Source organism: Streptomyces sp. NRRL S-118 (assembly GCF_000716335.1).
Classification (GTDB): domain Bacteria; phylum Actinomycetota; class Actinomycetes; order Streptomycetales; family Streptomycetaceae; genus Streptomyces.
Genome location: NZ_KL591003.1, coordinates 320,261 through 544,439, shown reverse-complemented (window position 1 = coordinate 544,439; position 224,179 = coordinate 320,261). Strand labels below are relative to the sequence as shown.

The following is a 224,179-nucleotide window of genomic DNA, read 5'->3' as shown; positions in this document are numbered from 1 at the left end:
CACGCGGTCCCCGCGGGGGCGTTACAGATCAGTCCGGCTGGGCATTATCGTCCGTGACGCGGAGGTCCACGCCGCGCGCCGCCCACGAGGAGGGACGCTTCGATGGGGGAGAAGGTCGTGGCAGGCGGTTTCGACCTGTCCGATCGGCAGAGGTACCGCCGGAAGCTGCAGCAGTGTCTGGCGGCCCTCGAGCGCCTCCTCGCCGAGAAGAGGTTCGACCGCCCGAAGAATCTGATGGGCCTGGAGATCGAACTCAATCTGGCGGGCTCGGACGGTATGCCGCGGATGATGAATGCCGAGGTGCTGGAACGTATCGCCAGCCGGGATTTCCAGACCGAACTCGGAATGTTCAACCTGGAAGTCAATATCGCCCCCCACCGGCTCGGCGGCCGGGTTTTCGATCAGCTCGCCGAGGAGCTGCGCACCGGACTCGGATACGCGCACCGCAAGGCGAAGGAGGTCGACGCCGGCATCGTGATGATCGGAATTCTCCCCACGCTCGTGGAGGAGGACCTGGTCTCGGGGAACCTCTCGGACGTCGACCGCTACATGCTGCTCAACGACCAGATCGTCGCCGCGCGCGGTGAGGATTTCACGCTGGACATCGATGGTGTGGAGCGCCTCAGTTCCACGGCCAGCTCCATCGCCCCCGAGGCGGCCTGCACCTCCGTGCAGCTGCACCTCCAGGTCACGCCGACGCGCTTCCCGGACGTGTGGAACGCGGCGCAGGCCGTCGCCGCCGTGCAGATCGCGGTGGGTGCCAACGCTCCGTTCCTCTTCGGCCGCGAGCTGTGGCGCGAGTCCCGGCCGCCGCTGTTCACGCAGGCCACCGACACGCGGCCGCCCGAGCTCCAGGCGCAGGGCGTCCGGCCGCGCACGTGGTTCGGCGAGCGGTGGGTCAGCTCGGCGTACGAGCTGTTCGAGGAGAACGTGCGGTACTTCCCCGCGCTGCTGCCGATCTGTGACGACGAGGACCCGCTGCGGGTGGTCGACGACGGCGGCGTCCCGTCCCTCCAGGAGCTGGTGCTGCTCAACGGCACGGTGTACCGCTGGAACCGTCCGGTGTACGGGGTCATGGACGGCGTGCCGCACCTCAGGGTGGAGAACCGGGTGCTGCCGGCCGGGCCGACGGTCGACGACGTGCTGGCCAACGCCGCGTTCTACTACGGACTGGTGCGTGCGCTGGCCGAGGAGTCCCGGCCGGTGTGGAAGCGGCTGCCGTTCGCCGAAGCCGCCGCCAACTTCGACACCGCGTGCCGGTACGGCATCGACGCCGAGCTGCGCTGGCCGCGGCCGGGGCGCAGCGGCGGGACGACCACCGTCCCGGCCGTGAAGCTGGTCCGCGACGAACTGCTGCCGCTCGCGGCGGCGGGCCTCGACGCGTGGGGCATCGAGCGAGGCGACCGGGACCGCTACCTCGGGATCATCGAGGAGCGGTGCAGGCGCCGGACGAACGGCGCCACCTGGCAGGTCGAGACCTTCCACCGCGCTCTGGAGGCGGGCCTGGGGCGCGAGGCGGCGCTGGCCGCCACCACCCGCCGCTACTGCGAGCTGATGCGGCACGGCGATCCGGTGCACACCTGGCCGGTGGGCTTTCCGGCGCCGCGCGGGTGACGGGCCGCGCGGGTGCCCCGCGGGTGACGGCTCGATCCGGTGGGCTTTCCGGCCCCACGGGTGACGGGCCGGGTGCCGCGGGCGCGGCGGGGGCGTCGCCGCCTTCCCGTCCGTAGCCGGAATCCGGGCCGGGAGAGTCGCGGGCGGCTCGCACGCGTACCTTACGGGTGGACGGCGGCGCCGTACCCGCCCGCCTCCGGCCGTCTCGCCGTCGTCGGGCAAGCTGTGCCGTGGGCCTGCGGGCGGGCTGCACGCCGCCGGGCGGGCCGGGTGGCTTCGGGCGGGGCGATGGTGAAGTGGAGGCAGGTGTGCAGGCAGAGGCGGGGCGCGTGGCCGGTCCTCTCCCGGAGGGAGGTCTCTCCCGGAAGGTCTTGCGGTCGGAGCTGCTGCTCGTCCTGGCGCTCTCGCTGGGGGCGAGCGCGGTCGCCTCGCTGATCAGCTTCATCGGTGCGCTGACGAAGCCGGGCGGGCTGAAGGACCAGGCCGCCCATCTGAACACCTCGGCCGCCCCGGGACGGCCGTGGCTGGACCTGGCGTGGCAGCTGTTCGGGATCGCCACCGCGCTGGTGCCGGTGGTGCTCGTGGCCCACCTGCTCCTGCGGGAGGGAACAGGTCTGCGGGCCATCGGCTTCGACCGCCGCAGGCCGTGGGGCGACGTGGGGCGCGGGGCGCTGGTCGCGGCCGTCATCGGGAGCGCGGGGCTGGCCTTCTACCTGGGGGCGCGGGCGGCCGGGTTCAACCTGACCGTGGTTCCCGAGTCACTGCCCCCCGTGTGGTGGAAGTACCCCGTGCTGGTGCTCTCGGCGGTGCAGAACTCCGTGGTGGAGGAGGTCATCGTCGTCGGGTACCTGCTGCGCCGGCTCGGGCAGCTGGGATGGACGCCGATGGCGGCGCTGGTGGCGAGCTCGGTGCTGCGCGGCTCGTACCACCTGTACCAGGGCATCGGCGGCTTCATCGGCAACATGGTGATGGGCGCGGTGTTCGTGCTGCTGTACCGGCGGTGGGGCCGGGTCGGTCCGTTGGTGGCGGCGCACGCGCTGCTCGACATCGTGGCGTTCGTCGGGTACGCGGTGCTGAAGGGGAACGTGGGATGGCTGCCCGCCGCGTGAACTGACGCAGGACGGCGAAGGGGCGTACGGCACCGCCGTACGCCCCTTCGCCGTACCCGGCCGGTTCCGCGGCCTCAGACCAGCAGGTCGCCCTCGATGACCGTCACCGCGCTGCCGGTGAGGAGGGTGCGCTCGCCGCGCAGCGTGGTGCGCACCAGACCGGTGCGCGCTCCGCCCTGCAACCCGGTCAGCTCGTCGCGCCCGGAGCGGGCCGACCAGAAGGGGGCGAGCGCGGTGTGCGCGCTGCCCGTCACGGGGTCCTCGTCGATGCCGAGTGCCGGGAAGAAGCAGCGGGAGACGAAGTCGTAGCCGCGCGCCGGGTCGTCCGCCGCGGCCGTGGCGATGACGCCCCGGTCCGACAGGGCCGCCAGCGCCGCGAGGTCCGGTGCCAGGGACCGTACGGCCTGCTCGTCCGCCAGCTCCACCAGCAGGTCGCCGATGTGGGCGGCGGTGTCGTGCACGGACACCACCTCGGCGCCCAGCGCCTTCGCGAGCCCGTCGGGCGCGGGCACCGGCGTCAGTGACGAGGTCGGGAAGTCCAGCGTGATCGAGCCGTCCTCGCCGGCCGTGGCCGACAGGATCCCGCAGCGTGCCGCGAAGCGGACGGTGCCGGTCGCGCGGCCGGTGGTGTGCAGGACGTGGGCGGTGGCCAGAGTCCCGTGGCCGCACATGTCCACCTCGGCGACCGGGGTGAACCAGCGCAGCGCCCAGTCCGCGTCGCCGCCGGCCGGGAGGGGGTGGGCGAAGGCCGTCTCGGAGAGGCCGACCTCGGCGGCCACCTTCTGGAGCCAGTGGTCGTCCGGGAAGGCGTCGAGGAGCAGCACGCCCGCCGGGTTGCCGGAGAAGGGGCGGTCGGTGAAGGCGTCGACGATTCGAATCCGCATGGACACGACGGTAGGGGCGCCGGGAAGGGGCAGGCCAAGGCCAATTCCGGGTTCCTGGCCCGGAAGCGATTGCCCGCCGACCTATTCCGATATATCGTTGAAGCATCGCGACAGATCATTGATGGAAGGAGTGTCAGCGATGCGTTCCCATGGACACGGACAGGGCCCCGAGCACCAGCACGGCCGGGGGCACGGTCACTGCGGCCCCGGTCATCGCGGCTGGGGCGAGCGACGGGGCGACTTCGAGGGCCTGCGCGCGGCTTTCGGCCCGTTCGGGCCGGGCTTCGGCGGCGGACCGTTCGGTGGAGGTCCCTTCTGGGGCGGCCCCTTCGGAGGCGGTCGCGGTCGCGGAGGCGGCCGGGGCAGGGCGCGGCGCGGCGATGTGCGCGCCTCGATCCTCGCGCTGCTGAAGGACCGCCCGATGCACGGTTACGAGATGATCCGGGAGATCGCCGAGCGCAGTGGCGGGGCTTGGCGGCCCAGCCCGGGCTCGGTGTACCCGACCCTCCAGCTGCTGGAGGACGAGGGGCTGATCGTCAGCGAGAGCGAGGGCGGCAAGAAGCTGTTCACGCTCAGCGACACCGGGCGCGCCGAGGCGGAAGCGGGGCCCGAGGCGCCGTGGGACGAGCCGGGGCGCGGTGTCGACTGGGAGGCCCTGAGCGAGGTGCGGCAGGCGGGCTTCGGTCTGTTCGAAGCCTTCGGGCAGGTGTGGAAGACCGGCGACGCCGAGCAGCGGCAGAAGGCGCTGGCCGTCGTCAACGAGGCCCGGAAGAAGCTCTACCTCATCCTCGCCGACGAGGGCTGAGGCGACCGCCCGGTCCCGGTCTCCGGGCGGCCGACCGGAGGACGGGACCTCCTGGAATGCGGCCGTCCATCGAGGGGGCGGCTGTTCGCCGGAAGACCGCCGTCCCGGCGCACCGGCCATGGCGCCGGGCCCCGCAGGGTCCGGCGCCATTGGCCGTCCCCGGTCCCGTGACCGGTGTTCCGTGATGGTGCGCCGGCCGGCCGGCCGGCGGTGCGGCTCGTCTCAACAGGTGTCACGGGCTTTACGCTCCTGACGCGTTCCTGCCATGATGTGCCGATGCACGCGTCTCAGGGGAGAAGCGCCGGCCTGGGACTTGCCCTGGCCTCGGCCTTCGCATTCGGTGGGTCAGGTGTCGCGGCCAAGCCGCTGATCGAGGCGGGTCTCGACCCGCTGCACGTGGTGTGGCTCCGGGTCGCCGGCGCCGCACTCGTCATGCTGCCCGTGGCGTGGCGCCACCGCGACCTGCTGCGCCGCAAGCCCGCACTCCTCGCCGGTTTCGGACTGCTCGCGGTGGCCGGTGTCCAGGCCTTCTACTTCGCCGCCCTGTCGCGCATCCCCGTCGGCGTCGCGCTGCTCATCGAGTACCTCGCCCCCGCGCTCGTCCTCGGCTGGGTCCGCTTCGTCCAGCGCCGGCCGGTCACCCGCGCCGCCGCCCTCGGCGTGGTCCTCGCGGTCGGCGGCCTCGCCTGCGTCGTCGAGGTGTGGGCCGGGCTGAGCTTCGACCTGCTGGGGCTGCTGCTGGCCCTCGGTGCGGCCTGCTGCCAGGTCGGCTACTTCGTCCTGTCCGACCAGGGCAGCGACGAGGCGGAGCCCGCCGACCCGCTCGGTGTCATCGCGTTCGGGCTGCTCATCGGCGCCCTCGTGCTCACCGCCGTCGCGCGGCCGTGGGGAATGGACTGGTCCGTGCTGCGCGGCACCGCCGACATGGGCGGGACGGCGGCGCCGGCCTGGCTGCTGCTCGCCTGGATCGTGCTGATCGCCACCGTCCTCGCGTACGTCACCGGGATCGTCGCCGTACGCAGGCTCTCGCCGCAGGTGGCGGGCGTGGTGGCATGCCTGGAGGCGGTCATCGCGACCGTACTGGCGTGGGTGCTGCTGAAGGAACACCTGTCGGCGCCGCAGATCATCGGTGGTGCCGTGGTGCTCGTGGGCGCCTTCATCGCCCAGTCGTCGGCGCCGAAGGCTGCGCCGGCTGGGCCGGTCGCGGGGTCGGACCCGTTGCCGGCCGGGAGCGACGAAGTGACGGCCGGACGAGCCGCCCCGTAAGGTGGCGATCATGCATTCGACCGTGCTTCCGCCGCCTGCCGCCTGACGCGGGCGGCAGTGCTTCCCCGGACCGGGGCCGGACATCCGTTCCGGCCTGTTTCGGGATCCCTGATGAGGACCGGGCTCGGGCAGTCCCCGAGCGGTTCGTCGCTGCCCGCGTACGCAGTCGAGCGGCCAACCCTTTCCTGTTCTCACACGGAGAAGTCACGTGTCGAATTCCTCCTCCGCGTCCACGGCTGCGTCCGTCGGGCGGAGTCTGTTCCATCTGATCGTCGCCGGAGTGGCGTGGGGCACCGCCGGGGCGGCGGCCTCGCTGGTGTTCCGGATCAGCGACCTCGGACCGCTGGCCCTGTCGTTCTGGCGCTGCGCCGGAGGGCTCGTGCTGCTGCTCGCCGTGCTCGCGGTACGGCGGCGGCGTGCGGCCGGACCGGCCGAGCCGCGCCGCAGGCGGCTGCTGCGCGTCCTCGGCACGGGCATCGGCCTGACCGTCTTCCAGAGCGCGTACTTCGCGGCCGTCGAGGCGACCGGTCTCGCCGTCGGCACCGTCGTCACCCTGGGGGCCGGGCCGGTGCTGATCGCCCTCGGCGCCCGCCTGACCATGGGCGAGCGGCTCGGGCGGGGCGGGAGCCTCGCGGTCGTGGGCGCTCTCGGCGGTCTGCTCGTGCTCGTGCTCGGCAGCGGCGGCACCGGCGAGGTGCGGCCCGCCGGGGTGGCGCTGGCCGTGCTGTCGGCGGCGGCGTACGCGGCGATCACGCTGCTGACGCGGTGGCTCGGACGCGACGCCGGCGGCGGTGACGCGCTCGTCACGACGGCGTGGGCCTTCGCGATCGGCGGGGCCGGTCTGCTGCCCCTGGCGGGTGCCGAGGGCCTGCTGCCGCGTACGGCCGACCTCGCCCAGGTGGTGGGGCTGCTGGCGTACATCGCGGCGGTGCCGACCGCGCTGGCGTACGCGCTCTACTTCGCGGGGGCGGCGGTGGTACGGGCGGCCACGGTGTCGGTGATCATGCTCCTCGAGCCGGTGAGCGCCGCGGTCATCGCGGTGACGATGCTCGACGAGCGGCTGACCGCGGCCACGGTGGTGGGCACGCTGCTGTTGCTGGCGGCGGTGGCCGGACTGGCGCTCGCGGAGGCGTGGGCGGCCAGGGGCCGGGGCAGGGCCCGGGCGGCGGCGCCGGCCTGAGCCAGCGGCGCGCCGGCCGTCGGGTGGCCCCCGCCGTCCGGCCTCGTCCGTCGGTCTCCGCCCCGTCCTCTCCGGTCCTCGCGGGCCCGTTGCCCCGGGGTGGGGTGGTAGCGCCGGTGCCGTCCGCCGCGGTCCGGCGCTCCGCGCGGCGCCGGGCCGGTGTCAGAGGGTCGAGAGGTAGTCCGGCAGGGTGACGGACGGGTCGAGGTCGTCGGCCGGGACGGGGGTGCCGTGCACGGTGCCGACCGGGACGACACCGGTCCAGTACGGGAGCGTGAGGTCCTCGGGCTCGTCGTTCGGGCCGCCCGTGCGGACCTTCGCGGAGACCTCCTCCAGGTCCAGGCGCAGGACCGCGGTCGCGGCGAGCTCCTTGGCGTCGGCCGGGCGCGAGTCGCGCGAACGGCCGGGCACGACATGGTCGACCAGGGCGTCGAGCGCCGTGCGCTTCTCCTCGGGGTCCGTGACCTGGTGGGCCGTGCCGTGCACCACGACGGAGCGGTAGTTGATGGAGTGGTGGAACGCGGACCGGGCGAGGACCAGGCCGTCCACGTGCGTGACGGTCAGGCAGACCGGCAGTCCCGGGCCGGCCTGGCCCGCCATGCGCAACGGGCGCGAACCGGTCGAGCCGTGCACGTACAGGCGCTCGCCGACCCGGCCGTACAGCGTCGGCAGCACCACGGGGGCGCCGTCGCGGACGAAACCGAGGTGGCACACGTACGCCTCGTCGAGTATCGAGTGCACCAGCGCGCGGTCGTAGGAAGCCCGCTCGCGGGAGCGGGTCGGGACGGTGCGGTCGGTCGGCTCGTAGGCGGCCGTGGTCTCCGGCATTGCGGCACTCCATTGCACTAGTGCATAATATTCTTTGTGCTAGGAGAGTATCGGATCACAGGCCGACGCGCATCGGAGATCGCCGCGAGCGTGGAACGAGGGGTCGGCTCCGGCGAGCTTGAGCCGGGACAACTCCTCCCACCCATGCGGGAGTTGGCGGCCCGGCTGGGGGTCAATCCCAATACGGTGGCCGCCGCGTACCGGACCTTGCGGGAACGCGGCGTGATCGAGACGGCCGGGCGCCGGGGCAGTCGGGTGCGGCCGCGCCCCGCCACCACGGCGCGCGGCAGCCTCCGGATCGAGGCGGTGGAGGGTGTACGGGACGTGGGGGAGGGCAACCCCGACCCGGCGCTGCTGCCGCCGCTCGGCGCGGCGCTCGCCGCCGCCGGCCGGCACGGCGCCCAGGACCCGGTGCTCTACGGCCGGGAGCCCGTGGACCCGGACCTGGCGCGGCTCGCCCGCACCGCACTGGACGCCGACGGCGTGCCGGGCGGGCCCGTCGCCGTCACCTCCGGATCACTGGACGCCATCGAGAGGGTCCTGGCGGCGCACCTGAAGCCGGGGGACGCGGTGGCCGTCGAGGATCCCGGGTGGGGCGCCCTCCTCGACCTCGTGCCGGCCCTGGGGCTGCGGCCCGTGCCCGTCGCCGTGGACGACGACGGGCCGCGGCCCGAAGCGGTCGCGGCGGCGCTGGACGGCGGCGCGCGGTCCCTCGTCGTCACCTGCCGGGCGCAGAACCCCACGGGTGCCGCGGTGGGCCGGGCGCGGGCCGTCGAACTGCGGCGGGTGCTGGCCGGGCGGCGCGCGGACGTGCTGCTCATCGAGGACGACCACGGGCACGGCTTCGTCGACCTGCCCCTGCACCCGCTGGCGGGTGCGACGGACCGCTGGGCGTTCGTACGGTCCGTGTCCAAGGCGTACGGCCCCGACCTGCGGCTCGCCGTGCTCACCGGTGATGCCGTGACCCTCGACCGGCTGGCGGGGCGGCAGCGGCTCGGGCCCGGCTGGGTCAGCGTGCTGCTGCAGCGCGCGGTCGTGCACCTGTGGGAGACGGACGCGGTGGACACGCGGGCGGTCGCGGCCGCGTACGGGGAGCGCCGGCACGCGCTCGTGCGGGCCCTCGCGGAGCGCGGTGTCGAGGCGCACGGGCGCAGCGGCATGAACGTCTGGGTCCCGCTGGCCGACGAGACCGGGGCCGTGGCCCGCATGCTGCACGCCGGGTGGGCGGTGGCGCCGGGCGCGCGGTTCCGCATGGCGACGGGGCCCGGCATGCGGATCACCGTCTCGGGGCTGACGACGGCCGACATCGCGCCCCTGGCGGACGCGGTGGCCGCGGCGGCCGGGCCGATGGCGGCGCGCAGCCTCGCGTGAGCGCGCCGGGCGGGCGGTGTCGCCGGGCGCGCCGGGCGCGCGGTTCCGCGGGGCGACGGGCCCGGCAGGCCGGTGGGTCCGCTGCGGCCGCAGCTCGCACGGCGGGCGCCCCGCCGGCCGCCCGTCGTGCGCTCGCACGCGCCGGACGCCGCCGGCCCCGCCCTGCGGGCGGGCACCCCCTAGTCCGCAGACACTCCCCGGCGCCGTGCTCCGGTGGGCCTGGCGCGGCTCTGGGTGAGGGCGGCGCCGGCCAGCACGATCAGGGCGCCCACCGGGGTGTTCCACGTGAGCTGCTCGTCCAGGAGCGTCACGCCGGCCGCGGTGGCGATGACGGGGATGAAGTAGGTGACCATCTGGCCGGTGGTCGGACCCACCTCGGCGACGATGCCGTACTGGATCAGCACGGCCAGGCCGGTGCCCAGGGCGCCGAGCGCGACCACCGCGAGCAGCGGGACGATCGGGAACGCCGTCGGCCACGCGGTGAACAGCGGTGTGATCACCGCCAGTTGCAGGGTCGCGAGGAACAGCTGCGCGCCGGTGAGGGAGAGGTGCGACGCGCTGCTCCCCGCGAGCGTGCGGCGGACGTAGATCCAGCCGATGGGGTAGCTGAGCGAGGCCAGCAGCGCCATGGCGGTACCGGTGACGTCCAGCCCGGAGAAGCCCTGCCAGGCGCCGAGCACGGTCAGGACGCCCAGGAAGCCGATGCCGAGTCCGGCGACGCGGCGGCGGGTGGGGCGGTCCTCCGAGAGGGCGACCAGCGACAGCACCATGCCCCACAGGGGCGAGGTGGCGTTGCAGATCCCGGCGAGGGTGGACGGGATCGTCAGCTCCGCGTAGGCGAAGAGGGAGAACGGCAGCGCGTTGAGCAGGAACCCGGCCACCGTCAGATGGGCCCAGGTCCGGGCGCCGCGCGGCAGCCTCGCGCGCTTGACCGCCATCGCCACCGCGAGGACCGCCGTACCGAAGAGCAGACGGCCGAGGGTGACCTGGAAGGGGGCGTACGCCTGCGTGCCCACCTTGATGAGGAGGAAGCTGAAGCCCCAGATCAGCGAGAGCACGGCGAAGCGGATGCGCCAGTCCGTGCCGCGGCGGGGGGAGGCGGCCGCGGAGGCGCGTGCGTCCTGGGCGGGCGTGGACGTGGGCGCGGGGCTCCGGGGGGCCTCGGCGGCCCCGGGGACGGGTGAGGCCGGGAGGGCGTCGCTCGGGGAAGGGGAGGAGGTCGCGGTGCTCATGACGAACACCATGGCTCCTCCGAACCTCTTAGAACAAGCGAGATTTCCTCGATGGCTTCGCTTAGCATTGCTTACATGTTGAACCTGGAGCGCCTGCGGACCCTCGACGCCGTGGCCCGGCACGGCTCGGTGACCGGCGCCGCCGACGGACTGCACGTGACGACCTCGGCGGTCTCGCAGCAGCTGGCCAAACTGGAGCGCGAGGTCGGGCAGCAACTGGTGGCCAGGAACGGCCGGGGGGTACGGCTCACCGACGCCGGGCTGCTGCTGGCCGACCACGCGGCGCGGATCCTGTCCCAGGTGGAGCTGGCGCAGGCCGACATCGAGGCGCAGCGGGGGCAGGTGGTCGGGGAGGTGCGGCTGGCCGGGTTCCCGACGGCCGCGCGCGGGCTGTTCCCGCGGGCGGTGGCGGGGCTGCGCCGCGAGCACCCGGACCTGTCCGTCCGGATCAGCGAGCTGGAGCCGGAGCGGGGCATCCAGGAGGTGATACGGGGCGACATGGACCTCGCGGTGGTGCTCGACTGGAACAACAAGCGGCTGCCCGTGCCGGGCGGGCTGACCCGCGAGCCGCTGCTGGACGACGCCGCCGATGTCGCGATGCCGGCGGACCACCCGCTGGCGGGGCGGGCCGAAGTCGGCCTGGAGGACTTCGCCGACGACGACTGGGTCTCCTGGCCCGCGGGCGAGTTCTGTCACGACTGGCTGATGTTCACGCTGCGTTCCAAGGGCATCGAGCCGCGCATCGCCCACCTGGCGGGTGAGCACCACACCCAGCTCGCGCTGATCCAAGCCGGTCTCGGGGTGTGCGTCACACCCCGGCTCGGGCGCGGGCCCGTCCCGGAGGGCGTCGCCCTCGTCCCCGTACGGCAGCCGATGCTGCGGCACATCTACGCGGTGTGGCGCACGGACGCGGAGCGGCGGCCGTCGATCCGTGCGGCGGTGGAGGCACTGCGGGAGGCGGGTCGCGAGGTGGAGCCCGTCTAGTTCCCCGGCCCGGGGCGGGAGGGGCGGTGCGGTGCCGGGCGGCCGCGCCCGTGCCGCCGGTGAGGGCGAACGGGTCGCAGGTGCGCCGGGGCCGCGGCCGAAGGGTCGGTGCCGTCACCGGGCCGGCAGGCGGAGGCCGCGGGAAGGGCGGCCCCGCCGGCTACGGACCGCCCAGCTTCCGGAAGTCCCAGGACGCGACGGCGTCCGGCGTCAGTCGCAGCCATGCGTGACGGCCGTCGTGCGGCATGGACTCCAGGCCGAAGTTCTTGCGGGCGAACAGCCGCTCGGCGAGCTCCAGTTCCGGGCACGGCTCACCGGTGCGCGGCACCTCCCCGGCGAACTCCACGGTCCCGGACAGCTCCACGCCCCGCAGCTCGCCGTACTCCTCGCCGTCGTCGATCACCACGGCGATCCGCGGATCGCGGCGCAGGTCCGCCCAGCGCCGGCTGCGCGTGAGCGAGTACAGCCACAGGGACGTGCCGTCCCAGGCGAACCACAGGGCCCCGGCATGCGGCCGGCCGTCCGGTGAGACGGTCGCCACCCGGCAGGTGCGCCGCTCGGTGAGATAGGCGTCGAGTTCGCCCTCCGTCATCATGATCCGCCGGCCCCGGCGCTGAGTGGCCGCCATCCCCGCTCCCGCCCTCTGATGGTGTGTCAGAAAGCATGGGCTCTCTTCCTTCCGTACGCAAGGGTGGCTACCCTCGCCCGCCATGCCGCCCATGGAACAGCTGCGGGAGCAGCTCGATCCCGCCACCACCGTGCTGCTCACGGTCGAGTGCCAGCGGGGTGTCGTCGGCCCGGAGAGCGCCCTGCCCGAACTGGCCGCGGAAGCCCGGTCGTCCGGCGCGCTGCGCAAGGTCGCCCGCCTGGTCGACGCCGCCCATGTGTCGGCCGTGCAGGTCGTGCACGCGGTGGCGGAGCGCCGACCCGACGGGCGGGGCGCCGGTCGCAACGCCCGGCTCTTCCGGGCCGCGGAGCGGCTGCCGGTGCAGCAGTACGCCGGCAGCGCAGCCGTCCGCGTCGCCGAACCCATCGAGGTGGCGGACGAAGACCTCGTCGTACGGCGGCTGCACGGGCTCTCCCCGCTCGCCGGCACCGGCGTCGACGCCCTGCTGCGCAACCTCGGCTGCCGGACGCTGGTCGTCACCGGCGTATCGGCCAACGTGGCCGTCCCCAACACCGTCTTCGACGCCGTCAACCTCGGCTACACGGCGGTGGTGGTGGCGGACGCCATCGCGGGGATCCCCTCCGTCTACACCCCCGCGATGATCCGCCACACCCTCGCCCTCGTCGCCACGGTCGCCACCACCGACGAGGTGCTGACCTGCTGGGAGCGACCTCGACGCCCCCCGCGGGTCACGCCAGCTTGATCGAGTCGCCCTCCACGGTGATCGAAGCCGCCGCCAGCGGCGTGGTGGCCGGTCCCGCCTTCACGCTGCCGTCCGCCGCGTCGAACTTCGAGCCGTGGCACGGGCAGTTGATGATCCCGTCGGCGACGTCCTTCACCGCGCACCCGGCGTGCGTGCACTTGGCGGAGAACGCCTTGAACTCGCCCGCCCGGGGCTGCGTCACCACGACCTGCCCGAAGACCTTGCCCCCGCCCTCCGGGATGTCGGCCGTCTTCGCGATCACCTGGCCGCCGGCGCCCCCGCCGGTGGTGCCGCCCGTACTCCCGCCGGTGGTGCCCCCGCTGCCGCCCGCCGGTGCTCCGGCACCGGACTCGGCCGTGCTGTCCGAGCCGCCGCACGCGGTGAGGGCGGCGGCCAGCCCCGCCCCACCGGCCGCCGCGACGACGGTGCGGCGCGCCACCGCCCTGCTCCCCTGCGATCCGGTCATTCCGGCTTCCCTTCCACGATGGTCACAACGTCACCGAGGGGTACGGGGCGGCGGGCACGGCCGTTCACCGGTCCCGCGACTTCACGGCCCGGCAGCCGCGCCGGTCGCCTCGGCCGGTGCGTGACCGGCACGTAACCTGGGGGGATGCTCTCCGAAGTCACAGCGACCCGCTACGTCACGCCGTTGCGTGAGGGCGGCTCGCTCCCGGGGATCGTCGAGGCCGACGATCTCGGTACGTACGTCATGAAGTTCACGGGTGCCGGGCAGGGCCGCAAGACCCTGGTCGCCGAGGTCCTCTGCGGGCAGCTGGGCCGCCGGCTCGGGCTGCGGGTGCCCGAGCTGGTCACGATCCAGCTCGACCCGGTCATCGGTCTCGGCGAGCCCGACCAGGAGGTGCAGGAGCTGCTGAAGGCGAGTGGCGGGCTGAACCTCGGCATGGACTTCCTGCCCGGCTCCATCGGCTTCGACCCGCTCGCCTACGAGGTGGACCCCGCGGAGGCGGGCCGGGTCGTCTGGTTCGACGCGCTGATCAACAACGTCGACCGCTCCTGGCGCAACCCGAACATGCTCGTCTGGCACGGCGAGCCGTGGCTCATCGACCACGGCGCCACCATGATCTGGCACCACAACTGGCCGGGCGCCCAGGCCTCCGCCGCCAAGCCGTACGACGCCTCCGACCACGTCCTGGCCGGCTTCGGCCCCGATGTCGCCGCCGCTGCCGCGGAGCTGGCCCCGCTCGTCACGGAGGAACTGCTCACCGACGTGGCGTCCGACGTGCCCGACGAGTGGCTCGTCGACGAGCCGGGGTTCGACACCACGGACGAGGTGCGGCGCGCCTACGTGGCCGCGCTGCTGACCCGCGCCGCCACCATCCATGAGCGGATCACGCTCGGCGAGCGGACCGGAGCGGTCCCCTCCCAGGCCCCCGGCTGGCTCACCGAGCCCCGCAAGCCCTGGCCGCACGCCCCGCAGAACAGCACGAAGGGCACCGAGAAGAAGTGAGCGACCGGGACGTCTTCGAGTACGCGCTGCTGCGCGTCGTACCCCGCGTCGAGCGCGGCGAGTGCTTCAACGCGGGCGTGGTGGTCTACTGCCGCGCCAAGTCCTTCGTGTGCGCCCGTACGCACCTCGACGAGGCAAAGCTGAGGGCCCTGGACCCCACGGCCGACGTCGCGGGCGTACGGGCCGCCCTGCGCGCCGTGGAGGGCGTCTGTGCCGGCGGCGAGCAGGCGGGCCAGGCGGCGCGCGAGGACGCCGGACGGCGCTTCCGGTGGCTGATCGCGCCCCGGTCGACGGTTGTCCAGCCCGGGCCCGTGCACACCGGTCTCACCGCCGATCCGGAGGCGGAGGCCGAGCGGCTCCTCGGACTGCTCGTGCGCTGAAGGCGGCCACCGCGCCGCGGCGCGTGACCGGGCGCACCCGGTGGGCCGTTGACACCGGGTGCCAGGGCTTCTAGCGTCTCGTCTGCTGAAGGTACTAAGCGGTCGCTCACCGGCATGGACGTGCCGGGGGAGGGCCGGCTGAGCCGCATCCACCAGGGATCCAAGGGCGAGGAGAACCAGATGTCCACCACCGAGCAGCGCGTCGCCGTCGTCACCGGGGCGGCGCGGGGCATTGGCGCCGCCACCGCCGTCCGGCTGGCGGCCGAGGGCCGCGCCGTCGCCGTACTCGACCTCGACGAGGCGGCCTGCAAGGACACCGTCGAGAAGATCACCGCGGCGGGCGGCAAGGCCATCGCCGTCGGCTGCGACGTCTCCGACAGCGCCCAGGTGGAGGCGGCCGTCGCCCGCGTCGCCGCCGAGCTGGGCGCGCCGACGATCCTCGTCAACAACGCGGGCGTGCTCCGCGACAACCTGCTCTTCAAGATGAGCGAGTCCGACTGGGACACGGTCGTCGACGTGCACCTCAAGGGCGCGTTCCTGATGGCCAAGGCGTGCCAGAAGCACATGGTCGACGCCGGCTTCGGCCGCATCGTCTGCCTCTCCTCGTCCTCGGCGCTGGGCAACCGCGGCCAGGCCAACTACGCCGCCGTCAAGGCCGGCCTGCAGGGCTTCACCAAGACCCTCGCCAAGGAGCTCGGCAAGTTCGGCATCACCGCCAACGCCGTGGCCCCCGGCTTCATCGTCACCGAGATGACCGCGCAGACCGCCGCGCGCGTGGGCATGGGCTTCGAGGACTTCCAGGCCGCCGCCGCCACGCAGATCCCGGTTGCCCGGGTCGGCAGGCCGGAGGACGTCGCGAATGCGATCGCCTTCTTCACCGGCGACGACGCCGGCTTCGTCTCCGGCCAGGTCCTGTACGTGGCCGGCGGCCCGCTCAACTGAAGCCCCCAAGGACGCGAGAGAGGACCACGGACATGACCGCACAGGAGCTCCCCGAGCCGTCCGGGAGGGTCGCCCTGGTCACGGGCGCCAGCCGCGGCATCGGATACGGCGTGGCGGAGGCGCTGATCGCCCGCGGTGACCGGGTGTGCATCACCGGGCGCGGCGAGGAGGCCCTCAAGGAGGCCGTCGAGCGGCTCGGCGCAGACCGCGTGATCGCGGTGGCCGGCAAGGCCCATGACGAGGCCCACCAGGCGCTCGCGGTGGAGCGCACGATGGAGGCCTTCGGTCGCGTCGACTTCCTGATCAACAACGCGGGGACGAACCCCGTTTTCGGCCCGATCGCCGAGCTCGACCTGGGTGTCGCCCGCAAGGTGTACGAGACCAACGTGATCTCGGCGCTCGGCTTCGCCCAGCAGACCTGGAAGGCGTGGCAGAAGGACCACGGCGGTGCGATCGTGAACATCGCCTCGGTCGCCGGCATCTCGGCCTCGCCCTTCATCGGCGCGTACGGCATGAGCAAGGCGGCCATGGTCAATCTGACCTTGCAGCTCGCCCACGAATTCGCCCCGGCCGTCCGGGTCAATGCGATCGCCCCGGCGGTCGTGAAGACGAAATTCGCCGAGGCCCTTTACGAGGGCAGGGAGGCGGAGGCCGCGGCTGCCTATCCGCTCGGCCGGCTGGGAGTTCCGAAGGATATCGGTGGAGCCGCCGCATTCCTCACCTCCGAGCAGTCGGAGTGGATCACCGGCCAGACCCTGGTCGTCGATGGGGGAATTTTCCTGAATGCCGGAGTCGGCTGAGGCGTATTGTTCCTGATTGACTGATGCTGCCAAGCGCCCCGCCAGACCTGCGCATTGATCTGGCGGGGCGCTGCGGTATGGTCGGCCGACCCATGGCTGAATGAGGAGCGTGCACGTGTTCAACCGGACCAGTCTGCAGGCCGCTGCAGCCCTTGCGTCCATATCCCTGCTGGCGGGCTGCGGCCTCCTTTCCGAAGATGACGCCGATGGGGAAGACAAGATCATTGTCGGTACGACGAGTGCTCCCAGTACGCTCGATCCCGCGGCCGCTTGGGACGGTTCATGGGAGTTGTACCGGAATGTCTTCCAGACTCTGCTGAGTTTTCCGACCGGAAGTACGACTCCTCAGCCGGATGCCGCGGACTGCAAGTTCACCGATGCGTCGAGCAAGGTCTTCCAGTGCGAGCTGAAGGACGGCCTGACGTTCTCCGACGGCGCCAAGCTCGACGCCCAGGCCGTCAAGCACTCGATCGACCGCATCCGGAAGATCGACGCGAAGGGCGGCCCGAACGGACTGCTCGGCTCGCTCGACCGGATCGCCGTCAACGGTGACGCGACCATCGTGTTCCACCTGAAGGAACCCGACGCGACCTTCCCGTACATCCTCGCCACCCCGGCGATGTCGATCGTGTCCCCGGAGAAGTACCCCGAGGACGAGCTGCGCGAGGACGGCAAGGTCACCGGATCCGGGCCTTATGTCCTCGAGGAGTACGAAGAGGGCGTCAAGGCCGAGCTGACGAGGAACCCCCAGTACAAGGGCTTCGCGGACCGCAAGAACAACGGCGTCACCATCCGCTACTTCGACACCTCGGAGACGATGGTCGCGGCGCTGAAGAAGAAGGAGATCGACGCCACGTACCGCGGTCTGACCGCGGAGGAGGTCGTCGACCTGAGGGAGAAGAAGCCGGCCAACGAGGGACTGCAGCTGGTGGAGTCCACCGGCGCCGACATCCGTTACCTGGTCTTCAACCCCAAGGACCCCGCCGCCGGCAAGATCGCGGTGCGCAAGGCGATCGCCCAGGTCGTCGACCGTGAGGCCCTGGTCGCCAAGGTCTACCAGGGCACCGCCGAGCCGCTGTACTCGATGGTGCCGAAGGGTATCGCCGGACACACCACCGAGTTCTTCGACCGGTACGGCGAGCCGGACGTCGACAAGGCCGAGAAGATCCTGCGCGACGCCGGCATCGACGCGCCCGTGAAGCTGACGTTCTGGTACACCACCGACCGTTACGGCTCCGCCACGGCTCCCGAGTTCGCCGAGCTCAAGCGGCAGCTCGACGCCTCCGGCCTCTTCAAGGTGACCCTGCAGGGCAAGCCCTGGAAGGAGTTCCAGGCCGGCTACCAGAAGGGCGACTACCCGGTGTTCGGCCGAGGCTGGTTCCCCGACTTCCCGGACCCGGACAACTTCATCGCGCCGTTCGTCGGCAAGGAGAACGTCCTCTCGACGCCGTACGAGCGGCCCGAGATCACCGAGCAGCTCCTGCCGCTCTCGCGCCGCGAGAGCGACCGCGGCGCGGTCAGCAAGGAATTCGAGAAGGCCCAGGAGATCCTCGGCAACGACGTGCGCCTGCTGCCGCTGTGGCAGGGCAAGCTGTACGTCGCCGCCAAGGAGGAGATCGCGGGCGGCGAGCGGGCCCTCGACCCGCAGACCGTCATGCAGATGTGGGAGCTGCACCGGCAGACCGCCTGGTAGGAGCCTCCTGGCTCCGTTGTCAGTGGGCGCAGGTAGGTTCGGGCACACAAACGATCGATCTTCGGAGGTTGTTGACGTGACCGACACCTACCTGCTGCCCGAGTCCTGGCGCGGCGTCCTCGGCGACGAGCTGCAGAAGCCGTACTTCAAGCTGCTCACCGAGTTCGTCGAGGAGGAGCGGGCCAAGGGGCCGGTCTACCCGCCGCGCGAGGAGGTGTTCGCCGCTCTGGAGGCCACTCCGTACGACCAGGTCAAGGTGCTCATCCTCGGCCAGGATCCGTACCACGGGGAGGGCCAGGGGCACGGACTGTGCTTCTCGGTGCGGCCGGGCGTCAAGACGCCGCCGTCCCTGCGGAACATCTACAAGGAGATGCAGGAGGAGCTCGGGCACCCGGTGCCGGACAACGGCTACCTGATGCCGTGGGCCCGCCAGGGCGTCCTGCTGCTGAACGCCGTCCTGACCGTGCGGGGCGGCGAGGCCAACTCCCACAAGGGCAAGGGCTGGGAGAAGTTCACGGACGCGGTGATCACCGCCGTGGCCTCGCGTCCGGACCCGGCGGTCTTCGTCCTCTGGGGCAACTACGCGCAGAAGAAGCTGCCGCTGATCGACGAGACGCGGCACGCGGTCGTCAAGGGGGCGCACCCCTCCCCGCTCTCCGCGAAGAAGTTCTTCGGCTCCCGCCCCTTCACGCAGATCGACGAGGCGGTCAAGGCGCAGGGACACGAGCCGATCGACTGGCGGATCCCGAACCTGGGCGCCTGACCGGCCCGTCCGTACCGGCCTCCGTCCGGATCGGCCTCCGTCGGTACCGGCCTCCGTCCGGATCGGCCTCCGTCGGTGCCGGCCTGCCGACCGGCCCCGCCCCGGCCGGCACTCGGGCGGCCTCGGCCCCGCCTCGGGCGCGGCGCCACCACCGGCCGGGGGCCTGGCGCTCATCCCGGCCCCCGGCCCGGGTGCTCATCCCGGCCCCCTGCCCGCCGGCGTCCGCCGGCGGGGCGGTGCGGGCCGTCCGGGCGCGGACCGCGGGTGCTGCGGATAGCGTCGGTACACGACCGATCAGTGGAGGCCGCGTGCAGGACCACCAGCAGAGGACGGACGGCGCCGTCCCGACCAGGATCGGGCAGGCGGCCATGCTGCTCCACGGCGGGGACCGCGAGGAGGCCCGCAACCGCCTCCGGGCGCTGTGGGACCAGCTCGGCGCGGACGGCGACCCGCTCCACCGGTGCACGCTCGCCCGCTACATGGCCGACGCCCAGGACGACCCCGACGACGAGCTCGCCTGGGACCTGCGGGCGCTGAGCGCGGCGGAGGGCGCCGGCGGGGAGCCGTCCGCCCGGAGCGCCGCGGCGGTGGCGCTCCGCGCGCTCCGCCCCTCCCTCCACCTCGACGTCGCCGCCGACTACCTGGCGCTGCGCCGCCCGGACGCCGCCCGGACGCATCTCGACCGGGCCCGTGCCGCCTCGGGAGCCCTGGACGACGACCGGTACGGCAGCGGCGTCCGGGCCGCCATCGAGCGCCTGGAGCGGCGCCTGGGCGGCATCTGAGGCCGACGGCCGCGGCGCGTCAGCGGCGGTAGGTGCCGCGGCAGGTCCGGGACTCCTGGCTGCCCGGCTGCCAGCCGCCGTAGTCCTCGCCCAGGGCGCACACGTCCGGGAGGGTGACCGGTACCGACGGCGGCGCCGGGGGACGGACCTGTGGAAGCTGCTCGCGCGGCCGGTCGACGGCCGGTCCCCCCGGCGCTCGGGGCGGCCGCGGCGGCCGGTCGTCGTCGTGGGGTGCGCCGCCGCCGGTCCCCGGTACCGGGTGACCCGGCCTCGCCGCCGGTACTCGCGGCGAATCGGTGGGCGCCGGCGGCAGGGCCGCTTCCAGGGCCTCGCGCGCCGGACCCTCGACGATCTGCGGCGCGACGTCCTGCACCGGGCGGCTCGCCTCCGGGGCGGCCGGCCCCGGGCCGGGGGGCGGCTGCACCGACACGCAGCCGGAAGCGGCCGCCGCCATCGCCACGGCCGTCAGGACCTTCGCTGGGATTCTGGTTCGCTGCACCCGGCAACTGTGGTGGGTGGACACCCTCTTGAGGGCCGCTACCCGCGGTTATTGATCCACACGGGTGACGGCCGTGAGGGGCGGGGCTGGATGATCAGTCGCCGGTCGCGCCGTCCACGCGCTCGCGGATCAGGTCGGCATGACCGTTGTGGCGGGCGTACTCCTCGATCATGTGGGTGTAGATCCAGCGGAGGTTGAACAACTCCCCGCTGCGGCTCCGGCCGGCGGACACCTCGTCGAGCGAGCGGCCGCCGGCCCGCTCCCGGGCGTGCCCGATCTCCTCCTGCCAGGTGGCGTACGCCTCGTCCCAGGTGTGGTCCTCCGTGACGTGGAAGTCCCCGTCGGGGTCCTCGTCGGACCAGTGGAGCGGCGCCGCGTCCTCACCCGTCAGGATGCGGCGGAACCAGTGGCGCTCCACGTCGGCCATGTGCCGCACGAGACCCAGCAGTGTCAGCTCGGACGGCGGGGCCGATGCCTGGCGCAGCTGCTCGTCGTCGAGGCCCTGGCACTTCAGGGCCAGCGTCGCGCGGTGGTAGTCGAGCCAGCCCTCCAGCGACTCGCGCTCCCCGGCGAGCGTGGAGGGCTCCGTGCGGGGGTCCTGGGCGGGCTGTTCGGTAGTCGTCATGACGGGCATCCTCGCCCCGGCCGGACCGGCGGCGCCAGCGGTTATCGGCCCAGCATGCCGCGCAGCAACTCCTCGAGCCCGGCGCGGAGTTCCGCCCGGTCCGGCACGGTGGCGTGGAACGAGCCCACGGCGCAGGAGAACATCAGCCCCTCGGCCCATGCCACCAGCGACAGGGTGTGGCGGTCCGGTGCGGCGGAACCGGCCGCCCGCATCAGTGCGGTCAGCGGCTCGCGGAAGCGGCGGCCCGCGGTGTCGTAGAAGCCGCGCAGCTCGGGGCGCCGGGTGGCCTCCAGAGCCAGCTCGTAGCGGGCCACGAGCAGGTCACGGTGGTGGGTCAGGTAGCGGTGCAGAGCCAGCGACAGGGCGTCGAGGACGGCATCGAGCCCGGCCCCTGGGTCGGAAGCTCCCCCCGCAGAGCCGCCGTCCGGGCCGGAGCCGGCGTCCGGGCCGGTGTCCGCGCCGGAGCCGTCCCCCGCGCCGGCGCGGGAGCCCGCGGGCCCCGGGGACGGCAGTTCGTCCGGCCCGAGCACCTGCGCCTCGCGGTCGGCCAGCCGCCGGACCGCCGCCTCCAGCAGGGCCTGCCGTGTCCTCGCATGGTTCGACGTCGAGCCCTGGGGGAGCCCCGCGCGCTCGTCCACCGCGCGGTGGGTCAGCCCCCGCATGCCCCGCTCGGCGAGCAGGGCGAGGGCGGTGTCGGCGATGAGCTCGGCGCGAGGGGTCATGAGGACAACCTACCGCGAGAACTACAGCTGTAGTACGGTGACGGGTGTCGCCTACTACAGCTGTAGTGCAGGTTCCTGGAGGAGTCATGGACAACCGACCGGCCCCGCCCCACGCCGTCGTCATCGGCAGCGGCATCGGCGGGCTCACCGCCGCCGTGGCCCTGCACCGGCGGGGCTGGCGCATCACCGTACTGGAGCGCGCCGCCTCGCTCCGGCCCGTCGGCGCCGGCCTCGGCCTCGCCCCCAACGCCCTGCGCGCCCTGGACGTCATCGGCCTCGGCGACGAGGTCCGGGCCCTGGCGGCCTGGCAGGGTGACGGCGGGCTGCGCACCCCCGGAGGCCGCTGGCTCTCCCGCACGAACGCGCGGGTCGCCGCCGAGAGGTACGGCGGCCCCCTCGTCGCGCTCCACCGGGCCACCCTCGTCGAGCTGCTCGCCTCCCGGCTGCCCGACGGGGCCCTGCGCACCGGAGCCCCCGCGGAACTCGCGGACCCCGGGGTACCCGGCGGCCGCCCCGCCCGCGTCACCACGCCCGACGGGGAGTTCGACGCCGACCTCGTCATCGGCGCCGACGGCATCCACTCGGCCGTCCGCACCGCCCTGTTCCCCGCCCACCCGGGCCCGCGGTACACCGGCCTCACGAGCTGGCGCCTGGTCGTCCCCGCGCCGCCGAGGCCCTTCCACCCCCATGAGACGTGGGGCCGTGGCGTCCTGTGGGGCACCCAGCCGCTCAAGGACGGCCGGGTCTACGCGTACGCGGCGGCCGTCGCCCCCGCCGGTGGGCACAGCCCCGACGGGGAGAGGGCCGAACTGCTGCGCCGCTGCGGCGACTGGCACGACCCGGTCCCCGCGCTCCTCGCCGCCGCCGGTGAGGACGGTGTCCTGCGGCACGACATCCACCACCTCGCCGTCCCCCTGCCCGCCTTCCACCGCGGCCGCACCGCCCTGCTCGGCGACTCCGCCCACGCGATGGCCCCCACCCTCGGCCAGGGCGGCAACCAGGCCATCGAGGACGGGATCGTGCTCGCCCACCACCTGGCACCCCGAGCCGACCTCGGCGCCGGTCTCGCGGCCTACTCCGCGGACCGCCTGCCCCGCACCACCGCCATCGTCCGCAAGGCCGCCCGGGTCACCGCGCTCCACACCCGGGACGGCCGCCCGTTCGTCCTGCTGCGCAACGCCCTCGTGGCGCTGGCCGGCCTCGCCGGTCCCGGACTCGCCCTGCGCGCCTTCGACGGCATCGCCGACTGGCACCCCCCGCAACACGGAACCGGCACGCGGACATACGATCACGACGACCGTCAGGCACTTCGATAGGGAGACCCCCGTGAAGATCGGCTGCATCGGGCTCGGCGACATCGCGCGGAAGGCCTATCTGCCCGTTCTCGCCACCCGGCCCGGCGCGGAGCTGCACCTGCAGACCCGCACCCCGGCCACCCTCGCCCGGGTCGCGGAGACGTACCACGTCCCGGCGGAGCGCCGCCACGCCGATCTCGACTCCCTCCTGGCCGCCGGGATCGACGCCGCGTTCGTCCACGCGCCGACCGACGCGCACCCCGAGATCGTCACCCGGCTCCTGGAGGCCGGCGTGCCGACGTACGTCGACAAGCCGCTCGCCTACCGGATCGAGGACTCACGCCGCCTGGTGGAGCTCGCCGAGGCGCGCGCAACCGGCCTCGCCGTCGGGTTCAACCGCCGCTACGCCCCCTCCTACGCGCAGTGCCTGGACCACCCGCGCGACCTGGTCCTGATGCAGAAGAACCGGATCGGGCTGCCGGAGGACCCGCGCACCTTCGTCCTCGACGACTTCATCCACGTCGTCGACACCCTGCGCTTCCTGCTGCCGGGCGAGGCCGACCACATCGACGTGCGCGTCCGGATCCGCGACGGGCTGATGCACCACGTCGTGCTCCAGATGTCGGGCGACGGGTTCACCGCGATCGGCATGATGAACCGGATGAACGGCTCCACCGAGGAGATCCTCGAAGTCTCCGGCCAGGACACCAAGCGGCAGGTCCTCAACCTCTCCGAGGTCGTCGACCACAAGGGCCAGCCCACCCTGCGCCGCCGCGGCGACTGGGTGCCCGTCGCCCGGCAGCGCGGCATCGAACAGGTCGCGCTGGCCTTCCTGGACGCCGTGGCCGCGGGGAAGGGGATCAGCGCCCGCGACGCGCTGAGGACTCACGAGCTGTGCGAGCGGGTGGTACGGGACGCCCTCGACCAGGCCGGCCGGGCCGGCTGAGCGGCCCCAGGGAGCGTACCGCCTCGGCGGCCAGCAGCACCGCCAGTACGGCGAGCGCGGCGTACACCGGCCAGTCGCCGAACCGCGCGTACGGCGTCGTGGCGTCCGACAGCGGGATGTCGTACACGGCCGACGCACTGCGCTGGGTACCCAGCGGGGAGCCGATGGGGGCGCCGTCGGCGCCGTACACCGCGCTCACGCCGGTGAGTGTCGCGTGGACCACCGGCCGGCCCGTCTCGGCCGCCCGGAGCGCCGCCAGGGAGGCGTGCTGCCCGGGCGCCCAGCTGTCCTGGAACGTCGACGTCGCCGACTGGGCCACCAGCAACCGGGCGCCGTCGCGGGCCAGTCGGCGGCTCATGTCGGGGAACGCCGACTCGAAGCACACCAGCGGACCGAGCCGGAGCCCCTCGTCGCCGACGGCCATCACCACGGGCTGCGTACCGCGGCGGCGGTCCTCGGCCGCCGCCTTGCCGACCGAGGTGGCCCAGCCCAGCAGCGAGCGCAGCGGGACGTACTCGCCGAACGGCACCAGCCGCATCTTGTCGTAGCGGTCACCAGTGGGCCCCTGGGGCCCGATCAGAACGCTGCTCTTGTAGATGCCCGGGCGGTCCGAGCGCCGTGCGTCCACATTGACCAGCACCTCGGCGCCCACCTCGCGGGAGAGCGCGGCGAGCCGGCGGGCCAGGTCCGGCCGCGCCGCCAGGTCCGCGCCCACGCTGCTCTCGCCCCACACCACCAGATCCACGTCCCGGCCGGCCAGCTCCCGGGTGAGCTCCTCGCCGCGGGCCACCCGCCGTTCGGCGCCGCCGACGCCGTTGATGACCCCGGGCTGGACGACGGCCACCCGGACCTCCCCGGCCGGCCGCGGTGACGGCACCCACCACCACGCCGTGCCGGCGGTCAGCGCACACACGGCGAGGCCGGCGACCGCCGCCGTCCGCGCGGACGGCACCGACACCAGCACGGCCACGGCCGTGTTGACCCCCACCACCAGCAGGCTCGCCAGCCACACACCGCCCAGCGACGCCACCCGCAGGACGGCGTCCACCTGCCACTGGCTCGCGCCCAGCAGCCCCCACGGACCGCCCAGCCCCTCCCAGGACCGCACCAGCTCCACCATCAGCCAGCCGGACGGTACGACCACCACGGCGGCGGCCGCCCGGCCCCGGGACGGCGCCCGCGCCAGCATCAGCCGCACCAGCCAGCCCCAGGGGGCCCACAACAGCCCGAGCAGCGCGGCCAGCACCAGGATGAAGACATGGAGGCTCGGCATCAGCCAGTGGTGCAGCGCCAGCATGAAGCCCAGACCGCCCAGCCAGCCGTCCAGGGCGGCACGGCCACCGGTGGGCGCGGTCCGGATCAGCAGCAGCCACGGCACCAGCGCCACGTACGCGAACCACCACCAGGAAGGTGCCGGAAACGCCAGCGCCGGCAGGGCCCCCGCGGCGACCGCCGCCGCGGCCCGCCACCAGCGCGAGACGAGCAGCCGCCTCACGGCGTCCCGCCGAGCGACCGCAATCCGCACGCCGCGCATCCGCATACCGCGCCTCCTCGGGGGTGACGCCTCCAGTGTGCGCGAGCGATCAGTCCGCCGACAGTACGCCCGTGGCGCGTCGCCACTTCTCCCGTACGACCACCGAGCACAGCCGCCAGCCGCCGTCGGTGCGCCGCAGCCCGAAGGCGTACCGCCCGCCCGTGACGATGTCGTCGCCCGACTCCAGCCGCATCGGGTTGACGTAGTCGGCGAGCGCCTCGGCACTGTCACCGGGGAAGCCGTCCACCTCCTCGATGCGCACCCGCCGGTTGACGACGAGGTGCTGGCGCACGGGGAACCGCAGCATCGCCTCCGCCAGCCAGTCGGCGACCTCGCCCGCCGGGCCGGCGATGCCGCCCGCCGTCCGGTAGTCCGCCCGCCCGTCGGGGGTGAACAGTTCCCGGTACGCGGCCCAGTCCGCGTCGTCCACGGCCACCGCGTAACCGGTGATGAGTTCGTCGATGGCCAGCCGGTCCATCACGGTCGCGAGGTCCACGCGCTGCGTCATCCGGCCAGTGTTGAGCAGCCGCGGCGCCACGCCAAGGGCACTGCACCCTCCACCAGCCGCACGGGTCGCGCCCGGACCGGTCGCGCGGGCCGCTCAGGCGGCTTCCCACTGGTGGGCGCGGCCGCCGCGCCACTCGACCAGGTGCGGGTCGTCGAGCGAGATGTCGGCTTCCTCGAGACCGGCGCGCCGGAGGAACTCCATGAGGTCGGCGTCGTTGTGGGCGAGTCCGGCGATCCGTCCGCGGATGGTGACGCGCCGGCCTCCGCCGGGGGAGGGGCGGTGGACGACGACGGGTGCCTGCCAGGCCATGGGACCAGGGTGCGCCCGGCGGCCCTTGATCGCACCTGCCCCCGGGGGGCGCTCACACGGGGTGTGAAGGAAACGCATGCATATATGCGTCACGCGCCCTCGCGGGCGTCCGGCTCCGCGCGGCACGCTGTTCCTGCGTGTTCGGGCCGGAGGAACCCGGGCCACGGGCCGCCGGTCACCCCCCTGCCGGCGGCCCCACGCGCATGCTCGGGCTATGCGGCCTTCGCGACGTCGCCGTGCTGCGCCGCGGCCCAGGCCACCACGAGCCGGTGGTAGATCCGCTGCTCGTCCGCCGACAGCCGGCCGCCGGAACGCACCCACAGTTCACGGATCGCGCGGTTCAGCGCGTCCGCGGAGGGCTGGTCAGAGTCGACTGGGGTCTTGAACATGGCATCCAGGTTAGGGGCGAAGTCCGACAATCCTCCCCCGGCGGGGGCGTGGCATCCGCCACGGCCCCGCCGGAGCGACGCTCGCGTCCCGGGATCAGCCCGCGGACTCACCCGCGTGCGGGCTCAGCACACCCAGTGCCACCAGGGCGAACAGCACGATGCCGAGCAGTATCCGGTAGATCACGAAGGGCATGAAGCTCTTCGTCGTGATGAATTTCATGAACCACGCGATGACGGCGTATCCGACCCCGAAGGCGATGATCGTCGCGAAGATCGTCGGGCCCCAGGACACGTGGCCGCCCTCGGTCGCGTCCTTCAGCTCGAACAGGCCCGAGGCCAGCACCGCCGGAATGGCCAGCAGGAACGAGTAGCGGGCCGCGGCCTCCCGGGTGTAGCTCATCAGCAGGCCACCGCTGATCGTCGCGCCGGACCGGGAGACGCCGGGGATCAGCGCCATCGCCTGGCACAGCCCGAAGATCAGCCCGTCCTTCACGCCCAGGTCCTGCAGCGTCTTGCGCTCGGGTGCCGCGCGGTGCCGGCCGCCCTCCTCGACGCGGGCCGCCAGGCGGTCGGCGATGCCGAGGACGATGCCCATGACGATGAGCGTCGTGGCGATCAGGCGCAGGTCGCGGAACGGGCCCTCGATGTGGTCCTTGAGGGTGACGCCCAGCACACCGATCGGGATCGAGCCGACGATCACGAGCCACCCCATCCGGGCGTCGTGGTCCGCGCGCAGCGACTTGTCCGTCAGGGACCGGAACCACGCCGACACGATGCGCGCGATGTCCTGGCGGAAGTAGATCAGCACGGCCGTCTCCGTACCGATCTGGGTGATGGCGGTGAAGGCCGCGCCCGGGTCGGACCAGCCCGCGAAGGCCGCGGTCAGCCGCAGATGGGCGCTGGAGGAGATGGGGAGGAACTCCGTCAGCCCCTGGACGAGTCCGAGGACGAACGATTCGAACCAATTCATGGGGCTAGGGCCGTCCCGAAGGTGCTCGTGCGGTCAATGGCGGCAGCAGCGATCAACGCGGTGGACGATGATCGGCGCCTGGTCGGTGCGCAGCGTACCGTCCCAAGGTGAATGAACGGTTCGCGGACGCCGGGCTCAGCGCCCGGCTGCGCCGCGCAGGCGGTGGCGCTTGCACCAGGCGACCACCGCCGCCGCGAGCCCCGTCAGGACGATGAACCCCGTCGCGAGGAGGAACGCCGGGGACGTCGGCGACGCGGCCTCGCTGCCCGCGACCACGTACGCCGCGGTGTTCGGGACCGAACCGATGCCCGTGGCCAGCAGGAACGGCGCGTATCCCATCCGCGAGACCGCGGAGCAGTAGTTCGCCGCGGCGAACGGAACGCCCGGGAAGAGGCGGATCGCCAGCATCGAGCGGAACCCGTGCCGGCTCAGCTGCCCGTCCGCCGCCGTCAGCCAGCGCCCGCGCAGCAGCGGACGCAGCGCGTCCTGCCCCAGCAGCCGGCCCAGCGTGAAGGCGATGCCCGCCCCCAGCACCGTCCCGGCGACCGCCGCGGCCAGTCCCGCCTGGGAACCGAAGAGCGCGCCCGCCGCCAGGTTCAGGATCGGCCGCGGCACGAAGGCCGCGGTGCACAGTCCGTACGCCAGCGCGAACAGCACCACCGCGCCCGCGCCGCCGATCTGCGGCGGCCAGCCCGCTGACAGCAGCCGCTGCGGTTCGTACAGCAGCACGGCCGACGCCGCGGACGCGAGCATGACCAGCAGCAGCGAGAGCCGGGACCACGGTGACATGAGCGCCCGGGAACAGCGGACGGCGAGCGTGGCCTGGGGCCGTGTGACGGGGTCGAGCATCCGGGGAGATTAACCGACGAAGACGGCTGATCGCCGCACCTCCGCCCCCACCTGCGCGAACCCGCCGCCCCGCACCCACCGGACCGCTCCCTCCCGCCACGCCGTCCCGTCCCGCACGCGTCCCGTCCACCACGCCGTCGCTCCCGGCACGCCGTCCCGAACCGCCACGCCGACCCTTCGCTCGCGGCCGCCCGCGAGGAAAACCGTTCGACCGCGCGGCCGCCGCTGAGCGATGATCAGCGGCATGTTCCGGTACGCCTTCCCCGCAGCGCCGTCCGCAGTCGCGGACGCGCCGAAGGCTGCCGCGTTCACCTTCCCGGCCGCCCTCGACGGCGCCCGAAGCTGACCCTTCCCGGATCGTCCGGCGGACCCCGCAGGGGGAGGGTCGGTACGGCGCAGGGGTCCCGCTTCCACCGCTCATGTTCCGGGAAGGAACAGCAGACAGTCATGTCCAAGACGGCATACGTGCGCACCAAGCCGCACCTCAACATCGGCACCATGGGCCACGTCGACCACGGCAAGACCACCCTGACCGCCGCCATCACCAAGGTCCTCAGCGAGCGCGGCACCGGCACCTACGTGCCGTTCGACCGGATCGACCGGGCGCCCGAGGAGGCGCAGCGCGGCATCACCATCAACATCGCGCACGTCGAGTACGAGACCGACACCCGGCACTACGCGCACGTCGACATGCCGGGGCACGCCGACTACGTCAAGAACATGGTCACCGGCGCCGCGCAGCTCGACGGGGCCATCCTCGTCGTCTCCGCGCTCGACGGGATCATGCCCCAGACCGCCGAGCACGTGCTGCTCGCCCGCCAGGTCGGTGTGGACCACATCGTCGTCGCCCTCAACAAGGCCGACGCGGGCGACGACGAGCTGACGGACCTCGTCGAGCTGGAGGTGCGCGACCTGCTCACCGCCCACGGTTACGGCGGCGACTCGGTGCCGGTCGTACGGGTGTCGGGGCTGCGCGCCCTGGAGGGCGACCCGCGCTGGACCGCGGCCGTCGAGGCGCTGCTGGACGCCGTGGACACCTATGTGCCCATGCCGGAGCGGTACGTCGACGCGCCGTTCCTGATGCCGGTGGAGAACGTGCTCACCATCACCGGACGCGGCACCGTGGTCACGGGTGCCGTCGAGCGCGGCACGGTGCGGATCGGCGACCGCGTCGAGGTGCTCGGCGCGGACACCACGACGGTCGTCACCGGCCTGGAGACCTTCGGCAAGCCGATGGAGTCCGCCCAGGCCGGCGACAACGTGGCGCTGCTGCTGCGCGGGGTGCCGCGCGACGCGGTCCGCCGCGGCCACGTCGTGGCGGCGCCCGGCAGCGTCGTCCCGAGCCGCCGCTTCACGGCGCAGGTGTACGTCCTGTCGGGGCGCGAGGGCGGGCGCACCACACCGGTGTCGACCGGCTACCGGCCGCAGTTCTACATCCGCACCGCGGACGTCGTGGGCGACGTGGACCTGGGCGAGCGGGCGGTCGCGCGCCCCGGCGACACCGTCACGATGACGGTCGAGCTGGGCCGTGACGTACCGCTCGAGCCGGGGCTGGGCTTCGCGATCCGCGAGGGCGGCCGTACGGTCGGCGCCGGAACGGTGACCGAGGTCGGCTGACCGCCCCTGCCGCCCGTGCCCGCCGCCCCGTGCGGCGGCGGGCACAATGGCACGGTGAACGAGCCCCTCCCCGTACTCCGCGAGGTCGACCAGGGCACCGCCAAGCTCCTGCCCGACGTGGACCGGCAGCGGGCCTGGCTCCTGACGGTCGACGGCGCGCCCCAGTCGTACGTCGACCTCGACGACCCGGCGCACCTGGAGTTCGAGTACGCCCGCCGGCTCGCGCACGCGGTGGACTGCGCGGTGCCGGAGGGCGGGGCGCCGGACGTCCTGCACCTCGGCGGCGGGGCGCTCACCCTGCCGCGCTGGATCGCCGCGACCCGGCCCGGTGCCCGGCAGCACGTGGTGGAGGCGGACCGCGGTCTCATCGCGCTGGTCGAGGAGCACCTGCCGCTGCCCGCCGGATCGGGGATCACCGTCCACGCCGGGGACGCCCGGGCCCGGCTGGAGGCCGCGCCCGCGCGGTCGGCCGACCTGCTGATCGCGGACGTCTTCGGCGGCTCGCGGGTGCCCGCGCACCTGACGTCGGTCGAGTACGCGCGCGCCGCGGAACGGGTACTGCGTCCGGGCGGGACCTACCTCGCCAACCTCGCGGACGGCGCGCCGTTCGCCTTCCTCCGCTCCCAGCTGGCCACCTTCGCCGCGGTCTTCGAGGAGCTCGCGCTGATCGCCGAGCCGGCGGTGCTGCGCGGCCGGCGGTTCGGCAACGCGGTGCTCGTCGCCTCCCACCGGGAGATCGACACGGCGCTCCTGGCCCGCCGTACGGCAGCGGACGCCTTCCCCGCGCGCGTGGAGCACGGTGCGTCGCTGGCCCGGTTCACCGGCGACGCGACGGTGGTGCGGGACGGGGACGCGGTCGCGTCACCCGAGCCGCCCGACGGAGCCTTCGGCATCGGCTGACGCCGGTGCGGCGGGCCCCGCCACGATCTCCTTCGTACGCCGCGTCAGATTCCGTACGTCCGGCACGAGCAGCACCAGCGCCGTCGCCACCACGACCAGCGTCGCGCAACCCCACAGCGCCCCGGGCCGGCCGAAGGCACTCTCCACCGGGCCGGCCAGCGCGGTCGCCAGGGGGACCATCGCCGTCGAGCCGAACCAGTCGTACGCCGCGACGCGCGACAGCCGGTCCTCCGGGATCTCCTGGTGCAGCGCGGTCATCCACGACACCCCGAAGACCTCGAGCGTGACCCCGCTGACGAACATCACCGCCATCAGACCGCCTGCCGGGAGCGGCACGGCCAGCGCGGCCGACGGCAGCGCCAGCGGGAAGACGCACAGCGTGCCGGCCAGCAGCAGCCGCCGCGGCTTCCAGCGCATCATCAGCACCGCGCCGCCCAGCGTGCCGACGCCGAAAGCGGCCAGTGCCAGACCCCAGGGCCGCGCCCCGCCGAGTTCGTCGCGGGCCACCAGCGGCCCGTACACCGACTCCGCCGCCGCGACCACGGCCACCACGACCGAGAACTGCGCGACGATCGCCCAGAGCCAGGGACGGCCGGCGAACTCCGTCCAGCCCTCCCGCAGGTCCTTCCACAGACCGCCTCCGGGCGCGCGCGGCGGGATGTGACCGACGTCGAGGAAGGCGCGCAGGGCGCCCGCCACGGCGAAGGCCACCGCGTCGATCGCCAGCACCCATCCCGGGCCCACCGCCGCGACCATGGCCCCGCCGAGCGCGGCGCCGCCGATGCCCGCGCCGTTCATGGCCATGCGGAACAGCGCGAAGGCACGGCCGGCCTGTTCGCCGCTGACGCTGGACATCAGCATGCCCTCGGCGGCCGGGCTGAAGAAGGCCTGTCCGGTGCCGCCGAGCGCGGAGAGCAGCATCATGTGCCACAGCCGGGCGTCACCGGTGAGGACCAGCAGCGCGAAGGCGCCCTGGGAGGCGCAGTTGAGGGCGTTGGCGGCCACCATCACCCGGTGGCGGGGGAGCCGGTCGGCCACCGCGCCGCCGATGAGGAGGAACAGCACGAGCGGCAGGGTGCGGGCCGCCGTCACCAGGCCCACGTCGCCACCGTCGCCGCCGGACTCCAGCACCGCGAACGCCGAGGCGACGAGCGCGCCGTGGGTGCCCAGGTTGGTGACGACCGCCGCGGCGGTCAGCAGCGTGTAGTTGCGGCCGGCCCACTCGGGACGGCGGGGCCGGTGGCGCCCGGGTGGCGGGGGCGCCGGGTGGGACGTGGCGGCGGGAGTTGTCACCCCGGGACTATCCCCGCCGGCGCGCCCCGATGCAAAACCGTTTTACGCGTGCGCGGCCACCACCTAGGAGGCGGACTCGTCCAGCCGCACGGTGCTGAGGATCTTCTGGATGGTCGCGTCCGGCAGCTCGTCCTTGACGCCGTCCGCCCCGAAGAGGACCCAGGTGGCGAAGTCGCCCTTCTTGTTCTTGAAGCTGAACGCGATGGACTTGCCGTCGGTGCTGCACTTGTACGGCTTGGGGGCGCCGGTGGCCGTGGCCGTGGCGATGTGGCCGGTCAGGCCGGAGGCGGAGGTGTACGGCTTCGCCGGGCTGACCTTGATGTGCTGCTTGAGCTTGGCGTCGGGGACGTGCTGCGCGTACGCCGCGTACACCCATTCCCCGGCCTCGGCGCGGGCGTTGGACGCGGTGTCCTTGGCGCCCTGCCCGCCGCGGCTGCCGGTGGAGGCGAGGGCCTTCTCCTCCTGCCTGCCGTCCTTGTCGGTGTCCTGCGTGCACCAGGTGTCCCGGAAGTACGCGGGCGCCGACATCATGATGTACGCCGAACCGTCGTTCTTCTTCTGGTCCTCGAAGCCCGCGCCCACGCCCGGACCCGACAGCTCCCACTCGGCCGGGACGTCGAACAGCGTGCCGTGCTTGGGGTTGGCGACGACCTTCCAGCCCGCGACGGTCGGCTTGGGCGCGTCCGAGCCGTCGCGCGGGTTGTCGATGGGCGACGAGCTCGGCGCCGTGGGCGCGCTCTGCGAGGGCTTGGGGTCCCCGCCGGCCGTGGTCGTCTTCTCGTCGTCGTCCCTCAGGACGAGGAAGCCGGTGACACCGGCGGCCACCACGACGGCGGTGGCGGCGACGATCGCGATGGCCGTCGTCCTCTTCCGGTCGCCGCCGCCCGCCGGCACCGGCGCGGCCGGCGGCATGCCCGGCGCCGTGTACTGCGGCGCGGCCGGCTGCTGGTACGGGTTGGGCTGCTGGTACCCGGGCTGTGCGTAGCCGGGCTGCGGCTGCTGAGGCGGCTGCTGCGGATAACCGGGCTGCTGGTACGGGTTGGGCTGCTGGTACCCCGGCTGCTGGTACGGGTTCTGGTCCTGCGGGTTCTGCTCGCCCCCGGGCGGCTGCTGTCCTGGCCACATGGCGAGTAACCATAGAGGGGCGGCGTGACGGGTGCCACGCCCGCCCCCGGTCCGCCCCGCCGGCACGGGTTCCCGTCCTTGCTACTGCCTGGTAACTTCGGCGCCATGTCCGAGACCCTGCCGAACATCGGCGAGATGCTGCTGGCCACCGTTCCCATGGCCAAGACCCTGAACCTCGAGGTCGTGGAAGCGACCGCCGAGCGAGCCGTGCTGCGGCTCCCCGACCAGAGCGACTTCCACAACCACGTCGGCGGCCCGCACGCGGGCGCGATGTTCACGCTCGGCGAGTCCGCCAGTGGCGCCATCGTCATCGGCGCCTTCGGCGACCAGATGGGCCGGGCCGTGCCGCTCGCCGTCAAGGCCGAGATCGGCTACAAGAAGCTGGCGATGGGCGTGGTCACCGCCACCGCGACGCTCGGCCGCACCAAGGAGGAGGTCGTCGCGGAGCTGGACGCCGGGCAGCGCCCCGAGTTCCCGGTCCACATCGCGATCACGCGCGAGGACGGCGCGGTGACCGGCGAGATGACCATCATCTGGACCCTGCGGCCCCAGGGTTAGCCGGAGCACGCACCCGTGCGGAAGGCCGCCCCCGCACCACTCTTCGGGTGCGGGGGCGGCCCTGTCCGACCGCACGTCAGGCGGATTGTCCCGCATAGTTCGGTTATGTCGGAACCGAACGAGAACGTCTCCCGGAGAACCACCCTCCGCCTCCTCACCGGAGCCGTCGCCGCCACGGCGGCCACCACGGGAAGCCGCGCCCCCCGTGCCGGGGCCGCACAACGGCACGGCCGCGTGGACCAGCTGCTCGCCCGGCTCACGCTCGACGAGAAGCTCTCCCTCCTCCACGGCGCCAAGGACCCGCGCAGCCTCGGCCAGGCCGGCTACGTCCCCGGTGTACCCCGCCTCGGCATCCCCGCTCTGCGGCTGGCCGACGGCCCCGCCGGCGTACGGCTCAGAACGGCCCGCGCCACCGCCCTGCCCGCACCGGTCATGCTCGCCGGCACCTTCGACCCCGCCCTCGCCCGCGAGTACGGCCGGGTCATCGGCCACGAGGGGCGGGCGCTCGGCCAGGACGTGCTGCTGTCGCCCATGGTGAACCTGATCCGCACCCCCTGTGCCGGGCGGAACTTCGAGACCTTCGCCGAGGATCCCCTGCTCTCCGCCGACCTCGTCGCCGAGGAGATCCGCGGCATCCAGGGCGAGGGCCTGATCGCCACGGTCAAGCACTTCGCCCTCAACAACCAGGAGAAGGACCGCACCACCGTCGACGTACGGGTGGACGAACAGGCCCTGCACGAGACCGAGCTGCGCGGCTTCGAAGCCGCCGTCGCCGCCGGCGTCGGAGCGGTCATGGGCGCGTACAACAAGGTCGACGGGGTCCACGCGTGCGAGAACGCCGGCCTGCTCACCGGGATCCTGCGGGACCGGTGGGGCTTCGACGGCTGGGTGATGAGCGACTGGGACGCCACCCACAGCGCCGCCCCCGCCCTCACCGCGGGCCTCGACATGGAGATGCCCTCCGGCCGCTGGTTCGGCGAGCCGCTGCACCGCGCCGTGCGGGACGGCACCGTGCCGGAAACCACCGTCGACCGGGCCGTACACCGGATCCTCACCATCATGGAACGCTTCGGGCTCCTCGACGGGACCGCACCCGCACGCCCCGCACGCGACGCGCAGGCCGGCGCCCGCGTCGCGTACCGTGTCGCCGTCGCGGGCGCCACCCTGCTGCGCAACCACGACGCCACCCTGCCGCTCGCCGGCCCCGCCGCCCTCTCCCTCGCCGTCATCGGCCCGACCGGCGCGCTGCCCTTCGTCGGCGGAGGCGGCAGCGCGCACGTCGTGCCCGACCGGGCCGCGAGCCCGCTGGAGACGATCACCGCCCGCGCGGGCCGGGACGCACGCGTGACCTACGCCCCCGGCGAGGACCTGTACGGCCGGCCGCTCCCCGCCACGACCCCCCGAGCCCCCTTCGAGGGGCGGACCGTGCCGGCCGGGCGGACGTGGACGTACGACGGGACCTTCACCGCCGACGAGGCGGACGGGTCCGGCGAGTGGACATTCCTCGTCCACCACAGCGGCGAGCGGCCGCGCGTCCTCCTCGACGGCACCGAGCTCTTCCCCGTGCGCGACGCCATGACGGAGCTCTTCGACGGCTTCGGCCTGGCCGCCACCGCCCCGGACGGCCTCAAGGTCCGCCGCGCCACCCGGGCCGTCACCCCGGGCCGCCACACCCTGAGCGTCGTCGCCGAGGGAGGCGCCAGGGGACAGGTCGTCCGGCTGCGCCGCATCACCGCCGCCACGCGCGCCGCGGACGTCGCCGACGCCGTCCGGGCGGCCCGCGCCGCGCACAGCGTGGTGCTCTTCGCCTACGAGGACGCCGTCGAGGGCCGCGACCGCACCACCCTCGCCCTGCCGGGCAACCAGGAGGCGGTGATCGACGCGGTGACCGCCGCCAACCCGCGGACGACGGTCGTGCTCAACACCTCGTCCGCCGTCACCATGCCCTGGCTGGAAAGGACAGGGGCCGTCCTGCAGATGTACTACCCCGGGCAGGAAGGGGCCGCCGCGACCGCGGCCGTGCTGTTCGGCGACACCGATCCCGGGGGCCGGCTCACTCAGACGTTCCCCGTCTCCGACTCCCGCCACCCGACCGCCGGCGACCCCCGCCGCTACCCCGGCAGGGGCGGGATCGAGGAGTACACGGAGGGCGTCAGGACCGGCTACCGCTGGTACGACGCCGAGGGCGTGGAGCCGCTCTTCCCGTTCGGGCACGGCCTGTCGTACACCACGTTCGCGTACGCCGGACTCGTCGTGACGCCCGCCCGCGGCGGCGGGCTGACGGCGAGCTTCACCGTCCGCAACACGGGCCGCCGCACCGGCGTCACCGTCCCCCAGCTGTACGTCGGCCCCTCGCCCGACCTCGCCCTGGACCAGGCGCCGCGGATCCTCGCGGGGTACCGCCGCCTGGAACTGCCTCCCGGGCGTACGCGCCGCGTCACCGTGCCCATCGCCGCACGCACCCTGTCCTGCTGGGACCCGGAGCGGCGGACCTGGGTGCTCGGGACCGGAACCCGCACCGTACGGCTCGGCACCTCCGCCCGGGACCTGCGGCTGACCGTACGGGCGCGGGTGCTCCCGCTGTGACGCGGTAGGCTGCCCGGGCGTACGCGCCGCCGTCGCGCACGCCCGGCCGGCCCCAGGGCACCGGCACCGCAGCCAACCGCAGTCGACACGGAGGAGCCGGCGTTGCACGTCCAGGAGTGGCTCGAGACCGTTCCCCCGGTCAGCATCTACCTCCTCGTGGGGGTGGTGATCGGGCTCGAGAGCCTCGGCATCCCGCTGCCGGGCGAGATCGTCCTCGTCAGCTCGGCGCTGCTGGCCTCGCAGCACGGCGACATCAACCCGTACATCCTCGGCGCGTGCGCGACCGCGGGCGCCATCATCGGTGACTCGATCGGCTACGCCATCGGCCGCAAGGGCGGCCGGCCACTGCTCGCCTGGCTCGGCGGCAAGTTCCCCAAGCACTTCGGCGAAGCCAATATCGCCATGGCGGAGCGCTCCTTCGAGAAGTGGGGCATGTGGGCCGTCTTCTTCGGCCGGTTCGTGGCGCTGCTGCGGATCTTCGCCGGGCCGCTCGCGGGTGTCCTCCGCATGCCGTACTGGAAGTTCGCCATCGCCAACGTCTTCGGCGGGATCCTCTGGGCGGGCGGCACCACGGCCGTCATCTACTCGGTGGGTGTCGTCGCCGAGGCGTGGCTGAAGCGGTTCTCGTGGCTGGGCCTGGTCCTCGCGGTCCTCGTGGGCCTGACCTCGATGCTGATCCTCAAGAACCGCGCCAAGAAGGCGGCGGCCCGGGCCGAGGCGAACACCTCCGCCGTGACCGCCGAGCGCGAGCCGGTGCCGGCCGCCGCGGCCGACTGACCCCACCGGAGCGCCGGCCGCCCGGTGCCCCGGCGCGTCGCGCGGACCGGGGCGCCGGGGACGGGGGAGGGTCAGCCCTGATGGGCCGCGCGGTGGGCCTCGGCCAGCTCCAGGTACATCGCGGCGTTCAGCTTGATGCCCTCACGCTCCTCGTCGGTCAGCGCCCGCTTGACCTTCGCCGGCACGCCCGCGACGAGCGAGCCCGGCGGCACCCGCATCCCCTGCGGTACCAGCGCCTGGGCCGCGATCAGCGAACCCGCGCCGATGTGGGCCCCGTTGAGCACGGTGGCGCCCATGCCGACGAGCACGTCGTCCTCGACCGTGCAGCCGTGCAGCACGGCGTTGTGGCCGACCGAGACCCGCTCGCCGACCGTCACCGGGAAGCCCGGGTCCACGTGGACCGTGCAGTTGTCCTGGATGTTGCTGTCCGCGCCCAGGACGATCGGCCCGCAGTCGGCGCGCAGCACGGAGTGGTACCAGACGCTCGAACCGGGGGCCATCGTGACCTCGCCGACCACCACGGAGGTCGGTGCGGCGAAGGCCTTCGCGTCGACGTCCGGTTCCTTGCCGCCCACCGCGGTGATCAACGCCCGCTCTGCCATCGCCTGCTCCCTCGGATGCTCATGTGCTGTTCCGTCGCGCCAGGGGAACCGTAAGCGACGGCCCCGGCCACGCCGACGGTGGGGCGAACATCACAGGCCGGCGCGCCGGTCCGCCGCGGCCCGGCCCATTACCGTGAGCGGGTGCCGAAGAACAGAAACACGTTCTCATCGCTGGCCGCCTGGCGGCGCCGGGTGCTCACGCGGGCCGTGCAGAGCGGCTGGCGGTGGGTGCAGGAGACGGGGGCCGTCACCCCCGAACGCCCCGGCAGGCTCAGGTTCCGCACGCTCGGTGCGGGCACCCGGCTCGCCTTCCCGCAGGGCACCGTCTTCGGCGAGGGCTGGATCGACATCGGCGAGCACTGCATCATCGCGGAGCAGGTGACCCTCACCGCCGGCATGATGCCCGGCCTCGACCTGGGGCCCGAGCCCGTCCTCGTCCTCGGCAACGGCGTCGTCCTCGGGCGCGGCAGCCACGTCATCGCCGACGGCCGGGTGACCATCGGCGCCGACACCTTCTGCGGCCCGTACGTCTACATCACCTCCACGAACCACAGTTACGACGATCCGCACGAGCCGGTCGGCCGCCAGTGGCCGCGCAGCGAGCCGGTGGAGATCGGCCCGGGGTGCTGGCTCGGCACGGGCGCCGTGATCCTGCCCGGTGCCCGGCTCGGGCGGAACGTGGTGGTCGCAGCCGGGGCCGTCGTGCGCGGCGAGGTGCCCGACCACGCGGTGGTGGCCGGCGCGCCGGCCCGCGTCGTCCGCAGCTGGGACGCCGTCAACGGCTGGCAGCCGCCGCTGCGCACACCTGCGCCGGTGCCCGTCCCGCAGGGTGTCACGCCCGAGCAGCTGCTGGCGCTCGCAGACCTCGACGAGAGCGAGATCAGCCGCTGACCGGCCGCCCGCGGGGCCGGGTTCCCGTTGACCGGGGCGCCCGCGGCCCCCGGCGGGCGTGGCCGCATCGGGGGACCGGCCCGCCCGGGTCAGCCCGTGGCCAGCAGGACCGTGCCCACCAGTGCCAGTCCCGCACCCGCCGCCTGTACGGCCCGCAGCCGCTCCTTGAGGACGCCCCGCGCGGCGAGCGCCGTGACCACCGGGTAGAGGCTCGCCAGGACGGCGGCCACGGTGACGGGTCCGCTCTGCGCGGCCAGCGCGTACGTGCCGTTCGCGGCGACGTCCGCCAGCCCGACGAACGCGAGCGCGGGCAGCGCGCCGAGGAGCACGCGCATCCCGCCGTCCTCCGGCAGCGCCCGCCCGCCCCGCCTCACCGACGCGTACAGGGCCGCACCGCCGACCACGACATTGGTGACGCGCTGGACGAACAGCGCGAGGAACAGGCCGGTGAGCGTGGCGGACGCCTCCGAGATCAGCGCCATCACCGAGCCGAAGCCGAACGCCGCCACCAGCGTCAACAGGACCGCCTGTCGCTGCACCGGGGCGCCGCGCAGCTCCGGACCACCCGCCAGCACCACGCCCGCGACGGCCACGCCGATCCCGGCGAACTGCAGCAGCCCCGGCCGGTCCCCGACCAGCAGGCCGACCGAGACGGGCACGACCACCCCGAGCGAGCCGAGCGGTGAGACCACGCCCATCGGTCCGAGCGCCAGTGCCTTGTAGAAGGCGAGCATGGCCACCGGCCCCACGGCCCCGGCCGCCACCGCGTACCAGAGCCGCGGCCCTGCCTCGCTCCAGCCGCCGGTGGCGACGACGGCGGCGCCGAGCACCGCCACGGCGATGGTCTGGGAGGCGACGACCACGGTCAGGGCGGGCATGCGCCGCGTGAGCAGCCCGCCACCGAAGTCGGCCAGCCCCCACAGGAGGCTGGTGGCCAGGGCGAACAGTGCTGTCATGGGATCCTCGGCTCGCGATGCGCGCAGTACAGTGCGATGGACAATGGGGTGCAGTCCACCGTAGTGCAGTCCATTGAACTCTGTCATCCAGAATATTGGACGGAATGTGTCGGACCTCGATCAGCTCACCCAGTCCCTCGCCCGCAACCTCAAGCGCTGGCGAGGGGAGCGGGGCTTCACGCTCGACGCGCTCGCGGCACGCGCCGGGGTGAGCCGCGGCATGATCATCCAGATCGAGCAGGCCCGGACGAACCCGAGCGTCGGAACCACCGTGAAGCTCGCCGACGCGCTCGGCGTCTCCATCACCACGCTGCTCGACTACGAACAGGGCGGGCACGTGCGGATCGTCCCCGAGGAGCAGGCCGTCCGCATGTGGTCCACGGACAAGGGCAGCCACACCACCCTGCTGGTCGGCACCGAGGCGCGCGGGCCGCTGGAGCTGTGGTCGTGGACCCTGATGCCGGGGGACGCCCACGCCTCCGACCCGCACCCCGACGGCACGACCGAGCTGCTCCACGTCACCGCGGGGGAGCTCACCCTGGTCGTGGACGGCGTCGCCCACCAGGTGCCGGCCGGAAACTCCGTGGTCTTCGAGTCGAACGTCCCGCACGCCTACCGCAACGACGGGGACGAGCCGGTCGGAATGACGATGGCGGTCTCCATCCCGCCCGCCCGCTGACACCCGGCACCGCCCGCTGACCCCCGGCGCCGCCTGCGGGGACCGGGGCCGGCTGTCGCGGCCCGGGCCGGGCGCCCGACCGCACGCCGGGACGGCCGGCCGGCATGGAGTACGGCGGCATCACGCCGGTCGGGCAGCCCGGCGGCCGGCCGCAGCTGTTCGACGCCGCGGTCGTGGACCGGGAGTGCGTGCTGATCGGCAGCGGCCGCCGCCGGGACAGGCTCATCGTCCCCGGCGCGGCTCTCGCCGGACTGCCGGGCGCGGTGGTCCTGGACGGCCTCGGATCGGCCGCCGCGGTCAGCTGAGCTTCGGGATCTCGATGGCGGGGCAGCGGTCCATCACCATGTCCAGACCCGCGGCGCGCGTGCGCGCGAAGGCCGCCTCGTCGATCACCCCGAGCTGGAACCAGACCGCCTCGGCTCCCTTGGCGACCGCTTCGTCGGCGATGCCTCCCGCCAGCTCGCTGTTGACGAAGACGTCCACGACGTCCACGGGGAAGGGGATGTCCGCCAGCGACGCGTACCCCCGCTCCCCGTGGACGGTCTCCGCCTTGGGGTGGACGGGCACGATCCGCTTGCCGAAGCGCTGGAGCACGGCCGCGACGCCGTACGCCGCCCGCGACCTGTTGGCGGACAGGCCCACCACCGCCCAGGTGTCCCCGGCCTCCGTGAGGATCCTGCGAACGGTCTCGTTCTCGTTCTCGTACTCGCTCTGCACGCTGTGCCTCCTCTGGACGGCCCTTGCACGGCCCTCGGCGTACGCAACCCCCGCTCCCCGCGATTCCTTCCCGCCGGCGGACCGCGCATAAGGTGGCGGGATGCAGGAGCAGTACCGGACGGTCGCCCGCGAGGGCGTGCACGAGACCGAGATCAACCGATCGCGCTTCCTCTGCGCACTCGCGCCCGCCGCGACCGAGCAGGAGGCGCAGGACTTCGTCGCGCGCATCCGCAGGGAGCACCCGACCGCCACGCACAACTGCTTCGCGTACGTCGTCGGCGCCGACGCCGCCGTGCAGAAGGCCAGCGACGACGGCGAGCCGGGCGGCACGGCCGGTGTGCCCATGCTCCAGATGCTCCTGCGGCGAGAAGTCCGTTATGTCGCGGCTGTGGTGACCCGCTACTACGGCGGCGTCAAGCTCGGCGCAGGCGGACTCATCCGGGCCTACGGCGGCGTCGTGGGCGAAGCGCTCGACGCGCTCGGCACCGTCACGCGCCACCGCTACCGGCTCGCCACCGTCACCGTCGACCACCAGCGCGCCGGGAAGCTGGAGAACGACCTGCGGGCGACCGGGCGGGCCGTACGTGACGTGCGTTACGCCGAGGCCGTCACCATCGAGGTCGGCCTGCCGGACGCCGACGTCGACAACTTCCGCCTCTGGCTGGCGGATGCGACGGCCGGGACCGCCGCACTGGAACTGGGCGGCGAGGCGTACGGAGACGGCTGAAGCCGCCCGCGCTGTCGGACCCCACCGTTAATCTCGGGGATCATGAGACTCCTGCATACGTCGGACTGGCACCTGGGACGGTCGTTCCACCGCGTCGGCCTGCTCGACGCCCAGGCCGCGTTCCTCGACCACCTGGTGGCCGCGGTGCGCGAGCACGACGTGGACGCCGTGCTGGTGGCAGGGGACGTCTACGACCGGGCGGTGCCGCCGCTGCCCGCCGTGGAACTGTTCGACACGGCGCTGCACCGGCTTGCCGAAGCCGGCGTACCCACCGTGATGATCTCCGGGAACCACGACTCGGGGCGCCGGCTCGGCGTCGGTGCGGGACTCATCGAGCGGGCCGGGATACACCTGCGGACCGACCCCGCCGGCGTCGGCACCCCGGTCCTGCTGGCCGACGAGCACGGCGACGTCGCCCTGTACGGCCTGCCCTACCTCGAACCCGCCCTGGTCCGGGACGAGTTCGGCACCAAGAAGGCCGGGCACGAATCCGTCCTGTCCGCCGCCATGGACCGCGTCCGCGCGGACCTCGCCGGACGCCCGGCCGGCACCCGCTCGGTCGTCCTCGCCCACGCCTTCGTCGCGGGCGGCGAACCCAGCGACAGCGAGCGCGACATCACCGTCGGCGGAGTGGCCGCCGTCCCCGCCGGCGTCTTCGACGGCGTCGACTACGTCGCCCTCGGGCACCTGCACGGCAGCCAGACGATCACCGCACGGGTGCGGTACTCGGGCTCGCCCCTGGCCTACTCCTTCTCCGAAGCCGGCCACCGCAAGACCATGTGGCTCGTCGACCTCGGCCCCGGCGGGGAGATCAACGCCGAGCGGATCGACTGCCCGGTGCCGCGGCCCCTCGCCCGCATCCGCGGCCGGCTCGAGGACCTGCTCGGCGACCCGGAGCTCGCCCGGCACGAGGAGTCCTGGGTCGAGGCCACCCTGACCGACCCCGTCCGGCCGCCCGAGCCCATGGCGCGGCTCACCGAGCGCTTCCCGCACACCCTGAGCCTCGTCCTCGACCCGGACCGGACCGACGACGGGCCCGCCGCCTCGTACGCGCAGCGCCTGCGCGGACGCAGTGATCAGCAGATCGCCGAGGACTTCGTCGCCCACGTGCGCGGCGGCGCCGGCCCCGACGGACCGGAACGCGCGGCGCTGCACCGCGCCTTCGAGGACGTACGGGTGGACATGGAGCGGCGCGAGGTGACCGCATGAGGCTGCACCGGCTCGACATCACCGGCTTCGGCCCCTTCGGAACCACCCAGACCATCGACTTCGACGCGCTGTCGCAGGCCGGCCTGTTCCTGCTCCACGGACCGACCGGCGCGGGCAAGACCTCCGTCCTCGACGCCGTCTGCTACGCGCTGTACGGGGCGGTCCCCGGTGCCCGGCAGAGCCCGGGCACCACCCTGCGCAGCGACCACGCCCCCGGAACGACCGCCACCGAGGTCGTGCTCGACCTCACCGTCGCCGGACGGCGGCTGGAGATCACCCGACGCCCGGAGCAGCTCCGGCCCAAGAAGCGCGGCTCGGGCTTCACCAAGGACAAGGCCCAGTCCTGGCTGCGCGAGTACGACGCGGAGCGCGCCGCCTGGCAGGCGCTGAGCCGGTCCCACCAGGAGATCGGCGAGGAGATCACCCAGCTCGTCGGCATGAGCCGCGAGCAGTTCTGCCAGGTGGTGCTGCTGCCGCAGGGCGACTTCGCGCGGTTCCTGCGCGCCGATGCCGAGGCGCGCGCCAAACTGCTCGGCCGGCTCTTCGACACCCGGCGCTTCCTCGCGGTGGAGCAGCACTTCGCCGACCTCCGGCGCACCGCCGAACAGCAGGTGCGGGAGGGGGACGAACGGCTGCTGCGCCTCGCGCACCGGATGGCGCAGGCGGCGGGCACGGCCGCCGGCGACTTCCCCGCGCCGGACGGCAGGCCCGGGGACCCGGGACTCGCCGACACCGTCCTGGCCTGGGCGGCCGTCGCCCGCTCGGGTGCCCGAGAGGCACGCGACATCGCCGCCTCCGCGCTCGCCGCGGCGGAGAGCCGGCAGGCCGCGGCGCGGCGCGCCCTGGACGACGAGCGGGAGCTCGCCGCACGGCAGCGGCGGTACGCGGACGCCCGGCGGCGCGCCGGGGAACTCGACGAGCGGCGCGGTGAGCGCGACACCTGGCAGGCCCGGCTCGAGCGGGCCCGCAAGGCCGAACGGGTCGCCGGGCCGCTCGGCCTGCGCGACGAAGCCGAGCGCGCCCACCGCACGGCGCTCGCCGCGCACCGACGCGTCGCGGCCGGCCTGCCGCCGGAGCTCACCGACGCGGGCGCCGAGCAGCTCGCGACGCTCGAACGGCGCCTGCGGCAGGACCTCGGCGGTCTGGAGGCCGCGCGCCGGGCCGAGCGACGCGGCGCCGAGATCGCCCGCGAGCGCGACGACCTGGAACGCCAGGCCCGTGCCGACGAGGAGACCCTCCAGGAGACGGCCGGCTGGCTCGCCGGCTGGGACACCACCCGCCGCGCCCTGCTGGACCGCATCGACGCCGCCCAGGAAGCCGCCACCCGCGCCGAGCACCTCGCGGGCCGTCTCGAACCGGCGCGCCGCCGCCTCGCCGCCGCCCGCCGCCGCGATGCGCTCGAACAGGACGCGGCCGCCGCCGAAGCACGCCTGGCGGCCGCCCGCGAGGCGGCCAACACGGCCCACGAAACATGGCTCGACCTGCGCGAGCGCCGCCTGCTCGGCATCGCCGCCGAACTCGCGGCGGAGCTCGTCGAGGGCGCCCCGTGCGCGGTGTGCGGCTCCGCCGACCACCCGCTGCCCGCCCGCGCCGACGCGCACCACGTCGACCGGGCGACCGAGGACGCCGCCTACGAGGCCCACACACGCGCGGACCAGGCCCGCTCGGCCGCCGAGCGTGAACTCGCCGTGATACGCGAGGCGCTGACGGCCGCCCGCGCGGAAGCCTCGGCCGCCCACACCGACGCCGGCGCGGAAGCCGCGGCTGCCGGCCGCGCGGCAGCCGCGCCCGAAGCGGCCGGCCCGCCCGCCGTGACCGCACTCGCCGAGGCCGTCCGGCAGCTGGAGCGCGCGTACGACGAGGCCCGCGCCCTGGCCGGGGACACGCACGCGGCGCGCGAGGCGCTCGACCGCGCCGAGGGGGAGCACCGGCGGAGGCTCGACGCGCGCAGGGAGGCGGAGCGCCGCGCCGCCGCCCGCACCTCGCAGCGGGAGGCCCTCGACCGGGAGCAGGCCGGCATCGAGGCCGAGCTCGACCGCGTGCGCGGTGGTGACGCCACCCGCGGCGTCGCCGAGCACGCCACGCTGCTGGAGCGCCGGATCGCCCGCCTCGCCGACGCCGCCGAGGCCGTACGGACCGTCGAGGACACCGCCCGGCGCCTGAAGGAGGCCGACGACCGGCTCGCGGACGCGGCGTTCCGGGCCGGTTTCGACACCCCGGCCGCGGCGGCGGCCGCGCTGCTCGACGACGCCGAGCAGCGCGAGCTGCAGCACCGGCTGGACGACTGGCAGGCCGAGGCCGCCGCGGTCGCCGACCGGCTCGCCGAGCCGGACACCCGGAGCGCGGCCGAGCGGCCGCCCGCGGACCCGGCTGCCGCACAGGCCGCGCTGGCCGGCGCCGACCGGGCCCTGCGCGACGCCGCTAACGCGCTCGCCGCCCAACGGGACCGGTGTGCGGAACTCGCCCGGCTGTCCCGCGAGGCGGACGCCGAGGTCCGCCGGCTGGGACCGCTGCGGGACGAGTACGACCGGACCGCCCGGCTGGCCGGTCTGACCGCCGGCACCTCCGCGGAGAACGAACGCAGGATGCGGCTGGAGTCCTATGTGCTCGCGGCCCGGCTCGAACAGGTGGCGGCGGCCGCCACCACGCGCCTCCAGCGGATGTCCTCCGGCCGCTACACCCTCGTCCACTCCGACACGCGCGCGGGCGCCAAGCGGTCCGGTCTCGGCCTGCACGTGGTGGACGCCTGGACGGGACGCGAACGCGACACGGCCACCCTGTCCGGCGGTGAGACGTTCTTCGCGTCGCTCGCCCTGGCGCTGGGCCTGGCCGACGTCGTCACCGACGAGGCCGGCGGCGTCCGGCTCGACACCCTCTTCATCGACGAGGGCTTCGGCAGCCTCGACGACCAGACCCTGGACGAGGTGCTGGACGTACTGGACTCCCTGCGCGAGAGGGACCGCAGTGTCGGCATCGTCAGCCACGTCGGCGACCTGCGCCGCCGCATCCCGGTCCAGCTGGAGGTCGTCAAGGACCGCGGCGGCTCCCGGGTGAGGCTGCACACCGGGGGGAGCGGGCTCAGCGGCTGATGGAGCGGCGCCGCAGCGGGGACGAGTACACGACGCTGGTCGTCACCGACCCCAGCGCGCCGATCTTCCCCGACACCTCCTCCAGATGCCCCATCGAGCGGGCGGCGACCTTCAGGACGAAGCAGTCGTCACCCGTCACATGGTGGGCCTCCAGGATCTCCGGTGTCGCCTCCAGCAGGTCGTGGAACGGTTTGTAGTTGCCGTGGGGGTAGCGGAGCCGCACGAAGGCCAGGATGGGCAGACCGAGGCGCTCCGGGTCGACCACCGCCGTGTAGCCGGCGATCACCCCGGCCTCCTCCAGTCTGCGGACCCGCTCGGTGACGGCGCTGGCGGACATGGACACGGCGCGGGCCAGCTCCGCGAACGTGGCCCGGCCCTGGTCCTGGAGAGCCGCCAGTATGCGCCAGTCGGTGGCGTCCGGTGAATATCCCGTCATGGAGCAGGAATAGCAGGGGATTCCCCGGTGGTACAAGGCGAGCTCCGGGGATCCTCACTTCACCGGAATGATCACCGGCCGTAGGTTTTCTGCCATGACGACAACACCGCTCACCAGCGACGACATCAGCGCGACCACGGCCTACGGCGTCAGCGCGACCACGGCCCACGGCGCCGGCACGGCGGCCGGCCCGGGCAGTGCCACCGGCGCGGCACCCGCCCGGGTCAACCCCGTCCTGCGCGTGCCACCGGCCTCGCCCGCCGCGGCGGCCGCCCACTTCTCGGCCTCCCTCGCCTTCCACGCGGACGTCTCCGACGTCGCCTCCGCCCTGGCGGCCGGCGGTGACCCGGGGTTCGTCGTGCTGGACTCCCGCTCCACCGAGTCCTGGGACCAGGGCCACGTGCCGGGCGCCGTGCACCTGCCGACCGCCCTCATCGCCGAGCAGGCCGAGGAGCTGCTCGACAAGTCCGTGCCGGTCGTGACGTACTGCTGGGGCCCGGGCTGCAACGGCGCCACGCGCGCGGCTCTCGCGCTCGCCGAACTCGGCTACCGGGTCAAGGAGATGCTGGGAGGCTTCGAGTACTGGGTGCGCGAGGGCTTCCCGTACGAGACCTGGCAGGGACCGGAGAGCCGTGCCGCGGACCCGCTGACCGCCCCGGTCGACGCGGACGACTGCGGCTGCTGACAGCGGCCGGCGGACGGCCGGGGCAGCGCCGCCTTCTGTCGCGCCGCACGGTCCCGGCACCGCCGCCGGGGACGGGCCGGGACGGCGGGCCGGGGACCCGGTGGCACGGTCACAGACGCGACAGCTCGTCCACCAGATCGTCCAGGCCCAGCGGACCCTGCGACAGCGCGGCCATGTGCCACTTCTTCGCGTCGAAGGCGTCGCCGTGCGCCTTGCGCGCGTTCTCCCGGCCCAGCAGCCAGGCCCGTTCGCCCAGCTTGTAGCCGATGGCCTGCGCGGGCATCGACAGGTAACGGGTCAGCTCGCTCCGCACGAAGGCGGGCGGCCTGCTGCTGTGCCGCTGGAAGAACTCCTGCGCGAGCTCCGGCGTCCACCGCTCACCGGGGTGGAACGGCGAGTGCTTCGGGATGTCCAGCCGGAGGTGCATGCCGATGTCCACGATCACCCGGCACGCGCGCATCATCTGGGCGTCCAGGTAGCCGAGCCGGCGCTCCGGGTCGGGCAGGAAGCCCAGCTCGTCCATGAGCCGCTCCGCGTACAGCGCCCAGCCCTCGGCGTTGGCGCTGACCCCGCCGATCGTGGCCTGGTAGCGGGAGAGCTGATCGGCCACGTGCGCCCACTGCGCGATCTGCAGGTGGTGGCCGGGCACACCCTCGTGGTACCAGGTCGTCACCAGGTCGTACACCGGGAAGCGGGTCTCGCCGTCGACCGGGAGCCAGGTGCGGCCGGGACGCGAGAAGTCCTCCGAGGGGCCCGTGTAGTACGGTGCCGCCGCGCCGCCCGGCGGGGCGATCCGCGACTCCACCTTCCGTACCCGCTCGGCCAGTTCGAAGTGGGTGCCGTCCAGCGCCTCGATGGCCTCGTCCATCAGCCGCTGGAGCCAGACCCGTACCTCCTCCACGCCCTCGATGTGCGTGCCGTGCTCGTCGAGGTGGGCGAGCGCCTCCCAGGGGTCGGCGCCCGGCAGGATCTTCCCGGCCTCCGTCCTCATCTCGCCGAGGAGGCGGTGGTACTCGTCCCAGCCGTACGCGTACGCCTCGTCCAGGTCGAAGTCCGTGCCGTTGTAGTAGCGCGACCAGCGGGCGTAGCGCTCGCGGCCCACCGTGTCCGGCGCGTCCTGCACCGCGGGCGCGTACACCTCGCGCATCCAGTCGCGCAGCTCGACGAGCGCCCGGTTGGCCCCTCCGGCCGCCGCGTCCAGCTCCGCGCGCAGCGCGGCGGGCCCGGGGGTCACGAAGTCCTCGAACCAGCCGGCCCGCGCACCGTCGGTGCCGGTCCACTCGGTGAGCTGGTCGATGAACGTGGCGGTGGCCCGCGGACCGCCCCGCATGCCCCGCTCCAGGCCCAGTTCGAGCGAGGCCCGGTAGCCCTTCAGCGCGGCCGGCACGGCACGCAGCCGCTCGGCGACCGCCGACCAGTCCTCGTCCGTCTCGGTGGGCATCACGGTGAACACCATCCGCACACTGTGCGCGGGGGAGTGGATGTTGCTCACCGCGCACAACCCCTCCCCGGCGTCGTGGACGGCCAGTTCGGCGGTCAGGCGCTCGCGCAGCAGCCGTCCGCAGCGCCGCTCGGCGTCGCTGTCCGCGCCGGGGCGGCGCTCGGCCTCGTCGAGCCGCGCGAGGGTCTCGCGGGCCAGCGCGGCGAGCTCCTCCTGGCCTGCGGGTGTGAGGTCCGGAAGGAGTCCGGCGCTTTCCCTGACGCCCAGGTAGGTTCCGGTGATCGGGTCGAGTGCGATGAGGGCGTCGACATAGGCGTCGGCCACCTGGCGGGGAAGAGCGCTGCTGGAGGTCTCTGGCATGAGGCCATCCTGGTATGCCAGGGGCCTCGTCGTCACCCTCATCCGATCTCAGTCGGCCGACACATGAGCGCTCGCGGCGGCCGGCAGAAGCGGTCCGCACTCCCACTGCTGGAAGATCAACCGCGTCTCCACGCGCGCCACTTCACGCCGTGAGGTGAACTCGTCCAGCACGAGTCGCTGCAGGTCAGCGGGTCCCGACACAGCCACATGGACCAGGTAGTCGTCCGGACCGGTCAGATGGAACAGGGCCCGGGACTCCGGCAGGCCCCGGATCCGTTCGACGAACGGGCCGATCAGCTCCCGCCGGTGCGGGCGCACTTGCACCAGCAGGAGCGCTTCCAGGCCGCGTCCGAGTTTGGCCGGATCGAGTCGTAGCCGGTGGCCCAGGACGACGCCGGTGCGGCGCAACCGCGCGACCCGGTCCAGGCAGGTGGAGGGCGCGACCCCCACCTCGGCGGCTAGCTCGCGGTACGTGGTCCGGGCGTCGTTCTGCAAAAGGCGCAGGATGTGCAGATCAACCGTGTCCAGTACGACAGATTCGGCCATGCGGCGAACGTAGCACGGCGTTTTCCCCGGATGTTCCGGCCAGTGTTCACAGTGCCGCCATGGATGCCATGGATCGCGCCGATCACACCGACTCCGTCGCCTCGATCACGACCCGCTCCATCCCGCGGGCGCCGGCCACCGAAGCCGTGCACGCCGGGCGCGAGGACCTCGCCGCCCTCGGCCTGCACGCCGCTCCCCTCGACCTGTCCACCACCTACCCCTCGTACGACACCCGGGGCGAGGCCGCCCGGATCGACGAGTTCGCCGCCACCGGTGCCCGCCCGGAGGGGCCGCCGGTCTACGCCCGGCTCGACAACCCGACCACCGCCCGGTTCGAGACCGCGCTCGCCCGGCTGGAGGGCACGCAGAGCGCGGTGGCGTTCGCCAGCGGCATGGCCGCCCTCACCGCGGTCCTGCTCGCCCGGGCGAGCGCGGGCCTGCGCCATGTGGTGGCGGTGCGTCCGCTGTACGGATGCAGCGACCACCTGCTCACCTCCGGGCTGCTCGGCACCGAGGTGACCTGGACGGACCCGGCGGGCATCGCCGCGGCGATCCGGCCCGACACCGGGCTGGTGATGGTCGAGACGCCCGCCAACCCCACGCTCGCCGAGGTCGACATCCGGGCGGTGGCGCACGCCTGCGGCCCGGTGCCGCTGCTCGTCGACTCCACCTTCGCCACGCCCGTGCTCCAGCGGCCCGTGGAGCACGGCGCGCGGATCGTGCTGCACAGCGCCACCAAGTACCTGGGTGGGCACGGCGACGTGATGGGCGGCGTGGTGGCGTGCGACGAGGAGTTCGCCGGTCTGCTGCGGCGGGTGCGTTTCGCCACCGGAGGCATCCTGCATCCCATGGCCGGCTACCTGCTGCTGCGGGGGCTGTCCACGCTGCCGGTGCGGATGCGTGCGGCCTCCACGTCCGCCGCCGAACTGGCGTGCCGGCTGTCGGCCGATCCCCGCGTCGCGCGGGTGCACTACCCGGAGATCGGCGGCGCCATGGTCTCGTTCGAGGTGTACGGGGACCCGCACGCCGTGATCGCCGGAGTGCGGCTCATCACTCCGGCGGTCAGTCTCGGCAGCGTGGACACCCTGATCCAGCACCCGGCCTCCATCAGCCACCGCATCGTGGACGAGACGGACCGGAGGGCGGCGGGCGTCAGTGACCGGCTGCTGCGGATGTCGGTCGGCCTGGAGGACGTCGAGGACCTGTGGCGGGACCTGACGGAGGCGCTCAGCGCCGGGCCCGTCGGCGCCCTGAACGGCGGCCGGGGGGACGTGCGCCGGCACGGCCGTCCGGCCGGCGGTCCTAGCGGCGGCCGGAGTGCTGGTCCGAGTGCTGGTCCGAGTGCCGGTCCCGGTGCTTGTCGGGGTGCTGGTCCGAGTGGTGATCGCCACGGTGGGCGGGAACCCCGCTCAGCCGAGCGGTGATCACCAGGGTGCCCTCCTCGATCTGGTAGTCCAGGGGCAGGTTGAGGGCGCGCATGGCCGCGACCATGCCGGTGTTGGACGACTGCGTCACCGCGTAGACGCTCTCGCAGCCGGCTTCGACGGCCAGGCCCACCAGGCGGCTCAGCAGCTCCGAACCGATGCCTCGGCGCTGCCAGTCGTCCTCGACGAGCAGGGCGACCTCCGTCTCGTCGCCGTCCCACAGGAGGTGGCCGAGGGCGACGAGACGGCCGGACGCCGTCTCGACGGCGAGTGTGCGTCCGAAGCGCGGGCTGAGCAGATGGTCGAGGTAGCGGTCGGCGTCGGCGACGGGACCGTGGTAGCGCAGCCCGAGGGTGCGGGAGGAGCACCGGTCGTGCATGGCCCGGGCGGCGCGCAGGTCCCTCCGGTCGGCGCGGCGGACGGTGATCTCGTTGCCCTCGGGGAGCGTGAGGACGTCCTGGCTGCGGGGGATGCGGGGACCGAGGCGGGCGTCGAGCTCGACCAGCGCGCGGGCGCGGGCGAACTCGGTGGGCGTGAACGGCAGGTACGGCCGCTCGATGCTGATCACTCCGCCGTTCGGGTCGCGCATGCGCATCACCGTCTCGCCCTCCTCCAGGGCTCCCTCGACGGGGGCGGTCTCACCGGTGGGGCGGCCCGTCAGGGAGACCGCCGGCAGGGAGTGGATGGTGCACCGGCCGAGCAACTGGCGCAGGGCCAGCGGAAGTTCCGCGGCGTCGAGCGCGGTACGGGTGGCCAGGCCCAGTACCCGTGCCGGGGTGTCGACCAGGTCGTGCGCGTCGGCCCGCTCGATCCAGGTGGACTCGCCGCCGGCCGCGGCGATCTCCCGGGTGAGCTGCGTCGTCTGGAGCGAGGCGGGGGCGCGCAGCAGGAACTCGTCGACCGTGCCGTCGGCCAGCGGGTGCGTCTGGAGGGTGAGGATGTCGACCCGCAGGTGGGCGAGCGCCGTGCACAGGGCGGCGAGGCTGCCCGGCGCGTCGCGCACGGTGGTGCGCATGCGCCACAGCGCCGTCGCGGCCGGGTCGGCGACGGGCGGCGTACCGTCGGCCGGCCGCACCGCGACCGCCCCGGCGGCCGTGGCCGCGGTCGCGGTGCCGCCGGTATCGCTTTCCGCCCCGGCGGGCGGCGCATGGCTGTGGCGGCGTGCCCACCAGGTGTGGAACGCCGCGGTGGCGACCAGGGCGACCGCCGAGAAGACGAGCAGGTACGGACCGTCGGGGCCGTGCGCGACGGTGTTGGCCACCGCGTCGGCGACGGCGACGGCGGTGAACAGGGCGGCCAGCTCCACGAGATCCCGCCGCCAGTGGTGGGGCCGGCGGCGGGCGCTCTTCGCAGAAGTCACATCATTCATGGGCATCACTGTGACCCAGTGGTGTTGCGTGATCACGAACCCTTTGTGACTGATGGGTTAAGGATGCATCTGGCCCTTTAATGAGTATTTTCAACTAGTTCCGGCGTCGCATGACCGGTCTCGTGCACCGACGTGTTCGCCAGGGCCTTCACGAGCCGCTTCGCCTGGGAGACGAGCTGCGAGGAGCCGCGACGAGCCGCGAGCGCGTCCACCGCGTCCATCCCGTCCCGCGCGGCCGCGGTGCCCGCAACCGGTGCGCCGGAGCCCGTGGTACCGATGATGCCCGTGGTGCCGGTGGCGTGCGGTGGCGCTCCGCACCGCTCGACGCAGTCGGCGGCGACCCCCAGTATCTCCCCCAGCCCGCGCACCGGTTCACCACCCGGGAACAGGCCCGGCAGGGCGCTGCCCAGGACGGACCACGTGGTGGCGTACGCCCCCGTCGCGGCGGCCGTACGGGCCGCGTCCGCCAGCCGGTTGGGCTTCACCGTACCCAGCCGCACCAGCTCCGCGAGGTCCTTGCCGAGCAGGGCCGCGTCCAGCTCGCCGCGCGCGGCGAGGACCAGCAGGGCGTCGACCGCCGCCAGGCGGTCCTCCACGTGTCGCGCGCCCAGCCCGGTGGCGAGCGTCAGGTGCACGGCGGGGCCCGCCTCGCCGCCCGCCTCGACGAGCTGCGGCAGGGAACGGGCGCCCCCGCGCAGGTCGTCCGCGGCGGAGGTGGCGATCGGCAGCAGCCATGCCGCGAGCGTCTCGCGGTCCTCCGGCAGCACGGCCGTCCAGTGCGCCGCCCAGCCGCCCCAGTGGTGGCAGTTCCGGCCGGTGCCCGCCGGGGCGCGGCCCAGCCAGTGGAACGCGGGCGGGAAGTCCCGCTCGATGACGCGGTGTGCCCGGGGCGTCAGGACGATCCGCCGGAGCAGCGCACGCCCCCAGGGGAAGTGACCGTCGCCGTCCGCGTCCTCGGCATCCATGACCGCGCGCAGCGCGGGGGCCACCGGTTCCGGGGAGGTGAGCCACTGCGCGAGGCGCTGTCCCTCCGGGGTGCCCAGCCGCGCGGCGGCTCCGGCCGCCTCGGCCGCGGCGGGGCCCGACCGGCGCACGCGCAGCAGAGCCTGCGCGAAGTCCAGCTCACCCGGCCGGGCGCCGAGCCGCCGGTACGCGGTCAGCCGCTCGACGAGCTCACCGGGGTCCACCGCGCCCGTGTGCCACGTCGGTGTGGCGAGCAGGAACGGCACCGGCCGCTCCAGCACCGACAGGGCGGCCTCCTGCGCCCGTGCCTCCCGGACCCGGTCGAGGGCCCGGTGCACGCATGTGTGCACCGGCCGCGCCCGCAGCGCCGCGTCCAGGTGCCCGGTCGTCACCTTCCCCACCACGGCACCGACGACGATGTCCAGCGGCCCGAGATGCCGCATGACGTCCGTGTCGCGCTTGTACCACCACAGGCCGGCGACGAGCGGCAGCAGGGCCTCGCGCAGCGCGTTCCCGTCCCGGTGCGCGTGCCGGACGAGTCCGTCCAGCGCCCGCTCGACGCCGATGACGTCGTCGTCCGACACCAGCAGGGCCGCCAGGTCCTCGACGAGCTCGGGCAGGCTGCCCGCCGCCGGGTCCACCCGCTGCGGCCGGGGCGCCGGAGGCAGGATCTCCTCGTACGGCCCGGCCTCCCAGGTCTCCCGCGGCAACGCGCCGCCGAACACCTCGGCCGCCGCCGCCCGGTGCGCCGGACCGAGCACCGCCGCCACCTCCGCCAGCTCGGTACGCGTCCGCTCGCCGACCGCGGCGAGGTGGCGGCCGACCAGCTTCAGGGCGCGCTCCCGCATCTCGGAGTCCTCGTGCCCGAACGCCTCGGCGACCGCGGGCAGCAGTTCCGCCGCCGTATCGGGCCCGCCCCGCCGCAGCGCCTTCCCCAACAGCACCAACTGCGCCCGCACCAGCTTCTTCTCCGTGCGGAACAGCACCGACGCGGACACCTCGGCCAGCTCACGCGCGGACAGGTCTCCCGACCCGGCCAGGCGTGCCAGCACGTCCTGAGCGTGCCCGGCCACGGTCGAGGCGGCATCGGCCGCCATGCCCATCCAGTCGGCCGTACGGGCCCGTTCCTCGGCCGGCGTGAGCTCCAGCCGCCGCAACAGAGCGAGGAAGAACCGATGCCCGCCCGGCCTGCCGCCGCGCAGCAGCCGCGCCACGCACGCGTCGACGAGCTCCGCCCGGTCCACCGCGCCCTCGGCGGCCAGTGTCACCAGCGCCGCCTGCCAGTCCTCGTCGCGCCAGGTGAGCGTGGCGGGCGGCTCGGCCGTCAGGAACAGCCGGGGCACCAGCACCCGCGTGTGCGGGTCGCTGCGCAGCGTGGCAAGGATGCCCCCGCTCGCGACCGCGTCCGCCCAGCCGTGCACGAAGCCGTCCGTCACCGGCACCGGGCAGCCCGACACCCGGACCAGCCCGGCGATCATCCCGTAGTCCTCCTCGGCCGTCGCCGCCCGCCCGGCGAGCCGGTGCGCCACGTCGCCCAGCCACTCGGGCCCCCGGTCGGCGAGCAGGTCCAGGAGCATGCCGCAGGGCAGCCGCTCCCAGTCCCGCAGATCGCGGGCGCCGATCCAGGCGGCCGCCGCCGCGGCCCCGGTGTGACAGCCGGCCCCGGCCACCAGCAGCGCCCGCGCGACGCGCCGCCGCTCCTCCCAGCGCTCCCAGCCCCAGCCGCGCAGTTCCTTGCGCAGTGCCTTCAGCTCATCGAGGGCCGCCCTGCGTCCGGCGGGGCCCAGTGCCTCCAGCAGTCCCGGCACGTCGTCGCGCCGCCCCTCGCGCACGGCCGTCAGCAGCGCCGCCGGCTCGGCCGGCTCCCGCGTGAGCTCCTCCGCACGCTTCACCGGGCACCTCCGGCGACCGCCGCGACGCCGCCGGTTCCGCGGTCGCCCACGGGCGAGCCGGCGCCGCGCCGCGCCATCCGTACCGCCAGCGCGTGCTTGCACGGGCCCCGGCGGCCCCGGTAGTCCGCCCACCACCGGCAGGTGCAGCCCAGCACACGGCCCTCCGACCACCGCACCTGGTAACGGCGTTCACCCGAGGTCACCAGCGCCGGCTCCCCGTCCGGCAACAGCTCCACCGCACCCGAGGACACCAGGGCACGCGCCGCCACCAGCCGCGGATTGTGCCGCTCCGCGCGGTCCGCGTCGTACGGCAGCTCCCGGTGGAAGTACGCGGCGTCCGCCACGTCGTAACCGACCCGGCCCGCCGTCCCGAGCCGGGTCAGCGCCGCCCGCACCCGCTCCACCGGCAGTCCGGCCTGCGCGGCCAGGTCGGCGAGGTCGATCCGCGGCTCCCAGGCGAGCAGGACCGACACCAGCTCGGCGTCCTCCGCGGCTTCCTGGGTGGCCAGCGCCTCCAGCACGCCGCCCTCCCCGGAGAAGCCGCGCGAGGCGTCCGGTGAGAGCGTCAGGGTCAGCCGCATCCCGGGCAGTGCCACCTCCCAGGCGCTCGCCGTCGCGGCGCCGTCCGGCACCGGCCCGTACACCCGCAGTGCCGTGGCGTGCCGCAGCACTCGCTGGAGCGCGACCAGGCGCTCCGGGCCCGGCAGGCACACCGCGCCGGGGACCGGCCGGGTCGTCGGCCGCAAGGTCCTCCCGGCCGGCGCCACCCACAGCGGCCCGCGGGCCGTGGCCCCCGGCGTGCGCGGCAGCGCGCGCAGGAACCGCACGGCCTCGGCGGCGGACAGCTCCGCGCGAAGGTCGAAGCCGGCGCACGCCACCTGCGCCTCGGCGAAGCCGCGCAGCCAGCGGTCGGGCAGCGGCACCTTCTTCTCCACCACCGCGCCGCCCAGCGTGGTCACCGCCATCTCCTCCGGGCCGACGCGCAGATGCAGCGGATCGTCGCCGGTCAACCGGGAAAGCGCCTCGCGCAGCGGGTTGTTGACGTCCACGTTGGTCGTCCCGTGCCCCGTCGCGGCGCCGTCGAGGCCTTCGCTCAGCACATCGAGCCGTGCGTACACGCCGCCGCAGCCCGAGAACGACTCGAAGCGCAGACGGTCGCCGTTCCCCGTCACCACCGGGTCCAGCGACGCCGGCCGCAGCCGCTGGTAGTACCGGGCCGCCGCGACATCCGCGACCGCCAGCAGCCCGCGCGCCGCTATCTGCGGCGACGTCAGGAAGCCGGCGAAGAAACGGGGATGGGCCTCGGCCCCGGCGGGCGTGAGCCCGCCCGATGTCTCCAGGCCGAGCAGCCGTCCGGCCCCGGACGACTCCAGGGCGGACGGACGGGAATAGGCGAGTGCCTGCACGGATCGCGTCATGGGGGAGACGGTAGGACCCACCACTGACAATCGCCCCGGCCCGGCCGCTACGGCCCCGGGCAACCCCCGCCCCGCACAGGAAGGCCCCGGGCGAGTGCCCCGCCCGGTGCCCCACGGGGCGGGGCACCGGCTTCACTGGCCGACGCGCCCCGGCCGGAGCACCTTGCCGAACAGCACCGTGCCGCCCTCCGCCCGCAGCCGCACGGTCAGTTCCCCGCTGTCCCCGTCGATGTCGACCTCGCCGAAGTACTGGGGCGACTCCATCGGCGAGACGTTCGCCCGCTGCGGGGCCCGCACGAACACCCGCTCCGGCCCGAACGTGCCGTCCAGCGCGTTCGCCGGGAACCCGCCCGCCGCCAGGGGGCCGGACACGAACTCCCAGAAGGGCGCGAAGTCCTTGAACGCGGCCCGCTCCGGCAGGTAGTGCTGTGCCGACGTGTAGTGCACGTCGGCCGTCAGCCACAGCGTGCCCGTGATCCGCCGGTGCTTGATGAACCGCAGCAGCTCGGCGATCTGCAGCTCCCGGCCGAGCGGCGCCCCCGGGTCGCCCTGAGCCACCGCCTCGAAGTCCACCGCCCCGTCCGGCACGACCAGCCCGAGCGGCATGTCGGCGGCGAGCACCTTCCACACCGCCCGCGACCGCGCCAGTTCGCGCTTCAGCCAGGCCAGTTGCTCCGCCCCGAGGATGCCGGTCGTGTCGTCCGGCTGCCGCCCCGGCGAGTTGGCGTTGCGGTACGTGCGCATGTCCAGGACGAACACGTCGAGCAGCGGCCCGTGGCGCACCACCCGGTGCATCCGGCCGGCGGACACCGTCGACACGGGGAAGTACTCGCCGAACGCCCGCCCGGCGCGGGCGGCCAGGACGTCCACGTCCTTCTCGCCGTAGCGCGGATCGTCCAGGATCTGGCCGGGGTACCAGTTGTTGCGCACCTCGTGGTCGTCCCACTGCACGATCGCCGGCACCTGCGCGTTGAAGGCGCGGACGTTGTGGTCCAGCAGGTTGTAGCGGAAGACGCCGCGGTACTCGTCGAGCGTCTCGGCGACCTTCGCCTTCTCCTCCGTCATGACGTTGCGCCAGATCCGCCCGTCCGGAAGGGTCACGCTCGGCAGGAGCGGCCCGTCGGCGTAGACGGTGTCGCCGCTGCACAGGAAGAAGTCCGGGTCGAGGCGGCGCATCTCCTCGTAGGCGCGGAAGCCGCCGATGTCCGGGTTGATGCCCCAGCCCTGTCCGGCGATGTCGCCCGACCACAGGAACCGCACCCCGTCCCGGCGCCGCGCGGGCGCCGTCCGGAAGGTGCCGTACACCGGCTCACCGGTGCGGCGCGGGTCGTCCGGGTCGGCGAGGGTGACCCGGTAGTGGATCTGCGTGCCGGGCGGCAGGCCGCGCAGCGCGGTCGTCCCCGTGCAGTCGGTGTCCGGTCCCAGCAGCGGGCCCTCCCACCGGCGGGGGTGGCGGAAGGACTCGGTGGCCGAGGTCTCGACGACCATCCGGGCCGGCCGGTCGGACCGCACCCACACCAGACCGGACGACGACGTGACGTCCCCCGTCTGGACGCCCCAGGCGGCGCGCGGCCGCCCGGAACGGGCCTGCGCGGGCGCTGAGCGCGCCCCCAGCGACACGGCCGCCGACGCGGCCAGGGAGCCGCGCAGGACGGTGCGGCGGGCGGGCGAGGGGTCAGGACGGTACAGCTGCATCGGTCGTCTCCAGGGCCGGAACGGGCGTGCCGGGGCATGCCTAGTGCCCGGTCACGACGCCCACGCGAACGCCGGGTGAACAAGCCCACGGCGCCCCGTCGCGGCCGTCGTCAGGAGTCCGCCATCCGCCGTACCCCCAGGGCGATGTCGGACGGCGTCAGATGGGCGTAACCCAGGACCAGGGGTACGTCCCCGTCGTCCCGCGCCACCGTCCCGTAGCCGGACAGCGGCCGCACCAGCACTCCGGCCGCGGCTGCCCGGGCCAGGAACGCCGCCTCCGGGCCGTGATGCCCCGGCACGCGCGCGATGACGTGCAGTCCGGCCGCGATGCCGCTGACCCGCGTACCGGGAAGGTACTGAGCCAGCGCCGTGACCAGCGCGTCCCTCCGCTCGCGGTAGGCCCGCTGGCACCGCCGCAGCTGCCGGTCGTAGCCGCCGCCCGCGACGACCTCGGCGAGCACCGCCTGGTCGAGCGACGGGTTGCCCAGGTCCATGGTGCGCTTGCGGTCCACCACCTCCTCCACCAGCGGCTCCGGCACGACCATCCAGCCGAGCCGCAGCCCGGGCGCCAGGGACTTGCTCACCGAGCCCGTGTAGACCACGCGTGCGGGGTCGAGGCCCTGCAGGGCACCGACGGGAGCCCGGTCGTAGCGGAAGTCGCCGTCGTAGTCGTCCTCGATCAGGTAGCCGTCCACCGTCCGCGCCCAGTCGAGCAGTTCCGTACGGCGCCGGGGTGAACAGGCGATCCCGGAGGGGAACTGGTGGGCGGGCGTGGTCACGACGGCGCGTACCCCGGACGCGGCGAGCGGCCCGGGAGCCAGTCCCTCGCCGTCCAGGGGCAGCCCCACCGTCCGCAGCCCGGCCGACGCGAAGAGGGTGGCGTGCTCCGGGCTGCCCGGGTCCTCGACCCCGATATCCCGCAGCCCGCGTCCGCGCAGGACGAAGCCGAGCAGTGTCATGGCCTGGGCGACCCCCGAGCACACGACCACCCGCTCCGGTGCGGCCACCACCCCGCGCCGCCGGGTGAGCAGCGCCGCCAGGGCCGCGCGCAGGTCCGGGAGACCGCGCGGATCGGGATAACCGAGCGCCGCGTGCGGCAGCCGGGACAGCACGGTCCGGTGCGCCGCCGCCCAGGCGGCGCGCGGGAACAGCGACAGGTCCGGCGTCCCCGGAGTGAAGTCCACCCGCGTCGCCACCGGGGCACGGGGCGCCGGTCCGGGACCCGTCCGGGTGCCGCCCGCGGCGGGCATGGGACCGCTGCGACCGGCCGGCGCCGGGCCGTCCCCGCCCGCGCCGGAGGCCCGGACCGCGTCGCCGACCCACGTGCCCGCACCGCGACTGCTGCGCAGGTACCCCTCGGCCGTCAGCTGCTCGTAGGCGTCCGTCACCAGACCCCGCGACACCCCGAGGTCGGCCGCGAGCTCACGGCTCGACGGCAGCCGCGTGCCCGCCGCGAGCCGCCCCGAACGGACCGCCTCGCGCAGTGCCGCCTGCAACGTCCGGCCCCTGCGCCGGGGCGGCGCGGCAGCCGCCGGGAGCAGCAACTCCCAGGCGGCACCGGACGATCGCTCCTCGCACCGGCTCGCCGCGCCCGCGGCCCGCGCCGCCTCTCCCGCCGCCTTCTCCATCCCCGCCTGTTCCGTCCCCGCGCACTCCGCACCCGTGTGCGCGGCCCCCGCCTCCACCATGCCCCGGACCCTACAAACCCCGGGGCGGGCGCCGCGGAAGTGGTCCACGAACACGGCGGGAGAGTGGACCCCGAACCGGACCGCCGCCCTCCCTAGCGTCGGTGCCATGAACGTGACATCCCCGCGCGGGGCGCTGCTCGCGGCCTTCGCCTGCGTCCTCGTCGGAGCCTCCTTCACCGCCAACAGCGTGCTCGGCGCCTATCCCCACGCGGGCGGCCAGGCACTGCGCTACGGCCTCGCCTGCCTTCTGCTCCTGCCGCTCCTCGGCCGCGGCGGTACGGCCCCGCTGCGTGCCCTCGGTGCCCGCTCGTGGGGGCGCCTCGCCGTCCTCGCCGCCGTCGGCATGGTCGGATTCAACCTCGCCGTGCTCGCGGCCGAGCGCACCGCGGAGCCCGCCGTCCCGGGCGTGTTCGTCGGCTGTGCGCCCGTCGTCGTCGCCGTGCTCGTCCCCCTGCTGGACGGCCGCAGGCCCGCCCGCCCGGTGCTGTACGGGGCGCTGCTGGTCGCCGTGGGGGCGTTCACCGTGCAGGGCTGGGGCCGTACGGACGCGGCCGGCATCGCCTGGTCGGCCGCCGCCCTGGTCGGGGAGGTGGGCTTCGCCGTGCTGGCCGTACCCGTACTGAAGCCGCTCGGGCCCAGGCTGCTGACGGCCACCGTCTGCGGCGTCGCGGCCCTGGAGTCCGCCGCGCTCGGTCTCGTCCTCGACGGCACCGAGGTGCTCCGGGTGCCGGCCCCGCAGGAGGCGGTCGCGCTGCTGTGGCAGGCGGCAGTCGTCACCGTCGTGGGCTTCCTCTGCTGGTACCTGGGCCTGCAGCGGATCGGGGCCGAGCGCGCCACCCTCTTCTCGGGTCTGATCCCGGTGTCGGCGGCGATGACGGCACCACTCGTCGCGACCGGTTCGTACGGCCCCGCCCAGGGCGTCGGGAGCGCGCTCGTCGGCGCGGGCGTGGCCCTGGGCTCCGGGATCCTGGGTCGCGGCTCGCGGAGGCCCAGGTTCCCGGGTGGCGGCTCGCGGAGGTCCGGGAGCCGGTCAGCGGCTGCCGTCGAGGAGCACGCGCGCCACCAGGGCGGGATCGTCGTTCATGGGCACGTGTCCGCACCCCGGCAGCCGCACCAGCCGGGCGCCGGTCATCACCCGCTTGGCCCGGACACCCTGGCGGCGCAGCAGCAGCCGGTCGCGGGTGCCCCACGCGATGGTGACCGGCAGGCCCGCGAGGTCGTCCGTGAACAGGACGTTCCGCCCGGCGGCGAGGGTCTGGTGGAATCCGGACGCATGACGCAGCGCCAGCGTCTCGGCGACGACCGCCTCGGGTGACCGCCGTCCCGGCCGCGCGTAGATGGTGCTGGTCAGCGCGGCCCGCCCGGTCGCCGTGCGGGACATCCGCTCGATGACCGGAACGGGTAGGGATTCGGCGCCGGCCCGCATGGCGCGCAGGGTCGCGAAGGCGTACCGCCGCTCGCTCTCCACCCAGAAGCCGGCGGGCGACAGCGCCGTCACGGACCGCACCCGCTTCTCGCGCCCGAGCTCCAGTGCCAGCAGCCCGCCGAGGGAGTTGCCCGCCACGTGCGGCCGGTCGACGTCCAGCCTCTCGCACAGCGCCCCGAGCACCCGGCCCACGGTGGGGAGGTCGTAGGGGACCCCGTCGGGCAGCGCGGGGGAGGCGCCGAAGCCCGGCAGGTCGACGGCGATCACCTCGCGCTCGGCCGCCAGGATGTCCATGACCGGCCGCCACGCCTGCCAGTGGTGTCCGATGCCGTGCAGCAGCAGAAGCGGTTCTCCGGAGCCGGCCCGTTCGTACTCCAGCGACAGTGTGCGGGGCCCGTGGAGGGACTCGATGGTGAAGGAGACCTGTGCGGCCATGCTGCTGCTCCCTGCCGTGATGTAGACGCTCTGTCAGCAACAATTACCGCCGGGTAGTCCCGACTTCAAGGGGCGCGGCCGTCCGGCGGCCGTCCGGGTGTGGTTCGTTCCGCAGCCGTTGCTCCTGGACACGGGCCTCCCCGTCGGATGGGATGGCATCCGTGGCAACCGACACCGACACCGACACCGACACCACCGACGTGTTCGAGGCGCACCGGCCGGTCCTGACCGGCGTCGCCTACCGGATGCTCGGGTGGGTAACCGACGCCGAGGACGTGGTCCAGGAGGCATGGCTCCGCTGGACGGGAGCCGACCACGGACAGATCCGCGAGCCGCGCGCGTACCTCGTACGGATCACCACCCGGCTGGCCATCGACCGCCTGCGCCAGGTCCAGGCCCGGCGCGAGTCGTACGTCGGGCCATGGCTGCCCGAACCCGTCGCCACCGACTTCGGACCCACCGTCCCCGACACGGCCGAGCGCGCGGTGCTCGCCGACTCCGTCTCGCTCGCCGTCCTGGTCGTCCTCGAATCGCTCTCCCCGCTGGAGCGAGCGGTGTTCGTGCTCCGCGAGGCCTTCGGATTCCCGTACGCGGAGATCGCGGCGACCCTGGACCGGTCCGAGGCCGCCGTCCGGCAGCTCGCGGGCCGCGCCCGCCGCCACGTCGAGGAGGGCCGGCCCCGGTACGACGTGGACCCGGCCGAGCGCCGGGACCTCACCGAGCGCTTCCTGGAGGCGGCGGCCGGCGGCGACCTCGGCAACCTCCTGGCGCTGCTGGCACCGGACGTCCGGCTCGTCGGCGACAGCGGCGGCAAGGCCAAGGCGCCGCTGCGGGTCATGGAGAGCGCCGACAAGGTGGGCCGGTTCCTGTTGGCCGTGGCCAAGGACACCGGGTTCGAGTCCCGCCTGGTCGAACTCAACGGCGGTCCCGCGCTGCTCGTGCTGACGGACGGGAAACCCGACGCCGTCATCCAGGTGGACGTCCGGGACGGCCGCATCCAGTGCATCTACATCGTGAGGAACCCCGACAAACTGTCTTCCCTCACGCCATAGCGGCACCCCTTCCCGATTCCCCCCGGCCCCGCGTTCCGATCCCGGACGCGGGGCCGGCGCATTGGTCTTGACCAAGGGTGGGGGCCGCCTTATGGTCGGTCGGAGAGTTAGTGCAGGAACCTTTAATAAACAAGGGCACGGAAAGCCGCCGGTGACACGGCGATTGCGGAGGATCAGGGTGGGGACCACGCAGCTGGAATCGGTGCCGGAGCCGAAGTACTGGCACCTCAAGACAGTGATCAGTGAGGCACTGGACACCGACTTCGCGGTGGGCGAGATCCTGCCCAACGAGCGGGAACTGGCCGCTCGTTTCGGAGTCGCCCGCGCCACGCTCCGCCAGGCGCTCGAGCAGCTCGAGCTCGAAGGCCGCCTCCAGCGGCGCCGCGGCGTCGGCACCACCGTCGCCCCGCCGCGCATGGGCGTCGACGTCTCCACCACCCAGCAGCAGTGGCCCGGCCCCGGCGAGGAGGCCTGGCAGCCCGTCGAGTGCGCGTCCGCCGTGCCGCCCGCCGCGGTGGCCCGCCTCCTCGATCTCGACCCCGCCACGGACGAGGCCGTCCACACGGTGCGGCGCCTGCGCGTGACCCACGGCCAGCCGGTCGCGGCCGAGCAGCTGTACGTCCCCGCCGCCTCGGTCCCTGACCTCACCGCCATCGACGCCCCCTCCGGTCCGGCCCGCGCCCGCAGCGTCCTGCGCGAACTCCAGCGCCTGACCCTGGAGGGCCAGGACCGCGCAGTGGAGCTCGGCTCCGCCCGCGCGGACGACGCCAGGGAACTCGACCGGCTCCCCGGCGCCCCGGTCCTGGTCGTCACCACGCGGTACTTCTCGCAGGGCCGAACCGCGGCCGTCTCGGTCGCCACGTACCGCGCCGACACCTGCCGGCTGACCTTCGGCGACGCGGGGGACCTCCGGATCGCGTCCTGACGCCCGTACCCCCGCCGCGCCCGGTGCGCCGTGCGCGGCGGTACGGCCCGTCCCGGGCGACACCGGCCACGGGGGACCGGCGCAGCGCCCGGCAGGGCTCAGCGGCGGGCCGTCACCGTGCCCTCCACCGCGAACAGCTGCTCCTCCACGTGGTCGAGCGCCAGCCGCAGCGCGCCGGTCGCCACGGCCGCCTCGCCCAGCAGCGACAGCGCCACCCGCGGCGGGCGCAGGCAGAACCGCGCCAGCTCCTCCCGCAGCGGCGGGAGTATCCCGTCCAGGCCGGCCGCCCAGCCGCCGATCACGACCAGCTCCGGGTCCAGCGCCAGCACGAGCGCCGCCACGTCGTGCACCAGCCGCTGGATGAACCGCTGCACCGCGGCCCCGGCCCGCACGTCGCCCTGGCGGGCCAGCGCGAAGACCTCGGCGACGGCCTGCTCGTCCAGCGGGTGCAGCGGCTCGTCCGTCGTGGACAGCAACGTCTCCGGTGTGGCGCCCTGTCCGAGCAGGTGCAGCGCGCCGATCTCCCCGGCGGCCCCGCCGAAGCCCCGGTGCAGCCGCCCGCCGATCAGCGATCCGGCCCCCGGACTCAGCCCGGCCAGGACGAAGACGATGTCGTCCGAGTCCGTCGCGGCGCCCTTCCACTGCTCGGCCACGGCCGCCGCGTTCGCGTCGTTCTCCACCAGCACCGGGCAGCGGAACGAACGGCGCAGCCGCTCGCCCAGCGCCAGACCGGTCCAGCCGGGCAGCGCCGTACCGAGCCGGACGGTCCCGTCCGCCTCCACGATGCCGGGTGTGCCCACGCCCACCGCGCGCAGGCTGCTGCGCGGCACCCCGGTGCGCCGCAGCACATCGGCGACGACCGTCCGGACCCGCTCCAGCCGTTCGTCCGCGGACGCCGTCTCGGACACCTCGCGGGACCCCGCGCCGATGATCCGCCCGTCCAGCCCCGACATGAGCGCCGCGACCCGGTGCGGCCCGATCTCGATGCCCAGCAGATGCCCGGCCTCCGCGCGGAACCGGAAGCGGCGCGCCGGCCGCCCCTGGCGGCGCGTCTCACCCTCCTCCGGCGCGGCCTCGACCACCAGGCCGTTGCCCATGAGCCCCTCGATCACGCCTTCCACCGTGGGCCGGGACAGACCCGTGATGCGCGTCAGGTCCGTCAGCGTGAGCGCGTCGGAGCCCCGCAGTGCATGGAGTACCACCGCGGAGTTGATCCGCCGCAGCAACGACGGGTCACCACCGGTCAGCCGCCCCACCGTGTCCTCCCAGCTCGAGCGCGTGTCTGCCGGATCGTACTCAATGGTCCGCCGGGCGGCGACCGGCGCCCGCGCCCTCCGCCGGGCCGGACGGCGACACGAAGCCGGACGCGTACGCGGCGATGACCGCCTGCGTACGGCCCCGGGCGCCCGGTTTCGCCGGTACGGCACTGACGTGCGTCTTCACGGTCTCCGTCCCGACGAGCAGCCCGGCCGCGATCTCCGCGTCGGACAGTCCCCGGGCCATCAGCCGCAGGACCGCCGCCTCCCGGCCCGTCAGCTCCGCCCGCTCCGGGGCGGCCCGCGCGTCCCGGTTGCCGTACTCCGCCGCCAACGCCCGTACCGCCGCGGGGAACAGCAGCGGATCGCCGGCCGCGATCACCCGCACCGCGGGCACGATCCCGGCGGGCAGTCGGCGACCTCGCGGCGGGGGGCGCCGAGTACCTGCCGGACCAGGCGGGGCAGTTGGTGCTGGGACGGACACCGCGGGCACCCTGGGCCCTTGGACCGGTCCCGCCGTCACCGCGGGTTGGACGGCGGCCGCGCCGACGGCCGGGTGGGGCGCCGTACGCCGCGGGGGCGCCTGACGGAACGCCAATTGTCAGTGGCGGGGGCTTTACTGGATCCATGACCACCGCACGGCATCTGGCGACCATCGATCTGCTGCGCTCCCGCCCCTTCCCCGGGCAGCGCGGCAGATCGGACGCGGGCGACAGCGGGCCGGGCTACCACCTCGCGGAGCTCAGCACGAGCGAGGACTTCTGGGAGGACGACGGCACTCGGCGCGAACTCGTCGAGGAACAGTACGAGGCCGAGCGCGACGCGCTGGCGGCGGTGCTCGGCGCCCGCTGGGGCGAGCCCCAGGTCTTCAGCCTCTGGTCGCTGCTGCAGCGCGGCATGGACGGGGAGGAGATACCCGAACCCTGGAACATCCTGAGCAACTCCGTGCCCGACGTCCACCTCTGGCGCGCGGAGGAGCGCTGGATAGCCCTGGGAGTCTCCCAGTGGGACAAGGAGCTGCCGTTCCAGCTGCTCGCCGTCGTCACGGAAGTCGATCCGCCCTAGGCTCCGACCCCCGAGGGTCCGCCCACCGGCCTCGTCCGCCCGCCCGGCGGACGGTACTTCCCGCGCACGGCATCGGCAGCGGGAAGCCGCCACACATGGTGTATCGCGACATCGGAACGAGCAGTCGGGAAAGGGAGATCATCGCCGGTCGCCTCTGGGCTCCGGGGCCGAGCCACCCGAAGATCGCTACCCCCTGCCGGCCCTCGCCCGGGTCGGCTCCGGCGGCAACAGGCCGGGGGAACGGGCTCAGCGGTCGCCCCTCACCGCCCTGCTCCCCGCGCCCCCTGGCGGACCCCGGACTCCTCCTGTGCCGCGGCCCGCAGCCGGGCGAACTCCTCCGCCATCGTCTCCAGGGTCCAGTGGGCGTTGAGACCACTGGGGTTGGGCAGGGCCCAGATCCGCGTGTCGCCGATCGTCCGCTCCTGCGGGCCGATCCGGGCCGTGCGGTCGTGGAAGGCCGTGCGGTACGCGGTGACGCCGGCGACCGCCAGCCAGCGGGGCTTCAGCTCGGCCACCTTGACGGCCAGCAGCCGGCCGCCCTCGCGGAACTCCTCGTCGCTCAGCTCGTCGGCCCGCGCGGTCGCCCGCGCCACCACGTTGGTGATGCCGAGCCCGTACGTCAGGAGCTCGTCCTGCTCGGACGGCTTCAACCGGCGCGGGGTGAAGCCCGATCGGTGCAGCACGGGCCAGAAGCGGTTGCCGGGGCGGGCGAAGTGGTGGCCCGTCGCGGCCGACATCAGGCCCGGGTTGATACCGCAGAACAACACGGACAAGCCGCTCGCGATCACATCGGGGACGAGGCGGTCGCGAGCGGCTTCGAGTTCCTCAGGAGTCATACGGCTCGGGTGCCCCGAGCTCAGAGAATCGCACCGGGCACGTAGCCGGCCGCGTCCGGGTGCTGCTTGGCGATCTCCTCGATCCGTGCGACGACGGCGCCCACCTGGTCGGCGGCCGCGCCGGTGAACGACAGCTTGTCCGCCATGGCGGCGTCCAGCTGCGCACGGTCCAGCGGGATGCGGTCGTCGGCGGCGAGCGTGTCGAGGAGCTCGTTGCGCTCGGCGCCCTGCTCCCGCATGGCGAGCGCGGCGGCGACCGCGTTCTCCTTGATGGCCTCGTGCGCGACCTCGCGGCCCACCCCCGCGCGCACCGACGCCATGAGCACCTTGGTGGTCGCCAGGAACGGCAGGTAGCGGTCCAGTTCACGGGCGACGACCGCGGGGAACGCCCCGAACTCGTCGAGCACCGTCAGGAAGGTCTCCAGCAGGCCGTCGAGCGCGAAGAACGCGTCGGGCAGCGCCACCCGGCGCACCACCGAGCAGGAGACGTCGCCCTCGTTCCACTGGTCGCCCGCCAGCTCGCCGGTCATCGACGCGTAGCCGCGCAGGATGACCATCAGGCCGTTGACGCGCTCGCAGGAGCGGGTGTTCATCTTGTGCGGCATCGCCGAGGAGCCGACCTGCCCCGGCTTGAACCCCTCCGTGACCAGCTCGTGCCCGGCCATCAGCCGGATCGTCTTCGCCAGCGACGACGGCGCGGCGGCCAGCTGCACGAGCGCGGTGACGACCTCGTAGTCCAGCGAGCGGGGGTAGACCTGCCCGACCGAGGTGAAGGCGTGCCCGAAGCCCAGGTGCCCGGCGATCCGCTGCTCCAGCTCCGCCAGCTTCGCGGCGTCGCCGCCCAGCAGGTCGAGCATGTCCTGGGCCGTGCCGACCGGGCCCTTGATGCCGCGCAGCGGGTAGCGGCCCAGCAGCTCCTCCAGCCGCGCGTACGCCACCAGCAGCTCGTCGGCCGCGGTCGCGAAGCGCTTGCCGAGCGTGGTGGCCTGCGCGGCGACGTTGTGCGAGCGGCCCGCCATGACCAGCTCGCCGTACTCGCCCGCCAGCTTGCCCAGCCGGGCCAGCACCGCCACCGTACGGTCGCGCATCAGCTCCAGCGACAGCCGGATCTGCAGCTGCTCGACGTTCTCGGTCAGGTCGCGGGAGGTCATGCCCTTGTGGACCTGCTCATGGCCCGCGAGCGCGTTGAACTCCTCGATGCGCGCCTTCACGTCGTGGCGCGTGACCTTCTCGCGCTCGGCGATCGACGCCAGGTCCACCTGGTCGAGCACCCGCTCGTAGTCGGCGAGGGCGGCGTCGGGCACCTCGATCCCGAGGTCCTTCTGGGCGCGCAGCACGGCGAGCCACAGTTGGCGCTCCAGCTTCACCTTCTGCTCGGGGGACCACAGGACGGCGAGCTCCGCGGAGGCGTAGCGGCCGGCCAGGACGTTCGGGATGCGAGGCTTCGCAGACACAGCAGTCACGTGACCAGAGTTTACCTGGCGTCCATGGAGGATCTGCCACGTCCATGGGCCGCAAGAAAACGCAGGTCATCGGCGCCCTGCGTGCCCCTTCCCGTACTGGTCTGTGAGACGAGTGTGAGACGCCCGTCGTAGCAACCAACGAACAGTCTGTTGCTAACTAGGAACGCATGCTGTTAGATAGAACCACCGCTCCGGAAAAACGGGGCGACCCCGGCGGGTGCTGGAACACCGCTGCCGGGGCCTGAGATCCGATCCCTGGCATAGAGGGAGTCGAACCATGAGCATCACCGTACCCGAGAACTTCCGCCCGTCTGGAGGGCTGGTCAAGCCGTTCCTGCCGGCGATCCCTACGCAGCCGACGGCCGCCACGGTCGAGCCGCTGGCGCCCCGCACGTGGACGTTCACCGACCGCGCCACCGGCGAGCAGAAGACGTTCACCTGCATGCGTGGCTGCGAGATGGACCACAGCAGCGACGTCGAGACGCCCAGCTACGCCGAAGACGTCTGGTGCCAGTCGCAGGTACAGGACCTGACGCTGCCGATCAACGCTGACGGGCAGGCGGAGGAGTTCCGCGTGCTGGGCATGACGCTGAACGTCCGCCCGTTCGACAAGCACCTCGCGCAGCGTCTCCCGCACGTCGAGCTGGAGATGGTTGACGACCACTGGGTGGAGGGCCTGGACCCGGACGGGTTCGCGACCGTCATCAACATGCTGGAGTCCCGCCTGAAGCGGATGCGCGCCGTGCACGCCCAGCTGGTCGAGCTGCGCGCCGAGTACCGCAAGCAGGTGCAGGCGTGAGCGCCGAGGACGGCGGGCAGGGCCCGCTGGAGGGTGTGTCCGCGGAGGCGTGGGCCTGGCACCAGGGCGCCCTGGAGGGTGACCCGGCGGTGTGCGGGGCGCGTCAGCCGGGCCGGCCCGGTTTCCCCTGCATCTGGAACCGCGGGATGCACGAAGAGCACTGGGACGTGCTGGGCCGCACGTGGGCGGATGAGCCGCTGTACGTGGCGCCGATGGCCCCGGTCGCCGGCGGCCGGGTGACGATCGAGACCCGGGACCACGGCACGGTGGTGGTGGACGAGCCGGCGTGGTGCAACGGCCGGCACGCGCAGGGCGGGTACCGCTCGGACATCCAGCACCAGGCGGAGGACTCCTACATGGTGTTCAACGTCGGGCAGGAGCAGGGTCCGGCGACGCTGCTTTCCGCGTACCTGATGCAGCGGCCGTTCTCGCCGACACGCCCGGACCTGGTGCTGGCGGTCGACTTCGAGGATCAGGCCGTGGAGCTGGATCCGCCGGGGCTGGACAAGCTCGCGGCGGCGCTGGTCGAGCACGCGTCGGTCCTTCGTGCCGCCGCTCGCCGTCTCGCCGCCCTGAGGGACGCCCGGTGAGCTCCCGCTGGCCTGTACGCCGCCCGACTGAGCATGCCGCCCTGCATGCGGTGTGCCGGTCGGCCCGGCGCCTTCCCCCTGTTCCCGCCCTGATGGCCGCGCTCCTCGAAGCGAGCGAGCGCCTTGACCGTGAGGGCATCTGCCTTGCCGCGCACCTGGTGGTGCGTGCCGCTGAAGGAGTCGAGGACTCATGCTGAAGTTTCGCGAGGAGAAGCGGACGCGGCCGGCCACCCGCACCATCGGTGGCGTCTCGCACGACTACGAGGAGACCTACCGGGTCCGCATCCCAGTCCTGCCCCGGGACATGGACGCGCTGGCGATCCGTGCGGCATCCGGCCTGGTGCTGGCGCTGACGGCGGTCGCGATCGTCTGGTCAACGGTGAGCATCGGCGCCCTGCTGGGCGGTGGCGTCGGGTTCGCCGCGGCGATCCTGTTCGACCTGTCCTGGTTGGTGAACATCCTGCTGGAGTGGCTGAGCCGCTTCGATCCGAAGAAGCGCGCATTCTCCACCTGGATGGGCTGGGGCCTGCTGCTGGTGACGATGGGCGCGATCCTGTGGCACGGCCTGCTGGCCGGGTCGGTCGCCCTGGCGGTCATCGGTGCCGCGGTGTCGATGGTGGCAAAGGTGCTGTGGATGGGCATCATGCGGTTCGTCCACAAGGATCTGTCCGCAGCCGATCAGCAGTGGGTGGCGGCGGAGATCTCGAAGGCGAACGCGCAGCTGGCGATCGCCGGTGTACGCCGCCAGGCCGCTGCGGCGGAGGCGCGTGCGCGGCTGGAGATCCTGGCCGCGGAGCGGACCTTGCACGAGCTGGACGAGCTCACCGAGCGCCCGGCGGACACGTCCGAACCTGAGGTTGAGCTTGTCGACGCCGAGCCGGTGGCGGTGCCGCTGGCCAGCGCGAACACGGTTCGGACACTGCCCGAAGCCGGGGTGAGCATCGCCGAGCTGGCGCGTAAGCAGCTGACGGCCGGCGCGGAGCCGAAGGCGGCGGCCGCGGAGATCCTGCGCATGCTCCCGGACGCCAATCCGGAGTCCGTCGCGGCGACCGTCCGGCGCGAGTCCAAGCGGCTGCGCAACGGCTACCTGTAGCCGCTGGCGGCTGCCCGATCCGCCCGTCTCGCACGGGCGGTGAGGGGAGCCGGACAGTCCGGCCCAGGAAGGAACGCCATGAGCAGCAGCCAGTACCCGGACGCCGAAGCGCACACCACCCGGGCGATTGAGCTCCTCGAGGAGTGGGGTGTGCGGCCCACGGCCAGCATGGTCGAGCTGGCGGAGACGATCGCCACGATCCGGATCGCCGAGGAGCACGCCGCCGGGGGCACCAAGTGACCGCCGAGCCGCGGCTGACGGCCGCCGAGAAAGCGCGGGTCGCCTGGTACGTGGGCCGCATGTGCAAGCGGCAGCTCGCGGGCGACAACGTCCACCAGGCAGACCTGCAGCGCAAGGTCGAGCGGGTCATCGACGGCGCCCGCAAGCGCGAAGAGAAGAGCAAGTAGCTACGCCACGGGGCGGCCGCCCCACCGGCCAGGTACGCCGGCCGCCCCGTGCCCAACCGCTCCCCGTGGGGAGCAGTGAGGAGAGACCATCATGACGGAAGTTCTCGACCGGCCCGTCAACGGTCACCCGGTCGTGAAGGTGAACCTGCTCAAGCCGCAGCACACCGTCGCCAGTGACGAAGCTTCTCAGGGGATCCCCTCAGAACCCGCCAAGGTGGAGGCGGTTGACCGCCCGGACAACCCGCTGGCGGACTGGCTGACCGTCCCGGACGCGCCGGTGCTGCCGGTGTGGGCCCGCTCGTGGAAGTCGATCCAGGCGAACGTCACAGCGCTGGGGCGGCTGTGCTGGTGGCACGCCCGATACCACGCCGTTCGAACACCGAAGTACCTGTTCAAGACGGTGTGGCTGGTCGCCCGCGGGTTCTACCGGGCGTGCCGCGGACTGTGGCCGGTGCTGTCGGCGAAGGACCACACGAACACGGTTCGGGCGCTGGCCGCGCAGGTGAAGGACAAGCCGGAGGACGCCGAGCTGGCGCTGCGGCACCAGATGGCACACCGGGCCCGCACGGAGACGCGCCGCTGGCGCTGGGGCGCGGCCGGGGTGTCGGTCGCCGCGGCCGCGCTGGGCATCGCCCTGGCGCCCCCGGTGCTGCAGCTGGGCATCGCCTCCGCCGTCGCGGTGCCGATGGCGTACCTGGGCCGCGGGAAGGACGCCACGCTGCTCGACCACGCCTCGCCGCCGCTGCGCGTGGACATGTCCGCCCAGCAGCTGAATGACGCGCTGCGCGCCGCCGGCCTCCTGAAAAGCGGCAAGGGCGACGACGACGGGCCGAAGGTCTCCTGCGTCATGGGCCCGGTCCGGGACGGCCGCGGGTGGGCTGTGGTCTTCGACCTGCCGCGTGGTGGCGGGAAGACTGCTGCGGATGTGCTGGCCAAGCGGACCACCATCGCCGCCGAGCTCGGCGTAGACGAGATCCAGGTGGTCATGTCGCGGGTGCGCGCCGCGCAGGGCGGCAACGCGGGCCGCGTGTCGATGTGGGTCGCGGACGATGACCCGTACCTGGCCGAGCCGGTGCCGTCGGCGCTGGCGAAGATGGACCGCTTCTCGATCTGGGACCCGATCCCGTTCGGGCAGGACGCCCGCGGTACCCGGGTGAGCGTGCCGGTGGTGTGGCAGTCGATGTTCTTCGGCGGCCTGCCCCGCCGGGGCAAGACGTTCACACAGCGCCTGATGACAGCGGCCGGCCTGCTCGATCCGTGGGTACGGCACTACGTCGCCGACTTCAAGGGCGGGCAGGACTGGATGCAGATGCGGCAGGTCGCCCACCGCCTGGTCCTCGGAGCCGAAGACGACGCCATCGAGGCGTTCGAGGCGATGCTCGCCGAGCTGCTCACCGAGATGGAACGCCGCTTTGCGATCCTGCGGGAGCTGCCGACGTCCATCTGCCCCGAAGGCAAGCTGACCCCGCAGATCGTGGAGAAGCATCAGATGCCGTTCATCTTCTTCACCGTCGATGAGCTGCAGGAAGCGTTCATCGCGATCAGTGACGAGAAGCGCCGCAAGCAGGTGATTGACGACATGGCGCGCATCGCACGGCGCGGTCCGGCCGCCGGGTTCATCTCCAACTACGCCTCCCAGCGCCCGGACGCCGAGAGCGTCCCGACGAAGCTGCGCGAGATCATCACCATCCGGGCGTGCACGCAGGTCACAGACCAGACGTCCTCAGACATGGTGCTCGGCAAGGGCAAAGCGTCCATGGGCGCGGACGCGTCGGTGCTCTCGGAGGACCACAAGGGAGTCGTGGTCCTGGTCACCGGGCCGGCGTCGTTCGCCACGGTCAAGAACGACCTGCTGACCACGGCCGAGTTCAACGCCCTGTGCGCCAAGGGCCGGGCGATGCGCCAGGAGATCGGGCAGCTGACCGGCGACGCGGCCGGCGACGTCACCGCGGCAGCCGCCGAGCACGGCTACCGGATCCCTCCGGTCATCTCCGATGTCCTGGAGTGCATGCAGCACTCGCCCCGCATGTTCACCCGCGACCTGCTGCAGCGGCTGGCGAACCTAGACGAGGACACCTACGGCGACTGGGATGCGGAGAAGCTCGCGAAGGAACTCGAGCTGGCGGGGGTGAAGCGCACCAGCAAGCAGGTGAAGATCAGCGGCGAGAACGGCGCCGGATACCAGCGGCGCGACATCGAGGACGCCGTACCGATCACCGGGTAGAGGGGCTCCCCTCTACCGACCGCCCGGGGCCGGGCCCGTCATCGACGGGTCCGGCCCCTTTTTCGTGGGCGCTGAAAGTAGCGGGGGCCCTTTACCCCGGTCACGGGGGTGGTAAGGGCCTGTGACCTGCGAGGTAAGGCGGGTAGAGGGGCCCAGGCCGGGGGCCCGGCCGTGTTCCATGAGGCCAAGAAACCCCCACCGCAGGGCCGTTGCGGTGGGGGTTTCCTCATGCCTCGCACCCGATTCCCCGGCATGAATGAATCTATGATATAGGCAATGGGCTGAATGGACGCATTCACCCGTGGGCCGAGTGTGGAGGCGTCATGTCGGACAGACTCAACTTCGTTCTCACCGGACAGGACCGGCTGAGCCGGGTCCTCGACGGGGCCGGGGACTCAGCAAACCGCCTAGCGCGGCGCCTGACCGCGGCGGCCACCACCAGCGAGGCCGCCGTCAACCGCATGGCGAACACGACCGTGCAGAGCCTGGCGTCCATGGACAGGGCGACAGGGCAGAGCGGCCAGACTGTCGACGTGCTGCGCAAGTCGCTGCTGTCGCTGGCCCCCGCGGCCATCCCCGCGGCCGCGGCCATGGCGCCCCTGGCGGCCGGTGTCACGGCGGTGGGCGCCGCCACAGCGGCCTACGCGCTCGCTCTGGGCCCGCAGGTCTCGGCCATGAAGGAAGCCGCGCAGGCGCAGCAGAAGTACGAGGATGCGGTAGCGCAGTCCGGTGCCCGCTCCCAGGAGGCCATTGCCGCGCACACCGCCTATGTGCGGCAGATGGCGAAGCTACCGCCCGCCACCCGTGAAGCAGCCGTAGCGGTCGGCATCCTGAAGGACCAGTACAAGGGCTGGTCGGACAGCCTGTCCGGCGACACGATGGCGCCGCTGACCAAGGGCATGGCCGTCCTGGGCGCCATCATGCCGAAGCTGACCCCCGCTGTACGCGGCACGTCCAAGGAACTCGACAGGCTCGTCACCATCGCAGGCGGGGCGGTCGCCTCCCCGGGCTTCGACCGGCTGATGAAACGCTTCGGCGAGTTCTCGCAGAGCACGATGCGGCGCGCGAACAGCGCCCTGGTGTCGTTCCTGACCCGACTGGACGCGGGACAGGTCGGCGGCGGGCTGGAACGCTTCATGGACTACGCCCGCCAGCACGGGCCCGTCGTCGGCGACACCCTGTCCAACATCGGTCAGGCCCTCGGGAACCTCCTGGAGGGGGCCGCGCAGGCCGGCGGCGGCATGCTGGCGGTCATCAACGCGCTCTCGGGCATCGTGGCCGCCGTCCCGCCCGGCGCCATCGCCCTGTTGCTGCAGCTGGCGCTCGCCATCAAGGCGGTGCGCCTGGCGGCTCTCGGGCTGGGCGCCGCCCGTACCGCGATGGCGGGGTTCGGCGCGTCGGTGCTCGCCATGCAGACCGCGGCCGCCGGTGCGACCGGGCGTGTCAACGGGCTTGCTGCCGCCTTCGGGGCCATGTCGCGGGGCGCCAAGGCGGCCGTAGCGGGTACGGGTATCGGCCTGCTTCTCATCGCCCTCATGGAGCTGAACGAGCGGGCCAAGGTGGCGCCCCCGGACGTCGACAAGCTCACCACGTCACTCAAGGAGCTGGGGGCGGCAGGCCGCTTCGGGGGCGAGCTGAGGAAGACGTTCGGCGACATGGACGGGTTCGTCGCGCGGGTCAACCAGATGCGGCAGGCCAGCGGTGACCTGGATGCCGCGCAGCCGTTCCTCAAGCTCATCCCTGCCGGCGCAGGCGTCGGTGACTTGGCCAAGAAGGTCGACGGCCTGGTCAACGGCACCAAGTCCCTGACCGCGATGGAAGGCGAGCTGAGCGCGTTCGACCAGAGCTTCGCGCAGCTGGCCACGTCCGGGCACGCCGACCTGGCGGCGCAGCAGTTCGCCCGATTCGAAGCCGCGCTGAAGGCGAGCGGGCGCAGCGCGGCGGAGGTCACCAGCCTGTTCCCGCAGTACAAGGCGGCCGTTGCCTCCATCAAGGCCGAGCAGCAGCTGGCCGCGCAGTCGATGGGCGTATTCGGGCAGCAAGCGCAGGCCGTACAGGCCAAGCTCGCAGCGCAGAAGCTCGCCGCCGATGGGCTCACCCAAAGCGTCCACGCCTTGAACAGCGCCTACCTGCAGTCCCGTGGTGACGTGCGGTCCATGGAGTCCGCCATCGACATGGCCAGCGAGGCGCTGCGGCGCAACGGCCGCACCCTGGACGAGAACACCGCGGCCGGCCGGGAGAACAACGCGGCGCTCGACGCCATCGGCGCGACGACGATGCGCGCCATGGAGAGCGTCTACGCGCAGACAGGGTCCTGGCAGGCCGCCATCGAGGTCTGGGAGCGCGGCCGTGGGGCGCTGGACAAGTCGACGCTAGGGATGGCCCGCAGCAAGGAAGAAGCCGCAGCGCTGGCCGGGCAGATCCTCCGCACCCCGGACAAGACCGCGATGCTGCGGGCGGACAAGACGGATCTTGAGAGGAAGCTCAAGGACGCGCGGGCGCAGCTGAAGACCGTCCCCGATGCCCGAAAGGCGCAGGTCAAGGCCAACATTGCGCAACTTGAAGCCGCGCTGCGGACGGCTCGGGACAGGCTGGATGCGCTGGACGGTAAGACCGCCACGACCTACGTCACGTCGTACAGCAAGTTCGTCAACGTCGGTCCGGCACCGTCCGCCAGCCAGATGAACCCGTGGGCTCTTCCGGGTAAGGCGAGCGGCGGTCTCGTCACCGGCCCGGGCACATCGACATCGGACTCCATCCCCACCCTGCTGTCAGACGGCGAGTACGTCATCCGGGCCCGCTCGGTGGACCGGTACGGCCTGGCGTTCCTGGACGCCCTGAACGCGGGCACGCTGGGCCAGGACGCCGGAATGCGAGGCGCAGGCGCGGCGGCCGCTGCAGGGCTCGCAGGCGGGCTTACAGGGGCGACAGGGCAGGTAGCTTTCGCCGCACGGGTCATGGCCTCAGCCGTCACCACAGGCGTGCGGGCTGAGCTCCAGATCGCCTCCCCGTCGAGGGCGATGATCGAGATCGCGAAGGACGTCGGCGCGGGGCTGATCAAGGGCCTGCTCGCCACCCGGGCGCAGATCAGCGCCACGGCGAAGGATCTGGCCAAGGACATCGCGAACGCGTTCCGCGGGCAGCGCACCACGCTGGACGACCGCCTGATCGCCAGCGTGAATCGGACGAACACCCGGCTGCAGTCGCTGGCCGCTCAGCGGGATGCGATCACCGCGAAGATCAAGCAGGCGGGAGAGTTCGCGACCGGGCTCATCACCTCGGCGCGACAGTCCGCCGGCCTGTCCAACCTCGGCATGTCCGACGAGGAGGTGACACTCGGCGGAATCACCAGCGGCCTCGGCCAGAAGCTCGCCAGGATCCAGCAGTTCACCCGCTACGTGCAGATCCTCGCCAAGCGGGGGCTGAACAAGGGGCTGCTGCAGCAGATCCTGAACATGGGCCCGGAGTCCGGCTACGCCTACGCCAGTGCGCTGGCCGGCGCGGGCACCTCGGCCCTGCGGCAGGTCAACAGCCTGCAAGGCCAGCTCGATGACGCGACCCAGGCCATGGGCCGCGCCGGAGCCGACGCGATGTACGACACCGGCAAGCAGGCCGGCCGCGGCTATCTCGACGGGCTGATGTCCCAGCGGACGGCCATCGAGAAAGCCATGCTCGACCTCGCCAAGTCGATGCAGCGTGCGATCAAGAAGGCCCTCGGTATCAAGAGCCCGAGCCGCGTCATGGCGGAGCTGGGCCGGTACTCCACGCAGGGTCTCGCCGTCGGCATGACCGAGGGCCTGCCCGCGCTGGACCGGACCGTCACCGCGGTGGCATCCCGGATGGCGCCACGCGGAATGACGCACGTTTCCGCAGGTAGAGGCGTTGCCGTGGGCGGAACGGTACGAGAGATCAACGCCGAGTTCCACATCCACGGCGCCATGGACCCGCAGGCGGTCGCCCGGGAGATCCAGAAGGTCATGCTGCAGATGAAGCGAAACGGCGGGCAGAACTGGGGACTCGGGCTCGGCTGAGAGGCCCCGACCGGGGAGAGCGGGGCGAAAGTTGGGCGTCCGACCGGGCGACCCAAACGCCCTTGTCTCCCGGCTTTCCCCCCGCGTTACATCAAGACGATCTTGACCCGGTTTGACAGACGACTGCACTAGCGAACGTCACCCTGAGTGACGGAGGGCGGTGGGCCGCTAATGTCGTCGTTTGCCAAACGGCGTCAAGATCGTCTTTCAATCGGGCCGTGTAAAAATCCCGGCGACCGGGGCGTTTGGGTCGCCCATCCTCCGGCTGAAGATCGAACCCACTCTCCCCCGGCGGCACGCAGAAGGGCCCGACCGGACACGCCGGTCGGGCCCCTGTAGCGGGACGCTCTCACGCCACGTGACGGTGGGTGAACCAGGGATGCTGAGGCGCCGCCGGGGCCGGCGTCTCCTGAGCCTGCTTGCCCTCCGCCAGGCGCCGCGCGAAGTTCGCTGCGAGCCGCGCTTCGTCGTTGAGCGGCTTGTGCAGCGACATGATGGCCTCGCTCAGGGTGTCGAGTGTCTCCTGCTGCACGTCGGTGGCCACTCCGGGGGCGAGGAGGGCACCGGCCGCCACGACCTGCCGCCGCAGCTCCTCGATCTCCCGGCGGTGGGCGGTGTCGGTGGCGCGGGTGTCGAGGGCGTGACGCAGCAGCGCGTCGCCGGCCTGCGTCAGGCGCTCCAGGACGACCCGGCGCTCACTGGCCAGCCATCCCCACTGTGGCGCCCGGGCGAGGCTCACGGCCTGCGCGGCACGGGCGAGCGGCCCGTCAGCGATCGGGATGCTGCGCTCGAGCTGCGCGTCGCTGGCGGTGCGGTTGGCCATGACCCGCTGCATGCGCTTCATGCGGGCCTTGAGTTCGGTGGTGGTCATGGTGCTGTCGCCCTTCTGATCGGTGCGGGTGCTGATCTGTCGGCGTGCACTCGTGGCCTGCGACCAGGACACGCCGTTCTCGTTCTCGTGGCTGCCGGTGTGGCCGCGCTTGAGCAGGCACGGCGCGAGGGTGCGGCTGTTCCTGGCCGCTTTGGGGGCGCGGGTGAAGGTGGCGCCGCACGCGTCTGCGGGCACGTGCCGCGACTCGCCGGCCGCGGGCTCTTCGACTTCGACGTTTCCGACGGCCACGCGGGGGCTGAGCGGGTCGCTGGTGCCGTACTGGGGGCTCATGGAGGGTCCGTTCTGCCGTGGCGGCTAGTTGGTGTAGCGGAGGATGCAGTCATCGCCGTAGGCGGCCTTGCAGTCGGTGACGGTGAGCAGCTTGTCCTCGATGCGGATGACTGCCTCGATGTGGGTGACCATCTGGTCGTTGTCGTCGTAGCGGTCGAGAATGACGGCGAATGCTTCGACCGGGTAGAAGCCGCTGCCGTTCTCTCCTCCCGTGCGGACGACGGCGTCGTAGCTCTTGGCGGCGTTGACGAGGTTGAGGACGGCGCCGGGTGCGTAGCGCATGGCGGGGCCTTTCAGGGCTGGTGGAAGTGGGCTGCGAGCTTGGTCACGGGGTCTCCTCTGCGTCGAGGGCGTCGTTGGCTGTGTTGAGCAGTAGCTGCCAGGCGTCTTGCGCTGTGATGCTGTTGGCGCTGGCCGTGAGGTCGAGTAGGGCGTGGGTGATGGTGAGGTGGATGGCGATCAGGTGTCGCGGCTCGGTGGCTTCCAGGTCGCCGCAGAGGCCGTCCACGATGTCGCTCAGGGTGTGTTCGGGGTCGTGGGCGAGGGTTGCCGTGGTGAGCGCCAAGGTGGTGCGGAAGGCTTCGCGGTAGGCGTCGGCGTCGTCGGTGGTCATGCTTGCTGCCGCCGCCGCAGCTTGGCCGTCTTGCGGGCTTTCAGGCCGTATCGGCGGGCTTCGGCGAGCTCTGCGCGGCGCCGCTTGCGCTCCTCGATCTGCCGCCGCGCCGCGGCTATCCGGGCCTGCACCCGTGCTTCGGCGTGACTGGTCATGTGGTGCTCCTGCCGTTCAGTGACTCCTGGTGTGTGGTTGCTGCGAAAGGCGGCAGCAGAAGGGGGTGAGTGGGGGGCTGAGCGATCTTGCTGGACGGGTGGAGGGTGGAGGGTTGTGGAGGGTTTTCCGAAACTCTCCACGCGTGCACGCATGGAAGGTTTTGGGGTAACCCTCCACAACCCTCCACCCGTGCAGGTCAGGGCGTTTCGTCCTCCTCATCGCCGGTGAGCATCAGGCCGAGCCAGACGCGGCCGATCTTGCGGTCGGTCTTCTCGTAGCCGCGGGCCTGCATGGAGGCCGCGAACGTGACGGTGCTGCCGATCTCCTCCTTGGTGCCGCTCTTTTGACACCACTCGGACCAGGCCGCGAACAGCTGGGACGAGCGCACGTATCCGTGAGGGCTCTGGAGGGTGCGCTCCTTCAGGAAGCGGGCGAGAAGGTCGCTCTCCTCGCGGTACTGCTCGGTGCGCACTCGGACGGCGTCGGGGGGGTTCAGCCCCTTGTCTCGGTAGTCCAGCCATCCCGCGTAGCACCAGGCGAGGATGGCGGGCGCGGCCTCCTTCAGCCGGTCCGGGAGTTCCCCGTCCCGCTCCGCTTCCGGGATGACGACGTCGAACGGGACGACGAGGATGCGACGCCAGACTGCCGGGTCGTCGCCGCTCACGGCCGGCAGGTGGTTGGTCAGCATCACAAGCGTGTGCGACGGGTCGAACGTGATGGGGTTCTTGTGCATGTAGTTCGCTTCGATGGGGTCGCCACCCACGAGCCGCTTCATGGTGGCTTCGGCGAACTTGCGGCCCTTCTCCGTCTCGGAGCAGAACGCCAGCCGGGCGCCCCGGAGGCGCATCTTGAACGCGCCGTGCTTCTCGTGCTTGGACTCCATGAGCAGCGAGGGGTCTACCTCGATGGCGTAGTCCCCGAAGGCGGCGGCGATCGCGTCGCGCAGCGTGCCCTTACCGTTCGCGCCGGTGCCGGTGAAGATGGGCATGACGTGTTCGGTCTGCTTGCCGAGCATCGCGTAGCCGAACAGCCGCTGAACGAAAGCCCTGACCTCTTCGTCCGGCAGGATGCGCTTGAGGAACGTCTCCCATTCCTGGCTGGAGTCCTCACCGACCGGGCCTCCGGCCACCTTGGTGACCAGGTCGGCCTGGTCGTTCGGTTTGATCGTCCCTTCGGAGAGGTCGACCGTTCCTTCCGGGGTGTTGAACAGGTAGGGGTCGGCGTCGAGCGCCCGGGACGGCGTGGAGATTGGCTTGAGGGCTCCTGCCAGCTTCAGCATGCCCTCGATGCCGGATGCGCTTTCCGACTTCCGCACGTCGGCGTACAGGGCGTCTCGGTCGTCGCCCTTGTCCATGTCGAGGACTTCTCGCAGTGCTCGCTTGGTGGTGGCGATGGCGGCCTCGATGTCGACACGTTCCTCGTCGAGCTTCCACCGGGCACCGTCCCAGTGATGCCAGCCGATGCCGTGGACGTGCCGCAGCTGGTTGGCGTGCTGTTCGACGAAGCGTTCAGCCATGCCCAGGTGGCCGCGGTGGGCCTTGCGTGGCACGGGGACGACGCGCAGTTTGGGCGCCCCGGCCGACTTGATGGCGGGCTCGCTCATGCCGCCCCCTTCCTGACCTCGCTGCGGTTGCGGGCGAGGATGTCTTGGTATGCCTGGTCGAGCTCGGCGATGGTGGGCCGCTGCCAGATGGGGCCGTGGGGCCGCAGGGCGTCGTTGAGCTCTTCGGTGATGTCGTCGCCGTAGAAGCGCCACTGTTCGGCGGCCCAGAGGACGCCGGCGAACTTGCGCGGGTCGTCGGGGTCGAGGCGGCGCCAGTCGAGCGAGGCGTAGGCGGGAAAGTCGCTAGCCAGGTAGTGAGCCTTGGCCGCGGCCCAGAACGCCTGGATGACGTCCTCGGCCGTGGGCTCGGGCTCCGACTCGGGCGACTGTCCATTTCTGGACAGTTGGGGAGCCTCTTCGGCAGGTGAGCCGTTTGGCTCACCTGCGCCGCACTGGTCGGCTTCGCAGTCGAGCGGGTCGCGGTGTCCGCATTCGAGGGGCTCGCAGCGTGCGGCGTCTTCGCGGCGCCGGATGAGCTGTTGTACCGTGGCAGGCACAGACGAACCGCTGTCCGCGGAGTCTTCCTGAAACGCCCCGGCTACCACCCGGGGCGTTTCTGCGTTTCGGGTCACGCTGCCTCCACATCGCGCGGCTCACCGGACAGCAGGCGCACCAGGTCGGCCGTGATGACGACGTGGCGGGTACCGAACGGGATCGTCTTGACGGGGGAGTCACCGCGCTTGATGCGCTCGTGCAGGTGGCTCTTGCTGCAACCGAGGGCCTGAGCAGCCTGGGGCACGCTGATCGTGGCGGGCCACTTGCGGATGTCGGCGAGGCTAGGGCGGGAGGGCTTCGTCATGCCGCGCTCCTCGGTTCGATCGTGCAGTCCCTGATGAACTGCTCGATGGTGCTTCGGCGGTAGAAGACGCGCCCTGCTCGGCCCCTGCCCGTCTTGATGTACGCGGGCCCCTCGCCGCGCCACCGACGCTCGGCAAGCGCGTTGATACTTCCGAGCACCGGATACTGCTCTGCGACCTGCCTGGGAGACAGGAACTCTTCACTCACTGCTGCTCCTTATCGGCATCTCCTGTTGCTTACGTGCAGCAGATGGTCCTAAGCTGCACCTATGGAGACTGTAGCACCAGACACCGGCTGCACAACAAGGTCAATGCTGTTGCTTAACCTGATGTCCATGGGTGAGCAGCAGCGCGGACGACGCGCCATCGAGGTAGGGCCTACAGGGCGAACTGTGGCGGTGAATCTCGCCCGTTTGAGGGAGCGTCGGGGCCTCACTACGCGACAGCTGTCCGCTGGCATGGAACGCGCTGGCCGGGCGATCCCTGCCTCTGGCATCACGCGCATGGAGAAGGGGGAGCGGGTAGTGACTGCAGACGAGCTAGCCGCTCTGGCCGTCGTACTCGGCGTATCCCCGGCTGCCCTGCTGCTGCCGCTAGAGGACCGCGAGGGTGCCCGCGTCGAGGTGACTGGGGCCGGCGAGGTCGATGCCGCGGACGCCTGGGACTGGATGGAGGGGCGCCGACCGCTCGTGCCTCCGTCAGGCGACGCGCATACGGCGGAGCTGGAATTCCTCATGAACAGCGTGCCGCGAAGGCGACGGAGCCTGCGCCAGCACCCCACCGGCCGCGCTCTCACTGCGCTTCAGGAGCGCATCGCTACCCTCGTCTTCCGGTCCTCTTTCGTCGTCATGGACGACCCAGAGGACGAGGCAGAGGCGGCGGAGGCCATCGACGCGGCGCGCCACGCGGCTCAGCGTCTCCTGGCGGAGATCGACTACATCGCTGCAGAGGACGCGCGATCTCGCCGGCCGCGGGCTGAGGGCAGGGATGGCTGAGCCGAAACGGATCGTGCTGCGTGACGGCACGGTCCGGTACCGCACGGTGGTCGACGCCGGCCGGGACGAGAACGGCAAGCGGATCCAGCTCACGATCACCCGCGATACCAAGACTGCAGTCAAGGCGGAGCGGGATCGCATCCTGCATCAGCGGTCGGCCGGTACCTTGATCGCCCCCAGCAAAATCACGCTGGGGGAGTGGCTGGACCAGTGGCTGGAGTACAAGCGGCGCGACGTCGAGGAGACGACCATCCGCACGTACCGCCTCGCCCTGGTTCACGTCCGGGAGCGTCTCGGGCACGTGCGCCTGCAGGAGCTCACCGAGGACCAGGTGCGCGACTTCGTGGACGAGCTCGTGGCCACCGGCCGCCGGAAGGGCGGGGAGCCTGGCACCCGCCTGGCGGTGTCCACCGCGGAGGGTGTCTTGACGCGCCTGAAAGAGGCGCTGAGCCGGGCCGTGGTCCGCAAGCTGATCGCGGTCAGCCCTGCGACGCACGTGCGCGTGTCGCTCGCGGACAAGAAGACTGACAAGCGGGAGCGCGCCAGGCCGGCCCCGTGGAACGTCGCGGAGGTGCAGACGTTCATCCGTGGTATCGCCGACGATCGCCTGTTCGCGCCGCTGCTGCTGTCCCTGATGGGCCTGCGGCCGGCCGAGGTCTGCGGGCAGCGCTGGACTGACATCGACCTTGAGAACGGCGTCTTGGCCATCGCGACCACGCGGACCATGGTGGGCAATCATCGGGTGCTGGAGAAGGACACCAAGACGGCGTCCGGCGAGCGGTCCTTGCCCCTGCCGCGGACGCCCTGGGAGGCGCTGCGGCAGTTCCGTGCGCTGCAGGCGGCGGAGCAGCAGGCGGCCGGCGAGGGGTACACCTACTCGGGGTACGTCGTCGTGGACGAACTCGGCATCCCGCTGAACACCCGGCAGCTGCGCGAGTACGCGTACCGGCTGATGGCCGCCCTCGGCCTGCGCCGGGTGCGGCTGTACGACGCCCGGCATGCGGTGCTCAAGGCGCTCGCCCTGGCGGGCGTGCCTGACGTGATCCTCGCGGCTTGGGCGGGGCACACGAACGCGGCGTTCACCAAGCGCAAGTACGTCTCGATCGAAGCCGAGGACATGCGCGGTGCAGCGGAGGCTCTCGACGTGTTCCACGGGGGCGAGCAGAAAGCCCTGTTGTGAGAGATTGTGAGAAACGGTCTCTCACATGACCGCCCGCATGGCCCCTGACCTGCGATGATAGTTCCTGGTGCAGAACAGTGACCAGATTCTACTGGCGGTTTCTGCAGGCCAGCGCCACGGTGCGGTTTGTGGTTTGCTACGAGGACGCCGGCTCGTCGGCCGGCAGGTACGGCAGCAGCTCCGGCCGCTTCGCCGGACGCCCGTCGCCGGAGGAGCGGCCCGTCAGCCGCCGCCCTATCCACGGGCCCAGATGCCGTCGCGCGAACCGCACATCAGCCGCCCGCCGGTCCAGCCAGCCCGTCCGCACGGCCGGCGGCAGCGGAGCCCGCCAGTCCTCCTCGGCCGCCAGGCCCAGCGCCTGCCACACGGCCTCCGCCACCCGCCGGTGTCCCTCGGCGGTCAGGTGGAGCCGGTCCACGTCCCACATCCGCTGGTCGCCCAGCACCTCGGCGCCGTACAGGTCGATCACCAGCGCGCCGTGCCGCGCCGCCAGTTCGTCGACGTACGAGAAGAGCGCCTCCATGCGTGGCCGGAACCGCTCCATGACCGGACCGTTGCGGCCGGGGCTGCGCATCAGCACGAGCTGCCCGCACGACGGTGCGAGCCGCTCGACCGCCTCCTCCAGCAGCCCGCGCACGCGCCCCATGTCGCACTTCGGGCGCAGGGTGTCGTTGAGCCCGCCGACCAGCGTGACCACGTCGGCCTTCATGGCTGCCGCGAGGTCCACCTGCTCCTCGACGATCTGGCGGATCAACTTGCCGCGGACGGCGAGGTTCGCGTACCGGAACCCGGGCGTACGGGCGGCGAGCCGCGCCGCCAGCAGGTCGGCCCAGCCCCGGTACGAGCCGTCGGGCAGCAGGTCCGACATTCCCTCGGTGAAGCTGTCGCCCACCGCGACGAAACTGTTGTAGGTGGCATTCATCTCCATGGCGGAGTGATCGTATCGCGTAGGGTCGCGCGGGTCCGGAGGAACCGGTGTCGCAGCTCGGGCGGGACGGTGACGTACTGCGGCTGTGCGCCACCGACGGAACCGCCGGGTGGACGATCACGCTCGGCGGGGGCGGCTTCTCCTGGAGGCGCGAGGCCCGCGCCGCCGTGGAAGCGACCGCGACGGTCCGCGCGAGCGCCGGCGACCTGCTCCTGTACCTCTACGGCCGCTACCGCGCCCACGACCGGCGGCTCGCCGTCCGCGGCGACCGCACGCTCGTCGACGCGTGGTCCTCGGCCACCCGGTACCAGGGGTGTCCGCAGCGTCCCGTCCGCCGCCCCGGGCGGACGCCGCCACCGTGCGGCCACTCCCCGGCGCCGCCGGCCGCCGCCCCGGGTCCTACGGGCCGGGGCGGCTCGTGAGGGCGGGTCTCAGCCCGCGGGCCGGCCCACCAGCTCCCGCAGCACGTCCTCCATCGTGACGAGCCCGGCCAGCTTGCCGTTCTCGTCCAGGACCGCCGCCAGATGCGTACGGCTGCGCCGCATCGCCGTCAGCACGTCGTCCAGCGGCGTGGCGGCCCGCACGCGCGCGATCGGCCGCATGGCCGACACCGGGAACGGCAGGTCGCGCGGCATCACGTCCAGCGCGTCCTTCACATGGAGGTAGCCGAGGATGCCGCGGGTGGTGTCCACCACCGGAAAGCGCGAGAACCCGGAGGTGGCCGACAACTGCTCCAGCTCCGCGGGGGTGGTGCCGACCCGCGCGTACACCACGCGCTCCACCGGCATCACCACGTCGCTCACCGGACGGCGTCCCAGCTCCAGCGCGTCGTGCAACCGCTCGGTCGCCCGGTCGTCCAGCAGTCCGGCGTGGCTGGCGTCCGTCACCATCCGCGCCAGCTCGTCGTCCGAGAACGTCGCCGAGACCTCGTCCCGCGTTTCGACTCTCAGCAGCTTCAGCACGGCGTTGGCGAACGCGTTGATCGTGAAGATGACCGGGCGCAGCGCCCTGGTCAGCGCCACCAGCGGCGGCCCCAGCAGCAGGGCCAGCCGCGTCGGCTCGGCGAGCGCGATGTTCTTCGGCACCATCTCGCCCAGCAGCATGTGCAGGTAGGTGGCCACCGACAGGGCGATCACGAACGAGATCGGGTGCACCAGCCCGTGCGGCACGCCGATCGCGTCGAACACCGGCTCCAGCAGGTGTGCGATGGCGGGCTCCGCGACCACGCCGAGGACCAGGGTGGACAGCGTGATGCCGAGCTGCGCCGCGGCGAGCAGGGCGGAGACGTGCTCCAGGCCCCAGATGACGCTGCGGGCCCGGCGGTTCCCCGCCTCGGCCTCGGGCTCGATCTGACTGCGGCGCACGGAGATCAGGGCGAACTCGGCGCCGACGAAAAAGGCGTTCACGACCAGCGTGAGGAAGCCGATCAGCAGCTGGATCGCGGTCATCGGCCCGCCTCCCCGTCCCGGTCGCTCCGTCGTCCGGCGCCGGCCTGCCGCTCCCCGGGCCGCCCGGCTTCCTGCCCGTGCCCGTGCTTGTGGCCGTGACGGTGCCCGTGCTTGTGGGCGTGCGACGCGGCGGCCGGCCCGGCCGTGCCGTCGCCGTCCGTGTCCGGGCCTTCCTCGGGCGCGTGGAGCAGCACCCGAGCGGCCCGGCGCCCGGTGGCGTCCATGACGTCCAGCCGCCATCCGGCCAGTTCCAGGCGGTCGCCGACGGCCGGTATGCGGCCCAGCGTGGTGGCGATGAGCCCGGCGAGAGTCTCGTACGGGCCCTCCGGCACGCGCAGCCCGATGGTCTCCAGCTGGTCGGTGCGGGCGGCGCCGTCCGCCGACCACAGCAGCCGCCCGTCGGCGTCCTCGCCCGCCCGTACCAGGTCGGGGGTCTCGTGCGGGTCGTGCTCGTCGCGTACCTCGCCGACGACCTCCTCGACGATGTCCTCCAGCGTCACGACGCCGGCCGTGCCGCCGTACTCGTCGATGACCACGGCCATGGTCTGCTTCCCGGAGAGCCGGTCGAGCAGCCGGTCCACGGTGAGCGACTCCGGTACGAGGAGCGGCTCGCGCAGCAGCTCGGTGACCGGCCTGCGCAGCCGCTCCCCGGCGGGCACCGCCAGGACGTCCTTGATGTGGGCCGTCCCGATGACGGAGTCGAGGCTGCCCCGGTACACCGGGAAGCGGGACAGTCCGGTCGCGCGCGTGGCGTTGGCGACGTCCTCGGCGGTGGCCTGTGCCTCCAGGGCGGTGACCTGGACGCGCGGGGTCATGACGTTCTCCGCGGTGAGCTCGGCCAGGTTCAGGGTGCGGACGAACAGCTCGGCCGTGTCCGCCTCCAGGGCGCCCTCCTTGGCGGAGTGCCGGGCCAGGGCCACCAGCTCCTGCGGACTGCGCGCCGAGGCGAGCTCCTCGGCGGGTTCCAGGCCGAGCCGGCGCACCAGCCGGTTGGCCGTGTTGTTGAGGTGCCCGATCAGCGGCCGGAACGCGGCGCTGAAGATCCGCTGCGGGGTGGCGACGACCTTGGCGACGCCCAGCGGCGAGGAGATGGCCCAGTTCTTCGGGACCAGTTCACCGATGACCATCAGGACGACGGTCGACAGGCCCGTGCCCAGCACCAGGGCGATCGAGGACGCGGTGGACGCCGACAGCCCGATGTCCTGGAGCGGCCCCCGGATGAGCTTGGCGATCGACGGTTCGGAGAGCATGCCGACGATCAGGTTCGTGACGGTGATGCCGAGCTGGGCGCCGGAGAGCTGGAAGGTGAGGGAGCGCACGGCCTTCAGGGCACCGGGCGCGCCGCGCTCACCCCGCTCCACGGCCCGTTCGAGTTCGCTGCGCTCGACCGTCGTGAGCGAGAATTCGGCCGCCACGAAGGCACCGCAGGCCACACAGAGCAGCAGCGCCACGGCGAGCAGAAGCACTTCGGTCATCGGTTCACCTCCGTCCCATCGTCGGACAGGGCGGGGAGGAACGCGCGATGTCGAGTACGGGGAGGCTCGCCCATGGGCGGACGCTCACGCCTTTCGGTCGGTGGTGCACGTGTGAATGTCCACCATGGTAAAGGGTCGGCAAAATGCTAGGAGGGCCGGCCGTCGAGCGGCTTCACCCAGCGGCTCCACTCCTCCTGCGGCGCATACCCCGATGCCCGCCATGCGTGCTGTGCGAGTTCGTTGCGGTCCAGCACCATGGCGTCCCCGCGCCGGCCGCCGAGCCGTACGAAACGCTCCTCGGCGGCCGCGAGGAGCGCCGCGCCGATGCCCCGGCGCCGGTGGCCGGGGTGGACGGCCAGCCGGTAGAGGTGGCAGCGCCAGCCGTCGAAGCCGGCGATGACGGTGCCCGCGAGCTCACCGGCGCGCTCCGCGAGGATCAGCGCCTCCGGGTCCCGGGCGATCAGGCGCTCGACGCCCTCGCGGTCGTCGCTGATGCTGGTCCCCTCGGCGGCGGACTTCCAGAACGCGAGAACCGCGTCGAGGTCGCCCGGCCCGGCGGTGCGTATCACCAGATCGTTCATGTCGTCATCAAGGTCCTTCATGCGATGAGCGCCGCGAAGGGGGCCGTCATCCCCGGGTTGCCGGGCACGAGGATGACGTCGTGACCGGGGTCCTCGGCGCAACGGCACGTCGCCTCCCGCGCGGCAACGCCCGCGGCGGGCGCCACCGGGTTCACACCGAAACGGAACTCTGTTGTCATGAACCCACCTCCATCGGACTCACCCTGCCCAGCTCGGGTCCGCCTACTCTTGCCGGTGCTAGCGCGGCAGCGCTAGCGTGAGGGAGTGGCCAAGACGCAGCTGAACGTTCGCGTGGACGAAGCCACCGCGGAAGCCGCCCGCCGCCGGGCGCAGCAGCGGGGCGTCAGCGTGAACCGGTACATCGAGGAACTCGTCCAGCAGGACGCGGGCGAGGTGGGGCGCACCTTCGTGGAGGCGGCTGCCGACTTCATGAAGCAGTACGAAGCGGTCTTCGCCGAGGAGTTCCCGGCGGACCGTCCGCCGCGGGCCAAGGGGGAACGGCCGCGCCCGCAGGGCGAGCGGTGACCGGAGCCGCACCGGGCAGGGCGGTCGCCGAGGCCGCCGACGAGCCCCTGGTGATGCCGGTCGGCGCCGACGGGCCCCTGGTGATGCCGGTCGCGGCGGAGGATCCGGCGGCGGTTCACGGATGAGCCTCTCCATCGACCTCGCCTGGCTCCTCATGATCGCCGAGCACAAGACGCCGGGCGACCCCCAGGTCACCGACTGGGGCGCGCTCGTCGCGGCCGTGGCACGGCACGACGCCGGGATCTTCGGCACCCCGGTCTACGCCGACCCGCACGCCCGCGCCGCCGCACTCCTCCAACTGCTGCTGCACGTCCCGGCCCTGGAGCACTCCAACGCCATGTTCGCCTCGGCCGTCGCGTACGGCTACCTCGTCGCCTGCGGCCTCAAGGTGGTCACGTCGCCCGAGCAGGTCCGGGACCTGGCGCGCCTGGTGAAGGCGGGCGAGGCGGACGTACGGGCCATCGCGGAAGAGCTGCGCCAGTGGAGCCTGTGACACCCGCACGGACGACTGAAGTCGGCGCCGTACGCGCCGATCGCGGCGCACCGGCCGGACGTCGGGGGGGACCATGAACGAGGCGGACGGACCGCCCATCGTCTTCGTCCACGGAACGCGGTTCAGCGCGGGCCAGTGGAGCCCGCAACTTACGGCGTTGCGGGACGACTTCCCGGTGGCGGCCGTCGACCTGCCCGGCCACGGCGCCCGCTCCGACGAGCCCTGGAGCCTGGCCGCGGCGACGGGGATCATCGCCGCCGCCGTCGACTCGCTCGACCGGGGGCCCGCCCTGGTCGTCGGTCACTCGCTCGGCGGCTACGCGGCGCTGGAGTTCGCGCGGTGCCGCCCCGAGCTGCTGCGCGGCCTGGTCCTCGCCGGGGCCAGCGCGTCGACCCGCGGCGGGTGGGCGGCGCCGTACCGGTGGATCGCCGGGCTCGTGCCCCGTGTTCCGGCGGACCGCCTCGCCCGGTGGAACGACTGGATGCTGCGGCGCCTCTACCCGCCGGAGGTGGTGGAGGAGACCATCCGTTCCGGCTACGCCTTCCACACCCTGCCCGCCGCCTGGGGCGAGGTCCTCGGGCGCTTCGACGCGGACGCCATGCGCCACGTGGCGGCTCCCGTGCTCATCCTGAACGGGGAGAAGGACACCGTGTTCCGGTCCGGGGAAGCGGACTTCGCCCGCGCCCACCCGCACGCCCGCATCGAACTGATCCCGCACGCACGGCACCTCGCCAACTTCGACGCCCCCGACGCCTTCACGGACGCGGTCCGCCGTTTCGCGCACCAGCTGTCCGCCCCCGGCCGGCTCCCGGGAGCGGAAGCCCGGTAGGCCCCCGGGGCCCGGCCCGCGGACCCTGACGGGTGCACGCGGCCCGGCACCCGCGTCCTCCCCGTGGCCCGTCGGACACGGGAGGCACCGCCCGGCGTCGTCGTCGGTCGCCGGCGCACGCACCGGACCCCGCTCGGCCGAGGCTCGTCAGGTGTCACCGGCGGAGCCGCATAGGCTGGCGGAAGAGCCGGGCCGAGGCAGCCTGGTTGTCACCGAGGAGGTGGGCCACTTGTCGCGGACGCTCCATCAGCAGCCGTCCTGGCACGAGGCCGGGGCGTGACGCGCGACGGGCTCGCCGAGATGCTCGGTGAGCAGACAACGGCATGTGGACCCGCACGCCACGCGTTGAACGCCGGCGGAACCCTCGTCGTCTGGGACGGCCTGGTTCCCGCCGACCGCCTGGCACGTACCTACCGGAGGCGGCTCCGTATCACCCAGAGGCGCGGCCAGCAGACGCTGGCCCTCGCCACCACCGTCGACATCCTTTCCCGTGCAGCGGACGAGCCTCTCCGCACAGGGCGCATCGACGCGGCCGACAGGTCCTGGACGTTCATGCTCTTCCTCGACGCCACCGCCACCGCGGTACTGGCCTGCACCGGCGTCGCGAGGAGCGAGCTCCCGGCAGAGCCGGCCACTGACGCGACGTGACGACAGGCCTGCCTCGGTGACGACTGTGGTGCCCGGGCTCACCCGCTCACTGGGCCTGCCTGGTCGACGGGACACCTGCCGGCTAGTAGTCGAGCTCCACGTAGTCGATGTCCGTGAACTCGACCTGGAGGCCGGACGCGCGGCGGCCGCCGTCCTTGAAGTACTGCTCCTGGAGCCCCTCCGCGGCGATGTCCCGCAGTTCCCGTTCGGTCGCGCCCGCCTCCCGGGCGTCGAAGAGGCGTGCCGCGTACGCCGGCGGCAGGTGCTGGGTGATCAGGCGCAGGCGGCTGTCGTCGGTCGAGCCGGGCGCCGCGGTGAACCCGAACCGGGCGCGCGTCTCGATCACGATGCCGCCGGTCGTCGCGGCCGCTTCCCGCGCCCGCTGCCGGACCCGCGGCTGCCAGCTCCTGCGGACCTCGGCGACGAGCCGGGCGGCGAGCTCGGGGCGCGGCTGCTTGATCTCGCCTTTGACGTACCGCTCCACCGTGCGCTGCGAGACGCCCAGACGCCCGGCCACCGCGCGCGTGGACCCCTTTTCGCTCCTGACCAGGAACCGGACCTGCGCGGGGGCCGTCTTCGGGATCGGCCGCGTGAACGTGTGCTCCGCCGCCCGGTCGAGGCTGTCGCCCAACATGCCCATGTCGCGCCCCTACTCCCCGTCCGCCGCGGCGTCCGTGCCCTTGATGTGCCGCGCCGGGTTGTGGCCCTCGTCCAGCAGCCGCACGGCCCACATCAGGGACTGCGTGCCCTCGTGCTTGACCATCCCCGGTGACACCCCGAGCCGGAACCCGCCCGGCAGCGGCTTGCCGTCCGGGGTGCGCGGGAGGAAGTCCAGCGGACCGGGACCGTCCGACAGGTACACGGCACAGTCCGACAGCACGGCCACCGGGAACAGCCCCGCCCCTTCGGCGAGGCGCAGCATCTTGCGGTGCATGTTGACCCGGGCTGCGGAGATCACGGCCGCGCGGATGTCCGGCCGCCAGGTGGGGCGTTCCAGAGCGGGCCACCGCTCGCCGGGGCGGTAGCCGGCGCCCTGGGGGCGTTCGCGGAGCTTGCCGATGCCGCCCTTGACCGTCGACTTGACGGCGGACAGCACCGCCGCCCGCCCCGGGTCCTCCGCCCGGCGCCGGTCGGCCGCCTCCATCGCGGCGAGGAACTCCTCCTCCGGCATCCCGGCCCGGACCCCCAGCTCCTCCATCGTCACCATGTAGGCGTCGCGCAGCCGCGTGTACCAGGCGTCCAGGTACGGGCCGTGCTCCGGACGCAGGTACGCCTCGGACGGCCGGACGTCGAGGCCCAGCTCCGCCGCGTACGCCACGGTCGGCGTGGCGTACCAGGCCGGTCCCTCGGGCCGCCCGCCGTGCGGCGTGAACGGGCTGGGCAGCCGCGGGTCGAGCTCGACGGACGAGAGGTCGACCAGCCAGCAGCCCGGCGTCTTCCGGTCGAAGACCGGCTCCTTCACGTGGACCGGCGCACCGAGACCCACCGTCAGCCGGTTCGCGGCGGCCGCGAACGCCATGTTGACGTCGATGCCGACGGCGTACGGCTTCGCGCACTCGGCGTCCGTGAGCAGCTCCGGGTCGCGGATCCAGTCGTACGCCTCCTCGTCGAGGACCTGGTCGGGCGTGCGCCGGTGGCCCCGCGGGTACAGCCGCGCCACGACCGGGTGCTCGTCCGGTGCCTCGGGCGGCGCCGGGTCGACGGCCTCGGTGAGGGCACCCGGGCTGGGCGCGGACACCCAGGAGCCGGTGGCCTCGTCCTGTACGGCGCGGGTCGGCGGGCGCAGCGCGGTCATCAGCTGCAGGCCGCAGACGGCGGTGGTCCCGCGCGGCGTGATGACCCGCGCGGCGTACGTCGCGAGCGTGTCGGCCAGGTCGGCCGGGTGCAGTCCGGCGGCGTCACCCCACGTACGGCTGTCCAGTGCCCCCCAGGGCAGGACCGCGAACTGCACGCACCGGCGGCGGCTGCCCTGCGCCGGACGGTACACCCAGGCCCAGGGCCCGAAACCGCGGCGCGTCAGCAGCCAGTCGGCCTCACGGATCCGCCGTACGACCTCGTGGTCGTCGGGCAGCCGCAGCCCGCGCCGGTCCGCCAGCTCGGCCGGCAGCCCGAGCCGTACGGCCGCCGACTCCGTCAGCACCACGAGCGGGTCGGCGTCCTGCCCGTTGCGGTGCAGCCGGGGCGCGCCCAGCCGCGCCTCGCCCAGGGCCCATTCGACGAGCGAGGGAACGTCGGTGGCCGGGCAGTCGAGGACGAGCCCGCCGGCGCAGTACGCGCTGCCGTCCCCGTCCAGCACGGTCACCGCGCCGTGCGCGAAGCGGTCGTCGACGGCGTTCGGGGACGCGTCGCCGCCCGCGCGGCGCGTGGATCCGGTACCGGGCCCGCTCCCCTCCCGGCGGGGGGCCTTCCGGCCCACCGCGGGGCCGGCGGGGGGCGCCTGCGACGCGGAACGGGTCGCGCCGTGGCCGGGGCGCCGTTCCGGTCCGGCCGCCGTTCCCGGGCCCACGGCCGGTGCCGTCGCGTCGGCGGAGGGCGAGGCGGACGCAGCCGCCGGGTCTGCTCCCGTGGGTGCCACCGTCGCGTCGGCGGAGGGCGAGGCGGACGCAGCAGGTGGCGCGCCCTCGACCGGTGCGCCGGCCGCGGCGCCCGCCTCCGCCCCGGGCCCCGCCTCCGGCACCGCCGGGCCGCCGCCCGCCTGTTCCGGCAACAGCACCGGCGCCGGTCGCGAGGGAGCGGACGAGGGGACGCGGGCCGGCACGGCCCCGTCCGGCCCCCGCAGCTCCGCGTCGGCCGGCGCCGCCGCGCCGGGTCCCGGGGCCGGATAGCGGTCCGCCAGGGCCGACAGCAGGCGGGCGTAGGCAGCGCGTTTCGGGGGGCGGGGGTCCGTACGGCCCGTCTCCCAGGACGTGACCGTCTCGCGGCGCACCGACAGCGCCTGTGCGACCTGGTCCTGGCTCAGGCCCGCCGCCTCGCGCAGGCGGCGGCGCTCCGGCGGCTCCGGCAACGGGTCCTGCGCCGCCTGCTCCAGCAGTGCGTCGACCGCGGCGAACAGCTGCTCCTGCTCATGAGACACACGGTCACCCTAACGTGGAACGCACGGCCGTCGGGCCACCCCCAGGACGCACGGCGAGGACGGCAGCTGCGGCCCCTTCTCCGGCAGCCGGAACCGGCGGTACTCCACCATCTCGAAGCCCGCCGCCTCGATCGCCGCCAGCGGATCGCGCGCCGTGTGGCACCCGCCGAACAGCGCCGGCCACACCGTGCGGTCCAGCACGCGCTGGGCCGTGGCGAGCCCCCGTCCCGCCGCCAGGCCGTGCTCGAAGAACCGCAGTTCACCGCCCGGGCGCAGCACGCGGTGCAGTTCGGCCAGGGCGCGCGGGACGTCCCGTACCGTGCACAGCACCAGCGATGCCACCGCCGCGTCGAAGGCCTCGCTCTTCACCGGCAGGGCCTCCGCGGCGCCCGGCACGACGTCCACGGGCACCTCGGCCCGCAGCGCCGCGCTCGCGGCCAGCTGTCGCAGCCGCCGCTCCGGTTCGATCGCCACGACCTCGGAGACGCGGCCCGGATAGTGGGCGAAGTTCAGACCGTTGCCCGCGCCGATCTCGATGACGCGACCGGACAGCCCGTCCAGCAGCTCGTCCCGGTACGCGGCGACCCCGCCCCTGGCGTCCATGGCGACGCTCACGCGCGCGTAGAACCGGGCGAACAGCGGGTGGTGAACGGTGTCCCGCATCGCGGACCTCCTGGGCGGGGGGCAGGACCAGACACCGTCAGTGTCCCCGGGTCAGCCGCCCACGAAGCAGAACTCGTTGCCCTCGGGGTCCCGCAGCACCTGGAATTCGCCGTGGTCGTCCGTCACCATGCCGCCGACCCGCTCCGCCCCCAGCCGTACCGCCCACTGAGCCGCGGCCTCGACGTCGCCCGCCTCCAGGTCCAGGTGGAGCCGGTTCTTCACCGCCTTGCCCTCCGGCACACGCTGGAACGCGATCCGTACGAAGCCCGGCGGATCGACGTACGACCACTCCGGGCTCCGGTCCACCGCCTCGCCGCCCAGCAGCGCCGCCCAGAAGCGGGCGAGCGCCGCCGGGCCGGCGCAGTCGAACACGATCTCGCTGACGACAGCACGCAGGGTCACGAGCGTACGGCCGCGGCGAACGCGCCCGCATCCCATGTACCGCCGAGCTCCGGCGCCAGCCACGTCGCGGCCCGCTCCCGGAAGGCCCGGGCCGGGAGCGCGCCCGCCCCGGCCGGCACCGCGCCCAGCAGCGGGGCGCCCGCCGCCTCGGGCAGGTCCGTCACGTTGCAGCGCTCCGCCAGGCCGGGCTCGTCCGGCCAGCTCCCGACGACCACGCCCCGCTGCACCAGGCCGCGGGCCCGCAGGGCCTCGCCGGTCAGCGCCGCCATGTTGAGCGTGCCCAGTCCGGCCGGCGCCACGACGAGGACCGGCGCCTCCAGCAGCCGCGCAGCGTCGGCGAGCGTGGCGCCCTCCTCGTCGTACCGCACGAGCAGCCCGCCGGCGCCCTCCACGAGGACCAGGTCGTGCCCGGCCGCCAGCTTCCGCGCCGCGTCGGCCACCTCGCCGGGGCCCACCGGGGCCATCCCGGCCCGCCGGGCGGCCGTCGCGGGCGCCAGGGGCTCGGGGAACCGCGCCAGTTCGACGGGCGTGACGCCGTCTCCCGCGAGCCGTACGACCTCGTCCGCATCGCCCCGTTCACCGGGGCCGACCCCGGTCTGGGCAGGCTTGAGGACGGCCACCGACCGTCCCGCCGCCCGGGCCACCGAGGCGAGAGCCGCCGTGACGACGGTCTTGCCGATCTCGGTGCCCGTGCCGCTGACCACCAGTACCGTCATCTCAGCCCTCCCGTGCAGCCGCGCACACACCGCGGCAGATCCGTGCCAGGTCCTCGTCGCCGGTGACGTACGGCGGCATCACGTACACCAGGTCGCGGAACGGCCGCAGCCACACGCCCTCGCGCACCGCCGCCGCCGTCGCGGCCGCCATGTCCACCGGATGGCCCAGCTGGACGACGCCGATCGCGCCCAGCACGCGCACGTCGCGCACCCCGGGCAGCTCCCGGGCCGCCGCGAGGCCCTCGGCGAGCCCCGTCCCGATCCGCTTGACCTCCTGCGCCCAGTCCTGGCCCAGCAGCAGGTCGATCGAGGCGCAGGCCACCGCCGTGGCCAGCGGGTTGCCCATGAACGTCGGCCCGTGCGCCAGCACCGGCACCTCGCCGCGGGAGATCCCGTCGGCCACGCGCGCGGTGCACAGCGTGGCGGCCAGCGACAGGTAGCCGCCGGTCAGCGCCTTGCCCAGGCACATCACGTCCGGTGCCACCTGCGCCTGCTCCGCGGCGAACAGCGTGCCCGTCCGCCCGAAACCGGTCGCGATCTCGTCGAACACCAGCAGCACGTCGTGCGCGTCGCACGCCTCGCGCAGCACCCGCAGGTACGCCGGGTCGTGGAACCGCATCCCGCCGGCGCCCTGCACCACCGGCTCCACGATCACCGCGGCCAGCTCGTCCGCGTGCCGCGCGATCAGCCCGCGCAGCTCGTCCGCGTAGGCCTCCTCGTACGCGACGGGCGGCGGTCCCGCGAAGACCTGCCGCTGCAGCACGCCGGACCACAGCCCGTGCATGCCGCCGTCCGGATCGCACACCGACATCGGCTGCCAGGTGTCACCGTGGTAGCCGCCGCGCCAGGTCAGCAGGCGCTGCTTGGCCGGGCGCCCGACCGAGCGCCAGTACTGCAGGCACATCTTCACGGCGACCTCGACCGAGACCGAACCGGAATCGGAGAGGAAGACGTGCCGCAGCGGCTCCGGGGTGATCTCGACCAGCCGCGCGGCCAGGCGCACGGCGGGCTCGTGGGTGAGCCCGCCGAACATCACGTGGCTCATCCGGCCGAGCTGGTCGCGTGCCGCCTCGTTGAGCACCGGGTGGTTGTAGCCGTGCACCGCCGACCACCACGACGACATGCCGTCGACCAACTCGCTCCGGCCCTGCACCGGTTCGGCGAGCCGCAGCCGCACCCCGGACGCGGACTCCACGACCAGCGGGTCGGTACGGCCCGGCATGGGGCCGTACGGGTGCCAGACGTGGGCCCGGTCCAGGGCGATCAGCTCGCCGGGGGAGAGCGGCTCAGGCATTGGGCGCCAGGTCCGTGCCCGCTCCCCGCCGACGTACCGCCACCAGGTCGGGACGGGCGCCCGGAGTCTCTGCGGGGGTCTGGGCCGGCGCCTCCGCCGCGGGCTCCTCCGAGGAGCACACCGAACCGGAACCGCAGCCTCCACCGGTGCCGCACGCGGCGGCGTCCACCCGGTGCTCGGGGAGCGTGGTGGTGTCCGCGCCCTCGACCTCGAAACCGGCGTCCGCGATCATCTCCAGGTCCGCCTTGCCGGCCTGGCCCTCACTGGTGAGGTAGTCGCCCAGGAAGATGGAGTTGGCGAGGTGCAGGGCGAGCGGCTGGAGCGTGCGCAGGTGCACCTCGCGCCCGCCCGCCAGCCGGACCTCCACGTCGGGGCAGACGAACCGGACCATCGCCAGGATGCGCAGCGCCCGCTGCGGGGTCAGGTTCCACTCCTTGGCGAGCGGCGTGCCCTCGAACGGGATCAGGAAGTTCACCGGCACCGAGTCCGGGTCCAGCTCGCGCAGCGCGAAGACCACGTCGACCAGGTCCTCGTCGCTCTCGCCCATGCCCGCGATCAGCCCGGAGCACGCGGACAGGCCCGCGGAGTGCGCCTTCTGCACGGTGTCGACGCGGTCCGCGTACGTGTGCGTGGTCGTGATGTCCCCGTACGTCCCTTCGGACGTGTTGAGGTTGTGGTTGTACGCGTCGGCCCCCGCCGACCGCAGCCGTTCCGCCTGGCCGTCCGAGAGCAGCCCGAGGCAGGCGCAGACCTCCACGCCCTCGTTCTCCTCCTTGATCGCCGCGATGGTCTGCGAGACGCGGTCCACGTCCCGGTCCGTCGGGCCGCGGCCGCTGGCGACCAGGCAGACCCGCTTGGCGCCGCCCGCGACACCGGCGGCCGCCGCCTTGGAGGCCTCCTCCGGCTTCAGCCAGGTGTACTTGAGGATCTCCGCCTTGGACCCGAGCCGCTGGGAACAGTACGAACAGTCCTCCGGGCACAGCCCCGACTTCAGATTGACCAGATAGTTGAGCTTGACCCGGCGCCCGAACCACGCGCGCCGCACCTTGCCGGCCGCCGCCACCACATCCAGCAGCTCGTCGTCCGAGGTCGCCAGCACGGCGAGCGCTTCTTCGCGGGTCGGCAGCTCGCGCCGAAGCCCCTTGTCCACCAGCGTGTTCAACAGGTCCATGGCGCCGATCCTGTCCTACCGCCCGCCCGCTGGCCAAGGAGGAACCGGACAAGAGAGCCGCTCAGCGGTGTGTGTATGACCACACTGTGACCGCGGCCGTCCCCGGCTAGGGTCTGTGCGCTGCCTACAAAGGGACCGACGACAAAAGGGACCGCCCATGCCGCAGGATCCATTCGACTGGACCGACGCCGAGGCGCGCCGCCGCGCGGACGCCGGTCTGGTGCGCACACTGCGCCCGCGCCCCGCCGAGCCGGACCTGCTCGACCTGGCGAGCAACGACTACCTGGGCCTGACCCGCCGTCCGGAGATCACCGGGGCGGCCGCCCGGGCGGCCCGCCGGTGGGGCGCGGGCGCCACCGGCTCCCGGCTGGTCACCGGCAGCACGGAGCTCCACGCGGAGCTGGAGCGGGAGCTGGCCGGCTTCTGCGGTTTCGAGGCGGCGCTGGTCTTCTCCTCCGGGTACGCGGCCAACCTCGCCGCCCTGACCGCGCTCAGCGCCCGCGGTTCGCTCATCGTCTCCGACGCGGGCAACCACGCCTCGATCGTGGACGGCTGCCGGCTGTCGCGCGCCGAGACCGTGGTCGTCCCGCACGCCGACCCGGACGCGGTCGCCAAGACCCTCGACACCCACCCGGGCCGCCGCGCCCTCGTGGTGACGGACTCGGTCTTCTCGGTGGACGGCGACGCGGCGCCGCTCGGCGGACTCGCCGCCGCCTGCCGGGCGCACGCGGCGGCGCTGGTCGTCGACGACGCGCACGGTCTGGGCGTCCTGGGGGAGGGCGGGCGCGGTGCGCTGCACGCGGCGGGGCTCGCGGGCGGCGCGGACGTCGTCGCCACGCTCACCCTGTCCAAGTCCCTGGGCAGCCAGGGCGGGGCGGTCCTCGGCCCGGCGCGGGTCATCGACCACCTGGTCAACGCCGCCCGGACCTTCATCTTCGACACGGGCCTCGCCCCGGCCGCGGCGGGCGCCGCGCTGGCGGCCCTGCGGCTGCTGCGCGACGAGCCGGGCCTGGCGGAGCGGGCGCGCGAGGTCGCGGCCACCCTGCACGGGCGGCTGACGGCGGCGGGCCTGACCGCCGTACGTCCGGACGCCGCCGTCGTCTCCGTGCGCGCGCCGTCGCCGGAGCAGGCGGTGCGGTGGGCCGCCGACTGCCGTGCCGAGGGCGTCGCGGTCGGCTGCTTCCGGCCGCCGTCGGTGCCGGACGGCATCTCCCGCCTGCGGCTGACCGCCCGGGCCGACCTGACGGAAGGTCAGATCGAGACGGCGGTGGCCACGATCCTCCGTACGGCGCCGTCCGTCAGTCCGCCTCCTTCAGGGAGCTGACGAAGGAGGACCAGACCGCCGCCGAGAAGGTAAGCGGTGGCCTGGTGGTGTCCTTGGAGTCCCGTACGGCGAGGTGCGCCGCGTCGAGGCGGGCGGCCTCGACGCAGTTGTTCATGCCCACGCTGCGGCTGCTGCGCCGCCAGTGCGGGCCGTCGTGGTGTGCGAGGTAAGCAGACATGTGGGGTGCCTCTCCCTACGCGCCGTCACCGATCCCGGCGATGAGTTCCGACGACTCCTCGGGCGTCAGGGCGTGCGCCTGCATGGTGCGGAAAGCGGCGCAGTACGCCTCGAGGTCTTCCCTGCGTTCGAGATAGAGGCTACTCGTCAAGTGGTCGAGAACAACCACATCCAGATCAGAGATGTTCGGAAAGGAGAAGATAACGAAAGGGCCGGAGAGGCCGACGTAACCGCCCATCGTGAAGGGGAGCACCTGGAGCCGCACCTGCGGCAGGCTCCCCACTTCCAGCAGTCGCCGCAACTGCGCCCGCATCACTCCGGGGCCGCCCACCTGCCGCCGCAGCACCGCCTCGTCCAGCACCGCCTCCAGCCGCAGCGGCGGATCCCCGTGCAGCACCTCCTGACGGGCGATCCGCACCTCCACCAGGGAGTCGACCTTCGCCGCGGGCAGCCCGTGCAGCGCCGCCCGCGTCACCGCCCGCGCGTAGTCGGGGGTCTGCAACAGGCCGGGCACCACCGAGGTCTCCAGCGTGCGCGCCGTGCAGGCCTGCGACTCCAGGCTGATGAAGTCCCGGTACTGCGGGGGGAGCACGCCCCGGTACGCGTGCCACCACCCGGTGCCGCCTCCACCCTCCGCCGCCCCGGAGAGCGCCTCCAACAGGGCCCGCAGCCGCGGCTCCCGCACGCCGTAGGCGTCGAGCAGCCGCGCCACGTCCGCGCCGGTCACCCCGCTCGCGCCGGTCTCGATCCGGCTGATCTTCGACTGGTGCCAGCCCACGAGCCGGGCGGCGTCCCGGCTGGTGAGCCCGGCGCCCAGCCGCAGCCGGCGCAGCTCCTCACCGAGTTTGCGGCGGCGCACCGCCGGTCCGTGCCGCGTCCCCCGCACGACCGCCTCCCTTTCCGGCCCCGCCGTTCGTCCGCACGGCGGACCAACCTGCCAGTCTGCCGGAGGAATCCGTTCTCGCGTAGCAGGGTTCACCGCTTCGAGCGACAGATATATGCAGATCCTGGGGGATCGCCGCCACCGGGGGCGACATAAGTGGCACTCTGGCGCGAAGCGCAAACCGTGGCCGCCTCGCAGTGCATCGCTCCTCGTCGGAGTCCCGGCCCCGGTGGGAAAGGGACAGATCGCCATGGCAGACCACCAGGAAGCATCCGTCACTCTGCCGAGCGATCCAGCCTCGGTCTCCGCTGCTCGCAGATACGTGGCGGAGGTTCTCCGCGAATGGGGTCTGCCGGACGACAGTGATACGGCGGACACCGTCCGGCTGATCGTCTCCGAGCTCGCCACCAACGCCGTGCAGCACACCTTCGGGCAGTCGCCCACCTTCACGGTGGACCTCCGGCTGGAGCGCGACGAGCACCTGCGCATCGGCGTCACCGACAGTCATCCGCGGTGGCCGCAGCGGCTGCCCGCCGCAGTCCAGCAGGACAACGGCCGCGGTATGGTCATCATCCGCTGGCTCACCGCCGAGCGGGGCGGACGGCTCAGCGTCACCCCGACGCGGGAGGGCGGCAAGACCGTCTGGATCGCCCTGCCGTGGACGGTCCCCGTCCAGAACTGAGGGCGGCCCGGCACACCCCCCCGGGGCCTCGCCGGAGCGCGCGGAGCATCACCTGCGGTGGTCAGGTGGCCGCGGTGTCTCCGGGCGCGCGGTACAGGGGTGCTCTTGATACATCCTGCGCGAGTACCCCCGTACCGCGGATCATGCGCGGTCGGGGGGATCAGCGCACGCGGCCGTAGTACACCGACTTCGACCAGATGCGGTCCAGCTTCACCACCGATCCGGACTTCGGCGAGTGCCAGATCTTGTTCCCGCCGGCGTAGATGCCGACGTGGTACACGCTGCCGCCGGAGTGGAAGAAGACGAGGTCACCCTTCTGCCGGCTCGACGCCGACAGGTGACGCGTCTTGTTGTACTGCTGCTGCGCGGTGCGCGGCAGGGTCTTGCCGGCCTTCTTGTACGAGTAGAGCGTCAGGCCGGAGCAGTCGAACCGGGACGGGCCCGCCGCTCCGTACTTGTACGGTGCACCCTTCTTGGAGGCGGCCACGTTCAGCGCCTTGGTGGCGTGAGCGGGCGCGGCCTCGGCTTCCGACACGGCGCCGGGCGCCAGCATCGTGCCGCCGACGGCGGCGAGGGTGAGTGCCGACACGGCGCCGGCACGGGACAGCAGAGACGGGACATGAATCTGCGCGGTCATGGCGCAACCCTTCGTCAGCCGCCTGTGAAGGATGACCTGTCGGGTTCGGGCTGGCGAAGTTGCCCGGCCGCTGACGCGGCTTCACCCCAAGGAGCGACCGTGGTGCGGTCGCCCCGTACTGCTCGGGTCCTCCACTCCTGCCGATCCACTTCTGTCGACCAGTCATCCGGACGGCGGCAGGACTCGGCGTCCGCCCGGACCGCCCCGCCTCGGGTGGCGGGGGCTTGTCGTCGTCAGGGATCTTGACCCATGTCGGGGTGAAATTCCGAGCCGAAACGGCGTTATGTGAGGCTCCTCACGACTGATCCGTTCGGGTGGACAGGGGTGTTTTGGCGCGGCGCGGCGGCGGACGGATGAACCCCGTACCAGCGGCGGAAGGTGATGTTCCGCCAGATGTGTACAGCGCGGGCGCAACTCGTGCCGTACGGAATTCGCTCGTTTGCGTACGCCGAACGAGGGGGTGGCTTCTCGTCCTTATGCGTCCATTCGCGCTACCGGCAAATCCCTCAGCGGACGGGCTCCTGAGGGAGTGTCACCCGCGCTGTCCGGCGTTCGCCATCGAGAACACGCAGCGCACGCGCCAGCGTCCGGGAGTGCACCTCGCTCTCCCCGCGGTCATGCATCGCCGTCAGGGCGTCGCGCAGTGCCTCGGCGCGCCCCGCGAGCGCCTGTGCGGCGCGCAGGGCACTGTACGTGTGCGTGGTGTGTGCCGGGTTGATCCGGCCCAGCAGGTCGACCACTTCGAGGTAGCCGTCGATGTACGCGGCCTCGGCGCGGGTCAGCGCCGGCAGCGGCACCGGTTCCGGCGGCAGCATCCGGTCACCCCTTCCGGCTCGGGACGACGTGGTCGACGAGGCCGTACGCCTGTGCGGCGGCCGCGTCGAGCACCGTGTCGCGTTCGATGTCCGCGTCGACGCGCTCCCGGGCCCTGCCGGTGTGGTGCGCGAGCGTCCCGGCGAGCCGGTCGCGCAGCCGCAGCATCTCGCGGGCCTGGATGTCGAGGTCGCTGGGCTGCCCGCGCAGCGGTTCCTCCATGGCGGGCTGCCGGAGGAGCACGCGCGCCCCGGGCAGCGCCATCCGCTTGCCGGGCGCGCCGGCGGCCAGCAGGACGGCCGCGGTCGAAGCGGCCTGGCCGATGCAGGTCGTCTGCACGTCGCACGTGACGATCTGCATCGTGTCGTAGATCGCGAGCATGGCGCTGACGGGGCCGCCGGGGGAGTTGATGTAGAGCGAGATGTCCTGATCGGGGGCGGCGTACTCGAGGTACAGCAGCTGGGCGACCACGTCGTTCGCCGAGATCTCGTCGACCGGCGTGCCGAGGAAGACGATCCGTCCCTCCATCAGCTTCGAGTAGGGGTCCAGGGTCCGGTGACCCGCGGCGGTGCGCTCGGTGAACTCGGGCAGGACGTGACGCTGGTCCATGGCGTGCCTCCCTTTCTGTAAAAAATGTACAGGACGTACAGGCGTTTATGATGGGAACCATGGCCTACGAGATTCCGGTGACGCAAGCCCGTGCAGAGCTCGCCGAACTGATCAACCGCGTCGTCTACGGCGGTGAGCGCGTGGTCGTGACCCGTCACGGAAAGCCGCTCGTGGCGCTGGTGTCAGCCGCTGACCTGCAGCGACTGGAAACGGAGCCCGAGCAGACCGAGAGCCCGGCGACGAGTTCCGTCTCCACGACCCGTCCGCTGACGTCCGCTCCCGGCGAACGCCCCCGGTTCGGCCTCGCGGCGGAGCACCGCCCCCCGCAGCACCCGCGCCCCGGCGCCTGACGCGCCGCGTTCCACCCGTGCGGGTGGCCGGGCGTGGCGCGCCCCGATGAGGGATCGTTTCGTCATCCTCGTACGAGTGAGGGGACGCGTAGCCGCGGGGACGGCGTGGGTAGCCAGGGGCCGACTCGAACCATCCGGTGAGTCAGGCCCCACCACCCCGCTTCAGGAGGGAACCGTATGCGTCGCATCGCGGCCGTCGTCCTCGGAACCGTCACGTTCCTCGGGTTCACCGCCACCGCCGCCTCCGCAGTAGCACTGCCGGACCCCGCCACCGTCCTCGACTGCGTCACCACGAGCGCGACCGACCTGACCACCGTCGTCGACCCGGCGTCGCTCGCCGTGCCCCCGGAGGTCCCGGCCGTCCCCGGCACGGGCTGCCTGGCCGTCTGACGGGCCGACCGCGGCGCCCGGCCGGCCGGCGGCGTGTCGGCCGGCCGGGCGCGGTTCCGTCCGGCCCGCCGCATGCCGGCGAGCAGCGGCGCGCACCGTGCACGGCGCGTGCGGCACGCCCGCGGGGCAGCGGCCCGGCCGGGGCCGCGTGCCGGGGCGGATCGCCGTCGCCTCCGGGACGAGCGCGCCGCTGTGATCTCCATGAGGATGCAAAGAGGCAGTTAACCTCCCGGAAAAGTTTGCGCCCGAGTTGGAAATATCTCTCCGCCACACTCGTCCCCGCAGGTCAACAGAGTGTTGAAGCCGGATAGGGTCCCGCTGCGTCCGGGACCGCGCCGGGCGGGAACTGTGAGGTGAATCGTGCAACTGACTCCGCACGAGCAGGAGCGCCTGCTCATCCATGTCGCCGCCGACGTGGCGGAGAAGCGCCGGGCGCGCGGGGTGAAGCTCAATCACCCCGAGGCCGTCGCGCTCATCACCTCCCACATCCTGGAAGGCGCCCGGGACGGCCGTACCGTCTCCGACCTCATGGCGTCCGGGCGCACGGTGCTCACCCGCGACGACGTCATGGAGGGCATCCCCGAGATGATCCACGACGTCCAGGTCGAGGCCACCTTCCCGGACGGCACCAAGCTCGTCACCGTCCACGACCCGATCGTCTGACGGGGGAGTGCCACCGATGATCCCCGGAGAGATCCTCCACGCGGACGAGCCCGTGCCCCTCAACGAGGGCCGCCCGGTCACCCGCCTCACCGTGCTCAACGCCGCCGACCGGCCCGTCCAGGTCGGTTCCCACTACCACTTCGCCGAGGCCAACCCCGGTCTGCGGTTCGACCGCCCGGCCGCCCACGGCCTGCGGCTGAACATCGCCGCCGGTACCGCCGTGCGCTTCGAACCCGGCATCCCCGTCGACGTCGAACTCGTACCGCTCGCGGGGCTGCGCATCGTGCCCGGGCTGCGCGGCCGGACCGGAGGTGCCCTCGATGGCTGAGCTCTCACGCCCCGTCTACGCCGACCTCTTCGGCCCCACCACCGGCGACCGCATCCGGCTCGCCGACACCGACCTGCTGATCGAGATCGAGGAGGACCGCTCCGGCGGCCCCGGCCGCGCGGGCGACGAAGCGGTGTTCGGCGGCGGCAAGGTGATCCGTGAGTCGATGGGCCAGGCCCGCACGACCCGCGCCGAAGGCGCCCCGGACACCGTCATCACCGGCGCCGTCGTCGTCGACCACTGGGGCGTCGTCAAGGCGGACATCGGCATCCGCGACGGCCGCATCACGGGCCTCGGCAAGGCCGGGAACCCCGACACCATGGACGGCGTCCACCCCGCCCTCGTCATCGGCCCCGAGACGGAGATCATCGCCGGCAACGGCAGGATCGTCACCGCCGGCGCGATCGACGCACACGTCCACTTCATCTCGCCCACCGTCGTCGACCAGGCGCTCACCTCCGGCATCACCACCCTCGTCGGAGGCGGCACCGGACCGGCCGAAGGGACGAAGGCCACCACCATCACACCCGGTCCGTGGCACCTCACCCGCATGTTCGAGGCGCTGGAGACGTACCCCGTCAACATCGGACTGCTCGGCAAGGGCAACACCGTCTCGCGCGAGGCGATGCACTCCCAACTGCGCGGCGGAGCCCTCGGGTTCAAGATCCACGAGGACTGGGGAGCCACCCCGGCCGCCATCGACGCCTGCCTCACCGTCTGCGACGAGACCGGCGCCCAGCTCGCCATCCACACCGACACCCTCAACGAGGCCGGTTTCGTCGGCGACACCCTCGCCGCCATCGCCGGCCGGACCATCCACGCGTACCACACCGAGGGTGCCGGCGGCGGACACGCGCCCGACATCATCACCGTGGTCTCCGAGCCGTACGTCCTGCCGAGCTCCACCAATCCCACCCGGCCGCACACCCTCAACACGCTCGACGAACACCTCGACATGCTGATGGTGTGCCACCACCTCAACCCGGCCGTCCCCGAGGACCTCGCCTTCGCCGAGTCGCGCATCCGGCCCTCCACGATCGCGGCCGAGGACATCCTGCACGACCTGGGCGCCATCTCGATCATCTCCTCCGACTCCCAGGCCATGGGCCGCGTCGGCGAGGTGATCCTGCGGACGTGGCAGACCGCGCACGTGATGAAGAAGCGCCGCGGCGCACTGCCCGGTGACGGCCGCGCCGACAACCACCGGGTGCGCCGCTACGTCGCCAAGTACACGATCAACCCGGCGGTCGCCCAGGGCCTCGACCATGAGATCGGCTCGGTCGAGACCGGCAAGCTGGCCGACCTGGTCCTGTGGGAGCCGGCGTTCTTCGGCGTCAAGCCGCTGACCGTCATCAAGGGCGGGCAGATCGCCTACGCGCAGATGGGCGACGCCAACGCGTCGATCCCCACGCCCCAGCCGGTCATGCCGCGCCCCATGTTCGGCGCGCTCGGGCGGGCGGCGGCGGCCGGGTCGCTGAACTTCGTCACCGGGACCGCCCTCGATGACGGCCTGCCCGAACGGCTCGGCCTGCGCAAGGAGTTCACCGCGATCAGGAGCACCCGCGGAGTGACCAAGGCCGACATGCGCGAGAACGACGCCCTGCCGCGCGTCGAGGTCGACGCCGACACCTTCACGGTGACGATCGACGGCGACCCGGTCGACCCGGCTCCCGCCGCCGAACTTCCCATGGCCCAGCGCTACTTCCTCTTCTGACGGCCCTCCGATGACACGCGCTGCCCTCCTCGTCCTCGCCGACGGCCGCTTCCCCGCCGGTGGCCACGCCCACTCCGGCGGTGCCGAAGCGGCCGTCAAGGCGGGACGCATCCGTGGCGCCCGCGACCTGGAGGCCTTCTGCCGGGGCCGCCTGCACACCACGGGCCTCACTTCCGCGTCGCTGGCCGCCGCAGCCGCCCTCGGACTCGACCCCGTCGCGCTCGACGAGGCCGCCGACGCCCGCACCCCCTCACCCGCGCTGCGTGCCACCGGCCGCAGGCTCGGCCGCCAGATGCTGCGGGCCGCCCGCGCCACCTGGCCGAGCCCCGAACTCGACGCGCTCGCACGGGCCTTCCCCCGCGGCGCCCACCAGCCCGTCGTCCTCGGGCTGGCCGCCCGCGCGGCGGAGCTCGGTGCCGAGGACGCGGCGCACTGCGTCGCGTACGAAACGGTCAGCGGGCCCGCCACCGCGGCGGTGCGGCTGCTGAGCCTCGACCCCTTCCGGGCCACCGCCGTCCTGGCGCGGCTCGCACCCGACATGGACCTGGTGGCCGCCCGGGCCGCGGACGCCGCCCGGCAGGGCATCGACGCGCTGCCCGCCGCGTCCGCCCCGCTGCTCGACATCACCGCCGAGCAGCACGCGGCCTGGGCCGTACGCCTCTTCGCCTCCTGACGCCCGACGACAAGGAACGCCATGCACCTCGACCACACCCACCACGCGGAAGCCCCCGGCGCCGTGAGCGCCGACGCCCACCGCCCCGACGGCACCCGCCGCGCCCTGCGCATCGGCCTCGGCGGGCCCGTCGGCTCCGGCAAGACCGCCACCGTCGCCGCACTCTGCCGCGAACTGCGCGACCAGCTGTCCCTCGCGGTCGTCACCAACGACATCTACACCCGCGAGGACGCCGAGTTCCTGCTGCGCCACGCGGTCCTGCCGCCCGAGCGCATCCAGGCCGTCGAGACCGGCGCCTGCCCGCACACCGCGATCCGCGACGACATCTCCGCCAACCTCGAAGCGGTGGAGGACCTGGAGGACGCGGTCGGCCCGCTCGACCTCATCCTGGTGGAATCCGGCGGCGACAACCTCACCGCCACCTTCTCCAAGGGCCTCGTCGACGCCCAGATCTTCGTCATCGACGTCGCCGGCGGCGACGACATCCCGCGCAAGGGAGGCCCCGGCGTCACCACCGCCGACCTGCTCGTCATCAACAAGACCGACCTCGCCCCCTATGTGGGCTCCGACCTGCAGCGGATGGCCCGCGACGCCGAGGAACAGCGCGGCGGCCTGCCCGTCGCCTTCACCTCCCTCACCGGCGACCAGGGCGTGCGCCCCGTCGCCGACTGGGTACGCGCGCGGCTCGCCGCCTGGGTCGCGTAACCCGCCATGACCCTCACGAGCGTCCACGCCACCGCCCGGATCGTCGCCGAGGCGGACGGCGGCCTGCCGGTGCTGGCCGGCGACGGGCCGCTGGCCCTGCGCCGCACCCGCGCCGTGCCCGTGGCGGCAGCGGTCCCGGGGAGCGCCCCTTCCACCCGGGTCACCGTCGTCGGTGCGATGACCGCCCCGCTGGGCGGGGACCGGCTCGCGATCGAGGCCGAGGTGCGGGACGGGGCGCGGCTCACCGTCGACTCCGCGGCCGCGACGGTGGCGCTGCCGGGGCGGGGCGCCGCGGGGCCGGCGACGTACGACGTGCGCCTGACGGTCGGCGAGGGAGCGGAGCTGCGCTGGCTGCCGGAGCAACTGGTCTCCGCGCACGGCTCCGCCCTCCGCATGCGCACGACGGCCGAACTGGCCGCCGGGGCACGACTGGTGCTGCGCGAGGAGCTGATCCTGGGCCGGCACGGCGAGGAGCCCGGCACCCTCGCCACCCGCCTCACCGTCCGCCGTGCCGGACGCCCCCTGCTGGACCAGGAACTGGCCCTCGGCCCGGGGGCGCCCGGCGGCTGGGACGGGGGAGCGGTACTGGGAGGGCACCGGGCCTCCGGTCAACTCCTCGTCGTGGACCCGGAGTGGGAGGGGAACCCGGTCGAGCCCCGGCTCCTCGGGGACACCGCCGCCGTCACCCCGCTCGCCGGGCCCGCCGCGCTGGTGACCGCGCTCGCCCCGGACGCGCTCCTCCTGCGGCGGGTCCTGGACGAAGCGCTGGCCGAGCTCACTTCCTGACGGTGGATCAGCCGCCGACGTACCAGCTGAAGCCGCCGTTCGACGCCGCGACCATCATGAGTATCGCGAAGATCACCAGGTCGACGACACCGAGGACGATGGCGGCCTTCGCCATGCCTGCGCCGCCCTTGACCGGTGCCTGCTTGCGGCCGAGCGCACCGAAGACGATGGCGAGCGGACCGAGGATCACGTTGAAGACGAGCACACCCACGACACCGCACACCAGCCCGGCGATGGCCAGGCCGTTCGTACGGGACTCCGCATGCCCATGCGTACCGCTGGTGCCGTAACCGGCCATGAGAACTCTCCCTGTTCTGGGGGAACATGTGAAGGTCCGTGTTGCCCGGTGTGCCCGTCCCATGCCTGCCGGGTGAAAACCCGCGCCGGGCCGGCGTCCGGCCTGTCCGGCGGCCGCGCTCAGTGCCGCAATCGGGGGAAGCTGCGCCGTTGTCCGCCCGCCTGCGCCGCCTTCACAGTGGCCGCGTACTCGTCGACGTACTCCTGGCCCGACAGGGCGAGGATGCTGTACATGATCTCGTCCGTGACGGCGCGGAGCACCGCCTTCTGGTCCTCCATCCCCGCGAACCGCGAGAAGTCCAGCGGCTCACCGAAACGGATCCGCACCCGCTTGATCTTCGGCAGAACCTGTCCCGGCGGCTGGATCTCGAACGTCCCCACCATGGCGCACGGAATCACCGGGACACCCGCCTTCAGGGCCATCACCGCCACCCCGACCTTGCCCTTGTAGAGCCGTCCGTCGTGCGAGCGGGTGCCTTCCGGGTAGATGCCCAGCAGCTCGTCCTTCGCCAGTACCCCGAGCCCTTCGCGGATGGCGGCCTGGCCCGCATCCCTGCCGGAGCGGTCCACCGGGATCTGGCCGGCGCTGCGGAAGAACGCGGCGGTCAGCCGGCCCTTGATGCCCGGGCCGGTGAAGTACTCCTGCTTCGCCAGGAAGGTGATGCGCCGCTTCAGCACCACGGGCATCAGGAAGTGGTCCGAGAACGACAGGTGGTTGCCCGCGATGATCGCCGCGCCGGACTCCGGCACGTGCTCCAGCCCCTCCGTCCTCGGGCGGAACAGGAGCCGGAGAACCGGCCCGAGCAGCACGTACTTGAGCACGTAATAGAACACGGATTGCTCCCTACTGGACCTGGTCCGGATCCGCTTCGGAGGTGCGTTCTACCAGCTCGCCGGGGCGTTCGAGGGCGACCGGTCGAGGTGCGCGTGTCGCGCCCGAGGAGGGGCACAAGGGCCTCATGACGGTATCGAAGACAAGTGTCCTCGTCCTGGACTGCGCCGAACCCGAGGCGCTCGCCGATTTCTACGCGGGGCTGCTGGGCGCCCGCGTGGAGCGGGGCACCGACCCCGATTTCATCGAGGTCCTCGGCCAGGACGGCGTCCGCCTGGCCATCCGCCGCGACCACGGCTACGCACCTCCCAGCTGGCCCCGGCCGGACGACTCGCAACAGGCCCACCTGCACATCCTGGTCGCCGAGGCCGACATGGACGAGGCGGAGCGGGAAGCGGTCGGACTGGGCGCCCGGCCCGTGGAGACCAAGGACAACTCCGGCCCGCGCGACGTGCGCACCTACGCCGACCCCGCCGGCCACTCCTTCACCCTCGCCGCCCGGGAGGGCCGGACCGCCGTCTGAGGTTACTCGTGCGTTCCGCACGGGTCATTGCTGACAGCTGTGACTGTCGGCCCCCGTCCCACTGATGGCACCGTCTTCCCCGTCGCCGAACGAGGGAGCAGGTGTGATCAAGGGATACGCCACCTTCTGCGACGCGGACCGCCACTTCTACGACGCACCGCACCGGCTGTCCGCGGAGGGCCAGGGGGCCAGGGGAGCGCTGTACGAGGCGGCGCTCGCGGCCGTGCCGGAGGGCTGGCGGCGGCACCGCAGCGGCGACTGGCTGGCGCTGCGCCCGCTGGAGCAGGAGCTGCCCGCACAGGGCTGGAAGATCCACGTCTCGGCCCGCCTGGACAACGCAGAATCGATTCTGGCGAGGGTGGCGGAGTACTGCTTCACCCACCGGATCGCCTTCAAGTTCGTCCCGAGCCGCTACCTGCTCCACACCCGCAACGCCAAGTACGCCGACCGCGCGGCCAGCGGAAAGTTCATCACCGTCTACCCCGCCGACGACGAGCAGTGCCACCGGGTCGCCCGCGACCTCGACGCCCTGCTCGCCGGCGAGGACGGCCCGTACATCCTCAGCGACCTGCGCTGGGCCGACGGCCCCGTGCACCTGCGCTACGGCAGTTTCACCCAGCGCCACTGCTACGACGACAAGGGCGACCTGGTCCCGGCCATCGCGGACCCCGAGGGGCGGCTCGTCCCCGACCTGCGCGGCCCGGTCTTCCGGACGCCCCCCTGGGTGAGCCTGCCCGACTTCCTCCAGCCGCACCTCGACGCCCGGCGCGCCGTGACCGTCGCCGGCATCCCGTACACCGTCGAGCGTGCCCTGCACTTCTCCAACGGCGGCGGCGTCTACGTCGCCCGCCACACCGCCACCGGAGAGCAGGTCGTCCTCAAGGAAGCCCGCCCGCACGCCGGGCTCGCCGCCGACGGCGCGGACGCGGTCACCCGCCTGCACCGCGAGCGGACCGCCCTGGAGCGGCTCGCCGGACTGCCCTGCACGCCCGAGGTGCGCGACAGCTTCGTCCTCGGCGACCACCACTTCCTCGCGATGGAGTACGTCGAGGGCAGACCGCTCAACACCTTCTTCGCCCGCCGCCACCCCCTGATCGAGGCCGACCCCGCCCCCGGCGCGCTCGCCGCCTACACCGAGTGGGCCCTGCGGATCCACCGGCTGGTGGAGGAAGCCGTCGAGGCGGTCCACGCCCGCGGCGTCGTCTTCAACGACCTGCACCTGTTCAACATCATGGTCTCCGAGGACGAGTCGTCCGTCGTGCTGCTCGACTTCGAGGCCGCGGCGCACATCGACGAGGGCCGCCGGCAGACCGTCGCCAACCCCGCCTTCGTCGCCCCCGCCGACCGGCGCGGGTTCGACGTCGACCGCTACGCGCTCGCCTGTCTGCGCCTCGCCCTCTTCATACCGCTCACCAGCCTCTTCCCGCTGGACCCGCACAAGGCCCGGCACCTGGCCGACATCGCGGCCGCCCACTTCCCCGTACCGCGCGGCTTCCTGGACGAGGCCGTGGCGGAGATCCTCAAGGGCGACCGGGGCGCACGGCCCGGCCCGTACCTCCCCGTCGAACCGGGTGACTGGCCCCGCAGCCGCGACTCGATGGTCCGCGCCGTCACCGCCTCGGCGACGCCCGACCGCGACGACCGCTTCTTCCCCGGCGACATCGCCCAGTTCGCCACCGCAGGCGGGGGCCTGACCCTCGGCTACGGCGCCGCCGGCGTCCTGTACGCGCTCGCCGAGACCGGGGCCCCGAGCCGGCCCGACGCGGAGGAATGGCTCCTCGAACGGACCAAGGAGCCCCCCTCCGGCACCCCCATCGGCCTGTACGACGGCCTCGCGGGCATCGCCTGGACCCTGGAGCGGCTCGGACATCCCGAACGCGCCCTCGAACTCGCCGAACTCACCCTCGCCACGCCCTGGGACGACATCGCCCCCGACCTGCACAGCGGGCTCGCGGGCCTCGGCCTCGCCCTCGACTCCCTCGGCCTGCGGGACGCGGCCGTCCGCTGCGCGGACCTCACCGCCCGCGCCCTGCCCCGCATCACCCGCGCCGGGCTCCTCCACGGCGCCGCCGGCCCCGCGCTGCTCTTCCTGCGCCTGTACGAACGCACCGGCGAGTCCGCCCTGCTGGACCTCGCCGCCGACGCGCTCCGCCGCGACCTCGACCGCTGCGTCCACGGCGCCGGCGGCACCCTCCAGGTCGACGAGGGCTGGCGGACCATGCCGTACCTCGGCGCCGGGAGCGTCGGCATCGGCATGGTGCTCGACGACTTCGCCGCCCACCGCGCCGACGAGCGCTTCGAGCAGGCGCGGGGCGAATTCGTACGGGCCGCCCAGGCCACGTTCTACGCCCAGCCCGGGCTGTTCCGTGGGGCGGCCGGCATGGTCCTGTACCTGAGCCGTACCACCGTGCCCGGGCCCGGGACGCAGGAGTCCGACGTACGCCGCCAGATCGACGCCCTCGCCCGGCACGCCGTGCCGTACCAGGGGCATCTGGCCTTCCCGGGCGAGCAGATGATGCGGCTGTCCATGGACCTCGCCACGGGCACCGCCGGCTGTCTGCTGGCCCTCGGCAGCGCCGCGACCGACGGCCGCGCGCACCTGCCGTTCCTCCCGCCGCTGCGGCGGCCCCAGAGCCGGTCCCAACCAGGGACCGTGAAGAAGCACACCGTCCCCATGAAGGAAAGGAATCGATCATGACGCTTCTCGACCTGCAGTCGATGGAGACCCCGAAGGAAGAGGTCACGGGCGACGTCGCCTCCGGCAGCCGCGCCAGCCTGCTGCTCTGCGGTGACAGCAGCCTGAGCGTCACGACCTGCAACTGACGCCGTACCGGTCATGCCGCGCGGTGCCGACATCACGCGGCTGACCGGTCCCGGCCCCGGGCGGGTACCTCCCGCCCGGGGCCGGGTGCTCGGTGTCCGGCCCGAGCCGGAAGGGCATGGCCACCGCACGCGCACCGGCTCCGGTGCCACGGCATCCGGCTCCCGAACGCCGCACGACCCGGACCACCGCGCCTCCCCGAGGCGGACGACGTGGGCAACCGCCCACGCCCGCCGCGCACGCGCCGTCCGCCGGACGAGGAAGGAACCGTCACGATGCCTCCCGAGCGTGCCGCCGATCGCGTGCTTCTCGCGGCCGCCCGGCACAGCGCGGGTCCTGCCGCGGCGATTCTCGCGTGCTCCCTCGCCTCCGCCGCCGCCACCCTGGCGGAGCCCGCCGTGCTCGGCCGGACCCTCGACCTCCTCCTCGCCCGGGACCCCGGCGCACCGCGCTGGGTCGCCCTGTCCGCGGTCCTCATCACCGCCGATCTGCTGCTCGACGCGGCCGTCGCCCTCCTGACCGGCGTGACCAACGCCCGTACCACCGCCTGGCTGCGCACCCGCAGCCTCGACCGGCTGCTGCGTGCCGCACCGCACCACGCCGCCCGTTTCCCGCCCGGCGACCTGGCGACCCGGCTGACCGCCAACGCCACGGAGGCCGGCACCGTGCCCGCGACGGCCGCGAGCGCGGTGGCGTCCGTGCTCCCGCCGCTGGGCGCGCTGGTCGCGCTGTTCCTCATCGACTGGCGGACCGCGGCGGCCTTCCTGACCGGCGTCCCGCTCCTGCTCCTGCTCCTGCGTGCCTTCGCCGCGCACTCCTCCGAAAGCGTCGCCCGCTACCAGGCCGTGCAGGCGGGCATCGCGGACCGGCTCGTCGAGGCCCTCGCGGGGGCCCGCACCGTCGCCGCCGCCGGCACCGCCGCGCACGAGCGGCGGCGCATCCTCGCCGCGCTGCCGGACCTGGCCGCGGAGGGGCGGGCGATGTGGCTGGTCTACGGCCGGGCCGTCGCCCGCAGCGGCGTGCTGATGCCGCTGCTGGTCTGCCTGGTCCTCGCCGTGGGCGGCCTGCGCCTCGCCTCCGGCGCGATCGGCGTCGGGGAACTGCTGGCGGCGTCACGGTACGCCGCGCTCGCCGCGGGCGTCGGAGCGGTCGCCGGGCTGCTGGGCGCGCTCGTTCGCGGCCGCGGCGCGGCCCGCCGTACGGCCGGGCCGATGGGCCTGCCCGCACCGGCGCTCGGGGACCGGCAGGACCGGGACCTCCCCGCCGACGGCCCGGGCACGCTCGAACTGCGCGGCGTCACCGTCGAACGGGACGGAAAGGCCGTGCTCCACGGCGTCGACCTCCTGGTGCCGGGCGGCACGCGCGCGGCCGTGGTCGGCCGCTCGGGGTCCGGCAAATCGCTGCTGGCGGCCGTCGCCGGCCGGCTGACCGACCCGGACGAGGGGAGCGTCCTGCTCGACGGCGTCCCCCTGCACCGCCTGGCCCGGCACCGGCTGCGCCGCGAGGTCGGGTACGCCTTCGCCCGCCCGGCCCTGTTCGGCGCCACCGTCGGCGACGCCCTCGCCTTCGGTGCGCACACGCCGACGGGGCCCGCTGTGCGGGCGGCCGCACGGGCCGCCGGTGCGGACGGCTTCGTACGGCGGCTGCCCGACGGCTACGCCACGCCGCTCACCGAGGCGCCGCTGTCCGGCGGGGAGCTGCAACGCCTGGGCCTGGCACGGGCGTTCGCCCACGCGGGACGGCTGCTGATCCTCGACGACGCCACATCCAGCCTGGACACGCTCACCGAGCGGGAGGTCGAGCGGGCGCTCGCCGGGGAAGTCCGGCAGGGCACGCGGCTCGTCATCGCGCACCGGCTGTCCTCCGCGGCCCGCGCCGACCTGGTGATCTGGCTGGACGAGGGCCGCGTACGGGCCACCGGACCGCATGCGGAACTGTGGCGCGACCCGGCCTACCGCGCGGTCTTCGCCGCCGCGGCCGACGGGGACGCGCCATGAGGAGGAGGGGGCCGGCGGCCCGTGTCCTGCCCCAGGCCCGGCGGTTCCTGCGCCGGAGGAAGCGTGCCCTGCTCGTCCTCACCGGCTGGTCCCTGCTGGAGTCCGCGCACACCTTCCTCACCGGCTACGGCGTGGCCCGCGCCCTGGACGACGGCTTCCTCGCCGGGCGGACCGGCACCGGCCTGCTGTGGCTGGCGACCGCTGCGGTCGCCGCCCTGGTGGGCGGGGCCGCCGTACGCGGTGTGTTCACCGGTCTCGCCGGGCTGGTCGAACCGCTGCGGGACGGGCTGGTCCGCCGGGCGGTGTCCCAGGCGCTCGCCGAGGCGGTGGCGGACCCGGCCGGGGCGGACGGCGGTGCGGGTCACAGCGCGACGGTGTCCCGCCTGGTCCACCAGACCGAGATGGCCAGGGACAGCTTCGCGGGGCTCGTCCTCACCGCCCGGTCGTTCGTCTTCACCGCCCTCGGCGCGCTGCTCGGCATGGCGTCGCTGGCGCCCGTGCTGTTGCTGGTCGTCGTTCCTCCGCTGGTGCTGGGGCTGGCGCTGTTCGTGGCTACCCTCGCCCCGATGGCCGCAGCGCAGCGGGCGTTCCTCGACGCCGACGAGGACCTCTCGGCCCGGGTCGGCGCGATCGGCGCCGGGCTGCGGGACGTGGCGGCGTGCGGCGGCGAGCGCTGGATCGCCGAGGACGTGGGCCGGGTCGTCGACACCGCGGAGCGCCTGTCGCGCAGGCTGGCCCGGTGGGCGGGGATCCGCACCCTCGCCCTGGGGGCGGCGGGCCGGCTGCCGGTCGTGGCCCTCGTGGTGGCGACCCCCTGGCTGCTGCGCCGCGGCATCACCGCGGGCGCGCTGCTCGGCGCGCTCACCTACCTCGTGCAGGCGCTGCTGCCGGCGCTGCACACACTGATGGCCGCGCTGGGTGCGGCGGGTACGCGACTGCTGGTGGTCCTCGACCGCTTCGGGACGGAGGAGCCCCGCCTGCCGGGTGACGCCCCCGCCGGGGAAGAGCGAGCCGCGGAGCCGGAGGACGGGACCGCCCCCTCCGCCGGCCCCGGAGCCGCGCCCGCCGCCTCGGGTGCCGCCGGTTCCGCCGTCCCGCCGAGCGGTGGGTCCGTGGCCTCCATGGCCGGCAGCCTTCCTCGGACGGAGCCCGCCGCCGGGGAGGGTACGGGCGCTCGTTCGCCCGCCGCCTCGAGTGCCGCCGGTTCCGCTGTCCCAGCCCGCCCTGGCCCCGGGGCCCCCGTGGCCGACAGCCTGACCGTCGCTCCGGTCGGCGGTGCCGCTGGAACCGAGCCCGCCGCCCGGCCCGGCAGTCCGGCCGCCGGAAGCGGAACCGCGGCCGCCGGCGACGGACGCGCAGCCGCCGGTCGCTCCCGCACCGCCGACGAGGACAAAGGCGGGGCCGCCGGCCGGTCCGGAGCCGCGCCCCCCGCTCCGTACGCCCCGCCGCGGGCCACCGCGCCCCCGCGCCGCCGCCACGGAACGCGGCGCGCGCAGCCCGCCGCCGTCGCCGTCGAGTTGAGGGGCGTCGGCTTCGCCTACGGCCCCAGGGCCCGGCCGGTGCTCGACGATCTGGATCTCGTGGTCGAGCCGGGGGAGCACCTGGCCGTGGTCGGACCCAGCGGAATCGGGAAGTCGACCCTCGCGGCCCTCCTCGCCGGGCTGCTGGCGCCCGGCCGCGGCACGGTCCTGATCGACGGCGCCCCCGCCCGCCGGCCGGGCCCGCCGGGACCGGACCCGCGCAGGGCCCTGCTGCCGCAGCAGGCGTACGTCTTCACCGGGACGGTCCGCGACAACCTCCGCTACCTGCGCCCCGACGCCGCGCCCGACGAGGTCCAGGAGACCGTCGAGGCGCTCCGTCTCGGCCCGCTGGTACGGCGCCTCGGCGGTCCCGACGCCGTCATCGACCCCGGCAGGCTGTCGCAGGGCGAGCGGCAGCGCCTGGCTCTGGCGCGCGCCCACCTGGCCGCCGCGCCCCTGCTCGTCCTCGACGAGGCGACCTGCCACCTCGACGCGGAGACCGAGGAGCACGCGGAGCGCACCCTCGCCGCGTGCCCCGGTACGCTGATCGTCATCGCCCACCGCTTGTCGTCGGCGGTACGGGCGGACCGCGTGCTGATCCTGGACGGCACGCACGCGGTGTGCGCGCCGCACCGGGAACTGCTGGGCGCCTCGCCCCTCTACCGGGACCTGGTGGGCGTCGCCGCCGGCTGACGGCCGGCGGGCGGCGCGCTCACACCCATCCCGCGCCCTGCGTGATTCGGATGGCGTCGATGCGGTTGCGCGCCCCCACCTTGCGCGTCGCCGAGGCCATGTAGTTGCGCACCGTGCCGTTGGACAGGTGCAGCCCGCGAGCTATCTCGGCGATCGACTCCCCCTCGGCCGCACGGGCCAGCACGCTCAGTTCCCGGGCGGTCAGCGGCATCCGGGACGCCTCGAGAAAGCCGAAGGCGAGCGATTCGTCGACGAACCGCTCGCCTTCCGCGACCTTCCGGATGGCCCGCACCAGGCGTCCTGGCGAGGCATCCTTGTCCACGTACCCCAGCGCCCGCGCCTCGAAGGCCTTGCGCAGCGCCCCCGGCCTCCCCGCCGAGGCGAGCACCAGCAGTCCGATGTGCGAGCCCAGTGCCGTCCCGCCCCCGGCCTCCCCGCCCTCCAGCATCGTCGTGGTGCCGGGACAGTCGAGGTCGACCACGCACACGTCCGGCCGTAACGACTCCGCCTGCCGCTGCGCGGTGCGCCAGCCGGAGGCGGCCACGTCGAACGACTCCTCCGACCTGAGCAGCGCCGTCAGCGCCGACCTCAACAGCCCGACGCTGTGCAGCACAAGGACCTTGGTCATGTGATTCCCCTCCCGGTGATCGCCCGGCCGCTGCCCGGGCGCTCGCATGCCACACATGCGACTGCCCCCAACCGCGGCACAGGAACATCCCGGTGCGGCGTACGGGGCGCACGGAAGAACCGTCCGGGCGCCCCTTGCGCCACCGTGCGCGGGCGTGCGCCCTTACTCGTGTGCGACGGCGCTGTTCCGGTCGGCTGCGAGGGCCTCGTCGGCCCTCTCCGCCCGGTCCATCAGCCGGGACAGCTCCACCCGCGACCGCACCTGAAGCAGCGCGAAGACGTTGCGCAGATGGTGGTCGACGGTGCGCGGGCTGATCGACAGCCGGGCCGCGACCTCGCGGTTGGTGGCGCCCTCGGCGACACAGCGCGCGATCCGCAGCTGCTGCGGCGTCAGCCCGGGGAGCAGCGCGACCGGTTCGCGGCGCGGCCCGGACGCCTCCCCGGTGGCGCGCAGTTCGGCCCGGGACTGCTCGGCCCAGGGGCGCGCGCCGGAGCGTTCGAAGGCGACCAGCGCGTCCCGCAGCCGGCCGCGGGCCTCCAGCGGCCGTCGCCGGCGGCGCAGCCACTTGCCGTAAAGCAGCAGGGTCCGGCCCCGCTCGAAGTCGCCTCCCGCCTCCTCGTGCCGGTCCAGCGCCTCCGCGTACAGCGCCTCCGCCTCCGCGGGCCCGGCCAGCAGCGCACGGCACCGGGCGAGCTGCGCGGGCGCCTGCGGATCGACACCCTGCGCCGCCCACACGGCGAACGCGTCGGCCGCCGCCCGCGCGTCGTCGTCCTGCCCGGCCGGCACGGCCGCCTCGACGAAGCACGGCACGGCGAGCATGCGGACGCCGAAGTGGCCGCACCGTGGACCCGGCCGCACCAGCGGGCGGAGACGCGCGGCGGCGTCGTCCGCCCGGCCGCGCCCCAGATCGGCGCGGGCGGCCGCCCACTCCGCCAGCGTGGCGGCCTGCGCGAGACCGTACGGGCGCGCGACGGCCAGGGCCTGCGCGACGTGCCCGCCCACGGCCCCGGCGTCCCCCTCCACCGAGGCCACCAGCGCGAGGATGGCGTGCTGGTGGGCCACCGCGTTGCGCAGGCCGGCCCGGAGCGCCCGCCCCAGTCCTTCCTGGGCGTGCGCCCGGGCCCGCGCGTGCCGTCCCGCCCGCAGCTCCGCGTACGCCAGGTGCTCCAGCACCCGGGGCAGCAGCCCGGTCAGCTCCCGTGTCCGGGTGAGCGCCAGGGCCCGCGCGTGGATGCGGCACGCGGCCGCGCTGTCGCCGAGCACGAGCGCGGCGCCGCCGGCCCGCAGCAGCCACACCGGATCGTCGTCGTCCGCGCCCCGCGCCAGCACTCTGCGCAGCGGCCCCCGCGCCTCGTCCAGACGCACACCGAGGGCCGCGCGCAACCCCGTCCGGTAGTCATGGGCCAGTGCGGGCTCGCCCGGGAGGCGGTCGCCGGCCAGGGCGGCGAGGCAGGCCGGCACGTCGCCCATCGCCCAGGCCGCGTCGGCCATGAGGAACCGTGCCGCCAGGGCCCGTTCCGGGTCGTACGGGGCGAGCGCCGCGGCCGCCACCTGGAGCGCCGCGTGGGCGTCACCGACGGGCCCGTCGTCCAGGGCGAGCGTGCCACGTACGAGCTCGGCCCGTCCCCGTACGGCCGCGTCCGCGGCCCGCCGCCCGGCGGCGAGCAGCTCCCGCGCCCGGCGCGGCCGCCCCGCCAGCCCGGCGAACTCCGCGGCGGCCGTCGACCGGGCCGCGCGCACGCCCTCGTCGGCGGTCAGCTCCGCGGCGCGGGCCAGCGCCACCGACCGCTCCAGCGGTCCCGCGACCACGGGCCCCGCCCCGGCGGCGTCCTCCCGCGGACCGGGCCGGCCGCCCCCGCCCGGCGCACCGGTGGCGACGGACCGGGCCGACGCCGCCCGGGCCGGACCGGCGGCGCGGACGGCGGCCTCCTTGCCCGGCAGGCCGGCCCCGGCCCGTGCACCGGGCGCCCCGGACGAGCGCCCCGCCCCCGCCGCGGCCGCCAGCTCGTCGGCGAGGCGCGCGTCCGTGCCCTCCGCGGCGGCGGCCCGGTGCAGCAGCCGCGACAGCGTGTGGCGCTCACCCGGCAGGACGGAGGCCAGCAGTGCGTGCGCCGCGCGGCGCCGGGACAGTGTGGCGTGCGCCAGCACCGCCCGGCGGAGCAGCGGGCCGGCGAACCGGACGAGCTGTCCCGTCTCCCCGGCCACCCTGACCACACCCGCCGCCTCGGCCGCGTCCAGCGCCTCCGGGCCGATGCCGGCCGCTCTGGCGGCCCGGAGCACCACGGCCGTCTCCGCACCGGCGGCCGACGGCTCCGCCTCCTGCGCGGCCGCCGCGAGCAGCAGCACCTGCCCGGTGTCCGGCGCCAGCCCCTCCAGGTGGCCGCCGAACGTGCGCAGCAGGACACCGCGGTCGGCGAGCGGCCGGGGCAGCGGCTCCCGCCCGGCCAGCTGCGCCGGTGTCAGCCGGGCGACGACCGCCACGACCACGGCGGGGTTGCCCCCGGCCTCGTACAGGATCTCGTCCCGGACCGCCGGATCGGCCGCGCCACCGGTCAGCTCGGCCACCAGCGCGGCCGCCGCGCGGTCGCCGAGCGGGCCCGGGCGCAGGACGGGCAGCCCCGCGAAGTCCGGCTCGTGTTCCCGTTGTCCGGCCACCGACAGCAGCAGCCCGGCGGTGCGGGGCGACTGCGGCCGCCGCGCCGTGAAGCCGAGCTCCGCCCGAGACCGGGCGTCCCACAGGTGCGCGTCGTCCACGCACACCAGCAGCGGCCCGGCGCCGGGGGGCCCGGCGTCGCGCAGCAGCTCCAGCAGACCGCCCGGTTCCAGCCCCGAGCGCAGTACGCCGGCGGCGCCCCGGCCCCCCGCGGCGCACAGCAGTGCGTGTACCCCGCTGTACGGCAGGCCGCGCTCCGCCGGCACGGCCCTCGTATACACGGCGCGGCCGCCCGTGAAGTCCGCGGCGGCCCGCCGGAGCAGGGCCGTGCGGCCCAGTCCCGGCTCCGCGGCGACCAGCAGCGCGCCTCCGCGGCCGGATCGCAGCCCGTCCAACAGGGCTGCCACGGCTTCGAGTTCAGCGCTCCGGCCGTATATCCCGGTCATACCGGTCACGTTACTTCGGCGTGAACAACGCGGAAAGCGGCGTTGGGCGCGTGCCCAACGCCGCGGCCGCAACTCTGTGCCGCGGCACCGGTCCCGGGTCCGCGGACGGACCGCGAGCCGTCCCGGCGGCCCGCGGGGAGGGGCGTCAGGAGGTGTGCGGGCAGTTGCCCCGGTACTCCTCGATGGCGAGGCTCGGGCGAGGCAGCGGGCAGAGGAACTGCTCGTAGCGGGCGTCGTTGTCGATGAACCGCTTGAGCCAGGAAATGCTGTACTTCGCGATGGTCGTGTCGGAGGTGTTCGGCGTGAAGTGGTCCGCCCCGTTCAGCTCCAGGTACGCCTTGTCGAGCGTGGCGGGCAGGCTCTGGTAGAACGGCTCGGAGTGCGTGGCCACCGGCGCGATGGAGTCGCCGTCGGCGCCGATGAGCAGCGTGGGCGTCTTGATCTCCGGCCACGTCTTGTCGGTGTTCCAGCCGGTGAGGGGTATCGCGGCCTGGAGGGAGGGCCGGCTCCTGGCCGCCTCCAGCGAGCCGCCGCCGCCCATGGAGTGGCCCATCACGCCCAGCCGCGTGCTGTCGATGCGGCTCCGCACGGAGCTGCGCTGGGTGAGGTAGTCCAGTGCGGCCAGGAGCTGGCGGCCGCGGCTGTCGGGCTGGTCCAGGGTGGTGTTGGTGTCGATGGTGAAGACCACGAAGCCCTGGGAGGCGAGTCTGGGCCCGTACCAGGCGATGGAGGACTGGGTGCCGGTGAAGCCGGGGGAGATCGCCACGGCTCCGAAGGTGCCGTCGGCGGTGGTGGTCGGGTAGTGGATGGTGCCGCCGCCGAAGCCGGTCACGCTCAACGACGAGACCGTGGTCTGGGACACCGCGTAGGGCCCGCGCACGGCTTCGATGCTGGCGGTGGTGGGGGCGGGGCCGCGCTCGTAGGGGTTGTCCGCGGCCTGCGCGGCATTGGGGGTCATGGTCATGCCAATGCAGGCCGCGGCGAGGAGCGCCGCCAAGGTGTGTCGCTGCACGACTGAGTCGTCCTCTCGGTCGTGGCGGCGCGGCCCCGGATGCTCCGGGCGTCACCGCCGTGTTCACTGGCGGTGCCACTGTCGCGGCGCTCACGGCGCACGGGCATCGGTGGAATCACCGGTCGTCACGTGGGGTACGCGGCGGACGTCCGGTACGACAAGGAGCGTGACCCCCCATGGACGAGACCGCACCGGTGCCGCCCGAGCGCAGGACGGCCCCCGACGGCGTGACCGAGCTGCCCACCGTCAGCAGCCTCGCGGAGCTGGGCGACCTGGTGGAACACCACGGGCCGCTCTACATCCGCTGGTCCCGCAGCCCGGCCGACGACGAGCGGGACACGCACAGCGCGGACCACCTCACGGGGATCACCATGCCCGGCCTCTCGGCGAACCCCCTCCAGGTGGAGAAGTGGTGGGGCGACCGCCCGGTGCGGCTGTGGGTCGCCAGACGCCTCTACGACTACTGCCACCTGCGCGAGGAGCGGGACGGCGACGTACGCCCCTGGACCCTGCGCGGCCGGGAAGTGGCCCGCGGCCCGGACAACGAACCGCTGCTCCGTGACATCGAGCCGGTCTGCTGGATCGACCTCGCCGTGATCGAGGAGGCCGAGGAGGAGGTGGCCCGCCAGCGCCGCCCCTGGGGCCCGATGCGCCGCTGATCCCGCCGGCCGGGCCACGGCCGGGAGCGGGCGTGCCCTGCGGGCGGTGTGACCCCGGGCGGCCGCGGGGGTGACCGGAGGCGTCACCAGGGGAAGGGGGGACGGGACCTACGGTCCGCGTAACGGCCGGACTCCGGGAAAGACCGGGTCGCATGTGCACCGCGAACGATCACGGGCAACCGCTCCGGCCCGCCCTCACCACGCGGCTGCTCTACTTCTTCCTCCTCGGCGACGTCCTCGGAGCGGGCGTCCACGTCCTGATCGGCCAGGTCGCGGCCGACTCGGGCGGCGCCGTCCGGGTGCCCCCTGACCGTCGCGCCCTCCCCTGGCGCTGCTCACGGCGGCGTCGTACGCCGAGCTCGCCCCCGCCCCCGCCGCCGCCGCACCGGAGCCCGACGCCGGCACGGACGCGCCGCACTCCGCCGTGTGGGACCCGGTGGCACGGCGAGCCACGGCAGAGCACGGCGGCGCGGCGGCCGACGGGAATGCCGCGACCTCAGGAGTCGCGCGTCGCGGCCATGCCGAGCGTGAGCAGGCCGAGCACCACCCACCCGAACCAGAGCCAGCCGTTGCTGCCCAGCGCAACCGTGTACGCCGTCGTCAGCACCAGCGCGCCGACGGTGAGCACACTCATCGTCTTCGTGGAACCGGACATGCGCGTCCTCCTCCCGGCCCCGGCCGCAAGGCCGCCGGGCCGTAGGACCATGGTCACCCCGCGGGTGCCCCGGGCGCTACCGCCTGTGCGGTCCTGTGCGCTACTGTCCGCGCGCCTGCAGCGACGCCAGGTAGGCGTTGTAGGCGGCGAGCTCCTTGTCGCCGTCCCGGTCGGCGGCCCGGTCCTTGCGCACCGCCTGCCGCTGCTCGGACCGGTACCACTGGTACACCAGCGCGATCAGCACCAGGACGGAGGGGATCTCGCTGAACGCCCACGCGATGCCGCCCGCGGCGTTCTGGTCGCCCAGCGCGTCGATGCCGAGGGAGGCCGGCGGGTTCGCGTACGCCTTCACCATCGGTTCCGATGCCATCATCAGCGCGATCCCGAAGAAGGCGTGGAACGGCATGCCCGCGAAGAGCTCCAGCATCCGCATCACGTAGCCGGGGCGGTGCGGGCCCGGGTCCACGCCCATGATCGGCCAGAAGAAGACCAGGCCGACCGCGAGGAAGTGGACCATCATCGCGATGTGCCCCGGCTTGGAGCCCATGAGGAAGTCGAACAGCGGCGTGAAGTACAGCGCGTACAGGCTCGCGATGAACAGCGGGATGGTGAACACCGGGTGCGTGACGATCCGCATGTAACGGCTGTGCAGCAGCGCGAGCAGCAGTTCCCGCGGGCCCTTGCTGCCGCGCCGCGAGGCCACCGGCAGCGCCCGCAGAGCCAGGGTGACAGGGGCGCCCAGGAGCAGCAGGATCGGCGACAGCATGCTGATCACCATGTGCTGCACCATGTGCACGCTGAACATGACCATGCCGTAGTCGTTCAGCTTGGTGCACATCACGAGTGCCACGGTCAGCACGCCGACGGTGAAGAACACGATCCGTCCCACCGGCCAGGCGTCACCGCGCCTGCGCAGCCGGACCACGCCCCAGGCGTACAGCGCGAGCGCCAGCAGACAGCCGACCAGGAAGAACGGCTCCGGTGAGAACGCCAGCCCCCTCCCCAGCGTGAACGGCGGCAGGTCCATCGTCATGCCGTGCCCGCTGTGATCCATCCGCCGGCTCCTGATTCGTGCTGGTTGTCCGCTTGCCGGTCCAGACTAGAGCCGCCCCCGGTCGCGGCTGCGACCGGGGGCGGCTCATTCACGGCACAACAGACATCAAAGGACGGTCTCGGCCTCGTCGTACCGCTCCGAGGGCACCGTCTTCAGCGTCTCCACGGCCTGCGCCAGCGGCACCATCACGATGTCGGTGCCGCGCAGCGCCGTCAGCATCCCGAATTCGCCCCGGTGCGCCGCCTCCACCGCGTGCCAGCCGAAGCGGGTGGCCAGCACCCGGTCGTACGCGGTGGGCGTGCCGCCCCGCTGGACGTGGCCGAGGATCACCGCACGCGCCTCCTTGCCGAGGCGCTGCTCCAGCTCGCCGGCGAGCTGCTGGGCCACACCGGCGAACCGCTCGTGGCCGTAGATGTCCTTGCCGCCCTCGTCGAAGGCCATGGTGCCCTCGCGCGGCTTGGCGCCTTCGGCGGCCACCACGATCGCGAACCGCTTGCCCGCGCGGAAGCGCTCGCCGACCCGGGCCGTGAGCTCCTCGATGTCGAAGGGGCGCTCGGGGACGACGATCGCGTGCGCACCGGCCGCCATGCCCGAGTGCAGCGCGATCCAGCCGGTGTGCCGGCCCATGACCTCGACGATCAGCACCCGCTGGTGCGATTCGGCGGTGGTCTTCAGCCGGTCCAGGGCCTCGGTGGCGACCCCGACGGCCGTGTCGAAGCCGAAGGTCACGTCGGTCGACGCGATGTCGTTGTCGATCGTCTTCGGGACGCCGACGATCGGCAGCCCCGCCTCGGAGAGCAGGTTCGCCGCCTTCAGCGTCCCCTCGCCGCCGATCGGGATGATCGCGTCGAGGCCCAGTTCGGCGACGTACCCCCTGGCGCGCTCGACGCCGTCCACGAGATGGGCCGGCTGCACGCGGGAGGACCCGAGGATCGTGCCGCCGCGGGCCAGGATGCCCGCCACCGCGTCCAGGTCGAGCTTGCGGTAATCGCACTCCAGGAGGCCCTTCCAGCCGTCGTGGAAGCCGATGACCTCGTCGCCGTGGTCGACGACGGCACGGTGCACGACGGAGCGGATGACGGCGTTCAGACCGGGGCAGTCGCCGCCGGAGGTGAGCACACCAATGCGCATAGCCCGAGATACCTTTGCAACGTGGGCCGACTCCCGGACCACGTCGTCCGGTTGGATCCCCGCCACCCTACCGGCGTCGGGTGACGGGGCCGAACCGAGCGTCCGACTACTGGACGGTATTCGGAGAATCCGACAATGTGCGCGGCATCAGGCGGGCTGACTGGCCGCCGCGATCCGCTCCGCGCGCAGCGCCTCGTACCACCGGTCGTCGGTCGGGGGCAGTGCGTTCACATCCAGGGCCAGCTTCAGCAGCAGGTCCGCGATCTGCGGATTGCGCGCCATGACCGGTCCGTGCATGTACGTCCCGAAAACGGTCTCGTTGTACGCGCCTTCGGTGCCGTCCCCGGTGCCGTTGCCGTTGCCGAAGACGGTCCGGGCGAACGGGCGGGCGGTCGGGCCCAGGTGCGTGATGCCCTGGTGGTTCTCGAAGCCGGTCAGCTGGGGCAGGCCCAGGGCCGGGTCGATGTCCGCCAGCACGTCACCGACGCACCGGGCGCCCTCGCCGCGCGTGGAGATCACGTCGATCAGGCCGAGGCCCGGCTCGCGCTCGCCGAGGTCGTTGATGAACTCGTGGCCCAGGATCTGGTAGCCGGCGCACACCGAGAAGATGATCGCGCCGTTGCCGGCGGCGCGGTTCAGCCCGCCGTCGCGGCGCAGCCGCTCGGCCGCCAGTCGCTGCGGCCGGTCCTCACCGCCGCCGATGAGGTAGATGTCGCCGGACGTCGGGACCGGCTGGTCGCTGCGCACGTCCACCCGCTGCACGTCCAGACCGCGCTGCCGGGCGCGGCGCTCCACCACGAGGGCGTTGCCCTGGTCTCCGTACGTACTGAGCAGGTCCGGGTAGACCCACACCAGACGCAGACTGCTGTCGCTCATGCTCTTGTCCTTCACGGGCTCAGTTGCCGACGCGGCGGCGTACGTCCTGGAACGCGGTGTAGTTGGCGATCAGCTCGATCCGTCCGGGCGGGGACAGCTGGACCGCCTCGTCGAGCGTGTCGCTCACCCGGAAGTCCAGGCCCGCCACCTCCAGGCGCACGGCCAGGTCGAGGCGGCGGTCGCCGATGACGACGATCGGGTGCCCGGCCAGCCGGGTGTAGTCCACGTCCCACAGCCACGACGTGTCCGTGCCGTCCGCACCGCGGGCGTTGACGGAGAGGATCACCGGCGTGGGCGGCGGGTCGATCAGCGAAAACGTTTCGAGCCAGCCCGCGGGGTTCTTCGCCAGCAGCAGCCGCAGCTCACGGCCGAGGAACGAGACCACGTCGTACCGGCCGGCCACCGCCTGTACCTGGTACATCCGCTCCAGCGCGACCTGCGGCGGTACGCCGAACACGGCCGCGACCGCGGCGGAGGTGGTGGCGTTCGCCTTGTTGGCGCGTCCCGGGAGCTGGAGGTGGATCGGCCAGGCCGAGCCGTGCGGGTCCAGCACGTGGTCGCCGCTGAGCGCCCAGCTCGGGGCGGGGCGGCGGAAGCCGCACTCGCCGCAGAACCAGTCGTCGCCGGGGCGCTGCATCACGCCACCGCAGGCGGGGCAGGACCAGGCGTCGTCCTTCCACTCCTGACCGGCCGCCACCCAGACGACGTTGGCGGAGGACGACGCGGCCCACACCACCAGCGGGTCGTCGGCGTTGGCGATGACGACGGCCTTGGACCCGGACAGGCCCTCGCGCCACTTCTCGGCCAGCATCCGCGTCTCGGCGGCCCGGTCGAGCTGATCGCGCGAGAGGTTGAGCAGCGCGATCGCCTTGGGCTCGACGTCGCGCGCGACACCGGCCAGGTACTTCTCGTCGACCTCGATGACGCCGTACTTCGCGTCCGAGCCGCCCGCGAGAGCCGAGGTGATGCCCGCGGGCATGTTCGCGCCGAGCGCGTTCGAGACGACCGGGCCACTGGCCCGCAGCGCCTCGGCGATCAGCCGGGTGGTGGTGGTCTTGCCGTTGGTCGCCGACACCAGGACCACGTCCAGGTGCTGCGCCAGCCGTCCCAGCAGGTCGGGGTCGAGCTTGAGCGCCACCCGGCCGCCGATCACCGATCCGCTGCCGCGTCCCGCCGCGCGAGACACCGCCGCTGCGGCCTTGCCTGCCGTCACGGCCAGCTTGGCTCGCGGCGACAGCGGCTCCGAGTTGCCTGCCATCGTCCTTGTTCCTCCTAGCGTGGGTCCGGGCTCAGCCTATCGAGATCCGGACGAGGGCCCGAACCCCGCCACCTGCTGAAACGGTCGGGTGACGGCGCAACCGGTACGGAACGTACGCTGACGCCATGCGAAACCGCCCGATCCCCGGCAGTTCCGGCCGCGTCCGCACCATGACGCTGCTCGGCGAACCGGTGCTCCACACGCCCTGCGAGCCCGTCACCGACTTCGGCCCGTCCCTGGCCCGGCTGATCGAGGACATGTTCGCGACGATGTACGCGGCGCAGGGCGTCGGTCTCGCGGCGAACCAGATCGGTGTCGGTCTGCGGGTGTTCGTTCATGACTGCCCCGACGACGAGGACGTCCGGCACCTGGGCCACGTCGTCAACCCCAGGCTGGTGGAGGCGGACGGGGTCACGGTGCGCGGGGCCGAGGGCTGCCTCTCCCTGCCGGGCCTGGAAGCCGGCACGGAGCGCTTCGACCATGCGGTGGTGGAGGGCGTGGACATGCTGGGCGCTCCGGTGCGCGTGGAAGGGACGGGGTTCTTCGCGCGGTGCCTGCAGCACGAGTGCGACCACCTGGAGGGCCTGGTCTACCCCGACCGCCTCACCGGCTGGCGCCGCGCGAAGACCCTGCGGGCGGCGCGCCGGGCGTCCTGGGCGCGGGACCGCTGACGCCCCGCCGGACCCGGACGAGGCACCGGCCGGTGCTCCGGCCTCCCGTACCGGGTCCGTCCTCCGGCGCCGGGTCCGCCTTGTTCCGGCGCCGCGTCCCGGCCTCCGTGCCGGACGTGCCCCGGGGGTCCCGCCGGTCGGGGCGGGCTCGCGGCTCCGGCCCGGCCGGCGAACACTCCTGGATCGTGTCCCTAGAACCCCGCGCCGCCCGCGCGGTCGTCGACCTGTTCCAGCCGGCCCCACAGCAGGTCGGCCAGCCCGCGTACCAACTCCGCCCGGGTGCACGGGCGTTCGCCGAGCCACCAGTCGCCGGCCGCGTGCATCATCCCGACGATGCCGTGCCCCCACACCCGGGCCATCACCTCACTGGCGGGCCCGAGGTCGACGCGCTCGGCGATGACCTGCGCGAGCTCCTCGCCCATCCGGCGCAGCACGGGCGCCGAGTGCCGGCCTATGTCGAAGCCCTGCTCCGACTGGTGGCCGGCGTCCTCCGAGGGGTGCATCAGGAAGCGGTACACCTGCGGCCGCGCCTCGATCGCGGCGAGGTAGGTGTCGAGCGTGGCCTCGACCCGCTGGCGCCGCTCGGCCGGTGCGTCCAGCGCGGTGCGCAGCGCGGCCAGCAGGGCGTCGGTGTGACGCTTGGCGAGGGCCCGGTACAGGCCGCCCTTGTCGCCGAAATGGCGGTACAGGATCGGCTTGGTGATGCCGGCCTCCGCGGCGATGGCGTTCATCGACGCCTGGGGTCCGTCGCGGAGCACCACGCGGTCGGCGGCCTCCAGCAGCTCGCGTCGCCGCTGGTCGGCGGACCTCTGCTGATCGGTCCGGTGTGTGGTGTCCATAGCGTGTCTCCCCGCCCGTGCGAATTCCGTGACGCCTGCGCAACGTAACACCCGCCCTCCGCCCGCTGCTGGTTGACAGCGGCTACTTGCCGGTAACAGACTGCGGTTACCGCAAGTAACACGCCGGGAGGAACCATGGCCGAGTTCACGCTCGATCTCAATGACGACCAGAAGCAGGTCCGTGACTGGCTGCACGGCTTCGCCGAGGACGTCATGCGGCCGGCCGCCGCCGAGTGGGACGAGCGCGAGGAGACCCCCTGGCCGATCATCCAGGAAGCCGCCAAGCTCGGCATCTACTCCCTCGACTTCTACGCCCAGCAGTTCTTCGACCCCACCGGTCTCGGCATCCCGATGGCCATGGAGGAGCTGTTCTGGGGCGACGCCGGCATCGCGCTGTCCATCGTGGGCACCGGCCTCGCGGCCGTCGGAGTCCTCGCCAACGGCACCGAGGAGCAGATCGGCACCTGGATCCCGCAGATGTACGGGGACACCGACGACGTCAAGGTCGCCGCCTTCTGCTCCTCCGAGCCCGACGCCGGCTCGGACGTCGCCTCCATGCGTACCCGCGCGGTCTACGACGAGGCCAAGGACGAGTGGGTCCTCAACGGCACGAAGACCTGGGCCACCAACGGCGGCATCGCCAACGTCCACGTCGTCGTCGCGGCCGTCGACCCCGGCCTCGGCTCCAAGGGGCACGCGTCCTTCATCGTGCCGCCGGGCACCCCGGGCCTCTCGCAGGGCCAGAAGTTCAAGAAGCACGGCATCCGCGCCTCCCACACCGCCGAGGTCGTCCTGGAGGACGTCCGGGTCCCCGGCTCCTGCCTGCTCGGCGGCAAGGAGAAGCTGGACGAGCGGCTCGCCCGGGCCCGCGAGAAGGCCGGGAAGGACGGCGAGCGCGTGAAGAACGCCGCCATGGCCACCTTCGAGGCCTCCCGCCCGGCCGTCGGCGCGATGGCGGTGGGCACCGCCCGCGCCGCGTACGAAGTGGCCCTCGACTACGCGAAGACCCGCCGGCAGTTCGGCCGCCCGATCATCGACAACCAGGGCATCGCCTTCCAGCTCGCCGACATGCGCACCCGGATCGACGCCGCCCGCCTGCTCGTGTGGCGCGCCTCCTGGATGGCCACCACCGGCAAGCCGTTCACCTCGGCCGAGGGCTCCATGTCCAAGCTGTACGCCAGCGAGGTCGCCAGGACGGTCACCGCCCAGGCCATCCAGATCCTCGGCGGCAACGGCTTCACCCGCGAGTACCCGGTCGAGCGCATGCACCGCGACGCCGCGATCTACACCATCTTCGAGGGCACGAGCGAGATCCAGCGCCTGGTCATCGCCCGCACCCTGTCGGGCATGCCGATCCGCTGACGCGGACCGGCGGGGCGCCCCTTCCCGGTGGGGAAGCGGGCGCCCCGCCCGTAGCCGTGGCCTCACTTGACCGATCCCGCCATCACCCCCTGCACGAAGTGCCGCTGGAAGGCGAAGAAGACCACCACCGGCACCACCAGCGAGAGGAAGGCGCCCGGCGCCAGGACGTCGATGTTGCTGCCGAACTGGCGCACCTGCGACTGGAGTTCCACCGTCAGCGGCTGCGACGAGGTGTCGGCGAAGAGCAGCGCCACCAGCATGTCGTTCCACACCCACAGGAACTGGAAGATCGCCAGGCTCGCGATGGCGGGCCGGCCCACCGGCAGCACCAGCTGCGTGAAGATCCGCCACTCGCCGCCGCCGTCCATGCGGGCGGCCTCCAGCATCTCCCGCGGGATGTCGGCGAAGTAGTTGCGCAGCAGGAACACCGCGAACGGCAGACCGTACGCGACGTGGAACAGCACCACGCCCGGAATCGTGCCGAACAGCCCCAGCTGCCCGAAGAGCTTCGCCACCGGCAGCAGGCCCACCTGGACCGGCACCACGAGCAGCGCCACCACCAGCAGGAAGATCCAGTCACGGCCGGGGAACTCCAGCCAGGCGAAGGCGTACCCGGCGAGCGCCGCGATGACGACGACCAGCACGGTCGTCGGCACCGAGATCAGCACCGTGTTCCAGAACGCCCGGGTGATGCCCGCGTTGCCCAGCAGCGCCGCGTAGTTGTCGAAGGACAGCTGCCCCGGGTCGGTCAGCGCCGTCCACCAGCCGCTCGCCGCGCTGTCCTGCGCCGAGCGCAGTGACGACAGCAGCAGTCCCGCGACCGGGGTGACCCAGATCAGACCGACGACGGCCAGGAACGCCTGCACCACTCCGTTGCCCAGCCAGCGGCGCAGCCGCCCGCCGCCCGGCGTCGATACGGTCGCGCTCATGACTGACTCCTGCGGAAACGGCGGACGTTGAACACCATGGCCGGGATCACCAGCAGCAGGAGCAGCACGCCCAGCGCACTGCCGAGCCCCTGGTTGTTGCCGCCGCCGAAGGACACCAGCCACATCTGGGTGGCCAGCACGGTGGCGTCCTCCTGCACCGGACCGGGCGCGATGATGTAGATGAGGTCGAAGACCTTCATCACGTTGATGACGAGGGTGACGAAGACGACGGTCAGCACCGGAGCCAGCAGGGGCACGGTGATCCGGCGGAAGACCTGCCACTCGTTCGCGCCGTCCATCCGCGCCGCCTCCAGGCAGTCGCGCGGCAGCGACGACAGACCGGCGCCGATCAGCACCATGGCGAACCCCGTCCAGATCCACAGGTACGCACCGATGATCGCCGGGGTGACGAGGGCCGGACCGAGCCACGACACACCTTCGTACGGCGGCGCGAAGTTCTTCGCGGGCAGCCGGACCGTGTACGCGCCCGGGTCCAGGCCGGCGAAGCGGAACGAGCCGTCGGCCGCCGTGGTCGCGGTGGCGACCGCCGTGCCGTCCCGGACCGCCTCGACCGTCAGGCCCGGCAGTCCGCGCTCGGCGTCGTCGATCACGCCCGGCCGCCCCCCGCCACCCGGAGTGAAGTCCAGGTACACGGCCCCGCGCACCTCGCCCGGGCCCGGGGCCCCGCCCGCGGACGCCGGCTCGGCGTCCGCGGGAAGTTCCTTGGGCGGTACGCCGACGAGGCCGAGCGAGACCGACTGCCCCGGGGACACCGTCCCGGTGGTGCCGTACGAGCCGTCCGGAGCCTTGTCGAGGCCCTGGTCGTCGCGCGGCCGGGCCGCCGGGTAGGACGACGAGTCCTCGAACACGTCGTGCACACCGACCACGGCCGCGTTGAGCACGCCCTTGTCGGGGTCCTCCTCGTAGGCCAGCCGGAAGATGATCCCGGCGGCCAGGAAGGAGACGGCCATCGGCATGAACAGCAGCAGCTTGAACGCGGTGGCCCAGCGGACCTTCTCCACCAGGACGGCCAGGATCAGGCCGAGCCCGGTGAGCAGCGTCGGTGCGACGACGACCCAGATGGCGCTGTTGCGGATGGCCGTGAGCGTGGCCGGGTCGCGGAACATCTCCGCGTAGTTGCCCCCGCCGACGAACCGGGTCCCGGTCGCGTCGAAGAAGCTGCGGCCGACGGAGAACAGCACCGGGTACACCACCAGCGCGCCGAGCAGCAGCAGCGCGGGCAGGACGAACGCCACGGCGATGATCCGGCGTCGGCGCCGGGCCCGCAGCCGCGGGTTGCCGGCCGGCCCGCCGGGCGGGGCGTCGGCCCGCGGCTGCGGGGGAGGAGCGGTGAGTGTGGTCATGGCGTCCGCCTCAGCTCTTGTACGCCTTGGCGGCGGCGGCTTCGAGCTGCGCCGCCGTGGCGGCCGGGTTCGACGGGTCGCGCAGGAAGTCCTGCAGCAGCTTCCACTCACCCGTGCCCTTGGTGCCGCCGAAGGCCGCGGGGGCCTGGTCCGACATGTCGAAGCGCACCGAGTCGCCCGCGTCGATCAGCGACTTGGCGGCCTCGCGCAGGGTGACGTCACCGTACGCGGCGAGGTCGACGTTCTCGTTGGGGGACAGGAAGCCGCCGGCCTCCGCCCACACGGCCGCCGCCTCCGGCGTCGCCAGGAACTCCAGGAAGGCCATCGCGGCCTTCGGGTTCTTGCCGTCCTTCAGCACGACGGCCGCGTCACCGCCGCTGACCACCGGCTCCTTGCCGCCCGCGACCGCGGGGAAGGGGAAGAAGCGGGCGTCCTCACCGATCTTCTTGCCGAACTGGTCCTTGGCTATCCCGGCGACGAAGTCGCCCTCGTACACCATCCCGGCCTCCGGGTCGGGGCCGAAGACCTTCTCGACGGAGGCGGGGAAGTCCGTGGACAGCGCGCCCTTCTGGCCCCCGGCGATCAGCTTCTTGTCGGAGAACAGCGAGCCGAGCGTGGTCAGGGCCTTGACGACCGTCGGGTCCGTCCACTTGATCTTGTGCTGGGCGAGCTGGTCGTACTTCTCCGGGCCGGCCTGGGAGAGGTAGATGTTCTCGAACCAGTCGGTGAGCGTCCAGCCGTCCTCACCGGCGACCGCGAAGGCCGGCAGGCCCGAGTCGGAGACGGCCTGGGCGGTCTTCAGCATCTCGTCGTACGTGGCCGGCGGCTTGACGCCCGCCTGCTCGAACGCTTCCGGGCTGTACCACACGGTCGACTTGTGGGCCGCCTTGAAGTACAGGCCGTAGAGCTTGCCGTCGACGGAGCCGTAGTCCTTCCAGACCGGCGCGTAGTTCGTGTCGACGGACTTCTCGGCGCTCTTCGACAGCGGCGTGAGCCAGTTCTTCCGGGCGAACTGCTGGAGGACGCCGACCTGGGGGACCATCACCACGTCCGGGGCGTTGCCGCCCTCGATCTTGCTGCCGACGACCGTGGAGACGTTGTCACCGGTCGAGACGAACTGCGTCTTGGCGCCGGTCTTCTCGGTGAAGGCGTCCAGCACCTTCTGGAAGTTCTTCTGCTCGGCGCCGGACCACACGCCCGCCACGTTGAGGGTCTGCCCGCTGAGCTCCTTGCTCCCGCCGCCCGCGCTCACGGGGTCGCCGCCGCAGGCGGTGGCGCCGAGCGCGAGGGTGAGGGCCGAGCAGCAGGCCAGGGCGGTCCGACGGAGCATCGGTCGTCGCGTCATCTCTGGGTTCCCTTCGGGGAGGAGGTGAGGTCGTCACTGATCCACCAGGCGGCGGTGGATCCGGGCAGGACGCCGTCCGGGCATATCCCGCTGGACAGCAGGGGGGCGCCGGTGACCGGGGCGGGCACCGGAGCGGTGGAGAAGTTCACGGCGCAGACGAGTCCGTCGCCGCGCACGAAGCCGAGGACGCCCGGCGGGGTGTCCAGCCAGCGCAGGGTGCCTTCGCCCAGCTGCGGCAGGCTGCTCCGCAGCTGCAGGCCCTCGCGGTACAGGTGCCAGAACGAGCGGGTGTCGGCCAGCGCCCGCTCGGTGGCGTGCTCGGCGAACCAGCCGGGCTGCGGCAGCCACGGGCGTGCGCTTTCCGCCCCCGTGCTGAAGCCGAACGGCGAGGCGTGGCCCGACCAGGGCAGCGGCACACGGCAGCCGTCGCGGATCCGGGCGCGACTGCCGGTGCGCCGGAAGATCGGGTCGGTGAGCACCTCGTCCGGCAGGTCCACGACCTCCGGCAGGCCCAGCTCCTCGCCCTGGTAGATGTACGCGGCACCCGGCAGCGCCAGCATCAGCAGCGCGGCGGCCCGGGCCCGGGCGGCGCCCAGGCCGCTGCCCTCGGTGCCGGAGTCCCCGTACCGGGTGACGCTGCGGATCTGGTCGTGGTTGTTGAGCACCCAGGTGACGGTTGAGCCGGTGCCGGCGATGTCGCGGATGGCCTCGTCGATGACCTTGCGGAAGGCGTCGGCGTCCCAGGGCGCGCTGAGCAGGTCGAAGAAGAACGCCTGGTGCAGTTCGTCCGGGCGCACGTACTTGGCGTGCTCGCGGGCGGTCGGCACCGACACCTCGCCGACGAGCAGGCGCTCGCGGCCGTCGCGGGCCGTGTACTCCTCGCACACCGCGCGCCAGGCCCGCCACACGTCGTGGACCTCGGGCTGGTTCCAGGCGAGCGGGTTGACCGAGTCGCGGGTGCGGGCGTCGGCCTCGGGGTCGGGGGAGTCGGGCAGCTCGGGGTGCTTGAAGAGCCCGGCGGCCACGTCGATGCGGAAACCGTCGACCCCGCGGTCCAGCCAGAACCGCAGCACCTGGTCGAAGTGGGCGGGAACCTCCGGGTTGCGCCAGTTCAGGTCCGGCTGCTCGGGCGTGAACATGTGCAGGTACCACTGCCCGGGCGTGCCGTCCGCCTCGACGACCCGGCTCCAGGCGGGGCCGCCGAACATGGCGTGCCAGTTGTTGGGCGGCACGTCGCCGTCCGGGCCGCGGCCCTCGGCGAAGTGGAAGCGGGCGCGGGCCTCGCTGCCGGGGCCGGAGGCGAGCGCCTCGCGGAACCAGGCGTGCTCGCTGGAGCAGTGGTTGGGGACGATGTCCAGGAGCACCTTGATGCCGAGGCGGTGCGCGGCGGCGACCAGCCGCTCGAACTCGTCGAGGTCGCCGAAGACCGGGTCCACGTCGCAGTAGTCCGCGACGTCGTATCCGTGGTCGTGCTGCGGCGACGGGTAGAACGGGCTCAGCCAGATGCCGTCGACACCGAGCTTCTTCAGGTACGGCAGGCCGGCCCGGACCCCGGCGAGGTCGCCGATCCCGTCACCGGTGCTGTCCAGGAAGCTGCGGACGTACACCTGGTAGATCACCGCGTCGCGCCACCAGTGGCGGCTGCTGAGGGCTGTGAGCATCACCCGTTGACCTGTTTCTTCGTGAAGGGGTGCACGCCACCCAGAGCGGGTAGCGGTTATGCATGCATGTTAAGTAGCGATGACGAGAGGGTGTCAATGAATGTGCAGCAACGAAATGGGTGGCGGGGGTTCATGTCCTGGTTTGACCCGGCTTTTGAGGCGGGTCGGCCCGGATGCTGATACCTAACAGGTATGTATTGAGCCCTGGTGGAGAGAGCGGCGGCGCGAGCTCAGCGGCGGCGGGCGATCGCCGCGAGCTCGGCGGCCAGCCGGCGCACCGCCGCCTCGGGCGTCTGGTGCTGCGCCATCACGTCGTGTGCCACGGCCTGCACGGCCAGGCTCACCTGCTCGTAGTGCGGGCTCTTCGGGCGCGGCTCCGCCGCGAGCACGCTGGCCCGCAGCGTGGGCAGGTACGGGAACGCGCGCACCAGCGCGGGATCCGTGTACAGCGCAGCCCGCACGGGCGGCAACGCGCCTTCGGTCAGGACCCGGCGCTGCACCTGTTCGCTCGTGAGGTACGCGATCAGGTCGCGCGCCGACCTGGGGTGGCGCGCATGGGTGCTGACGGCCAGGTTCGAGCCGCCCAGCACGCTCGTCCCGGGCCCGTCCGGGCCCGGCAGCGGCACGGCGCCGAACTTCCCCGCGACGGCGGACCCGGGGCCGGAGGCGCCGGCGTACGCGTACGGCCAGTTGCGCAGGAAGAGCAGCCGGCCGTCCTGGAACGCCTGGCGCGACTCCTCCTCCTTGAAGGTCAGGGCCTCGCGCGGGATCCAGCCGTCACGGACGCCCCGGGCCAGGAAGCCCAGGCCGGAGCGGGCGGCGGCGGAGTCCACCGTCACCCGCTCGCCGTCGTCGCCCAGGATCGTGCCGCCCGCCGAGTACACGGCCTCCGCGGCGTTCACCGTCAGACCCTCGTACGGCAGGAACTGCCCCGCGTAGCCCGCCAGCCCGTGGCGGGGGGCGATCGTCCGCGCCTGCCGCTCCAGCTCGGCCCAGGTGCGCGGGGGGCGCTCGCCCTCGCCGTCGAGGACGTCCTTGCGGTAGAAGAGCATCCCCGCGTTGGTGACGTACGGGACCGCGTGCAGCCTCCCGTCGTACGTCGCCGTGTCCACCACGGGCGGCAGGAAGCTCCGCAGCGGGAAGCGGTCGCGCTCCAGCGGCGCGATCCAGCCCGCCGCCGCGAACTCCGAGGTCCACGCGACATCGATGTTGAGGACGTCGAAGCGGCCCCCGCCCGACTTCAGATCGGTGATCATCTGCGCGCGGGTCTCGTCCGCCGAATCCGGCAGCTCCACGAGGCTGACCCGCTCGCCGGGGTGCGTGCGGTTCCATCCCTCCAGCACGGGCCCCAGGTAACCGGTGAGGTCAGCGGCGGTGGCCAGCGTCATGGGCCCGCGCCCGTCGTCACGCCCGCCGTCCCCCGGCCCGGCCGAGGCGGCGTGACCGCACAGGACGACCGCCAGTACCAGGAGACCCCTACCGGCGGCGCGTATCCACCGCATAGGTTCCTCCCTGAGCACCACCGCCGTACACCTTCGTCCGGCATCAGGGCATGTATACCCGTTAGGCATGGGCGATACTAGAGCCCACATCACATTGGAGCACGCGGAGGAGGACAGCACGGGTGCGCCTTCCCCTCCTCGCGCTGCTGGCCCGGGGCCCCGCCCATGGCTACGAGCTCAAGCAGGACCTTGAGCAGCTGCTGGGCTCCGCGTACCCTCCCACCAATGTCGGCCAGATCTACGTCACGCTCGGCCGGCTCGAGAAGTCCGGGCTGATCGAGGGCGAGGAGATCGCCCAGGAGAGCCGGCCCAACAAGAAGATCTACCGCCTCACCGACGCCGGGCAGGAAGCGCTGCGCGCCTGGTTCGAGGAGACGGCGGACGAACCCCGGGTCCGGGACGAGTTCTTCATGAAGCTCGCCCTGGCACCCCGGACCGGTCTCGCCGACCAGATCGCCCTCATCAACAGACAGCGCCGCGAGTACCTCAACACCATGCGCAACCTGTCCAAGCTGGCCGCCACCGAAGACCGGGACAACCGCATAGCCCACCTGCTGATCGAGGGCGCCATGCTGCACCTGCAGGCCGACCTCGACTGGCTGGAACGCTGCCAGGAGGAACTGGAGGAGCTGCAATGACGGACGCCGCCCCCATACCCCTGCTGCGCGCCGAGGGACTCGTCAAGACCCACCACGGCGAGGGCGCGCCCGCGCACGCCGTACGCGGCGTCGACCTGACCGTCCGGCGCGGCGAGTTCGTCGCCGTCACCGGCCCCTCCGGCGCCGGCAAGTCCACGCTGCTGCACCTCCTCGGCGGGCTCCACCGTCCCGACAGCGGATCCCTGTGGCTCGACGGCGAGTGCACGGACGGCTACAGCGAGGCCCGCTGGGCCGTGGAGCGGCGCCGGCGCATCGGCATCGTCTTCCAGTTCTTCAACCTCGTGTCGAACCTGACGGTCGCCGACAACATCGAGCTGCCCGCCCTGCTCGCCGGCCGCACCGCCCGCCAGGCCCGCGCCGAGCGCGAGAAGCTGCTGGCCGAGCTGGGCCTGGAGGGCAAGGAGCGCAGCATGCCCGGCGAACTCTCCGGCGGCCAGCAGCAGCGCGTGGCCCTCGCCCGGGCGCTGGTCAACCAGCCCCGGCTGCTGCTCGCCGACGAACCGGCCGGCAGCCTCGACAGCAAGGGCACCCGCGAGGTGATGCGACTGCTGACCCGCTTCCACCAGCGCGGCCAGACCATCGTCCTCGTCACGCACGACGCACGGCTCGCCAGCGCCGCGGACCGCGTGATCAGCTTCTTCGACGGCCGCATCGCCGACGACGCCGAACTCGGCGGCGCCCCCTCGCGCGGCCGCGGCCTGTCCGGCGTGCTCGAACTGAACGAACTGAAGGACTGACCGGCCGTGCGGGCGATGCTGCGCTGGGCGCACGCCGATCTGCGGACGCACCGCGGCGAGGCGCTCTTCATGGTCGCCGCGACCGCCGGGATCGTCGCCTCGCTGCTGCTGGCGACGGCGCTCTTCGGCTACGCCACCAACCCCTGGCAGCGGATCTTCGCGCAGTCACGCGGCGCGCACGTCGTGATCCACACCGGGCCGTCGGCCGAGACGTCCCGGCTCGCCGCCCTCGACGGTGTCGACACCGTCACCGGCCCGTACCGCACCGCCACCACCACCCTCGCCTCGCGCGGCGCCCGCGCCGGCGTCGAGCTGCGCGCCGCCGGCGCCCAGCCCCCCGCGACCGGCCGTCCGCTCCTGGCCGCGGGACGGTGGCTCGACCCGGCCGTCCCCGACGGCGTCGTCCTCGAAACGGGCCTGGCTCGCGCCCTGTGGGCGGAACCGGGCGACCGCCTGACCCTGCCGGCCGGCACCGCCGCCGCGCGCCCGCAATCCGACGGGCCGGCGCCCCGCACCCTCACCGTGCTCGGCGTCGCCGACTCCGCCGAGCCGCGCTACCGGCCCGGTGAGCGGCCCGGCACCGTATGGGCCCTGCCGGGCACCGTACCCGGCGACCGCACCGGCGGGCAGGTCGTGGGACTGCGGCTGCACGACCCCGACGACACCGGCTACGCGGTGCAGCGCGCCGTGACCGCGCTCGGCGCGGGCGCCGTCACGGACGTCAGCACCTGGCAGCAGGCCCGGGCCGAGGCGCAGGGCGACACCCGGCTGCTCGGCCAGGTCCTCGGCCTGTTCGGCCTCGGTGCGCTCATCGCCGCCGCGCTCGCCGTGTTCGGAGCCATCAGCACCCGCGTCCGCGGCCATCTGCGGGACATCTCCGTCCTCAAGGCCATCGGCTTCACCCCCGGGCAGGTCGTGCGGGTGTTCCTCGTCCAGCACCTGGCCTTCGCGGCGCTCGGCGCGGCCCTCGCGACCGTGCTCACCCAGACGCTCGGCAGCCGTCTGCCCGGCCGGCTCGGCGACGCGGTCGCGGTCTGGCAGGGCCTGCCGGGGCACGCCGCGGCGCTGCTCGCGGTCCCCGTGGCGGCCGTGCTGTTCATCGGGGCGGCGACGTGCCTGGCCGCCTGGCGGGCGGGGCGCGTGGAGCCCGTACCGGTCCTGCCCGCGGGCGTGGCCCCCGGTGGGGGGCTGTCGCGGGCCGCCCGCTCGGCGCTCGGGCTGCGTGTACCGCCCGCGCTCGTCCTCGGCTGGCACCGGGCCTTCGGACGGGGGCGCCGCGCCCCCGCCACCATCGTCCGCCTCGCCCTGCCGCTGCTGCTGATCACGGTGGCGCTCGGCGCGTGGACCACCATCGAGCGCTTCGACAGCCGCCCCGAGCAGCTGGGCCTCGCCGCCGCGCTCACCGCCCGCCCCGACGCCGCCCTGACCGACCGCGAGGCGACCGCGCTGCTGAAGGCCGACCGGCGCGTCACGGCGGCTCACCCGGGCCTGGAGGTCGCGGCCCTCGTCCCCGGCCAGACCGGCACGATCGCGCTGCGCGGCCTCGGCACCCGCGAGGAGCCCTACCCGTACTCGATCGCGGAGGGCCGCCCGGCCACCGGCCCCGACGAGGCCGTGGCCGGACAGGGCCTGCTCGACCTCCTCGGCGTACGCGTCGGCGACTGGGTACGTGTCACGGTCGGCGGCCACCCCCAGGTGCTGCACCTGGTGGGCCGCAGCATCGAGCCGGAGAACGGCGGCCGGGTCATCTCCACCTCGCTCGACACCCTTCGCGAGAACGATCCCGCCCTGCGCCCCACCCTCTACCAGCTCCAGCTCGCCCCGGGCGCCGACCCGCGCGCGGTCCGCACCGGACTCGCCGAGGCATCGGCGGGCGGGCTGGAGATCCACGAGGTCAGCAACCCGGCCGACCGGCTCTCCGCACTGCGCGGGGTCGTCGCCGGACTGATCGGCGTCCTCGCCCTCATCGGGCTCACGGAACTGTCCACCGCCATCGGCGGCAGCCTGCGCGAGGGCGAACGCGACCTGCTCGCCCTCAAGGCGATCGGATTGTCGCCGCGCCAGATCACGGCCGTCACCGTGACGGCCATCGGATGCACCGCCCTCGCCGCCGCCTCCGTCGCGACGGCCGTCGGCGTGCCGTTCGCCCACTGGCTCATCGACCGCGAGGCCCACGCCACCGGCATCGGCGCGGGCATCGCCCACGCCCCGCCCCTGGGGCAGCTCGCGCTGCTGGCCGCGGCCGCCGTGCTCGGGGCGATCGCCCTGACGGCCCTGCCCGCGGCCCGCGCGGCCCGGCACCGCCTCGCGGACACCCTCAGCGCGGTCGCGTGAGCATCCTCCCGGTGCCGTACTGAAGGACGGACCCCTGAGGAGAGGGGAGCCATGCACCCTTCCTCATGGACCGCACGCCGCGGTCGGGGCCGGACCGGCGCCGTCGTCGCCTCGCCGGCGGCCGCCGTGGGACTCGTCGGCCTGGCGCCGCCCGCCGCGGCGCGGCCGGAACCGGCCCGGCAGCGCGGCGGGCCTGTGGTCCGCCCGCCCCGCCCGCTGACGCGCCCGCACCATCCGGCGCGTCAGGCGCCCAGCGCCGCCTCGACCGCCGCGACGAGCTCCGGCGACTCCGGGTCGGTGGCCGGACGGAAGCGGGTGACCTCACCGCGCGGGGAGATCAGGAACTTCTCGAAGTTCCACTGCACGTCCCCCGCCGCGCCGTCCGCGTCGGCCACCTGGGTCAGCTCCGCGTACAGCGGGTGCCGGTCCGGGCCGTTGACGTCGATCTTCTCCAGCAGCGGGAACGTCACGCCGTACGTGGCCGAGCAGAAGGTGGCGATCTCCTCGGACGAGCCCGGCTCCTGCCCGCCGAACTGGTTGCACGGCACGCCCAGCACCGTGAACCCGCGGTCGGCGAACTGCTTGTGCAGCCGCTCCAGCCCCGCGTACTGCGGGGTCAGACCGCACTGGGAGGCGACGTTGACCACCAGCACCGTCCTGTCCCGGTGGGCGGCCAGGCTCGTCGCCTCACCGGACAGGGTGCGCAGCGGGATGTCGTACAGGCTCATGTGGACTCCTCATCGGGGGTAACGGGACACGATGCCGACAGGCTCGATGAAAACACGCGCTCCGGCGGCACCGCGCCCCGATCCGGCCGATCCGTCAGACCCAGTCGGCGATGCGGAACACGCCCAGCATGTCGTTGGCCCGCGGGTCCGTGCCGCTGTACGGGTAGAACGACGCCTCGACACCCACCCAGCCGCGGAAGGTGCCCGCATCGTCGATGATCTGGAGCATCGGCTTCACGTGCGAGTTGCCCGTGTAGCAGGTCCGGTTCTGCTCCATCGCCAGGCACGTGCACCAGTGCCACAGCGTGTCGCGCCGGTCGGTGCTGGAGAGCTTCTGCAGGTAGTACTGGAGCGACGAGACGTTCGCGGTCGTGCCGCCGCCGTACGTCGGGCAGCCGCCGGTCGCCTGGCAGGCCCGCGCGGACGTCGGCTGCAGCATCGTCAGGCACCAGCTGGTGCGGTCGCAGGTCCTGAACGACGTGTGCTGGAACACGCCGCCGGCGGACGAGACCTGGTCGTGGGTCCAGGTCTGGCCCTGCAGGGTGAGCGGGTCGGGGTGCGCCTGCACGGAGGACATCGCCCGCCGGGTGCTCAGCGCGGCGTTGCTGCCGTAGCCGTAGCCGGTCGTGGCCTTGGTGGAGTACAGGAACGACAGCCGGGCCAGCCCCGGCGAGGTCTCCACCACCCACTTCTCGGTCCACGCCGTCGTCGTGTTCCAGGAGATCCACAGCACCGGCTTGGCCACGCCGCCGACCGTCTCGGTCCGCATCTCGAACGTGCCGGTGCGCAGGTCCTTCGGATCGGCGGTGAAGCCGCCCGCCGTCTGGATCTCGCAGGCGCGCACCACCGTGGCGCTCGTGGAGAGGGATGTCGTGGAGCAGGAGTCGCCGGGCACGGTCCCGGTGCCGACACGGGCCTGCGGCCTGGCGTGCTCCCACAGGTGCATGCGGGCGGAGACGGTGCCGTTCGCGGAGTCGAAGGCGTACGTGCCCAGACGCAGCCAGTTGGTGCGGGCGCCCGCGGTGAGGTTGCCGGTGGCGACAACGAAGTTGGCCTTGTCGCCCGGCAGCGCGGAGCCCGCCTGCGCCGGGACCGCGGACGCCAGGACAGCGAGGAGCGCGAGGCAGAGTATTCGGAGTGTTCTCGGCATGACCTTTCCGACCATGGGAGGGACGTGTACGGGGGCAGGGCACCGGATGCCGCCCGAGCGGCTCTCCGAGCCGCTGTGGATCCCGCTGGGCCGGTGGGACACGCACCAGGACCCGGAAACGAGCGAGGGCCACGCAACCGGTGAACGACCTGCAAGATCAAATATCGCGGCATCGTAGCAGGGCCGCGCCATGTCTGACGGTCCATCAAGAACGCTGCCGGGCAGGGGCCTTCATCAGGCGGCACTGACCGCACGCGGTGGTGCAACAGGGGCTCTCACGAGGCCGAGCGGGTGATCCGGGGCCCCGGACGTGATGGCGGACTGCCCCCTCGTGCCCGGCGTGCGAGGCGGACGCGCATCGCCCGTATCCACGGCACTCGCACTACCGTCATACGCGTATTACGATGCCTTCGTGGCGAAGACGCGGATCAGCATCAGCTTGGAGCAGGACCAGGCCGAACGCATCAAGCAGCACGCGGAACGCGCGGGCATGGACGTCTCGGCGTACCTGGTGCATGCCGCAACGCGCCAGATGGCCGAGAGCGATGCCATAGAGGAACAGTTCGCCGAGGTGGACGCACTCATCGCCCGGGCCGAGCGGGCAGCGGACGGGCTGCCCGCCGAACCCGCCCGGGAACCGGCCGCGGAACTGACGGAGCAGGAACGCCTCGAAGTCGAGGAGGCCCTGGGACTCGTCCACGGCCAGGACCGGCAGGGCCGCCGTCCGGGGCATGCCGCGTGAGCGCACGGGTGCCGGTCTACGACACCGGCATGCTCATCGCGCTCGCCGACCGCAAGGCGAAGGCGGTGGCTCTCCACGAGGGGCTGCGCACGGTTCCCCACCGGGCGCTGGTGCTCGGACCGGTCCTCGCCCAGGTGTGGCGCCCGCAGCCGGCGCTGGTGCACGCCCTGTCCGGCGTCCTGAAGGACTGCACCGTCCCTCAGGCCCGTACGTCCGAGCCGCCCATGCGGGAGACGAAGGCCGGCCGTCCCAAGTGCCTGGCCTGCGCGACGGGCCCGGACCTCGCGGACTGTCGGCGCATCGGCACCGCCCTGGGCCGGGCGGCCCTGCCCGCGAAGAAGCGGCCGGACGCGGTGGATGCCTGGGTGGCTCTGGCAGCCGCCCGGCACGGCAGCGCGGTGATCTTCACCACCGACCCTGCGGACATCCACGCCTACCTCGCGGTCCTCGCACCGACGGACGTTCATGTGGTCGCCGTCTGACGTGCTGGAGTCCCGCTCCGCCCCCGCCCAGACGGTCTGCAGCTCGCGGACGACCTGGTGGAGGCTCAGGCCGGCGCCGTGTCTTCTGTGGCACGGGCCAGTCGCCGCCGGGCACAGCACATGCGCGACACCTGATGCGGGCCTTCGTCACAGGTGCTACGAGGTCCAGCCGCCGTACGGCACGGTGATGAGTTCCATGGCGTGGCCCGCCGGGGACACGCGATGTCGCCGTAGATCATGGTCACTGTTGTCCACGCAGTGAGTCGGCCGTAGTCGACCAGGCTGCGGCTTGACGACCCGGCGGTGGCAGCCCAGTCGGCTCCGATGGTGTCGGTGTGGTTTCCGGTCGCGGCCGCCGGCCCGGCCTCGCGCCTGGCGTCGTCCGGCCTCGTCCGTACGGCCTCCGGCGCCCGCGCCGTCGGCCTTCGGCCGCCCGCTGCCCTTCCACCGCGCCGCGCCGCGCCCGCGGGGTACGTTGCGTCAGCGTACGAGCACATTCCGTGGACGTTACGACGGTTCATGCGCCGCGCTGGGTGTCATGCGGTGGGGACTGGCGATCAGCGCGTGTACGGAACCGGAGGTGGCCGCGGATGACCGGCGGCGGTGTGGTGGACGACGAGGACGTGCCGGGCGGTGGGGCGGAGCGTGAGCCCGATCCCTCGGACAGCCTGCGGACGTTCGGTGCGGTCGTGCAGGCACTGCGCGAGCACGCGGGTCACAGCAGAGCCGAGTTCGCGAACCTGGTCAGCTTCTCCAGGCACACGGTGGAGTCGGTGGAGTCGGGGCGTCGGATGCCCGACGTGGCGTTGGTCGAGCGCTCCGAGGTGGCACTGGGCAACACGGGCGCGCTGCGGAGGTCGTCGCAGTACGTGACACGGGGGCGCGGAGACGTGGGACTCGCGGCCTGGTTCCGTCAGTGGGCTCGGCTGGAGCGGGTGGCGGTGGGCCTGTGCACGTACGAGTGCCGGCTGGTTCCGGGGTTGTTGCAGTCGCAAGGTTATGCGCGGGCGGTGTTCGAGGGCACCGTTCCGGTGGCACCGTGTGCGTACGTGACTCCAAGAACGTGTCGCGGCCTCACATCTCCGTCAGCCGCGAGGAGTGGTCGCGATTCGTCGGGTCCGTGACAGAGGCGTGACGTTCCCTTCGAAGATGAGCGGTGGCCGAGGGCGGCCCTGATCAGGTCGGCACGGCCGGTCACGGTGGCGCCGGGACCGGGCGCGCCCTCAGCGGTCGGCGAAGGCGCGGGTCAGCCCAGCCTGCGGAACAGGCCTTCCTGCACCACCGAGACCAGCAGCCGGCCCTCCCGGTCGTAGATGCGGCCGCGCGCCAGGCCGCGGCCACCGGTCGCGATGGGCGACTCCTGGTCGTACAGGAACCATTCGTCCGTCCGGAACGGCCGGTGGAACCACATCGCGTGGTCCAGCGACGCCATGTCGAACCCCCGCGGCCCCCACAGCGGTTCGATGGGGATGCGGACCGCGTCCAGCAGGGTCATGTCGGAGGCGTACGTCAGCGCGCACGTGTGCACCAGGGGGTCGTCGCCCAGCGGGCCCACCGCCCGCATCCACACCGCGCTGCGCGGATCGGCGCCCTCGACCTCTTCCGCCGTCCACCGCAGCCGGTCGACGTACCGGATGTCGAACGGCATGCGCCGCGCCATCCGCTCCATCGCCTCCGGCAGCGCGCCCAGGTGCTCGCGCACCTCGTCCGCCACCGACGGCAGCGACTCCGGCGGCGGGAACTCCAGCCGCGGCGGCAGCTGGTGCTCGAAGCCCGCCTCCTCCGGCTGGTGGAAGGAGGCGGTCAGATTGAAGATCGTCTTCCCCTGCTGGATCGCGGTGACCCGGCGCGTGGTGAACGACCGCCCGTCCCGCACCCGCTCGACCTGGTACACGATCGGCAGCCCCGGGATGCCGGGCCGCAGGAAGTACGCGTGCAGCGAGTGCACCGGCCGGTCGCCGTCCGTGGTGCGGCCGGCCGCGACCAGGGCCTGGCCGGCGACCTGCCCGCCGAAGACCCGTTGCAGGGACTCCTGCGGGCTCGCGCCGCGGAAGATGTTCACCTCGATCTGCTCGAGGTCGAGCAGATCGACGAGTCGCTCGGCGGGGTTGGTCATCCACGGATCCTTTCAGAGCTGGCCGACGTCGGTGACGCGGACGACCGCGCGGCCCTCCTCGTCCGAGGCCGCCAGGTCCACCTCCGCGCTGATGCCCCAGTCATGGTCGCCGTTCGGGTCGGCGAAGGTCTGCCGGACGCGCCACAGCCCGTGGGCCGCGTCCTCCTCGATGGACAGCAGCTTCGGCCCGCGCGCGTCCGGGCCGGTGCCGAGGTCGTCGTACTCCTCCCAGTACGCGTCCATCGCCTCCGCCCACCGCTCCTCGTCCCAGCCGGACTCCGCGTCCATCTCGCCGAGCTCCCGCAGCTGGTCCAGCGCGGCCAGCTCCACCCGGCGGAACATCGCGTTGCGCACGAGCACCCGGAACGCGCGGGCGTTGGCCGTGACCGGCTTGACCTGGTCGGCCTTCTCCTGGGCCTCCTCGGCGGTCTCGACCTCCGGATTGGCCAGCTGCTCCCACTCGTCCAGCAGCGAGGAGTCCACCTGCCGCACCATCTCGCCCAGCCAGGCGATCAGGTCCTCCAGGTCCTCGGTCTTCAGGTCGTCGGGGATGGTGTGGTCCAGCGCCTTGTACGCGGACGCCAGGTAGCGCAGCACGATGCCCTCGGTCCGCGCCAGCTCGTAGAACGAGGTGAACTCCGTGAAGGACAGCGCCCGCTCGTACATGTCGCGGATGACGGACTTCGGCGAGACCGGGTGGTCACCGACCCACGGGTGCGACTTCTTGTACGTGTTGTACGCGTGCCACAACAGTTCCTCGAGGGGCTTCGGGTACGAGATGTCCTGGAGCCGCTCCATCCGCTCCTCGTACTCGACGCCGTCGGCCTTCATCGCGCCGACCGCCTCGCCGCGCGCCTTGTTCTGCTGGGCGGCGAGGATCTGGCGCGGGTCGTCCAGCGTCGACTCCACCACCGACACCATGTCCAGGGCGTACGACGGCGACTCGGGGTCGAGCAGGTCGAACGCCGCCAGCGCGAAGGTCGACAGCGGCTGGTTGAGCGCGAAGTCCTGCTGGAGGTCGACCGTGAGCCGGATCGTGCGGCCCTCGGCGTCGGGCCGTTCGAGCTGCTCGACCACGCCGCCGTCCAGCAGCGAACGGTAGATCGCGATGGCGCGGCGGATGTGCCGCAGCTGGTTCTTGCGCGGCTCGTGGTTGTCCTCCAGCAGCCGGCGCATCGCCTCGAAGGCGTCGCCCGGCCGGGCGATCACCGACAGCAGCATGGTGTGCGTGACGCGGAAGCGGGAGGTGAGCGGCTCCGGCTCGGAGGCGATCAGCTTCTCGAAGGTGTTCTCCGTCCAGCCGACGAACCCCTCCGGCGCCTTCTTGCGGACCACCTTGCGCCGCTTCTTCGGATCGTCGCCCGCCTTGGCGAGTGCCTTCTCGTTCTCGATGACGTGCTCTGGGGCCTGCGCCACCACGAAACCGGCGGTGTCGAAGCCCGCGCGGCCGGCCCGGCCCGCGATCTGGTGGAACTCCCGGGCGCGCAGCGTGCGCACCCGGCTGCCGTCATACTTGGTCAGCGCGGTGAACAGCACCGTGCGGATCGGGACGTTGACCCCGACGCCCAGGGTGTCCGTGCCGCAGATGACCTTCAGCAGGCCCGCCTGCGCCAGCTTCTCGACCAGGCGCCGGTACTTGGGCAGCATGCCGGCGTGGTGCACGCCGATGCCGTGCCGCACGTACCGGGAGAGGTTCTTGCCGAACTTGGTGGTGAACCGGAAGTTGCCGATCAGCTCGGCGATCCTGTCCTTCTCCTCGCGCGAGCACATGTTGATGCTCATCAGCGACTGCGCCCGCTCCACCGCCTGCGCCTGGGTGAAGTGGACGATGTAGACCGGCGCCTGCTTGGTCTCCAGCAGCTCGGTCAGCGTCTCCGTGATGGGCGTCAGCCGGTACTCGTACGACAGCGGCACCGGCCGCGTCGCCGAGCGGACCACGGAGGTGGGCCGCCCGGTGCGGCGGGTGAGGTCCTTCTCGAACATCGAGACGTCGCCGAGCGTCGCCGACATCAGGACGAACTGCGCCTGCGGCAGTTCGAGCAGCGGGATCTGCCAGGCCCAGCCGCGGTCCGGCTCGGCGTAGAAGTGGAACTCGTCCATCACGACCTGGCCGATGTCGGCGTCCTTGCCGTCCCGCAGCGCGATCGACGCCAGCACCTCGGCGGTGCAGCAGATCACGGGCGCGTCGGCGTTCACGGACGCGTCGCCGGTCAGCATGCCGACGTTCTCGGTGCCGAAGAGCTTGCACAGGTCGAAGAACTTCTCCGACACCAGCGCCTTGATCGGCGCGGTGTAGAAGGTCACCTGGTCGTTGGCGAGCGCCGTGAAGTGCGCACCCGCCGCCACCAGGCTCTTTCCGGAGCCGGTCGGGGTGGAGAGGATCACGTTCGCCCCGGAGACCACCTCGATCAGTGCCTCCTCCTGGGCCGGGTAGAGCGTGATCCCCCGGCCCTCCGCCCATGACGAGAAGGCCTCGAAGAGGGCATCGGGGTCGGCGTCCGGCGGCAGCTGATCGATAAGGGTCACGCCCCCATCTTGCCTGGCCCGGCCCCATGAGCGGGAACCGGCCGTCCACGGGAAGATCACCGAGCGATAGGCTGTCCCGTCAACTCGGCCGCGCGGCACGGAAAACCCGGCACGACGCGGTACAGGAAACAACGGGGCGGGGCACAGCATCATGATGGGACCGGCGCACTCACTCTCCGGCGCTGCCGCATGGCTGGGCGTGGGGGCCGCCACCGCGGCCGCGGGCCGTCCGATGCCCTGGCCGGTGCTCGTCGTCGGCGCCCTGATCTGCGCGGGAGCGGCGCTCGCCCCGGACCTCGACCACAAGTCGGCGACGATTTCGCGCGCCTTCGGGCCGATATCGCGCGGGCTGTGCGAGATCGTCGACAAGCTGTCGTACGCCGTCTACAAGGCCACCAAGACCCCGGCCGACGCCCGCAGGAGCGGCGGGCACCGCACCCTGACACACACCTGGGTGTGGGCGGTCCTGTGCGGGGCGGGCGCGTCGGGGCTGGCCATCTGGGGCGGCCGGTGGGCGGTCCTGGCGATCCTCTTCATCCACCTGGTGCTGGCCGTCGAGGGCCTGCTGTGGCGCGCCGCCCGGGTGTCCAGCGACGTCCTGGTGTGGCTGCTGGGCGCCACCAGCGCCTGGATCCTCGCGGGCATCCTGGACCAGCCGGGCAACGGAGCGGGCTGGCTGTTCACCGCGCCCGGGCAGGAGTACCTGTGGCTCGGGCTGCCGATCGTGCTGGGCGCGCTCGTCCACGACATCGGGGACGCCCTGACCGTCTCCGGCTGCCCGATCCTGTGGCCGATCCCGGTCGGCCGCAAGCGCTGGTACCCGGTCGGCCCGCCGGCCGTGCTCCGCTTCCGGGCGGGCAGCTGGGTGGAGCTGAAGGTGCTGATGCCGGCCTTCATGATCCTGGGCGGCGTGGGCGGGGCCGCCGCCCTCAACGTGATCTAGGCACCGGGTCCCGGACCGGGCGCGACGGCACAGGGGAGAACGGGGACACCGGGACACCAGGGCCCGAGGGCGCGCGGACGGGGGACACCGGCACACCAGTCGCCCGGGGCGCACGCGGACCGGGGACACGGAAGAAGGGAACGCAGCATGACCGCACAGGGGCCGGACGTCGACCGGGAACTGGTCGCCGCCGCCACCGAACTCGCCCGCACGCGCTGCCACGGCGAACAGCACACGATGGCCGCCGCGGCCCGCGCCCGGGACGGCCGCATCGTCACCGGGCTCAACGCCTACCACTTCACCGGAGGGCCCTGCGCCGAGCTGGTCGTCATCGGCACGGCCGCCGCCCAGGGTGCCTACGACCTGACGACCGTCGTCGCCGTGGGCGACGGAGGCCGCGGCGTGGTGCCGCCGTGCGGGCGCTGCCGCCAGGTGCTGCTCGACTACTTCCCTGCGCTGGGCGTGATCGTGGGGACGGGGGACCGCCTGCGGACCGTCGCCATCACCGACCTCCTCCCCGAGAGCTACATCTGGGCGGACCATCGGAACGCCGGCCACGGCACCGGCTGAACCGGATCTCCCTCAGGCGCCTGCGCCGCGCGCCGCCGCGGTCAGTTCCTCCAGGGTGCGCACCAGGTCGTTGGGGGTCGGCGCGGCGAGCATCTCCTGGCGCAGTCGCGCGGCGCCGGACCGGTAGGACGGGTCCTCCAGCAGCCGGGTCAGCCCCGCGCGCAGCGTCTCGGCCGTCACCTCCGACGCGTGCAGGTACGCGCCGCCGCCCTGCGCGTCGAGCAGGGTGGCCTTGGTCCACAGGTCCGAGAAGCGGACCGGGAGCAGGAACTGCGGCACCCCGTGCAGCAGGGCCGCCGACCAGCCGCCGAAGCCGCCGTGGTGGAGGAGGGCGGAGCAGCTCGGCACGAGCGTGTGCAGCGGCACGAAGTCGACGACCCGGGTGTTGCTCGGGATGCGCAGCACCGCGTCGGTCTCCCGGGCGGGCAGCGCGGCGACGAACTCGATGTCGAGGCCGTCCACGGCGTCCAGGATCTCCTGCACCGGCATGTACGAAGCGCCGATGACGGCGGCCGAGGAGTGCCCCGGGGTGAAGAAGACCCGGGGCCGGGCGGGGCGCTCCCGCACCCAGCCGGGTTCGACCGAGGGGCCGTTGTACGGCGCGTAGCGCATCGGGACGCGGTGGACGTCCAGCGCCAGCTGCAGGCTCCCGGGGGTCTGGTCGACGGTCCACTGACCGGTCGTGACCTCCTCCGCGAAGTCGCTGCCGTGCCGGGCGAGGTGTCCGGTGAGCCAGTCGGCGAGCGGATCCTCGCGCCGTTCCGGCGGCTGCTGCTCCTTCAGGCCGAGGAAGACGCCGCGCATCGCCGCGTAGATGTCCACGGACCACAACAGGCGGGCGTGGGCGGCGCCCACCACCCGGGCCGCCACCGGCGCCGCGTAGGTGAGCGGCGTCCAGATCACCAGGTCCGGCTGCCACGCGCGGGCCAGCTCCACCAGGTCGTCGACCATGCCGTCGTTGTACACGCGGTACATGTGCTCGACGCCCACGCGGTACTTGGTCAGGACGCTGTCCCAGGTCTCCCGCTCCGCGCTCGGCTCGGACCAGTCCGTGACCTCGTTCTCCAGCAGCGTGTGCAGGGTGCGGTACAGGGCCCGTGCCTCGGTGCGGTCGTCGCGCTTGCGGGCGTCGTAGATCCGCGCGACCAGGTCCTGGTGCGCGGCGAACCCGTCGTGCATCCGGTGATCGGTGCCGACGGGCGCCGCGGTCAGGCCGGTGCGGGTGATGGCGTCGGTGAGCGCCGGACTGCTCGCCACCCGCACCTCGTGGCCCGCCGTGGTCAGCGCCCACGCCAGCGGGACCATGCTGTACATGTGCGTCTTCTCGGAAATCGTGGCGAACAGCACGCGCATCGGTGATGTTCCCTTTCTCGTGAGTGCGACCCGCGCGCCGGTGCCGGGGCGGTGGCGCCCCGGCCGGGCCCCGGTCAGCGGCTGCGCTGCGTGACCAGGTCCACCAGGGACCGCAGACCGTGGGCGGCGTGTGCGTCGGGGGCGGCCTCGGTCAGCCGGTCCAGGGCCGCGGACTGCCGCCGGGCCGCCTCGTCGACGGCCCAGCGGCGGCCGCCGGCCTCCTCGACCAGGGCGGTCGCCCGCACCACGTCGGCGGCCTCCATCGGGCGTTCGTCGCCGTACAGCTCGGCCAGCCGCCGGCCGGCGGGCGTCCCGCTGCCGAGTGCCGCGACGACCGGCAGGGACTTCTTGCGCCGGCGCAGATCCGCTCCGACCGGCTTTCCGGTGGCACGGGTGTCGCCCCAGATGCCGAGCAGGTCGTCCACGATCTGGAACGCCAGGCCCAGATGATGGCCGAAGCCCCGCAGTGCCTCGACCTGCCGGGCGGAGCCCCCGGCGGCGATGGCACCGAGGCCGCACGCGCCGGCGAAGAGCGCCGCGGTCTTGCCCGCCGCCATGGTCATCGACTCGTCGAGCCCCACGTCCGCGCGTTGCTCGAAGGCGAGGTCGGAGCTCTGGCCGGCGACCAGCTCCAGCAGCGCGCGGCACAGCTCCTGCGCGGCCGCGCAGTGGTGGGCGGGAGGCGGGGCGGACGCCAGCTCCTGCACCGCCAGCACCAGCATCGCGTCTCCGGCCAGCACCGCCTGGGCGCTACCGAACACGGTCCAGGCCGTGGCCCGGCCCCGCCGGGTGGCGTCCTGGTCCATGACGTCGTCGTGGAGCACCGAGAAGTTGTGCACCAGCTCCACCGCGGCGGCCGCCGGGAGCGCCGCCCCGGCGTCGCCGCCCACGGCCCGGGCACCGCCCAGGACCAGTGCGCCGCGCAGCCCCTTGCCCCACCCCGCGTCGGCCGGCCGGCCGTCCGCGTCGCACCATCCGAAGTGGTAGCGGGCGACGGTACGGGCCGGCTCACCGAGCCGGTCGAGGGCCGTGCGGATCCGTGGACCGGTCAGCTCGCCGGCCCGCCGCAGCACCTCCCAGGCGTCCGACGTGTCCGTGGTGGTGACGGTCGTGGTCATCGGTCGGCCACCACCAGGTCGGGCTCCAGGTAGGCCGCGGGCTGCGGTACGGGCGCTCCGGCATCCGCCCGGTACCGCTTGGTGCGGCTCGACCAGTCGAGGTTGCCGCGGATCCAGGTCCTCATGCCGGAGACGTACGGGACGAGCACTGCGGAGTGCTCCGGATGGCAGTGCAACAGCCGCTCCTCCAGGCTCAGGTACCGGCGGGTCTCCGCGGACGTGGCCTCGCAGACGTGGTCCATCGCCTGCTGTGCGTCCAGCCCGCGGTGGTGCTGCACGACGTGCACCAGGTTGTGCACCTCACCGAGAGAACGTTCCTTCTCGAGTGAGTAGATGTCGTTGGTCCAGCAGACCACATTGCACGCCGCATCCAGCGCCTCCCGGAACGCGTCGCTGTCGTACAGTCCCACCGGCACGTCGAGTCGCTCCACGACGTCGATGAGGTCCATGCAGACGTAGATCGCCCCGGTGTGGCGCCGGTTCTCGATGTAGTCGTCCTCCTCGGGCACGATGCCGCGCACCCGGTTGCCCGCCTCCCACACCGCCGCGGCGGTGAGGCAGTCCTCCAGATGCCGCACGAAGCGGTGCCGCCACGCCGCGGGCATCCCGGGCGCGGTGCGCCGCCACAGGTCCGCGAGGGACGAGACCGCCGTCGGCAGGCCGGTCCGGCGCGCCGCGGCCTCACCGTGGTCCGCGCTCTCCAGGACGGCGCGCATCCCGGCGACCACCTGGCCCGCGTGCTCCGGGTTCCGGCCGAACGCGCCGTCGTCGAGCTGGTCGTCGACCAGGAACAGCCAGGCGAACCAGTCCGCCATCAGCGCGATGCCCTCCTCGTCGGCCGTCGGGTAGACCACCGAGGCGAACCAGCCGAAGTCGGCGTGCTCGAAACGCCGCCTGGCCGACTCCCGCTGGATGAGACCCACCGTCCCCACCCAGTGGCTCAGGTGCCGGCGGGCCTCCTCGGCGTGCGGGTTCACCCGGTGCGGCAGGGGGCAGTGGAGCTCGCGTATGCGCGTCCTCGCGGGGGTGCCCGTTCGCTCGGCGGTCATCGGCGCTCCTCCAGTCGCAGGTGGATCCCGCCTTTGGGGTGCAGGGTGATCAGGGCCTCGGGCACCACTTCGGTGGTGGCGTCCGGCAGGGTCAGCCGGTAGCGGCGGGCCACCGTGGCCAGGACGAGGATCAGCTCGGTCAGGGCGAAGTGCTTGCCGATGCAGATCCGGTGGCCGGCACCGAAGGGCGTGTAGACGTGCTTGGGGCGGGCGGCGATCGCCTCGGGCGTGAACCGCTCCGGCACGAAGCGCTCCGGCTCCTCCCAGAAGTCCGGGTGCCGGTGCAGGAAGTAACTGTTGACCAGGATGTTGGTGTGGGCCGGCACCCGGTACCCGCCGACGGTGTCCTCCTCGCGCGCCCGGCGCATGAACTGGTAGGCGGGGGAGTAGATCCGCAGCGTCTCGTCGATGACCATCCGGGTGTACGGCAGCGCGGGGAGGTCCTCGAACGACGGGACGGACCGCCCGCCCAGGGCGGCGTCCACCTCGGCGTGCAGCTTCGCCTCCACCTCCGGGTGCCGCGCGAGCAGGTAGAAGGCCCACGACAGGGTGTTGGTGGTGGTTTCGTAGGCGCCGATGCAGATGTTCAGCACCTCGTGGTGCAGCTGCTCCAGGTCCATCCCCTTGCCGTCCTCCTCGTCCACCGAGTGGAGCAGCAGGGTGAGCAGGTCGGCGTCCTCGCCCGCGGGGGTGTCCTCGGCCAGCCTCGCCCGGATGAAGGTCGAGACGAAGGTGTCCATCTCGTCGATCGCCCGGTGCAGCTTGCGGCTGCGGGGGGTGGGGACGTTCAGTGGCGGGAACGGGAAGCGGAAGAAGGCGCCCAGGATGGCATTGGCGGTGCCGAACGCCCGCTCGAACGCCTGCGCCGTGGCGCCCACTTCGGCGCTGAACAGCGACCGGTTGACGATGCGCAGCGCGAGCTGGCCGATCTCGTCGGTGACGTCCAGGACGTCACCCGGCCGCCGCTCCCAGCGCTGGAGCATCAGAGCCGTCTCGTCGGTCATGTTGCGGGCGAAGTTGCCGACCGTCCGGGGGGTGAAGTGCGGAGCCATCATCCGCCGCTGCCGGCGCCACAGCTCCATGTCGGCGTTGGCGATCAGGCCCTGCCGAAGGACCGGCCGCACCACGCGGAAGAGCACGGCGTCCTTGTCGTAGCTCTCCCCCTTCTCGACGAGGATGTGCCGGATGTGGTCCGGGTGGTTGACCATCACGATGGGGATGCCCAGCGGCCGGAAGCGGAAGATGTCGCCGTACCGCTCCAGTCCCGCCCCGAGGAAGTGCAGCGGGTCGTTGCGGAAGGCGAGCGTCCCGCCCAGTCCGTCCCTGCGGCGGATCGTCGGGATCTCTCGGGTGCCGGTCGGCCGGCCCACGGTGGGCGCGGTCGGGCGTGAGGACATCGGTTCCCCGTTCATCGATGTGGTCTGGGGGCCAGGGCCGGGCGGTGCCGGACGGCGGGTCGTGGGACGCTGCCGCGCGGGCGCGGCCGGTCACCGGGGGGTGAGGTGGAGCCGGATCCCGCCCTTGGGGTGCAGGGTGACGAGGGGCGCGAAACCGACGGGCGGCTGGCCCGCGGGCACCGACACGGTGAAGAGCTGCGCGAGCATCGCGGTGACGAGGTGGATCTCGGTGAGCGCGAAGTACTTGCCGATGCAGAAGCGGGGGCCGCTGCCGAACGGCTGGTACACGTTGCGGGGCCGCCGCGCCGAGTTCTCCGGGGTGAACCTCTCGGGGTCGAAGCGCTCCGGGTCGGGCCAGAAACCCGGGTGGCGGTGATAGGTGAGGAAGTTCAGGTAGACGCTCGACCCGCGGGGCACGCGGTATCCGCCGATCTCGTCGTCGCGCAGTGCCCGGCGCATCGTCTGCCAGGCGGGCGTGTGCAGCCGCAGGGTCTCGTCGATGACCATGCGGGTGTAGGGCATCCTCGCCAGGGACTCCAGCGTCGGTACCCGTCCCTCCAGGACCCGGTCGACCTCCTCCTGCACCCGGTGCTGGACCTCCGGGTGCCGGGCCAGCCGGTAGAACACCCACGCGATGGAATGGCTCGACGTCTCGTACCCGGAGACGATCGTGGAGAGGATCTCGCCGAGCAGCTCCTCCTGGGTGAACACGCCGCCGTCCGGGCCGTGCGTCCCGTTCAGCAGCGCCGCGAACAGGTCGCGCCGTTCCTGCGGGTCCGCCTGCCGGGCCCGGATCAGCCGGTCGACGAAGTCGTCCATCTCCTGGATGAGCGCCCGCAGCCGCGGGCGGCGCCCCAGCGGCGGGAAGGGCATCCGGAAGAAGTTGCCGACGATGGTGTTGAGCTCCAGGAAGTTCCGCTCGAACGCCCGGACGTCGGCTCCCGCCTCCACACCGAACAGCGAGCGCAGCACGATCTTCAGCGTCAGGTCGCCGATGTCGCCGGAGACGTCCACCACCGCCCCGGGATCGCGCCGGTCCGCCCACTTGCGCAGCAGGCCGCCGGTCAGCTCGGTCATCCCGGGCGTGAAGTCGACGATGCTGCCGCGGTTGAACGAGGGCTGCATCATGCGGCGCCGCACACGCCAGCGCTCCCCGCCCGGATTGGACACCAGTCCGCCGCGGAAGACGGTCTGCACCGCGCGGTAGAGGAAATTGTCCTTGTCGTAATGGGCGTGCGCGTCCACCAGCACGTGCTGGAAGTAGTCCGGGTGATTGATCAGCACCATCGGGAGCCCGCCCAGCCGCATCCGGACGATGTCCCCCTGGGCGGCCGCATACTGGATGAAACCCAATTGGTCACGGCGGGCGGCGAGAATTCCCGAGACGTTGTCGCGGAAACCCAGGGACGGTATCGGGGAATTACCCGATACGCCCTCGCTGCGCGTCGGCGCGGTCATTCGGTACCCCCCGTGCATACTGGCCGGCCTGGTCGCCCGACAGCCTGTCAGCCCGCACATTCGGGTGTCGACAGAAGGGCGGCCGGTATGTCAGGTGGGCCACCGGAAAAACGTCCCGACCTCCCGGGCGGCGGCGATCCGGGCATTTCGCCGCCGCCTGCTCCGGGGCTTTCGGGAAGGCGCCGACCGGGCCGGGACGTACGGCGGACGAACGCCCGGCCCGTGCCGGGAAACGAGGCCCGTGCGGATCGCCCGTGCCGGCAACGGCCCGCCCGTGCCGGGAAACGAGGCCGGAACGCCCTACCCGTGCCAGGAGCGCCACAGCGACGCGTACGCGCCGTCCGCCGCCACCAATTCGTCGTGGCTGCCCAGTTCACTGATCCGGCCGCCCTCGACGACCGCGATCAGGTCGGCGTCGTGCGCGGTGTGCAGCCGGTGCGCGATCGCCACGACCGTACGCCCGTCCAGCACCCGCGCCAGCGACCGCTCCAGATGCCGGGCCGCCCGCGGGTCCAGCAGCGACGTCGCCTCGTCCAGGACCAGGGTGTGCGGGTCGGCCAGCACCAGGCGCGCCAGCGCCACCTGCTGCGCTTGCGCGGGGGTGAGCGCCGCCCTGCCGGAGCCGACCTCCGTGTCCAGACCGTCCGCCAGCGCCCGCGCCCACACGTCGGCGTCCACCGCCGCCAGCGCCGCCCACAGCTCCTCGTCCCGCGCGCCCGCCCGGGCCAGCAGCAGGTTGTCCCGCAGGGTTCCCACGAAGACGTGGTGCTCCTGGTTGACCAGCGCCACGTGCCGGCGCACCTGCTCCGCGGGCATCCTCGACAGCTCGGCCTCGCCGAGCGTGACCCGGCCCTCGCGCGGGGCGTAGATCCCGGCGAGCAGCCGGCCCAGGGTGGACTTGCCCGCGCCCGACGGTCCGACCAGCGCCAGCCGCGTGCCGGGTGCCACGTCCATCGACACCCGGTGCAGCACGTCCACACCCTCGCGGTACCCGAAGCGCACCGCTTCCGCCCGCACCTCGCGCCCCTCGGGCCGTACCGTCGCGTCCCCGGCGTCCGGCTCGATCTCCCGCACGCCCACCAGGCGCGCCAGCGACACCTGGGCCACCTGGAGTTCGTCGTACCAGCGCAGGATGATCCCGACCGGCTCCACCAGCATCTGCGACAGCAGCGCGCCCGTCGTCAGCTGCCCCACGTCCAGCCAGCCGCGCAGCACGAAGAAGCCGCCGATCAGCAGGACCGCGGCGAGCACCGTCGTGTGCGTCACGCTGATGACCGGGAAGAGCACCGAACGCAGGAAGAGCGTGTAGCGCTCCCACGCCGTCCACTCCTTGATGCGCTGCTCCGACAGGGCGATCCGCCGCGCCCCCAGCCGGTGCGCCTCGATGGTGCGGCCCGCGTCCACCGTCTCGGCGAGCACGCCGGCGACCGCCGCGTACCCCGCGGCCTCCGAGCGGTACGCGGACGGCGCACGCCGGAAGTACCAGCGGCAGCCCGCGATCAGCAGCGGCGCCGCCACCAGGATCGCCAGGGCCAGCGGCGGGGCGGTCACCGCCAGCCCGCCGATCAGCAGCCCCGCCCACACCACACCGATGGCGAGCTGCGGCACGGCCTCCCGCATGGCGTTCGCCAGCCGGTCCACATCGGTGGTGATCCGCGACAGCAGGTCGCCCGTCCCGGCCCGCTCCAGCACACCGGGCGGCAGCCCCACCGACCGGACGAGGAAGTCCTCGCGCAGGTCCGCCAGCATCTCCTCGCCCAGCATGGCGCCGCGCAGCCGCACCAGCCGTACGAACACCGTCTGCACGACCAGCGCGGCGGCGAACAGGCCGGCCGTCAGGGGAAGATGCAGCTCGCGTGAGCCGTCCGCGAGCCGCTCGACCACCGAGCCGAGCAGGTAGGGCCCCGCCATCGAGGCGATGACGGCCACCGCGTTGACGGCGACGAGCACGGTGAAGGCCGTGCGGTGCCGTCGCAGCAGCCCGGCCACGTACGCGCGGACCGTCGCCGCGGTGCCGACGGGCAGCGTCGTCGCGGACTCCGGGGCCGCCGGGTCGTACTCCGGTGGCGCCATGCCGATCATGCGTTCTCCTCGATGTGCACCAGCTCGTGTCCGCGCACCGTCCCGGCACGCTCGTCGTCGGTCTCGCGGGTGACCACGGCCCTGTACCGCGGCTCGCCCGCCAGCAGTTCGCGGTGCGTGCCCACCGCCACCGCCTCGCCCTCATGGACCAGCACCACCCGGTCCGCCCGGTCCAGCAGCAGCGGCGACGAGGCCAGCACCACCGTCGTACGGCCGGTGCGCAGCCGTGCGACGCCGGCGGCGACCCGTGCCTCGGTGTGCGAGTCCACCGCCGACGTCGGCTCGTCCAGCACCAGCACCTCCGGGTCGGTGACCAGCGACCGGGCCAGCGCGAGCCGCTGGCGCTGCCCGCCGGACAGTGACCGGCCCCGCTCGGTGATCCGGGTCCGCATCGGGTCGCCGCCGCTGTCCGCGGGTCCCTGGGCGAGCGCATCGAGGACGTCCCCGCACTGCGCCGCCTCCAGCGCCTCGGCGGCGCTCACGGCTCCGGACGACGGCACGTCCAGCAACTCCCGCAGGGTGCCCGACAGCAGCACCGGGTCCTTGTCCTGTACGAGGACGGCGGTGCGCGCCTCGTCGAGCGGCAGCTCGTCCAGCGGCACGCCGCCGAGGAGGACCGACACATGGCCGCCGGCGCCGTCGGCGTCCTCGGCCGGGTGCCCGCCGAGCCGGTCGGCCAGCCTCCCCGCCGCATCCGGGTCCCCGCACACCACCGCGGTGAACAGGCCCTGCGGCGCGCGCAGTCCGGTCACCGGGTCGTACAGGTCCCCGCGCGGCGACCGGGGGTGGGCGTCGGTGGACGTCACCGTGCGCGTGAGGGACAGCACGCGCGCCACGCGCTTCGCGGAGGGCCGGGAGAAGGAGAAGGCCATCGCGATCTCCTCGAACGTCCGCAGCGGATAGTGCGTCAGGGTGACCGCGCTGTAGACGGTGACCAGTTCACCGACCGCGATCCGGCCGTCGAGCGCGAGCTTCGCCCCGTACAGCACCACGCCGATCAGCAGCAGGCCCGGCAGCACCACCTGGATCGCCGCGATCAGCGCCCACATGCGGGCGCTGCGCACCGCCGCTCGGCGGACCTCCTGGGAGGCCGCCCGGTAGCGGCCGAGGAACAGCTCCTCACCGCCGATGCCGCGCAGCACGCGCAGCCCGGCGACGGTGTCCGAGGCCAGCTCGGTCGCGTGGCCCGCCTTCTCCCGCTGGATGTCGGCGCGCCGGGTGGCGCGGGGCAGCAGCGGCAGCACGGCCAGCGCCAGTACCGGGATGCCGACGGCCACGACCGCGCCGAGCGCCGGCTCGTAGAGCAGCAGACCGACGCACACCACGATCAGCGTGAGGGCCGACGCGCCGAACCGCGACAGCGCCTCGACGAACCAGCCGATCCTCTCCACGTCACCGGTGGAGACGGCGACGACCTCGCCCGCGGCGACCCGCCGGGACAGCAGCGAACCGAGCTCGGCGGTCTTACGGGCCAGCAGTTGCTGGACCCGGGCGGCGGCGGTGATCCAGTTGGTGACGGCGGTGCGGTGCATCATCGTGTCGCCCACCGAGATGGCCGCGCCGAGCAGAGCCAGCACGCCGCCGGCGAGGACGAGGTCGCCCGGGGAACCGTCCACGACGGCCTGCACCGCCAGGCCCACGGCGAGCGGGAGCCCCGCGATGCCGAGCTGGTGCAGCAGGCCCCAGCCGAGGGACATCAGCTGCCCGCCGAGCTGGTTGCGCCCGAGCCAGAGCAGGAAACGCGTGCCCGACCGTACGTCGGGGTCACCTGGATCGGCGTACGGAAGGTGGTGGATCTGCATGACGCCCCAGGGATCTCATCGGCGGCCGGCGGGGGAAACCGTGCAAGGTTCGCCTCACGGCCGGGGCGTCGGCAATCGATTTTCCGGCACGACGCGCAGAACGCGCCAAGGTCCACCGCCCTGTCTGGCGGGCGGCGGTGGCGCACGCTTCACTCGCCCCCCATGAGACCACGGAACGTCATGAGCATGCTCGCGGTGCCCGCCCTCGCCCTGGCGGCCCTGTTCTGCCCCACCGCGACTCCGGTGGCGGCCGCCGCCACCCCCGCCACCGCAGCCTCGGACACCGGGACGTCCGCCGCCCCGCCGCGACAGCCGCCCGCCGAGTTCGGCACGGACTGGCACGATCCCCTCACCGCCGCCCCGCCCGTCGTCCGCCCGGCCGGAACCCGCTCCTGCGACATGACCGTCGCCCGGGCGCGGTTCCGCGACTTCACGCCGTACCGCGGCGCCTACGCGCCCCCGGAGGACTGCGGCGGGCGGTGGAGCGCGGTGGTCCTGCGACTCGACGGCACCGTCAAGGGCCGCCAGTACGACCGCCTCGGCCACCTCGCCATCGGCGGTGTCGAGGTCCTCCGCACCTCCACGCCCCAGCCCTCCCCGGAGGGCATCACCTGGTCGGTCGAGAAGGACATCACCCGTTACAGCGACACCCTGCGCCGGCCGCAGCCCGTCGAGATGCTCATCGGCAACGTCGTCGACGACACCTACACCGGCGTCATCGACGTCACGGTGACCCTCACCTTCTACGCGGGCCGGCCACCGGCCGCCGCCGACGTCCCCGACCGGGTGATCCCGCTCGCCACCCCCGCCCTCACCACCCCGCGCAACACCGAACGCATCCTCGCCGAGGTGTACGCCACCGGCTCGGGCGGCGGCTGCGAGGAATACTGGTACATGACCGTGCCCGACGCCGCCCCCTACTCCTGCAAGGCCGCCGGCGGTCCCGACCGCCACGTGCGGATCAGCGTGGACGGACGGCTCGCGGGCATCGCCACGCCCTTCCCGACGGTCTGGACGGGCGGCTGGTCCAACCCGTTCCTCTGGTACGTCACCCCCGGCCCGCGCGCCTTCGACGTCAAGCCGGTCGTCTACGACCTGACGCCCTTCGCCGCGCGGCTGAACGACGGCCGGCCGCACCGCGTCGAGGTCTCCGTCGCCGGTGTCCCGGCCGGACAGCCCGGCTGGTCCACGCCCACCAACGTGCTGGTCTGGCAGGACGAGGGCCGCGCCGTCGTCACCGGCGCCCTGACCCGCCACGAGGAGAGCACGCCCGCCGGCTCCTCGCTGTACACCCCCGGTACCGAGCACCGCGTCGACACCACGGCCCGCCACCGCCTCACCGTCGCCGGACACCTCGACACCTCGCACGGCCGCGTCACCACCACCGTGACCCGCGCGCTCGCCCACACCTCCGCCCACCGCTGGACCGACGGGGAGAACCGCGACGCGCTGACGGCCCGCTGGAGGGACGACGAGACCGTCACCCGCGGCGCGACCAGCACGCGTACCCACCGGACGTACACCATGGACGGCGAGACCACCCTGGGCGCCGGGGACCGGCTGCGCACCGTCCTCGCACTCGGCGACCGCGCCGGCACCGTGACCCTGCGGGGCGGCAGGCCGCTCGCGTGGTCCCGGCTCGACGACGCCTACGCGGGTGACGCGACGTACACCGCGAACGTGCCGCGCGACCAGCGGCACGCGGTGGGCACCACGTCCGAGCGCTACCGGCTGCACGGCTCGGCGGGCTGCCACGACCGGACCCTGCAGACGGCGCAGGGCATGCTGACGGAGGACCGCCGCCGCTGCTGACGGCGCCGGTGCGCGGGGCCCCGGGCGACGACCGGGCCCCGCGCCCCCGCTCACCCGGGCTTGACGGAATCCAGCCCGGACCGCGGTTTCCTCCACTCGCCCCGCGTGAAGTCCGGGATCTGCTGCGGCGCGCCCTTCGCCCTCAGGGAGGCGTGGCTCAGCGGCACCGGCGCCGTCCAGGTCGCCGCGTCGTACACGTCGAAGTCCGGGACCAGACCGAGCCGCATGCACTGCATCAGCCGGAAGACCATGATGTAGTCCATGCCGCCGTGCCCGCCCGGCGGATTGGCGTGCTCCTTCCACAGCCAGTGGTCGAACTCGGCGGCGTACGCCGAGAAGTCCCCCCACTGGTGGCCCTTGTGGTCCGGCTCGACGTAGATCCGCGCCGGGTAGTCCTCGAAGACGCCCTTCGTGCCGCCCAGGCTGTTGATCCTGCTGTACGGGTGCGGCGTCGACACGTCGTGCTCCAGCCGGATCACCCGGCCCTTGGCCGTCCGCACCATGCTGACGGTGCGGTCGCTGCTGACGTACGTCTCCTTCCAGCTCGGATCACCGGGCGGCATGTGCGCCTCCCGGTACTCGGCCAGACCGAGCGCGGGCGTACCGAAGCTGCTGATGCTGACGGCTCGGTCGCCGCGGTTGACGTCCATGTAGGTGGCCACCGGGCCGAACCCGTGGTTGGGGTAGAGGTCGCCGCGCAGCCGGGTGTGCCACAGCCGCCGCCACGGCCCCTCGTAGTACGTGGGCGAGAACATCAGCTCCCGCAGGTCGTGGTTGTACGCGCCCGCGCCGTGCAGCAGTTCACCGAACACCCCGGCGTGTGCCATCCGCAGCACGCGCATCTCGTTCCTGCCGTAGCAGCAGTTCTCCAGCTGCATGCAGTGGCGGCGGGTGCGCTCGGACAGGTCGACCAGGGCCCACAGCTCGTCCAGACGCATCGCGACGGGGCACTCCACGCCGACGTGCTTGCCGCCCAGCATCGCCGCCCGCGCCATTTCGAAGTGGGAGTCCCACGGGGTGGCCACGTACACGAAGTCGACGTCGCCGCGCCCGCAGAGGTTCGCGTAGTCGTCCTCGCCGGCGGTGTAGACGGCCGGCGACGGCTGGCCCGCCTTCACCACCTTGGCGGACGCCCCCTCCGCCTTGGCCCTGACGGGGTCGCAGACGGCTACCACGCGTACCCACGGCAGCGCGAGGAAGAGGTCGATCATGCTGCCGCCGCGGTTGCCGAGGCCGATGATCCCGACGCGTACGGTGGAGCGCCGCTCGAAGGGCACATCCGCCATGGTGCGGCCCTGGCGCGGGGGAGCGGGTGCCCCGGCCGGACCGTCCGCGGCCGCGGCGCCGCTCGTTGCGCCGAGGCCCAGTCCGGCGGCGCCCGCCACCCCGGCCGTGCTCCGCAGGACGGAACGGCGGCTGGGCGCGCCGTGGTTCCCGGGTGCTGCGTCGTTCATCGAACCTCCAGTACGTGAGGTGCGTGCGTGGCTGGTCCATGAATTCCGCACAGGACCCTGTCCGCCGGGACGGGTGGTGCGCAAGTGCGCCGGTTTGGACTCTCGTCGCGAGCCCATGGACAAACATCGGCCGTCCGCCGTCACCGGCACGGGTGCCCCTTCCAGCCTTGGTGCCCATGACCGACGCCTCCTCCGAGGGCGCGGAGCCGGCCGTGGCCCTGCGCGCCGCCTACGAGGCCCTGACTGCCGTGCTCGCACCCCTCGGTGACGAGGAGTCCCGGCTCCCCACCGACTGCACGGGCTGGGCGGTCCGCGACCTGGCTTTCCACTGCCTGGAGGACGCCCGCCGCGGGCTGGTCGCCCTGCACACCCCGGCCCCCGGCCCGGCGGACCGCGACGCGGTCACCTACTGGCGGGACTGGCGGCCCGGCACGGCGGGTGCCGCGAACGGCCGGCGCTGGGTCCGGGTCAGCGCCGGCATGTTCCTGGACTTCGCCCAGCTCCAGGAGCTGTGCACCGGGACGGCCGCCGCCACCGTACGGGCCGCCGCCGCGGCCGACCCCCGGCAGTTCGTGTCCACCCAGGGCCATGTACTGACCGCGGCCGACCTGATGACCACCCTCACGGTGGAGGCCACCGTCCACCACCTCGACCTCGTCCGCGAACTGCCCACCGCCGCACGCCCGTCGGCCGCCGGCCCGGCCGCGGTCCGCGCCACCCTCGACGGGCTGCTCGGCCGCCGGATGCCGCCGGCCTGGGACGACGAGCACTCTGCGCGCGCCGCGACCGGTCGCGTCCCCCTGACCGCGGCGGAACGCGACCTGCTGGGCCCCGACGCCGCCCGCTTCCCGCTCTTCGGCCAGGGCTTTCGCCTGGATCAGGGTGCGTCACGAGCCCGGCGCGATCCGAACGAGACGCCCTCTGGAGGGCCGCGCACAGCAGCGCCGTCCGCCCGTCGGGCGGACGGGACTTCGCGGGGACGACCCTGGGGACGCACGTGCCGAACAGCGCGAGTCGGGCAGGGGCCGAAGAGCAGGACCGGCCCGAGGGCGCGGCCGCCCGCCGGGCAGGCCGCCTCCGGTGAGCCCTCCTGGCATCCGGGGCCCGGCCGGTCAGCCGGGCCGGGTCGCGCGCTCCAGAGCCAGCAGCGCCGAGTGGTACGGACGGCCCGTCGCGTGCTCCATCCCGATCTCGCACATGCGGTTCGCGCTGAGGTACGCGTCGAAGGGGCGGGCCCTCACCTCGGCCGCCTCCCGGGCCGTCGCCGACTCCGTCAGCTCCGGGTGCAGCAGGCCCCGGTCGCCGGCGAAGGCGCAGCACCCCGCGTCGTCGGGCACCACCACCTCCTCGGCGCACGCCCCGGCGAGCACCGTGAGCCGGTCGTCGTCGCCGAGGTGCCGCATCGAGCAGGTCGGATGGACCACCGCCGAGCCCGCCCTGCGCAGGATCCGCAGCTGCGGCAGCAGCTCGTCCGCGGCCCAGACGAGCGAGTCGACCACCGTCAGCTCGCCGTGCAGCTCACGGTTCGAGTCGGTCAGGTACGGCACGATCTCGCGGGCGAGGCCCAGTGCGCAGGACGAGGCGTCGACGACGACCGGGAGCCGCCCGCCGGCCGTCCACCCCCAGGCGGCCTCGACCACGCGGTTCGCCATCACGCGGGCGCCCTCCTCGTACCCCTTGGAGTGCCAGACGGTGGCGCAGCAGGTGCCCGCCACGTCGTCCGGGATCCACACCGGCCTGCCCGCCCGCGCGGACAGCGCGACCAGGGCCTGCGGCAGCGACGGGCCGTCGACCCCGTCCGGCTCGCCGAAGATCCGGTTCACACAGGCCGGGAAGTAGACGGCGACCGCGGGGGTGCGCTCCGTACGCGGCAGCCGGGCGGGCGCCGCGCCGGGCACCTCCGGGAGCCAGGCGGGGACGACGTCCGGCCGGACCACCCTGCGCGCCAGGCCCGTGACCGTCGCCGTCAGCCGGTCGCCGGCGCCTCCGGCGGCCGACAGGGCGACCCGGGCCGCGGCCTCCACCACTGCGAAGTTGCGGGCGGCCAGCGCCGCCACCCGTTCCTCGCGGGCGGAGTGCCGCCGGTGCCGCAGCCGTTTCATCAGCGCTCCGGTGTCGATGCCCACCGGGCAGGCCAGCCGGCAGACCCCGTCACCGGCGCAGGTGTCCACGGCCTCGTAGCCGTACGCCTCGACCAGGGCGTCCTCGACCGGTGAGCCGGCCGGCTGCCGCATCATCTCCCGGCGCAGCACGATCCGCTGACGGGGCGTGGTCGTCACTCCGGAACTGGGACAGGCCGGCTCGCAGAAGCCGCACTCGATGCACGCGTCGGCGAGCGCCTCGACCCGGGGGATGGTCTTCAGCCCGCGCAGGTGCGCGCGGGGGTCGCGGTCGAGGACGACCCGTGGCGCCAGCACCCCTTCGGGGTCGAAGGCCCGCTTGATGCGCCACATCAGCCCGGTGGCCTTCGGCCCCCACTCCAGCTCCAGGAACGGCGCGATGTTGCGGCCGGTGGCGTGCTCGGCCTTCAGCGAGCCGTCGAACCGTTCGACGGTCAGCCGGCAGAAGGCGTCCATGAAGGCGGCGTAGCGGTCCACATCGGCCGGGTCGGCGGCGTCGAAGGCCAGCAGGAAGTGGAGGTTGCCGTGGGCGGCGTGGCCCGCGACGGCCGCGTCGAAACCGTGCTCCGACTGGAGCTCGAGGAGCGCCTCGCAGGCCTCGGCCAGCCGCGCCGGCGGGACCGCGAAGTCCTCGGTGATCAGGGTCGTCCCGGGCGGGCGGGCGCCGCCGACCGCGGTGACGAACGCCTTGCGCGCCTTCCAGTAGCCGTCGATGGCCACCGGGTCCCGGGTGAACCGGTTGGTCACCGAGGCGACCGGCGCCACGAGCTCCAGGCCCGCCAGCACCTCCTCGGCCGCCCGCTCGCGGGACTCCAGGGCCGCCAGGTCGGGGGCGCGGAACTCCACCAGCAGCGCGGCCGTCCCCGGGGGCAGTTCCGCCCAGTCGGCGGGGACTCCCGCCACGCTCACCGAGGCGCGCATCGCATGGCCGTCCATCAGCTCGACGGCGAGCGCCCCGGCCTCGGTGAACAGCGGCACGGCGGCCGCGGCTGCCGGCAGGGAGGGGAAGAACAGCAGGGCGGTGGCCGTCTCGCGATCCAGTGGCAGCGTGTCGAGGACGACCTCAGAGAGGAAGCCGAGCGTGCCCTGGGAGCCCACCATCAGCCGGCGCAGGATCTGGACGGGCGTGGCGCCGTCGAGGAACGCGTCCAGCCGGTAGCCGTTGGTGTTCTTCAGCCGGTACTTCGCGCGGATACGGGCCGTCAGCTCCGCGTCGGCCTCGATCACGGCCTTGACCGCGAGCAGTTCCGCGCACAGCGCGGGCTCCGTCCGTACGAGGTGCGCGTCGGCGGCCGGGTCGGCGGTGTCGACGACGGTGCCCGACGGCAGGACGGCGGTGAGCGAGGAGAGCGTGCGGTACGCGTTGCGGGCCGTGCCGGCCGTCATGCCGGAGGCGTTGTTGGCGACGACGCCTCCCACGGTGCAGGCCACGGCGCTCGCCGGGTCGGGGCCGAGCACCCGGCCGTAGCGGGCGAGGGCGGCGTTGACGCGGGCGACGGTGGTGCCCGGCCGGACACGGGCACGGGCGCCGCCGTCCAGCACCTCGACGCCCACCCAGTGCCGGCGCACGTCCACCAGGATGTCCTCGCCCTGCGCCTGTCCGTTCAGGCTCGTCCCGGCGGCCCGGAAGACCACCTCACGGCCCTTGTCGTGCGCGTAGGACAGGACGGCCGCGACGTCGTCGCGGGTCTCGGCGACCACGACGATCTGCGGCACGAAGCGGTACGGGCTGGCGTCGGACGCGTACCGGACGAGGTCCGTGATCCGCCACAGCACCTTGCCGGGGCCGAGGAGCGCGCCCAGTTCGTCGCGGAGCCGTCCGGGTGAACCGTGCGCCACCAGGTCGGGCACCCGGTCGGCGGCCGGCGTGCGCCGGGCACGGGGGCGCAGAGCGTCCGGATTCGGCTCCAGCAGCGGCATGACACGGTCCCCTCACGTCGAACCTCGCTTCACCGCTGCCGCACCGGGCGCCGGGGCGTGCGCCGCGACGTGCGCCGGCGGTGGAGCGTGCGGGGCCCGCGATCGCTCAGGACCTCCGGACGGTCTCCTCCTCGCCGCACGCCCGCGCCGCAGCCTGATCCCCGTCGACCAGGGCGGACAGCAGCCCGCCGAGCTCCTCGCGCTGTTCGGCGGTCAACGGAGCCAGGATGTCCTCTGCGGCCGCCCGGCGCGCGCTGCGCAGCCGCCGCAGCGTGTCCCGGCCGGTGTCGGTCAGCTCGATCCGTATCACCCGGCGGTTGTCCGGATCGGGGGCGCGCCGCACCCGGCCGCTCGCCTCCAGCCCGTCGACCAGGCTCGTCACGGCCCGCGGCACGACTTCGAGCCGCGCCGCCAGGTCGGCCATGCGGGGCGGGCGGTCGTAGTGGGCGAGGATCCGCAGCAGCCGGGACTGTGCGGGGGTGATGGCGATGCCGGCCGTCTCCAGCTGTCGCTGCTGGCTGCGGTGGAGCCGGCGGGTCAGCCGCAGCAGCTGCTCGGCCACCACGCCGTCGGCGTCGGGGGAATCCATGACGGCAGACTATCAGGATCACGCTCATTGTGAAGTCAGGTAACAATGAGCTATGCTCTGAAACGCTGACCGGGCGTACGTGAAGAGTCTCGCCGCGTCCGCCCACACCCGCGACTGCGCGTCTCGCCCCGTGCGGCCGCGCCGGCCCCGAGGAGCCCATGCGCATCCACGCCGAGTCCACCTGGACACCACCACCGCCCGATCCGGAGCAGCCGCCGGCCCAGATCCGGCGGATCCTGCGGCTCTTCCGCCCCTACCGCGCCCGGCTCGCCGTCGTCGGGCTGCTCGTCGCGGCCTCCTCGCTGGTCACGGTCGCCTCACCGTTCCTGCTGCGCGAGATCCTCGACACCGCCATCCCGCAGGGCCGCACCGGTCTGCTCACGCTGCTCGCGTTCGGCATGATTCTCACCGCGGTGGTCACCAGCGTCTTCGGCGTCCTGCAGACGCTGATCTCCACGACGGTCGGCCAGCGCGTCATGCACGACCTGCGCACCGCCGTCTACGACCAGCTCCAGCGCATGCCGCTCGCCTTCTTCACCCGTACGCGCACGGGTGAGGTGCAGTCCCGGATCGCCAACGACATCGGCGGCATGCAGGCCACCGTCACCTCCACGGCCACCTCGCTCGTCTCCAACCTCACCGCCGTGGTGGCGACCGTGGTCGCGATGCTCGCCCTGGACTGGCGGCTCACCTGCGTCTCCCTCCTGCTCCTCCCGGTGTTCGTGTGGATCAGCCGCCGGGTCGGCCGTGAGCGCAAGAGGATCACGACGCAGCGCCAGAAGCAGATGGCCGCGATGGCCGCCACCGTCACCGAGTCGCTCTCGGTCAGCGGCATCCTCCTCGGCCGCACCATGGGCCGCGCCGACTCCCTCACCCGTTCGTTCGCCGCCGAGTCCGAGCGCCTCGTCGACCTCGAAGTGCGCTCCTCGATGGCCGGGCGGTGGCGCATGTCCACCATCGGCATCGTCATGGCCGCCATGCCCGCGCTGATCTACTGGGCCGCCGGGCTCGCCCTCCAGGCCGGTGGCGCCGCCATCTCGATCGGAACGCTCGTCGCCTTCGTCTCGCTCCAGCAGGGGCTGTTCCGCCCGGCCGTCAGCCTGCTGTCCACGGGAGTCGAGATCCAGACCTCGCTCGCGCTCTTCCAGCGGATCTTCGAGTACCTCGACCTGCCCGTCGACATCACCGAGCCCGAGGACCCGGTCCGCCTCGACACCGTCCGCGGCGAGATCCGCTTCGACGACGTCGACTTCCGGTACGACGAGAAGAGCGGCGAGACGCTCCGCGGCATCGACATCACCGTCCCGGCGGGCGGCAGCCTCGCCGTCGTCGGCCCCACCGGCTCCGGCAAGTCCACGCTCAGCTATCTGGTGCCCCGCTTGTACGACGTCACCTCGGGCCGCGTCACCCTTGACGGCGTCGACGTACGCGACCTGGACTTCGACACCCTCGCCCGGGCCGTCGGCGTCGTCTCCCAGGAGACCTACCTCTTCCACGCCTCCGTCGCCGACAATCTGCGCTTCGCCCGCCCCGACGCCACCGACGAGGAGATCCACGCGGCCGCGCGGGCGGCGCAGATCCACGACCACATCGCGTCGCTCCCCGACGGGTACGACACCCTCGTCGGCGAGCGCGGATACCGGTTCTCCGGCGGTGAGAAGCAGCGCCTCGCCATCGCCCGCACCATCCTGCGCGATCCGCCGGTCCTCATCCTGGACGAGGCCACCAGCGCCCTCGACACCCGGACGGAGCACGCGGTGCAGCAGGCCATCGACGCCCTCTCCGCGGGCCGCACCACCCTGACGATCGCGCACCGCCTCTCCACCGTCCGGGACGCCGACGAGATCGTCGTCCTCGACGAGGGCCGCATCGCGGAACGCGGCACCCACGACGAACTCCTCCGACTGGACGGCCGCTACGCCGCCCTGGTCCGCGGCGACGCGGAACTCGCCCCCGCGGCACCGTGACTCTGCCGGGCCCCGGCTGATGATCCTCGGCCGGCCACGGCCCCGGCGCCGGCCCCGGCGTCGAACCGATCCGGGCCGAGCCTCCCAAAGCGGCAGCCGCTGCTCCCTGGGACGGGGAAGCAGCGGCTGCTGTGTGGCGAGTGGTGTCAGACCAGCCAGCCGACGAAGTGGAGGAAGCCGGCGAGCAGATCGGTGAGGACGTTCATGATGGTGCGTTCTCCTTGCGCTTCGTGCAGGTGTGGGACGACGCAACCGAGGTCTGCAGCCCGTCGCTTGCGCACCCTCAGCATCATGTGCCGCACCCGCTCGCGGCACGGAAAACCCGATGCGATCACACGTTCCGGCGAACATCCGATCCCGCGTTCGTCTGTTCAGGGCCGACCCGGTGGTCGAGGGCCACGGGCACGGCAGGCTGCCGGGTTCGGCGGACGTCGCGGGTTAGCGTGCCCGCATGGTGAACGAGTCCCCGCAGGGCACGCCCCGGCGCCGGTTCCGGATGACCCGCCGCGGCTGGCTGACCCTCGCCGCCGGCCTGGTCGTCGTCACGGCCGCTGCCGTGCTCGTGCCGCTCCTGCTGCTCAGGGAGCCCCCCGCACCGCCGCCCCCGGAGAAGCCGAAGATGCTGCTCATCCCGGAGGGCTGGCGCGCCACACAGGTGTACTCCGCGGTCGACAAGGCACTCGGTGCACCCTCCGGCACCACGCGCCAGGTCGCCGAGAGCGGCCGGCTGAAGCTGCCGGCGGACGCGCAGGGCAACCCGGAAGGGTTCCTGTTCCCGGCCACGTACCCGGTGTACAAGAAGACGACCCCGCGGGGCCTGCTGGACTACATGGTGCGCACCGCCCACGAGCGGTTCGGTGTGGACCGCCTCGGCGCCGGGACGCAGCGCAACGGGGTGAGCCTCTACCAGATGGTGACCATCGCGAGCATCGTCCAGGCCGAGGCGGACACGGTGGAGGACATGGGCAAGGTGGCCCGGGTCGTCTACAACCGGCTGACCCAGGGCATGGCCCTCCAGATGGACTCGACACTCAACTACGCGCTGGGCCGCTCCACGCTCGACACGTCGCACGCCGACACCAGGATGGACAGCCCGTACAACACGTACAACCGCCAGGGCCTGCCGCCCACTCCGATCGACAACCCGGGCGAGCAGGCGATGGACGCCGCGATCGCCCCGCCGCCGGGCGACTGGCTGTACTTCGTCACCGTGCGGCCCGGGGACACGCGCTTCACCGCCGACTACGCGGAGCACCAGCGCAACGTGCAGGAGTTCAACGAGGCCCGGCGCGGCGCGGTGGCGGGCTGACACCCCGGGTCACCGGCCCCGCACAGGGCTCAGGCCGCTGCCGGGGCACGGTCGCGGCGGTCGCCGTCGCGGTCGAGCAGCCGCCGGATGTCGCGGACGGCGGCCCGCCCGGCGCGGTTCGCGCCGATGGTCGAGGCTGACGGACCGTAGCCGACGAGGTGCACCCGCTCGTCGCGCACCGCGCGGGTGCCCTCCACCCGGATGCCGCCGCCCGGCTCGCGCAGCCGCAGCGGTGCGAGATGGTCGATGGCCGCACGGAAACCGGTGGCCCACACGATGACGTCCGCGTCGACGGTCCGCCCTCGCTCCGGCTCTCCGTCGCGCCCGGGGAACCGGTCCCAGGCCACGCCCGTCGGGGTGATCCGGTCGAACATCGGCAGCCGGTCCAGGATCCCCCGCTCCCGCGCCCGCTCGACGGCGTCGGTGAGCGGCAGCCCGGTCACGCTGACCACGCTCTGCGGCGGCAGGCCGCGGCGTACGCGTTCCTCCACCAGGGCGACCGCCGCCCGCCCTTCTGCCTCCCCGAACGGCCCCTCGCGCCAGACCGGCTCCCGGCGGGTCACCCAGGTGGTCTCCGCCGCGACCTCCGCGATCTCCATCAGGTGCTGCGTCCCGGAGGCCCCGCCGCCCACCACGATCACCCGCTGCCCGGCGAACTCCTGCGGACCGGGGTAGCCGGCGGTGTGCAGCTGCCGCCCGCGGAAGGTCTCCTGACCGGGATAGCGCGGCCAGAACGGCCGGTCCCAGGTGCCGGTGGCGTTGATCAGCGCCCGGGTCGCGTACGTCCCCTCGGAGGTCTCCACGAGGAGCCGGCCGCCAGAGCCGTCCCGTACCGCCGTCACGTCGACGGGTCGGTGCACCCGCAGGTCGAACGCCTCCTCGTACCGCGCGAAGTAGCCGCCGATCACCTCCGACGAGGGGCGGCCTTCGTCGGCTCCGGTGAGCTCCATGCCCGGCAGCGCGTGCATGCCGTGGACCTTGCCGTACGTGAGCGAGGGCCAGCGGAACTGCCAGGCGCCGCCCGGCCGGGGAGCGTGGTCCAGGACGACGAAGTCCCGGTCGGGCTCCAGGCCGGCGCGCCGCAGGTGGTACGCGGCGGAGAGGCCGGCCTGACCGGCGCCGATGACGACGACGTCCATGTCCACGTAGTAGTTCACGGTTCTACCAACCAGTGCGGGTCCGGGGATCTTCCCGGCGGGACCGGTGAGCCCCGCCGCGGGCGTCGCCACCGGCCGCCCCCCTGACAAGGGCTCGCCCTCACGCGCCACGCCCTGACAAAGGCACGCCCTCACGAGTCCACGCCGTGACAAGGGCTCCCCCTCACAGGAAGTGCACGCCCTGGGCGAGCGGCAGGTCCTCCCCGTAGTTCACCGTGTTCGTCGCCCGCCGCATGTACGCACGCCACGCGTCCGAACCCGACTCCCGGCCGCCGCCGGTCTCCTTCTCGCCGCCGAACGCCCCGCCGATCTCGGCACCCGAGGTGCCGATGTTGACGTTCGCGATCCCGCAGTCCGAGCCCTCCGCCGACAGGAACCGCTCCGCCTCCCGCTGGTCCCGCGTGAAGATGCTCGACGACAGGCCCTGGGGCACGCCGTTGTGCAGGGCGATCGCCTCGGCGAACGTGCGATAGGTGAGCACGTACAGGACCGGCGCGAAGGTCTCCCGCCGCACGACGGCCGTCTGCGCCGGCATCCGCACCACCGCCGGCCGGACGTACGCCGCCTCAGGAGCCGCCTCGGCCAGCAGCCGCTCCCCGCCCGTCAGCACCTTGCCGCCATCGGCCTGCGCCTCCTCCAGCGCCTCGCCCATCGCCCGCAGCGCCCGCTCACCGATCAGCGGGCCGACCAGCGTCCCGGCGCCGAACGGGTCGCCCACCGCAAGCTGCCCGTACGCGTGGACGACCTTCTCCACCAGCTGCTCGGCCACGTCCTGGTGCACGATCAGCCGGCGCAGCGTGGTGCAGCGCTGGCCGGCCGTCCCCGCCGCCGAGAAGACGATGCCCCGCACGGCGAGGTCGAGATCGGCCGACGGGGTGACGACGGCCGCGTTGTTGCCGCCCAGCTCCAGCAGGCACCGCCCGAACCGGGCGGCCACCCGCGGCGCGACCTCCCGCCCCATCCGCACCGATCCGGTGGCACTGACCAGCGCCACCCGCGGATCGTCCACCAGCCGCTCCCCGGCCTCCCTCCCGCCGAGGACCAGCCGGTGCACACCCGCCGGGGCGCCCGCCTCGGCGGCCGCCCGCGCCAGCAGCGCGTCGCACGCCAGCGCCGTCAGCGGCGTCAGCTCCGACGGCTTCCAGACGACCGTGTCGCCGCACACCAGCGCGACGGCGGTGTTCCAGGCCCATACCGCGACCGGGAAGTTGAAGGCGGAGATCACCCCGACCACGCCCAGCGGGTGCCAGGTCTCGGAAAGCCGGTGACCGGGCCGCTCGGACACCATCGTCCGGCCGTACAGCTGGCGGGACAGACCCACCGCGAAGTCGCAGATGTCGATCATCTCCTGGACCTCGCCGAGCGCCTCCGAGCGGATCTTGCCCGCCTCCAGTGTGACCAGCTCCGCCAGGTCCTCCCGGTGCGCCGCGAGCAGCTCGCCGAACCGCTTCACCAGCCCGCCCCGGACGGGCGCCGCGACGGCACGCCACTGCCCGAACGCCTCGGCGGCCGCGCCGACCGCCGCGCCGACGTCGTCCGGCGACGCTGCGGGCAGCACACGCAGGACCCCGCCCGTCACCGGCGTACGGACGACGATCCCGCCGTCCGCGTCACCCCCGTCGGGGAGCGGGGCGCCGCAGCGCCGCAACGCGTCCTCGGCGCGGGCACGCAGGTCGTCGGTGCTCGGCAGCACGGTCGAACGGGTCATACGAGGTCCTCCGGGAGGTCGAGGGCGTGCAGGGCGCGCGCCAGCGAGGGATCCTGCTGAGCGGCGCAGAGGGCGAACGGGTCGTGCACCGGCCGTTCCAGCGCCCCGCCAGCCACGCCCGGTCGTACGCGGTGGCCCGCGCCCCGGCGTCACGGGCCCCGGCGTGGTCGAGGTTCGACCGGAAGATGCCCGCCGCCGAGCGCGGCAGGAAGTCCTCGTGGACGATCGGGTGCGCGGCGAGCCAGCCGCCGCCGAGCAGCCCGGCGAGGTCCCGCGGCGGCCGGGCCCCGTCCCGCGGCCGGCCGGCGACCGGCTCGTACGTGAAGAAGGCCAGCCGCTCCACGGCCAGCTCGTGTTCGGTGCGCGGGAAGCGGGCGGCCCACACCCCGGCCGGTTCGGCGGCCAGCTCGTCGTACAGCGCCCGCCCGGCCCGGGTGAGGGCGACGCCACGCGCCTCCACCTCGCCGAACCGCACCCGCAGCGACCCGCGCGTCACCGTCCCGTCCGGCTCGCGGAACGCGCGCGGCTCGGCGAGCGCCCGGAACGACGTCTGACGCAGCAGCACCTCCGGTCCCTCCCGGAGCGGCGGCCCCTGGATCCGGTCGATCATCGCGATGCCGCGGTCCGTCATGCGCCGGTACAGCTCGTCGATGTCGAGCACCCGGGGCGTGAGGTGGTTGAGGTGGGTGCTGGCGACCCCGCCGATGTCGGACGCCACCGCCGACACCCGCGCCAGCTCGCCGTACCAGGCCCGGTCCACGGGCTCCGGCGACAGCTCGAACGCGGCGACCGCGAGCGTCAGGAACCGCTCCGCCGCCTCCTCGGGCAGTCCGCCCTCCCGCTCGCCGGCCTCGGCCAGCTCCAGCAGCTCCGGCGGGAACAGCCGCCGCCGCGCCAGGAACCCCTCGAGCCGTGCCTGCAGCCCCGCGTCGAAGAACCGCCGGTCGCCCGTGGTCAGCAGCGAGGTGAAGACCCGGAAGGGATTGCGCGCCAGCTCCTCGGCCCGCACCGGCCGGAAGGCCGTGGACACCACCGGTACGGCGCCGTCCGGCGCGTCCCGCAGGTCGTAGAACCCGACCGGCTCCATCCCGAGCGCGGCGAACACCTGCGCGACCTGCCGCAGTTCGCGCAGCGTGCCGACGCGGATCGCGCCGTGCCGCTCCGCGGTGACCCGCTCGATGCTCCCGAGCCGCTCGGCCGCCGCCCCGCTCGCGCGCAGCACGCCGTCGTTGACCCGGCCCGCCACCTGCACCAGCGTGCGGTACGCGGGGACTTCGGCGCCGTACATCGCGGAGAGCCGGCGGGCGAACGCGGCGCGCAAGCGCCAGGCGGGGACCACGGGAACCATGTGCACTCCTCAGATGACGTGCGCCTCCGTGCGCATCGCGGTGGCCGGGCCGGCGAAGCGCTCGGCGGTCAGCGGCCCCACGTCGACCACCGGGCTCCTGCCGAGGTACAGGTCGCGCACCACCTCCCCGACGGCAGGCGCCTGCAGGAAGCCGTGCCCGGAGAACCCCGTCGCGTACAGGAACCGGCTGACGCCCCGCGCCTCGCCGATCAGCGCGTTCCGGTCGGGTGTCATCTCGTACAGGCCCGCCCAGCCGCCGGTCACGGGCACGTCCGCGAGCGAGGGCGCGCGCCGGGCCGCGGCCCCGCGGAAGAGCTCCAGCCACTCCTCGCCGACCTCCCGCCCGAACCCCGGCTGTTCGCGCGGGTCGGACATGCCCAGCACGAGCCCGCCGGCACCGTCGTTGTGGAAGTACAGCGTGGAGCCGTAGTCCAGGGTGAACGGCACGCGCGGCGGGGCCGGCTCCAGCGGCCCGGTCAGCGCGATCTGCCGCCGCAGCGGGGTCACCGGCAGCGTCACGCCCGCCATCGCGCCGACCGCCCGCGACCAGGCGCCCGCCGCGCAGACCACCGCCCCGGTGCGCACCGTCCCGGCGGTCGTGCGGACCGCGCGGACGGTCCCGCCGGACGTCTCGACCCCCGTGACGGCGCACCGGGTGCGGACGGTCACGCCGAGCGCCTCCGCGGCCCGAAGATAGCCGCGCACGGCCGCGCCGGGCAGCGCGTACCCGTCGGCGGGGGAGTGGGCGGCCGCCACGAACGACGACGGGTCGACGTACGGGCACAGCGCGTGCGCCGCGCCCGGCGACAGAAGCCGGCTCGGCACGCCGTACGCGTGCTGCACCTCCATGCCCCGCCGGAACGTCTCCACCTCGGCCTCGTCCGCCAGGAGGAAGAGATAGCCGACGCTCTCCAGCCCCACATCGGCTCCGGGCCGCTCCCCGAACGCCCGCCACGCCTCCAGACTGCGCTGCCCCAGCCGTACGTTGACGGGGTCGGAGAACTGCGCCCGCACGCCGCCGACGGGCTTGCCCGAGGACCCCGACGCAGGCGTGTCGCGCTCCACCAGCAGCACCCGCCCGGCGCGCGCCTCGGCCAGGTGGAAGGCGATGCTCGCCCCGATGACACCCCCGCCGACGACCACGACGTCGACGGCCGCGGGCAGCGGTGCCGTACCCGGGCCGCCCGACGCGGCGTCGAAGGTCATCCCCCCATCGTGAGGCCGACGCCCCGTCACGTCCACGGCGCCTCGCGGGAGACGCGCCGGCACGGTGACACCATGGGGGGTATGAGCGACGCATTCACCACTCGTACGCTGCGGATCACCACCGGCACCAGGGAAACGGTCCACGACCTGACCGGCGCCTGCGCCTCCTTCCTGCGGGAGGTCGCGGCGGGCCGGGACGGCCTGCTGAACGTCTTCACCCCGCACGCCACGACCGGCGTGGCCATCCTGGAGACCGGCGCCGGCAGTGACGACGACCTGCTGGCCGCCCTGCACACCCTGCTCCCCGCCGACGACCGCTGGCAGCACCGCCACGGCAGCCCCGGCCACGGCCGCGACCACGTCCTGCCCGCCCTGGTCCCCCCGCACGCCACGATCCCTGTCATCGGCGGCGAGATGGCCCTGGGCACGTGGCAGTCCGTCTGCGTGGTCGACACGAACAAGGACAACCCCGACCGCCAGGTGCGGCTGAGTTTCCTGAGCTGATCAGCGCCTTGCAGACGTCCCGCGCCTGACCACGACACACCGCTCTCCTCGTGCTCGGGCGACGGAGAGCAAAGCGGCGGTCCCACCACGGACGAGATCGAGCGCTCGTACGGTGGCTGCGGAGGGGCGCCTGCTCGGGGTCGCCGACCGGCGCGATGCAGGCGGCGGCGCCGGGCTCGCCGTCGCGCAAGCGCGAGGGCGTGCTCACGGCCGCCGCAGCAGGGTCCGGCACATCACGCCCGGGCCGACGGCCGGGAACCTCCCCGGGTGAGTGCGGCCGGCAAGGACGGCTCCGCGCCGGTTGGGACGAACTGCTTCGTAGGGTGACCACGGCGATGCATACTCGTCCTCCGAGCCGTCGGCCCCGGCCGCACGGCCTGCTGAACGGGTGCTTGGGGGGCACGTGGGCTTTGGTGACAGTCGATTGGTCAAGGTCGCCGTGCTCGGCAGCCGGACCTCTGACCAGCCAGTGATCTTACCGACTGCGCACGATGACGCGCTGCGACTCAAGAAGCGCTTCGGCTCCGACGCTTTCTGGTGCGGAAGTCTCCTTGGCGGATGCGGCGGCATTCTGACGGTGAGGATCTGCCATGGCAAGGTCAGTCACTTCGCGCACCGCCCCGGGGAGGTGTGCATGCGGCGCCGTACCGACGAGGACAGTGCTGATCACTTGTACCTCCATCGCGAGGTCGGCCGCTGGCTGGACAAGTGCGGGCTCGACCACCGGCTCGAACTGCGCGGACAGACCGATGAAGACTGGACCAGCCTGGACGTCTTTCTTCCCTCGCCCGGAGTACGACTGCGTTTCTACTGCTCGTACGCGGAGGGCACGTTGCCGCAGTCCGCGGTGGAATTCGCGCTGAGTGGCACATACGACGACGTGCTGCTCGGAGAGCACACCCCCGTGCCCCGGGAACTGTTCGCCAGGCGGGGGCACGTGCTGCGGCTCCGGATGGTGAGCGATCGACGCGAGGACCTCTGGCATCGGCGCATCCAGGTCGGTACCGAGCTTCCTGCACGCAGGACCGAGTGGCGGAACCTCGACGAATGCTGGATCACAGCGAGAGGCGTGATGACCCCGGTCGCGGCGAAGTCAGCTCCGAAGGGAAGCGTCGTCGAGCGATATCGGCAGCCGACTCCTGTCCACGCCGCCAAGCATCAAGGGGTCGTGACAGAGGGCGCCCCGCGCCGACGCGGGCCCGCCGGGCCGATCACGCCGTGGCAAGAAGCTGTGTTCGTTCTTCGGGACTATCTGCGGCATTGCGCCGCCCATGGGGAAACCACGACCTGGGGCGACCTGGCAGGGATCACCAGGCTCGACCTCCGCGCGTTCGGCGATACTCGCTGCCAGGTGCTTCTCGGTGCCGTGGACGCTGCCACACCCCTGTCGGAGCCGCCGCTCTTCCTGTTGGTCCGGAGAGGCAACGGACGACCGCTCCCGTATCTGGGTGAGCTCGCGAAGCAGCTCGGCCGCAGCATTCCCCCGGGGCACGCCCGCCACAAGTGGTGCGAGGAGCAGACCCGGCGGCTCTTCGCCCTGCACAAGGCCGCGCGCACGAGCGGCGGTGACGTCCGACTCGACTCTGTTCGGCGAAGCCTGAAGCGCATCGGTACGCTGCTGGCCAGGGCTCAGGATCAACTTGACTTCGCCGACAAGCCCGAACGCCGGGCGTTGGACAAGGCGATGAGGCACGCTCGTTCCTGGCAGGACCAGTGGCAGGGGGCCGGGCGGCGAGGAGTTGCTCACCGCACGTGGTGGGCCGGGCGCGAGGGAAACGAGATCACAGGCGCTGTCGCCCTCGAGCAGGCCATCCAACGGAGTGGCGCGGTCCTGGAAGCAGTGCAGCGGCGGCTGATCGAGGCGGCATGCCACGGTGACACCATCACGGTCGCCGACCTGTTCGGCCCGCAAGGCTGCGCGGCACAGAGTCCTCCACCTGCGGGTCTGGTTCGCACCCTGATCCGTGCGGAAGGCGCAGTGACCGACGAGGTGCCCGTTCTCAGCGCACTGATCACTACAGATGGCGGCGACCCTCCTCCAGAGGCTCGCGACATCCTCGCCGGTCTGGGCTTCGTTCGTCCCGTTTCGGATGAGGTACTCAAAATCGTCTGGCGGCACGAGCAACAGCGCTCGTGGGCGGCGCACGCCACACCACCGACGGAGATGCCGCCCCGTCGCATCCCCCGGTCGTCCCGGGGTTCCCGGTAGTCGACGGCGGGCGGAGCAGGCCACCGTGTCCGGGTGCCCAAAGGCACCCGGACAGACGGGCGTCGAGCCATCCTCCCCGCCTCGGCTACGTGACGACGTCCCGGAGCGGCTTGCCCGACAGGTGGTCGGTGACGTTCTGGACCGCGGCCAGGGCGATACGGACCAGGGTCTCGCGGGTGACGCCCGCGACGTGCGGGGACAGCACGACGTTCGGGGCCTTCAGCAGGCGCAGGGCGGGGGTCGGGGGTTCGGGGTCGAAGACGTCGATGCCCGCGCCGGCGAGGGCGCCGGACTCCAGGGCGTCGGCGAGGGCGTCCTGGTCGATCAGAGCGCCGCGGGAGGTGTTGATGACGAACGCCGTCGGCTTGAGGAGGGCCAGCCGCCCGGCGTCCAGGAGGTGGCGGGTGGCGTCGGTCAGCGGGGCGTGCAGCGAGACGTAGTCCGCCGTGCGCAGCAGCTCGTCGAGAGCCACGTGGCGGGCGCCGCCCAGGCGCTCCTCCGTCGCGGCGGAGGCGCGCCTGGGCGACGCGTACACGACGGTCATGTCGAACGCGACCGCGCGGCGGGCGACTTCGGTGCCGATGTGGCCCAGGCCGATGATGCCGAGCGTCTTGCCGGACAGTTCGGTGAGGGACCGCTGAAGCCGTGGCAGGGCCCAGTCGGCGTCGACGAGCGCCGTGTGCGCGGGGATCAGCTGCTTGGCGAGCGCCAGCATCAGCGCGAACGTCTGCTCGGCCACGTTCTGCTTCTCCGCCCCGCTGGAGCCGATCGTGCACACGGGAACACCTTGTGCACGGGCGGCGGTCACGTCGACGTAGTCGTGACCATGGCTGGCGCACTGCACCAGCTCCAGCCCCGGCGCGGCGGCCAGGTGAGCCGCGGTCACCGGGCCGAGGGCGGTGACGACGACGTGGGCCCCGCCGAGGGCGGCCGGGTCCTCGTCGGCCGTCTCCACGACGGTGACCCGCGCCTGCGGGGGGAACACCGACGCGAGGGCGGCACCGGCGGCGCGGCCCCCCACGTGGGGCGGGATCACGGCGAGCACGTTCTTCGGCGCGGTCATGCCGTCTTCTCCTCGACGAGGTCGCCCGGGCCCGGGGTGGTGGGGCCCGCGTGTCCGGACAAGGCCAGGGTCAGGTCCAGCTCCGCCAGCAGGCACCGGATGACGTGCTCGACGCCCGCCTGCCCGTCGAGGCCGAGCCCGTACGCGTACGGGCGTCCCACCAGCACCGCCTGCGCGCCCAGCGCGAGCGCCTTGAAGATGTCGTCGCCCGTGCGTATGCCGCTGTCGAACAGCACGGTCAGCCGGTCGCCGGCCGCCTCGACGACCCGCGGCAGGGCGTCCGCGGCGGCGATCGAACCCGCCACCTGCCGGCCGCCGTGGTTGGACACCACCACGCCGTCCATGCCGGCTTCGGCGGCCAGCAGGGCGTCCTCGGGGTGCAGGACGCCCTTCAGCACGATCGGGCCGTCCCAGTTCTCCCGCAGGAACGCCAGGTCCGGCCAGGTCTTCGCCGGGTCGGCGAACATGCCGACGAAGTGCATCACCGCCGCGTTCGGGTCCTCGTGCACCGGTTTGACGAGACCCGCCTGGAACGCGGGGTCGGTGAAGTAGTTCGCCGTGCCCACACCGTGCAGGAACGGCAGGTACGCCTGGTCCAGGTCGCGCGGCCGCCACGCCAGCAGCGGCGTGTCCAGCGTGACGAACAGCGCGGTGTAGCCCGCCGCCTTCGCCCGCCGCAGGAACGACCGCGTGACCTCACGGTCCTTCGCCCAGTACAGCTGGAACCAGCGCTCGCCCTCGCCCATCGCCTCGGCGACCTCCTCCAAGGGCGTACTGGACGCGGACGACAGGATGTACGGGACGCCCTGTGCGGCGGCTGCCCGCGCGGCGGCCGGCTCCGCGTCCGGGTGCATGATCGACAACACGCCCACGGGCGCCAGTGCGAGCGGCGCGGGCAGTTCGCGGCCCAGGATCCGCACGGACAGGTCCCTGTCGTGCACGTCGCGCAGCATCCGCGGGACGATGCGCCGCCGGTCCAGCGCCGCCCGGTTCGCCAGGGCGGTGCTGCCGCTGCCCGCGCTGCCGGCCACGTAACCCACCGGACCGGGACCGAGGCGCCGCTCCGTGAGCTTCTCCAGCCGCGTCAGGTCGGTGGGCAGCCGCGGTACGGCGCCGGTCATGCCGTTCAGGTAGATCTCGTACTGGAAGTCCGCCCAGTGCTGCGCCATGCGTACCGTCGCCCTTCGCCCGGGAGCCGTGTGTCCTCCGGGATCCTCGCGACCGCGGCCTCGTCCCGTCCACCGTCGTGCACCACCGCGTACGCCCTTTCCGCCAACCGACACGACGTCGTAGTCGGCGCCCTGCCCTTGTGCACGGCGGCACACGACCGGGCGGGCGGGCGCCCCTAGCCTCGCCGGAACATCACCAACGAGGGGCGGTACCGGTGAACTGGCTGATCCATGACTACCGCGAGAGCGATCTCGCGGCCGTCGTCCACCTGATCGACACCACTGCCGAGCTGGGACAGGAGTCCGTGTTCTCGCTCGCCGAGTGCATCGGCGCGCTGACCTCCCGGCAGCCGGCCGTCGTCGCCGTGCACCAGGGCGTGCCGATCGGCGCCGCCCTCGCCTGCGTGGCGGGCGAGCGGGCCTGGGTCATGCGCATCGCCATCGCGTCGGCCTGGCGCGGCCGGGGCCTGGCGAGCGCGCTGCTCGTGGAACTGGAGCGCCGGCTCCTCGCCGCCCGGGTGGGCCGCATCGCCTATGTCCTGCCCGAGGAGGACCTGTTCGGCGAGGGTCTGATCAACGCCGGCTACACGCGCCGCCCCGCCGTCGCGTACTTCGAGAAGGTCGAGCCGCTGCACGGCCCCGCGGCCAACCTCCTGGAGGACCTGGGCGGGCGGTTCCTGCCGGCCGCTCTGTGGGGGAAGGTCGCCGGCATGGAGGCGGAGAAGGACCTGATCGAGCGGCGCGTGGTGCTGCCGCTCGCCGAACCGGAGCGGGCGGCCCGGCACGGGGTGCGACCGCCGCGGGCCATCGCGCTCTTCGGGCCGCCCGGGACCGGGAAGACCACGTTCGCCCGGGGCATCGCCTCCCGGCTCGGCTGGCCCTTCGTGGAGCTGCTGCCCTCCCGGCTGGCCGACGAGGGAAATTTGGCGGCGGCGCTGCGCAGCGCGTTCGCCCGCATCGCGGAGCTGGAGCGGGTGCTCGTCTTCATCGATGAGGTCGAGGAGATCGCCCCCGTGCGCGGCGAGCCGGCGCAGCCCGGCGGCATGCACGGCGTGACCAACGAACTGCTGAAGCTGATCCCCGGCTTCCGCGAGGGCGACGAGCGGCTGCTCGTGTGCGCGACCAACTCCATCCGGTCGCTGGACCCGGCCTTCCTGCGCCCGGGGAGGTTCGACTACCTCATTCCGATCGGTACGCCGGACAAGGAGGCACGCGCGGCGATCTGGTCCCGCTACACGCATGGCCGGGCCGATATCGACGTCGCGGTCCTGGTGGCGGCGAGCGACCTGTTCACGCCGGCGGACATCGAGCACGCGGCGCGGATCGCGGCGCAGGCCGCGTTCGAGCGGGACCTCGCGGAGCGGGACCTGCCCGACCAGGGCGGGGTGCCCGGCGCGAGCACCGAGGACTACCTGGAGGCCATCGCCCAGTGCCGGCCGACGGTGACGCCCGCGCTGATCGAGCAGTTCCACGCGGACATCACGGCCCACGCCCGGTTCTGAGGGCCCGGGCCGGGCGGCCGGCTACCCGGCCCGCAGGTAGCGTGCGCCGTCCCTGGTGCGGACCAGCAGTCCCGCCACCACGAGGTGGCGGCGCAGCGCGGACCAGTCGTCGTGCACCGTGCGCAGCGCCTCGTTGACGTCGGGCTCCGTGTACGGCCGGTCCCGCTCGAAGAGACTCTCGGCGAGGTGGGTGAGCAGCTGTTCACGACGGGCCTGCTTGCGCGGCACGGCGGTCAGCCGCCCCTGGGAGAAGAGAGCGGCCACTTCGCGCGCGCCGCCCGTGCGGGTCTCGGACATGACCGGCAGCCTCCCGCGCCGGCCGGCCGCCGGGCAACGCGTTTTCGCCCCCGGGCTGCCAGGGCACGTGCCTCATCCGCCCGCCGCCGGTCAACGCGCTTGCTCTCGTGGGTCGTTGGCCAATGCGCCTTCCCCCGCAGGCTGGGGCTGTCGGCCAATGCGCCTTCCGTCGCGGGTCGCCGGGCACGGCGCTTTCCCCTGCCCGCCGCCGGGCGACGCGTGCTTCCATCCCTGGGCACCGTCGGCCAACGCGCCTTGGCCCGCGAGGCCGTCGGCCAACGCGCCGTCACCCGCAGGATGCCGGGCAACGCACCTTCACCTGCATGCTGTGGCTGCTGGCCATCACTTTCGCCCTCCGGCCGCCGGGCACCGCGCCGTCACCCGCCCGCCGCCGGGCACCGCGCCGTCACCCGCCCGCCGCCGGGCACCGCGCCGTCACCCGCCCGCCGCCGGGCACCGCGCCGTCACCCGCCCGCCGCCGGCGCCCGGTGCCCCGCCATGACGAAGTCGTACGCCGCCTGCGCCGTGAACTCCGCCTGCCCGCCCCGCAGCAGCAGCCCCGCGCCGCGGAAGGCGGGGTCGTCCACCGTCGCCGGCACGTACGGTACGGCGATGCACCGCATGCCCGCCGCGTGGGCCGCCGCCGCGCCCGGCGGGGCGTCCTCGAGCACCACGCAGTGCGCCGGCTCCACGCCGAGCCGGCGCGCCGCCTCCAGGAAGACGTCCGGCGCGGGCTTGCCCCGCTCCACCTCCTCCGCGGAGACCAGGGTGGCGATGTACGCGTCCAGGCCCGTACCGCCGAGCACCGCCTCGATCGCGGCGCGCGACGAGCCGGACGCCACGGCCATCGGCACCCCCTCCCGGTGCAGCAGCTCCACGAACGCCCGCATCTGCGGGAACACCTCGGTCGCCGCGCGCGCCAGCTCCAGGTAGTGGCGGTTCTTGCCGGCCAGCAGCTCCTCGATCGGCGCGGCGAGTCCGTACTCCTCCTTCAGCGCCTCCAGGGTCTCGCGCGTGCCGATGCCGATGAAGTCCGTGTGCCGCTCCCAGCTGAAGTCCGTGACGCCGTGGCTCTCCAGCAGCCGGCGTCCGGCCTCGTAGTAGTTGGGCTCGCTGTCCACCAGCGTGCCGTCGAGGTCGAAGACGACCGCGGTACGTGAGGTGCTGCTCATGGAACCAGCATGCCGGGCCGCCGCTCCGGACCGGTCAGCCGCCCACCCGCTCACCACGGCGCACGGACGCCCGGCCGACTGCCTCCACCAAGGGCAGCAGGCGGTGCGGCACCCGTTCGCGCAGGGCCATCTCGGTCCGGGTGCGCACCACGCCGGGGATCTGGATCAGCCGCTGGATGACGTCCTCCAGGTGCCCGTTGTCGCGGGCGACGACCCGGGTGAGCAGGTCGCCGCCGCCGGTGATCGAAAACGCCTCGACGATCTCGGGGACGGCGGCCAGCGCGTCGCCCACGTCGTCCAGATGCCCCTGCGTCACCTCGATGTGCACGAAGGCGAGCACCGGATGCCCGAGTGCTGCGGGGGAGAGCACCGGCCCGGTGCCGGTGATCACGCCGTCCCGTTCCATCCGGTCCAGCCGCGCCTGCAGCGTGCCCCGGGCGATGCCCAGGATGCGGGCGTACTCGCGCACACTGGTGCGCGGCTGTTCGATCAGCAGCCGCAGGATGCGGGTGTCGAGTTCGTCCACTGCCATCGTCGATCCCGTTCTGATCCCATTGTGGTGGGGTGATCCGGATCGTGACAGTACCAATGGCACAGCACGTGGCGTGACCGCTCGTCACCCGCCGTCCCGCAGCGGCCCCCGGCCTACGCGACCCCCTTCCTCAGCCGAGGCCCGCCAGCAACTCGTTGCACGCCTGCTCGCACCGGCGGCACGCCTCGGCGCACAGCCGGCAGTGCTCGTGCATGTCGGCATGGCTCCCGCACTCGTCCGCGCAGGCCTTGCACACCGTGGCGCACGCCTGCAGCAGCGCGCGCGTGATGTTCGCGTCGTACCCGGTGTGGCGGGAGAGCACCGCGGCGGTCGCGGTGCAGATGTCCGCGCAGTCCATGTCGGTCCGGATGCACTTGGTCAGATCGCCGACCATGCCCTCGGACAGGCAGGCGTCCGCGCAGGCCGTACACGCCTGCGCACAGGCGACGCACGCCTCGATGCAGGCGGCCATCGCATCCTGGTCCACGCCGCCGAGGTCGGCCGGGTAGGTGTTCAGCATGTCCTTGACGGATGTCGTCATCGTCATCGCCTCCTCGCCACGACGGGTTGACCCGCACGGCTTCCGCAAACGCCCGCCGGCGCGCCGTGCGCCACTCGGGTGGGCGGCGCGCCGGCGACATGGCGCAACGGGAGGCGGGTACGCGGCAACGGACGGGAGGCTGCGATGGAGGTCACCGAGGAGCGTCCCTACCGCTTCCGCATCGCGCCCCGCCGGGACATGCGGGTCCCCGGGGTCGTGTTCGCGTCACGGCGGCTGCTGCGGGACGCCGAGAAATCGCTGGAGCAGGTCGTCAACGTGGCGACCCTGCCGGGCATCGTCACCGCCTCGTACGCGATGCCCGACATCCACTGGGGCTACGGCTTCCCCATCGGGGGCGTGGCCGCCACGGACGTCGACGACGGCGGCGTGGTGTCGCCGGGCGGGGTCGGCTTCGACATCTCCTGCGGCGTACGGCTCCTGGCCGCCGACCGCGACCGGCAGGAGCTGGCACCGGTGCTGCCGGCCCTGATGGACGGGCTGGGGGCGGCGACCCCGCACGGCCCCGGGCGCGGCGCGGTGTGGCACCTGGGCAGCACGGCACGGCTCGAACGGGTCCTGCGGGGCGGATCGCGGTACGCGGTCGACGAGGGCCACGGCGAGGAACGCGACCTGCTGCGCTGCGAGGACGCCGGGGCGGTGCCGGACGCGGACGTGGACCAGGTCGGCGAGCGGGCGATGCAGCGGGGGCTGGAGCAGGTCGGGAGCCTCGGCGGCGGGAACCACTTCCTGGAGGTGCAGGAGGTCGCCGAGGTGTACGACGAGTCGGTCGCCGCCGCCTTCGGCCTCTCCCGGGGCCAGGTCTGCGTGATGATCCACTGCGGCTCGCGGGGCCTCGGGCACCAGGTGTGCAGCGACCATGTGCGGGCGATGGACAAGGCCATGCCGCGGTACGGCATCACGGTGCCCGACCGGCAGCTCGCCTGCGCCCCGGTCGGTTCGCCGGTGGGCCGTGCCTACCTCGGGGCCATGGCCGCGGCGGCCAACTACGGACGGGCGAACCGCCACATGCTGGGCGAGGCGGCGCGCCGGGTCTTCCGCCGCGCGGCGGGGGCCCGGCTGGCTCTGGTGTACGACGTGTCGCACAACCTGGCGAAGGTGGAGCAGCACCTCGTGGACGGGCGTCCGCGCACCCTGTGCGTCCACCGCAAGGGGGCCACGCGGGCGCTGCCGCCGGGCCACGCCGACCTGCCCGACGACCTGCGCGCGGTGGGCCAGCCGGTGCTGATCCCCGGCACCATGGGCACCGCGTCGTACGTCCTGACCGGCGTGCCGGGCGGCGACGCCTTCCACTCCACGTGCCACGGGGCCGGCCGGGTGCTGAGCCGGCACGCCGCGCTGCGCGCGGTCCGCGGCGAGGAGCTGCGCTCCCGGCTGGAGTCCCAGGGCATCGCGGTGCGCGGCGCCTCCGGACGCGGCCTGGCGGAGGAGGCACCGGAGGCGTACAAGGACGTCTCCGAAGTGATCGAGGCGAGCGAAGGCGCGGGACTCTGCCGCAAGGTGGCCCGCCTGGTCCCGCTGGGCGTCGTCAAGGGCTGACGAACGGCCGAGGTCCTCGCTCCGGGTGCCGTCCGTCGGATGCGCGGTCCCGCGCGGTGCGCAGCGGCCCGCGTCGTCCCACGGGCGCACGGGGCCGCGCCGACCGCGCGCGGTGAGCGGCTCTGACGTCGACCGCCCCCGCGCCGACCGCGCGTGGTGAGCGGGGCTCAGACGTCGACCGTCACCGCGCAGGACCAGCCGCGCGGGCCCGGAGCCAGGTGGAGGTCGCTCCACGAGACCGCCTTGGGGGCCGCGCCGACGAGCCGGACCGCGGTGAGGTCGGCCACCGCGAGGCGCACGTCCAGCCCACCGTCGGTGAGTTCGGCCTCGACGTCGAGGGGCACCTCGCCGTGCACGTCCAGCCGGAAGATGATCTCGTCGAGGAGCGCCGCCAGCAGGTCGTCGTCGTCCGTCGCGGCCACCCGCACCTGCCGCACGGCCGCCGGCCGCACCCCGGAGACGTCGGCGAAGCACTCGACCATCCCGATGACCGCCTCCGCGAGGCACAGCTCGCGGCTCGGGCCCCACGCCTCGATGCGTACGTCCGCCGTGTGCGGAACCGTCCGGTGGCCGCTGTCTCCCGGACCTCGCCCCTGCCCGTCACCATCCGTGTCGCCGATCATGCCGATCACCTCCCCCCATGATGCCGGACATATGCCCGACAGGTGGACAATTGAGGCCAGGCGTCCGAGGTGTCAGGAGCTGACGATGAAGGGCTCGGTCCGGCTCGGAAGTGTGACCGGTGTGCCGCTGCGGATGCACTGGAGCGTTCCGCTGCTCGTGGTGCTCTTCGCGTACGGGCTGGGCCGCCGGACCCTGCCCGCCTGGGCTCCGGGGGAGTCGGACGCGGCCTACACCGCCGCCGGTGCCGTCGGCGCGCTGCTGCTCATGGGCAGCCTCCTGCTGCACGAGGCGGCGCACGCCGCCACGGCGCACCGGAAGGGGATCCCGGTGCAGGACGTCACGCTCTGGGCGCTGGGCGGGGTGACCCGTATGGACGCGCCGCGGACCGCGGGCGTGGCCTTCGCCGTGGCCGTCAGCGGACCGCTGACCAGTCTGCTCGTCGGAGGCGCCGCACTGGGGGCGGGAGTGGGGCTGGACGCCCTCACGGACTGGGTGGTGCCGGCCGGCGTGCTGGTGTGGCTCGGCTGGATGAACGTGCTGCTGGGCGTGTTCAACCTGCTGCCCGCCGCTCCGCTCGACGGCGGGCGGGTGCTGCAGGCGCTGCTGTGGTGGCGCACCGGAGACAGGGGGCGGGCGGAGCGGGTGTCGTCGCGCGGCGGCCAGATCATGGGCGTGCTGCTGATGGCTGCCGGCTGGATCTCCGTGCTGCGCGGGACCACCGGCGGTCTGTGGCTGGTGGCGATCGGACTGTTCATCACCCTGGTCGCGGGCGCGGAGCGACAGCAGGCCGTGCTGCGCACCGCCCTGCAGGGGGTGCGGGTGTCCGACGCCATGTCCCGTCCGGTGATCACCGGTGCCGACTGGCTGACCGTCGGCGCCTTCCTGGACGAGGTGACGGCCCGGTCCGGTCACTCCGCCGTACCGCTGCTCGACTTCGAGGGCCGGCCGAGCGGCATCGTCGAGATGCGCCGCCTCGCCGCGATCCCGCCGGAACGCCGGGACGAGCTGCGGGTACGGGACGTGGCCGTCCCGCTGGAGCGGTGCGCGGTCGCCGCGCCCGAGGACCTGCTCACCGACGCGCTCGAGCGCGTGCGGCCCGGCGCGGGCATGCGCGTCCTCGTCGTGGACGCCGGCCTGGTGGCCGGGATCGTCACGGCGAAGGACATCTCGCGGCTGGTCCAACGGCACACCCTGCGCGGGCGCGGCACCGGCTGACCTCGTACCGCCGGAGGGTGATGCCCGAGGTCTCGGCCGTTGGCCCGCCCGGCGGCAGTGGGAGCGGCGATGTGCTGTACCAATGGCCCAGTCGAACCGGCCGCGCTTGTACCAGTGGGGAACGGGATGGTCTCATGGACCGGTCGATGGCGCTGCGGATTCCGCGGCGCCTTTTTCATGCCGGGCCATGCCGGGCCCATGCCGGGTGCGGTGCATGCCGGGCCATGCCGGGCCCATGCCGGGTGCGGTGCATGCCGGGCCATGCGGCTGCATGCCGGTCCCGTGCCGGCGCACGCCGGCGCGTGGCAGGAACAGAGTGCGTACGGAGAAGGGGCGGGAAAGCAGTGCTGAAGAGGATGTTCGTGGCTCCGGACCCGGGGAGGCTGCGACTGCGCAGCGCCGTCCGGGCCGTCCTCGGCATCAGTACGGCGGTGGCCGCGTGCGGTCTCGCGGGGCATGCCCTCTCCGCCGTCATCACCGGCGGTCTCGCCGCCCTGCTGGCACTGTTCACGGTCACGGACGCGACGGTCCGGGCCCAGGCGGTCACCACCGCGCTGCTGCCCGCCGTCGGTTTTCCGGTGCTCGGTCTCGCGGCCGGGCTCCAGGGCCACGCGCTGCCCCGGGACCTGGCGTTCGTCGCCGTCGCTGGCGGCGCGGTGTACGTCCGCCGCTGGGGGCCGCGCGGCCACGCCCTGGGCGTCTTCGCGTTCATGATGTTCTTCGTGTCGCAGTTCCTGCGCACCGTGCCGGGCCAGCTGCCGGAGCTGTATGCGGCCGTCGTCCTCGCGCTGCTCGCCTCGTCGGCCGTCCGGTTCGGCCTGTGGTGCTACGAGCGGCGCCTGCCACCGGCCGCCGTGCCCGCCCTGCCGGGCGGGAGGGGCCTTGCGCGCACCACCACCCGCCAGGCGGTCCAGGCGGCCTTCGCCGCCGCGTTCGCCCTCGTCGCCGGGCAGTTCCTCTCCGGGGAGCGCTGGTACTGGGCGGTCGGCGCCACGTGGTGGATCTTCGTCAACACCGCGTCGCGCGGCGAGACGCTGGTCCGCGGCTTCCGCCGCATCCTCGGCACGCTGGCCGGCATCGCCGTGAGCCTCGTGGCCGCCGTCCCGCTGGACGGCGCGCTCGCGCCGACGGCGGCGCTGGTCGCGGTGTGCGTCTTCGGCATCTTCTACTCCGCGCCCGTGTCGTACACCTGGATGATGCTGGCCGTCACCGTCATGGTCGGTCTGCTGTACGGACTCCTGGGCGTGCTGGAGCCGGGCCTGCTCGCCCTGCGCCTCGCCGAGACCGGAGTGGGGGCGCTGGGCGCCGCCCTGGCCGTGCTGTTCGTGCTGCCCGTCACCACGCACGCCACCACGGACGCCTGGATCGCACGCGCCCTGCACTGCGTGCACGGCTGCACCACCGCCGCCGCACGGCGTCTCGCGGGCGATCCGGAGGCGGACCCGGCGCCGCTCGCGGCGGAGCTGGAGGTGCTGATCGGCCGGGCGCGACTGTCGCTGGCCCCGCTCCTGCACCCGCTCAGCCCGCTGCGCGCCCGCAAGGCCCGGGCGCGCCGGGTGCTGGCCCTGCTGGACGACTGCGCCCGCGAGGTGCGGGGTCTGGCCTCGGTGGCGGCGGACCCGGTCGCCTCGCACGACGCCCGGCTCGCCGCGGCGTGCCGGCGTGTGGAGATCGCCCTGGGAGCCCTCGTGGCGCCGGACGCGGAGCCGGTCGCTCCGCAGCCCGCCGCCGCGGCGGACGACGCGTCCCACCACCCGGTCACCGAAGCCGCGCTCCGCCACCTCCACGGCCTGGAGAAGGTCCTCGTGGACCTGGCCGTGCCGCTGCGCAGCTCGCGACCGTCCGCGCTCGTCCGCTCCTGAGGCCCGCTCCCGCCCGTATCGCCTTCTCCCTTGGTCTAGACCTGCTAGCGTCGCCCGCATGACCGGCGGCCGGCTGACGGCCGGCATCGGAGAGAGGCAGCGCGATGGGGTACGGAGGGGGCCACAGGGCCTTCATCGGGTCGTTCACGTCCGCCGGAGGGCACGGGATCACCGCTGCCGCCGTCGATCCGGGGACGGGCGCCCTGACGATCACCGGAGCGACGGCCGAGGTCCCCGACCCGTCCTTCCTCGCCCCCGCCCCCGGCGGCACCGTGCTCTACGCGGTCTCCGAGACGCCGGACGGCGCCGTCGCGGCACTCGACATCACCGGCCCCGCCCCGCGCCTGATCGGCGGACCCGTCCCGGTGCGGGGCGCGGGTCCTACGCACCTGGCGCTGGCCGCAGGCCACGTGATCACCGCCAACTACGGATCGGGCAGCGTCAGCGTGCTGCCGCTCGGCGCGGACGGCGCGCCCGGGGGGCCCGGTGCACGCGGCGCCCTCACGGTGCTGGAGCACGCCGGCGCGGGCCCTGACCCGGAGCGGCAGGAGGGTCCGCACGCCCACCAGGTGGTGGTGGCGCCCGGCGGCCGCTGGCTGCTCGCCGTCGACCTCGGGACCGACTCCGTGCACGTCCACGACCTCAGCGGCGGTGCCCCGGCCCGGCACGGGGAGACCGCGCTGCCTCCCGGGACCGGTCCCCGGCACCTCGCCTTCCATCCGGCGGGCAGCCACGTCTACGTCCTGGGTGAACTGGAACCGACGCTCACGGTCTGTCGCTGGGACGCCGCCGCGGGCACCCTGGAACCGCTCCACCGGACCGGCGTCCTCTCAGGCGCCCTCCCGGGCGTCCCGCCCGCGGACGCTCCCTCCCGGAACTACCCCTCCGGCATCGCCGTCGCGCCCGACGGGCGCTTCGCCTGGGCCGCGGTGCGCGGCGGCGACTCCCTCGCCGTGCTCGCCCTCGACGACGGCCGCGAGAAGCCGGAGCCGGTAGCGACGGTGCCCTGCGGCGGTCATTGGCCACGGGACCTGGCCCTCGACCCGGAGGGACGGCGGCTGTACGTGGCGAACGAGCGCTCCGGCGACGTCACCTGGTTCGACCTGGACCCGACGACGGGCGTGCCGACACGGGCCGGGGCCGTCGAGGCACCCGCGGCGTCCTGCGTGGTCTTCGCCTGACCCGTCGCGGCCGGAACGGGACCGGGTTCACGGCAGCCGCCGTGCGGGGTCCGTTCGGGCGGCGGCCGTACGGAGGCCGTGCGAGTGTCCTTTCGGGCGGTCGTACGGGGGCCGTGCGCGAGCCGGGGCGCGCACCGTACGGGCGCCGTACGCGGGCTGCCGTGGCTTGCACCGTACCGGGGCTGAGGGCGTGCACCGTACGGAACCCGTACGCGAGGCCGGGCCCTCCCGTAGGGGCGCCGTACGCGGGCTGCCGGGAGTCCCGCACCGTAGGGGCGCCGTACCGGCCGCCGGGGCGTGCACCGTACGGAGGCCGTACGCGGGCCGGCCCGGTGCACCGCAGGGGAGCATCACGCCGACCGCACGCGCGACGCGCGAAGGCCCGCACCGGTGTGCTGCGCGGTGCGGGCCTTCATGCGTCGTGGTGGCGCGGTCAGCGGACCGGCGCCCCCTGCGGCTGCTGGGCGAGGCCCAGCGCCGCCGAGTACTGCGACAGCACCAGCTTGCCGACCGCCGGGTAGGCGCCCAGCGCCTCGGCCGCCGGGCAGTTCGCGGCCCGGGCGGCGTCCTCCAGCAGGCCCTCGGCCAGCTCGGGACCGATCAGGTACGGCGCGAGCGCGAGCTGCTGCGAACCGGAGCCGCGCAGCTGCTCGGCGACCGCCGCCACCGAACCCTCCTGGTCCAGCGCCGCGGCCATCACCGGCACCGCGAGGCGCGCGGCCAGCAGCATGCCCGTGATGCCGGCCGCCTGGACGGCTTCCTCGCCGCCGACCGTCGCCAGCACGATGCCGTCGGCCGCCGTGGCGACCGTGAACAGCCGGGCCCGGTCGGCGCGGGCCAGCCCCGCCTCGGACAGCCGGACGTGCACGGCCTCCGCCAGCAACGGGTGCGGGCCCAGGACGTCGGTCAGCTGGGCGGGCGCGCCGCTGTTCGCGACGGTCTCCCGTATGCGGTCCATCAGGGCGTGGTCCGGGCCGGCGAGGAGCGGCACCACGACGGCGGCCGGGCCCTCGGGCTCGGCGACCTCACGCCCGGCGGCCCGGGCGAGGTCGTACCGCTCCGCCCGCAGCGCGGCCGCCTGCTTCACGACGCCCGAGAGCGTGGGGTACTCGGCGTCGTCGCCGTCCAGGAAGCCGATCGCGGCCTCCAGACCCGGCAGCTCGGCACGGGCGATGCTCACGACCTCTTCGGCCAGACCGCGCACGGCGGCGGAAGGGACGCCGGGAACGGCGAGGACGAGCACAGGTGCGCCCTCGGGCGCCGCCACGGGTTCAGGGCGACGGTGCCGCCCGGACTGTCGGGGTCGCGGCATTCGTACAGGCAGGCCGGAAGCAGGCCCAGTGGGGGAGCTCATGGCCCGGCATGCTACTGGCTTTACCTGCTCCGTTGCTTGGGGAGGGTCCGGTCGGGAGCCCTCTGTCCGGCTATGTCCCAAGCATCCGCTACGCAGGGGTTGTCTCCAGCATGCCCGGCTCGCGAGGCAGCCGGAGGGTGCCCGTGGCCAGGGCCGCGGCGACGGTCAGCGCACCCGTGAGCGGGTCTCCTCCGGCCGTCACCGGCCGGGCGTGCGGCAGTTGCTCCGCCAGTTCGGCCCGCAGCGGTACGAGCAGGGGGTCGCCCATCCCGAACAGGCCGCCGGTGAGGGCGACTACGTGGCCCCCGGAAGGCGGGCAGACGGCCGCCGCGGCCTCCGCGATGTGCCGCGCGGCCCGTGCGAGGACCGCGGCCGCCACGGGATCGCCGTCCACGGCGCACCGGGCCACCTCGGGGGCGAACGAGGCCAGCACCGCGGGCCGGTCGGCGCGCGGGTAGAGCTGCCCCGGCAGCGTGGCCGGCTCCCCGAACACGGCCCGGACGCGCGCCAGGAGCATGCCGGATCCGCCGCGCCGCCCGTCGTGGGCGCGCAGGGCGGCGTCGAGGCCGGCGCGGCCGATCCAGGCCCCGCCGCCGCAGTCGCCCAGCAGGTGGCCCCAGCCGTCCGCGCGGCGCCACGCGACGAGGTCCGTGCCGAGTGCGATCATGCCGGTGCCCGCCGCGACCACCGCGCCCGGCCCCTGCCCGAGCGCACCGGCGTAGGCGGTGACGGCGTCGGCGGCCAGCGCGAGGCGCTCCACGCCGAGAGAGCGCCGCAGCGCCGCGGGCAGCTCGGCGCGCAGGTCCTCGCCGAGCGTCGCCATCCCGGCCGCCCCGACGGCGACGGCGGCGAGGCCGCCGGCCCGGGCCCGTGCGAGCAGTGCCTCCGCGGTCGGCACCAGCCGCGCCAGCAACTCCCGGGCCTCGATGCCCCGCTCGCCGGTCGGCACGGGCTCGTCGAGCGTCACGACGTCGACGGCGCGCACGACGTCCTGCTGGTCGCCCCCGGTGCCGCGGTCGGCCCCTGCCGGGGTTCCGGCCGCACGGCCGAGCGCCACGCGGAGCCCCGACCCCCCGGAGTCGACCCCCAGCACCCACGGGTGGGTGCTCACCCGGCACCGTCCCGCCGCGGCGTCACGGCAGGCGCCAGTCGATCGGCTGGGCCCCCTGCTGGAGCAGCAGTTCGTTCGTACGGCTGAACGGGCGGGAGCCGAAGAAGCCCTTGTCCGCCGACATGGGGGAGGGGTGCGCCGACTCGATGGCGGGAAGCCTTCCGAGCAGCGGGCGCAGAGTGCGGGCGTCGCGGCCCCACAGTACGGACACCAGCGGCTTGCCGCGTGCGGCGAGCGCCTTGATGGCCTGCTCGGTCACCTCCTCCCAGCCCTTGTTGCGGTGAGCGCCGGGCTGACGCGGTGCCGTGGTCAGCGCCCTGTTGAGCAGCAGCACCCCCTGCCGGGTCCACGGTGTCAGGTCACCGTTGGACGGCCGGGGCAGCCCCAGGTCGGCGTGCATCTCCCGGTAGATGTTCTCCAGGCTGGGGGGCAACTGCCGCACCTCGGGCGCGACCGAGAAGCTCAGCCCCACCGCGTGCCCCGGCGTCGGGTACGGGTCCTGGCCGACGATCAGCACCCGTACCTCGTCGAACGGCTGCTGGAACGCACGCAGTACGTTCGCTCCGGCCGGTAGGTAGGTGCGTCCCGCGGCGATCTCCGCGCGGAGGAAGTCGCCCATCGCGGCGATGCGTTCGGCCACCGGCGCGAGGGCATGCGCCCACCCCGGCTCGACGATTTCATTCAACGGTCGTGCTGCCACGGCCGTCACTCTACTGGCGCAGCGAGCCTCCCCTCACCCGATGGCGGCGGCCCGGACGCACAGCACGTCCGGCAGGTGCGAGGCCAGCAACTGCCAGCTGTCGCCCTCGTCCGCGCTCGCGTACACCTCGCCGTTGCGGTTGCCGAAGTACACACCCGCCGGATCGGCGTCGTCCGCGCACATCGCGTCGCGCAGCACCGTCCCGTAGTGGTCGCCCTCGGGCAGGCCGTCCGAGAGCGCCTCCCAGGACTCGCCGGCGTCGGTGGTGCGGTAGACCCGGCACCGGCGGCCGGCCGGGACCCGGTCCGCGTCGGCGGTGATCGGGAACACGTACGCCACGTCCGCCCGGTGCGGGTGCGCCACGGCCGCGAAACCGAAGTCGGAGGGCAGGCCCGCGCCGATGTCGGTCCACTTGGCGCCCGCGTCGTCGCTGCGGTACACCCCCCAGTGGTTCTGCAGGTACAGCCGGTCGGGATCACCGGCGTCCTGCGCGATCTTGTGGACGCACTGCCCGAACTTCGGGTGCTGGTCCGGCAGGAAGACCGCCGACACGCCGTCGTTGGAGGGCGACCACGTCGCGCCGCCGTCCCTGGTCCGGAACACCCCGGCCGCCGACACCGCGACGGTGACGGCGTCGGGGTCGCGGGGGTCCGTGACGACCGTGTGGACCGCCTCCCCGCCGCCGCCGGGCGTCCACTGCGACCGGGTCGGGTGCTCCCACAGCGGGCGCACCAGCTCGAAGGTCTCGCCGGCGTCGGTGGACCGGAAGAGGGCGGCGGGTTCCGTCCCCGCGTACACCACTCCGGGAGCGGCGGGGCCCGCCGGGTGCAGCTGCCACACCCGCTCCAGCGAAGCACCGGTGTCCTTGGGGAACTTGACCGGCGGCTGCCGGGGCTCGACCCAGGTCTCACCCAGGTCGTCCGAGTGGAACACCGACGGTCCCCAGTGCGAGCTGTCGCCGCCCACCAGCAGCCGGGGCGTGGTCCGGCGCGTGTCGATGGCGATCGAGTACACGGCCTGCGCGTTGAAGTGCGGGCCGCCGAACTCCCATCGGCCGCCGCGCCTGCGGCCGATGAAGAGCCCCTTGCGTGTGCCTACGGTCAGCAGTACGTCGTCGGTCATGGCCGACACCTCCAGGACGCCGTTGTCGCGGATACGGGCCAGTGTGCACCCACCCACTGACAGTGGCGCCCCGATGCGCGTTCTCCCAGGTCAGCGCCGTGTCCGCACCGCGCCGGACGGCACCGCCGCGCCGGACGGCACCGCCGCGACGCCGGACCCCGGCTGGACGGACTCCGGCGGGGCCGGACCCCGATGGACCGGGACGTCACGGAGCCCGACCGGAACCGTCACGGAGCCCGACCGGAACCGCCCCGGACGCCGACCGGTGCCCCCGCCGGCCGACGGCGGCGTCAGACCGACCGGGACCGTCACGGAGCCCGACCGGTGCGCCCGCCGGCCGTCGGCGGCGTCAGACCGACCGGAGGTACTGGTCCGGCACGTGGACGTCGCCGCCCAGTTCGCGCGCCGCGTGCCGTGCCCACGACGGGTTGCGCAGCAGCTCGCGGCCGAGGAGCACCGCGTCCGCCTCGCCGTTGGCGACGATCTTCTCCGCCTGCCCGGCCTCGGTGATCAGCCCCACCGCGGCGACCGGCAGCCCCGTCTCCGCCTTCACCCGCGCCGCGAACGGGACCTGGTAGCCGGGGCCGACCGGGATGCGGACGTGCGGAGCGTTGCCGCCGGTCGACACGTCGAGCAGGTCCACGCCGTGCTCCGCGAGGAGAGCGGCGAAGCGCACCGTGTCGTCGGCCGTCCAGCCCGCCTGCTCCTCCAGCCAGTCGGTGGCCGAGATCCGGAAGAACAGCGGCAGCTCCTCCGGCCACACGGCCCGTACCGCGTCGACGACCTCCAGGGCGAAGCGCGTCCGGTTCTCGAAGGAGCCGCCGTACGCGTCGGTGCGGTGGTTGCTGTGCGGGGAGAGGAACTGGCCGATGAGGTAGCCGTGGGCACCGTGGACCTCGACGACCTGGAAGCCCGCATCGAGGGCGCGCCGGGCCGCGGCCGCGAACTGTCCGACGATGTCGCGGATCTCGTCCCCGGTCAGCTCGTCGGGCACGGGGTGGCCGTCGTCGAACGGTACGGGGCTCGGGGCGACGGGCTGCCAGCCGTGCGCGTCGGTGCCGACCGGGGCGCCGCCCTTCCACGGGCGGTCGGTCGACGCCTTGCGGCCGGCGTGGGCGATCTGGATGCCGGGCACGGTGCCCCGGGCCTCGAGGAACGCGGTGATCCGGCGCAGCGCCTCGACCTGGGTGTCGTTCCAGATGCCGAGGTCGTACGGGCTGATCCGGCCCTCGGGGGACACCGCGGTCGCCTCCAGCAGGATCAGCCCGGTGCCGCCCGCGGCGCGGGCCGCGTAGTGGGCGAAGTGCCAGTCGTTCGCGACGCCCGCACCCGGCCCGAACGCCTCGGCGCTGTACTGGCACATCGGTGCCATCCAGACGCGATTGGGGACGGTCAGCGACCGCAGGGTGCGGGGCTCGAACAGTGCGCTCACGGCGGACTCCATTCACGGCGGGGCCGGGGTACTGCTCGTACGATAACCGTCGTAGTACGTCGGCTGTCAAACTACGAAGCCCCTCGTACAATAGGGGAACCCTGATGAGTCTGGAGCCGCCGTGACCCCTGTGACCCCCGCGACCGGCCCGCGCGAGCTCGCCCATCCCGCGCGCGCCGAGATCCGCCTCGAAGACGTGCTCCACGCCCTGTCCGACCCGATGCGGCTGCACGTGGTCCGCGAACTGGCGGCGGCCGGCGCCGAAGTGGCCTGCTCGTACGTCGAGCTGCCCGTCACCAAGTCGACCACCACCCACCACTTCCGCGTCCTGCGCGAGAGCGGCGTCATCCGCCAGACCTACCGCGGCACGGCCAAGATGAACGGCCTGCGCCGCGACGACCTCGAAGCGCTCTTCCCCGGGCTGCTGGACACGGTCCTCGCCGCCGCCGCGCACCAGTCCGCCCGCCTGGCGGGCTCCTAGGGGACGCCAGGGCTCCGGTCCGACCGGCGTGCTCCTGGGGGACGCCAGGGCTCCGGATCCCGGTCCGACGTCGGCCAGACGTACGGGAGGTCGTCCGGCACGCCGGGGAACTGCCCCCGGTAGTACTGCGGGTCCTTGCGGATCAGCGCCGACCGGTGGCTGCGGTGGAACGCGGGGTCGCCCAGCCAGGGCGGCAGGTCCCCGTCCGCGGCCAGCCGGTCCTGCGGCCGGACCTCCGTCCCAGGGCTCCAGGTCCGGAAGTCGCGGACCAGCGTGGAGGCGCACGTGTCGGACCGGCCCTCCGCCGTCCAGACCAGGCAGACGTCGAGGCCGTACCGGACGAGGGCCTCCTCGTAACCGGCCCACATGCGGACCGCGGGATGCCTGCGCCACCCGTAGCCGGGCACGGTCAGACCGCGGAACACCTGGAGCGCCTCCACCCGCTGCTTGCCCAGCCGGCGCGGGTCCAGCGCCGTCGCCGACCGGGTGAAGCCGGAGAAAGGCAGGAATGTCTGCATACGATCTGCCTACCACGCGCCCCGCGCGGCCGAACGGAGCGGCGCATCGACGGGCGCCGCGCGGGCCGTTCCCCGACCGGTGTCCGGTACCGGGATGGCACCCGACGCCGCTCGCGGATCCGGCCCGATCGACCGGACGGCCCCTACGGTGCCGGCGCGTCCGCCGCCTCCAGCAGCCCCGCCCAGTCCGCGATCTTCACCGTGGAGCGCCCCAGGGTGCGGCCCAGGTCTGCCTCCGCCTGCTCGATGGAGAGCCACCCCGGCCACTCCACCGGGTGGTGGCCCCAGGCGCGCAGCGCGGCCACCGGGTCGTCGGCCACCGGTCGGCGCAGCAGCAGCGCGGCGTCGTCGAGCAGCGAGGTCGCCGTCTCCTTAGCGCAGGGCCGGTTGCTGCCGATCACGCCCGTCGGTCCGCGCTTGATCCAGCCCGCGACGTACTCGCCCGGTGACGGCGCCCCGTCGCGCAGGACCCGGCCCGCCGCGTGCGGCACCGTGCCGCGCGACGCGTCGAACGGCAGGCCCTCCAGCGGCACACCGCGGTAGCCGACGGCGCGCAGCACCAGCTGGGCCTCGATGTCCTCGTACGCGCCGGTGCCCCGGACGCCACCCATGCCGTCCGGCACGGTCCGCTCGAAGCGGACCCCGGCCGCCCGGCCGTCCCGCTCCAGCACTTCCACCGGCCGCAGGAAGAATCGCACCCGGATGACCCGCTCCCGGGGGGCCGGGGCGGTTTCCGCCGCCCAGGCGCGCACCACCTCGACGTTGCGGCGGTTGACCGCCGGCAGCCCCGCCGGATCCGCGTACGCCGGGTCGAGCGCCAGATCCGCGGGATCGACCTCCACCCGCGCCCCCGGCATCGCGCCCAGCTCGCGCAGCTCCTTGGTGGTGAACTTGGCCTGCGAGGGGCCGCGCCGGCCCACCATGTGCACCGCGCGGACCCGGCTCGCCGCCAGCGCGCCCAGGGCCGCCTGCGGCACATCCGTGGGGTGCAGCTCCTCCGGACCGCGCGCCAGGATCCGCGCCACGTCCACCGCCACGTTCCCGACGCCGATCACCACCGCCGAGCGGGCGGCGAGCGCGACCCCGAAGCCGTTCCCGACGGCGTCCGGGTGGGCGCTGTACCAGGACACGAAGTCCGTCGCCGAGCAGCTGCCCGGCAGATCCTCGCCCGGCACGCCGAGCCTCCGGTCGCGCGCCGCCCCCACGCAGTAGACCACCGCGTGGTAGAGCTCCAGCAGTCGCGCGGGTGTCACGCCCCGGGTACCGACCTCGACGTTCCCGACGAAGCCGATCCGCTCGTGCTCCAGCACCGTGCGGAGGTTGTTCTGCAGGGACTTGATCTTCTCGTGGTCCGGCGCCACCCCGTACCTCACGAGTCCGTACGGACAGGGCAGCCGGTCCAGGACGTGGACGCGGACGTCCGGCACCCGGGTCTGCTCCACCAGGGACTGGGCGGTGTAGACCCCGCTCGGGCCGGAACCGACGACGGCGACTCGAAGCACGGCTGCGCTCCTTCCCGCAGGGACCTCCAGCATCGCACCGCGGGGCCCGCCGCGGGAGACGACGGGCCGGGGACGGGGCCGGTGTTCCGGGAACCTACGCCGACGACACGGGCGGCGCGGACGCCGGCTGCGGATCCGGTCCCGGCCGGGGCGACTGCGACCGTGACCGGGATCGCGAAGGGGACTGGGGCCGGGGCCGCGACGCAAGGTCCGGCTCCGCGGGTGCCGACCCGCCCGGCCCGTCGCCCGGCGGCACCCCCAGCTCCCAGTCCAGCCCGTACCGCTGGAACAACTCGGCGCGCAGACGCGCCCGCGGCATCGGCGCGCCCGGCACGACCACCGCGAAGACCGCGCCCATCAGCAGGGCCCGGAGCAGCGGGTAGTCGGCGTCCACGTCCCGCGCCCCGTACCGGGCCACCGTGTCCCGCAGCAGGAAGGCGAGCCGCTGCTGCTCGGGGCACTGCACGAACCCCTCGGCCTGGAGGATCCCCGCCATGTGGGTCCGCATCAGCCGCGGCTGCTCCATCGCCAGCCCCAGGATCGCGTCGATGGCGCGCGCCAGCCGCTCCCGGCCGTCGTCGGTGCGCGGTTCGCGCTCCAGGGCCGCCTCCAGCGTGCGGTGCATCAGCCGGTGCACCGCCGACTGCAGCAACTGCCGCTTGCCGGGGAAGTAGTACGAGACCAGGCCGCGTGCGGAGCCGGCCCGGTCGGCGATGTCGCCCAGCGTCGTGGCCTCGTACCCCCGCTCGCCGACCAGTTCCACCGTCGCCTGCAGCAGCCGCTCCCGGGAGCGCCGCCGCAGTTCTTCATTGACCGATGCGCTCCGCGGGGACATGCTTTAACTCCTGCGTTGACTGGCTCTGAGCCAATATACTCAGGGAGTGCCCGCTGCGAAGTACTGCGGTGCAGGTCAGCGGGGTTGGTGTCATGCGGACCGGGCGACGCGGGGGATCGCCCGGTCCCTTGGCGCGTCCGTGTGCCCCGGCCGTCACAGAAGTCCCAGGACCGGGCGGAGAGCCGCCGGACGCGCGAGCGCCGGCAGGTGGTCCACGAAGTGCACCGCGCAGCCCACCCGCGCCGCGCCCCCGTCCGCATTCCGGTCGTCACCCACCATCAGCGCGCGCCGCGGGTCCTGGCCGAGCGCCGCGCACGCCGCCAGGAACAACCGTCCGTCCGGTTTCTGGATGCCGTGTTCGTACGACAGGACGTACGCGTCCACGAAGCGGTCCAGCCCGTGCGCGCGGAACACCGGGCGCAGGTCCCAGCCGATGTTGCTCACCACGGCGACCCCGACCCCGCGCTCGCGCAGCGCGGCCAGCACCTCGGCCGCATCCGGGTACGGCTGCCAGGCGTCCGGTGACATGTGGCGCTCGTACAGCGCGTCGTACAGCCCCGGGTCCGGCAGCTCCACCTGGCGGGCCAGTGCCGTGTAGGCGGCGCGGTGGTGCTCGGCGCTCAGGTCCCGGGAGGCCCACAGCCCGGCGAGGTGCTCGGGGAGGGACCGTGGTGCGGCGCCGCCCGGCAGCGCCCCGGCGATCTCCAGTTCCCCGGCCCAGCGGGCGACGTCCGCCGGGGAGGCGGCCGTTCCGGAGCCGGGCGATCCGTAGTCGGCCAGGACAGCGCCCAGCCACGCCTCGGTCGATTCGATGCGGAACAGGGTGCCGGAGAAGTCGAAGAGCACGCTCTTGATCGTCATGCGGGGATCCTTCCCCGCTCAGCCCCGCCGGGACCCTGCCGTCCGCTCGTGGGCCAGGACGGCGACCGCCACCAGGCACACCCCGAGCAACCAGCCGCCCAGCACGTCCGACGCCCAGTGCACGCCCAGGTACATCCGGGTCAGCCCCACCCCCACCGCCGACACCGCGCCCGCCACCAGGACCACGCGCCACGCGCGCGTGCCGGGGCCCCTGCCGTGCCGCGCCAGCAGCCACAGCAGCAGACCGCAGGTGAGGGCCGCCGTCATCGCGTGCCCCGACGGGAACGCCGCGAAGTGCGCGTGGTCCACCGGGTCCTGCCACTGCGGCCGGTCCCTGCCCACCACCGCCTTGAGCATGTGCTGGAACGCCGCGCCGACCAGGCCGACCGCCGCCGTCCACAGCGCGAGCAGCCGCTCCCGGGCCCCCCACCACAGCCAGGCCACGACCACGGCGATCAGCGTCCGCATCGCCCACGGGTCCCACACCCAGTCGCTGAGCACCCGGTTGACCCGGGTGAGCCCCGGGCTGCGCACCGCCGACGCGTGCAGCCCGTCCGCCACCATCCGGTCGAACGAGGCGAGCGGGCCCCACTCCACCGCGACGAGCACCAGCAGCACCCCTGCGGGGACACCGGACCACAGCGCGACGGCGCGGGCGGACGGTGTACGTGTGGGGGGAGGGGGTGTGAGGGTTCGCATGCCACGATCCTTACCGGGAACGGGGCGGCTATCCCGCGCCTGCGGGGGTTCCCGGAATCCGTCCTACCGCAGTCCCCGCAGCGCCGGTACGAACGCCACGAGCGCCGGTACGAACGCCACCATCAGCGGCACCACCGGCACCAGCGCCGCCGTCGCCGTCAGCCGCAGGCGCCGGCCCGCGGTGAGCCGGGGCGCCGCGGCCAGCAGCCGGTTGACCCGCTGCGGGAGCTGCGCGTCCGGAGCGGGGGAGGGGCCGAACACCCCCCGGTCCTCGTTCAGTTCCACCAGTGCCAAGGCGATCGTCAGCCGCCCGAACCGGCGGGAGGCCACGTCGTCGGCCGCGAGTTCCACCAGCCGGTGCATCTCGTCGCGGAACGCCGCGAACACCGGGACCTGCGGGAAGCCCGTCGCCAGCGCCGCGGAGCAGTGCAGCAGCCAGTCGTGCCGGGCACGCGCGTGCCCCTGCTCATGAGCGAGCACCGCGTCCAGCTGGCGCCCCTTCAGCCGGTGCAACGCCGCGGTGGTGACCACCAGTTGCGGTGTCGTGCCCGGCAGCCACCAGGCGTCCGGACGTTCCCCCTCCAGCAGCACCAGCGGCTCCCTGCCGGGCTCCTCACCCGGCAACAGCGGCGCCCGTACGAGCAGTTCGGCGCGCCGGCGGCGGCCGCGCGCCCGGGCCCGGCGGATCTCCCGCGTGAGCATCGCCGCGCTCCACAGCCCACCGCAGGCCAGCAGCACCGCGAGGACCGCTGACCACGGGCCGTGCGCCGCCAGCGCGTACGCCTCCACGACCGCCTGAGGCGCCGGCGCGAACACGTGCCCGCGCACCGCCTGCCAGGCGGCCGCCGCGCTGAGGGTCATCGACAGCCCGAAGCTGATGAGCACCGAGGCCACCACGCATTGCCACACCCACAGCGCCACCACCGGCTCGCGCTCCGCCCAATCGGCCCGGGCCAGCAGCCGCGGAGCCGTCAGTGCGGTCAGAACGCCGAGCGTGAGCAGCGTGAGGGAGACCACCATGGGCCTCACCTTATGAGCGCGGCACTACTCACCGGTATGGTCTCGTCGGCCAAGTGACGCATGACACGGTTTGACAAGGCACCCCGGTCGTGCTTCAGAGCGTCAGGAGCATCGCCAGCATCGCCGTTCCCATCGACACGCGGCAGGCGACCGCCACCCCAGCCCCGGCCGCCACCGGCCCGTCGGGGCCCGGCCCGCCGACCGCCACGGCCACCGGCACCAGCCGCGTCCCGGCCAGCACCACGTAGACCGCGTAGTACGCCAGCAGCGCCCCCGTCACCAGCGGAACCCCGCCCGGGTCCGCGAGACCGTGGCCGCCGTGCGTCCCGGAGCCCGCCCCGGCCATCGCCACCGCCATGTAGACCATGGCGAGCGAACCCACCAGATGGTGCAGGTGGTGGCCCCCGCGACGGGCCGGCCACGCGGCGTGCAGGGACGCGGCACCGAACACGGCCGCGTACGCCACCCACCCCTGCGGTACGGAGACCGGCACCGCCATGGCCGCCATGCCGAAGCCCATCAGGGCCTCCCCTCCGGCCGCCGTCCGCTCCGCACCGGCGCACCGGCGCATCCGCACCAGGCAGGACGCTCCGGTCACTCCGCACATCGCCACCAGCAGCCAGCCGGTCATCGCGGGTCCGTGCACGGCGTACCTCCCCGTTCGGCGAGACGGCTCGGCGGGAGGATGCCCGCACGGATCCGGCGGCACGCGAGCGCAGGGTCGTACGGCGGGGGCGTACGGGGGAGCGTGAGCCCGCTACGCCCCGCGCGTTAGGCTCCCTGGCGAGAACCCAGGACCGAGGAGAGCCCCATGGACACCGCACCGCCCCGGGACCGGCTGGAGCTGACCTACCGCGACGCCGTCGAGGCCGACGTGCCCGCGCTCGTCGCCCTGGTCGAGTCGGCGTACCGCGGAGACTCCAGCCGCGCCGGCTGGACCACCGAGGCGGACATCCTCCAGGGCCAGCGGACCGACCCGGACGGTGTGCGGGAGGTCATCACCGCCCCTGGTTCGCGGCTGCTGACGGTCGAACGCGACGGGGAGATCATCGCCTGCTGCCAGCTCGAACACCGCGGCGAGATCGCCTACTTCGGCATGTTCGCCGTCCGCCCGGGGCTCCAGGGCGGCGGTGTGGGGCGCCGCGTGATCACCGAGGCGGAACGGCTGGCCGCCGCCGAGTGGGGCGCGCGCGAGATGCACATGACCGTGATCTCGGTCCGCGAGGAGCTGATCGCCTGGTACGAGCGGCGCGGCTACCGCCGCACGGGGAGGACGACCCCCTTCCCGTACGGCGACGAGCGCTTCGGCCTGCCGCAGCGCGACGACCTGCGGTTCGAACTCCTCGTCAAGGAACTGGGCCGGGACCTGTCCTGAGAGCGGGCGCGGGCCGGCCTTCCCGACGGGATGTGCCGGTCCGCCGCCCGCCGGGGCAACAGGGCCGCCCGCCGGGGCCGGTCAGGAAGGCCCCGGCTCCGCGGGCTCGTCCGTGTGGAACGCCAACTGCCCGTTCCCCACGGTGACCCGCACCCGCGCGCCCGCCGGCAGGCGCCCGTCCAGCAGCAGCCGGGACAGCCGGTTGTCCACCTCACGCTGGATGGTGCGGCGCAGCGGCCGCGCCCCGTACTCGGGCTGGTGGCCCCGCTGGGCGAGCCAGTCGACCGCCTCCGGGGCGAACTCCACCGTCACGTCCTGGGCGCGCAGCCTGCGCCGCGTCTCCTCCAGCAGCAGATCGGTGATCCGCCGCAACTGCTCCTCGTCGAGACGCCGGAAGATGACGATCTCGTCGATGCGGTTGAGGAATTCCGGGCGGAAGTGCTCGCGCAGCGGCCGCAGCACCCGCTCGCGCATCGCCTCCTCGCCCGCCTCGGCGCCGGTCGCCCCGAAGCCGAGCAGGCCGCGCGCGCCGCCGATCGCCTCCGAGCCGAGGTTGCTGGTCATCACGATGACGGTGTTCTTGAAGTCGACCGTCCGCCCCTGGGAGTCGGTCAGCCGGCCGTCGTCCAGCACCTGCAGCAGCATGTTGAAGACGTCCGGGTGGGCCTTCTCCACCTCGTCCAGCAGGAGCAGCGAGTACGGGTGGCGGCGCACCGCCTCCGTCAGCTGCCCGGCCTCCTCGTGGCCGATGTACCCGGGGGGCGCGCCGACCAGACGGCTGACCGTGTGCCGCTCCTGGAACTCGCTCATGTCCAGGCGCACCATCCGTTCCTCGCTGCCGAACAGGGCGTCCGCGAGCGCCCGCGCGAGCTCGGTCTTGCCGACGCCGGTGGGCCCCAGGAACATGAAACTGCCGATCGGGCGGCTGGGGTCGGCGAGCCCAGCCCGCGAGCGCAGCACCGCCTCGGAGACGGCCGTGACGGCCTCCTCCTGGCCGATGACCCGCTTGTTCAGGTGCTCCTCCAGGCCGAGGAGCCGCTCCCGTTCCTCCTGTGTCAGGCTGCTCACCGGGATCCCGGTCTGCCGGCTGACCACCTCGGCGACGGCCTCGGCCGTCACCTCCAGGACCTGGCCGTCCCCGGCCTGCGGCTCGCCGCGCCCCGCCTTGATCCGTTCCTCGATCTCCTGTACCCGGTCGCGCAGCTCCGTGGCCTTCTCGTACTGCTCCGCCGCGACGGCCTGGTCCTTGTCCCGCAGCAGCTGTTCGCGCTGCCGTTCCAGGACGCGCACGTCGGCGTCGCCCGAGTTCGAGCGCAGCCGCACCCGGGCCCCGGCCTGGTCGATCAGGTCGATCGCCTTGTCGGGCAGGAACCGCTCCGTGAGGTAGCGGTCGGACAGCTCGACGGCCGCGATCAGCGCCTCGTCGGTGTACCGCACCTGGTGGTGGGCCTCGTACCGGTCCTGCAGGCCGCGCAGGATCTCCAGCGCGTCCGCAGGGCTCGGCTCGGGGACCAGGATCGGCTGGAAGCGCCGGGCGAGAGCCGCGTCCTTCTCGATGTAGCGGCGGTACTCCTCCAGCGTGGTGGCTCCGATGACGTGCAGCTCCCCACGGGCGAGGGCGGGCTTGAGCATGTTGCCCGCGTCCATGGAGCCGCTCTCGGAGCCGCCGCTGCCGGAGCCCGCGCCGACCACGGTGTGGAGCTCGTCGATGAAGACGACCAGCTCGTCGGAGTGAGACCGGATCTCGTCGATGATCGCGTTCATCCGCTCCTCGAAGTCGCCCCGGTAGCGGGTGCCGGCCACGACCCCCGTCATGTCCAGGGCGACGACGCGGCGGTCGCGCAGCGTGTGGGGCACGTCCCCTTCGGCGATCCGCTGGGCCAGCCCCTCGACGACGGCCGTCTTGCCGACACCGGCGTCGCCGATCAGCACCGGGTTGTTCTTGCCGCGCCGGGAGAGCACCTCCACGGTCTGCTCGATCTCCGTCTCACGGCCGATCACCGGGTCGATGCGGCCCGCCCTGGCCAGGTCGGTCAGGTCGCGGCCGTACTTGTCGAGGGTGGGCGTGCCGCGCTGGGGCAGCGGCCGGTGGTCGACGCCGGAGTCCGCCCAGCCGCCGGGCGGGACGCGCGGTGCGCTGCCGCTGCCGGGGACGGCGCCCGGGTCGAAGCGGGCGGCGGTCAGGATCCGCCCGGCCGCCGAGTCGGGGTTCGCGGCGAGCGCCGCGAGCACGTGCTCCGGCCCGATGTAGGAAGCACCGGTGTGCCGCGCCAGGTCATGGGCGTCGAGCAGGGCCCGCTTGACGGCGGGTGTCACGGCGATGCGCGACTGCCGGGGGCCTTCGCCCGCGGTCCGGTCGATCTCGGCGGCCAGCGCGTCGGGATCGGCGCCCGCGCGGGCGATCAGGTCACGGGTCGGCTCGGTGGTCAGTGCCGCCCGCAGCAGGTGCTCGGTCTCCAGGTCCGTACTGCCGTGCTCGGCCGCGTACGAGGCGGCGTCGCCGACCATCCGGCGGGCCGGCTCGCTCATCAGGCGGCCGATGTCGATGTACCGGGGCCCGGACCGGCCCGCCCCGCCGGGCGATCCCGCCCCGCCGCCGAAGAAACGGGCCAGGAACTCGCTGAAGGCGTCGGGGCCGAAGCCTTCCGGGCCCATGAAGCCGCTGCTCATATGTGTCCGTTCCGGTGTCCTGGGGTGGCTTGGGGACACGTCGCGGGTTCCCGAGCGCATTCTGGTTACACCTGTGGCGGACGGGACGGAGCAGCGGCTCCCACCAGCTCCGGCGGGGCGGGTCAGGCGGTGAAACGGCCGGTGCGCCGGATCTCCGGGAAGTCGGTCGTCGCCCCGTCCAGCTCCAGGGCGCGCACCAGGCGCAGGTGCTGCGGAGTGTTGACGACCCAGCCGATGACCCGCAGGGAAGCCGCCCGCGCCCGTTCGACGGTCTCCAGTGTCAGACGGCGGATGTTCAGCGCGAGCGCGGCGGCTCCCACGGCCTGCGCCCGCTCCACGACGTCGGGGCCCCAGTGGCTGGCGATGAGCACCGTCCGCACCCCGGGCACCAGCCGGGCGATCTCGGCGACGGCCTCGTCGTGGAACGACGACACCTCCACCCGGCCGGCCGGATCGTGCCGCCGCAGCACCTCGGCCAGCGCGCGGGCGGCGGCCACGTCCTTGATCTCGGCCTGGACCGGGACGCGCACCGCCTCCAGGACCTCCTCGAACACGGGGATCCGCTCGCCGAGCCCGGCGTCGAGGCCGCGCAGCTCTTCGAGGGTCTTGTCGGCGATCGGACCGGTGCCGTCGGTGGTGCGGTCGACCTCGGCGTCGTGCATCACGACGAGGGCGCCGTCCTTGCTCAGGTGCAGGTCGAGCTCGACGAGGTCCATGCCCGCGCGCTCGGCGCGGCGGAAGGAGCGCAGGGTGTTCTCGGGCTCGACACCCATGACTCCGCGATGACCGATGATGAGGAAACTCATGATCTTCCCGCTTCCGTCGCGTGGCCGGATCCGTGCGGACGGCCGCAGCCTAACGGCCGCCCTGCCGGGTGCGACCGGTCCCGCCACGCCGGAGTGGAGCATTCCGCTCAACTCTCCGGCGCACGTTGCCGGCCCGCGCCGCGGCGCTGACCGGGAGGTCACCTCACCCGTTCGGCCCTGGGCTACCGCCGATGCATGCGCATCAGCAGTCCGGTACAGGAAAAACGGCGGTTGCGACGGGGGGTCGGCAGGATAATTTCTTCCGGCTCTACTTGTGGCGAAGAACCGCCCATGGATACGGTGCCTTAACGCGAGGTTCTCCCGTGGAGGAAAGTGATGACGGAAATTCTTGTGCAGGATGCTGCTGCTGGGACTGTGGGGGCCGACGGGTCCGCAGCCACCGACGCCGGGGCGGGCGCCCGGGTGGTCGACCACCCGGCCTGGCCCGAGCTCAAGAATGCCGTGGAGGAGATCCGCGTCTGGCAGTCCGCGGACGGCTCCATAGACCTGGGCGCCGACGGAGCCCCCTCCCGTGCGACGGTCGACGCCGCGCTCGACCGCGTCGTCGCCGCCGTGGAGCAGCTCTCCCCGCTGGTGCCGCACGACGCCGCGTACCACCGTGCCCTCGTCGCCGACCTGCGCAAGTGGGCCGACAGCGGTTACGCCGTCCCCGACTTCCTGGACTCCCTGCTGGCCTTCCAGCCCGCGGCCCACCGCGTGGACGGCCTCCAGCACCTCGTGCTGTTCCCGATGTACACGCAGAACGGCAACCCGGACCGCAACCTCGAAGCGGTCGCGCTGCGGATGGTCTGGCCGGAGTGGCTCGCCGAGCTGGAGGCCACCCGCTACGACAACCCGCTCTTCTGCGGCATCACCTTCGAGGACTTCACCTCCGGCTACGACACCAACTCGGCCGTGCTCTTCCCGGAGACCATCGCCGTCCGTGAGGCCCCCGAGCGCTTCAGCTGGGGCGGTATCTTCTGCGACCGCGAGGCCGCCCGCTTCCGCCGCGTCACCGAGGCCGCCGTCGGCATCCTCGGCCTGGAGCTGCCCGACGACATCCAGCGGATGCTCGGCGACCAGGAGCGCTGCGAGAAGGCGTTCGTCCTCTGGGACATGGTGCACGACCGGACCCACAGCCACGGCGACCTGCCGTTCGACCCCTTCATGATCAAGCAGCGCCAGCCGTTCTGGATGTACGGCCTGGAGGAGCTGCGCTGCGACCTCACCGCCTTCAAGGAGGCCGTGAAGCTGGAGGCCGAGGGCAACCCGCACGGCCGTGACGTGCAGTACGCCGTGCTGTTCGACCGGATGTTCCGCTTCCCGGTCACCGGCGACCGCGTGCGCAACTACGACGGACTCGGCGGTCAGCTCCTCTTCGCCTACCTCCACAAGCACGACGTGGTGCGCTGGACCGACAACACCCTGCAGATCGACTGGGAGCGGGCCCCGCAGGTCACCAACGAGCTCTGCGCGGAGATCGAGAAGCTCTACCGCGACGGCATCGACCGCCCCAAGCTCGTGCACTGGTTCGCCGCGTACGACCTGGTCTCCACCTACCTCGCCCCGCACCCCGGCTCCCGCTGGGCCAAGGGCCCCGACGCCCTCGACCTGAGCCTGCCGCCGCGCAAGCTGGTGGACGACGTGCTTCCGGACGAGTTTCCGCTCAGCATGTTCTACGAGGCGCTTGCCAAGAAGCTGAAGAACGTGATCGCCTCCACCAAGGGCATCACGGCGGCCACCTCCGGTGCGGGCACCGCTTCCGAGGCCGCCGCGTGAACTCTCGTACGCAGGAGGAGGCGACGTCCATGAACGCCGAAGGTAACGGCAACGGGCCCCTGGAAGGTGCGGTCATCGCGGTGGCGGGAGCGGCCGGCCCGGCCGGGCGCGCCACCCTGCTGCGGCTCGCCGCGGCCGGTGCGACGGTCGTCGGCGCCGACTACGACCCGGAGCGCCTGGCGGAGGCGGTCGACGCGGCCCGGTACATGCACGGCGGCGCCACCGTCACCGGGGAGATCGTCGATCTGCTCGACCTGGACGCGACGCGTGCGTGGGCGGACAAGACCGAGAAGGAGTTCGGCCGGATCGACGGCCTGGTCCACCTCGTCGGCGGCTGGCGCGGCAGCGCCTCGTTCGCCCAGACCGACCTCGCCGACTGGGACCTGCTGGAGAAGCTGCTGATCCGCACGGTCCAGCACACCTCCCTCGCCTTCCACGACGGGCTGCTGCGCAGCGACCGCGGCCGCTACGCGCTGATCAGCGCTTCCGGCGCCACCCAGCCGACGGCCGGCAACGCCGCGTACGCCGCGTCCAAGGCGGCGGCCGAGGCGTGGACGCTCGCGCTCGCCGACGCCTTCCGCAAGGCGGGGGGCGAGGAAGGGCCCAAGGCGGCGGCTGCCATCCTGGTGATCAAGGCACTGGTGCACGACGCGATGCGCGCCGAGCGCCCGAATGCGAAGTTCGCGGGCTTCACGGACGCCAAGGACCTGGCCGACGCCATCGCCGGCCTGTGGGAGAAGCCCGCCCAGGAAGTGAATGGACAGCGCCTGTGGCTGACCCCCAAGCCGTGACCCCCGCCGTCAGGACCGACGCCCGGCGGCGCCACGACCCGACCGTACGCGGCTTCGCCAGCGACAACTACGCCGGCGCCCACCCGGAGGTCCTCGCGGCGATCGCCCTCGCAAACGAAGGCCACCAGGTGTCGTACGGCGAGGATGTCTACACCGAGCACCTCCAGCGGGTCATGCACAGCCACTTCGGCCCGACCGCCGAGACGTACCCGGTCTTCAACGGTACCGGCGCCAACGTCACGGCCCTCCAGGCGCTCACCGACCGGTGGGGCGCGGTCATCTGCGCCGAGTCCGCCCACATCAACGTGGACGAGGGCGGGGCGCCGGAGCGGATGGGCGGACTGAAGCTGCTGACCGTCCCCACTCCGGACGGCAAGCTGACGCCGGAGCTCATCGACCGGCAGGCGTTCGGCTGGGACGACGAGCACCGCGCGATGCCGCAGGTCGTCTCGATCACCCAGAACACCGAGCTCGGCACCGTGTACACGGTCGACGAGATCCGGGCGATCGTGGAGCACGCCCACGGGCTGGGCATGAAGGTCCACCTCGACGGCGCCCGGATAGCGAACGCCGCCGCGTCGCTGGACGTGCCGATGCGCGCGTTCACCAATGCGGTGGGCGTGGACCTGCTGACGTTCGGCGGCACCAAGAACGGCATGCTCATGGGCGAGGCCGTGGTGGTCCTGAACCCGGACGCGGTGCGCCACATGAAGCACCTGCGCAAGATGTCGATGCAGCTCGCGTCCAAGATGCGGTTCCTGTCGGTGCAGTTCGAGGCGCTGCTCGCCAAGGACCTGTGGCTGCGCAACGCCCGGCACGCCAATGCGATGGCACAGCGGCTGGCGGAGGGCGTCCGGGCGGTCGACGGCGTCGAGATCCTCCACCCCGTCCAGGCGAACGCGGTCTTCGCACGCCTGCCCCACGCGGTGACGCTGCGGCTTCAGGAGCGCTTCCGGTTCTACTTCTGGGACGAGGCGGCCGGAGACGTACGCTGGATGTGCTCCTTCGACACGACCGAGGACGACGTCGACGCCTTCCTCCTGGCGCTCAAGGAAGAGATGGCCCGCTGATCCGGCACGGATGATGTGCTGTCGGCTCACGTGATGGACTGCATGGGTATGCGGCCGGTTGGAAATTCATTGACTCCAGCCGGTCGCTTCCTTATGGTCGATACATATGGAGCTGATTCAGCACACCCCCGAACTCTCCGCCTATCTCGCGGCCGGCGAGGCCATCGATCATGAGCACTCGCTGGTGCGCGGCATCGCCGTCCGCCTCACCGTCGATCATCCTGATGCATACTCATACGCCAAAGCTGCCTTCGAGCTCGTCCGCGACACCATTGCGCACTCGGCGGACGTCGGCGACGCGCGCGTCCCGTGGCGCGCCTCGGAGGTGCTGCAGCAGGGTGTCGGCACCTGCTATGTCAAGTCCCACGCGCTCGTAGCGCTGCTGCGCGCCCGCTCCGTGCCCGCGGCCCTGTGCTACCAGCGGCTCGCCGAGGAGGACGGGAGCGACCCCGTGATCCACGGCCTGGTCGCGGTCCGGCTGCCCGGGCGGGGGGTGTGGGCGCGACAGGATCCGCGGGGCAACAAGCCCGGCATCGATGCCCAGTTCGCGCAGGACCGTGAGCGACTGGCCTTCTCCGTCCGCCCGGAGTTCAATGAAGTGGACTATCCGGTACTGTATGCTGAACCGCATCCGGTCGTACTGAATGCCCTGCAGGCTGCTCCCGACCGGGCGTACCTGTGGAAGACGCTGCCCACGGAACTCTGAACGGCGGACCATGACCCAGTCGCTGCCCCTGCCCCTCTCCCTGCCGCTCACCGTCGCCGCCGACGTGCAGGCGCTCGCCCCCGGCTTCACCCACTTGGCCGTCGAGGCGCGCGGCCTGGTCAACGGACCGAGCAACGCGGCGAGTTCCGCCCTCCTCGACGAGGCCGCGCGCCGTCTCACCGAGCGGCTCGACGGCCGCGCCCCGCACGAGGACCCCCACATCGCCGCCTGGCGGACGGCGTACGGCGCCTTCGGCGCCAAGCCGTCGCGGACCCGCAACTCCGCCGAAGCCCTGGCCCGGCGTGCGCTCGCCGACGGCGGGCTGCCCCGGATCAACCTGCTCGTCGACGCGTACAACGCCATCAGCGTCGCCCACCTGATCCCGGTCGGCGGCGAGGACCTCGACCGCATCCGGGGCGGGATGCGGCTGGTGCGCGCCACCGGCGAGGAGCCGTTCGCCACGGCGGCGGGCGGCGAGGAGGTGACCGAGCGCCCGGAACCGGGCGAGGTCGTGTGGTGCGACGACGAAGGCGTCACCTGCCGTCGCTGGAACTGGCGCCAGGGTGTGCGCACCCGCCTCACCGAACGGTCCGTGAACGCGCTCTTCCTGCTGGAGAGCCTCCCGCCCATGACCCACGGCGCCCTCGAAGCCGCGGGCCTCGAGCTCGCGGAGGCACTGGAGGCGCTCAGCCCCGGCGCACGGATCACCGTTCGCGCGCCCGGCAGCTGAGAGCGGCGCGAGCGGGACCGCTCGGGCGCCGGCGGCGCCTGGTGACGGGGGCACCGGCGGGCGTCGCGGGACCTCGGCCGGCCTTGCGGACCTCGGCCGGCCTCGGGGTGCCTCAGCTGGCCTCGCGGACCTCGGCGGGCGTCGGGGCCGTGCCGCCGAGGTGCGCGGGCACCCACCAGGTGTCGCTCGCGTCCCTCGGCCGTACGGGATAGGCGCGCTGCGCCGCCTCCAGCAGCTCCTGCACCCGCTCGCGCAGGCGCCGGGTGATCGCACCGGCGTACTGGTCGGTGGGCGCGTCCACCGGCTCGCCCACCCTGATCGTCACGGGGATGTGGCTGCGCCGGAAGTTGCGCGGCCGGCCCTTGGTCCACAGCCGCTGCGTGCCCCAGACCGCCATCGGGATCAGCGGGACGCCGGCTTCCTGCGCCAGGCGCGCCGCGCCCGACTTGAAGCTCTTCAGCGTGAACGACTGCGAGATCGTCGCCTCGGGGAAGACGCCGATGATCTCGCCGGCGCGCAGCGATTCGAGTGCGTGGCGGTACGCGGCCTCTCCCTGGGCGCGGTCGACGGGGATGTGCTTCATCCCGCGCATCAGCGGACCGGAGATCTTGTGCCGGAACACCGAATCCTTGGCCATGAAGCGCACCAGGCGCTTCTGGGGGAGCGCCGCGAGGCCCGAAAAGATGAAATCCAGGTAGCTGATGTGGTTGCTGACCAGCACCGCTCCGCCGCTGCGCGGAATGTTCTCCGAACCCTGTGTGTCGATCTTCAGGTCGAGCGCCTTGAACATGGTGAGAGCGGCGCCGATGACCGGCCGATAGACGAGTTCTGCCACGGAGAAGACCCTTCTCTCTGAACATGCCTGGGGAGGTTCTCCCGGCGGAAGTTACGCAGCCGTAGGTATCCGGCATGGGGCAGATCGTGCCCCATGTCCGCCCTTCAAACCAGTCCTGACGCCTTCGTGGGGCGAGATTCTCGTCACGTCGTGGCTGATCGGCGCCGAGCGGGAATCATCGGGGGCCGCGCGGACGCTCCATCTGACGGCGGTGCCGGAGGCGCGGCCGGCGGCTGTCCGGAGACTTTCCGGTCCGCCCCGGCGGCGCTCACGGCGCCGGCGGTGTCCTTCCCGGCAGGGTGCTCCGGTGCCCGGCTCGGGTGCTCCCGGCGCCGGGGGTCCGGCGGCGCGGAGGGACGCGGCGCGGAGAGGCGCGGAGAGGCGCGGAGAGGTGGGGCGGGCGTGACGGAAGACGCGACGGAAGGCGGAAGGGTGAGCGGCGAGGGCGGCGGCGCGGGCGAGGACCTGCTCGGACCGGACGAGCTGGGCGTCGCCCGCCTCGGCGAGCGGGCGACGCTCGTGCAGTTCTCCAGCGCGTTCTGCCAGCCGTGCCGCGCGACCCGGCGGACCCTCGCCGAGGTGGCGGAGATGGTCCCCGGCGTCACCCACGTCGAGATCGACGCCGAAGGCCGCCTCGCTCTCGTCCGCGCGCTGGGCATCGTCAGGACCCCCACCGTGCTGGTGCTGGACCGCGACGGCCGGATCGTGCGGCGCGCGGCCGGCCAGCCGCGCAGGGCGGACGTCATCGCCGCCCTCGGGCACGCGGTGTGACCGCCGTGACACATCTCGCAGTTCCCCGGACGCACTTGACTGTGCATGCCACGCATCGGAAGGCTGACGCCCCATGACCGTCTCGCCCGGCCTGCGCACCTCCACCCGGCCCCCCACGCCGGTGCCCTCCGCCACGCCCGAGCTGCTCCGTTCCGTCTTCCGGCGGCACGCGGCAGGGGTGGCGGTCGTCACCGCGCAGGGAGCCGGGCGGCCCGTCGGATTCACCGCGACCTCGCTCAGCTCGGTCGCCGCCGACCCCCCGCTGATCTCGTTCGGCGTGGGCACCACCTCATCCAGTTGGCCGGTCCTGGCCGAGGCGGAACACATCGGCGTCCACATACTCGGCGAGCACCAGCGGGAGCTGGCCGCCACCTTCGCGCGCAGCGGCGCCGACCGGTTCGCCCCGCCCACCCGGTGGCACGCCGGCCCCGAGGGCGTCCCCGTGCTCGACGGCGTCCTGGCCTGGCTCGTGTGCCGGGTCGTGGCGCGCGTCCCGGCGGGCGACCACCGCATCGTGGTGGCGCAGGTGGTGGACGGCGACCCGGACGGCGCCGGACGCCCGCTGCTGTACCACCAGGGCCGGTTCAACGCGCTGCGCGACTGAGGAAGCGCGCGTACAGCCCGGTTACTCAGCGTTGGCAAGGTCACAGTTCAAAGCGCTTGCTTACCGGGAACACAGTGGGTGTACTGACGAGTAATATTTCCGCTGGGGGCGGCACCCGCCCCGAGCGGAAACCGTCCCATCAGGCGCCTATGCTGCGTGCAACAAGGCAGCCCAGTTATGACGATGCAGTAGGAGAGCCGGCGTGAGCTTGAGGATCGTTGTCTGTGTGAAGTACGTGCCCGACGCCACCGGCGACCGGCACTTCGCCGATGACCTGACCGTCGACCGCGACGACGTCGACGGCCTGCTGTCGGAGCTGGACGAGTACGCGGTGGAGCAGGCGCTGCAGATCGCCGAGGACGCGGACGACGCCGAGATCACGGTGCTGACCGTCGGCCCCGAGGACGCCAAGGACGCGCTGCGCAAGGCGCTGTCCATGGGCGCCGACAAGGCCGTCCACGTCGAGGACGACGACCTGCACGGCTCGGACGTCATGGCCACCTCGCTGGTGCTCGCCAAGGCGATCGAGAAGACCGGGTACGACCTGGTCATCTGCGGCATGGCGTCCACCGACGGCACCATGGGCGTCCTGCCGGCGATCCTCGCCGAGCGCCTGGGCGTGCCGCAGGTCACCCTGCTCTCCGAGGTCTCGGTCGAGGACGGCACCGTCAAGGGCCGCCGCGACGGCGACACCGCGTCCGAGCAGCTGGAGGCGTCCCTGCCGGCCGTCGTGTCCGTGACGGACCAGTCGGGCGAGGCCCGCTACCCGTCCTTCAAGGGCATCATGGCCGCCAAGAAGAAGCCGGTCGAGTCGCTGGACCTGGGCGACCTGGACATCGACGCCGACGAGGTCGGCCTCGAGGGCTCCTGGACCAAGGTCGACTCGGCCACGGAGCGCCCGGCCCGCACGGCCGGCACGATCGTCAAGGACGAGGGCGAGGGCGGCAAGCAGCTGGCCGAGTTCCTCGCGGGCCAGAAGTTCATCTAGTTGCCGGGGTCCGGGGCCGTGCGGCGGAGCCGTATCCGCCGCCACCCCGGACCGGCCCGGCATCTGAGGCTCGCGCGAGCCACTCACCCGCCCAGATTTCTCGCACCGCAGGAGATTGAGTCCCATGGCTGAAGTTCTCGTCTACGTCGACCACGTGGACGGTGCCGTCCGCAAGCCCACGCTGGAGCTGCTGACCCTCGCCCGCCGCATCGGCGAGCCGGTCGCGGTCGCCCTCGGCTCCGGCGCCGAGGCCACCGCCGCCACGCTCGCCGAGCACGGCGCGGTGAAGGTCCTCACCGCCGACGCCCCGGAGTTCGGCGACTACCTCGTCGTCCCGAAGGTCGACGCGCTGCAGGCCGCCCACGAGGCCGTCTCGCCCGCCGCCGTGCTCGTCCCGTCCTCCGCCGAGGGCAAGGAGATCGCGGCCCGCCTCGCGGTCCGTCTCGGCTCCGGCATCATCACCGACGCCGTCGACCTCGAGGCCGGCGACGAGGGCCCGGTGGCCACGCAGTCCGCGTTCGCCGCCTCCTTCACCACCAAGTCCCGTGTCTCCAAGGGCACCCCGGTCATCACGGTCAAGCCGAACTCGGCCCCCGTGGAGGCCGCCCCGGCCGCGGGCACCGTCGAGGCCCTGTCGGTCTCCTTCTCCGAGAAGGCCACCGGCACCAAGGTCGTCTCCCGCACCCCGCGCGAGTCGACCGGCCGCCCCGAGCTGACCGAGGCCGCGATCGTGGTCTCCGGCGGCCGTGGCGTCAACGGCGCCGAGAACTTCTCGATCATCGAGCAGCTCGCCGACTCGCTCGGTGCCGCCGTCGGCGCCTCGCGCGCCGCGGTCGACGCCGGCTGGTACCCGCACACCAACCAGGTCGGCCAGACCGGTAAGTCGGTCTCGCCGCAGCTGTACATCGCGGCGGGCATCTCCGGCGCGATCCAGCACCGCGCGGGCATGCAGACCTCGAAGACCATCGTGGCCATCAACAAGGACGCCGAGGCCCCGATCTTCGACCTGGTCGACTACGGCGTGGTCGGCGACCTCTTCGAGGTCGTCCCGCAGCTGACCGCCGAGGTCCAGGCGCGCAAGGGCTGACCTGCGCCTTCCGTCACGGCCCGGGGCCGCGTGGTGATCTTCACCGCGCGGCCCCGTTCCGTTGGAGGCACCATTGACGCAGGTCAGGCCCACCGATTAACTTCGCTATGCGGATTGTTGATTCCGTGAAGCGGAAAAGCGGCACTGAGAGCGCGGAGGGTTCGGGAATGGGTCAGCAGGAGAAGGTGGCGACGAGTCTCGCCGGTGCGGTCAGCGACGGCATCAGCGCCTCGCTCGTGTCGGTGGACGCCGAACTCGCCCGCCGTTACCCGGGCGACCCCGGCACCCGCCAGCCCGTCCACACCGTCTACGTACCCGGCGACGCCTTCGAAGCCGGCACCATCCGCTCCTGGGGCGACCAGGCCCTCGCCATGCTCGACGAGCACGCGCCGGACGCCGCCTCCCTCGCCGCCGTCCTCGGCCTGTCCGACGAGCTCGCCGAGCCGGTGTACGCGCGCGTACGGGCGAAGCTGGAGCGCGAACCCATCGAGGACCTGCGCGTCGACTTCGAGGACGGCTACGGCGGCAAGGGCGGGGCCGAAGAGGACCGGGACGCCGCCCGCGCCGCCCGCCTGATCTCCGAGGCGTACCGCAACGGGACGGCCGCCCCGTACATGGGCATCCGCATGAAGTGCATGGAGGCCGCCGTACGCGACCGCGGCATCCGCACCCTGGACATCTTCCTCACCGGGCTCATGGAGGCCGGCGGCCTGCCCGCCGGACTCGTCCTCACCCTCCCCAAGGTCACCTATCCCGAGCAGGTCACCGCCATGGTCCGCCTGCTGGAGGAGTTCGAGAAGGCCCGCGGCCTGGAAACCGGCCGCATCGGCTTCGAGATCCAGGTCGAGACCAGCCAGGCCATCCTCGCCGCCGACGGCACCGCCACCGTGGCCCGCATGATCGACGCCGCCGAAGGGCGCGCCACCGGCCTCCACTACGGCACCTTCGACTACAGCGCCTGCCTCGGCGTCTCCGCAGCCCACCAGGCCAGCGACCACCCGGCCGCCGACCACGCCAAGGCCGTCATGCAGGTCGCCGCGGCCGGCACCGGCGTACGCGTCTCCGACGGCTCCACCAACGTCCTGCCGGTCGGCACCACCGAGAAGGTCCACGACGCCTGGCGCCTCCACTACGGTCTCACCCGCCGCGCGCTCGCCCGCGCCTACTACCAGGGCTGGGACATGCACCCCGGCCACCTGCCCACCCGGTACGCCGCCGTCTTCGCCTTCTACCGCGAGGGCTTCGAGCAGGCCGCGGCCCGTCTGTCCGCGTACGCCAACCAGGCGGGCGGCGATGTCATGGACGAGCCCGCCACCGCCAAGGCCCTCGGCTCCTACCTGCTGCGGGGCATCGACTGCGGCGCCCTCGACACCGACGAGGTCGCCCGTCTGACCGGCCTGAGCCGGGCGGACCTCGACGGCTTCGCCGCCCCCCGCCGCGGCGACCTGACCGCCACCGCCCCGTAAGCGGCCGGGACGGCCACCGGCGCCCCGTACTCTGTACGCCGTATCGATCGGCGTACAGGGGAACGGGGCAGCGGTGTCTTCGGGGGAGAAGGAACTGATCGCGGGGCGCTACCGGGTCGTCCGGCAGCTCGGCCGCGGTGGCATGGGCGTCGTCTGGCGGGCGTTCGACGAGGTGCTGGGCCGCGAGGTGGCCGTCAAGGAGCTCCGTACCTACACGGACTCCTCCGGCCACGAACTCGCCGACCTGCGGCTGCGCATGCAGCGTGAGGCCCGGGCCGCCGCACGGGTGCGCCACCCCGGGGTCATCGCCGTCCACGACGTCGCCGACCACCAGGGCCGGCCCGTCATCGTCATGGAGCTCGTCGACGGCCCGTCCCTCGACGACGTGCTCGCCGAACGCGGCGTGCTGGACCCCCGCGAGGCCGCCGCCATCGGCGCCGCGGTGCTGGAGGCACTCGGCGCCGCCCACGCGGTCGGCGTGCTGCACCGGGACGTCAAGCCCGGCAACGTCCTGCTGGACCGCACGGGACGGGTCGTCCTCACCGACTTCGGCATCGCCGCGATGGACGACCCCGGCGACGGCTCCGCCACCCACCTCACGCGCAGCGGCGAGATCGTCGGCTCCCTGGACTACCTCGCGCCCGAACGCGCCCAGGGCCACGACCCGGGACCCGCCTCCGACGTCTGGGCGCTGGGCGCCACGCTGTACGCCGCGGTCGAAGGCGCCTCGCCCTTCCGCCGTACGTCGACGTGGTCGACGCTCACCGCGATCGTCGCGGAGCCGCTGCCCGAGCCGCGCCGAGCGGGGCCGCTCGGCGCGGTGCTGCATCAGCTCATGCACAAGGACCCGGCGCAGCGTCCGGACGCCCTGACGGCGGCACGGCTGCTGGCGGCGGTGGGCGAGGGGCGGCAGGCCGCGGCGCCCGCGCCTCCGTACGTGCCGACCGAGCGGACCGTCCTGCCGCACCAGCCCCAGGGCTTCGGCCCGGCACCCGTGACACCCATGGCCCCCATGGGGCCCGTGACACCCGAACCGCCTGCGCAGGCGGCCCCCATGGCACCGGCGACCCCCGCACCGGGGGTGCCCGCGCCCTCCACCCGGACGGAGCGGCGCCGTAAGAGCCGGTCGCGGGTCATGGTGGCGGCGGCGATCGCGGCCGTGCTGCTGGCCGGGGGAGGCGTGACGTACGCCTTCATGGACCGCTCAGGCGGCGCAACGGACCAGGAACTGGCCGGCGGTCGGGTGGACGCCCCGACGGGCGGCACGCCGGACCAGGCCCGGGCCCTCGACCAGGTGCCCGGCGCCTCGGATCCCTCGGGGAAGCCCAGCCCCGAAGCCACGCGCTCCGCCCCGGGGTCCACCGACCCCGCGTCGCCCACGCCGTCGCGCAAGCCGTCCCTTCCCGCGGCCGGCACGGACGGGGGCAAGGGCTCCGGCGGTGACGGCTCGGGCTCCGGCTCCTCGGGCGGCACCACCGGCGGCGACACCTCCGGATCGACCACCACGACCGGGGGCGGTGGCGCACCGGCTCCGGCGCCCGTCTGCCACTCCATCGGCGGCGGCAAGTACAACTGCCAGGTGTGGCGCACCGCGACGTCGTACCGCGCCGACGGCAGCGCGGCAGGCACCCTCAACGCCGGCACCAACTACTTCTACTGCCAGGCCGACCTGGGCCGCCGCGAGACCCACGGCGAGTGGACCAACGTCTGGTGGGCGAAGACCGACGACGACAGCGGCAACACCGGCGTCTACGTGAGCGACGTCTACATCCAGGGCGGCGACAACGACGCTCCGCTCCCCGGCCTGCCGGTCTGCTGACCCGCCCGGCGGAGGCGGCGGCCCCCGCCGGGCACGGACCTGTGGCGCACCAACTCGTGGCGCACCACCTGTGGCGCACAACCCCTGGTGGTGGGTGCCCGCCCGGGCGAGCGCCGGTCCGCTCCGGGAGGTTCCGCGGTGGCGGGCCGGCGCCCGGCGAGGGGACCACGGCGCCCCTGACCTTCGGGGGCGCTACGGCGGCGCGGCCGGGGGCGCTACGGCGGCGCGGCGCGGCGACCCCAGGGGGCGTGGGAGCCGCAAAGCGGTGGGGTCGCACGAGCCACGAGCCACGAGCCGAGCAGCCACGAGCGGCAGAGGCCAGGAGTTCCCGGCAGCCAACAATCAGGAGCCAGGAGCCAGGAGCCAGGAGCCGCGCGAGCAGCCGTCAGCGGTCAGGACGGCCGGATCTCGCCCGAGCCGCGCGGGATCAGCGTCGTGTCCAGCACCACCCGCTCCGGAGCGTCGTCGCTGCCGTCCAGCCGGCGGAAGAGCCGCTCCGCGGCGGTGCGGCCCAGCGCGGCCGCGTCCTGGGCGATGACCGTGATACCGAGCAGGTCGGCGAGCTCGATGTCGTCGAAGCCGACCAGGGCGACCGGGCGCTCCCGCCCGGCCAGCTCGCGCACGACCGTCACCGTCACCCGGTTGTTGCCCGCGAAGATCGCCGTCACCGGGTCCGGGCCGGCCAGCATCGCCGCGACCGCGCCCCGTACCCGATCCGGGTCGGTCGAGCCCAGCGAGACCCAGGAGTCGTCCACCGCGAGCTCCGCGTCCTCCATCGCCGCCCGGTAGCCGCGCAGCCGCTCCACGGCCGTGTGGATCCGTGCCTGGTCGCCGATGAAGCCGATCCGGCGGTGGCCGTGCGCGATGAGGTGCGTCACTCCCGCGCGGGCCCCGCCGAAGCTGTCGGAGAGCACCGCGTCCGCGTCGATGCGCCCGGCCGGGCGGTCCACGAAGACGGTGGCGACCCCGGCCTTGATCTCGGGCTCCAGGTAGCGGTGGTCGTCACCCGCCGGGATCACGATCAGCCCGTCGACCCGGCGCGCGCACAGCGCCAGGGCCAGCTCCTGCTCCCGGTCCGGGTCCTCCGCGCTGGACCCGTTGATCAACAGCGCCCCGTGCGCCCGCGCGACCTCTTCGACGGCGCGGCTGAGCGGCCCGTAGAACGGGTCGGCGAGGTCTTCCAGGACCAGGCCGATCGAGGCGGTGCGTCCCTTGCGCAGTACTCGTGCGCTGTCGTTGCGGCGGAAGCCGAGCGCCTCGATGGCCTCCTGGACGCGCCGCTCGGTGTCGGGAGTGACGCCCGGCTCGCCGTTCACCACGCGGGAGACGGTCTTGAGGCCGACGCCCGCACGGGCCGCCACGTCCTTCATGGTGGGCCGGTTGCCGTAGCGATGATCGGGTCGGCGGGCGGTCTCGGCCACGGTGCGCTGTCCTGTCCTGTCGTACTGTCATCGATTGTGCAAGGGTGTGGCGTCGAGCATAGGCCCTGGACAACGTTGTCAGCGCCATGGAGACTGAGGCAGACTCTTCCCGAACCACCTCTGTATCCGCAGGTACTGACAGCTCTCACGGGGGACCCGCCACCGATGCACTCCGACCTGACCGCCGCGCTGGACATCGGTGGCACCAAGATCGCCGGCGCGCTGGTCGACGGCGACGGCGTGATCATCGTCCGGGCCCAGCGGCCGACCCCGGCCCGCGAGGACGGAGAGACGGTGATGCGGGCGGTCGAGGCGGTGCTCGCCGAGCTGGCGGCCTCGCCGCTCTGGGGCCGCGTCTCCGCCGTCGGCATCGGCAGCGCCGGACCGGTCGACGCCTCCGCCGGTACGGTCAGCCCCGTCAACGTGCCGGGCTGGCGCGGTTTCCCCCTGGTCGAGCGGGTGCGGCAGGCCACCGGCGGGCTGCCCGTCACCCTGGTCGGGGACGGCGTCGCCATGACGGCCGCCGAGCACTGGCAGGGTGCCGCCCGCGGCTACGCCGACGCCCTGTGCCTGGTCGTCTCCACCGGCGTCGGCGGCGGACTCGTCCTGGGCGGGCGCCTGCACACCGGACCGACCGGCAACGCCGGCCACATCGGCCACATCAGCGTCGAGCTGGACGGGGACCCGTGCCCCTGCGGATCGCGCGGCTGCGTCGAACGCATCGCCAGCGGCCCCAACATCGCCCGCCGCGCCCTCGGCAACGGATGGCGGCCCGGCCCCGACGGC

Annotated in this window: 209 protein-coding genes, 8 pseudogenes and 1 riboswitch; of the genes and pseudogenes, 102 read left to right on the top strand and 115 right to left on the bottom strand. The window is 73.4% G+C overall.

The annotated features are described in order from the left end of the window. Positions 1-102: 102 nt before the first annotated feature. Together IH00_RS0109225 and IH00_RS0109220 are read left to right on the top strand one after the other, a co-directional pair. Positions 103-1,614 carry a glutamate-cysteine ligase family protein gene (locus IH00_RS0109225; protein WP_031071518.1) on the top strand — a complete coding sequence of 504 codons (1,512 nt, stop codon included), beginning with the start codon at positions 103-105 and terminating at the stop codon, positions 1,612-1,614. A 308-nt stretch (positions 1,615-1,922) separates the two neighbouring features. After that, positions 1,923-2,723: a CPBP family intramembrane glutamic endopeptidase gene (locus IH00_RS0109220; RefSeq protein WP_031071516.1), complete on the top strand. Its 801-nt coding sequence runs from the start codon at positions 1,923-1,925 to the stop codon at positions 2,721-2,723. A 74-nt stretch (positions 2,724-2,797) separates the two neighbouring features. On the opposite strand, the gene IH00_RS0109215 is transcribed toward IH00_RS0109220, so the two are convergent. Then, positions 2,798-3,607, bottom strand: a complete 810-nt coding sequence (locus IH00_RS0109215; RefSeq protein WP_031071514.1) for a PhzF family phenazine biosynthesis protein — start codon at positions 3,605-3,607, stop codon at positions 2,798-2,800. Positions 3,608-3,746: 139 nt separating this feature from the next. Here IH00_RS0109215 and IH00_RS40020 point away from each other — a divergent pair, with 139 nt between their 5' ends. The 3 genes from IH00_RS40020 (at position 3,747) to IH00_RS0109195 (ending at position 6,858) form a co-directional block, all read left to right on the top strand. Beyond that, the gene (locus IH00_RS40020; RefSeq protein ID WP_078887640.1) at positions 3,747-4,412 is read left to right on the top strand and encodes a PadR family transcriptional regulator; all 666 of its coding nucleotides are present in this window, start codon (positions 3,747-3,749) and stop codon (positions 4,410-4,412) included. A gap of 276 nt (positions 4,413-4,688) precedes the next feature. After that, a complete protein-coding gene (locus IH00_RS0109200; protein ID WP_031071508.1) occupies positions 4,689-5,678 on the top strand; it encodes an EamA family transporter in 990 nt (329 codons plus the stop codon). Positions 5,679-5,886: 208 nt separating this feature from the next. Then, entirely contained in the window at positions 5,887-6,858 is a 972-nt protein-coding gene (locus tag IH00_RS0109195) for a DMT family transporter (protein WP_031071506.1), read from the top strand. Positions 6,859-7,020: 162 nt separating this feature from the next. Here IH00_RS0109195 and IH00_RS0109190 read toward each other — a convergent pair whose 3' ends face one another. Further along, positions 7,021-7,686 carry a pyridoxamine 5'-phosphate oxidase family protein gene (locus tag IH00_RS0109190; protein ID WP_031071504.1) on the bottom strand — a complete coding sequence of 222 codons (666 nt, stop codon included), beginning with the start codon at positions 7,684-7,686 and terminating at the stop codon, positions 7,021-7,023. A 36-nt stretch (positions 7,687-7,722) separates the two neighbouring features. Here IH00_RS0109190 and IH00_RS0109185 point away from each other — a divergent pair, with 36 nt between their 5' ends. After that, a complete protein-coding gene (locus tag IH00_RS0109185) occupies positions 7,723-9,057 on the top strand; it encodes an aminotransferase class I/II-fold pyridoxal phosphate-dependent enzyme (protein ID WP_031071502.1) in 1,335 nt (444 codons plus the stop codon). 179 nt (positions 9,058-9,236) lie between these two features. Here IH00_RS0109185 and IH00_RS0109180 read toward each other — a convergent pair whose 3' ends face one another. Next, a complete protein-coding gene (locus IH00_RS0109180) occupies positions 9,237-10,289 on the bottom strand; it encodes a DMT family transporter (RefSeq protein WP_052411294.1) in 1,053 nt (350 codons plus the stop codon). Positions 10,290-10,364: 75 nt separating this feature from the next. On the opposite strand from IH00_RS0109180, the gene IH00_RS0109175 reads away from it, so the two are divergent. Beyond that, complete coding sequence (locus IH00_RS0109175; protein ID WP_031071498.1) at positions 10,365-11,273, top strand: LysR family transcriptional regulator; 909 nt, start codon at positions 10,365-10,367, stop codon at positions 11,271-11,273. A gap of 160 nt (positions 11,274-11,433) precedes the next feature. Here IH00_RS0109175 and IH00_RS0109170 read toward each other — a convergent pair whose 3' ends face one another. Then, complete coding sequence (locus tag IH00_RS0109170; RefSeq protein WP_031071496.1) at positions 11,434-11,901, bottom strand: pyridoxamine 5'-phosphate oxidase family protein; 468 nt, start codon at positions 11,899-11,901, stop codon at positions 11,434-11,436. A gap of 82 nt (positions 11,902-11,983) precedes the next feature. On the opposite strand from IH00_RS0109170, the gene IH00_RS0109165 reads away from it, so the two are divergent. Next, positions 11,984-12,643, top strand: a complete 660-nt coding sequence (locus tag IH00_RS0109165; protein ID WP_031071493.1) for a cysteine hydrolase family protein — start codon at positions 11,984-11,986, stop codon at positions 12,641-12,643. Here IH00_RS0109165 and IH00_RS0109160 read toward each other — a convergent pair. Then, complete coding sequence (locus tag IH00_RS0109160) at positions 12,630-13,109, bottom strand: Rieske (2Fe-2S) protein (RefSeq protein ID WP_031071491.1); 480 nt, start codon at positions 13,107-13,109, stop codon at positions 12,630-12,632. The genes IH00_RS0109165 and IH00_RS0109160 overlap by 14 nt on opposite strands. 144 nt (positions 13,110-13,253) lie before the next feature. Between IH00_RS0109160 and IH00_RS0109155 the strand changes: the two genes are divergently transcribed. From IH00_RS0109155 to IH00_RS0109125, 7 genes are all read left to right on the top strand, one after another. Continuing rightward, positions 13,254-14,111, top strand: a complete 858-nt coding sequence (locus tag IH00_RS0109155) for a HipA family kinase (RefSeq protein WP_031071490.1) — start codon at positions 13,254-13,256, stop codon at positions 14,109-14,111. After that, positions 14,108-14,491: a DUF3037 domain-containing protein gene (locus IH00_RS0109150; RefSeq protein ID WP_031071488.1), complete on the top strand. Its 384-nt coding sequence runs from the start codon at positions 14,108-14,110 to the stop codon at positions 14,489-14,491. Before IH00_RS0109155 ends, IH00_RS0109150 begins: the two co-directional genes overlap by 4 nt. A 180-nt stretch (positions 14,492-14,671) precedes the next feature. Beyond that, positions 14,672-15,433, top strand: a complete 762-nt coding sequence (fabG, locus tag IH00_RS0109145; protein ID WP_031071486.1) for a 3-oxoacyl-ACP reductase FabG — start codon at positions 14,672-14,674, stop codon at positions 15,431-15,433. 32 nt (positions 15,434-15,465) lie between these two features. Continuing rightward, a complete protein-coding gene (locus tag IH00_RS0109140) occupies positions 15,466-16,233 on the top strand; it encodes an SDR family oxidoreductase (RefSeq protein ID WP_031071484.1) in 768 nt (255 codons plus the stop codon). A gap of 115 nt (positions 16,234-16,348) precedes the next feature. Next, the gene (locus tag IH00_RS0109135) at positions 16,349-17,926 is read left to right on the top strand and encodes an ABC transporter substrate-binding protein (protein WP_031071483.1); all 1,578 of its coding nucleotides are present in this window, start codon (positions 16,349-16,351) and stop codon (positions 17,924-17,926) included. 76 nt (positions 17,927-18,002) lie between these two features. Further along, on the top strand, positions 18,003-18,689 hold the full coding sequence (ung, locus tag IH00_RS0109130; RefSeq protein ID WP_031071481.1) for a uracil-DNA glycosylase: 687 nt from the start codon (positions 18,003-18,005) through the stop codon (positions 18,687-18,689). Positions 18,690-19,057: 368 nt separating this feature from the next. Beyond that, on the top strand, positions 19,058-19,471 hold the full coding sequence (locus IH00_RS0109125) for a hypothetical protein (protein WP_052411293.1): 414 nt from the start codon (positions 19,058-19,060) through the stop codon (positions 19,469-19,471). A gap of 19 nt (positions 19,472-19,490) precedes the next feature. Here the strand turns inward: IH00_RS0109125 and IH00_RS0109120 are convergent, their stop codons facing one another. The 3 genes from IH00_RS0109120 to IH00_RS0109110 form a co-directional block, all read right to left on the bottom strand. Next, positions 19,491-19,970 (bottom strand): hypothetical protein, encoded by a 480-nt coding sequence (locus IH00_RS0109120; protein ID WP_031071477.1) that lies wholly within the window; start codon positions 19,968-19,970, stop codon positions 19,491-19,493. 94 nt (positions 19,971-20,064) lie between these two features. Then, positions 20,065-20,595: a DinB family protein gene (locus IH00_RS0109115; protein WP_031071475.1), complete on the bottom strand. Its 531-nt coding sequence runs from the start codon at positions 20,593-20,595 to the stop codon at positions 20,065-20,067. A gap of 41 nt (positions 20,596-20,636) precedes the next feature. Further along, positions 20,637-21,317, bottom strand: a complete 681-nt coding sequence (locus tag IH00_RS0109110) for a TetR/AcrR family transcriptional regulator (protein WP_031071473.1) — start codon at positions 21,315-21,317, stop codon at positions 20,637-20,639. An 86-nt stretch (positions 21,318-21,403) separates the two neighbouring features. Here IH00_RS0109110 and IH00_RS0109105 point away from each other — a divergent pair, with 86 nt between their 5' ends. Further along, positions 21,404-22,633 carry an FAD-dependent monooxygenase gene (locus IH00_RS0109105; protein ID WP_031071471.1) on the top strand — a complete coding sequence of 410 codons (1,230 nt, stop codon included), beginning with the start codon at positions 21,404-21,406 and terminating at the stop codon, positions 22,631-22,633. A gap of 10 nt (positions 22,634-22,643) precedes the next feature. Next, positions 22,644-23,558, top strand: coding sequence for a Gfo/Idh/MocA family protein (locus tag IH00_RS0109100; protein ID WP_031071470.1), 915 nt, complete (start codon positions 22,644-22,646; stop codon positions 23,556-23,558). Here the strand turns inward: IH00_RS0109100 and lnt are convergent. From lnt to IH00_RS0109070, 6 genes are all read right to left on the bottom strand, one after another. Next, positions 23,473-25,092, bottom strand: coding sequence for an apolipoprotein N-acyltransferase (lnt, locus tag IH00_RS0109095; protein ID WP_199819723.1), 1,620 nt, complete (start codon positions 25,090-25,092; stop codon positions 23,473-23,475). The two genes, IH00_RS0109100 and lnt, sit on opposite strands and share 86 nt — an antisense overlap. Before the next feature lie 49 nt (positions 25,093-25,141). Then, positions 25,142-25,600, bottom strand: coding sequence for a nuclear transport factor 2 family protein (locus IH00_RS0109090; RefSeq protein WP_199819712.1), 459 nt, complete (start codon positions 25,598-25,600; stop codon positions 25,142-25,144). A 93-nt stretch (positions 25,601-25,693) separates the two neighbouring features. Beyond that, the gene (locus tag IH00_RS0109085) at positions 25,694-25,909 is read right to left on the bottom strand and encodes a hypothetical protein (protein WP_031071464.1); all 216 of its coding nucleotides are present in this window, start codon (positions 25,907-25,909) and stop codon (positions 25,694-25,696) included. Between the two features lie 212 nt (positions 25,910-26,121). Then, positions 26,122-26,298 (bottom strand): hypothetical protein, encoded by a 177-nt coding sequence (locus IH00_RS43300; protein ID WP_199819711.1) that lies wholly within the window; start codon positions 26,296-26,298, stop codon positions 26,122-26,124. A gap of 94 nt (positions 26,299-26,392) precedes the next feature. Further along, a complete protein-coding gene (locus IH00_RS0109075; protein WP_031071462.1) occupies positions 26,393-27,268 on the bottom strand; it encodes an undecaprenyl-diphosphate phosphatase in 876 nt (291 codons plus the stop codon). A 135-nt stretch (positions 27,269-27,403) separates the two neighbouring features. Further along, positions 27,404-28,117 carry a TVP38/TMEM64 family protein gene (locus IH00_RS0109070; protein ID WP_031071460.1) on the bottom strand — a complete coding sequence of 238 codons (714 nt, stop codon included), beginning with the start codon at positions 28,115-28,117 and terminating at the stop codon, positions 27,404-27,406. Positions 28,118-28,564: 447 nt separating this feature from the next. Here IH00_RS0109070 and tuf point away from each other — a divergent pair, with 447 nt between their 5' ends. After that, complete coding sequence (tuf, locus tag IH00_RS0109060) at positions 28,565-29,734, top strand: elongation factor Tu (protein ID WP_031071458.1); 1,170 nt, start codon at positions 28,565-28,567, stop codon at positions 29,732-29,734. Between the two features lie 54 nt (positions 29,735-29,788). After that, positions 29,789-30,634, top strand: a complete 846-nt coding sequence (locus IH00_RS0109055; protein WP_031071456.1) for a spermidine synthase — start codon at positions 29,789-29,791, stop codon at positions 30,632-30,634. Here IH00_RS0109055 and IH00_RS0109050 read toward each other — a convergent pair. Both IH00_RS0109050 and IH00_RS0109045 read right to left on the bottom strand, forming a co-directional pair. Further along, positions 30,596-31,927 (bottom strand): MFS transporter, encoded by a 1,332-nt coding sequence (locus IH00_RS0109050; RefSeq protein ID WP_039946548.1) that lies wholly within the window; start codon positions 31,925-31,927, stop codon positions 30,596-30,598. The two genes, IH00_RS0109055 and IH00_RS0109050, sit on opposite strands and share 39 nt — an antisense overlap. A gap of 63 nt (positions 31,928-31,990) precedes the next feature. Continuing rightward, complete coding sequence (locus IH00_RS0109045; RefSeq protein WP_031071452.1) at positions 31,991-33,052, bottom strand: DUF8017 domain-containing protein; 1,062 nt, start codon at positions 33,050-33,052, stop codon at positions 31,991-31,993. A gap of 105 nt (positions 33,053-33,157) precedes the next feature. On the opposite strand from IH00_RS0109045, the gene IH00_RS0109040 reads away from it, so the two are divergent. The 3 genes from IH00_RS0109040 to IH00_RS0109030 all read left to right on the top strand — a co-directional run bounded on the left by IH00_RS0109040 (position 33,158) and on the right by IH00_RS0109030 (position 36,973). Then, a complete protein-coding gene (locus IH00_RS0109040; RefSeq protein WP_031071442.1) occupies positions 33,158-33,610 on the top strand; it encodes a DUF4442 domain-containing protein in 453 nt (150 codons plus the stop codon). A 105-nt stretch (positions 33,611-33,715) separates the two neighbouring features. Then, the gene (locus IH00_RS0109035; RefSeq protein WP_039946547.1) at positions 33,716-36,196 is read left to right on the top strand and encodes a beta-glucosidase family protein; all 2,481 of its coding nucleotides are present in this window, start codon (positions 33,716-33,718) and stop codon (positions 36,194-36,196) included. Between the two features lie 102 nt (positions 36,197-36,298). Further along, positions 36,299-36,973: a DedA family protein gene (locus IH00_RS0109030; RefSeq protein ID WP_031071437.1), complete on the top strand. Its 675-nt coding sequence runs from the start codon at positions 36,299-36,301 to the stop codon at positions 36,971-36,973. Positions 36,974-37,044: 71 nt separating this feature from the next. Here IH00_RS0109030 and IH00_RS0109025 read toward each other — a convergent pair whose 3' ends face one another. Continuing rightward, positions 37,045-37,575: a gamma carbonic anhydrase family protein gene (locus IH00_RS0109025; protein ID WP_031071435.1), complete on the bottom strand. Its 531-nt coding sequence runs from the start codon at positions 37,573-37,575 to the stop codon at positions 37,045-37,047. 141 nt (positions 37,576-37,716) lie between these two features. Here IH00_RS0109025 and IH00_RS0109020 point away from each other — a divergent pair, with 141 nt between their 5' ends. Continuing rightward, positions 37,717-38,466 carry an acyltransferase gene (locus IH00_RS0109020; protein ID WP_031071434.1) on the top strand — a complete coding sequence of 250 codons (750 nt, stop codon included), beginning with the start codon at positions 37,717-37,719 and terminating at the stop codon, positions 38,464-38,466. Between the two features lie 89 nt (positions 38,467-38,555). Here the strand turns inward: IH00_RS0109020 and IH00_RS0109015 are convergent, their stop codons facing one another. Beyond that, the gene (locus IH00_RS0109015) at positions 38,556-39,422 is read right to left on the bottom strand and encodes a DMT family transporter (protein ID WP_031071433.1); all 867 of its coding nucleotides are present in this window, start codon (positions 39,420-39,422) and stop codon (positions 38,556-38,558) included. 106 nt (positions 39,423-39,528) lie between these two features. On the opposite strand from IH00_RS0109015, the gene IH00_RS0109010 reads away from it, so the two are divergent. Together IH00_RS0109010 and IH00_RS0109005 are read left to right on the top strand one after the other, a co-directional pair. Next, the gene (locus IH00_RS0109010; protein ID WP_031071432.1) at positions 39,529-40,101 is read left to right on the top strand and encodes a helix-turn-helix domain-containing protein; all 573 of its coding nucleotides are present in this window, start codon (positions 39,529-39,531) and stop codon (positions 40,099-40,101) included. 98 nt (positions 40,102-40,199) lie between these two features. Then, positions 40,200-40,406, top strand: a pseudogene (locus tag IH00_RS0109005) (hypothetical protein); the annotation flags it as partial. On the opposite strand, the gene IH00_RS0109000 reads toward IH00_RS0109005, so the two are convergent. After that, positions 40,399-40,818: a CoA-binding protein gene (locus tag IH00_RS0109000; RefSeq protein ID WP_031071426.1), complete on the bottom strand. Its 420-nt coding sequence runs from the start codon at positions 40,816-40,818 to the stop codon at positions 40,399-40,401. The pseudogene IH00_RS0109005 and the gene IH00_RS0109000 overlap by 8 nt on opposite strands. A gap of 100 nt (positions 40,819-40,918) precedes the next feature. Here IH00_RS0109000 and IH00_RS0108995 point away from each other — a divergent pair, with 100 nt between their 5' ends. The 3 genes from IH00_RS0108995 to IH00_RS0108985 are packed head-to-tail and all read left to right on the top strand — an operon-like array spanning position 40,919 to position 45,843. Further along, positions 40,919-41,545 (top strand): YigZ family protein, encoded by a 627-nt coding sequence (locus IH00_RS0108995; protein WP_031071425.1) that lies wholly within the window; start codon positions 40,919-40,921, stop codon positions 41,543-41,545. A gap of 42 nt (positions 41,546-41,587) precedes the next feature. Continuing rightward, on the top strand, positions 41,588-42,754 hold the full coding sequence (locus IH00_RS0108990; protein ID WP_031071424.1) for an exonuclease SbcCD subunit D: 1,167 nt from the start codon (positions 41,588-41,590) through the stop codon (positions 42,752-42,754). After that, positions 42,751-45,843 carry an AAA family ATPase gene (locus IH00_RS0108985; protein WP_031071423.1) on the top strand — a complete coding sequence of 1,031 codons (3,093 nt, stop codon included), beginning with the start codon at positions 42,751-42,753 and terminating at the stop codon, positions 45,841-45,843. Before IH00_RS0108990 ends, IH00_RS0108985 begins: the two co-directional genes overlap by 4 nt. On the opposite strand, the gene IH00_RS0108980 is transcribed toward IH00_RS0108985, so the two are convergent. Continuing rightward, positions 45,833-46,279, bottom strand: coding sequence for an Lrp/AsnC family transcriptional regulator (locus IH00_RS0108980; RefSeq protein ID WP_031071422.1), 447 nt, complete (start codon positions 46,277-46,279; stop codon positions 45,833-45,835). The genes IH00_RS0108985 and IH00_RS0108980 overlap by 11 nt on opposite strands. A 94-nt stretch (positions 46,280-46,373) precedes the next feature. Here IH00_RS0108980 and IH00_RS0108975 point away from each other — a divergent pair, with 94 nt between their 5' ends. Then, positions 46,374-46,964, top strand: coding sequence for a rhodanese-like domain-containing protein (locus IH00_RS0108975; protein ID WP_078887639.1), 591 nt, complete (start codon positions 46,374-46,376; stop codon positions 46,962-46,964). A gap of 109 nt (positions 46,965-47,073) precedes the next feature. Here IH00_RS0108975 and IH00_RS0108970 read toward each other — a convergent pair whose 3' ends face one another. Further along, positions 47,074-48,765 carry a DUF885 domain-containing protein gene (locus IH00_RS0108970; protein WP_031071419.1) on the bottom strand — a complete coding sequence of 564 codons (1,692 nt, stop codon included), beginning with the start codon at positions 48,763-48,765 and terminating at the stop codon, positions 47,074-47,076. Between the two features lie 48 nt (positions 48,766-48,813). Continuing rightward, positions 48,814-49,311, bottom strand: coding sequence for an Lrp/AsnC family transcriptional regulator (locus IH00_RS0108965; RefSeq protein WP_031071418.1), 498 nt, complete (start codon positions 49,309-49,311; stop codon positions 48,814-48,816). Positions 49,312-49,379: 68 nt separating this feature from the next. Between IH00_RS0108965 and IH00_RS43930 the strand changes: the two genes are divergently transcribed. Beyond that, positions 49,380-50,735 (top strand): trans-sulfuration enzyme family protein, encoded by a 1,356-nt coding sequence (locus IH00_RS43930; RefSeq protein WP_052411283.1) that lies wholly within the window; start codon positions 49,380-49,382, stop codon positions 50,733-50,735. Here IH00_RS43930 and IH00_RS0108955 read toward each other — a convergent pair. The 5 genes and pseudogenes from IH00_RS0108955 to IH00_RS0108935 form a co-directional block, all read right to left on the bottom strand. Then, a pseudogene (locus IH00_RS0108955) lies at positions 50,701-52,104 on the bottom strand (GNAT family N-acetyltransferase); the annotation flags it as partial. The gene IH00_RS43930 and the pseudogene IH00_RS0108955 overlap by 35 nt on opposite strands. 77 nt (positions 52,105-52,181) lie before the next feature. Then, positions 52,182-54,959, bottom strand: a complete 2,778-nt coding sequence (locus tag IH00_RS0108950; protein WP_063835328.1) for a DUF7824 domain-containing protein — start codon at positions 54,957-54,959, stop codon at positions 52,182-52,184. Next, positions 54,956-56,377, bottom strand: coding sequence for an SWIM zinc finger family protein (locus IH00_RS0108945; protein WP_052411282.1), 1,422 nt, complete (start codon positions 56,375-56,377; stop codon positions 54,956-54,958). The genes IH00_RS0108950 and IH00_RS0108945 overlap by 4 nt, the downstream gene beginning before the upstream one ends. A gap of 132 nt (positions 56,378-56,509) precedes the next feature. Beyond that, positions 56,510-58,072, bottom strand: coding sequence for an alkaline phosphatase D family protein (locus tag IH00_RS0108940; protein WP_031071410.1), 1,563 nt, complete (start codon positions 58,070-58,072; stop codon positions 56,510-56,512). Positions 58,073-58,182: 110 nt separating this feature from the next. Beyond that, entirely contained in the window at positions 58,183-59,616 is a 1,434-nt protein-coding gene (locus IH00_RS0108935; RefSeq protein ID WP_031071409.1) for a MocR-like pyridoxine biosynthesis transcription factor PdxR, read from the bottom strand. Positions 59,617-59,758: 142 nt separating this feature from the next. On the opposite strand from IH00_RS0108935, the pseudogene IH00_RS0108930 reads away from it, so the two are divergent. Further along, a pseudogene (locus tag IH00_RS0108930) lies at positions 59,759-60,703 on the top strand (DMT family transporter); the annotation flags it as partial. Positions 60,704-60,790: 87 nt separating this feature from the next. On the opposite strand, the gene IH00_RS40015 reads toward IH00_RS0108930, so the two are convergent. Continuing rightward, the gene (locus IH00_RS40015; protein ID WP_031071407.1) at positions 60,791-61,621 is read right to left on the bottom strand and encodes an alpha/beta fold hydrolase; all 831 of its coding nucleotides are present in this window, start codon (positions 61,619-61,621) and stop codon (positions 60,791-60,793) included. A gap of 161 nt (positions 61,622-61,782) precedes the next feature. On the opposite strand from IH00_RS40015, the gene IH00_RS0108920 reads away from it, so the two are divergent. Further along, positions 61,783-62,673 (top strand): RNA polymerase sigma-70 factor, encoded by an 891-nt coding sequence (locus IH00_RS0108920; protein WP_031071406.1) that lies wholly within the window; start codon positions 61,783-61,785, stop codon positions 62,671-62,673. A 178-nt stretch (positions 62,674-62,851) separates the two neighbouring features. Next, entirely contained in the window at positions 62,852-63,598 is a 747-nt protein-coding gene (locus IH00_RS0108915; RefSeq protein ID WP_031071405.1) for a GntR family transcriptional regulator, read from the top strand. Positions 63,599-63,696: 98 nt separating this feature from the next. On the opposite strand, the gene IH00_RS0108910 is transcribed toward IH00_RS0108915, so the two are convergent. Next, the gene (locus IH00_RS0108910; RefSeq protein ID WP_031071404.1) at positions 63,697-64,854 is read right to left on the bottom strand and encodes an ROK family protein; all 1,158 of its coding nucleotides are present in this window, start codon (positions 64,852-64,854) and stop codon (positions 63,697-63,699) included. A gap of 40 nt (positions 64,855-64,894) precedes the next feature. Next, positions 64,895-65,272, bottom strand: a pseudogene (locus IH00_RS0108905) (LuxR C-terminal-related transcriptional regulator); the annotation flags it as partial. A gap of 209 nt (positions 65,273-65,481) precedes the next feature. Here IH00_RS0108905 and IH00_RS0108900 point away from each other — a divergent pair. Continuing rightward, entirely contained in the window at positions 65,482-65,919 is a 438-nt protein-coding gene (locus tag IH00_RS0108900) for a hypothetical protein (protein ID WP_031071401.1), read from the top strand. A 260-nt stretch (positions 65,920-66,179) separates the two neighbouring features. Here the strand turns inward: IH00_RS0108900 and mug are convergent, their stop codons facing one another. Both mug and purB read right to left on the bottom strand, forming a co-directional pair. Continuing rightward, positions 66,180-66,755, bottom strand: coding sequence for a G/U mismatch-specific DNA glycosylase (gene mug, locus IH00_RS0108895; RefSeq protein ID WP_078887637.1), 576 nt, complete (start codon positions 66,753-66,755; stop codon positions 66,180-66,182). A 20-nt stretch (positions 66,756-66,775) separates the two neighbouring features. After that, on the bottom strand, positions 66,776-68,218 hold the full coding sequence (purB, locus tag IH00_RS0108890; RefSeq protein WP_031071399.1) for an adenylosuccinate lyase: 1,443 nt from the start codon (positions 68,216-68,218) through the stop codon (positions 66,776-66,778). Between the two features lie 277 nt (positions 68,219-68,495). Here purB and IH00_RS0108885 point away from each other — a divergent pair, with 277 nt between their 5' ends. From IH00_RS0108885 to IH00_RS0108855, 7 genes are all read left to right on the top strand, one after another. Further along, positions 68,496-69,017: a DUF6907 domain-containing protein gene (locus IH00_RS0108885; RefSeq protein ID WP_031071398.1), complete on the top strand. Its 522-nt coding sequence runs from the start codon at positions 68,496-68,498 to the stop codon at positions 69,015-69,017. Next, complete coding sequence (locus IH00_RS0108880; protein WP_031071395.1) at positions 69,014-69,607, top strand: DUF6907 domain-containing protein; 594 nt, start codon at positions 69,014-69,016, stop codon at positions 69,605-69,607. Before IH00_RS0108885 ends, IH00_RS0108880 begins: the two co-directional genes overlap by 4 nt. Positions 69,608-69,797: 190 nt before the next feature. Then, positions 69,798-70,700 (top strand): hypothetical protein, encoded by a 903-nt coding sequence (locus tag IH00_RS38865; protein ID WP_052411279.1) that lies wholly within the window; start codon positions 69,798-69,800, stop codon positions 70,698-70,700. 78 nt (positions 70,701-70,778) lie between these two features. Continuing rightward, positions 70,779-70,940 (top strand): hypothetical protein, encoded by a 162-nt coding sequence (locus IH00_RS42690; RefSeq protein WP_158827758.1) that lies wholly within the window; start codon positions 70,779-70,781, stop codon positions 70,938-70,940. Further along, positions 70,937-71,107 carry a DUF6257 family protein gene (locus IH00_RS43295; protein ID WP_199819710.1) on the top strand — a complete coding sequence of 57 codons (171 nt, stop codon included), beginning with the start codon at positions 70,937-70,939 and terminating at the stop codon, positions 71,105-71,107. The genes IH00_RS42690 and IH00_RS43295 overlap by 4 nt, the downstream gene beginning before the upstream one ends. Before the next feature lie 91 nt (positions 71,108-71,198). Further along, a complete protein-coding gene (locus IH00_RS0108860) occupies positions 71,199-73,331 on the top strand; it encodes a DUF3631 domain-containing protein (RefSeq protein ID WP_031071386.1) in 2,133 nt (710 codons plus the stop codon). Positions 73,332-73,654: 323 nt separating this feature from the next. Next, positions 73,655-77,362 carry a hypothetical protein gene (locus tag IH00_RS0108855; RefSeq protein WP_031071384.1) on the top strand — a complete coding sequence of 1,236 codons (3,708 nt, stop codon included), beginning with the start codon at positions 73,655-73,657 and terminating at the stop codon, positions 77,360-77,362. Between the two features lie 349 nt (positions 77,363-77,711). Here the strand turns inward: IH00_RS0108855 and IH00_RS0108850 are convergent, their stop codons facing one another. The 8 genes from IH00_RS0108850 to IH00_RS0108815 form a co-directional block, all read right to left on the bottom strand. Then, a complete protein-coding gene (locus tag IH00_RS0108850; RefSeq protein WP_031071383.1) occupies positions 77,712-78,524 on the bottom strand; it encodes a hypothetical protein in 813 nt (270 codons plus the stop codon). A gap of 24 nt (positions 78,525-78,548) precedes the next feature. Then, entirely contained in the window at positions 78,549-78,806 is a 258-nt protein-coding gene (locus tag IH00_RS0108845) for a hypothetical protein (RefSeq protein WP_031071382.1), read from the bottom strand. A gap of 43 nt (positions 78,807-78,849) precedes the next feature. Continuing rightward, positions 78,850-79,137 (bottom strand): hypothetical protein, encoded by a 288-nt coding sequence (locus IH00_RS0108840; RefSeq protein WP_031071381.1) that lies wholly within the window; start codon positions 79,135-79,137, stop codon positions 78,850-78,852. Beyond that, positions 79,134-79,292: a hypothetical protein gene (locus IH00_RS43290; protein WP_199819709.1), complete on the bottom strand. Its 159-nt coding sequence runs from the start codon at positions 79,290-79,292 to the stop codon at positions 79,134-79,136. The genes IH00_RS0108840 and IH00_RS43290 overlap by 4 nt, the downstream gene beginning before the upstream one ends. Positions 79,293-79,489: 197 nt before the next feature. Continuing rightward, entirely contained in the window at positions 79,490-80,896 is a 1,407-nt protein-coding gene (locus IH00_RS0108830) for a DNA primase family protein (RefSeq protein ID WP_052411278.1), read from the bottom strand. After that, entirely contained in the window at positions 80,893-81,468 is a 576-nt protein-coding gene (locus IH00_RS38860) for a hypothetical protein (RefSeq protein ID WP_158827756.1), read from the bottom strand. The genes IH00_RS0108830 and IH00_RS38860 overlap by 4 nt, the downstream gene beginning before the upstream one ends. Beyond that, positions 81,465-81,695 (bottom strand): helix-turn-helix transcriptional regulator, encoded by a 231-nt coding sequence (locus IH00_RS0108820; protein ID WP_031071373.1) that lies wholly within the window; start codon positions 81,693-81,695, stop codon positions 81,465-81,467. Before IH00_RS0108820 ends, IH00_RS38860 begins: the two co-directional genes overlap by 4 nt. Beyond that, positions 81,692-81,901: a hypothetical protein gene (locus IH00_RS0108815; protein ID WP_031071371.1), complete on the bottom strand. Its 210-nt coding sequence runs from the start codon at positions 81,899-81,901 to the stop codon at positions 81,692-81,694. The genes IH00_RS0108820 and IH00_RS0108815 overlap by 4 nt, the downstream gene beginning before the upstream one ends. A 61-nt stretch (positions 81,902-81,962) precedes the next feature. Between IH00_RS0108815 and IH00_RS38855 the strand changes: the two genes are divergently transcribed. Both IH00_RS38855 and IH00_RS0108805 read left to right on the top strand, forming a co-directional pair. Next, the gene (locus tag IH00_RS38855; RefSeq protein WP_078887635.1) at positions 81,963-82,688 is read left to right on the top strand and encodes a helix-turn-helix domain-containing protein; all 726 of its coding nucleotides are present in this window, start codon (positions 81,963-81,965) and stop codon (positions 82,686-82,688) included. Positions 82,689-82,701: 13 nt separating this feature from the next. Then, entirely contained in the window at positions 82,702-83,868 is a 1,167-nt protein-coding gene (locus tag IH00_RS0108805) for a site-specific integrase (RefSeq protein WP_234334800.1), read from the top strand. 136 nt (positions 83,869-84,004) lie between these two features. Here the strand turns inward: IH00_RS0108805 and IH00_RS0108800 are convergent, their stop codons facing one another. After that, positions 84,005-84,796, bottom strand: a complete 792-nt coding sequence (locus IH00_RS0108800) for an SGNH/GDSL hydrolase family protein (protein ID WP_031071365.1) — start codon at positions 84,794-84,796, stop codon at positions 84,005-84,007. A gap of 47 nt (positions 84,797-84,843) precedes the next feature. Here IH00_RS0108800 and IH00_RS0108795 point away from each other — a divergent pair, with 47 nt between their 5' ends. Beyond that, positions 84,844-85,218, top strand: coding sequence for a hypothetical protein (locus IH00_RS0108795; RefSeq protein ID WP_031071364.1), 375 nt, complete (start codon positions 84,844-84,846; stop codon positions 85,216-85,218). A gap of 9 nt (positions 85,219-85,227) precedes the next feature. On the opposite strand, the gene IH00_RS0108790 is transcribed toward IH00_RS0108795, so the two are convergent. The 4 genes from IH00_RS0108790 to IH00_RS42685 form a co-directional block, all read right to left on the bottom strand. Next, positions 85,228-86,244, bottom strand: coding sequence for a hemolysin family protein (locus IH00_RS0108790; protein WP_031071363.1), 1,017 nt, complete (start codon positions 86,242-86,244; stop codon positions 85,228-85,230). Further along, positions 86,241-87,719, bottom strand: coding sequence for a hemolysin family protein (locus IH00_RS0108785; RefSeq protein ID WP_078887634.1), 1,479 nt, complete (start codon positions 87,717-87,719; stop codon positions 86,241-86,243). Before IH00_RS0108785 ends, IH00_RS0108790 begins: the two co-directional genes overlap by 4 nt. A gap of 146 nt (positions 87,720-87,865) precedes the next feature. Then, complete coding sequence (locus IH00_RS0108780) at positions 87,866-88,300, bottom strand: GNAT family N-acetyltransferase (protein ID WP_031071361.1); 435 nt, start codon at positions 88,298-88,300, stop codon at positions 87,866-87,868. Between the two features lie 17 nt (positions 88,301-88,317). Further along, positions 88,318-88,479, bottom strand: coding sequence for a hypothetical protein (locus tag IH00_RS42685; RefSeq protein ID WP_158827752.1), 162 nt, complete (start codon positions 88,477-88,479; stop codon positions 88,318-88,320). Positions 88,480-88,564: 85 nt separating this feature from the next. Here IH00_RS42685 and IH00_RS0108770 point away from each other — a divergent pair, with 85 nt between their 5' ends. From IH00_RS0108770 to IH00_RS0108750, 5 genes are all read left to right on the top strand, one after another. Continuing rightward, positions 88,565-88,825 (top strand): toxin-antitoxin system HicB family antitoxin, encoded by a 261-nt coding sequence (locus IH00_RS0108770; protein ID WP_031071359.1) that lies wholly within the window; start codon positions 88,565-88,567, stop codon positions 88,823-88,825. Next, positions 88,822-88,950, top strand: a complete 129-nt coding sequence (locus tag IH00_RS45035; RefSeq protein WP_267882553.1) for a hypothetical protein — start codon at positions 88,822-88,824, stop codon at positions 88,948-88,950. Before IH00_RS0108770 ends, IH00_RS45035 begins: the two co-directional genes overlap by 4 nt. After that, the gene (locus IH00_RS0108760) at positions 88,947-89,318 is read left to right on the top strand and encodes a hypothetical protein (RefSeq protein WP_031071357.1); all 372 of its coding nucleotides are present in this window, start codon (positions 88,947-88,949) and stop codon (positions 89,316-89,318) included. The genes IH00_RS45035 and IH00_RS0108760 overlap by 4 nt, the downstream gene beginning before the upstream one ends. A gap of 73 nt (positions 89,319-89,391) precedes the next feature. Further along, positions 89,392-90,147 (top strand): alpha/beta fold hydrolase, encoded by a 756-nt coding sequence (locus IH00_RS0108755; RefSeq protein ID WP_031071355.1) that lies wholly within the window; start codon positions 89,392-89,394, stop codon positions 90,145-90,147. Between the two features lie 276 nt (positions 90,148-90,423). After that, the gene (locus IH00_RS0108750; protein WP_031071353.1) at positions 90,424-90,795 is read left to right on the top strand and encodes a hypothetical protein; all 372 of its coding nucleotides are present in this window, start codon (positions 90,424-90,426) and stop codon (positions 90,793-90,795) included. A gap of 82 nt (positions 90,796-90,877) precedes the next feature. On the opposite strand, the gene tpg is transcribed toward IH00_RS0108750, so the two are convergent. Genes tpg through bioB form a run of 7 tightly spaced genes read right to left on the bottom strand, consistent with a single transcriptional unit; the run spans position 90,878 to position 98,114 of the window. Then, positions 90,878-91,435 carry a telomere-protecting terminal protein Tpg gene (tpg, locus tag IH00_RS0108745; protein ID WP_031071351.1) on the bottom strand — a complete coding sequence of 186 codons (558 nt, stop codon included), beginning with the start codon at positions 91,433-91,435 and terminating at the stop codon, positions 90,878-90,880. Positions 91,436-91,444: 9 nt separating this feature from the next. After that, positions 91,445-93,868 (bottom strand): telomere-associated protein Tap, encoded by a 2,424-nt coding sequence (gene tap / locus IH00_RS0108740; protein WP_031071349.1) that lies wholly within the window; start codon positions 93,866-93,868, stop codon positions 91,445-91,447. A 9-nt stretch (positions 93,869-93,877) separates the two neighbouring features. Further along, entirely contained in the window at positions 93,878-94,531 is a 654-nt protein-coding gene (locus tag IH00_RS0108735) for a class I SAM-dependent methyltransferase (RefSeq protein ID WP_031071346.1), read from the bottom strand. A gap of 51 nt (positions 94,532-94,582) precedes the next feature. Continuing rightward, the gene (locus IH00_RS0108730; protein WP_031071345.1) at positions 94,583-94,927 is read right to left on the bottom strand and encodes a VOC family protein; all 345 of its coding nucleotides are present in this window, start codon (positions 94,925-94,927) and stop codon (positions 94,583-94,585) included. Between the two features lie 2 nt (positions 94,928-94,929). Continuing rightward, the gene (bioD, locus tag IH00_RS0108725) at positions 94,930-95,649 is read right to left on the bottom strand and encodes a dethiobiotin synthase (RefSeq protein WP_031071343.1); all 720 of its coding nucleotides are present in this window, start codon (positions 95,647-95,649) and stop codon (positions 94,930-94,932) included. 1 nt (position 95,650) lies between these two features. Continuing rightward, positions 95,651-96,943 (bottom strand): adenosylmethionine--8-amino-7-oxononanoate transaminase, encoded by a 1,293-nt coding sequence (locus IH00_RS0108720; protein ID WP_031071341.1) that lies wholly within the window; start codon positions 96,941-96,943, stop codon positions 95,651-95,653. Next, positions 96,936-98,114 carry a biotin synthase BioB gene (gene bioB, locus IH00_RS0108715; RefSeq protein ID WP_031071339.1) on the bottom strand — a complete coding sequence of 393 codons (1,179 nt, stop codon included), beginning with the start codon at positions 98,112-98,114 and terminating at the stop codon, positions 96,936-96,938. The genes IH00_RS0108720 and bioB overlap by 8 nt, the downstream gene beginning before the upstream one ends. A gap of 157 nt (positions 98,115-98,271) precedes the next feature. Between bioB and IH00_RS0108710 the strand changes: the two genes are divergently transcribed. Next, positions 98,272-99,438, top strand: a complete 1,167-nt coding sequence (locus tag IH00_RS0108710) for an 8-amino-7-oxononanoate synthase (protein WP_031071338.1) — start codon at positions 98,272-98,274, stop codon at positions 99,436-99,438. Here the strand turns inward: IH00_RS0108710 and IH00_RS0108705 are convergent. Continuing rightward, positions 99,413-99,616, bottom strand: coding sequence for a DUF397 domain-containing protein (locus tag IH00_RS0108705; RefSeq protein WP_031071335.1), 204 nt, complete (start codon positions 99,614-99,616; stop codon positions 99,413-99,415). The two genes, IH00_RS0108710 and IH00_RS0108705, sit on opposite strands and share 26 nt — an antisense overlap. Positions 99,617-99,631: 15 nt before the next feature. Further along, positions 99,632-100,501, bottom strand: a complete 870-nt coding sequence (locus IH00_RS0108700) for a helix-turn-helix domain-containing protein (protein WP_031071333.1) — start codon at positions 100,499-100,501, stop codon at positions 99,632-99,634. 247 nt (positions 100,502-100,748) lie between these two features. On the opposite strand from IH00_RS0108700, the gene IH00_RS0108695 reads away from it, so the two are divergent. Next, positions 100,749-101,180 (top strand): ATP-binding protein, encoded by a 432-nt coding sequence (locus IH00_RS0108695; RefSeq protein ID WP_031071330.1) that lies wholly within the window; start codon positions 100,749-100,751, stop codon positions 101,178-101,180. A 160-nt stretch (positions 101,181-101,340) separates the two neighbouring features. Here IH00_RS0108695 and IH00_RS0108690 read toward each other — a convergent pair whose 3' ends face one another. The 3 genes from IH00_RS0108690 to IH00_RS0108680 form a co-directional block, all read right to left on the bottom strand. Then, positions 101,341-101,817 (bottom strand): C40 family peptidase, encoded by a 477-nt coding sequence (locus tag IH00_RS0108690; protein WP_031071328.1) that lies wholly within the window; start codon positions 101,815-101,817, stop codon positions 101,341-101,343. Between the two features lie 4 nt (positions 101,818-101,821). Continuing rightward, positions 101,822-102,003: riboswitch (cyclic di-AMP (ydaO/yuaA leader) on the bottom strand. Positions 102,004-102,323: 320 nt separating this feature from the next. Beyond that, positions 102,324-102,632, bottom strand: a complete 309-nt coding sequence (locus tag IH00_RS0108685) for a hypothetical protein (RefSeq protein WP_031071326.1) — start codon at positions 102,630-102,632, stop codon at positions 102,324-102,326. Between the two features lie 4 nt (positions 102,633-102,636). Beyond that, complete coding sequence (locus tag IH00_RS0108680) at positions 102,637-103,239, bottom strand: ATP-dependent Clp protease proteolytic subunit (protein ID WP_031071324.1); 603 nt, start codon at positions 103,237-103,239, stop codon at positions 102,637-102,639. A gap of 59 nt (positions 103,240-103,298) precedes the next feature. Between IH00_RS0108680 and IH00_RS0108675 the strand changes: the two genes are divergently transcribed. From IH00_RS0108675 to IH00_RS0108640, 8 genes are all read left to right on the top strand, one after another. Beyond that, positions 103,299-103,589 carry a type II toxin-antitoxin system Phd/YefM family antitoxin gene (locus IH00_RS0108675; RefSeq protein WP_031071323.1) on the top strand — a complete coding sequence of 97 codons (291 nt, stop codon included), beginning with the start codon at positions 103,299-103,301 and terminating at the stop codon, positions 103,587-103,589. Between the two features lie 177 nt (positions 103,590-103,766). Continuing rightward, positions 103,767-103,979, top strand: a complete 213-nt coding sequence (locus tag IH00_RS0108670) for a hypothetical protein (RefSeq protein WP_031071321.1) — start codon at positions 103,767-103,769, stop codon at positions 103,977-103,979. A 360-nt stretch (positions 103,980-104,339) separates the two neighbouring features. Continuing rightward, a complete protein-coding gene (locus tag IH00_RS0108665; RefSeq protein WP_031071319.1) occupies positions 104,340-104,642 on the top strand; it encodes an urease subunit gamma in 303 nt (100 codons plus the stop codon). Positions 104,643-104,658: 16 nt separating this feature from the next. Further along, positions 104,659-104,970, top strand: coding sequence for an urease subunit beta (locus IH00_RS0108660; RefSeq protein WP_031071317.1), 312 nt, complete (start codon positions 104,659-104,661; stop codon positions 104,968-104,970). Further along, positions 104,963-106,684 (top strand): urease subunit alpha, encoded by a 1,722-nt coding sequence (locus IH00_RS0108655; protein WP_031071315.1) that lies wholly within the window; start codon positions 104,963-104,965, stop codon positions 106,682-106,684. The genes IH00_RS0108660 and IH00_RS0108655 overlap by 8 nt, the downstream gene beginning before the upstream one ends. Positions 106,685-106,694: 10 nt before the next feature. After that, positions 106,695-107,357 (top strand): urease accessory protein UreF, encoded by a 663-nt coding sequence (locus IH00_RS0108650; RefSeq protein WP_031071313.1) that lies wholly within the window; start codon positions 106,695-106,697, stop codon positions 107,355-107,357. Between the two features lie 21 nt (positions 107,358-107,378). After that, positions 107,379-108,062, top strand: a complete 684-nt coding sequence (ureG, locus tag IH00_RS0108645; RefSeq protein WP_031071311.1) for an urease accessory protein UreG — start codon at positions 107,379-107,381, stop codon at positions 108,060-108,062. 6 nt (positions 108,063-108,068) lie between these two features. Then, positions 108,069-108,848: an urease accessory protein UreD gene (locus tag IH00_RS0108640; protein WP_031071309.1), complete on the top strand. Its 780-nt coding sequence runs from the start codon at positions 108,069-108,071 to the stop codon at positions 108,846-108,848. A 7-nt stretch (positions 108,849-108,855) separates the two neighbouring features. On the opposite strand, the gene IH00_RS0108635 is transcribed toward IH00_RS0108640, so the two are convergent. Together IH00_RS0108635 and IH00_RS0108630 are read right to left on the bottom strand one after the other, a co-directional pair. Next, positions 108,856-109,146, bottom strand: a complete 291-nt coding sequence (locus tag IH00_RS0108635) for a DUF4190 domain-containing protein (protein WP_031071308.1) — start codon at positions 109,144-109,146, stop codon at positions 108,856-108,858. A gap of 119 nt (positions 109,147-109,265) precedes the next feature. Beyond that, entirely contained in the window at positions 109,266-109,979 is a 714-nt protein-coding gene (locus IH00_RS0108630) for a lysophospholipid acyltransferase family protein (protein WP_031071306.1), read from the bottom strand. Positions 109,980-110,104: 125 nt separating this feature from the next. On the opposite strand from IH00_RS0108630, the gene IH00_RS0108625 reads away from it, so the two are divergent. The 5 genes from IH00_RS0108625 (at position 110,105) to IH00_RS37165 (ending at position 117,531) form a co-directional block, all read left to right on the top strand. Then, positions 110,105-110,500, top strand: coding sequence for a VOC family protein (locus IH00_RS0108625; protein WP_031071304.1), 396 nt, complete (start codon positions 110,105-110,107; stop codon positions 110,498-110,500). Positions 110,501-110,603: 103 nt separating this feature from the next. Continuing rightward, positions 110,604-113,198: a class III lanthionine synthetase LanKC gene (gene lanKC, locus IH00_RS0108620; RefSeq protein ID WP_031071301.1), complete on the top strand. Its 2,595-nt coding sequence runs from the start codon at positions 110,604-110,606 to the stop codon at positions 113,196-113,198. Then, positions 113,195-113,323 (top strand): SapB/AmfS family lanthipeptide, encoded by a 129-nt coding sequence (locus tag IH00_RS0108615; protein ID WP_031071299.1) that lies wholly within the window; start codon positions 113,195-113,197, stop codon positions 113,321-113,323. The genes lanKC and IH00_RS0108615 overlap by 4 nt, the downstream gene beginning before the upstream one ends. Before the next feature lie 273 nt (positions 113,324-113,596). Beyond that, positions 113,597-115,318, top strand: coding sequence for an ABC transporter transmembrane domain-containing protein (locus tag IH00_RS0108610; RefSeq protein ID WP_031071297.1), 1,722 nt, complete (start codon positions 113,597-113,599; stop codon positions 115,316-115,318). After that, a complete protein-coding gene (locus IH00_RS37165) occupies positions 115,315-117,531 on the top strand; it encodes an ABC transporter ATP-binding protein (RefSeq protein ID WP_052411275.1) in 2,217 nt (738 codons plus the stop codon). The genes IH00_RS0108610 and IH00_RS37165 overlap by 4 nt, the downstream gene beginning before the upstream one ends. 19 nt (positions 117,532-117,550) lie before the next feature. Here IH00_RS37165 and IH00_RS0108595 read toward each other — a convergent pair whose 3' ends face one another. The 3 genes from IH00_RS0108595 to IH00_RS0108585 all read right to left on the bottom strand — a co-directional run bounded on the left by IH00_RS0108595 (position 117,551) and on the right by IH00_RS0108585 (position 122,222). Beyond that, complete coding sequence (locus tag IH00_RS0108595) at positions 117,551-118,159, bottom strand: response regulator transcription factor (RefSeq protein ID WP_031071295.1); 609 nt, start codon at positions 118,157-118,159, stop codon at positions 117,551-117,553. A 162-nt stretch (positions 118,160-118,321) separates the two neighbouring features. Next, positions 118,322-121,258, bottom strand: coding sequence for a LuxR family transcriptional regulator (locus IH00_RS0108590; RefSeq protein WP_031071293.1), 2,937 nt, complete (start codon positions 121,256-121,258; stop codon positions 118,322-118,324). Between the two features lie 145 nt (positions 121,259-121,403). Further along, entirely contained in the window at positions 121,404-122,222 is an 819-nt protein-coding gene (locus tag IH00_RS0108585; RefSeq protein WP_031071291.1) for a bis(hydroxyethyl) terephthalate hydrolase, read from the bottom strand. A 224-nt stretch (positions 122,223-122,446) separates the two neighbouring features. Here IH00_RS0108585 and IH00_RS0108580 point away from each other — a divergent pair, with 224 nt between their 5' ends. Together IH00_RS0108580 and IH00_RS43925 are read left to right on the top strand one after the other, a co-directional pair. Beyond that, the gene (locus IH00_RS0108580) at positions 122,447-122,929 is read left to right on the top strand and encodes a DUF6098 family protein (protein WP_052411273.1); all 483 of its coding nucleotides are present in this window, start codon (positions 122,447-122,449) and stop codon (positions 122,927-122,929) included. Positions 122,930-123,081: 152 nt separating this feature from the next. Beyond that, a pseudogene (locus IH00_RS43925) lies at positions 123,082-123,293 on the top strand (amino acid permease); the annotation flags it as partial. Positions 123,294-123,425: 132 nt separating this feature from the next. Here the strand turns inward: IH00_RS43925 and IH00_RS43285 are convergent. The 5 genes from IH00_RS43285 to IH00_RS0108555 form a co-directional block, all read right to left on the bottom strand. Beyond that, positions 123,426-123,584: a hypothetical protein gene (locus IH00_RS43285; RefSeq protein ID WP_039946542.1), complete on the bottom strand. Its 159-nt coding sequence runs from the start codon at positions 123,582-123,584 to the stop codon at positions 123,426-123,428. 100 nt (positions 123,585-123,684) lie between these two features. Further along, positions 123,685-124,638, bottom strand: coding sequence for a cytochrome c oxidase assembly protein (locus IH00_RS0108570; RefSeq protein WP_031071286.1), 954 nt, complete (start codon positions 124,636-124,638; stop codon positions 123,685-123,687). Between the two features lie 105 nt (positions 124,639-124,743). Next, positions 124,744-125,769: a 6-phosphofructokinase gene (locus IH00_RS0108565; protein ID WP_031071284.1), complete on the bottom strand. Its 1,026-nt coding sequence runs from the start codon at positions 125,767-125,769 to the stop codon at positions 124,744-124,746. Positions 125,770-125,916: 147 nt separating this feature from the next. Further along, positions 125,917-126,645, bottom strand: a complete 729-nt coding sequence (locus tag IH00_RS0108560; protein ID WP_031071283.1) for a type 1 glutamine amidotransferase — start codon at positions 126,643-126,645, stop codon at positions 125,917-125,919. Positions 126,646-126,664: 19 nt separating this feature from the next. Further along, a complete protein-coding gene (locus tag IH00_RS0108555; protein ID WP_031071281.1) occupies positions 126,665-127,903 on the bottom strand; it encodes a Mur ligase family protein in 1,239 nt (412 codons plus the stop codon). 125 nt (positions 127,904-128,028) lie between these two features. Here IH00_RS0108555 and def point away from each other — a divergent pair, with 125 nt between their 5' ends. After that, positions 128,029-128,574 carry a peptide deformylase gene (def, locus tag IH00_RS0108550; RefSeq protein ID WP_031071279.1) on the top strand — a complete coding sequence of 182 codons (546 nt, stop codon included), beginning with the start codon at positions 128,029-128,031 and terminating at the stop codon, positions 128,572-128,574. A 191-nt stretch (positions 128,575-128,765) separates the two neighbouring features. Here the strand turns inward: def and IH00_RS0108545 are convergent, their stop codons facing one another. Next, a complete protein-coding gene (locus tag IH00_RS0108545) occupies positions 128,766-129,413 on the bottom strand; it encodes a TetR/AcrR family transcriptional regulator (protein ID WP_031071277.1) in 648 nt (215 codons plus the stop codon). A 135-nt stretch (positions 129,414-129,548) separates the two neighbouring features. Here IH00_RS0108545 and IH00_RS0108540 point away from each other — a divergent pair, with 135 nt between their 5' ends. Then, a complete protein-coding gene (locus tag IH00_RS0108540; protein ID WP_031071275.1) occupies positions 129,549-130,775 on the top strand; it encodes an acyl-CoA dehydrogenase family protein in 1,227 nt (408 codons plus the stop codon). Positions 130,776-130,837: 62 nt separating this feature from the next. On the opposite strand, the gene IH00_RS0108535 is transcribed toward IH00_RS0108540, so the two are convergent. The 5 genes from IH00_RS0108535 to IH00_RS0108515 form a co-directional block, all read right to left on the bottom strand. Beyond that, the gene (locus tag IH00_RS0108535; protein WP_052411272.1) at positions 130,838-131,704 is read right to left on the bottom strand and encodes a carbohydrate ABC transporter permease; all 867 of its coding nucleotides are present in this window, start codon (positions 131,702-131,704) and stop codon (positions 130,838-130,840) included. Further along, positions 131,701-133,068 (bottom strand): ABC transporter permease subunit, encoded by a 1,368-nt coding sequence (locus IH00_RS0108530; protein ID WP_031071272.1) that lies wholly within the window; start codon positions 133,066-133,068, stop codon positions 131,701-131,703. Before IH00_RS0108530 ends, IH00_RS0108535 begins: the two co-directional genes overlap by 4 nt. Before the next feature lie 10 nt (positions 133,069-133,078). After that, complete coding sequence (locus IH00_RS0108525) at positions 133,079-134,398, bottom strand: ABC transporter substrate-binding protein (RefSeq protein ID WP_420710865.1); 1,320 nt, start codon at positions 134,396-134,398, stop codon at positions 133,079-133,081. A gap of 11 nt (positions 134,399-134,409) precedes the next feature. Then, a complete protein-coding gene (locus IH00_RS0108520; protein WP_031071267.1) occupies positions 134,410-136,074 on the bottom strand; it encodes a glycoside hydrolase family 13 protein in 1,665 nt (554 codons plus the stop codon). 230 nt (positions 136,075-136,304) lie between these two features. After that, on the bottom strand, positions 136,305-137,576 hold the full coding sequence (locus tag IH00_RS0108515; RefSeq protein ID WP_031071266.1) for an ABC transporter substrate-binding protein: 1,272 nt from the start codon (positions 137,574-137,576) through the stop codon (positions 136,305-136,307). A 122-nt stretch (positions 137,577-137,698) separates the two neighbouring features. On the opposite strand from IH00_RS0108515, the gene IH00_RS0108510 reads away from it, so the two are divergent. Genes IH00_RS0108510 through IH00_RS0108500 form a run of 3 tightly spaced genes read left to right on the top strand, consistent with a single transcriptional unit; the run spans position 137,699 to position 141,306 of the window. Then, the gene (locus IH00_RS0108510; protein WP_031071264.1) at positions 137,699-138,214 is read left to right on the top strand and encodes a PadR family transcriptional regulator; all 516 of its coding nucleotides are present in this window, start codon (positions 137,699-137,701) and stop codon (positions 138,212-138,214) included. Then, entirely contained in the window at positions 138,211-138,972 is a 762-nt protein-coding gene (locus IH00_RS0108505) for an ABC transporter ATP-binding protein (RefSeq protein ID WP_031071262.1), read from the top strand. Before IH00_RS0108510 ends, IH00_RS0108505 begins: the two co-directional genes overlap by 4 nt. Before the next feature lie 6 nt (positions 138,973-138,978). Further along, positions 138,979-141,306 (top strand): FtsX-like permease family protein, encoded by a 2,328-nt coding sequence (locus IH00_RS0108500; RefSeq protein WP_031071261.1) that lies wholly within the window; start codon positions 138,979-138,981, stop codon positions 141,304-141,306. Between the two features lie 242 nt (positions 141,307-141,548). Here IH00_RS0108500 and IH00_RS0108495 read toward each other — a convergent pair whose 3' ends face one another. Further along, positions 141,549-142,034 (bottom strand): glutathione peroxidase, encoded by a 486-nt coding sequence (locus IH00_RS0108495; RefSeq protein ID WP_031071260.1) that lies wholly within the window; start codon positions 142,032-142,034, stop codon positions 141,549-141,551. Positions 142,035-142,128: 94 nt separating this feature from the next. Beyond that, positions 142,129-143,184: a hypothetical protein gene (locus IH00_RS0108490; protein ID WP_158827749.1), complete on the bottom strand. Its 1,056-nt coding sequence runs from the start codon at positions 143,182-143,184 to the stop codon at positions 142,129-142,131. Between the two features lie 412 nt (positions 143,185-143,596). Between IH00_RS0108490 and IH00_RS0108485 the strand changes: the two genes are divergently transcribed. The 4 genes and pseudogenes from IH00_RS0108485 to IH00_RS40000 all read left to right on the top strand — a co-directional run bounded on the left by IH00_RS0108485 (position 143,597) and on the right by IH00_RS40000 (position 145,543). Continuing rightward, entirely contained in the window at positions 143,597-143,926 is a 330-nt protein-coding gene (locus tag IH00_RS0108485) for a plasmid mobilization protein (protein ID WP_031071257.1), read from the top strand. Continuing rightward, complete coding sequence (locus IH00_RS0108480) at positions 143,923-144,408, top strand: PIN domain-containing protein (protein ID WP_031071255.1); 486 nt, start codon at positions 143,923-143,925, stop codon at positions 144,406-144,408. Before IH00_RS0108485 ends, IH00_RS0108480 begins: the two co-directional genes overlap by 4 nt. A gap of 590 nt (positions 144,409-144,998) precedes the next feature. After that, positions 144,999-145,442: pseudogene (locus IH00_RS0108475) on the top strand (Scr1 family TA system antitoxin-like transcriptional regulator); the annotation flags it as partial. Further along, positions 145,358-145,543 carry a DUF397 domain-containing protein gene (locus IH00_RS40000; RefSeq protein WP_078887650.1) on the top strand — a complete coding sequence of 62 codons (186 nt, stop codon included), beginning with the start codon at positions 145,358-145,360 and terminating at the stop codon, positions 145,541-145,543. The pseudogene IH00_RS0108475 and the gene IH00_RS40000, both read left to right, overlap by 85 nt. 111 nt (positions 145,544-145,654) lie before the next feature. On the opposite strand, the gene IH00_RS0108470 is transcribed toward IH00_RS40000, so the two are convergent. Then, positions 145,655-146,524, bottom strand: coding sequence for an acyl-CoA thioesterase (locus IH00_RS0108470; RefSeq protein WP_031071251.1), 870 nt, complete (start codon positions 146,522-146,524; stop codon positions 145,655-145,657). A gap of 12 nt (positions 146,525-146,536) precedes the next feature. Then, on the bottom strand, positions 146,537-149,050 hold the full coding sequence (locus IH00_RS0108465; protein ID WP_031071249.1) for a DEAD/DEAH box helicase: 2,514 nt from the start codon (positions 149,048-149,050) through the stop codon (positions 146,537-146,539). Between the two features lie 151 nt (positions 149,051-149,201). Here IH00_RS0108465 and IH00_RS0108460 point away from each other — a divergent pair, with 151 nt between their 5' ends. After that, a complete protein-coding gene (locus tag IH00_RS0108460) occupies positions 149,202-149,993 on the top strand; it encodes a metal-dependent hydrolase (protein ID WP_031071247.1) in 792 nt (263 codons plus the stop codon). Positions 149,994-150,140: 147 nt separating this feature from the next. Then, a complete protein-coding gene (locus IH00_RS0108455; RefSeq protein WP_031071245.1) occupies positions 150,141-150,563 on the top strand; it encodes a cytidine deaminase family protein in 423 nt (140 codons plus the stop codon). Between the two features lie 12 nt (positions 150,564-150,575). On the opposite strand, the gene IH00_RS0108450 is transcribed toward IH00_RS0108455, so the two are convergent. From IH00_RS0108450 to IH00_RS0108420, 7 genes are all read right to left on the bottom strand, one after another. Next, positions 150,576-151,916, bottom strand: a complete 1,341-nt coding sequence (locus IH00_RS0108450; protein WP_031071244.1) for an activator-dependent family glycosyltransferase — start codon at positions 151,914-151,916, stop codon at positions 150,576-150,578. 74 nt (positions 151,917-151,990) lie between these two features. Next, positions 151,991-153,034: a polyprenyl synthetase family protein gene (locus tag IH00_RS0108445; RefSeq protein ID WP_031071242.1), complete on the bottom strand. Its 1,044-nt coding sequence runs from the start codon at positions 153,032-153,034 to the stop codon at positions 151,991-151,993. Then, a complete protein-coding gene (locus tag IH00_RS0108440) occupies positions 153,031-154,083 on the bottom strand; it encodes a terpene synthase family protein (protein ID WP_031071240.1) in 1,053 nt (350 codons plus the stop codon). Before IH00_RS0108440 ends, IH00_RS0108445 begins: the two co-directional genes overlap by 4 nt. Then, entirely contained in the window at positions 154,080-155,480 is a 1,401-nt protein-coding gene (locus tag IH00_RS0108435; RefSeq protein ID WP_052411270.1) for a cytochrome P450, read from the bottom strand. Before IH00_RS0108435 ends, IH00_RS0108440 begins: the two co-directional genes overlap by 4 nt. Positions 155,481-155,570: 90 nt before the next feature. After that, a complete protein-coding gene (locus IH00_RS0108430) occupies positions 155,571-156,938 on the bottom strand; it encodes a cytochrome P450 (RefSeq protein ID WP_158827747.1) in 1,368 nt (455 codons plus the stop codon). Positions 156,939-157,238: 300 nt separating this feature from the next. Continuing rightward, positions 157,239-159,020: an ABC transporter ATP-binding protein gene (locus IH00_RS0108425; protein ID WP_031071235.1), complete on the bottom strand. Its 1,782-nt coding sequence runs from the start codon at positions 159,018-159,020 to the stop codon at positions 157,239-157,241. Then, complete coding sequence (locus IH00_RS0108420; protein WP_052411269.1) at positions 159,017-160,822, bottom strand: ABC transporter transmembrane domain-containing protein; 1,806 nt, start codon at positions 160,820-160,822, stop codon at positions 159,017-159,019. The genes IH00_RS0108425 and IH00_RS0108420 overlap by 4 nt, the downstream gene beginning before the upstream one ends. A gap of 162 nt (positions 160,823-160,984) precedes the next feature. Between IH00_RS0108420 and IH00_RS0108415 the strand changes: the two genes are divergently transcribed. Further along, positions 160,985-162,634, top strand: a complete 1,650-nt coding sequence (locus IH00_RS0108415) for a peptide-N4-asparagine amidase (RefSeq protein WP_031071232.1) — start codon at positions 160,985-160,987, stop codon at positions 162,632-162,634. Between the two features lie 50 nt (positions 162,635-162,684). Here the strand turns inward: IH00_RS0108415 and IH00_RS0108410 are convergent, their stop codons facing one another. Next, positions 162,685-164,088 carry a Gfo/Idh/MocA family protein gene (locus IH00_RS0108410; RefSeq protein WP_031071230.1) on the bottom strand — a complete coding sequence of 468 codons (1,404 nt, stop codon included), beginning with the start codon at positions 164,086-164,088 and terminating at the stop codon, positions 162,685-162,687. 38 nt (positions 164,089-164,126) lie between these two features. On the opposite strand from IH00_RS0108410, the pseudogene IH00_RS43920 reads away from it, so the two are divergent. Next, a pseudogene (locus tag IH00_RS43920) lies at positions 164,127-164,684 on the top strand (maleylpyruvate isomerase N-terminal domain-containing protein); the annotation flags it as partial. A gap of 516 nt (positions 164,685-165,200) precedes the next feature. Here the strand turns inward: IH00_RS43920 and IH00_RS0108400 are convergent. After that, the gene (locus tag IH00_RS0108400; protein ID WP_031071227.1) at positions 165,201-168,128 is read right to left on the bottom strand and encodes an FAD-binding and (Fe-S)-binding domain-containing protein; all 2,928 of its coding nucleotides are present in this window, start codon (positions 168,126-168,128) and stop codon (positions 165,201-165,203) included. A gap of 106 nt (positions 168,129-168,234) precedes the next feature. Further along, positions 168,235-168,717 carry a MarR family winged helix-turn-helix transcriptional regulator gene (locus IH00_RS0108395; protein WP_031071226.1) on the bottom strand — a complete coding sequence of 161 codons (483 nt, stop codon included), beginning with the start codon at positions 168,715-168,717 and terminating at the stop codon, positions 168,235-168,237. A gap of 158 nt (positions 168,718-168,875) precedes the next feature. On the opposite strand from IH00_RS0108395, the gene IH00_RS0108390 reads away from it, so the two are divergent. After that, complete coding sequence (locus IH00_RS0108390) at positions 168,876-170,684, top strand: ABC transporter ATP-binding protein (RefSeq protein WP_031071225.1); 1,809 nt, start codon at positions 168,876-168,878, stop codon at positions 170,682-170,684. A gap of 146 nt (positions 170,685-170,830) precedes the next feature. On the opposite strand, the gene IH00_RS45030 is transcribed toward IH00_RS0108390, so the two are convergent. Continuing rightward, positions 170,831-170,965 (bottom strand): hypothetical protein, encoded by a 135-nt coding sequence (locus IH00_RS45030; protein WP_267882552.1) that lies wholly within the window; start codon positions 170,963-170,965, stop codon positions 170,831-170,833. Positions 170,966-171,135: 170 nt separating this feature from the next. On the opposite strand from IH00_RS45030, the gene mltG reads away from it, so the two are divergent. Then, on the top strand, positions 171,136-171,993 hold the full coding sequence (mltG, locus tag IH00_RS0108380) for an endolytic transglycosylase MltG (protein WP_031071224.1): 858 nt from the start codon (positions 171,136-171,138) through the stop codon (positions 171,991-171,993). A gap of 29 nt (positions 171,994-172,022) precedes the next feature. Here the strand turns inward: mltG and IH00_RS0108375 are convergent, their stop codons facing one another. From IH00_RS0108375 to IH00_RS0108360, 4 genes and pseudogenes are all read right to left on the bottom strand, one after another. Then, a complete protein-coding gene (locus IH00_RS0108375; RefSeq protein ID WP_267882551.1) occupies positions 172,023-173,150 on the bottom strand; it encodes an FAD-dependent oxidoreductase in 1,128 nt (375 codons plus the stop codon). Positions 173,151-173,313: 163 nt separating this feature from the next. After that, positions 173,314-174,858 carry an L-piperidine-6-carboxylate dehydrogenase gene (locus tag IH00_RS0108370; protein ID WP_031071220.1) on the bottom strand — a complete coding sequence of 515 codons (1,545 nt, stop codon included), beginning with the start codon at positions 174,856-174,858 and terminating at the stop codon, positions 173,314-173,316. After that, positions 174,855-176,197: pseudogene (locus tag IH00_RS37155) on the bottom strand (2-oxoadipate dioxygenase/decarboxylase family protein). The gene IH00_RS0108370 and the pseudogene IH00_RS37155 overlap by 4 nt, the downstream one beginning before the upstream one ends. 18 nt (positions 176,198-176,215) lie before the next feature. Further along, on the bottom strand, positions 176,216-177,412 hold the full coding sequence (locus IH00_RS0108360) for an NAD(P)/FAD-dependent oxidoreductase (protein ID WP_031071218.1): 1,197 nt from the start codon (positions 177,410-177,412) through the stop codon (positions 176,216-176,218). Positions 177,413-177,493: 81 nt separating this feature from the next. Here IH00_RS0108360 and IH00_RS0108355 point away from each other — a divergent pair, with 81 nt between their 5' ends. Next, positions 177,494-177,916 (top strand): YjbQ family protein, encoded by a 423-nt coding sequence (locus tag IH00_RS0108355; protein WP_031071216.1) that lies wholly within the window; start codon positions 177,494-177,496, stop codon positions 177,914-177,916. 403 nt (positions 177,917-178,319) lie between these two features. Then, complete coding sequence (locus tag IH00_RS0108350) at positions 178,320-180,125, top strand: competence protein CoiA family protein (RefSeq protein WP_158827745.1); 1,806 nt, start codon at positions 178,320-178,322, stop codon at positions 180,123-180,125. Between the two features lie 85 nt (positions 180,126-180,210). Here the strand turns inward: IH00_RS0108350 and IH00_RS0108345 are convergent, their stop codons facing one another. Both IH00_RS0108345 and IH00_RS0108340 read right to left on the bottom strand, forming a co-directional pair. After that, complete coding sequence (locus IH00_RS0108345; protein WP_031071211.1) at positions 180,211-181,188, bottom strand: 2-hydroxyacid dehydrogenase; 978 nt, start codon at positions 181,186-181,188, stop codon at positions 180,211-180,213. Then, positions 181,185-182,357 (bottom strand): lactate 2-monooxygenase, encoded by a 1,173-nt coding sequence (locus tag IH00_RS0108340; protein ID WP_031071209.1) that lies wholly within the window; start codon positions 182,355-182,357, stop codon positions 181,185-181,187. The genes IH00_RS0108345 and IH00_RS0108340 overlap by 4 nt, the downstream gene beginning before the upstream one ends. A gap of 215 nt (positions 182,358-182,572) precedes the next feature. Here IH00_RS0108340 and IH00_RS0108335 point away from each other — a divergent pair, with 215 nt between their 5' ends. Further along, positions 182,573-183,859: an ATP-binding protein gene (locus IH00_RS0108335; RefSeq protein WP_031071207.1), complete on the top strand. Its 1,287-nt coding sequence runs from the start codon at positions 182,573-182,575 to the stop codon at positions 183,857-183,859. 21 nt (positions 183,860-183,880) lie between these two features. Here IH00_RS0108335 and IH00_RS0108330 read toward each other — a convergent pair whose 3' ends face one another. From IH00_RS0108330 to IH00_RS0108315, 4 genes are all read right to left on the bottom strand, one after another. Continuing rightward, entirely contained in the window at positions 183,881-184,156 is a 276-nt protein-coding gene (locus IH00_RS0108330) for a DUF2087 domain-containing protein (RefSeq protein ID WP_031071206.1), read from the bottom strand. Positions 184,157-184,620: 464 nt separating this feature from the next. After that, positions 184,621-185,328: an HAD family hydrolase gene (locus tag IH00_RS0108325; RefSeq protein WP_031071204.1), complete on the bottom strand. Its 708-nt coding sequence runs from the start codon at positions 185,326-185,328 to the stop codon at positions 184,621-184,623. 34 nt (positions 185,329-185,362) lie between these two features. Continuing rightward, positions 185,363-185,860, bottom strand: a complete 498-nt coding sequence (locus IH00_RS0108320; protein ID WP_031071203.1) for an Lrp/AsnC family transcriptional regulator — start codon at positions 185,858-185,860, stop codon at positions 185,363-185,365. A 130-nt stretch (positions 185,861-185,990) separates the two neighbouring features. After that, positions 185,991-186,401, bottom strand: coding sequence for a four-helix bundle copper-binding protein (locus IH00_RS0108315; RefSeq protein WP_031071201.1), 411 nt, complete (start codon positions 186,399-186,401; stop codon positions 185,991-185,993). A 144-nt stretch (positions 186,402-186,545) separates the two neighbouring features. Here IH00_RS0108315 and IH00_RS0108310 point away from each other — a divergent pair, with 144 nt between their 5' ends. After that, entirely contained in the window at positions 186,546-187,958 is a 1,413-nt protein-coding gene (locus IH00_RS0108310) for an RtcB family protein (protein WP_031071199.1), read from the top strand. 167 nt (positions 187,959-188,125) lie between these two features. Here the strand turns inward: IH00_RS0108310 and IH00_RS0108305 are convergent, their stop codons facing one another. Next, complete coding sequence (locus IH00_RS0108305; protein WP_031071196.1) at positions 188,126-188,581, bottom strand: archease; 456 nt, start codon at positions 188,579-188,581, stop codon at positions 188,126-188,128. Positions 188,582-188,666: 85 nt separating this feature from the next. Between IH00_RS0108305 and IH00_RS0108300 the strand changes: the two genes are divergently transcribed. The 3 genes from IH00_RS0108300 (at position 188,667) to IH00_RS0108290 (ending at position 192,840) form a co-directional block, all read left to right on the top strand. After that, complete coding sequence (locus IH00_RS0108300) at positions 188,667-189,797, top strand: site-2 protease family protein (RefSeq protein ID WP_031071194.1); 1,131 nt, start codon at positions 188,667-188,669, stop codon at positions 189,795-189,797. Between the two features lie 344 nt (positions 189,798-190,141). Then, positions 190,142-191,659, top strand: a complete 1,518-nt coding sequence (locus IH00_RS0108295; protein WP_031071191.1) for an FUSC family protein — start codon at positions 190,142-190,144, stop codon at positions 191,657-191,659. A 104-nt stretch (positions 191,660-191,763) separates the two neighbouring features. Further along, positions 191,764-192,840, top strand: a complete 1,077-nt coding sequence (locus tag IH00_RS0108290) for a lactonase family protein (RefSeq protein WP_031071189.1) — start codon at positions 191,764-191,766, stop codon at positions 192,838-192,840. Between the two features lie 433 nt (positions 192,841-193,273). Here IH00_RS0108290 and IH00_RS0108285 read toward each other — a convergent pair whose 3' ends face one another. The 5 genes from IH00_RS0108285 to IH00_RS0108260 all read right to left on the bottom strand — a co-directional run bounded on the left by IH00_RS0108285 (position 193,274) and on the right by IH00_RS0108260 (position 198,559). Continuing rightward, on the bottom strand, positions 193,274-194,194 hold the full coding sequence (locus IH00_RS0108285; RefSeq protein ID WP_078887630.1) for a sirohydrochlorin chelatase: 921 nt from the start codon (positions 194,192-194,194) through the stop codon (positions 193,274-193,276). A gap of 88 nt (positions 194,195-194,282) precedes the next feature. After that, the gene (locus tag IH00_RS0108280) at positions 194,283-195,305 is read right to left on the bottom strand and encodes an N-acetylglucosamine kinase (RefSeq protein ID WP_031071185.1); all 1,023 of its coding nucleotides are present in this window, start codon (positions 195,303-195,305) and stop codon (positions 194,283-194,285) included. Between the two features lie 22 nt (positions 195,306-195,327). After that, positions 195,328-196,005, bottom strand: a complete 678-nt coding sequence (locus IH00_RS0108275) for a uracil-DNA glycosylase (protein ID WP_031071182.1) — start codon at positions 196,003-196,005, stop codon at positions 195,328-195,330. Positions 196,006-196,038: 33 nt separating this feature from the next. Further along, complete coding sequence (locus IH00_RS0108270) at positions 196,039-197,127, bottom strand: WD40/YVTN/BNR-like repeat-containing protein (RefSeq protein ID WP_031071180.1); 1,089 nt, start codon at positions 197,125-197,127, stop codon at positions 196,039-196,041. Between the two features lie 349 nt (positions 197,128-197,476). Next, positions 197,477-198,559: an NADH:flavin oxidoreductase/NADH oxidase gene (locus IH00_RS0108260; RefSeq protein WP_031071177.1), complete on the bottom strand. Its 1,083-nt coding sequence runs from the start codon at positions 198,557-198,559 to the stop codon at positions 197,477-197,479. Positions 198,560-198,689: 130 nt separating this feature from the next. Here IH00_RS0108260 and IH00_RS0108255 point away from each other — a divergent pair, with 130 nt between their 5' ends. Next, the gene (locus IH00_RS0108255) at positions 198,690-199,040 is read left to right on the top strand and encodes an ArsR/SmtB family transcription factor (protein WP_031071175.1); all 351 of its coding nucleotides are present in this window, start codon (positions 198,690-198,692) and stop codon (positions 199,038-199,040) included. Here IH00_RS0108255 and IH00_RS0108250 read toward each other — a convergent pair. From IH00_RS0108250 to IH00_RS0108220, 7 genes are all read right to left on the bottom strand, one after another. Then, entirely contained in the window at positions 199,037-199,558 is a 522-nt protein-coding gene (locus IH00_RS0108250; protein WP_052411268.1) for an MSMEG_6728 family protein, read from the bottom strand. The genes IH00_RS0108255 and IH00_RS0108250 overlap by 4 nt on opposite strands. A gap of 143 nt (positions 199,559-199,701) precedes the next feature. Further along, entirely contained in the window at positions 199,702-201,060 is a 1,359-nt protein-coding gene (locus tag IH00_RS0108245) for an FAD-dependent oxidoreductase (RefSeq protein WP_031071170.1), read from the bottom strand. 94 nt (positions 201,061-201,154) lie between these two features. Beyond that, a complete protein-coding gene (locus IH00_RS0108240; protein ID WP_078887629.1) occupies positions 201,155-201,895 on the bottom strand; it encodes a TetR/AcrR family transcriptional regulator in 741 nt (246 codons plus the stop codon). Between the two features lie 153 nt (positions 201,896-202,048). Continuing rightward, entirely contained in the window at positions 202,049-202,756 is a 708-nt protein-coding gene (locus tag IH00_RS0108235) for an HAD family hydrolase (RefSeq protein WP_031071166.1), read from the bottom strand. 18 nt (positions 202,757-202,774) lie between these two features. Continuing rightward, positions 202,775-203,455, bottom strand: coding sequence for a phosphatase PAP2 family protein (locus IH00_RS0108230; RefSeq protein ID WP_031071163.1), 681 nt, complete (start codon positions 203,453-203,455; stop codon positions 202,775-202,777). Positions 203,456-203,518: 63 nt separating this feature from the next. Next, on the bottom strand, positions 203,519-204,475 hold the full coding sequence (locus tag IH00_RS0108225; RefSeq protein ID WP_031071160.1) for a M56 family metallopeptidase: 957 nt from the start codon (positions 204,473-204,475) through the stop codon (positions 203,519-203,521). Positions 204,476-204,569: 94 nt separating this feature from the next. Further along, positions 204,570-205,121: a DUF5134 domain-containing protein gene (locus tag IH00_RS0108220; RefSeq protein ID WP_031071158.1), complete on the bottom strand. Its 552-nt coding sequence runs from the start codon at positions 205,119-205,121 to the stop codon at positions 204,570-204,572. Positions 205,122-205,286: 165 nt separating this feature from the next. On the opposite strand from IH00_RS0108220, the gene IH00_RS0108215 reads away from it, so the two are divergent. Next, positions 205,287-205,850 (top strand): GNAT family N-acetyltransferase, encoded by a 564-nt coding sequence (locus IH00_RS0108215; RefSeq protein WP_031071156.1) that lies wholly within the window; start codon positions 205,287-205,289, stop codon positions 205,848-205,850. 81 nt (positions 205,851-205,931) lie between these two features. Here IH00_RS0108215 and IH00_RS0108210 read toward each other — a convergent pair whose 3' ends face one another. Both IH00_RS0108210 and IH00_RS0108205 read right to left on the bottom strand, forming a co-directional pair. Next, complete coding sequence (locus IH00_RS0108210; protein ID WP_031071154.1) at positions 205,932-208,520, bottom strand: ATP-dependent Clp protease ATP-binding subunit; 2,589 nt, start codon at positions 208,518-208,520, stop codon at positions 205,932-205,934. A gap of 122 nt (positions 208,521-208,642) precedes the next feature. Further along, the gene (locus IH00_RS0108205) at positions 208,643-209,326 is read right to left on the bottom strand and encodes a glycerophosphodiester phosphodiesterase (protein WP_031071152.1); all 684 of its coding nucleotides are present in this window, start codon (positions 209,324-209,326) and stop codon (positions 208,643-208,645) included. A gap of 336 nt (positions 209,327-209,662) precedes the next feature. Here IH00_RS0108205 and IH00_RS0108200 point away from each other — a divergent pair, with 336 nt between their 5' ends. From IH00_RS0108200 to IH00_RS0108180, 5 genes are all read left to right on the top strand, one after another. Beyond that, positions 209,663-211,105, top strand: a complete 1,443-nt coding sequence (locus IH00_RS0108200; RefSeq protein WP_078887628.1) for a DUF6421 family protein — start codon at positions 209,663-209,665, stop codon at positions 211,103-211,105. A 29-nt stretch (positions 211,106-211,134) separates the two neighbouring features. Next, a complete protein-coding gene (locus IH00_RS0108195; RefSeq protein WP_031071148.1) occupies positions 211,135-211,896 on the top strand; it encodes an SDR family NAD(P)-dependent oxidoreductase in 762 nt (253 codons plus the stop codon). Further along, positions 211,875-212,966, top strand: coding sequence for a threonine aldolase family protein (locus tag IH00_RS0108190; protein WP_391811683.1), 1,092 nt, complete (start codon positions 211,875-211,877; stop codon positions 212,964-212,966). The genes IH00_RS0108195 and IH00_RS0108190 overlap by 22 nt, the downstream gene beginning before the upstream one ends. Positions 212,967-213,072: 106 nt before the next feature. Continuing rightward, positions 213,073-213,672, top strand: coding sequence for a transglutaminase-like domain-containing protein (locus tag IH00_RS0108185; protein WP_031071145.1), 600 nt, complete (start codon positions 213,073-213,075; stop codon positions 213,670-213,672). Positions 213,673-213,682: 10 nt separating this feature from the next. Next, entirely contained in the window at positions 213,683-214,402 is a 720-nt protein-coding gene (locus IH00_RS0108180) for a B3/B4 domain-containing protein (protein ID WP_031071143.1), read from the top strand. Positions 214,403-214,514: 112 nt separating this feature from the next. On the opposite strand, the gene IH00_RS0108175 is transcribed toward IH00_RS0108180, so the two are convergent. Beyond that, on the bottom strand, positions 214,515-215,237 hold the full coding sequence (locus IH00_RS0108175; RefSeq protein WP_031071140.1) for a lysophospholipid acyltransferase family protein: 723 nt from the start codon (positions 215,235-215,237) through the stop codon (positions 214,515-214,517). A 402-nt stretch (positions 215,238-215,639) separates the two neighbouring features. Between IH00_RS0108175 and IH00_RS0108170 the strand changes: the two genes are divergently transcribed. The 6 genes from IH00_RS0108170 (at position 215,640) to IH00_RS0108145 (ending at position 221,972) form a co-directional block, all read left to right on the top strand. Beyond that, the gene (locus IH00_RS0108170; RefSeq protein WP_420710863.1) at positions 215,640-216,008 is read left to right on the top strand and encodes a TlpA family protein disulfide reductase; all 369 of its coding nucleotides are present in this window, start codon (positions 215,640-215,642) and stop codon (positions 216,006-216,008) included. Positions 216,009-216,081: 73 nt separating this feature from the next. Continuing rightward, complete coding sequence (locus IH00_RS0108165) at positions 216,082-216,612, top strand: flavin reductase family protein (RefSeq protein ID WP_031071136.1); 531 nt, start codon at positions 216,082-216,084, stop codon at positions 216,610-216,612. 202 nt (positions 216,613-216,814) lie between these two features. Continuing rightward, positions 216,815-217,600, top strand: a complete 786-nt coding sequence (locus IH00_RS0108160) for an electron transfer flavoprotein subunit beta/FixA family protein (RefSeq protein ID WP_031071134.1) — start codon at positions 216,815-216,817, stop codon at positions 217,598-217,600. A gap of 124 nt (positions 217,601-217,724) precedes the next feature. Further along, a complete protein-coding gene (locus IH00_RS0108155) occupies positions 217,725-218,687 on the top strand; it encodes an electron transfer flavoprotein subunit alpha/FixB family protein (RefSeq protein WP_031071132.1) in 963 nt (320 codons plus the stop codon). 167 nt (positions 218,688-218,854) lie between these two features. After that, on the top strand, positions 218,855-220,153 hold the full coding sequence (locus IH00_RS0108150; RefSeq protein ID WP_031071131.1) for a DUF6986 family protein: 1,299 nt from the start codon (positions 218,855-218,857) through the stop codon (positions 220,151-220,153). A gap of 73 nt (positions 220,154-220,226) precedes the next feature. Further along, positions 220,227-221,972 (top strand): serine/threonine-protein kinase, encoded by a 1,746-nt coding sequence (locus IH00_RS0108145; RefSeq protein WP_031071129.1) that lies wholly within the window; start codon positions 220,227-220,229, stop codon positions 221,970-221,972. 392 nt (positions 221,973-222,364) lie between these two features. Here the strand turns inward: IH00_RS0108145 and IH00_RS0108140 are convergent, their stop codons facing one another. Further along, entirely contained in the window at positions 222,365-223,342 is a 978-nt protein-coding gene (locus IH00_RS0108140; RefSeq protein WP_199819722.1) for a LacI family DNA-binding transcriptional regulator, read from the bottom strand. A gap of 216 nt (positions 223,343-223,558) precedes the next feature. On the opposite strand from IH00_RS0108140, the gene IH00_RS43915 reads away from it, so the two are divergent. Next, a partial coding sequence (locus IH00_RS43915; RefSeq protein WP_039946535.1) for an ROK family protein occupies positions 223,559-224,179 on the top strand: 621 nt, incomplete at its 3' end.

What these genes read in the sequence shown, in the direction of transcription:
- IH00_RS40020 (WP_078887640.1), top strand. Translation starts at nt 3,747, where the DNA reads ATGCGTTCCCATGGACACGGACAGGGCCCCGAGCACCAGCACGGCCGG.
- IH00_RS0108495 (WP_031071260.1), bottom strand. Translation starts at nt 142,034, where the DNA reads ATGAGCCTGTACGACATCCCGCTGCGCACCCTGTCCGGTGAGGCGACG.
- IH00_RS0108710 (WP_031071338.1), top strand. Translation starts at nt 98,272, where the DNA reads ATGCCGCAGGATCCATTCGACTGGACCGACGCCGAGGCGCGCCGCCGC.
- IH00_RS0108250 (WP_052411268.1), bottom strand. Translation starts at nt 199,558, where the DNA reads ATGCAGACATTCCTGCCTTTCTCCGGCTTCACCCGGTCGGCGACGGCG.
- IH00_RS0108625 (WP_031071304.1), top strand. Translation starts at nt 110,105, where the DNA reads ATGACGGTATCGAAGACAAGTGTCCTCGTCCTGGACTGCGCCGAACCC.
- lnt (WP_199819723.1), bottom strand. Translation starts at nt 25,092, where the DNA reads ATGCGCGGCGTGCGGATTGCGGTCGCTCGGCGGGACGCCGTGAGGCGG.
- IH00_RS0109090 (WP_199819712.1), bottom strand. Translation starts at nt 25,600, where the DNA reads ATGACGCAGCGCGTGGACCTCGCGACCGTGATGGACCGGCTGGCCATC.
- IH00_RS0108340 (WP_031071209.1), bottom strand. Translation starts at nt 182,357, where the DNA reads ATGGCGCAGCACTGGGCGGACTTCCAGTACGAGATCTACCTGAACGGC.
- IH00_RS0108945 (WP_052411282.1), bottom strand. Translation starts at nt 56,377, where the DNA reads ATGACGCGATCCGTGCAGGCACTCGCCTATTCCCGTCCGTCCGCCCTG.
- IH00_RS0108305 (WP_031071196.1), bottom strand. Translation starts at nt 188,581, where the DNA reads ATGATCGGCGACACGGATGGTGACGGGCAGGGGCGAGGTCCGGGAGAC.
- IH00_RS0108580 (WP_052411273.1), top strand. Translation starts at nt 122,447, where the DNA reads ATGGACGAGACCGCACCGGTGCCGCCCGAGCGCAGGACGGCCCCCGAC.
- IH00_RS0108855 (WP_031071384.1), top strand. Translation starts at nt 73,655, where the DNA reads ATGTCGGACAGACTCAACTTCGTTCTCACCGGACAGGACCGGCTGAGC.
- tuf (WP_031071458.1), top strand. Translation starts at nt 28,565, where the DNA reads ATGTCCAAGACGGCATACGTGCGCACCAAGCCGCACCTCAACATCGGC.
- IH00_RS0108450 (WP_031071244.1), bottom strand. Translation starts at nt 151,916, where the DNA reads ATGCGCGTGCTGTTCGCCACGATTTCCGAGAAGACGCACATGTACAGC.
- IH00_RS0108150 (WP_031071131.1), top strand. Translation starts at nt 218,855, where the DNA reads ATGGGTCAGCAGGAGAAGGTGGCGACGAGTCTCGCCGGTGCGGTCAGC.
- IH00_RS0108900 (WP_031071401.1), top strand. Translation starts at nt 65,482, where the DNA reads ATGACCACCGCACGGCATCTGGCGACCATCGATCTGCTGCGCTCCCGC.
- IH00_RS0108470 (WP_031071251.1), bottom strand. Translation starts at nt 146,524, where the DNA reads ATGACCAACCCCGCCGAGCGACTCGTCGATCTGCTCGACCTCGAGCAG.
- IH00_RS0108435 (WP_052411270.1), bottom strand. Translation starts at nt 155,480, where the DNA reads ATGTCCTCACGCCCGACCGCGCCCACCGTGGGCCGGCCGACCGGCACC.
- IH00_RS0108345 (WP_031071211.1), bottom strand. Translation starts at nt 181,188, where the DNA reads ATGACCGCGCCGAAGAACGTGCTCGCCGTGATCCCGCCCCACGTGGGG.
- IH00_RS0108980 (WP_031071422.1), bottom strand. Translation starts at nt 46,279, where the DNA reads ATGACGGGATATTCACCGGACGCCACCGACTGGCGCATACTGGCGGCT.
- IH00_RS38855 (WP_078887635.1), top strand. Translation starts at nt 81,963, where the DNA reads ATGGAGACTGTAGCACCAGACACCGGCTGCACAACAAGGTCAATGCTG.
- IH00_RS0108820 (WP_031071373.1), bottom strand. Translation starts at nt 81,695, where the DNA reads ATGACGAAGCCCTCCCGCCCTAGCCTCGCCGACATCCGCAAGTGGCCC.
- IH00_RS0108545 (WP_031071277.1), bottom strand. Translation starts at nt 129,413, where the DNA reads ATGGACACCACACACCGGACCGATCAGCAGAGGTCCGCCGACCAGCGG.
- IH00_RS0108210 (WP_031071154.1), bottom strand. Translation starts at nt 208,520, where the DNA reads ATGAGCAGCGGCTTCATGGGCCCGGAAGGCTTCGGCCCCGACGCCTTC.
- IH00_RS0108420 (WP_052411269.1), bottom strand. Translation starts at nt 160,822, where the DNA reads ATGCAGATCCACCACCTTCCGTACGCCGATCCAGGTGACCCCGACGTA.
- IH00_RS0108390 (WP_031071225.1), top strand. Translation starts at nt 168,876, where the DNA reads ATGCGCATCCACGCCGAGTCCACCTGGACACCACCACCGCCCGATCCG.
- IH00_RS0108455 (WP_031071245.1), top strand. Translation starts at nt 150,141, where the DNA reads ATGACCGCACAGGGGCCGGACGTCGACCGGGAACTGGTCGCCGCCGCC.
- IH00_RS0108670 (WP_031071321.1), top strand. Translation starts at nt 103,767, where the DNA reads ATGCGTCGCATCGCGGCCGTCGTCCTCGGAACCGTCACGTTCCTCGGG.
- IH00_RS0108635 (WP_031071308.1), bottom strand. Translation starts at nt 109,146, where the DNA reads ATGGCCGGTTACGGCACCAGCGGTACGCATGGGCATGCGGAGTCCCGT.
- IH00_RS0108330 (WP_031071206.1), bottom strand. Translation starts at nt 184,156, where the DNA reads ATGTCCGAGACCCGCACGGGCGGCGCGCGCGAAGTGGCCGCTCTCTTC.
- IH00_RS0108425 (WP_031071235.1), bottom strand. Translation starts at nt 159,020, where the DNA reads ATGATCGGCATGGCGCCACCGGAGTACGACCCGGCGGCCCCGGAGTCC.
- def (WP_031071279.1), top strand. Translation starts at nt 128,029, where the DNA reads ATGCGAAACCGCCCGATCCCCGGCAGTTCCGGCCGCGTCCGCACCATG.
- IH00_RS0108460 (WP_031071247.1), top strand. Translation starts at nt 149,202, where the DNA reads ATGATGGGACCGGCGCACTCACTCTCCGGCGCTGCCGCATGGCTGGGC.
- IH00_RS0108515 (WP_031071266.1), bottom strand. Translation starts at nt 137,576, where the DNA reads ATGCGGTGGATACGCGCCGCCGGTAGGGGTCTCCTGGTACTGGCGGTC.
- IH00_RS0109075 (WP_031071462.1), bottom strand. Translation starts at nt 27,268, where the DNA reads ATGAATTGGTTCGAATCGTTCGTCCTCGGACTCGTCCAGGGGCTGACG.
- IH00_RS0109115 (WP_031071475.1), bottom strand. Translation starts at nt 20,595, where the DNA reads ATGACGACTACCGAACAGCCCGCCCAGGACCCCCGCACGGAGCCCTCC.
- IH00_RS0108310 (WP_031071199.1), top strand. Translation starts at nt 186,546, where the DNA reads ATGGAGGTCACCGAGGAGCGTCCCTACCGCTTCCGCATCGCGCCCCGC.
- IH00_RS0108990 (WP_031071424.1), top strand. Translation starts at nt 41,588, where the DNA reads ATGAGACTCCTGCATACGTCGGACTGGCACCTGGGACGGTCGTTCCAC.
- IH00_RS0108535 (WP_052411272.1), bottom strand. Translation starts at nt 131,704, where the DNA reads ATGAGCGCGACCGTATCGACGCCGGGCGGCGGGCGGCTGCGCCGCTGG.
- IH00_RS0109070 (WP_031071460.1), bottom strand. Translation starts at nt 28,117, where the DNA reads ATGCTCGACCCCGTCACACGGCCCCAGGCCACGCTCGCCGTCCGCTGT.
- IH00_RS0108735 (WP_031071346.1), bottom strand. Translation starts at nt 94,531, where the DNA reads ATGCGGGACACCGTTCACCACCCGCTGTTCGCCCGGTTCTACGCGCGC.
- IH00_RS0108430 (WP_158827747.1), bottom strand. Translation starts at nt 156,938, where the DNA reads ATGACCGCGCCGACGCGCAGCGAGGGCGTATCGGGTAATTCCCCGATA.
- IH00_RS0108445 (WP_031071242.1), bottom strand. Translation starts at nt 153,034, where the DNA reads ATGACCACGACCGTCACCACCACGGACACGTCGGACGCCTGGGAGGTG.
- IH00_RS0108800 (WP_031071365.1), bottom strand. Translation starts at nt 84,796, where the DNA reads ATGGAGATGAATGCCACCTACAACAGTTTCGTCGCGGTGGGCGACAGC.
- IH00_RS0108290 (WP_031071189.1), top strand. Translation starts at nt 191,764, where the DNA reads ATGGGGTACGGAGGGGGCCACAGGGCCTTCATCGGGTCGTTCACGTCC.
- IH00_RS0109190 (WP_031071504.1), bottom strand. Translation starts at nt 7,686, where the DNA reads ATGCCGGAGACCACGGCCGCCTACGAGCCGACCGACCGCACCGTCCCG.
- IH00_RS0109170 (WP_031071496.1), bottom strand. Translation starts at nt 11,901, where the DNA reads ATGGCGGCCACTCAGCGCCGGGGCCGGCGGATCATGATGACGGAGGGC.
- IH00_RS0109215 (WP_031071514.1), bottom strand. Translation starts at nt 3,607, where the DNA reads ATGCGGATTCGAATCGTCGACGCCTTCACCGACCGCCCCTTCTCCGGC.
- IH00_RS0109160 (WP_031071491.1), bottom strand. Translation starts at nt 13,109, where the DNA reads ATGACCGGATCGCAGGGGAGCAGGGCGGTGGCGCGCCGCACCGTCGTC.
- IH00_RS38865 (WP_052411279.1), top strand. Translation starts at nt 69,798, where the DNA reads ATGCTGAAGTTTCGCGAGGAGAAGCGGACGCGGCCGGCCACCCGCACC.
- tpg (WP_031071351.1), bottom strand. Translation starts at nt 91,435, where the DNA reads ATGGGCATGTTGGGCGACAGCCTCGACCGGGCGGCGGAGCACACGTTC.
- mltG (WP_031071224.1), top strand. Translation starts at nt 171,136, where the DNA reads ATGGTGAACGAGTCCCCGCAGGGCACGCCCCGGCGCCGGTTCCGGATG.
- IH00_RS0108585 (WP_031071291.1), bottom strand. Translation starts at nt 122,222, where the DNA reads ATGACCATGACCCCCAATGCCGCGCAGGCCGCGGACAACCCCTACGAG.
- IH00_RS0108970 (WP_031071419.1), bottom strand. Translation starts at nt 48,765, where the DNA reads ATGCCAGAGACCTCCAGCAGCGCTCTTCCCCGCCAGGTGGCCGACGCC.
- IH00_RS0108790 (WP_031071363.1), bottom strand. Translation starts at nt 86,244, where the DNA reads ATGACCGCGATCCAGCTGCTGATCGGCTTCCTCACGCTGGTCGTGAAC.
- IH00_RS0108185 (WP_031071145.1), top strand. Translation starts at nt 213,073, where the DNA reads ATGGAGCTGATTCAGCACACCCCCGAACTCTCCGCCTATCTCGCGGCC.
- IH00_RS43300 (WP_199819711.1), bottom strand. Translation starts at nt 26,298, where the DNA reads ATGTTCAAGACCCCAGTCGACTCTGACCAGCCCTCCGCGGACGCGCTG.
- IH00_RS0108315 (WP_031071201.1), bottom strand. Translation starts at nt 186,401, where the DNA reads ATGACGACATCCGTCAAGGACATGCTGAACACCTACCCGGCCGACCTC.
- IH00_RS0108695 (WP_031071330.1), top strand. Translation starts at nt 100,749, where the DNA reads ATGGCAGACCACCAGGAAGCATCCGTCACTCTGCCGAGCGATCCAGCC.
- IH00_RS0109225 (WP_031071518.1), top strand. Translation starts at nt 103, where the DNA reads ATGGGGGAGAAGGTCGTGGCAGGCGGTTTCGACCTGTCCGATCGGCAG.
- IH00_RS0108675 (WP_031071323.1), top strand. Translation starts at nt 103,299, where the DNA reads ATGGCCTACGAGATTCCGGTGACGCAAGCCCGTGCAGAGCTCGCCGAA.
- IH00_RS43285 (WP_039946542.1), bottom strand. Translation starts at nt 123,584, where the DNA reads ATGTCCGGTTCCACGAAGACGATGAGTGTGCTCACCGTCGGCGCGCTG.
- IH00_RS0108370 (WP_031071220.1), bottom strand. Translation starts at nt 174,858, where the DNA reads ATGACCCGTTCGACCGTGCTGCCGAGCACCGACGACCTGCGTGCCCGC.
- IH00_RS42690 (WP_158827758.1), top strand. Translation starts at nt 70,779, where the DNA reads ATGAGCAGCAGCCAGTACCCGGACGCCGAAGCGCACACCACCCGGGCG.
- IH00_RS0108830 (WP_052411278.1), bottom strand. Translation starts at nt 80,896, where the DNA reads ATGAGCGAGCCCGCCATCAAGTCGGCCGGGGCGCCCAAACTGCGCGTC.
- IH00_RS0108845 (WP_031071382.1), bottom strand. Translation starts at nt 78,806, where the DNA reads ATGCGCTACGCACCCGGCGCCGTCCTCAACCTCGTCAACGCCGCCAAG.
- IH00_RS0108195 (WP_031071148.1), top strand. Translation starts at nt 211,135, where the DNA reads ATGAACGCCGAAGGTAACGGCAACGGGCCCCTGGAAGGTGCGGTCATC.
- IH00_RS0108705 (WP_031071335.1), bottom strand. Translation starts at nt 99,616, where the DNA reads ATGTCTGCTTACCTCGCACACCACGACGGCCCGCACTGGCGGCGCAGC.
- IH00_RS0109175 (WP_031071498.1), top strand. Translation starts at nt 10,365, where the DNA reads ATGTTGAACCTGGAGCGCCTGCGGACCCTCGACGCCGTGGCCCGGCAC.
- IH00_RS0108985 (WP_031071423.1), top strand. Translation starts at nt 42,751, where the DNA reads ATGAGGCTGCACCGGCTCGACATCACCGGCTTCGGCCCCTTCGGAACC.
- IH00_RS0108965 (WP_031071418.1), bottom strand. Translation starts at nt 49,311, where the DNA reads ATGGCCGAATCTGTCGTACTGGACACGGTTGATCTGCACATCCTGCGC.
- IH00_RS0108570 (WP_031071286.1), bottom strand. Translation starts at nt 124,638, where the DNA reads ATGGATCACAGCGGGCACGGCATGACGATGGACCTGCCGCCGTTCACG.
- IH00_RS0109110 (WP_031071473.1), bottom strand. Translation starts at nt 21,317, where the DNA reads ATGACCCCTCGCGCCGAGCTCATCGCCGACACCGCCCTCGCCCTGCTC.
- IH00_RS0108680 (WP_031071324.1), bottom strand. Translation starts at nt 103,239, where the DNA reads ATGGACCAGCGTCACGTCCTGCCCGAGTTCACCGAGCGCACCGCCGCG.
- IH00_RS0108610 (WP_031071297.1), top strand. Translation starts at nt 113,597, where the DNA reads ATGCCTCCCGAGCGTGCCGCCGATCGCGTGCTTCTCGCGGCCGCCCGG.
- IH00_RS43930 (WP_052411283.1), top strand. Translation starts at nt 49,380, where the DNA reads ATGGATCGCGCCGATCACACCGACTCCGTCGCCTCGATCACGACCCGC.
- IH00_RS0109040 (WP_031071442.1), top strand. Translation starts at nt 33,158, where the DNA reads ATGTCCGAGACCCTGCCGAACATCGGCGAGATGCTGCTGGCCACCGTT.
- mug (WP_078887637.1), bottom strand. Translation starts at nt 66,755, where the DNA reads ATGACTCCTGAGGAACTCGAAGCCGCTCGCGACCGCCTCGTCCCCGAT.
- IH00_RS0108650 (WP_031071313.1), top strand. Translation starts at nt 106,695, where the DNA reads ATGACACGCGCTGCCCTCCTCGTCCTCGCCGACGGCCGCTTCCCCGCC.
- IH00_RS0109165 (WP_031071493.1), top strand. Translation starts at nt 11,984, where the DNA reads ATGCCGCCCATGGAACAGCTGCGGGAGCAGCTCGATCCCGCCACCACC.
- ureG (WP_031071311.1), top strand. Translation starts at nt 107,379, where the DNA reads ATGCACCTCGACCACACCCACCACGCGGAAGCCCCCGGCGCCGTGAGC.
- IH00_RS0108690 (WP_031071328.1), bottom strand. Translation starts at nt 101,817, where the DNA reads ATGACCGCGCAGATTCATGTCCCGTCTCTGCTGTCCCGTGCCGGCGCC.
- IH00_RS43290 (WP_199819709.1), bottom strand. Translation starts at nt 79,292, where the DNA reads ATGACCAGTCACGCCGAAGCACGGGTGCAGGCCCGGATAGCCGCGGCG.
- IH00_RS0108840 (WP_031071381.1), bottom strand. Translation starts at nt 79,137, where the DNA reads ATGACCACCGACGACGCCGACGCCTACCGCGAAGCCTTCCGCACCACC.
- IH00_RS0108685 (WP_031071326.1), bottom strand. Translation starts at nt 102,632, where the DNA reads ATGCTGCCGCCGGAACCGGTGCCGCTGCCGGCGCTGACCCGCGCCGAG.
- IH00_RS0108490 (WP_158827749.1), bottom strand. Translation starts at nt 143,184, where the DNA reads ATGCCGAGAACACTCCGAATACTCTGCCTCGCGCTCCTCGCTGTCCTG.
- IH00_RS0108860 (WP_031071386.1), top strand. Translation starts at nt 71,199, where the DNA reads ATGACGGAAGTTCTCGACCGGCCCGTCAACGGTCACCCGGTCGTGAAG.
- IH00_RS0108410 (WP_031071230.1), bottom strand. Translation starts at nt 164,088, where the DNA reads ATGAACGACGCAGCACCCGGGAACCACGGCGCGCCCAGCCGCCGTTCC.
- IH00_RS0108850 (WP_031071383.1), bottom strand. Translation starts at nt 78,524, where the DNA reads ATGAGCCCCCAGTACGGCACCAGCGACCCGCTCAGCCCCCGCGTGGCC.
- IH00_RS0108590 (WP_031071293.1), bottom strand. Translation starts at nt 121,258, where the DNA reads ATGACCGGGATATACGGCCGGAGCGCTGAACTCGAAGCCGTGGCAGCC.
- IH00_RS0109200 (WP_031071508.1), top strand. Translation starts at nt 4,689, where the DNA reads ATGCACGCGTCTCAGGGGAGAAGCGCCGGCCTGGGACTTGCCCTGGCC.
- IH00_RS0108215 (WP_031071156.1), top strand. Translation starts at nt 205,287, where the DNA reads ATGGACACCGCACCGCCCCGGGACCGGCTGGAGCTGACCTACCGCGAC.
- IH00_RS0108205 (WP_031071152.1), bottom strand. Translation starts at nt 209,326, where the DNA reads ATGAGTTTCCTCATCATCGGTCATCGCGGAGTCATGGGTGTCGAGCCC.
- IH00_RS0108440 (WP_031071240.1), bottom strand. Translation starts at nt 154,083, where the DNA reads ATGACCGCCGAGCGAACGGGCACCCCCGCGAGGACGCGCATACGCGAG.
- IH00_RS0108520 (WP_031071267.1), bottom strand. Translation starts at nt 136,074, where the DNA reads ATGCTCACAGCCCTCAGCAGCCGCCACTGGTGGCGCGACGCGGTGATC.
- IH00_RS0109140 (WP_031071484.1), top strand. Translation starts at nt 15,466, where the DNA reads ATGACCGCACAGGAGCTCCCCGAGCCGTCCGGGAGGGTCGCCCTGGTC.
- IH00_RS0108940 (WP_031071410.1), bottom strand. Translation starts at nt 58,072, where the DNA reads ATGCAGCTGTACCGTCCTGACCCCTCGCCCGCCCGCCGCACCGTCCTG.
- IH00_RS0108640 (WP_031071309.1), top strand. Translation starts at nt 108,069, where the DNA reads ATGACCCTCACGAGCGTCCACGCCACCGCCCGGATCGTCGCCGAGGCG.
- IH00_RS0108180 (WP_031071143.1), top strand. Translation starts at nt 213,683, where the DNA reads ATGACCCAGTCGCTGCCCCTGCCCCTCTCCCTGCCGCTCACCGTCGCC.
- IH00_RS0108555 (WP_031071281.1), bottom strand. Translation starts at nt 127,903, where the DNA reads ATGGCAGGCAACTCGGAGCCGCTGTCGCCGCGAGCCAAGCTGGCCGTG.
- IH00_RS0108540 (WP_031071275.1), top strand. Translation starts at nt 129,549, where the DNA reads ATGGCCGAGTTCACGCTCGATCTCAATGACGACCAGAAGCAGGTCCGT.
- IH00_RS0108400 (WP_031071227.1), bottom strand. Translation starts at nt 168,128, where the DNA reads ATGCCGCTGCTGGAGCCGAATCCGGACGCTCTGCGCCCCCGTGCCCGG.
- IH00_RS0108760 (WP_031071357.1), top strand. Translation starts at nt 88,947, where the DNA reads ATGAGCCTCTCCATCGACCTCGCCTGGCTCCTCATGATCGCCGAGCAC.
- IH00_RS0108240 (WP_078887629.1), bottom strand. Translation starts at nt 201,895, where the DNA reads ATGTCCCCGCGGAGCGCATCGGTCAATGAAGAACTGCGGCGGCGCTCC.
- IH00_RS0108995 (WP_031071425.1), top strand. Translation starts at nt 40,919, where the DNA reads ATGCAGGAGCAGTACCGGACGGTCGCCCGCGAGGGCGTGCACGAGACC.
- IH00_RS0108505 (WP_031071262.1), top strand. Translation starts at nt 138,211, where the DNA reads ATGACGGACGCCGCCCCCATACCCCTGCTGCGCGCCGAGGGACTCGTC.
- IH00_RS0108395 (WP_031071226.1), bottom strand. Translation starts at nt 168,717, where the DNA reads ATGGATTCCCCCGACGCCGACGGCGTGGTGGCCGAGCAGCTGCTGCGG.
- IH00_RS0109105 (WP_031071471.1), top strand. Translation starts at nt 21,404, where the DNA reads ATGGACAACCGACCGGCCCCGCCCCACGCCGTCGTCATCGGCAGCGGC.
- IH00_RS0108720 (WP_031071341.1), bottom strand. Translation starts at nt 96,943, where the DNA reads ATGCCTGAGCCGCTCTCCCCCGGCGAGCTGATCGCCCTGGACCGGGCC.
- IH00_RS0108355 (WP_031071216.1), top strand. Translation starts at nt 177,494, where the DNA reads ATGAGCGACGCATTCACCACTCGTACGCTGCGGATCACCACCGGCACC.
- IH00_RS40015 (WP_031071407.1), bottom strand. Translation starts at nt 61,621, where the DNA reads ATGGCCGCACAGGTCTCCTTCACCATCGAGTCCCTCCACGGGCCCCGC.
- IH00_RS0109085 (WP_031071464.1), bottom strand. Translation starts at nt 25,909, where the DNA reads ATGGCCTGGCAGGCACCCGTCGTCGTCCACCGCCCCTCCCCCGGCGGA.
- IH00_RS0108320 (WP_031071203.1), bottom strand. Translation starts at nt 185,860, where the DNA reads ATGGCAGTGGACGAACTCGACACCCGCATCCTGCGGCTGCTGATCGAA.
- IH00_RS0108885 (WP_031071398.1), top strand. Translation starts at nt 68,496, where the DNA reads ATGAGCATCACCGTACCCGAGAACTTCCGCCCGTCTGGAGGGCTGGTC.
- IH00_RS0108300 (WP_031071194.1), top strand. Translation starts at nt 188,667, where the DNA reads ATGAAGGGCTCGGTCCGGCTCGGAAGTGTGACCGGTGTGCCGCTGCGG.
- IH00_RS0108560 (WP_031071283.1), bottom strand. Translation starts at nt 126,645, where the DNA reads ATGAGCGACAGCAGTCTGCGTCTGGTGTGGGTCTACCCGGACCTGCTC.
- IH00_RS0109015 (WP_031071433.1), bottom strand. Translation starts at nt 39,422, where the DNA reads ATGACAGCACTGTTCGCCCTGGCCACCAGCCTCCTGTGGGGGCTGGCC.
- IH00_RS0108785 (WP_078887634.1), bottom strand. Translation starts at nt 87,719, where the DNA reads ATGACCGAAGTGCTTCTGCTCGCCGTGGCGCTGCTGCTCTGTGTGGCC.
- IH00_RS0108975 (WP_078887639.1), top strand. Translation starts at nt 46,374, where the DNA reads ATGACGACAACACCGCTCACCAGCGACGACATCAGCGCGACCACGGCC.
- IH00_RS0109125 (WP_052411293.1), top strand. Translation starts at nt 19,058, where the DNA reads ATGCTGCTCCACGGCGGGGACCGCGAGGAGGCCCGCAACCGCCTCCGG.
- IH00_RS0108565 (WP_031071284.1), bottom strand. Translation starts at nt 125,769, where the DNA reads ATGCGCATTGGTGTGCTCACCTCCGGCGGCGACTGCCCCGGTCTGAAC.
- IH00_RS0108200 (WP_078887628.1), top strand. Translation starts at nt 209,663, where the DNA reads ATGACGGAAATTCTTGTGCAGGATGCTGCTGCTGGGACTGTGGGGGCC.
- IH00_RS0108155 (WP_031071132.1), top strand. Translation starts at nt 217,725, where the DNA reads ATGGCTGAAGTTCTCGTCTACGTCGACCACGTGGACGGTGCCGTCCGC.
- IH00_RS0108225 (WP_031071160.1), bottom strand. Translation starts at nt 204,475, where the DNA reads ATGGTGGTCTCCCTCACGCTGCTCACGCTCGGCGTTCTGACCGCACTG.
- IH00_RS0108780 (WP_031071361.1), bottom strand. Translation starts at nt 88,300, where the DNA reads ATGAACGATCTGGTGATACGCACCGCCGGGCCGGGCGACCTCGACGCG.
- IH00_RS0108415 (WP_031071232.1), top strand. Translation starts at nt 160,985, where the DNA reads ATGAGACCACGGAACGTCATGAGCATGCTCGCGGTGCCCGCCCTCGCC.
- bioB (WP_031071339.1), bottom strand. Translation starts at nt 98,114, where the DNA reads ATGGACCTGTTGAACACGCTGGTGGACAAGGGGCTTCGGCGCGAGCTG.
- IH00_RS0108325 (WP_031071204.1), bottom strand. Translation starts at nt 185,328, where the DNA reads ATGAGCAGCACCTCACGTACCGCGGTCGTCTTCGACCTCGACGGCACG.
- IH00_RS0108595 (WP_031071295.1), bottom strand. Translation starts at nt 118,159, where the DNA reads ATGACCAAGGTCCTTGTGCTGCACAGCGTCGGGCTGTTGAGGTCGGCG.
- IH00_RS0108270 (WP_031071180.1), bottom strand. Translation starts at nt 197,127, where the DNA reads ATGACCGACGACGTACTGCTGACCGTAGGCACACGCAAGGGGCTCTTC.
- IH00_RS0108230 (WP_031071163.1), bottom strand. Translation starts at nt 203,455, where the DNA reads ATGCGAACCCTCACACCCCCTCCCCCCACACGTACACCGTCCGCCCGC.
- IH00_RS0108235 (WP_031071166.1), bottom strand. Translation starts at nt 202,756, where the DNA reads ATGACGATCAAGAGCGTGCTCTTCGACTTCTCCGGCACCCTGTTCCGC.
- IH00_RS0108655 (WP_031071315.1), top strand. Translation starts at nt 104,963, where the DNA reads ATGGCTGAGCTCTCACGCCCCGTCTACGCCGACCTCTTCGGCCCCACC.
- IH00_RS0109035 (WP_039946547.1), top strand. Translation starts at nt 33,716, where the DNA reads ATGTCGGAACCGAACGAGAACGTCTCCCGGAGAACCACCCTCCGCCTC.
- IH00_RS0109025 (WP_031071435.1), bottom strand. Translation starts at nt 37,575, where the DNA reads ATGGCAGAGCGGGCGTTGATCACCGCGGTGGGCGGCAAGGAACCGGAC.
- bioD (WP_031071343.1), bottom strand. Translation starts at nt 95,649, where the DNA reads ATGACGGTACTGGTGGTCAGCGGCACGGGCACCGAGATCGGCAAGACC.
- fabG (WP_031071486.1), top strand. Translation starts at nt 14,672, where the DNA reads ATGTCCACCACCGAGCAGCGCGTCGCCGTCGTCACCGGGGCGGCGCGG.
- IH00_RS0108285 (WP_078887630.1), bottom strand. Translation starts at nt 194,194, where the DNA reads ATGAGCTCCCCCACTGGGCCTGCTTCCGGCCTGCCTGTACGAATGCCG.
- IH00_RS37165 (WP_052411275.1), top strand. Translation starts at nt 115,315, where the DNA reads ATGAGGAGGAGGGGGCCGGCGGCCCGTGTCCTGCCCCAGGCCCGGCGG.
- IH00_RS42685 (WP_158827752.1), bottom strand. Translation starts at nt 88,479, where the DNA reads ATGACAACAGAGTTCCGTTTCGGTGTGAACCCGGTGGCGCCCGCCGCG.
- IH00_RS0108140 (WP_199819722.1), bottom strand. Translation starts at nt 223,342, where the DNA reads ATGAAGGACGTGGCGGCCCGTGCGGGCGTCGGCCTCAAGACCGTCTCC.
- IH00_RS0108165 (WP_031071136.1), top strand. Translation starts at nt 216,082, where the DNA reads ATGACCGTCTCGCCCGGCCTGCGCACCTCCACCCGGCCCCCCACGCCG.
- IH00_RS0109180 (WP_052411294.1), bottom strand. Translation starts at nt 10,289, where the DNA reads ATGAGCACCGCGACCTCCTCCCCTTCCCCGAGCGACGCCCTCCCGGCC.
- IH00_RS0109155 (WP_031071490.1), top strand. Translation starts at nt 13,254, where the DNA reads ATGCTCTCCGAAGTCACAGCGACCCGCTACGTCACGCCGTTGCGTGAG.
- IH00_RS0108360 (WP_031071218.1), bottom strand. Translation starts at nt 177,412, where the DNA reads ATGACCTTCGACGCCGCGTCGGGCGGCCCGGGTACGGCACCGCTGCCC.
- IH00_RS0108530 (WP_031071272.1), bottom strand. Translation starts at nt 133,068, where the DNA reads ATGACCACACTCACCGCTCCTCCCCCGCAGCCGCGGGCCGACGCCCCG.
- IH00_RS0108525 (WP_420710865.1), bottom strand. Translation starts at nt 134,398, where the DNA reads ATGCTCCGTCGGACCGCCCTGGCCTGCTGCTCGGCCCTCACCCTCGCG.
- IH00_RS0108660 (WP_031071317.1), top strand. Translation starts at nt 104,659, where the DNA reads ATGATCCCCGGAGAGATCCTCCACGCGGACGAGCCCGTGCCCCTCAAC.
- IH00_RS0108615 (WP_031071299.1), top strand. Translation starts at nt 113,195, where the DNA reads ATGACGCTTCTCGACCTGCAGTCGATGGAGACCCCGAAGGAAGAGGTC.
- IH00_RS0108755 (WP_031071355.1), top strand. Translation starts at nt 89,392, where the DNA reads ATGAACGAGGCGGACGGACCGCCCATCGTCTTCGTCCACGGAACGCGG.
- IH00_RS0109045 (WP_031071452.1), bottom strand. Translation starts at nt 33,052, where the DNA reads ATGTGGCCAGGACAGCAGCCGCCCGGGGGCGAGCAGAACCCGCAGGAC.